General features: G+C 68.1%; 210 protein-coding genes, 3 tRNA genes and 3 pseudogenes (1 of these 216 only partly in view). 140 read left to right on the top strand and 76 right to left on the bottom strand.

Annotation, left to right across the window (positions count from 1 at the left end):
* Positions 1 to 44, top strand: the 3' portion of a protein-coding gene (locus tag ASC66_RS01065) for a hypothetical protein (RefSeq protein WP_055833515.1). Its footprint begins 265 nt before the window's first position; the window shows 44 of its 309 coding nt (coding positions 266-309); its start codon lies off the left edge, out of view; the stop codon is at positions 42 to 44.
* 44 nt (positions 45 to 88) lie between these two features.
* On the opposite strand, the gene ASC66_RS01060 is transcribed toward ASC66_RS01065, so the two are convergent.
* Both ASC66_RS01060 and ASC66_RS01055 read right to left on the bottom strand, forming a co-directional pair.
* Complete coding sequence (locus ASC66_RS01060) at positions 89 to 292, bottom strand: transcriptional regulator (protein WP_055833512.1); 204 nt, start codon at positions 290 to 292, stop codon at positions 89 to 91.
* Positions 292 to 519: a helix-turn-helix domain-containing protein gene (locus ASC66_RS01055; RefSeq protein ID WP_082491924.1), complete on the bottom strand. Its 228-nt coding sequence runs from the start codon at positions 517 to 519 to the stop codon at positions 292 to 294. The genes ASC66_RS01060 and ASC66_RS01055 overlap by 1 nt, the downstream gene beginning before the upstream one ends.
* Positions 520 to 596: 77 nt before the next feature.
* On the opposite strand from ASC66_RS01055, the gene ASC66_RS01050 reads away from it, so the two are divergent.
* Positions 597 to 896 (top strand): helix-turn-helix domain-containing protein, encoded by a 300-nt coding sequence (locus tag ASC66_RS01050; RefSeq protein ID WP_055833507.1) that lies wholly within the window; start codon positions 597 to 599, stop codon positions 894 to 896.
* A 364-nt stretch (positions 897 to 1260) separates the two neighbouring features.
* Here the strand turns inward: ASC66_RS01050 and ASC66_RS01045 are convergent, their stop codons facing one another.
* From ASC66_RS01045 to ASC66_RS17945, 4 genes are all read right to left on the bottom strand, one after another.
* On the bottom strand, positions 1261 to 2526 hold the full coding sequence (locus ASC66_RS01045; protein ID WP_055833504.1) for a site-specific integrase: 1266 nt from the start codon (positions 2524 to 2526) through the stop codon (positions 1261 to 1263).
* A gap of 475 nt (positions 2527 to 3001) precedes the next feature.
* A complete protein-coding gene (locus ASC66_RS01035; protein WP_235496621.1) occupies positions 3002 to 3745 on the bottom strand; it encodes a caspase family protein in 744 nt (247 codons plus the stop codon).
* Between the two features lie 44 nt (positions 3746 to 3789).
* Positions 3790 to 4722, bottom strand: coding sequence for a hypothetical protein (locus ASC66_RS01030; RefSeq protein WP_055833499.1), 933 nt, complete (start codon positions 4720 to 4722; stop codon positions 3790 to 3792).
* 54 nt (positions 4723 to 4776) lie between these two features.
* On the bottom strand, positions 4777 to 4935 hold the full coding sequence (locus ASC66_RS17945) for a hypothetical protein (RefSeq protein WP_157509572.1): 159 nt from the start codon (positions 4933 to 4935) through the stop codon (positions 4777 to 4779).
* Positions 4936 to 5082: 147 nt separating this feature from the next.
* Between ASC66_RS17945 and ASC66_RS01025 the strand changes: the two genes are divergently transcribed.
* The 4 genes from ASC66_RS01025 to ASC66_RS01010 all read left to right on the top strand — a co-directional run bounded on the left by ASC66_RS01025 (position 5083) and on the right by ASC66_RS01010 (position 8034).
* Complete coding sequence (locus ASC66_RS01025; protein WP_055833496.1) at positions 5083 to 6144, top strand: YihY/virulence factor BrkB family protein; 1062 nt, start codon at positions 5083 to 5085, stop codon at positions 6142 to 6144.
* Between the two features lie 152 nt (positions 6145 to 6296).
* A complete protein-coding gene (locus ASC66_RS01020) occupies positions 6297 to 6995 on the top strand; it encodes a pyridoxal-phosphate-dependent aminotransferase family protein (RefSeq protein WP_055833493.1) in 699 nt (232 codons plus the stop codon).
* Positions 6995 to 7411, top strand: coding sequence for a phage holin family protein (locus tag ASC66_RS01015; RefSeq protein ID WP_055833490.1), 417 nt, complete (start codon positions 6995 to 6997; stop codon positions 7409 to 7411). Before ASC66_RS01020 ends, ASC66_RS01015 begins: the two co-directional genes overlap by 1 nt.
* A complete protein-coding gene (locus tag ASC66_RS01010) occupies positions 7408 to 8034 on the top strand; it encodes a DUF3618 domain-containing protein (RefSeq protein WP_082491921.1) in 627 nt (208 codons plus the stop codon). The genes ASC66_RS01015 and ASC66_RS01010 overlap by 4 nt, the downstream gene beginning before the upstream one ends.
* A gap of 51 nt (positions 8035 to 8085) precedes the next feature.
* On the opposite strand, the gene ASC66_RS01005 is transcribed toward ASC66_RS01010, so the two are convergent.
* From ASC66_RS01005 to ASC66_RS00965, 9 genes are all read right to left on the bottom strand, one after another.
* The gene (locus tag ASC66_RS01005; protein ID WP_055833485.1) at positions 8086 to 8487 is read right to left on the bottom strand and encodes a VOC family protein; all 402 of its coding nucleotides are present in this window, start codon (positions 8485 to 8487) and stop codon (positions 8086 to 8088) included.
* Positions 8488 to 8570: 83 nt separating this feature from the next.
* The gene (locus ASC66_RS01000) at positions 8571 to 9164 is read right to left on the bottom strand and encodes an energy-coupling factor transporter transmembrane component T family protein (protein ID WP_055833483.1); all 594 of its coding nucleotides are present in this window, start codon (positions 9162 to 9164) and stop codon (positions 8571 to 8573) included.
* 185 nt (positions 9165 to 9349) lie between these two features.
* Complete coding sequence (locus ASC66_RS00995; protein WP_055833480.1) at positions 9350 to 11146, bottom strand: glycoside hydrolase family 15 protein; 1797 nt, start codon at positions 11144 to 11146, stop codon at positions 9350 to 9352.
* 61 nt (positions 11147 to 11207) lie between these two features.
* Positions 11208 to 11888 carry an energy-coupling factor ABC transporter ATP-binding protein gene (locus tag ASC66_RS00990; RefSeq protein WP_055833477.1) on the bottom strand — a complete coding sequence of 227 codons (681 nt, stop codon included), beginning with the start codon at positions 11886 to 11888 and terminating at the stop codon, positions 11208 to 11210.
* A complete protein-coding gene (locus ASC66_RS00985) occupies positions 11885 to 13060 on the bottom strand; it encodes a thiolase family protein (protein ID WP_235496620.1) in 1176 nt (391 codons plus the stop codon). The genes ASC66_RS00990 and ASC66_RS00985 overlap by 4 nt, the downstream gene beginning before the upstream one ends.
* Positions 13053 to 14366 (bottom strand): AMP-binding protein, encoded by a 1314-nt coding sequence (locus tag ASC66_RS00980; protein WP_157509571.1) that lies wholly within the window; start codon positions 14364 to 14366, stop codon positions 13053 to 13055. Before ASC66_RS00980 ends, ASC66_RS00985 begins: the two co-directional genes overlap by 8 nt.
* Positions 14363 to 14986 carry a biotin transporter BioY gene (locus tag ASC66_RS00975; RefSeq protein WP_055836071.1) on the bottom strand — a complete coding sequence of 208 codons (624 nt, stop codon included), beginning with the start codon at positions 14984 to 14986 and terminating at the stop codon, positions 14363 to 14365. Before ASC66_RS00975 ends, ASC66_RS00980 begins: the two co-directional genes overlap by 4 nt.
* Before the next feature lie 88 nt (positions 14987 to 15074).
* Positions 15075 to 15464, bottom strand: coding sequence for a hypothetical protein (locus ASC66_RS00970; protein WP_157509570.1), 390 nt, complete (start codon positions 15462 to 15464; stop codon positions 15075 to 15077).
* A gap of 86 nt (positions 15465 to 15550) precedes the next feature.
* Complete coding sequence (locus ASC66_RS00965; RefSeq protein WP_055833464.1) at positions 15551 to 15739, bottom strand: hypothetical protein; 189 nt, start codon at positions 15737 to 15739, stop codon at positions 15551 to 15553.
* A 99-nt stretch (positions 15740 to 15838) separates the two neighbouring features.
* Between ASC66_RS00965 and ASC66_RS00960 the strand changes: the two genes are divergently transcribed.
* The 9 genes from ASC66_RS00960 to ASC66_RS00920 all read left to right on the top strand — a co-directional run bounded on the left by ASC66_RS00960 (position 15839) and on the right by ASC66_RS00920 (position 30491).
* Positions 15839 to 16447 carry a TetR/AcrR family transcriptional regulator gene (locus ASC66_RS00960; protein ID WP_055836068.1) on the top strand — a complete coding sequence of 203 codons (609 nt, stop codon included), beginning with the start codon at positions 15839 to 15841 and terminating at the stop codon, positions 16445 to 16447.
* 24 nt (positions 16448 to 16471) lie between these two features.
* Positions 16472 to 19402, top strand: a complete 2931-nt coding sequence (locus tag ASC66_RS00955; RefSeq protein ID WP_055833461.1) for an MMPL family transporter — start codon at positions 16472 to 16474, stop codon at positions 19400 to 19402.
* Complete coding sequence (locus tag ASC66_RS00950; protein ID WP_055833457.1) at positions 19402 to 21321, top strand: YhgE/Pip family protein; 1920 nt, start codon at positions 19402 to 19404, stop codon at positions 21319 to 21321. The genes ASC66_RS00955 and ASC66_RS00950 overlap by 1 nt, the downstream gene beginning before the upstream one ends.
* A gap of 291 nt (positions 21322 to 21612) precedes the next feature.
* Positions 21613 to 23799: a bifunctional alpha,alpha-trehalose-phosphate synthase (UDP-forming)/trehalose-phosphatase gene (locus tag ASC66_RS00945; protein WP_055833455.1), complete on the top strand. Its 2187-nt coding sequence runs from the start codon at positions 21613 to 21615 to the stop codon at positions 23797 to 23799.
* A gap of 40 nt (positions 23800 to 23839) precedes the next feature.
* On the top strand, positions 23840 to 25534 hold the full coding sequence (ilvD, locus tag ASC66_RS00940; protein WP_055833452.1) for a dihydroxy-acid dehydratase: 1695 nt from the start codon (positions 23840 to 23842) through the stop codon (positions 25532 to 25534).
* 47 nt (positions 25535 to 25581) lie between these two features.
* On the top strand, positions 25582 to 27438 hold the full coding sequence (locus ASC66_RS00935; protein ID WP_082491920.1) for an acetolactate synthase large subunit: 1857 nt from the start codon (positions 25582 to 25584) through the stop codon (positions 27436 to 27438).
* A gap of 3 nt (positions 27439 to 27441) precedes the next feature.
* Positions 27442 to 27951: an acetolactate synthase small subunit gene (gene ilvN / locus ASC66_RS00930; protein WP_055833448.1), complete on the top strand. Its 510-nt coding sequence runs from the start codon at positions 27442 to 27444 to the stop codon at positions 27949 to 27951.
* Positions 27952 to 28039: 88 nt separating this feature from the next.
* Positions 28040 to 29065, top strand: coding sequence for a ketol-acid reductoisomerase (gene ilvC / locus ASC66_RS00925; protein WP_055833445.1), 1026 nt, complete (start codon positions 28040 to 28042; stop codon positions 29063 to 29065).
* Between the two features lie 163 nt (positions 29066 to 29228).
* Positions 29229 to 30491, top strand: a complete 1263-nt coding sequence (locus ASC66_RS00920) for an alpha-L-fucosidase (protein WP_055833444.1) — start codon at positions 29229 to 29231, stop codon at positions 30489 to 30491.
* A 239-nt stretch (positions 30492 to 30730) separates the two neighbouring features.
* On the opposite strand, the gene ASC66_RS00915 is transcribed toward ASC66_RS00920, so the two are convergent.
* Positions 30731 to 31900: an ROK family transcriptional regulator gene (locus ASC66_RS00915; RefSeq protein WP_055833441.1), complete on the bottom strand. Its 1170-nt coding sequence runs from the start codon at positions 31898 to 31900 to the stop codon at positions 30731 to 30733.
* A 281-nt stretch (positions 31901 to 32181) separates the two neighbouring features.
* Between ASC66_RS00915 and ASC66_RS00910 the strand changes: the two genes are divergently transcribed.
* The 10 genes from ASC66_RS00910 to serA all read left to right on the top strand — a co-directional run bounded on the left by ASC66_RS00910 (position 32182) and on the right by serA (position 42689).
* Positions 32182 to 33432, top strand: coding sequence for an ABC transporter substrate-binding protein (locus ASC66_RS00910; protein WP_055833437.1), 1251 nt, complete (start codon positions 32182 to 32184; stop codon positions 33430 to 33432).
* Positions 33433 to 33466: 34 nt separating this feature from the next.
* Positions 33467 to 34378, top strand: coding sequence for a carbohydrate ABC transporter permease (locus tag ASC66_RS00905; RefSeq protein ID WP_055833434.1), 912 nt, complete (start codon positions 33467 to 33469; stop codon positions 34376 to 34378).
* 1 nt (position 34379) lies between these two features.
* Positions 34380 to 35336, top strand: a complete 957-nt coding sequence (locus ASC66_RS00900; RefSeq protein WP_082491919.1) for a carbohydrate ABC transporter permease — start codon at positions 34380 to 34382, stop codon at positions 35334 to 35336.
* 1 nt (position 35337) lies between these two features.
* Positions 35338 to 36315 carry an ROK family protein gene (locus ASC66_RS00895; protein ID WP_157509569.1) on the top strand — a complete coding sequence of 326 codons (978 nt, stop codon included), beginning with the start codon at positions 35338 to 35340 and terminating at the stop codon, positions 36313 to 36315.
* 56 nt (positions 36316 to 36371) lie between these two features.
* Positions 36372 to 37907: a M81 family metallopeptidase gene (locus tag ASC66_RS00890; protein WP_286145579.1), complete on the top strand. Its 1536-nt coding sequence runs from the start codon at positions 36372 to 36374 to the stop codon at positions 37905 to 37907.
* 64 nt (positions 37908 to 37971) lie between these two features.
* Positions 37972 to 39339 (top strand): alpha-L-fucosidase, encoded by a 1368-nt coding sequence (locus ASC66_RS00885; RefSeq protein WP_055833426.1) that lies wholly within the window; start codon positions 37972 to 37974, stop codon positions 39337 to 39339.
* A gap of 5 nt (positions 39340 to 39344) precedes the next feature.
* Positions 39345 to 40097, top strand: a complete 753-nt coding sequence (locus ASC66_RS00880) for a copper homeostasis protein CutC (protein WP_055833423.1) — start codon at positions 39345 to 39347, stop codon at positions 40095 to 40097.
* Positions 40094 to 40603 carry a hypothetical protein gene (locus tag ASC66_RS00875; protein WP_055833420.1) on the top strand — a complete coding sequence of 170 codons (510 nt, stop codon included), beginning with the start codon at positions 40094 to 40096 and terminating at the stop codon, positions 40601 to 40603. The genes ASC66_RS00880 and ASC66_RS00875 overlap by 4 nt, the downstream gene beginning before the upstream one ends.
* Positions 40600 to 40962: a hypothetical protein gene (locus ASC66_RS00870; protein ID WP_055833417.1), complete on the top strand. Its 363-nt coding sequence runs from the start codon at positions 40600 to 40602 to the stop codon at positions 40960 to 40962. The genes ASC66_RS00875 and ASC66_RS00870 overlap by 4 nt, the downstream gene beginning before the upstream one ends.
* 134 nt (positions 40963 to 41096) lie before the next feature.
* Positions 41097 to 42689, top strand: coding sequence for a phosphoglycerate dehydrogenase (gene serA / locus ASC66_RS00865; RefSeq protein ID WP_055833414.1), 1593 nt, complete (start codon positions 41097 to 41099; stop codon positions 42687 to 42689).
* A gap of 268 nt (positions 42690 to 42957) precedes the next feature.
* Here serA and ASC66_RS00860 read toward each other — a convergent pair whose 3' ends face one another.
* On the bottom strand, positions 42958 to 44448 hold the full coding sequence (locus ASC66_RS00860; protein WP_055833411.1) for an alanine/glycine:cation symporter family protein: 1491 nt from the start codon (positions 44446 to 44448) through the stop codon (positions 42958 to 42960).
* Between the two features lie 173 nt (positions 44449 to 44621).
* Between ASC66_RS00860 and nusA the strand changes: the two genes are divergently transcribed.
* The 8 genes from nusA (at position 44622) to ASC66_RS00825 (ending at position 54568) form a co-directional block, all read left to right on the top strand.
* Complete coding sequence (gene nusA, locus ASC66_RS00855; protein WP_055833407.1) at positions 44622 to 45620, top strand: transcription termination factor NusA; 999 nt, start codon at positions 44622 to 44624, stop codon at positions 45618 to 45620.
* A gap of 191 nt (positions 45621 to 45811) precedes the next feature.
* A complete protein-coding gene (locus tag ASC66_RS17715; protein ID WP_082491918.1) occupies positions 45812 to 46069 on the top strand; it encodes a YlxR family protein in 258 nt (85 codons plus the stop codon).
* Between the two features lie 90 nt (positions 46070 to 46159).
* A complete protein-coding gene (gene infB / locus ASC66_RS00850; protein WP_055833402.1) occupies positions 46160 to 49012 on the top strand; it encodes a translation initiation factor IF-2 in 2853 nt (950 codons plus the stop codon).
* 125 nt (positions 49013 to 49137) lie between these two features.
* Positions 49138 to 49629 (top strand): 30S ribosome-binding factor RbfA, encoded by a 492-nt coding sequence (gene rbfA, locus ASC66_RS00845; protein ID WP_055833400.1) that lies wholly within the window; start codon positions 49138 to 49140, stop codon positions 49627 to 49629.
* 306 nt (positions 49630 to 49935) lie between these two features.
* A complete protein-coding gene (locus tag ASC66_RS00840) occupies positions 49936 to 50904 on the top strand; it encodes a hypothetical protein (protein WP_235496619.1) in 969 nt (322 codons plus the stop codon).
* A gap of 99 nt (positions 50905 to 51003) precedes the next feature.
* A complete protein-coding gene (locus ASC66_RS00835) occupies positions 51004 to 52572 on the top strand; it encodes an efflux RND transporter periplasmic adaptor subunit (RefSeq protein WP_235496617.1) in 1569 nt (522 codons plus the stop codon).
* Positions 52569 to 53270 (top strand): ABC transporter ATP-binding protein, encoded by a 702-nt coding sequence (locus ASC66_RS00830; RefSeq protein ID WP_055833393.1) that lies wholly within the window; start codon positions 52569 to 52571, stop codon positions 53268 to 53270. Before ASC66_RS00835 ends, ASC66_RS00830 begins: the two co-directional genes overlap by 4 nt.
* On the top strand, positions 53267 to 54568 hold the full coding sequence (locus tag ASC66_RS00825) for an ABC transporter permease (protein ID WP_082491916.1): 1302 nt from the start codon (positions 53267 to 53269) through the stop codon (positions 54566 to 54568). The genes ASC66_RS00830 and ASC66_RS00825 overlap by 4 nt, the downstream gene beginning before the upstream one ends.
* 832 nt (positions 54569 to 55400) lie before the next feature.
* On the opposite strand, the gene ASC66_RS00820 is transcribed toward ASC66_RS00825, so the two are convergent.
* Positions 55401 to 56294 (bottom strand): iron-sulfur binding domain-containing protein, encoded by an 894-nt coding sequence (locus ASC66_RS00820; RefSeq protein ID WP_055833392.1) that lies wholly within the window; start codon positions 56292 to 56294, stop codon positions 55401 to 55403.
* 79 nt (positions 56295 to 56373) lie between these two features.
* Here ASC66_RS00820 and ASC66_RS00815 point away from each other — a divergent pair, with 79 nt between their 5' ends.
* The gene (locus ASC66_RS00815; protein ID WP_055833388.1) at positions 56374 to 56988 is read left to right on the top strand and encodes a nucleoside/nucleotide kinase family protein; all 615 of its coding nucleotides are present in this window, start codon (positions 56374 to 56376) and stop codon (positions 56986 to 56988) included.
* 152 nt (positions 56989 to 57140) lie between these two features.
* Here ASC66_RS00815 and ASC66_RS00810 read toward each other — a convergent pair whose 3' ends face one another.
* On the bottom strand, positions 57141 to 58178 hold the full coding sequence (locus tag ASC66_RS00810) for a ketopantoate reductase family protein (protein ID WP_055833385.1): 1038 nt from the start codon (positions 58176 to 58178) through the stop codon (positions 57141 to 57143).
* A 62-nt stretch (positions 58179 to 58240) separates the two neighbouring features.
* Here ASC66_RS00810 and truB point away from each other — a divergent pair, with 62 nt between their 5' ends.
* From truB to ASC66_RS00790, 4 genes are read left to right on the top strand one after another with little or no spacing between them, the layout of a single operon-like run.
* Positions 58241 to 59167 (top strand): tRNA pseudouridine(55) synthase TruB, encoded by a 927-nt coding sequence (truB, locus tag ASC66_RS00805; protein WP_055833383.1) that lies wholly within the window; start codon positions 58241 to 58243, stop codon positions 59165 to 59167.
* Entirely contained in the window at positions 59164 to 59532 is a 369-nt protein-coding gene (locus ASC66_RS00800; RefSeq protein WP_055833380.1) for a hypothetical protein, read from the top strand. The genes truB and ASC66_RS00800 overlap by 4 nt, the downstream gene beginning before the upstream one ends.
* A 36-nt stretch (positions 59533 to 59568) precedes the next feature.
* The gene (locus ASC66_RS00795) at positions 59569 to 60015 is read left to right on the top strand and encodes a hypothetical protein (RefSeq protein ID WP_235496616.1); all 447 of its coding nucleotides are present in this window, start codon (positions 59569 to 59571) and stop codon (positions 60013 to 60015) included.
* The gene (locus tag ASC66_RS00790) at positions 60015 to 60950 is read left to right on the top strand and encodes a bifunctional riboflavin kinase/FAD synthetase (protein ID WP_055833374.1); all 936 of its coding nucleotides are present in this window, start codon (positions 60015 to 60017) and stop codon (positions 60948 to 60950) included. Before ASC66_RS00795 ends, ASC66_RS00790 begins: the two co-directional genes overlap by 1 nt.
* Positions 60951 to 60971: 21 nt before the next feature.
* Here ASC66_RS00790 and ASC66_RS00785 read toward each other — a convergent pair whose 3' ends face one another.
* Complete coding sequence (locus ASC66_RS00785; RefSeq protein WP_055833371.1) at positions 60972 to 61619, bottom strand: hypothetical protein; 648 nt, start codon at positions 61617 to 61619, stop codon at positions 60972 to 60974.
* Positions 61620 to 61642: 23 nt separating this feature from the next.
* Between ASC66_RS00785 and ASC66_RS00780 the strand changes: the two genes are divergently transcribed.
* Positions 61643 to 62857 carry an MFS transporter gene (locus ASC66_RS00780; protein WP_055833369.1) on the top strand — a complete coding sequence of 405 codons (1215 nt, stop codon included), beginning with the start codon at positions 61643 to 61645 and terminating at the stop codon, positions 62855 to 62857.
* Positions 62858 to 62874: 17 nt separating this feature from the next.
* Here the strand turns inward: ASC66_RS00780 and ASC66_RS00775 are convergent, their stop codons facing one another.
* On the bottom strand, positions 62875 to 63837 hold the full coding sequence (locus ASC66_RS00775; RefSeq protein WP_055833366.1) for an ROK family protein: 963 nt from the start codon (positions 63835 to 63837) through the stop codon (positions 62875 to 62877).
* Between the two features lie 140 nt (positions 63838 to 63977).
* Between ASC66_RS00775 and ASC66_RS00770 the strand changes: the two genes are divergently transcribed.
* From ASC66_RS00770 to ASC66_RS00745, 6 genes are all read left to right on the top strand, one after another.
* Positions 63978 to 64922 carry a sugar-binding transcriptional regulator gene (locus tag ASC66_RS00770; protein WP_055833363.1) on the top strand — a complete coding sequence of 315 codons (945 nt, stop codon included), beginning with the start codon at positions 63978 to 63980 and terminating at the stop codon, positions 64920 to 64922.
* 77 nt (positions 64923 to 64999) lie between these two features.
* A complete protein-coding gene (gene deoC, locus ASC66_RS00765) occupies positions 65000 to 65989 on the top strand; it encodes a deoxyribose-phosphate aldolase (RefSeq protein WP_502691570.1) in 990 nt (329 codons plus the stop codon).
* Between the two features lie 44 nt (positions 65990 to 66033).
* Positions 66034 to 67575 carry an aldehyde dehydrogenase family protein gene (locus ASC66_RS00760; protein WP_082491915.1) on the top strand — a complete coding sequence of 514 codons (1542 nt, stop codon included), beginning with the start codon at positions 66034 to 66036 and terminating at the stop codon, positions 67573 to 67575.
* A complete protein-coding gene (locus ASC66_RS00755) occupies positions 67572 to 68432 on the top strand; it encodes an aldehyde dehydrogenase family protein (protein WP_055833358.1) in 861 nt (286 codons plus the stop codon). The genes ASC66_RS00760 and ASC66_RS00755 overlap by 4 nt, the downstream gene beginning before the upstream one ends.
* A 253-nt stretch (positions 68433 to 68685) precedes the next feature.
* Entirely contained in the window at positions 68686 to 69558 is an 873-nt protein-coding gene (locus ASC66_RS00750) for a glycerophosphodiester phosphodiesterase (protein ID WP_055833356.1), read from the top strand.
* 794 nt (positions 69559 to 70352) lie between these two features.
* Positions 70353 to 70946 carry a GDSL-type esterase/lipase family protein gene (locus ASC66_RS00745; protein ID WP_055836050.1) on the top strand — a complete coding sequence of 198 codons (594 nt, stop codon included), beginning with the start codon at positions 70353 to 70355 and terminating at the stop codon, positions 70944 to 70946.
* 2 nt (positions 70947 to 70948) lie between these two features.
* Here ASC66_RS00745 and ASC66_RS00740 read toward each other — a convergent pair whose 3' ends face one another.
* Positions 70949 to 72226, bottom strand: a complete 1278-nt coding sequence (locus tag ASC66_RS00740) for a M20/M25/M40 family metallo-hydrolase (RefSeq protein WP_082492052.1) — start codon at positions 72224 to 72226, stop codon at positions 70949 to 70951.
* 76 nt (positions 72227 to 72302) lie between these two features.
* The gene (locus tag ASC66_RS00735; protein WP_055833353.1) at positions 72303 to 72581 is read right to left on the bottom strand and encodes a metal-sensitive transcriptional regulator; all 279 of its coding nucleotides are present in this window, start codon (positions 72579 to 72581) and stop codon (positions 72303 to 72305) included.
* 62 nt (positions 72582 to 72643) lie between these two features.
* Here ASC66_RS00735 and ASC66_RS00730 point away from each other — a divergent pair, with 62 nt between their 5' ends.
* The 7 genes from ASC66_RS00730 to ASC66_RS00700 all read left to right on the top strand — a co-directional run bounded on the left by ASC66_RS00730 (position 72644) and on the right by ASC66_RS00700 (position 80556).
* On the top strand, positions 72644 to 74569 hold the full coding sequence (locus ASC66_RS00730) for a DUF2207 domain-containing protein (protein WP_055833350.1): 1926 nt from the start codon (positions 72644 to 72646) through the stop codon (positions 74567 to 74569).
* A 26-nt stretch (positions 74570 to 74595) separates the two neighbouring features.
* On the top strand, positions 74596 to 74955 hold the full coding sequence (locus tag ASC66_RS00725; RefSeq protein ID WP_055833347.1) for a DUF6804 family protein: 360 nt from the start codon (positions 74596 to 74598) through the stop codon (positions 74953 to 74955).
* 163 nt (positions 74956 to 75118) lie between these two features.
* Positions 75119 to 77245, top strand: coding sequence for a DEAD/DEAH box helicase (locus tag ASC66_RS00720; RefSeq protein ID WP_055833344.1), 2127 nt, complete (start codon positions 75119 to 75121; stop codon positions 77243 to 77245).
* A 108-nt stretch (positions 77246 to 77353) separates the two neighbouring features.
* On the top strand, positions 77354 to 78385 hold the full coding sequence (locus ASC66_RS00715; RefSeq protein WP_055833343.1) for a 6-phosphofructokinase: 1032 nt from the start codon (positions 77354 to 77356) through the stop codon (positions 78383 to 78385).
* Between the two features lie 10 nt (positions 78386 to 78395).
* Positions 78396 to 78905 (top strand): 8-oxo-dGTP diphosphatase, encoded by a 510-nt coding sequence (locus tag ASC66_RS00710; protein ID WP_055833340.1) that lies wholly within the window; start codon positions 78396 to 78398, stop codon positions 78903 to 78905.
* A gap of 140 nt (positions 78906 to 79045) precedes the next feature.
* The gene (locus ASC66_RS00705) at positions 79046 to 80224 is read left to right on the top strand and encodes an inorganic phosphate transporter (RefSeq protein WP_055833337.1); all 1179 of its coding nucleotides are present in this window, start codon (positions 79046 to 79048) and stop codon (positions 80222 to 80224) included.
* Positions 80221 to 80556 carry a hypothetical protein gene (locus tag ASC66_RS00700; protein ID WP_055833334.1) on the top strand — a complete coding sequence of 112 codons (336 nt, stop codon included), beginning with the start codon at positions 80221 to 80223 and terminating at the stop codon, positions 80554 to 80556. Before ASC66_RS00705 ends, ASC66_RS00700 begins: the two co-directional genes overlap by 4 nt.
* Before the next feature lie 101 nt (positions 80557 to 80657).
* On the opposite strand, the gene ASC66_RS00695 is transcribed toward ASC66_RS00700, so the two are convergent.
* Positions 80658 to 81932 (bottom strand): uracil-xanthine permease family protein, encoded by a 1275-nt coding sequence (locus tag ASC66_RS00695; RefSeq protein WP_055836044.1) that lies wholly within the window; start codon positions 81930 to 81932, stop codon positions 80658 to 80660.
* 84 nt (positions 81933 to 82016) lie between these two features.
* Between ASC66_RS00695 and ASC66_RS00690 the strand changes: the two genes are divergently transcribed.
* On the top strand, positions 82017 to 83546 hold the full coding sequence (locus tag ASC66_RS00690; RefSeq protein ID WP_082491914.1) for an NCS2 family permease: 1530 nt from the start codon (positions 82017 to 82019) through the stop codon (positions 83544 to 83546).
* 329 nt (positions 83547 to 83875) lie between these two features.
* Here ASC66_RS00690 and ASC66_RS00685 read toward each other — a convergent pair whose 3' ends face one another.
* Genes ASC66_RS00685 through ASC66_RS00665 form a run of 5 tightly spaced genes read right to left on the bottom strand, consistent with a single transcriptional unit; the run spans position 83876 to position 89012 of the window.
* Positions 83876 to 84637, bottom strand: a complete 762-nt coding sequence (locus ASC66_RS00685) for a FadR/GntR family transcriptional regulator (protein WP_055836039.1) — start codon at positions 84635 to 84637, stop codon at positions 83876 to 83878.
* 50 nt (positions 84638 to 84687) lie between these two features.
* Positions 84688 to 85494 (bottom strand): 3-oxoacyl-ACP reductase, encoded by an 807-nt coding sequence (locus ASC66_RS00680; protein WP_200944663.1) that lies wholly within the window; start codon positions 85492 to 85494, stop codon positions 84688 to 84690.
* A 59-nt stretch (positions 85495 to 85553) separates the two neighbouring features.
* The gene (locus ASC66_RS00675) at positions 85554 to 86909 is read right to left on the bottom strand and encodes an aldehyde dehydrogenase family protein (protein WP_055833332.1); all 1356 of its coding nucleotides are present in this window, start codon (positions 86907 to 86909) and stop codon (positions 85554 to 85556) included.
* Complete coding sequence (locus ASC66_RS00670) at positions 86906 to 87664, bottom strand: gamma-glutamyl-gamma-aminobutyrate hydrolase family protein (RefSeq protein ID WP_055833328.1); 759 nt, start codon at positions 87662 to 87664, stop codon at positions 86906 to 86908. Before ASC66_RS00670 ends, ASC66_RS00675 begins: the two co-directional genes overlap by 4 nt.
* Positions 87645 to 89012, bottom strand: a complete 1368-nt coding sequence (locus ASC66_RS00665; RefSeq protein WP_055833325.1) for a glutamine synthetase family protein — start codon at positions 89010 to 89012, stop codon at positions 87645 to 87647. The genes ASC66_RS00670 and ASC66_RS00665 overlap by 20 nt, the downstream gene beginning before the upstream one ends.
* Positions 89013 to 89253: 241 nt before the next feature.
* Here ASC66_RS00665 and ASC66_RS00660 point away from each other — a divergent pair, with 241 nt between their 5' ends.
* The 3 genes from ASC66_RS00660 (at position 89254) to ASC66_RS00650 (ending at position 93120) form a co-directional block, all read left to right on the top strand.
* Complete coding sequence (locus ASC66_RS00660; RefSeq protein ID WP_055833322.1) at positions 89254 to 90837, top strand: amino acid permease; 1584 nt, start codon at positions 89254 to 89256, stop codon at positions 90835 to 90837.
* A 160-nt stretch (positions 90838 to 90997) separates the two neighbouring features.
* Positions 90998 to 91390: a DUF4190 domain-containing protein gene (locus ASC66_RS18380; RefSeq protein WP_235496615.1), complete on the top strand. Its 393-nt coding sequence runs from the start codon at positions 90998 to 91000 to the stop codon at positions 91388 to 91390.
* A gap of 278 nt (positions 91391 to 91668) precedes the next feature.
* Positions 91669 to 93120, top strand: a complete 1452-nt coding sequence (locus ASC66_RS00650; protein ID WP_055836031.1) for an aspartate ammonia-lyase — start codon at positions 91669 to 91671, stop codon at positions 93118 to 93120.
* A 280-nt stretch (positions 93121 to 93400) separates the two neighbouring features.
* Here ASC66_RS00650 and ASC66_RS00645 read toward each other — a convergent pair whose 3' ends face one another.
* From ASC66_RS00645 to ASC66_RS00635, 3 genes are all read right to left on the bottom strand, one after another.
* Positions 93401 to 94276 carry a fumarylacetoacetate hydrolase family protein gene (locus ASC66_RS00645; protein ID WP_055833318.1) on the bottom strand — a complete coding sequence of 292 codons (876 nt, stop codon included), beginning with the start codon at positions 94274 to 94276 and terminating at the stop codon, positions 93401 to 93403.
* A 225-nt stretch (positions 94277 to 94501) separates the two neighbouring features.
* Positions 94502 to 95275 carry an SDR family NAD(P)-dependent oxidoreductase gene (locus ASC66_RS00640; RefSeq protein WP_055833316.1) on the bottom strand — a complete coding sequence of 258 codons (774 nt, stop codon included), beginning with the start codon at positions 95273 to 95275 and terminating at the stop codon, positions 94502 to 94504.
* Positions 95276 to 95302: 27 nt separating this feature from the next.
* Positions 95303 to 96148, bottom strand: coding sequence for a fumarylacetoacetate hydrolase family protein (locus tag ASC66_RS00635; protein WP_055833313.1), 846 nt, complete (start codon positions 96146 to 96148; stop codon positions 95303 to 95305).
* 132 nt (positions 96149 to 96280) lie between these two features.
* Here ASC66_RS00635 and ASC66_RS00630 point away from each other — a divergent pair, with 132 nt between their 5' ends.
* Together ASC66_RS00630 and ASC66_RS00625 are read left to right on the top strand one after the other, a co-directional pair.
* Entirely contained in the window at positions 96281 to 97588 is a 1308-nt protein-coding gene (locus tag ASC66_RS00630; RefSeq protein ID WP_055833310.1) for an L-fuconate dehydratase, read from the top strand.
* On the top strand, positions 97585 to 98526 hold the full coding sequence (locus ASC66_RS00625) for an aldo/keto reductase (RefSeq protein ID WP_055833308.1): 942 nt from the start codon (positions 97585 to 97587) through the stop codon (positions 98524 to 98526). The genes ASC66_RS00630 and ASC66_RS00625 overlap by 4 nt, the downstream gene beginning before the upstream one ends.
* Positions 98527 to 98598: 72 nt before the next feature.
* On the opposite strand, the gene ASC66_RS00620 is transcribed toward ASC66_RS00625, so the two are convergent.
* From ASC66_RS00620 to ASC66_RS00600, 5 genes are all read right to left on the bottom strand, one after another.
* Positions 98599 to 99459, bottom strand: a complete 861-nt coding sequence (locus ASC66_RS00620; RefSeq protein WP_055833306.1) for an amidohydrolase family protein — start codon at positions 99457 to 99459, stop codon at positions 98599 to 98601.
* The gene (locus ASC66_RS00615; protein WP_055833302.1) at positions 99459 to 99836 is read right to left on the bottom strand and encodes an L-rhamnose mutarotase; all 378 of its coding nucleotides are present in this window, start codon (positions 99834 to 99836) and stop codon (positions 99459 to 99461) included. Before ASC66_RS00615 ends, ASC66_RS00620 begins: the two co-directional genes overlap by 1 nt.
* 99 nt (positions 99837 to 99935) lie before the next feature.
* Positions 99936 to 100607, bottom strand: coding sequence for a FadR/GntR family transcriptional regulator (locus ASC66_RS00610; RefSeq protein ID WP_055833299.1), 672 nt, complete (start codon positions 100605 to 100607; stop codon positions 99936 to 99938).
* Between the two features lie 45 nt (positions 100608 to 100652).
* Positions 100653 to 102161: a DNA-3-methyladenine glycosylase 2 family protein gene (locus ASC66_RS00605; RefSeq protein WP_055833295.1), complete on the bottom strand. Its 1509-nt coding sequence runs from the start codon at positions 102159 to 102161 to the stop codon at positions 100653 to 100655.
* Between the two features lie 49 nt (positions 102162 to 102210).
* Positions 102211 to 103674, bottom strand: coding sequence for an RNB domain-containing ribonuclease (locus tag ASC66_RS00600; protein ID WP_055833292.1), 1464 nt, complete (start codon positions 103672 to 103674; stop codon positions 102211 to 102213).
* 37 nt (positions 103675 to 103711) lie between these two features.
* Between ASC66_RS00600 and ASC66_RS00595 the strand changes: the two genes are divergently transcribed.
* Positions 103712 to 105502, top strand: coding sequence for a proline--tRNA ligase (locus ASC66_RS00595; protein ID WP_055833289.1), 1791 nt, complete (start codon positions 103712 to 103714; stop codon positions 105500 to 105502).
* Between the two features lie 15 nt (positions 105503 to 105517).
* Here ASC66_RS00595 and ASC66_RS00590 read toward each other — a convergent pair whose 3' ends face one another.
* Complete coding sequence (locus ASC66_RS00590) at positions 105518 to 107083, bottom strand: SDR family oxidoreductase (RefSeq protein WP_055833287.1); 1566 nt, start codon at positions 107081 to 107083, stop codon at positions 105518 to 105520.
* 97 nt (positions 107084 to 107180) lie between these two features.
* Between ASC66_RS00590 and ASC66_RS00585 the strand changes: the two genes are divergently transcribed.
* Positions 107181 to 108344, top strand: coding sequence for a ferrochelatase (locus tag ASC66_RS00585; protein WP_055833284.1), 1164 nt, complete (start codon positions 107181 to 107183; stop codon positions 108342 to 108344).
* 71 nt (positions 108345 to 108415) lie between these two features.
* On the opposite strand, the gene ASC66_RS00580 is transcribed toward ASC66_RS00585, so the two are convergent.
* Both ASC66_RS00580 and ASC66_RS00575 read right to left on the bottom strand, forming a co-directional pair.
* Entirely contained in the window at positions 108416 to 109195 is a 780-nt protein-coding gene (locus ASC66_RS00580; RefSeq protein ID WP_055833281.1) for a CPBP family intramembrane glutamic endopeptidase, read from the bottom strand.
* A gap of 141 nt (positions 109196 to 109336) precedes the next feature.
* Positions 109337 to 109894 (bottom strand): TetR/AcrR family transcriptional regulator, encoded by a 558-nt coding sequence (locus ASC66_RS00575; RefSeq protein ID WP_235496613.1) that lies wholly within the window; start codon positions 109892 to 109894, stop codon positions 109337 to 109339.
* Between the two features lie 122 nt (positions 109895 to 110016).
* On the opposite strand from ASC66_RS00575, the gene ASC66_RS00570 reads away from it, so the two are divergent.
* The 4 genes from ASC66_RS00570 (at position 110017) to ASC66_RS00555 (ending at position 114628) form a co-directional block, all read left to right on the top strand.
* A complete protein-coding gene (locus ASC66_RS00570; protein WP_235496611.1) occupies positions 110017 to 111549 on the top strand; it encodes an MFS transporter in 1533 nt (510 codons plus the stop codon).
* An 85-nt stretch (positions 111550 to 111634) separates the two neighbouring features.
* Positions 111635 to 112684, top strand: coding sequence for a 3-isopropylmalate dehydrogenase (locus tag ASC66_RS00565; RefSeq protein ID WP_055833268.1), 1050 nt, complete (start codon positions 111635 to 111637; stop codon positions 112682 to 112684).
* Positions 112685 to 112713: 29 nt separating this feature from the next.
* Complete coding sequence (locus ASC66_RS00560; RefSeq protein WP_055833265.1) at positions 112714 to 113814, top strand: branched-chain amino acid aminotransferase; 1101 nt, start codon at positions 112714 to 112716, stop codon at positions 113812 to 113814.
* 34 nt (positions 113815 to 113848) lie between these two features.
* Positions 113849 to 114628 carry a fumarylacetoacetate hydrolase family protein gene (locus ASC66_RS00555; RefSeq protein ID WP_055833262.1) on the top strand — a complete coding sequence of 260 codons (780 nt, stop codon included), beginning with the start codon at positions 113849 to 113851 and terminating at the stop codon, positions 114626 to 114628.
* Positions 114629 to 115015: 387 nt separating this feature from the next.
* Here the strand turns inward: ASC66_RS00555 and ASC66_RS00550 are convergent, their stop codons facing one another.
* Together ASC66_RS00550 and ASC66_RS00545 are read right to left on the bottom strand one after the other, a co-directional pair.
* Positions 115016 to 115315 (bottom strand): GIY-YIG nuclease family protein, encoded by a 300-nt coding sequence (locus ASC66_RS00550; protein WP_055833257.1) that lies wholly within the window; start codon positions 115313 to 115315, stop codon positions 115016 to 115018.
* Positions 115316 to 115515: 200 nt separating this feature from the next.
* The gene (locus ASC66_RS00545; RefSeq protein ID WP_082491911.1) at positions 115516 to 116622 is read right to left on the bottom strand and encodes an aminotransferase class V-fold PLP-dependent enzyme; all 1107 of its coding nucleotides are present in this window, start codon (positions 116620 to 116622) and stop codon (positions 115516 to 115518) included.
* 81 nt (positions 116623 to 116703) lie between these two features.
* Between ASC66_RS00545 and ASC66_RS00540 the strand changes: the two genes are divergently transcribed.
* The 9 genes from ASC66_RS00540 to ASC66_RS00500 all read left to right on the top strand — a co-directional run bounded on the left by ASC66_RS00540 (position 116704) and on the right by ASC66_RS00500 (position 128557).
* Positions 116704 to 117654, top strand: a complete 951-nt coding sequence (locus ASC66_RS00540; protein WP_055833254.1) for a LysR family transcriptional regulator — start codon at positions 116704 to 116706, stop codon at positions 117652 to 117654.
* Between the two features lie 11 nt (positions 117655 to 117665).
* Entirely contained in the window at positions 117666 to 119183 is a 1518-nt protein-coding gene (gltX, locus tag ASC66_RS00535; RefSeq protein WP_055836023.1) for a glutamate--tRNA ligase, read from the top strand.
* 16 nt (positions 119184 to 119199) lie between these two features.
* The gene (locus ASC66_RS00530; protein ID WP_055833252.1) at positions 119200 to 120126 is read left to right on the top strand and encodes an NAD(P)/FAD-dependent oxidoreductase; all 927 of its coding nucleotides are present in this window, start codon (positions 119200 to 119202) and stop codon (positions 120124 to 120126) included.
* Positions 120127 to 120257: 131 nt separating this feature from the next.
* Positions 120258 to 120329: transfer RNA gene (locus ASC66_RS00525), tRNA-Gln, on the top strand.
* A 134-nt stretch (positions 120330 to 120463) separates the two neighbouring features.
* Positions 120464 to 121747, top strand: coding sequence for an aggregation-promoting factor C-terminal-like domain-containing protein (locus tag ASC66_RS00520; protein ID WP_157509568.1), 1284 nt, complete (start codon positions 120464 to 120466; stop codon positions 121745 to 121747).
* A 150-nt stretch (positions 121748 to 121897) separates the two neighbouring features.
* Positions 121898 to 123355, top strand: a complete 1458-nt coding sequence (locus ASC66_RS00515) for an anaerobic C4-dicarboxylate transporter family protein (RefSeq protein ID WP_055833246.1) — start codon at positions 121898 to 121900, stop codon at positions 123353 to 123355.
* A 70-nt stretch (positions 123356 to 123425) separates the two neighbouring features.
* Entirely contained in the window at positions 123426 to 124781 is a 1356-nt protein-coding gene (locus ASC66_RS00510; protein WP_055833243.1) for a M20/M25/M40 family metallo-hydrolase, read from the top strand.
* A gap of 30 nt (positions 124782 to 124811) precedes the next feature.
* Entirely contained in the window at positions 124812 to 126119 is a 1308-nt protein-coding gene (locus ASC66_RS00505; protein WP_055833241.1) for an APC family permease, read from the top strand.
* Between the two features lie 116 nt (positions 126120 to 126235).
* Positions 126236 to 128557, top strand: coding sequence for a transglycosylase domain-containing protein (locus ASC66_RS00500; RefSeq protein ID WP_162243457.1), 2322 nt, complete (start codon positions 126236 to 126238; stop codon positions 128555 to 128557).
* An 8-nt stretch (positions 128558 to 128565) separates the two neighbouring features.
* On the opposite strand, the gene ASC66_RS00495 is transcribed toward ASC66_RS00500, so the two are convergent.
* Positions 128566 to 129210, bottom strand: coding sequence for an MBL fold metallo-hydrolase (locus ASC66_RS00495; protein WP_055833237.1), 645 nt, complete (start codon positions 129208 to 129210; stop codon positions 128566 to 128568).
* A gap of 86 nt (positions 129211 to 129296) precedes the next feature.
* Between ASC66_RS00495 and ASC66_RS00490 the strand changes: the two genes are divergently transcribed.
* From ASC66_RS00490 to ASC66_RS00475, 4 genes are all read left to right on the top strand, one after another.
* Complete coding sequence (locus ASC66_RS00490; protein WP_055833234.1) at positions 129297 to 130199, top strand: diacylglycerol/lipid kinase family protein; 903 nt, start codon at positions 129297 to 129299, stop codon at positions 130197 to 130199.
* An 86-nt stretch (positions 130200 to 130285) separates the two neighbouring features.
* Positions 130286 to 130361 (top strand) — tRNA-Glu (locus ASC66_RS00485).
* Between the two features lie 112 nt (positions 130362 to 130473).
* Positions 130474 to 130549, top strand: a tRNA-Glu gene (locus tag ASC66_RS00480).
* 107 nt (positions 130550 to 130656) lie between these two features.
* The gene (locus ASC66_RS00475) at positions 130657 to 132027 is read left to right on the top strand and encodes an MFS transporter (protein ID WP_055833231.1); all 1371 of its coding nucleotides are present in this window, start codon (positions 130657 to 130659) and stop codon (positions 132025 to 132027) included.
* A gap of 21 nt (positions 132028 to 132048) precedes the next feature.
* Here the strand turns inward: ASC66_RS00475 and ASC66_RS00470 are convergent, their stop codons facing one another.
* The 3 genes from ASC66_RS00470 to ASC66_RS00460 form a co-directional block, all read right to left on the bottom strand.
* A complete protein-coding gene (locus tag ASC66_RS00470) occupies positions 132049 to 133233 on the bottom strand; it encodes a glycine C-acetyltransferase (RefSeq protein WP_055833228.1) in 1185 nt (394 codons plus the stop codon).
* A gap of 1 nt (position 133234) precedes the next feature.
* Positions 133235 to 134278, bottom strand: coding sequence for an L-threonine 3-dehydrogenase (gene tdh / locus ASC66_RS00465; protein WP_055833227.1), 1044 nt, complete (start codon positions 134276 to 134278; stop codon positions 133235 to 133237).
* 91 nt (positions 134279 to 134369) lie between these two features.
* On the bottom strand, positions 134370 to 134984 hold the full coding sequence (locus ASC66_RS00460; RefSeq protein ID WP_235496609.1) for a TIGR00645 family protein: 615 nt from the start codon (positions 134982 to 134984) through the stop codon (positions 134370 to 134372).
* A gap of 322 nt (positions 134985 to 135306) precedes the next feature.
* On the opposite strand from ASC66_RS00460, the gene ASC66_RS00455 reads away from it, so the two are divergent.
* The 8 genes from ASC66_RS00455 (at position 135307) to ASC66_RS00420 (ending at position 143834) form a co-directional block, all read left to right on the top strand.
* Positions 135307 to 136329, top strand: a complete 1023-nt coding sequence (locus ASC66_RS00455) for a TerC family protein (protein WP_055836017.1) — start codon at positions 135307 to 135309, stop codon at positions 136327 to 136329.
* Between the two features lie 186 nt (positions 136330 to 136515).
* On the top strand, positions 136516 to 137322 hold the full coding sequence (locus tag ASC66_RS00450) for a PP2C family protein-serine/threonine phosphatase (RefSeq protein ID WP_082491909.1): 807 nt from the start codon (positions 136516 to 136518) through the stop codon (positions 137320 to 137322).
* Between the two features lie 115 nt (positions 137323 to 137437).
* The gene (gene leuC, locus ASC66_RS00445) at positions 137438 to 138922 is read left to right on the top strand and encodes a 3-isopropylmalate dehydratase large subunit (protein WP_055833226.1); all 1485 of its coding nucleotides are present in this window, start codon (positions 137438 to 137440) and stop codon (positions 138920 to 138922) included.
* 2 nt (positions 138923 to 138924) lie between these two features.
* Complete coding sequence (leuD, locus tag ASC66_RS00440; RefSeq protein WP_055833224.1) at positions 138925 to 139560, top strand: 3-isopropylmalate dehydratase small subunit; 636 nt, start codon at positions 138925 to 138927, stop codon at positions 139558 to 139560.
* Positions 139557 to 140927, top strand: a complete 1371-nt coding sequence (gene murA, locus ASC66_RS00435) for a UDP-N-acetylglucosamine 1-carboxyvinyltransferase (protein WP_055833221.1) — start codon at positions 139557 to 139559, stop codon at positions 140925 to 140927. The genes leuD and murA overlap by 4 nt, the downstream gene beginning before the upstream one ends.
* Positions 140928 to 140943: 16 nt before the next feature.
* Positions 140944 to 141711: a lysophospholipid acyltransferase family protein gene (locus ASC66_RS00430; protein ID WP_055833219.1), complete on the top strand. Its 768-nt coding sequence runs from the start codon at positions 140944 to 140946 to the stop codon at positions 141709 to 141711.
* Positions 141701 to 142843 carry an NAD(P)H-dependent glycerol-3-phosphate dehydrogenase gene (locus ASC66_RS00425; protein ID WP_055833215.1) on the top strand — a complete coding sequence of 381 codons (1143 nt, stop codon included), beginning with the start codon at positions 141701 to 141703 and terminating at the stop codon, positions 142841 to 142843. Before ASC66_RS00430 ends, ASC66_RS00425 begins: the two co-directional genes overlap by 11 nt.
* Complete coding sequence (locus tag ASC66_RS00420; RefSeq protein ID WP_055833212.1) at positions 142746 to 143834, top strand: D-alanine--D-alanine ligase family protein; 1089 nt, start codon at positions 142746 to 142748, stop codon at positions 143832 to 143834. The genes ASC66_RS00425 and ASC66_RS00420 overlap by 98 nt, the downstream gene beginning before the upstream one ends.
* Positions 143835 to 143952: 118 nt before the next feature.
* On the opposite strand, the gene ASC66_RS00415 is transcribed toward ASC66_RS00420, so the two are convergent.
* On the bottom strand, positions 143953 to 144450 hold the full coding sequence (locus ASC66_RS00415) for a DUF3515 family protein (RefSeq protein ID WP_055833208.1): 498 nt from the start codon (positions 144448 to 144450) through the stop codon (positions 143953 to 143955).
* A 25-nt stretch (positions 144451 to 144475) separates the two neighbouring features.
* Here ASC66_RS00415 and thiL point away from each other — a divergent pair, with 25 nt between their 5' ends.
* On the top strand, positions 144476 to 145507 hold the full coding sequence (gene thiL, locus ASC66_RS00410; protein WP_055833205.1) for a thiamine-phosphate kinase: 1032 nt from the start codon (positions 144476 to 144478) through the stop codon (positions 145505 to 145507).
* Between the two features lies 1 nt (position 145508).
* On the opposite strand, the gene ASC66_RS00405 is transcribed toward thiL, so the two are convergent.
* From ASC66_RS00405 to rsmD, 3 genes are all read right to left on the bottom strand, one after another.
* Positions 145509 to 146258, bottom strand: a complete 750-nt coding sequence (locus ASC66_RS00405) for a potassium channel family protein (RefSeq protein WP_055833203.1) — start codon at positions 146256 to 146258, stop codon at positions 145509 to 145511.
* Positions 146255 to 147610, bottom strand: a complete 1356-nt coding sequence (locus ASC66_RS00400) for an ATP-binding protein (protein WP_235496607.1) — start codon at positions 147608 to 147610, stop codon at positions 146255 to 146257. The genes ASC66_RS00405 and ASC66_RS00400 overlap by 4 nt, the downstream gene beginning before the upstream one ends.
* 135 nt (positions 147611 to 147745) lie before the next feature.
* Positions 147746 to 148330 (bottom strand): 16S rRNA (guanine(966)-N(2))-methyltransferase RsmD, encoded by a 585-nt coding sequence (gene rsmD, locus ASC66_RS00395; RefSeq protein WP_055833200.1) that lies wholly within the window; start codon positions 148328 to 148330, stop codon positions 147746 to 147748.
* Between the two features lie 52 nt (positions 148331 to 148382).
* Here rsmD and ASC66_RS00390 point away from each other — a divergent pair, with 52 nt between their 5' ends.
* The 10 genes from ASC66_RS00390 (at position 148383) to mutM (ending at position 159316) form a co-directional block, all read left to right on the top strand.
* Positions 148383 to 149174, top strand: a complete 792-nt coding sequence (locus ASC66_RS00390; RefSeq protein WP_055833197.1) for a tetratricopeptide repeat protein — start codon at positions 148383 to 148385, stop codon at positions 149172 to 149174.
* Positions 149171 to 151414, top strand: coding sequence for an ATP-dependent DNA helicase RecG (locus ASC66_RS00385; RefSeq protein WP_082491907.1), 2244 nt, complete (start codon positions 149171 to 149173; stop codon positions 151412 to 151414). Before ASC66_RS00390 ends, ASC66_RS00385 begins: the two co-directional genes overlap by 4 nt.
* 63 nt (positions 151415 to 151477) lie before the next feature.
* Complete coding sequence (gene coaD / locus ASC66_RS00380) at positions 151478 to 151966, top strand: pantetheine-phosphate adenylyltransferase (protein ID WP_055833194.1); 489 nt, start codon at positions 151478 to 151480, stop codon at positions 151964 to 151966.
* A gap of 119 nt (positions 151967 to 152085) precedes the next feature.
* Positions 152086 to 153060 (top strand): AAA family ATPase, encoded by a 975-nt coding sequence (locus ASC66_RS00375; protein WP_055836006.1) that lies wholly within the window; start codon positions 152086 to 152088, stop codon positions 153058 to 153060.
* 36 nt (positions 153061 to 153096) lie between these two features.
* Positions 153097 to 154470: a DUF58 domain-containing protein gene (locus tag ASC66_RS00370; RefSeq protein WP_055833192.1), complete on the top strand. Its 1374-nt coding sequence runs from the start codon at positions 153097 to 153099 to the stop codon at positions 154468 to 154470.
* Positions 154460 to 156847, top strand: coding sequence for a transglutaminase TgpA family protein (locus ASC66_RS00365; RefSeq protein WP_055833189.1), 2388 nt, complete (start codon positions 154460 to 154462; stop codon positions 156845 to 156847). Before ASC66_RS00370 ends, ASC66_RS00365 begins: the two co-directional genes overlap by 11 nt.
* A gap of 75 nt (positions 156848 to 156922) precedes the next feature.
* Positions 156923 to 157426 (top strand): YceD family protein, encoded by a 504-nt coding sequence (locus ASC66_RS00360; protein ID WP_055836002.1) that lies wholly within the window; start codon positions 156923 to 156925, stop codon positions 157424 to 157426.
* A 2-nt stretch (positions 157427 to 157428) separates the two neighbouring features.
* The gene (rpmF, locus tag ASC66_RS00355; protein ID WP_055833186.1) at positions 157429 to 157632 is read left to right on the top strand and encodes a 50S ribosomal protein L32; all 204 of its coding nucleotides are present in this window, start codon (positions 157429 to 157431) and stop codon (positions 157630 to 157632) included.
* Positions 157633 to 157677: 45 nt separating this feature from the next.
* A complete protein-coding gene (rnc, locus tag ASC66_RS00350; protein WP_055833185.1) occupies positions 157678 to 158382 on the top strand; it encodes a ribonuclease III in 705 nt (234 codons plus the stop codon).
* 19 nt (positions 158383 to 158401) lie between these two features.
* On the top strand, positions 158402 to 159316 hold the full coding sequence (mutM, locus tag ASC66_RS00345) for a bifunctional DNA-formamidopyrimidine glycosylase/DNA-(apurinic or apyrimidinic site) lyase (protein WP_055833181.1): 915 nt from the start codon (positions 158402 to 158404) through the stop codon (positions 159314 to 159316).
* Between the two features lie 9 nt (positions 159317 to 159325).
* Here the strand turns inward: mutM and ASC66_RS00340 are convergent, their stop codons facing one another.
* Positions 159326 to 160192: an AraC family transcriptional regulator gene (locus ASC66_RS00340; RefSeq protein WP_055833178.1), complete on the bottom strand. Its 867-nt coding sequence runs from the start codon at positions 160190 to 160192 to the stop codon at positions 159326 to 159328.
* 142 nt (positions 160193 to 160334) lie between these two features.
* Here ASC66_RS00340 and ASC66_RS00335 point away from each other — a divergent pair, with 142 nt between their 5' ends.
* Together ASC66_RS00335 and ASC66_RS00330 are read left to right on the top strand one after the other, a co-directional pair.
* Complete coding sequence (locus ASC66_RS00335; protein ID WP_055833173.1) at positions 160335 to 160895, top strand: DUF6434 domain-containing protein; 561 nt, start codon at positions 160335 to 160337, stop codon at positions 160893 to 160895.
* Positions 160896 to 160931: 36 nt separating this feature from the next.
* A complete protein-coding gene (locus tag ASC66_RS00330) occupies positions 160932 to 161381 on the top strand; it encodes a DUF3995 domain-containing protein (RefSeq protein ID WP_157509566.1) in 450 nt (149 codons plus the stop codon).
* Positions 161382 to 161426: 45 nt separating this feature from the next.
* On the opposite strand, the gene ASC66_RS00325 is transcribed toward ASC66_RS00330, so the two are convergent.
* The 6 genes from ASC66_RS00325 to ASC66_RS00300 form a co-directional block, all read right to left on the bottom strand.
* Positions 161427 to 162194: an ABC transporter ATP-binding protein gene (locus ASC66_RS00325; RefSeq protein ID WP_055833168.1), complete on the bottom strand. Its 768-nt coding sequence runs from the start codon at positions 162192 to 162194 to the stop codon at positions 161427 to 161429.
* Complete coding sequence (locus tag ASC66_RS00320) at positions 162191 to 163009, bottom strand: ATP-binding cassette domain-containing protein (RefSeq protein WP_055833165.1); 819 nt, start codon at positions 163007 to 163009, stop codon at positions 162191 to 162193. The genes ASC66_RS00325 and ASC66_RS00320 overlap by 4 nt, the downstream gene beginning before the upstream one ends.
* A complete protein-coding gene (locus tag ASC66_RS00315) occupies positions 163006 to 163875 on the bottom strand; it encodes an ABC transporter permease (RefSeq protein WP_055833162.1) in 870 nt (289 codons plus the stop codon). Before ASC66_RS00315 ends, ASC66_RS00320 begins: the two co-directional genes overlap by 4 nt.
* Positions 163872 to 164840: an ABC transporter permease gene (locus ASC66_RS00310; protein WP_055833158.1), complete on the bottom strand. Its 969-nt coding sequence runs from the start codon at positions 164838 to 164840 to the stop codon at positions 163872 to 163874. Before ASC66_RS00310 ends, ASC66_RS00315 begins: the two co-directional genes overlap by 4 nt.
* 97 nt (positions 164841 to 164937) lie before the next feature.
* On the bottom strand, positions 164938 to 166437 hold the full coding sequence (locus ASC66_RS00305; RefSeq protein WP_055833155.1) for an ABC transporter substrate-binding protein: 1500 nt from the start codon (positions 166435 to 166437) through the stop codon (positions 164938 to 164940).
* A gap of 69 nt (positions 166438 to 166506) precedes the next feature.
* Positions 166507 to 167271: a DUF1684 domain-containing protein gene (locus tag ASC66_RS00300; protein ID WP_055833152.1), complete on the bottom strand. Its 765-nt coding sequence runs from the start codon at positions 167269 to 167271 to the stop codon at positions 166507 to 166509.
* 204 nt (positions 167272 to 167475) lie between these two features.
* Between ASC66_RS00300 and ASC66_RS00295 the strand changes: the two genes are divergently transcribed.
* A complete protein-coding gene (locus tag ASC66_RS00295; RefSeq protein ID WP_055833149.1) occupies positions 167476 to 167955 on the top strand; it encodes a DUF2809 domain-containing protein in 480 nt (159 codons plus the stop codon).
* A 699-nt stretch (positions 167956 to 168654) separates the two neighbouring features.
* Here the strand turns inward: ASC66_RS00295 and ASC66_RS00290 are convergent.
* On the bottom strand, positions 168655 to 169785 hold the full coding sequence (locus ASC66_RS00290) for a GNAT family N-acetyltransferase (RefSeq protein ID WP_055833145.1): 1131 nt from the start codon (positions 169783 to 169785) through the stop codon (positions 168655 to 168657).
* 135 nt (positions 169786 to 169920) lie between these two features.
* Between ASC66_RS00290 and smc the strand changes: the two genes are divergently transcribed.
* Positions 169921 to 173490, top strand: coding sequence for a chromosome segregation protein SMC (gene smc / locus ASC66_RS00285; protein ID WP_055833142.1), 3570 nt, complete (start codon positions 169921 to 169923; stop codon positions 173488 to 173490).
* Between the two features lies 1 nt (position 173491).
* Here the strand turns inward: smc and ASC66_RS00280 are convergent, their stop codons facing one another.
* Positions 173492 to 174481, bottom strand: a complete 990-nt coding sequence (locus ASC66_RS00280; RefSeq protein WP_235496605.1) for a VOC family protein — start codon at positions 174479 to 174481, stop codon at positions 173492 to 173494.
* Positions 174482 to 174641: 160 nt separating this feature from the next.
* Here ASC66_RS00280 and ftsY point away from each other — a divergent pair, with 160 nt between their 5' ends.
* From ftsY to ASC66_RS00250, 6 genes are all read left to right on the top strand, one after another.
* Positions 174642 to 175520, top strand: a complete 879-nt coding sequence (ftsY, locus tag ASC66_RS00275) for a signal recognition particle-docking protein FtsY (RefSeq protein ID WP_055833139.1) — start codon at positions 174642 to 174644, stop codon at positions 175518 to 175520.
* Positions 175521 to 175546: 26 nt separating this feature from the next.
* Positions 175547 to 176050, top strand: a complete 504-nt coding sequence (locus tag ASC66_RS00270; RefSeq protein ID WP_055833137.1) for a DUF2004 domain-containing protein — start codon at positions 175547 to 175549, stop codon at positions 176048 to 176050.
* Positions 176051 to 176054: 4 nt separating this feature from the next.
* Positions 176055 to 176750 carry a GNAT family N-acetyltransferase gene (locus ASC66_RS00265; protein ID WP_055833132.1) on the top strand — a complete coding sequence of 232 codons (696 nt, stop codon included), beginning with the start codon at positions 176055 to 176057 and terminating at the stop codon, positions 176748 to 176750.
* Positions 176751 to 176762: 12 nt separating this feature from the next.
* On the top strand, positions 176763 to 178328 hold the full coding sequence (gene ffh, locus ASC66_RS00260) for a signal recognition particle protein (protein ID WP_055833129.1): 1566 nt from the start codon (positions 176763 to 176765) through the stop codon (positions 178326 to 178328).
* An 18-nt stretch (positions 178329 to 178346) separates the two neighbouring features.
* A complete protein-coding gene (locus tag ASC66_RS00255; protein ID WP_055833126.1) occupies positions 178347 to 179138 on the top strand; it encodes an LLM class F420-dependent oxidoreductase in 792 nt (263 codons plus the stop codon).
* A gap of 85 nt (positions 179139 to 179223) precedes the next feature.
* On the top strand, positions 179224 to 180435 hold the full coding sequence (locus tag ASC66_RS00250) for a S1C family serine protease (protein ID WP_082491905.1): 1212 nt from the start codon (positions 179224 to 179226) through the stop codon (positions 180433 to 180435).
* 17 nt (positions 180436 to 180452) lie between these two features.
* Here ASC66_RS00250 and ASC66_RS00245 read toward each other — a convergent pair whose 3' ends face one another.
* Positions 180453 to 181589 (bottom strand): glutamate--cysteine ligase, encoded by a 1137-nt coding sequence (locus ASC66_RS00245; RefSeq protein ID WP_055833123.1) that lies wholly within the window; start codon positions 181587 to 181589, stop codon positions 180453 to 180455.
* A gap of 265 nt (positions 181590 to 181854) precedes the next feature.
* Between ASC66_RS00245 and rpsP the strand changes: the two genes are divergently transcribed.
* The 3 genes from rpsP to rimM are packed head-to-tail and all read left to right on the top strand — an operon-like array spanning position 181855 to position 183135.
* Positions 181855 to 182286, top strand: coding sequence for a 30S ribosomal protein S16 (gene rpsP, locus ASC66_RS00240; RefSeq protein ID WP_055833120.1), 432 nt, complete (start codon positions 181855 to 181857; stop codon positions 182284 to 182286).
* A 2-nt stretch (positions 182287 to 182288) separates the two neighbouring features.
* A complete protein-coding gene (locus ASC66_RS00235; protein ID WP_055833116.1) occupies positions 182289 to 182525 on the top strand; it encodes an RNA-binding protein in 237 nt (78 codons plus the stop codon).
* The gene (gene rimM, locus ASC66_RS00230) at positions 182503 to 183135 is read left to right on the top strand and encodes a ribosome maturation factor RimM (RefSeq protein WP_055833113.1); all 633 of its coding nucleotides are present in this window, start codon (positions 182503 to 182505) and stop codon (positions 183133 to 183135) included. The genes ASC66_RS00235 and rimM overlap by 23 nt, the downstream gene beginning before the upstream one ends.
* A 165-nt stretch (positions 183136 to 183300) precedes the next feature.
* Here rimM and ASC66_RS00225 read toward each other — a convergent pair whose 3' ends face one another.
* The 3 genes from ASC66_RS00225 to nirB are packed head-to-tail and all read right to left on the bottom strand — an operon-like array spanning position 183301 to position 187951.
* Positions 183301 to 184458 carry a uroporphyrinogen-III synthase gene (locus tag ASC66_RS00225; protein ID WP_055835993.1) on the bottom strand — a complete coding sequence of 386 codons (1158 nt, stop codon included), beginning with the start codon at positions 184456 to 184458 and terminating at the stop codon, positions 183301 to 183303.
* 38 nt (positions 184459 to 184496) lie between these two features.
* Positions 184497 to 185324 carry a uroporphyrinogen-III C-methyltransferase gene (gene cobA, locus ASC66_RS00220; RefSeq protein WP_055833110.1) on the bottom strand — a complete coding sequence of 276 codons (828 nt, stop codon included), beginning with the start codon at positions 185322 to 185324 and terminating at the stop codon, positions 184497 to 184499.
* A gap of 2 nt (positions 185325 to 185326) precedes the next feature.
* Positions 185327 to 187951 (bottom strand): nitrite reductase large subunit NirB, encoded by a 2625-nt coding sequence (gene nirB, locus ASC66_RS00215; RefSeq protein ID WP_055833107.1) that lies wholly within the window; start codon positions 187949 to 187951, stop codon positions 185327 to 185329.
* Positions 187952 to 188185: 234 nt separating this feature from the next.
* On the opposite strand from nirB, the gene nirD reads away from it, so the two are divergent.
* The 3 genes from nirD to trmD are packed head-to-tail and all read left to right on the top strand — an operon-like array spanning position 188186 to position 190005.
* Positions 188186 to 188548 (top strand): nitrite reductase small subunit NirD, encoded by a 363-nt coding sequence (gene nirD / locus ASC66_RS00210; RefSeq protein WP_055833104.1) that lies wholly within the window; start codon positions 188186 to 188188, stop codon positions 188546 to 188548.
* The gene (locus ASC66_RS00205; protein ID WP_055833101.1) at positions 188545 to 189276 is read left to right on the top strand and encodes a sirohydrochlorin chelatase; all 732 of its coding nucleotides are present in this window, start codon (positions 188545 to 188547) and stop codon (positions 189274 to 189276) included. Before nirD ends, ASC66_RS00205 begins: the two co-directional genes overlap by 4 nt.
* A gap of 9 nt (positions 189277 to 189285) precedes the next feature.
* Positions 189286 to 190005 (top strand): tRNA (guanosine(37)-N1)-methyltransferase TrmD, encoded by a 720-nt coding sequence (gene trmD, locus ASC66_RS00200; protein WP_055833098.1) that lies wholly within the window; start codon positions 189286 to 189288, stop codon positions 190003 to 190005.
* 296 nt (positions 190006 to 190301) lie between these two features.
* Here trmD and map read toward each other — a convergent pair whose 3' ends face one another.
* On the bottom strand, positions 190302 to 191069 hold the full coding sequence (map, locus tag ASC66_RS00195; protein ID WP_055833096.1) for a type I methionyl aminopeptidase: 768 nt from the start codon (positions 191067 to 191069) through the stop codon (positions 190302 to 190304).
* Positions 191070 to 191119: 50 nt separating this feature from the next.
* Here map and ASC66_RS00190 point away from each other — a divergent pair, with 50 nt between their 5' ends.
* The 12 genes from ASC66_RS00190 (at position 191120) to ASC66_RS00135 (ending at position 199997) form a co-directional block, all read left to right on the top strand.
* The gene (locus tag ASC66_RS00190; RefSeq protein ID WP_055833093.1) at positions 191120 to 191680 is read left to right on the top strand and encodes a hypothetical protein; all 561 of its coding nucleotides are present in this window, start codon (positions 191120 to 191122) and stop codon (positions 191678 to 191680) included.
* 224 nt (positions 191681 to 191904) lie between these two features.
* Positions 191905 to 192255, top strand: a complete 351-nt coding sequence (rplS, locus tag ASC66_RS00185) for a 50S ribosomal protein L19 (RefSeq protein WP_055835991.1) — start codon at positions 191905 to 191907, stop codon at positions 192253 to 192255.
* A gap of 111 nt (positions 192256 to 192366) precedes the next feature.
* The gene (lepB, locus tag ASC66_RS00180) at positions 192367 to 193113 is read left to right on the top strand and encodes a signal peptidase I (RefSeq protein WP_055833090.1); all 747 of its coding nucleotides are present in this window, start codon (positions 192367 to 192369) and stop codon (positions 193111 to 193113) included.
* Positions 193114 to 193848 (top strand): ribonuclease HII, encoded by a 735-nt coding sequence (gene rnhB, locus ASC66_RS00175; protein ID WP_082491903.1) that lies wholly within the window; start codon positions 193114 to 193116, stop codon positions 193846 to 193848.
* 12 nt (positions 193849 to 193860) lie between these two features.
* Positions 193861 to 194184, top strand: coding sequence for a DUF2469 family protein (locus ASC66_RS00170; protein ID WP_055833087.1), 324 nt, complete (start codon positions 193861 to 193863; stop codon positions 194182 to 194184).
* A 178-nt stretch (positions 194185 to 194362) separates the two neighbouring features.
* Positions 194363 to 194749: a YraN family protein gene (locus ASC66_RS00165; RefSeq protein ID WP_055833084.1), complete on the top strand. Its 387-nt coding sequence runs from the start codon at positions 194363 to 194365 to the stop codon at positions 194747 to 194749.
* Positions 194746 to 196302, top strand: coding sequence for a YifB family Mg chelatase-like AAA ATPase (locus ASC66_RS00160; RefSeq protein ID WP_157509565.1), 1557 nt, complete (start codon positions 194746 to 194748; stop codon positions 196300 to 196302). The genes ASC66_RS00165 and ASC66_RS00160 overlap by 4 nt, the downstream gene beginning before the upstream one ends.
* 1 nt (position 196303) lies before the next feature.
* Positions 196304 to 196621 carry a hypothetical protein gene (locus ASC66_RS18375; protein ID WP_055833082.1) on the top strand — a complete coding sequence of 106 codons (318 nt, stop codon included), beginning with the start codon at positions 196304 to 196306 and terminating at the stop codon, positions 196619 to 196621.
* A 29-nt stretch (positions 196622 to 196650) separates the two neighbouring features.
* A complete protein-coding gene (dprA, locus tag ASC66_RS00150) occupies positions 196651 to 197595 on the top strand; it encodes a DNA-processing protein DprA (protein ID WP_055833081.1) in 945 nt (314 codons plus the stop codon).
* 51 nt (positions 197596 to 197646) lie between these two features.
* Positions 197647 to 198069, top strand: a complete 423-nt coding sequence (locus ASC66_RS00145; RefSeq protein WP_055833079.1) for a DUF1801 domain-containing protein — start codon at positions 197647 to 197649, stop codon at positions 198067 to 198069.
* Positions 198070 to 198144: 75 nt separating this feature from the next.
* Positions 198145 to 199068: a metallophosphoesterase gene (locus ASC66_RS00140; RefSeq protein ID WP_055833077.1), complete on the top strand. Its 924-nt coding sequence runs from the start codon at positions 198145 to 198147 to the stop codon at positions 199066 to 199068.
* On the top strand, positions 199065 to 199997 hold the full coding sequence (locus ASC66_RS00135; RefSeq protein ID WP_055833075.1) for a tyrosine recombinase XerC: 933 nt from the start codon (positions 199065 to 199067) through the stop codon (positions 199995 to 199997). Before ASC66_RS00140 ends, ASC66_RS00135 begins: the two co-directional genes overlap by 4 nt.
* 39 nt (positions 199998 to 200036) lie before the next feature.
* Here the strand turns inward: ASC66_RS00135 and ASC66_RS00130 are convergent, their stop codons facing one another.
* On the bottom strand, positions 200037 to 200597 hold the full coding sequence (locus ASC66_RS00130; RefSeq protein ID WP_235496603.1) for a M23 family metallopeptidase: 561 nt from the start codon (positions 200595 to 200597) through the stop codon (positions 200037 to 200039).
* Between the two features lie 282 nt (positions 200598 to 200879).
* On the opposite strand from ASC66_RS00130, the gene rpsB reads away from it, so the two are divergent.
* The 9 genes from rpsB (at position 200880) to ASC66_RS00085 (ending at position 207484) form a co-directional block, all read left to right on the top strand.
* On the top strand, positions 200880 to 201797 hold the full coding sequence (gene rpsB, locus ASC66_RS00125) for a 30S ribosomal protein S2 (protein WP_055833073.1): 918 nt from the start codon (positions 200880 to 200882) through the stop codon (positions 201795 to 201797).
* Between the two features lie 11 nt (positions 201798 to 201808).
* The gene (gene tsf / locus ASC66_RS00120) at positions 201809 to 202636 is read left to right on the top strand and encodes a translation elongation factor Ts (RefSeq protein WP_055833070.1); all 828 of its coding nucleotides are present in this window, start codon (positions 201809 to 201811) and stop codon (positions 202634 to 202636) included.
* Positions 202637 to 202744: 108 nt separating this feature from the next.
* Positions 202745 to 203461, top strand: coding sequence for a UMP kinase (pyrH, locus tag ASC66_RS00115; protein ID WP_055833067.1), 717 nt, complete (start codon positions 202745 to 202747; stop codon positions 203459 to 203461).
* A 41-nt stretch (positions 203462 to 203502) separates the two neighbouring features.
* Positions 203503 to 204057 carry a ribosome recycling factor gene (gene frr / locus ASC66_RS00110; protein WP_055833064.1) on the top strand — a complete coding sequence of 185 codons (555 nt, stop codon included), beginning with the start codon at positions 203503 to 203505 and terminating at the stop codon, positions 204055 to 204057.
* 9 nt (positions 204058 to 204066) lie between these two features.
* On the top strand, positions 204067 to 205086 hold the full coding sequence (locus tag ASC66_RS00105; protein ID WP_200944661.1) for a phosphatidate cytidylyltransferase: 1020 nt from the start codon (positions 204067 to 204069) through the stop codon (positions 205084 to 205086).
* A gap of 67 nt (positions 205087 to 205153) precedes the next feature.
* On the top strand, positions 205154 to 205705 hold the full coding sequence (locus ASC66_RS00100) for a DivIVA domain-containing protein (protein WP_055833061.1): 552 nt from the start codon (positions 205154 to 205156) through the stop codon (positions 205703 to 205705).
* A 57-nt stretch (positions 205706 to 205762) separates the two neighbouring features.
* Complete coding sequence (locus tag ASC66_RS00095; RefSeq protein WP_082491902.1) at positions 205763 to 206425, top strand: aggregation-promoting factor C-terminal-like domain-containing protein; 663 nt, start codon at positions 205763 to 205765, stop codon at positions 206423 to 206425.
* Positions 206426 to 206450: 25 nt separating this feature from the next.
* Complete coding sequence (locus tag ASC66_RS00090; protein WP_055833058.1) at positions 206451 to 206750, top strand: Rv1322 family protein; 300 nt, start codon at positions 206451 to 206453, stop codon at positions 206748 to 206750.
* Complete coding sequence (locus ASC66_RS00085; protein ID WP_055833056.1) at positions 206747 to 207484, top strand: alpha/beta hydrolase; 738 nt, start codon at positions 206747 to 206749, stop codon at positions 207482 to 207484. The genes ASC66_RS00090 and ASC66_RS00085 overlap by 4 nt, the downstream gene beginning before the upstream one ends.
* 936 nt (positions 207485 to 208420) lie before the next feature.
* Here ASC66_RS00085 and ASC66_RS00080 read toward each other — a convergent pair.
* Together ASC66_RS00080 and ASC66_RS00075 are read right to left on the bottom strand one after the other, a co-directional pair.
* Complete coding sequence (locus ASC66_RS00080; RefSeq protein ID WP_055835977.1) at positions 208421 to 209485, bottom strand: AI-2E family transporter; 1065 nt, start codon at positions 209483 to 209485, stop codon at positions 208421 to 208423.
* Positions 209486 to 209516: 31 nt separating this feature from the next.
* Entirely contained in the window at positions 209517 to 211130 is a 1614-nt protein-coding gene (locus tag ASC66_RS00075; RefSeq protein WP_055833053.1) for a DivIVA domain-containing protein, read from the bottom strand.
* Positions 211131 to 211390: 260 nt separating this feature from the next.
* On the opposite strand from ASC66_RS00075, the gene ASC66_RS00070 reads away from it, so the two are divergent.
* Together ASC66_RS00070 and ASC66_RS00065 are read left to right on the top strand one after the other, a co-directional pair.
* A complete protein-coding gene (locus ASC66_RS00070) occupies positions 211391 to 213226 on the top strand; it encodes a DUF8094 domain-containing protein (RefSeq protein ID WP_157509564.1) in 1836 nt (611 codons plus the stop codon).
* Positions 213223 to 214197: a tetratricopeptide repeat protein gene (locus ASC66_RS00065; RefSeq protein ID WP_055833047.1), complete on the top strand. Its 975-nt coding sequence runs from the start codon at positions 213223 to 213225 to the stop codon at positions 214195 to 214197. Before ASC66_RS00070 ends, ASC66_RS00065 begins: the two co-directional genes overlap by 4 nt.
* Before the next feature lie 4 nt (positions 214198 to 214201).
* Here ASC66_RS00065 and glgB read toward each other — a convergent pair whose 3' ends face one another.
* A complete protein-coding gene (gene glgB / locus ASC66_RS00060; RefSeq protein ID WP_055833044.1) occupies positions 214202 to 216406 on the bottom strand; it encodes a 1,4-alpha-glucan branching protein GlgB in 2205 nt (734 codons plus the stop codon).
* Between the two features lie 2 nt (positions 216407 to 216408).
* The gene (locus ASC66_RS00055) at positions 216409 to 218484 is read right to left on the bottom strand and encodes a maltotransferase domain-containing protein (protein ID WP_082492047.1); all 2076 of its coding nucleotides are present in this window, start codon (positions 218482 to 218484) and stop codon (positions 216409 to 216411) included.
* A gap of 138 nt (positions 218485 to 218622) precedes the next feature.
* Between ASC66_RS00055 and glgP the strand changes: the two genes are divergently transcribed.
* Entirely contained in the window at positions 218623 to 221181 is a 2559-nt protein-coding gene (gene glgP, locus ASC66_RS00050; protein ID WP_055835974.1) for an alpha-glucan family phosphorylase, read from the top strand.
* Between the two features lie 4 nt (positions 221182 to 221185).
* Here the strand turns inward: glgP and ASC66_RS00045 are convergent, their stop codons facing one another.
* Complete coding sequence (locus tag ASC66_RS00045) at positions 221186 to 221905, bottom strand: MBL fold metallo-hydrolase (RefSeq protein WP_055833041.1); 720 nt, start codon at positions 221903 to 221905, stop codon at positions 221186 to 221188.
* Positions 221906 to 221958: 53 nt separating this feature from the next.
* Here ASC66_RS00045 and ASC66_RS00040 point away from each other — a divergent pair, with 53 nt between their 5' ends.
* Positions 221959 to 222522 (top strand): TetR/AcrR family transcriptional regulator, encoded by a 564-nt coding sequence (locus tag ASC66_RS00040; RefSeq protein ID WP_055833038.1) that lies wholly within the window; start codon positions 221959 to 221961, stop codon positions 222520 to 222522.
* Here the strand turns inward: ASC66_RS00040 and ybaK are convergent, their stop codons facing one another.
* Together ybaK and glgX are read right to left on the bottom strand one after the other, a co-directional pair.
* Positions 222523 to 223020 carry a Cys-tRNA(Pro) deacylase gene (gene ybaK / locus ASC66_RS00035; RefSeq protein ID WP_055833035.1) on the bottom strand — a complete coding sequence of 166 codons (498 nt, stop codon included), beginning with the start codon at positions 223018 to 223020 and terminating at the stop codon, positions 222523 to 222525. It lies immediately after the preceding gene.
* A gap of 28 nt (positions 223021 to 223048) precedes the next feature.
* Complete coding sequence (gene glgX / locus ASC66_RS00030; protein ID WP_055833032.1) at positions 223049 to 225112, bottom strand: glycogen debranching protein GlgX; 2064 nt, start codon at positions 225110 to 225112, stop codon at positions 223049 to 223051.
* A gap of 19 nt (positions 225113 to 225131) precedes the next feature.
* Between glgX and ASC66_RS00025 the strand changes: the two genes are divergently transcribed.
* From ASC66_RS00025 to mnmA, 3 genes are all read left to right on the top strand, one after another.
* A complete protein-coding gene (locus ASC66_RS00025) occupies positions 225132 to 226346 on the top strand; it encodes a cysteine desulfurase family protein (protein ID WP_055833030.1) in 1215 nt (404 codons plus the stop codon).
* A gap of 104 nt (positions 226347 to 226450) precedes the next feature.
* Positions 226451 to 226648, top strand: coding sequence for a hypothetical protein (locus ASC66_RS00020; protein ID WP_157509563.1), 198 nt, complete (start codon positions 226451 to 226453; stop codon positions 226646 to 226648).
* Positions 226649 to 226701: 53 nt separating this feature from the next.
* Positions 226702 to 227808, top strand: a complete 1107-nt coding sequence (gene mnmA, locus ASC66_RS00015; RefSeq protein WP_082491901.1) for a tRNA 2-thiouridine(34) synthase MnmA — start codon at positions 226702 to 226704, stop codon at positions 227806 to 227808.
* A gap of 465 nt (positions 227809 to 228273) precedes the next feature.
* On the opposite strand, the pseudogene ASC66_RS18520 reads toward mnmA, so the two are convergent.
* The 4 genes and pseudogenes from ASC66_RS18520 to ASC66_RS18370 form a co-directional block, all read right to left on the bottom strand.
* A pseudogene (locus tag ASC66_RS18520) lies at positions 228274 to 228859 on the bottom strand (DUF222 domain-containing protein); the annotation flags it as partial.
* A 1-nt stretch (position 228860) separates the two neighbouring features.
* The coding region (locus ASC66_RS18595) for a hypothetical protein (RefSeq protein WP_353612512.1) at positions 228861 to 228909 on the bottom strand (49 nt) is incomplete at its 3' end.
* Between the two features lie 82 nt (positions 228910 to 228991).
* Positions 228992 to 229183 (bottom strand): annotated as a pseudogene (locus ASC66_RS18590) (hypothetical protein); the annotation flags it as partial.
* A gap of 81 nt (positions 229184 to 229264) precedes the next feature.
* Positions 229265 to 229924: pseudogene (locus ASC66_RS18370) on the bottom strand (hypothetical protein); the annotation flags it as partial.
* Positions 229925 to 230220 lie beyond the last annotated feature (296 nt).

Below are 230220 nucleotides of genomic sequence, written 5' to 3'. Positions count from 1 at the left end.
TGACGGTGCCGTTCGAGCGCGATAGCGGCGAAGTCCTCGACTAGGCGCTTGGCGACATAGGGGCGCGCGTCCTGCTCGGTGAGCGCGGTCATGATGCTCTCTCAATCGGGAGAGCATCGAGGTAGGCCAGAAGCTCGGAGGCTTCGATGACCCGCTTGCCGTCGATCCATTTCACGGAGATGTCACACCGCTTGATGACTTCTTCGAGCTTCGACGGCGAGATGCCAATTGCTTCGGCCGCGCCTGTTACTGAGTAGGCGAGGGGCTGTCTGAGTTGTTTTGGAGCTGCCATTACTTGATTCCTGCCTTGTCGAGCATCACGGACACAGGAACGCCAAGCGCATGGCAAAGGGCCACCAGCTCGTCCACGTAGAACGGGCGGTGGCCCTTTAGCCGCGCCCGAAGAGAGTCAGGGGAGATGCCTGCCGCTTTCGCAAGCTCTCGCTTGGAAATTCGCTGGCGGGCGATCTCTGCTGACACCTCTTCGGCGATCCGCGATCTTCTTAGCTTCGGTTCCATATGGCGAGTCTAGCGCCATATGGAACCAAATGGGCAAGTTTTTCCGGAATGGGTCCAAAATGTGCGAAAATGATGGAATGCCAGGCGCTGCCAGTAAGACACCGGGCCCCTTCGTGAAAGAGGTCGCGGCTGTTCTGCGCGAGAAAGTCGCCCGCGAGGGGCTGTCTCACCAGCAGTTGGCTGAAGTTCTGGACGTATCTCGCGGTCAGTTGTCCAAGATTCTCGCCGGCAACAAGCAGATTGAGCTTGAGCAGCTGGACGAGATTTGCTGGGCCCTGGGCCTCAGCTTCCGAGATGTGGTGGTGAACGCCGACAAGGCCACATCATTCCGGCACACCTCTGACGAATGGACCACGGAGACTGCCGTTCGACGTTAGGCACGGGGGAGCGTCTCGAGCCACGTCTGAATGTCGGTTCTGAGTAACAGCTTCTGGCCGTCGAGCACACGCACCTCGAGGCGCCCTTCTTTGATGGCGAGCCGAATTGCATGCTCGGTCAGTGATGTTGCTTCGGACGCCTTCTCGATTGTGTATGCGATCCCCATGTTGGGTGTACCCCTGTGTCTTGCGAGCACTACCGCGTGCTCCTTCTGATACAGGTTAGAGCGACCCTCCGACATGGAAGTTTCGAACGTGTGTTCGATGAAATTTGCAAAACTGCAGGGGCATGCGGAAAGGCCCCCTGAGCAGTCCTCATTAATGAGGACCAATCAGAGGGCCTTTGACCCCCGCACTGGGGGTGTTAATCAGATAACGGGTTTACCAGCGCAGACATGCTTGTGAGTGCCGCGCTGAGTTGAGCGTGATTCCCCTTCGACTTGTAGCCGCGCGTGACCGACAGAACCGACTGCCCAACGATGTCCTGGATGAGCACTTCCGGAACCCCCGCGTCGTAGAGCAGGTCTACAGCGGTGTGCCGTGCATCGTGCAGGCGAGCATCATGCAAGCCGGCCCGGTCGAGCACAGCGTGCCATGCCTTGTTGTCGCGGGAAGGGTCGAGGGGACGGCCGTCGAGATCCTTGTATCCGCCGCCAGCGATCCGGTCAGGCTCCGAAGTCCACAGTAAGCCGTGAGGGTTGGGCTCGTTGCGTGCCACCTCCACGCGGCGCTCGATGATCGTTCGCAGTGGCTCAACGAGCGGGATGATGCGCCAGCTCTTTGACGACTTCGGGCGAGACAGCCACAGCCCGCCCTCAAGGTGCCGAACTTCGTGGTCCTCAGGAATGGTGATCTTCCGCTTCGGGCATGCCGCCCCTTGCTTCTTGTCGCAGGCACCTTCGCAGCCGTGCTCCCATGTGATGCGCTGCAACTGCCACGACAGGTCGAGCGAGTCGCCTACGCGGTCGAGCTCGAGGCCGAGTAGTTCCCCCTGGCGGGCACCCGTGAGCAGCGCTGCAGCCCATCGTGAACCCAGCCGATCGCCGGCGACGGTGTAGAGGATCTTGATTGCATCATCCGCGGTGAGTAGCGCGAGCTTGGCTTTCTTGGTCCGGGGGCGCTTGACGAGATCCGCAGTATTGCGGGGCGCCTTGCCTTCCTTGCGTGCAGCCTCGAGCCCCAGTGAAAGCGTCTGGTACGCCGATGCGCTCGTGCGTGACGACAGGCCTTTGGCTTCAACGTAGGTTGCCACCTTGCGAACGTCGTCGGGCGTGAGTATCGCCAGCAGGCGCGTCCCGATCGCGGGGATGATGTACTGCGTGATGTTCGTCTTGTAGGAGGCCGCTGTTTTCGGGCGCAGCTCCTTCACTACATCGGTCTCGAACCACTTCATCATCCAAGCGGCTACGGTCAGGCGGCTCGTGTAGATGTCGCCGTCCTTCGCGACAGCGCGCTTCATTTCCTTGAGCTTGATCCGCGCGCCGTGCTCGGTCTTGGCGGTCTTCGTGGGCCGGTGGGTTGTTCCGTCCGGGCGCACCACGGTTAAGGAAGCGCACCAACGGTCGTCTGACTTCCGGTAGAACACGGAGCCTTCGCCGTTGGCGCGCTTCTTGATTGCTTCGTCTGTCATATCTCTCCCGGTATGGGGGAGCACTATTGCCCCCGAGTTCTTCTGCCGTGCGCCGTCCACGCGCCGTCACTGAGTACGCCGGTGTGCTGCGATCTTCTGTGGACAAGGCAGGTACGCTTCATCACGAGTCACTTCCTATCTGTGGTTGGTTGTGGCTGAGGGCTGCAGATCTGAACCATCTGCGGCCCTTGTTCTATTTGGAACGATGTGCGCCATTTCTGCGCACGTCAACACTCTAGGCCTATAGCAACCCTCACAGCAACCCGAATGGAACCAAATGCATGATTATGGCACCAAAAGTGGCGCTAGATCCCTGTAAATACGCGGAAACAGTGGTTCCAAATGGCACAACCCACTGACTCTTAATCAGTGGGTTCCCGGTTCAAGTCCGGGGGGGTGCACCAACAGCCCCGGTCTCGCAAGAGGCCGGGGCTTTTTGTTTGCCGCCTGCGCTCGCGGAACCCTGAGATCTGAGTCACTTCTGAGGCTGGGCTCCAAATGGTGGGGCGTCGATCATCTGAGCCTGCTCCCGTGGCCCGTAGTAGCGCATCCGGGCTTGCTGGCTGGACCGGGCTCCGACAAGCTCGGCGGTGGCGGCGAACAGGCTCCGGTAGGAATCGCGGGCACCGGGTACCAGCGTCCACGCGTCCTCAAATGCCAGAGACAGGACGCCTCGCACTTTCCCGGCCGACTTCTGCTCAGAGGCTTTCTCCCACTGCTCCGAGGCCGATATTGACAGTCGCGGAATCCCGCTATCAATCACCTCGTCGAGTGGGCGGGTGCTGAAACCCATGATGCCGAGCGAGTCGGCATTGCAGGTATCCACGATGACGACCGCGGAGACCCCGGCCAACTGCTTGGCCCACAGCGTGGCGAAGAAGTCGTCCACGACGATTCCCTGTGAGCTTGCGAACGCCTCGTCGAGGCGGTCTGTGACTTCGTCGCCGTTGGCGTCTCTCACCTGGAATCCGTGCCCGGACAGCACGACCACAATCAGATCGCCGCTTCTCGCCTCGTCGACGAGCTGCTGCAGCATCGCCTTGATGTCCTCGGCGCCGGTCTCGCGTGGCTCGTGCGGCCGAAGCAGTACGAGCAGCTGAGGCGGCTGGACAATGGATCGGAAGAACGATTCGAACCACGCGATGTCGCCATCCACGCCACGGAGGGTCTTGAAGCGGAAGCGCTTTCCGTCGTACTCGACCGCGGCCGGTCTGCTCACCCCGATCAGGGCTACAAGCAGCCGAGTCACGGGCCTTCCGGCCGTCATCGCGGCGTCGCAGAGGGTGTGGCCGGCGGCGGTGTCGTCGCTCCGACCGAGGGCGGGGGAGCGGACGGCGTCGGAGTGCTGGTGGCGGCCGGCGTCTTCGGTGTGCTGTCAGCCGCCGTGCTCGCCGCAACCCACAGCCCCGCGCCGGTGATTGCGGCGCCGACGATGACCACAACGATGGAGCCGCGGACGCGCCGTAGCTTGTCGATGACCTCGGCGACTCCCTTCAGCTGCTCCTCCGAGACTCCTCTCGTGCCGTCGTCGAGTTCGACCGGCGGGAGGATCACTCGCAGCCGGCCGCGTGTCTCGAGTGCGGCCTGCCACGCACCGAACAGCGAAAGGCAGATGCCCGCGGCCGCGGCGATGAGCGAGATCATCGCCGCGATTCGCACGGCAAAGGTGCCGTTGGCAGGATCATCGATCGAGGTCGTCGCGTCCTCGGCCGGAAGTGTGATCGTCCCGATGATCGTGGCAGTGATCCACGCGATGGCCGCTGCTGCGGCCACAACGACGACGAGCGAGAGGTAGGTGAACACCCAGTCGAACTCGCCGATGCTCGTCTCTGAAACCCCCTCGCCATCGGCGGCCTCGGTGCCTTCAGCACCCTCCGCCTCTGGCTCGGTGATCTCCACGACGTTCTCGGCGGCGGTTTCCGCGCCGCCCTCTGGCGTACCAGCGGCGCTGTATGTTCCACGAGTACTGGCGCTGATCGTCACGGTGGCCGTTGCCGTGAGCTTGTTGCTCGCTTCGACCACGAGCGGTGTGGTCGTGTCATCCGGGTGTGTGAGCTGCGCCGCCGACAGCGCGCCATCAGAGGTGAGGGTGAAGATGACATCGCCCTCGAGAACGGGTAACAACTCGATGGTCGGCACAGAGCCGCTCGCGCTTGTCGCGTCGCCATGTGTGGCGCTCAATCGCAGACTGGTCATCTCGCACTCCCTCGGGTTGGGTGCTTCGAGTCACAATGATGAGCAATGTTCGAATCACGGTGATCGTACCGGATCGGGGCGATACCGCGCCATCACATTGTGCTGTTGCTCCATGTCGTCGGTGGAGATGCCGTCGCGGGCGGCCTCGCGGAGCAGATCGCTCGGGTGAGCCGGGTAGTCGAGGGTGGAAAGAAGCGTCTTCACTTCCGTCACAGGTCGAGCGAGGAGTCGACGGTCCGGGTACCACGCGAGCCGGCGCGGGTAAAGCCCTTCGTTGTGCGCCCGCGAGGGCGCACGCTAGCTCGATCAGCACCTGCCTATCGAGCAGCACCGGCCTATTGAGCATTGCGAGGACGAATCATGGCAAGCACGCGCGTCACATCCACGACAGACGCCCCGGCTCCCGATGATGAACGCAAACCAGATTCGCCGACGAAGATGACCGGCCGGTCCTGGCGCTACGCGGCGAAGAGGACGCTGCGAGAGTTCACGGCGGACCAATGCCTCGACCTGGCCGCCGGCCTGACCTATTACGCCGTGTTGTCGCTCTTCCCGGCGTTGATGGCGATCACATCGCTGCTCGGAGTCTTCGGGCAGGGAGAGCGCACCACCTCCGCTCTTTTCGATCTCATCGAGGATGTCGCCCCCGGCGACACACTGGACATCATCCGGGAGCCACTCACTCAGTTCACGACATCGCCCGCGGTGGGTTTCGCGCTGGTCACAGGCATCGTGATCGCGATCTGGTCGGCGTCCGGTTACGTCGCCGCCTTCAGCAGAGCGATGAACCGGATCTATGAGATCGACGAGGGCCGCCCCATGTGGAAGCTCAGGGGCACGCAACTCGCCGTGACGCTGATCGCGATCGTCCTCGTGCTCGTGATCGCGGTTGCCCTTGTCGTCTCCGGCCCGATCACCGATGTCATCGGCGACATGTTGGGAGTCGGCGCGGCGGTCAAGGTGACCTGGTCGATCCTGAAATGGCCGGTCCTGGCGCTCGCGGTCATCGTCGTGATTGCTGTGCTCTATTACGCGACGCCGAACGCGAAACAGCCCAAGTTCCGCTGGATGAGCATCGGGGCCGCGGTGGCACTGATTGCGCTCCTTCTCGCCTCACTCGGATTCGGCTTCTACGTGGCAAATTTCTCGAATTACGACCGCACCTACGGGACGTTCGCCGGCGTCATCATCTTCCTGTTGTGGGTGTGGATCGGGAACCTGGCCCTGCTCTTCGGCGCCGAGTTGGACGCCGAGCTCGAACGCGCCCGCCAGCTGCAGGCGGGAATCACCGCGGAGACGACCATCCAGCTGCCGCCTCGTGACACGGTGCAGATCGACAAATCGGCGAAGAAGGAGAAGGCCGCGGAGGAGGAGGGACGCCGTATTCGGGAGGACAACACGGAAGGGCCATCGGGCGGATGACATCGCGGAGTTCGAGGCGCCGATACACCGATTGTCGCAGTTCTGCAAACCCCTTCTTCGGCTGAGCGGCGCGGCGCAGGATGCACGTGACGGGGTCGTAAGCGGCCGCCGCCTTGACACATTCATCGACACACCAGACGGAGGAGCAGACCATGACAGACGCATATCGCACGGGACCGTCACAAGTCGGGGGAACCTCGACGGGAACGGTCGACGCGGTCAACGACGAGACATCCACCCTCACCGGCGATGCAGCGGATGCCGGACGGAACGTCGTCGATACGGCGAAGGAGGAAGCGGCCGGCGTCGTCGAGGACGTGAAGTTTGAGCTCGCCGACCTCTTCGACCAGGCGAAGGACGAACTCAGAGAACAAGCGGCGACTCAGCAGAACCGCGCGGCCGAAGGATTGCACACGGTCAGCGAGGATCTGAGGGGAATGGCACAGACGTCGACGGGCGGGCTCGCAGCCGACCTGGTCGCCCAGGCCTCGAGGAGGGCGAACACGGTCGCGGCCTGGCTGGACAACCGCGATCCGGACTCTGTGGTCGAGGACGTTCGACGCTTCGCGCGCCGTCGCCCCGGCACATTCATCCTGATCGCCGCCGGAGTCGGAGTGCTCGCCGGTCGGATCACCCGCTCGGCAGCGGGCAACGCCTCCGATCGGGCGCGCACTCCCGGCGCACGGGCCGTCCGAGCTCGGGCATCCGCGGACTCCACCACGCCCGTCTACACCTCGTTGACGATGCCGAACGACGCGGCAGCGCAGGCCGAGGATGCGCAGCGCTCGCCCGGAACCTCCGACGAGTTCGGTGTCGGTGCAGCGCAACGACAGCAGATGGAGGACCGCTGATGACCGATCCACTGACCCCCTCTGAGGCGAAAGCGGCTTCGACATCGCTTGGCGATCTGTTGAGCGAGGTCACCCGCGACATCTCGACGCTGATGCGTCAAGAGGTGGAACTGGCAAAGGCGGAACTGCGGGAATCTGCGAAGCACGCCAGTCGCGGTGCGGGGATGCTCGGCGGCGCCGGCCTCTCGGGAATCTTCGCCCTGCTGTTCCTCTCCATCGCCGTGTGGTGGGGCCTGGGGTACGTGATCGGAAATGCCTGGTCTGCCCTCGTCGTCGCCGCGGTCTGGGGGATTGCCGCAGCCATTCTGTATGCCACGGGTCGTAAGGCGATCGCCGAGATTGAAGGCGTGCCTCAGACCGTGGAGACGGTAAGAGAAATTCCCGAAACGTTGAAGCGAAATGAGGAGAACCGATGACGAACAATCCTGAACAGATCCGCGCTGACCAGGCTCGCGCCGACCAAGTCCGCGCCGATCAGGCCCGCCCTGACCAGATCCGTTCGAATATCGAGGCGACCCGTCGCGAACTCGGCGACGACGTCGACGCATTGGCCGACAAGGTCGATCCGAGCAAGATTGCCCAGCGTCAGGCCGCCAAGGCCAAGGGGTCGCTGCGTGCCGTGCGCGACCATGTCATGGGGGTCGTTGACGACATCGAGGAGAACGCCGGAAACGTCGCCGATGATGTCGCGGGTGTCGCCCACGGCGCCGTCGCGAAGGCTAAGGGCAACCCCCTGGCGGTGGGGCTGATCGCGTTCGCCGCCGGGTGGCTGATCTCGTCGCTGATCCCGCCGAGCGAGAAGGAGAAAGAGCTCGCTTCATCCCTGGGTGATGCGGCACGACCGATGATCGACGAGGCCAAAGAGGTTGCCGCGACGATCGCCGACGATCTCAAGGAGCCGGTGCGGAACGCCGCAGAGTCCGTGAAGGCCTCGGCGACGGCGGCGGCTGGAACCGTCGGAGATGAAGCGCGGTCGTCGGCCGAGGGGCTCACGGGCCAAACGGCAGAGTCTCGGGAGAACATCCCAGGCACCGCATGATCCGGACGCTGTGAGGCGCCGCGGTGCGTGCACCGCGGCGCCTCTGTCCGCCTATTGCGCTGTGTTGCCCTGCGCCGTGTCGCCGTCGCGGGGCGGCAACTGTTGCAGCGCCCAGGTGTTTCCGTCGGGATCGGCGAAGAAGACGAATCGCCCCCACGGCTGCTCGTCGACCTCGCTGGCGTCGACCCCGCGGCTGCGCAGCTCGTCGCGGGCGGCGTCGGCATCCGGGACGACGATCTGCACGCCCTTCTGCGAGCCGGGTGCCATCTCGGTGATGCCGGTGCCGAGCACGATCGAGCAGGCGGAGCCCGGCGGGGTCAGCTGCACGAAGCGCAAGTTCTCGTTGACGACGTAGTCGTGGTCGTCGGTGAATCCCACCTGGTCGACGTAGAACGCCTTCGCGCGATCAACGTCACTCACGGGGATGGCTACGAGTTCAATCTTCCAGTCCATCGGGGCTCCAAGTTCTCACTGCCGTCTGCGTCCTCCTTGAGGGTATGACGGCCTCAGCGCAATCGACAAGGGGCGCGGCGGGGTCAGTCGTCGAAACCGCGGGCGATGAGCGCGTCACCGAGCGCCTCGGCGTTCTGCAGCGAGCGCACGATCACCGGTACCGCCAGAGACTGCAGCGAGCCCTGCGTTCCGCGGGCCCGCCTGGCCTCCATCACCTCACTGACGATGTCCGCGATCACCGGAATCGAGCGGATAGTGAGCGCCAACAGCAGCCCGATGCGCTCGGCATCCACCCAGCGTCGGAACGGCCGGAGCAGACTCACACAGGCATCGAGGACAGCGCTGACGGTCGTCGTCATCGTGAAGAGCGCGGCGAAGAACACCGCGATGATCAGGCGGCCGGCCATCAGTGCCGCCGTCACCCAGTCGCCGAAAATCAGCTGCAGGGGAACGGCGATCAGGAGCACCCAGAGCACAGGGGCGACCTGCCGCCAGAGCCCGACGAACGGCAGCCTGGCGGATGCCGCGAGCAGCGCTCCGAATGCCAGAACCACGCCGAGCTGCCACGGCTCACGGAGCACCACCGCCACCCCGATGACGAGCGAGAGCAACGCCAGCTTGAGCAGGGCGGGCGCCCTGTGCAGCAGGGAGTCACCCGGGTGGTAGAGACCGATCACGTCTTTCAGCGTAGGACGCGGGCGGCGGCGCCGGGCGGGCCGGCCGCACAAGAATCGGTGTCAACTCTTGGCCGGGCGCCGCCGCCGCTGCTGCCCACCGCGCTCAGGGCCCGCAATCCGTGCACGGGCCGAGTGAATATCCCGGGCCCGTGCATATTTCCCGGGCCGCGACGGATGACGTCCGCTCAGCGACCGGGGGACACCGTGCCCTGCAGCGCCTCGGCCGCCCAGATCAGCGCGAGGTGGCTGAGTGCCTGCGGGGTGTTGCCTGCCTGACGCCCGGCAGCCAGGTCGTACTGCTCCGAGAGCAGGCCGACATCGTTGCTGAGCGCGACGAGCCGCGTCATCAGCGTTTCCGCCTCCGCCTGCCTGCCGGTGCGGGCGTACTGCTCTGCGAGCCAGAAGGAGCACGCCAGGAAGTGGTTCTCGCCGCTCGGCAGGCCGTCAACCGATGGGCGCGTGCGATAGCGCAGAAGCAGACCGTCCTGGAGCAGATCATCCTCGATGGCGGCGACGGTACCCAGCATGCGCGGGTCGTCCGACGCGCAGAATCCGACCTGCGGCAGCACCAGCAGTGCCGCGTCGACGTCCTCGCTGCCGAAATACTGCGTGTAGGAGTTGCGTTCGATGCTGAAGCCGCGCTCCTCGATGTCGCTGCGCACGGTGTCGCGCAGGGTGCTCCAGCGCACGAGCGGGCCCTCCATCCCGAACTCGGTGATGGCACGCACCGCCCTGTCGAACGCCGCCCAGACCATCACTCTGGAATGCGTGAACTCCCGGGACGGCCCGCGCATCTCCCAGATGCCCTGGTCCGGCCTGCGCCAGTTCTGCTCGAGGAACTGCATGAGCGCCCGCTGCAACGGCCACGAGAACTCGGTCTCCGGCACGCCGGCCTCGCGGGCGGCGTGCATGGCCACCATCACCTCGCCGATGACATCCGATTGGAATTGCGACACCGCGGCATTCCCCACCCGCACGGGCGTTGCATCGCGGTATCCGGGCAGCGTGGTGAGCAGCCGTTCCGACAACTCGCGTTCTCCCGCGAGCCCGTACATGATCTGCACATCGCCCGGATCACCGGCTGTGGCGCGCATCAGCCAGTTGCGCCACGCCTCCGCCTCACGCACATAGCCCTGACCGAGCAGCACCTTCAGGCTCAGTGAGGCGTCGCGCAGCCAGACGTAGCGGTAGTCCCAGTTGCGCGTTCCGCCGGACTGCTCCGGCAGCGAGGTCGTAGCCGCCGCCACGATCCCGCCCGTCTCCTCGTTTGTCAGCGCACGGAGCACGAGCATCGACCGCACGACGGCATCGCGGTACGGGCCCTCGTGGCCGCAGCTGCGGGCCCAGCTTCTCCACCACTCGGCCGTGAAACGCAGGTTCTCGTCCACGTCGATGGGGTCGGGGGTCGGGCGATGCGATCGGTACCAGCTCATCTGCAGCTCTCGCGTCTCGCCGGCCTGCACGGTGAAGTCGGCGATGTGCTTGCGGCCGTCCGCGTGCATCCGCACACCGCGGATGACGCAGGCGTCAGGCCCGGCGACCGCGACGAGCGGATGCGGCTCACCCGCGGGAACCCTCGGATCCTTCAGCTGTCGCATCCACGGCACGGACGAGGCGTAGCCGAAACGAACCCGCAGGTCCATGTGCATGTCAACGCTCCCGCTGATGCCGCGCACGCGGCGCACGATGTCCGGCCCGCCGCCGTGGGGCATGAAGTCGATCACCTCGACCTGCCCGCCCGCCGTCTCCCACAGCGTCGAGAGGATGAAGGTCTCGCTCTGGTAGGAGCGCATCGAGCGCGCCGCCGGATCGGCCGGGGCGAGCAGCCAGCGGCCGTGCTCCGCATTGCCGAGCAACGCGCCGAACATCGACGGCGAGTCGAACCGTGGCAGACAGAGCCAGTCGATGCTCCCGTTTCGTCCGACGAGGGCGCCCGACTGGCAATCGCTGATGAGCGCATAGTCCTCAATGTTGAGTGCCATGACGCCATCCTGACAGTCGCCGGCCTGCCGGAGAAGACCGGGCGCCGAAGAGGGGCTGTGCTCAGGCCAGCAGAGCCCGATACCGGCTGATCGCGGCGTCCGGAACGTCATCACCGACGATGCGCCCGTCGTCGATCACGATCACGCGGTCGAAGCCGGCGAGCAGCTCGAGCTGGTGCGTGACGACGATCACCTGCTGGTCGAGGCCGGTGAGCATCTCGGTGATGAGGCGTGCGTTGCGAGCGTCGAGCAGGGTCGTCGGTTCGTCGGCCACGACGATCGCCGGCTCTGTCACCAGCACGGACGCCAGCGCGAGCAGTTGCTTCTGGCCGCCGGAGAGCCGGTGCGCGGCGTGGTCGGCATGCCCGGCCAGGCCGAACCGCTCCAGGGTCACCGCGACCCGCTCCGCGCTCTCGGCCGCGCTGAGGCCCCGCCGGCGCAGGCTGAATGCGACGTCTTCGGCCACGGTCGGCATCACGATCTGGTTGTCGGGATTCGTGAACACGAATCCGACGCGGCGGCGCACCTCGCGTCCCTTCTTGCTCACATCGAGCCCGTCGACGGTGACGCGGCCGTGATCGGGGGTGACGAGCCCATTGATCATGCGGGCGAGCGTGGACTTGCCGGAACCGTTGGCGCCGACGATGCCGACCCGGTGGTCGGTGATCGTCAGCTCGATCTCCTGCAGCACGCGGCGCTCGCCGTAACCGTGCGAGACGCCCTCGAAGACAACGGCGCTCATGCCGCCCGCTCCACGAGCATGGCGATGCCCTGGCCGCCGCCGATCGAGCAGGCGGCGAGTCCGTAGCGGGCGTCATCGCTGGCGAACATGCGCGCGGAGAGCCGCACGAGGAGTACCGCACCGGATGCGCCCCAGGGATGGCCGAGCGCGATGGCGCCGCCGTCGGCGCAGATGCGGTCCTCGGGGAGGCCGACGGCGTCGCTGACCGCGAGGAGCTGGGAGGCGAAGGCCTCGGTGATCTCGATGGCGTCGAGCTCGGATGCCGCGACGCCCGTGCGGGCGAGGAGGCGTTCGATCGACAGGGCGGCACCGATTCCGGGCAGGGCAGGGTCGGAGCCCGACGTCGCGCTGGCGACGATGCGGAGGCCGGGCAGGCCGAGTTCGGCGCGCACCGCCTCGGTGGTCACGGCCATGGCGGCTGCACCGTCCGAGATTCCGCAGGAGTTGCCGGCTGTGACCGTTCCGTCGGTGGTGAACGCCGGGCCGAAGCGGGCCAGCCGGCCCGCATCGAGCGACGCCCGTGGTCGCTCGTCGCGCGTGACCGCGCCGATCGGGACGATCTCGCTGTCGAAGCCGCCGCGGTCGCGGTGAGCGCTCGCGAGCTCGTGCGAGCGCGCCGCCCAGTCGTCCTGACGGCTGCGGGAGATGCCGAAGCGCGAGGCGACGGCATCCGCCGCTTCGCCCATCTCCGGGTCCGGCCAGCCGCTCGGGGCGAACGGGGCACGGGTGTAACGCCGGGCCTCGCTGTCGCCGTGGGGCGGCCAGAATCGCCAGGGCGCTGTGGATGCCGACTCCGCCCCGCCGGCGAGCACGAGCTCGGCGTCGCCCCCGCGCACGATCATGGCGGCCTGAGCGACGGCCTCGAGCCCTGAGCCGCACTGCCGGTCGACGGTGACGGCCGGCACACTCTGATCCAGACCGGCGCGGAGGCCGGAGAGCCTGGCGACGTTGCCACCGGGGCCCATGCAGTTGCCGAGCACGATCTCGCCGATGGGCCGGCCGGATGCCGACACCTCCTCGGCGACCGCGCGCAGAATGGGCGCGGCGAGTGCGTCGACGCTGTGATCGGCCAGGCCGCGGCCACTCGTCGTGATCGCGCTCCGCCTGGCCGCGACGATCACCGTGCCGGGCAGCGGCGAACCGCCGGGGTGCGGCATCCTGGTGTTAGGCATCGGCTGGAGCTCCAATTTCGATGAAGGGGATCGTGCCGTCCTCGAGCCCGGCCCGGAGCACTCCCTTGGCCAGTTTGCCAGACGCGGTGCGGGGGATCGTGTCGACGATCAGCCACCGGCGGGGACGCTCGATCGGGGTGAACAGGGGGCGCGCGGCCGTCAGCACCGCTGCGCGTGCCTCAGCTCCGTCGAGCTCGGCTGTGCGCTCGAGCACGGCGAGCACGCTCTCGCCGAGGATCGCGTGGGGCTCCGCCAGCACGGAGACGGTGCCAACGCCGGGGATGCCCTCGAGCGCGCGCTCGATGTCTTCGCTCAGCACGGTGCTCCCGGCGGTGGTGACCGCGGCATCCGCACGGCCCCGCACCCGCACGACGCCGTCGTCGAGGTCGATGAGGTCGCCGACGCTGGCGAAGCCGGAGTCGTCGCGGAGGAGCGCGCCGCCGTTCGTCGAGTCGACGTAGCCGAGGGCCAGGTACGGCGAACGCACCCAGGCGGAGCCCTCACTCTCTCCGCCGCGCAGCTCAATCTCGACGCCGGGGAAGGCGCGGAGCGCTCCCGCACGGTCGCTGACGGCGACGAAGGAGAGCTCTGCGGCCCCGTAATACTCGGTGACAGCGCTGCCGCGACGCTCCGCTGCCGCGCGGCCGGCCTCCGGCAGGGCGGCGCCGGCCACGATGATGCGTTCGGGGAGGCGCTCGGCCGAGAGCAGGCGGCGCAGCACGGCCGGTGTGCAGTGCACGGCGCTCGCCGTGCCGGGGTCATCGCCGAGCTCGGCGCCCAACCACAGCGTGTGCAGGGCCGCGAAGAGGTGCATCGAGACGTGCAGCGGACCGGTGAGCGCGACGGAGTCCTCGCGGCCGAGCCCGGTCGCCACGGCGAACGGCGCGAAGGAATCATGCCATGACGCCGCCGTTCTGGCGATGCCCCGTGCGCGACCCGACGAGCCGGACGTCATCACGATCAGCCCCGTGGAGTCCGGGACGCGGCCGGGCAGAGCTGCTGGGTCGTGCACATCGCTGATCATCACGGGGCGCCCGCGCTCGAGGGCAGCGAGGACGGTGACCAGCAGTTCGGTGTCGTCGGCGCTGTCTGCGCGCACGATGCCGCCCGGAGCACTGCCGCCGGGAGCGGGAGCGAGCACCTGCCGGGCGACCCGCTCGCGCAGCGCCCCGTAGCTGAGCGGGCGCCCGGCCAACCGCAGCGCGGTGTCCTCGTCGGCGCCGCCCAGCCACTGGACGGTGCTCGTCACGACGCCGCTTGCTGCCGGATCGCTCGGCACCGGATCGCTCGCCACTGGACTGGTCACCGAGGGGTGATGAGCCCGGGCCAGGCGCGGTGCACCTGCTTGGCGACGAGCACCGTCACGATGACCTTGAGGATGTCGCCGGGGAGGAAGACCAGGGCGCCGGCGAGGGCGACGGTGAAGGGAACACCCGTGCTGACGGCGACCCACGGAACGCCGATCGCGTACATCACGACGATTCCGCCGAGCGCGGTCGCACCCAGGGCGGGCAGGATCCGGTAGCGGGGGAGCAGCCGGGCGGTGAACCAGCCGATCACGAGTGCGGCGAGGAGCCAGCCGAGAAGGTAGCCACCCGTCGGGCCGAAGAACACGCCGATGCCGCCACGCCCGCCGGAGAGCAGGGGGAGACCAGCGGCGACGAGCACCTGCAGCAACAGCACGGAGAGGAATCCGTTGCGGGCGCCGAGGATGGCGCCGGCGAGCATGACGCCGAGCGTCTGGAAGGTGATCGGAACCGCGGTGCCGGCGATGTAGAGCGAGCCGGGCAGACCGAGCGCCGCGATGAGCGCGGCGAAGGTGGCGATCGACGCCAGGTCACGGGCGCCGAGGATGCGTCGCGGCGCTCGAGGGCCGGTGGCGGTGGGGGCCGGCTGCTGCGGCACGCTCTGCTGTGTGTCTGTCATGATCACAACGCTAGGAGCGGGGTCGGATGCCGCGCTCAATCTGCCGTACAAAAATCGACGGCAGATTCTGGATGACGAGTCTGGATCGTCAGGCGACGGCGCGGTGCGAGGCGGTCTCAGCCTGCGGGGTGCGCTGATCTGCGCGGTTCTGATCGGCGCGGTTCTGATCAGCCCACACGGCGACGGGGGCGGGGTTCCAGCTGAGAGCGCTCGGCTCTGTTCCCGGCTCGTTCCGCAGTGCGTCACGGCCGTCCTCGACGGTGCGCGTGAGCTCGCCGGCAATCTGGCGGCTCAGCATCGTGTGGAAGATCTCATCGGTGTCGCCATCGGCGCGGCGAACGAGCGTCCACTCCCCAGAAGCGCCGATGATGTCGGTGAGCTTGTCGTTGATGAGCTCAAACAGGGCCTCTGAGCTGAGCTCGGGTGCTGGGGCCAGAAGCACTGGCGCGGTCTGGCGGCGCCGGCGGAACATTGCCACGGTCGGTCCTCTCGCTTGCTTCGGGTAGCGAATTCAGTCTGCGCTATACTCGCCCGAATTCGCGGGGGACACGCCGAGGGACGCGGTTACTTCTTGAGCGCGCGCTCGTCGGCTTCCTCGCGGACCGTGGCAATCGCGAGGGTGAGTGAGATGCCCCAGCCGAGCCACATCAGGGCCAGTCGCCAGTCGCGTGGTCCATTGCGGGTGGCTTGGACGATGCCCCAGCCGCTCATCACCGCACCGATGACCGCACCGTTCAACAGGTATTTGCGCATTATCTGCACCTCCGCCTCTCACGTTAGCGCGACTGGGAATTCCCCCCAAGCCTGACCGATCGTGCAGTTCCTGACCGATTGGTCAAGTACGCTGCATTCATGCCCTCTGTAGACGCCGATTCGGCCAACGCCAGCACGCGCCCGAAAGCGAGCGACGAGCTGCGCGCGATCGCACTCGAGCAATTCGCATCGACGGGCTTCTCCGGAACCTCCCTGCAGCAGATCGCCGATGAGGCCGGCTACTCCAAATCGAGCGTGCTCTACCACTACGCGAACAAGGAAGCGCTGCTCGAGGCCGCGATCGGCCCGGCCATCGACCGCCTCGGATCCCTCCTCGCCCGGTTCACCGAGCGCGGGCCATCGCTGGAGGCGCGACACCTCTTCGTCGAGGATTTCATCGACTTCCTGCTCGAGCACCGCCTCGAGGTCTACACCTTCATCAATCAGGGGAGTTCGCTCCGCGGCATCCCCGTGATCGATCGCGCGAACGCATTCATCCTCGAACTGTCGAACACCGTCTGCGACGAGAACGCCAGCACCGAGGACAAGATGCGATTCGGGGTCGCGCTGGGCGGTGCCGCCTACTCGCTGGTCGCCGGCATGGCCTTCCTCGATGGCGAGCCCCTCGGGCCCGTCGATGAGGTGCGTGCCGCACTCATCAAACTCGTCGGCGAGTTGTTGGCTCCCGTCTCCCTCCCCTCCGTCTAAACCCTCACGAGCAGGACAAGCACAGTGGCAACGTTTCTCTACCGCATCGGTCATTTCGCCTATCGCCGGGCTTGGCGGGTGATCGGCGCTTGGGTGCTCGTTCTCGCGGCAATACTCGGTGGGGGCCTCGCCCTCGGCGGCCAATTCGAGGAGTCATTCTCGATTCCCGGCACGGAATCGCAGGACACGATCGACACGCTGAATGCGGTCTTCCCGCAGGCATCGGGAGCCGCCGTCGAGGCCGTCTTCGAGGTGCCCGACGGTGAGTCGGTCACGGATCCCCAGTACACGGATGCGATCGAGCAGACGATCACCGCCATCGAAGACATCGACGGCGTCGCCGCGGCCATCAGTCCCTTCTCCGAGTACGCGGCCAATGCCGTCTCCGACGACGAGGAGACCGCAATCGCGCGCGTGCAGCTCGAGGGCGCGTCGACGGACGTCACCCAGGAGACGATCGACGCGCTCACCGCCACCGGCGAGATCGGCCGCGACGCCGGCATGACCGTCGCATTCGGAGGTCAGGTCTTCCAAGACACCACGTTCGGGCTCACCATCGTCGAGGTCTTCGGCGTGCTCTTCGCCGGCGTTGTGCTCATCATCACCTTCGGTTCGCTGCTCGCCGCCGGCATGCCCCTGCTGATGGCCCTCGTCGGCGTCGGCGTGGCGATCGGCGGCATCCTCGTCGCAGCGGCATTCGGCAGCGTGTCGAGCACCGCCCCGATGCTGGCCGTCATGCTCGGCCTGGCCGTCGGCATCGACTACTCGCTGTTCATCCTCTCCAGACACCGTCAACAGCTGGCCCGCGGCGTCGACCCGGAGGAGTCGGCCGCGACCGCCGTGGCCACGGCGGGAGGCGCCGTCGTCTTCGCCGGCATCACGGTGATCATCGCCCTGCTCGGTCTGCTCATCGTCGGCATCCCCTTCCTCAGCACCATGGGTGTCGCAACCGCGTTCGCCGTGCTGATCGCCGTGCTCATCGCCATCACCCTGCTCCCGGCGGTGCTCGGCCTGATCAAGGGCCGGATGTCGCCCAAGCCCGGCAGCCGCGCGCACCGCCGCGCGCTCGCCGACGACGACGCCAAGCCGACCATGGGCCGCCGCTGGGTGAACACCGTGCTGAAGGCTCCGATCGTCGCCGTCGTGCTCGTGGTCGGTGTGCTCGGCACGCTGGCGATTCCCGCGCTGAGCCTCGACCTCAACCTGCCGACCGGCGCGGCGGAGCCGGCCGGCTCCACCCAGCGCGAGGCCTACGACATGATCGCCGACGGCTTCGGCCCCGGCTACAATGGGCCGCTCGTCGTGGTCGTCGACATCACCCAGACCACCGACATCGTCGACGATCTCGATACGATCCGCGCCGAGCTGGAACAGCTCGACGACGTCGCCTACGTCAGCCAGGGCCTGCCGAACCCGAGCGTCGACACCGCGATCATGCAGGTGATCCCCGAGAGCGCGCCGGACGACCCGGAGACCAAGACCCTAGTGCAGAACATCCGTGACCTCGCGCCGGAGATCGAGGCCGAGCTCGGCACGCCCATCAAGGTCACCGGGCAGACCGCCGTCACGATCGACATCTCGAACCGGCTGAGCGACGCGCTCGTGCCGTTCGCGCTCATCGTCGTCGGCCTCTCCATCATCCTGCTGATGATGGTGTTCCGCTCGATCTTCGTGCCGATCAAGGCCGCCATCGGCTTCCTGCTCTCGGTGTTCGCCGCGATCGGCGCGACGGTCGCCGTGTTCCAGTGGGGCTGGTTCTCCGAGCTGCTGCACATCGAACAGGCCGGTCCGATCCTGAGCTTCCTGCCGATTCTGCTGATGGCCGTATTGTTCGGCCTGGCGATGGACTACGAGGTCTTCCTCGTCTCCGGAATGCGCGAGGAGTTCGTCAAGACCGGCAACGCCCGTTCCTCCATCGTGCACGGCTTCCAGCACTCCGCCCGTGTCGTCACGGCCGCGGCGCTGATCATGTTCTTCGTCTTCTTCTCCTTCGTGCCGGAGGGTGCAGGCCCGATCAAGGGCATCGCGTTCGCGCTGGCGATCGGCGTGTTCTTCGACGCCTTCCTGGTGCGGATGACGCTGGTTCCCGCCGCCATGGCACTGGCCGGCAAGGCGGCCTGGTACCTCCCGGCGTGGTTGTCCCGGCTGCTGCCCAACGTCGATGTCGAGGGCGAGGGCCTCCGGGCGCACCTCGACGACCTGGCCTGGGCGAAGCAGCAGAAGTCCGCGCTGACGGCCGAAGACGCCTACCTCGGCATCCCGGAACAGGCGATGGGCCCGCTGAGCTTCGCCATCGACGCCGGCGCCGTTGTGACGGTGCAGGGGGATGCCGCGGCACGCCGTGTCTTCGCCGCTTCGCTCGCGGGTCGCCTCGACCCCGTCGCCGGCCGGCTCCAGCTGCTCGGCTCTCCGCTGCCGTCCGAACGCTCCCGCGCGCTCCGCCGCGTCGGCCTCATCGACGTCGGCGCCGGTCAGCGGCACGACCTCGACCGCACCGTCGGCGAGGTGCTCGCCGAACGTCTCGAGCTCTCGCAGCCCTGGTACCGCGGCCGCTTCGGCGGCGCGGAGCGGGCGTGGATCGACCGCATCAACGCCGCACTGCGGGCGACGGGAACCAGCCACCGCCCGATCGACGCCCAGACGAGCGTGTCCTCGCTCAGCGCGCTCGGTCGCGCCACTGTGCTCGCGGCAAGCGTGCTCACCGAACGGCCGGCCGTGCTCATCGTCGATCTCGGCGATGCGCTGCCCATGGACGTCCGCGGCCGCAACATCGCCCAGGTGCTGGCGACGCTCGCACCGGCAGACACCACGATCGTGTTGGCGGCCGGAGACGCCGTGAACGCGGCATCCGCGGCCCTCATCGGCTCCAGGGCGAGCACGGAAATCGCGCTGCCGCAGCCCGGCGCCGCACCGACAAGCAGTGAAGAAGTCCAGGAAGATGAGGTGGCGCGCTGATGAGTGCTCGACTCGAGAAATTGTTCCGTCGCACGCCAGCTCAGCGGCGCACCCGCATCGCCCTGATGCTTGCCGGAGTCATCGTCGTGCCGCTGGCCATCGCCGGGCTCGTCTCCGGTGCACTCGCCAGCGCCGACCAGCGCCTCGACGCGGTGCCGGCCATCGTCGTCAACAACGATGAGATGGTCACCGCGACGCTGCCCGACGGCAGCGAGCAGATGATTCTGGCTGGACGCCAACTGGTGACGGAGCTCACCGGTCCAGACATGGCCGGCTTCGAGTGGACCATCTCCAACTCGGAGCAGGCGGCAGACGCACTCGCCGCCGGCGACGCCTACGCCGTGCTGACCATCCCCAGCGACTTCTCCGCCGCCATCAACTCGCTCTCCGGCACCGAGCCGACGCAGGCCGATCTGCAGATCCGCACGGATGACGCACACGCCTACCTCGCCGGCTCCGCCGCGCAATCGGTCGGCGAGGCCATGTCCGGCGCGTTCGGGCGCGAGATCACCACCCAATACCTCACCGCGTTCTACTCGGGAATCGCCGAGATGGGCGACTCCCTCGGCACGGCCGCAGACGGGGCGGAAACCCTTGCGGGCGGCGTCGGAACGCTGGCCACCGGGCTCGACTCCCTCGCCGGCGGCGCAACGACCGCAGCCAACGGTGCAGGCGAGTACGCCAACGGGGTTGGTGAATTCGCCGGGGGAGTGACGAGCTACACCCAGGGAGTCGACGGAATCGCCGGCGGCCTCGGAACGCTCAACCAGAGCGCGGCCCAGCTCACGCAGCTGAGCGACGGCGTGAAGCAGTACACGGACGGCGTCGGAAAAGCTGCCACCGGATACGCGGCACTTTCGCCACAGCTCGTCGCGGTCCTGTCGCAGTTGCCAGGGACCGAGCCGCTTGTGGAAGCCGTACAAAAGGTCGGGGGTGGACTGGATCAGCTCGCGGGCAGCGGCGATCAGCTCGCCTCGCAGACCGCGACCGCCATCGGCGGCGTGCAGGGCGGCATCTCGCAACTGGCCGGCGGCGCGGCGCAGCTCTCGGCCGGCTCGAGCGGACTGCGCAGCGGCGCTGACGCCCTCGCCGGTGGCGCATCGGAGTTGGCAGGCGGCGTCAGCCAGCTCGCCGAGGGTGCCGGAGCGTCGGCATCCGGTGCGCACCAGCTGCAGGAGGGCGCGAGCACGTTGGCGACCGGTCTGGGCGATGGCGCAGAACAGGCCAGCGCGCTCGGCGGAACCGACCCGAAGGCAACGGCAGAGGTCATCGCGGAACCCGTCGGGGTCAGCCTCGAACGCGACAACGAGATCGCCTCGCTCGGCGAGATCATCGGCATGGTCTTCGTGCCCGTCGGTCTCTGGATCGGTGCCCTCGCGATCTTCCTCCTGATGCGACCGGTGAGCGCGATCGCGCTCGGCTCGACCGCATCGACGGGCAGAATCGTCGGCCGCGGACTGCTGCGCGGCTTCGCCATCGCCGCCGCCCAGGTGCTCGTGATCGTGGCCCTGCTGCACACGACCCTCGGAGTCTCGTGGGCGACGCTGCCGGCAACGCTGGGCTTCAGCCTGCTGATCGCCGCCGCCTTCGTGGCGGTGCACCACCTGTTGGTGACCGGGCTCGGCCGTGTCGGCATCGTGGTCTCACTGGTGCTGCTGGCCGTGCAGCTGACGAGCGCGGGCGGACTCTTCCCGGTGGAGATCGTCGCGGCCCCGTTCCAGGCGATCAGTCCGTTCCTCCCACTCACCTGGGCCGTGCAGGGCATGCAGTCGATCGTGGCCGGTGTCGGCGGCTCTGCGGTCGGAACGCCAGCCGCGGTGCTCGCGCTGTTCGCGGTGCTCTCGGCGATGGGCTCGCTCGCGGTCGTCGCCCGGCGCCGCGGTGCACGCTCTTTCGCCTTCGCACTGGCGCAGAGCTAGCCCGCCTGCCCCGCGAGTTGCACCAATCGGCCCCTTCAGTTGCCCAGAAGGGGCCGATTGCGCCAACTCGCGAGGCGAGATGGCGCGGCGGATGCCGCAGCCCCGAGCCCTCGACCTCCCGAACCGGGCGGAATGCAACGGGGCTGACGGGTGCGGGGGCTGCTGCTAGCCTCGGAGTGAGAGCAAGGTGCGAGCCCCGCTCGTGCCGGAAACGGATTCATCATCTCCGCCCCAGCAAGCCCCGCCCCCGCACACACCGTCGGCGCATACGGCGACTACGGCCTCGTCGTCGTGTCGAACCGTCTGCCCGTCGACTTCGTCGTCGATGCGGACGGCAACGAGGGATGGCGCTCGTCTCCAGGTGGCCTCGTCACGGCGCTCGAGCCCGTGATGCGCGAGGCCGACGGAGCCTGGGTCGGCTGGGCCGGGGTCGCCGGCCGCGAGTTCGAGCCGTTCGAGAACGACGGCATCTCGATCGTCCCCGTCCCGCTCAGCGACGAGGAACTCGAGCGCTACTACGAGGGTTTCTCCAACGACACGCTGTGGCCGCTCTATCACGACGTCATCGCCCCGCCGAGCTACCACCGCGAGTGGTGGGAGAGCTACGTGATCGTCAATCGGCGCTTCGCGGCTGCCGCCGCCGCCGTGGCCGCGCGCGGCGCCACGGTCTGGGTGCACGACTACCAGCTCCAACTCGTCCCCGCGATGCTGCGCGGCTTGCGTCCCGACCTCGTCATCGGCTTCTTCAACCACATCCCGTTCCCGCCATACGGCATCTACTCGCAGCTGCCGTGGCGCAAGCAGATCATCGAGGGGCTGCTCGGCGCCGATGTCATCGGCTTCCAGCGAGTGGCGGATGCCGGCAACTTCACCCGCGCGGTGCGCCGCCTCTTCGGCTACACCACCCGGCACACCGTCGTCGAGGTGCCGACGCAGAACGGCGAACTCCGCCGCGTCGTCGCCACCAACTTCCCGATCTCGATCGACGTCGCCGGCTTCGAGGAGATGGCGGAACGGCCGGAGATCCAGGCCAGAGCGCGCGAGATCAGGGCCGGGCTCGGCAACCCGGACATTGTGATGCTCGGCGTGGACAGGCTCGACTACACCAAGGGCATCGCGCACCGGCTGAAGGCATACGGCGAGCTCCTCGCGCAGGGCAGGCTCGACGTCGAGAAGACGGTCCTCGTGCAGGTCGCGAGCCCGAGCCGGGAACGCGTCGCGACCTATATGACGTTGCGTGACGAGATCGAACTGCAGGTCGGCCGGTTGAACGGCGACCACAGCACGATCAGTCACACGGCCATCGCGTATCTGCACCAGGCGTACCCGCGGGAGGAGATGGTCGCCCTCTACCTCGCGGCCGATGTGATGCTCGTCACCGCTCTCCGCGACGGCATGAACCTCGTCGCCAAGGAGTACGTCGCCTGCCGCGTGAACAACGACGGCGTACTCGTGCTGAGCGAGTTCGCCGGGGCATCCGACGAGCTCAAGCAGGCGCTGCTGATCAATCCGCACGACATCGAGGGGCTGAAGGACGCCATCGAGACCGCCGTGCGGATGCCGGCCAAGCAGCGTCGCAAGCGCATGAAGACACTGCGCAAGCGACTGCGCGAGAACAGCGTGTCCGACTGGGCGAAGGCGTTCCTCGACGACCTCACCGGTCGTGCCGCCGTCGAGCCCGGCGTGCCAGAGACGCTGGTCACCAAGCTGCGCGAGGTGGCGGCCAGCGAGCGGCTGCTCGTCGCACTCGACTTCGACGGCACGCTGGCCCCGCACGTCGACCGGCCGGAGGACGCCAGAGCGCTGGAAAGCGCCCGCACCGCCGTGATGCGGCTCGTCGCCCTGCCGGAGACCCGCGTCGCCTTCGTCTCCGGCCGTGCACTGGTGAGTCTCGAGCAGGTGGCCGAGCCGCCGGAGGCCGTTCTCCTGACCGGCTCGCACGGCATCGAGATGAAGCTCGATCAGCCGGAGATCTCGCTCAATCTGCTGAGCGAGGAGATCGCCCAGCTCGCGAGCCTGGCCGAGATCCTCGACGGCATCGCCGCCAAGGCGGAGGGCGCGTGGGTCGAGCGCAAGCCTGCCGGATTCGCGCTGCACACCCGGCTCGTACCGTCGCCGGCCGGCATGGCGCTGCAGCGCTCCGCCAGAGCCAGCGTCCACGGCATCCTGCCGAGCCTGTCGGTGCTCGAGGGCAAGAACGTGCTCGAGTTCTCGGTGCGCAGCGGCAACAAGGGCGACGCCCTGCAACAGCTCCGCGCGTACACGCAGGCCACCTCCGTGTTCTACGCCGGCGATGACGTCACCGACGAGCACGCATTCGCTGTGCAGGGCGCAGGCGATCTCTCGCTCAAGATCGGGCAGGGCTTCACCGTCGCCGGCAACCGGGTGCGCGGCCCGGAGGAGCTTGCCGAGGTGCTCGCGCTGCTCGCCGATTTCCGGGCGGCACAGGCCGGGGCATTGGACCGTGCGCGCTCCTGAGGCGGCGTAGTGCACCCCCGCGAGGTTCTAGACTCGAGCCATGCCTGAGATTGATATCAAGCCACGAAGCCGTGCAGTCACTGATGGAATTGAAGCCACGACCAGCCGCGGAATGCTCCGTGCCGTTGGAATGGGCGATGAAGACTGGGACAAGCCCCAGATCGGTATTGCGAGCTCGTGGAACGAGATCACCCCGTGCAACCTGAGCCTTGATCGGCTCGCCCAGGGAGCCAAGGAGGGCGTGCACTCCGGCGGGGGATACCCGCTGCAGTTCGGCACCATCTCCGTCTCGGACGGCATCTCGATGGGCCACGAGGGCATGCACTTCTCGCTCGTCTCCCGCGAGGTCATCGCCGACTCCGTCGAGACCGTCATGATGGCCGAGCGCCTCGACGGCTCCGTGCTGCTGGCCGGCTGCGACAAGTCGCTGCCCGGCATGCTGATGGCCGCGGCCCGGCTCGACCTGGCATCCGTCTTCCTCTACGCCGGCTCCATCGCGCCCGGCTGGGTGAAGCTCTCAGACGGCACGGAGAAGGAGGTCACCATCATCGACTCCTTCGAGGCCGTCGGTGCGTGCAAGGCCGGCACGATGAGCGAGGAAGACCTCAAGCGCATCGAATGCGCCATCGCCCCGGGCGAAGGCGCGTGTGGCGGCATGTACACCGCCAACACCATGGCGTCCGTCGCTGAGGCCCTCGGCATGAGCCTCCCCGGCTCCGCCGCCCCGCCATCGGCCGACCGCCGCCGCGACTACTTCGCGCACCGCTCCGGCGAGGCCGTCGTCAACATGCTGCGCCTCGGCATCACCGCCCGCGACATCCTCACCAAGAAGGCGTTCGAGAACGCCATCACCGTGGCCATGGCGCTCGGCGGCTCGACCAACGTCGTGCTTCACCTGCTGGCCATCGCGCACGAGGCAGAGGTCGAACTCACCCTCGACGACTTCAACCGCATCGGCGACAAGGTTCCGCACCTGGCCGACATGAAGCCGTTCGGCAAGTACGTCATGGCCGATGTCGACCGCCACGGCGGCATCCCCGTGCTCATGCGCGCCCTGCTCGAGGCCGGCCTGCTGCACGGCGACGCGCTCACCGTCACGGGCAAGACCGTTGCGGAGAACCTCGAACTGCTCAACCCCGACCCGCTCGACGGCGAGGTCATCCGCACCCTCGACAACCCGATCCACGCGACCGGTGGCATCACCGTGCTGCAGGGATCCTTCGCCCCCGAGGGCGCCGTCGTGAAGACCGCCGGCTTCGACGCCGAGGTCTTCGAGGGTCCGGCACGCGTCTTCGAGCGCGAGCGTGGGGCGATGGATGCACTCACAGAGGGCAAGATCAGCAAGGGCGACGTCGTCATCATCCGCTACGAGGGCCCCAAGGGTGGCCCAGGCATGCGCGAGATGCTCTCGATCACCGCGGCCATCAAGGGCGCGGGACTCGGAAAAGATGTACTACTCTTGACGGACGGCCGATTCTCAGGTGGCACAACCGGACTGTGCATCGGCCACATAGCACCCGAAGCAGTGGACGCAGGTCCCATTGCCTTCGTGCGCGATGGTGATCTCATACGGGTCGATATCGCGGCCCGCTCCCTTGACCTACTTGTCGACGAGACTGAGCTGGCCGCCCGCCGTGAAGGCTGGGCACCTCTTCCCCCGCGCTATACCCGTGGCGTTCTCGCGAAATACTCCAAGCTCGTGCACTCCGCCGCAGAAGGCGCAGTCACCGGCTAGTAGCCGCGATTCATTCATCCATCACGTACCCAAAGGGACTTCACCGTATGTCTACGGAATCTCAGAACGTGCCTTCGCCGGCCGCGCCCAAAACGGGAGCGGCCGCGCAGGCGACACCAGCAAGCGGCCAGAGCAAGACCGGCCCGAACAAGAACGGCCCGGAGAAGATGACGGGCTCCGGCGCGATTCTGCGCAGCCTCGAGCTCCTCGGCATCAAGGACGTCTTCGGCCTGCCAGGCGGGGCGATCATCCCGTTCTACGACGAGCTCATGTCGTCGACGGCCATCCGCCACATCCTGGTCCGCCACGAACAGGGCGCGGGCCACGCGGCTGAGGGCTACGCCTCATCGAGCAACCAGGTCGGCGTCGCGATCGCGACATCCGGCCCCGGTGCGACGAACCTCGTCACCGCCATCGCCGACGCGTACATGGACTCGGTGCCGCTGCTGGCCATCACCGGCCAGGTGTTCTCCACGCTGATGGGAACGGATGCATTCCAAGAGGCCGACATCGTGGGAATCACGATGCCGATCACCAAGCACTCCTTCCTCGTCAAGCGGGCTGAGGACATCCCGGCGACGATCGCGGCGGCGCACCTGATCGCCTCCACCGGCCGCCCCGGCCCCGTGCTCGTGGACATCACGAAGGACGCCCAGCAGGGCGAGATGACCTTCAGCTGGCCGCCGAAGATCGACCTTCCCGGCTACCGCCCCGTCACCAAGGCGCACGGCAAGCAGATCCAGGCCGCGGCCCAGATGCTGGCCGAGGCCAAGAAGCCGGTGCTGTACGTGGGCGGCGGCGTGATCCGCGCCCGCGCCTCGGCAGAGCTGAAGGTGCTCGCCGAGGCATCCGGTGCCCCCGTCGTGACCACGCTGATGGCGCGCGGCGCGTTCCCTGACTCGCACCAGCAGCACCTCGGCATGCCGGGAATGCACGGAACGGTTCCCGCGGTGCTCTCGCTGCAGGAGGCCGACCTCATCGTGTCGCTCGGCGCCCGCTTCGACGACCGCGTGACCGGCAAGGTCGGGCTGTTCGCGCCCAACGCCAAGATCGTGCACGTCGACGTCGACCCGGCCGAGATCTCCAAGATCCGCAACGCCGATGTGCCCATCGTCGGTGACGCCAAAGACGTGATCGTGGACCTGACCGCCGCCCTGGCCGAGGCGACGGGCAACAGCGCCCCTGACCTGGGCGAGTGGTGGAGCTACCTCAACGACCTGCGCGAGCGCTTCCCGCTCGGCTACAGCAAGCCGAGCGACGGCCTGCTCGCGCCGCAGTACGTGATCCAGCGCATCGGTGAGCTCACCGGCCCCGAAGGCATCTACGCGGCCGGCGTCGGCCAGCACCAGATGTGGTCGGCGCAGTTCATCAAGTACGAGCGTCCCAACGCCTGGCTCAACTCGGGTGGTGCGGGAACGATGGGTTACTCGGTTCCGGCCGCCATGGGCGCCAAGGTCGCTGAACCCGACCGCGTGGTCTGGGCGATCGATGGCGACGGATGCTTCCAGATGACCAATCAGGAACTCGCGACCTGCATGATCAACAACATCCCGATCAAGGTCGCGATCATCAACAACTCCTCGCTCGGCATGGTCCGCCAATGGCAGACGATGTTCTACGAGGGCCGTCACAGCTTCACCGACCTGAACACCGGTCACGAGACGGCGATGGTTCCGGACTTCGTCAAGCTCGCCGACGCATACGGTGCCCTCGGCATCCGCGTGCGCACGGAGGACGAGGTCGACGCCGCGATCAAGCTGGCGTTGGAGACCAATGACCGCCCGGTCGTCATCGACTTCATCGTGAGCCGCGACGCCATGGTCTGGCCGATGGTGCCGCAGGGGCTCTCGAACAGTTCCATCCAGTACGCCAAAGATCACGCACCAGCCTGGGAAGAGGAGTAAGCCATGAGCACCCACGTTCTGAGCCTGCTCGTCGAAGACAAGCCCGGCCTGCTGACCCGTGTCGCCGGGCTCTTCGCCCGCCGCGGCTTCAACATCGAAAGCCTCGCCGTCGGCCACAGTGAGATCGAGGGCCTCTCTCGCATCACCGTCGTCGTCGACGTCGACCGCCTGCCGCTCGAGCAGGTGACCAAGCAGCTGAACAAGCTCGTCAATGTGATCAAGATCGTCGAGCTCGACCCGACCCAGTCGGTGCAGCGGGAACACCTGCTCATCAAGGTCAAGGTCGACAACACGACCCGTTCACAGGTGCTCGAGGCCGTCACGCTGTTCCGTGCCCGCGTCGTCGATGTCGCCAACGATGCCCTCGTGATCGAGGTCACCGGTGACTCGGGCAAGACGAGCGCGCTGCTGCGCGTTCTCGAGCCCTACGGCATCAAGGAGATCGCACAGTCGGGACTGCTCGCCATCGGCCGCGGCTCCAAGTCGATCACCGAGCGCGTCTTCAAGAATTGACGGCGAGCCGTCAGATTGAGTAGCGCGAAGCGCGCATCGAAATCTAGTAACTTTCACACTCACCACCATCAAGTAGAGAGAAACACGCATGTCTGAGATTTTTTACGACAAAGACGCCGATCTGTCGATCATCCAGGGCAAGAAGGTCGCCATCGTCGGTTACGGCTCGCAGGGCCACGCCCACGCGCTGAACCTCCGCGACTCCGGCGTTGAGGTCGTCATCGGCCTGAAGGACGGCTCCAAGTCGGCCCCCAAGGCGCAGGACGAGGGCTTCACCGTTCTCTCCGTCGCAGACGCGGCCGAGTGGGCTGACCTCATCATGATCCTGGCTCCCGACCAGCACCAGCGTTCGATCTACAACAACGAGATCAAGGACAAGCTGACCGCAGGCAAGACCCTTGCGTTCGCTCACGGCTTCAACATCCGCTTCGGCTACATCGAGGCCCCGAAGGACGTCGACGTGATCCTCGTCGCCCCGAAGGCCCCCGGCCACACGGTTCGTCGCGAGTTCGTCGCCGGCCGCGGCATCCCGGACATCATCGCCGTCGAGAACGACGCGACCGGCCACGCCTGGGACATCGCGCTCTCGTACGCCTCCGCCATCGGTGGCGCCCGCGCCGGCGTCATCAAGACCACCTTCACTGAAGAGACCGAGACCGACCTGTTCGGTGAGCAGGCCGTTCTCTGCGGCGGCGTCTCGCAGCTCGTCCAGTACGGCTTCGAGACCCTGACCGAGGCCGGCTACCAGCCGCAGATCGCCTACTTCGAGGTTCTGCACGAGCTCAAGCTCATCGTCGACCTCATGTGGGAGGGCGGCATCGCCAAGCAGCGTTGGAGCGTCTCCGACACCGCAGAGTTCGGCGACTACGTCTCCGGCCCGCGCGTGATCGACCCCTCGGTCAAGGAGAACATGAAGGCCGTTCTCGCCGACATCCAGAGCGGTGCATTCGCCAAGCGCTTCATCGACGACCAGGATGCCGGTGCGCCCGAGTTCCTCGCGCTGCGCGCCAAGGGCGAGGCCCACCCGATCGAGGAGACCGGCCGCGAACTGCGCAGCCTCTTCGCGTGGAAGCAGCTCGACGACGACTACACCGACGGCAGCGTCGCACGCTAGTCAGCAGCTCGTAGCCAGTAGGAACTGATGTGAACGGCCCGCTTCTTCCGAGGCGGGCCGTTCTGCGTTTCGGTGCGACGTTCGAATCACTGACGTGCAGACATCCGATGTCTAGCGCTAGGCTGGTCAGACCGTTCATTCCTCGCGTCAGGAGCCCAGCGCAGTGCCCACCCCAGACTGGTTCACGACCGGCCGATTCGGCCTCTTCGTCCACTTCGGCATCTTCAGCGGCGCCGCGAGGCACGAGTGGGTGCAGACGAACGAGCGGTTGAGCGACGAGGACTACGCGCAGTACTGTGAGAACTTCGAACCCGATCTCTTCGATGCCGCCGCCATCGCGCGCACCGCGAAGAACGCCGGCATGGAGTACGTCGTGCTCACCACGAAGCACCACGACGGCTTCGCGCTCTGGAACACGGCACAGAGTGATTTCAACGCCGTCCAGGCCTGCGGGCGCGACCTCGTTGCCGAGTTCGTCGCCGCGATGCGGGCGGAGGGGCTGCGCGTCGGGCTCTATCACTCGCTGATCGACTGGCACCACCCCGACTTCACGGTCGACTGGAACCACCCGCGCCGCGACGACGCGAACGCGGCCGAGCTGAACGCCGGCAGGGACATGGCGCGTTATCGCGCCTTCCTGCACGCGCAGATGCGCGAGCTGCTCACCGACTACGGCCAGATCGATTACCTGTTCTTCGACTTCACCTACCCGGAGACGAAGCAGGGCTGGGTCGGCAAGTCGGCAGACGACTGGGATGCCGCCGGCCTGCTCGCGCTCTGCCGCGAACTCCAGCCCGGCGTCATCGTGAACGACCGGCTCGGGATCCCGGGCGACTTCGTCACCCCCGAGCAGTACCAGCCGACCGAGCCGCTCGTGCAGCACGGCGAGCCCGTGCTCTGGGAGGCGTGCCAGACGACCAACGGTTCCTGGGGCTATGACCGCGACAACGACAACCACAAGAGCGCTGATCTCCTGATCCGCATGCTCGCGGACTCCGTGTCGATGGGTGGCAACATGCTGCTCAACATCGGTCCGAACGGCAGGGGAGCGGTCGACCCGCGCGATGCAGGGCTGCTGGCCGAGATCGGCGAGTGGATGCGGCTGCACGGCCGCGCGATCACCGGGGCGGGCCATGCGCCGTTCAGCCCGCCGCGGGAGGGCGTCTACACGCTCCGCGGCGACCGGCTCTACCTGCACCTCTTCAGCTGGCCGATGGGATTCGTGCACCTGCCCGGCCTCGCCGGACGAGTGCGCTACGCCCGCTTGCTCCACGACGGCTCGTGGATCAAGATGTCTGTCTCCGACCCCGAGCAGCAGGCACTCGTCACACAGCCCGCCGGCCAGCAGGCGGGCACGCTCACGCTCGCGTTGCCGGTTCGGCGTCCGGATGTCGCGATGCCCGTCATCGAGCTGCTGCTGCACTGAGCCGATTCAGCCGGAGCGGGCTCTACTCACGCAGGTCGAGTAGGCCGCCTGCGGCCGTATCGGGACCCGGTTTCGGCGTGGAACTCGTACCAGCATCGGTGCGGTTCTTGAGGCTGCCGTGGAACGGGCTGCCGCCTTTCGCGACGCTGCGCGTCGCGCTACTCGACCAGCGTGGTTGGACGCTACTCGATCAGCGGGGGAGTGCCCACGCGACAGCGTTCGGGACCGGGCCGACGCGGCTAGCGTTCGAGCACTGAGATCTTCTCGCGCACGAGGTGCGCGGCGCCGTAGAGGCCGGCATCCGGCCCCGTGCTGGCGGACTCGATGCGGAGGTTCTGGGTGACGAGGGGGTGGCAGCCCTCGTAGACCCTGCTGCGCACCGCGGCGATGAATGGCTCGCAGGACGCCATGCCGCCGGTGAGGAAGAGAGCGTCGGGGTTGAAGAAGTTGACGACGCTGCTGAGCACCTCGCCGAGGTAGGTGCCTGCCGTACGGACCAGTGTGGTGGCCTGCGGGTTCGCGTCCCGCGCGAGCGCGACGACCTCCGCGGTCGTCGACACGTTGATGCCGCGCTCGCGCAGCTGACGCACGATTCCGGCACCGCTGGCGATCGTCTCCAGGCAGCCGATGTTCCCGCACGAGCACGGCTCCGAGGCGGCGGCGGAGATCCGCGTGTGCGTGACGTCTCCTGCGGCACCGGTCGCGCCGCGGTGCAGGGCGCCGCTCACGATGATTCCACTGCCGATTGCCGTGCCGGCCTTCACGGTGATGCTGTGCGCCTCCGGTCCGAGCTGCGCGTAGTGCTCGCCGAGGGCCATCAGATTGGCGTCGTTGTCGACGACGGCCGGCACCTCGAAGCGGCGCTCGAGCCAGTCGCGCACGGCGAAGCTCTGCCAGCCCGGCATCCGGGACGGCAGCTCGACCCCGCCGATCGTGTTGTCAACGGGGCCGGGAAGCGCCATGCCGACCCCCCGCAGGCGCCCCGGCTGTGCGTCGGAATCGCTGCCGAGTTCGCGCAGTGCCGCCGCCACCAGTTCCAGAGTTGCGTCGGGGCCGTCGTTGATGCTCACGGGGACGGTCTGGGTCTCGAGAAGCTCGCCCGCGAAAGACACCCGACCAATTCGAGCGTGGTGGCCGCCGAGATCGGCGACCAGAGCGTAGTCGTCGCCACCGCGCAGCCGAAGGATGCGGGGGCGTCTGCCTCCGCTCGACTCGCCGACTCCCTCTTCGACGAGCACTCCGCGGCGTTCGAGTTCGGCGACCCTGAGCGAGACGGTCGACGGCGCAAGCCCGAGAATCCGCGAGATTTCGCTTCTCGACGCGGCTTCGCCGTGCGCGATGAGCTCAACGATGAGTTTGGCCTGCTGCTCGGTACCTGTCGAGGCGGCGCGGTGGGTCGTCAGTGACATAGTTCTCTCGTTCTCGAAGTAAGTCGAGACTAGTGGGGCGAGTGGCGCGGTGGGGCGTTTTGGCCCGTAACTCAAACGTAACAATCAAACATCGGATGAAAGTTGACGCTCTTGGGGTCGGTCTGACAGTATCAACTTTCAGCAGTAAGTTAAGGAAGTTATTTCGAAGTTCGAATTAACTTGCAGACTCCCCCTTGCATCGAACGAGGATCGCGCTCGCTCGTGCGTAGTCACACTGAATCGGATCACGTGGTGATTCGTGCCTGAGGAGGCAATTTTCAATGAAGAAGATGTACATCGCAGCGGCCGTCGCCGCTTCGGCAGCTCTGGTCCTGTCCGGCTGCAGCACCGGTGACGCCGCTTCCGGCGGTTCCGACACGATCGTCGTTGACATGTGGGCAGGCAGCGAGGACGACACGGCTGCGCTCGAGGCGCAGGTCGCCATCGCCCAGGAGCAGAACCCCGACCTCAAGATCGAGCTGCGCACCGCACCGTGGGGTGACTTCTTCACGAAGCTGACCACGAACATGGCCTCGGGCAACATGGCCTGCGTCACCGGCATGAACAGCGGCATGCTCTCCAGCTACACCGGAGGCTTCGCCCAGCTGAGCGATGCAGACCTCAAGACCGCCGGCATCGTCGCCGACGAGTTCGCGCCCGGTGCCTTCGACATCCTGAGCAACAAGGGCGACGTCTACGGTGTTCCGTTCGACATGGCCACCATGCTCACCTACTACAACGCCGACATGTTGGCCGAGACCGGTGCACCGGTTCCCGCCGTCGGTTGGGACTTCGACGACTTCGAGGCCACAGCCAAGGCTGCAACCACACCGGAGCACGCCGGCTTCGGAATCGGCATGGGCGGCTTCCAGTGGCAGGCACTGCCGATCGCGAAGGCCGGCGTTCAGCCGGTCAAGCAGGACGGCACGCTCGACCTGACCAACCCCGCATTCGTTGACGCCGCCACCTGGTACGGCGAGCTCGTCACCGAGCAGAAGGTCGCGCTGCCGGTCGCCTCGGCATCCGACACCGGCTGGGGCGAGAACCAGTACTCCAGCGGCATGGCGGCCATGGCCGTCGACGGCACCTGGAACGCTGTCGGCTACCTCGACAACGACCCGGGCTTCGAGGCCGGCATGGCTCCGCTGCCCGCAGGCCCCGAGGGTTCGCTCGGCCTGATCCTCGGCTCCGGCTTCGGCATCGCTCAGGACTGCGACAACAAGGAGGGTGCGCTCAAGGTTCTCGGCTCGCTGCTCAGCGTCGACTCGCAGGACTACATCGCCTCCTCCGGCCGCAGCTACCCGGCCCGTCTCTCCTCGCAGCCGCTCTACTTCGAGTCGCTCGCTCCTGAGTACCGCGAGCAGGTCGAAGAGGCGTTCACCGCCGCGTTCGCGAACGTGCAGGGGCAGTACGTCAGCGACAACTGGTCGAAGGTCGACACCTTCATCCAGCCGCAGCTGGTGAGCGTCTACAACGGGCAGGAGAGCATGTCGAACGTGCTCGAGACCGCCCAGTCGCAGTTCGGCGAGTAATCAATCCATAACGAAAGCGAGGAGACCTCTCGACATGTCGATCGGTACCCGTACACCTCGTCGAGGGGCTCTTGCCAGGAGTGAATCCCGTCAGGCGCTGGGCTTTGTAAGCCCAGCCCTGGCGGGCCTCGCCCTGTTCACGATCGTCCCCGTCGTCCTCTCCATCGTGATGGGCTTCTTCAACTGGCCCACCTTCGGTGAGAAGACATTCATCGGCTTCGACAACTACATCAAGCTCTTCACCGACAGCCCCGACTTCTGGCCGGCACTGCGCAACACCTTCGTGTTCGCCATCCTGTATGTGCCCATCAGCGTCGCACTGTCGTTCCTGCTGGCACTCTCTCTGCACTCCCGCATCCGCGGTCGCGGAGCGCTCCGCGTGCTCTTCTTCATCCCGGTCGTCACGCCGATGGTGGCCAACGTCCTGGTCTGGAAGATGATGCTGCAGCCGCAAGGGCTCATCAACGGCATCTCGCAGAGCTGGTTCGGCATCCAGTTGCCCAACTTCCTCGCCGACCCGCAGTGGGCCATGATCATGGTCGTTCTGATGTCGGTCTGGGCCGGCCTCGGCTACAACATGCTGATCTTCTCCGCCGCACTCGAGCAGCTGCCGGAATCCACCGTCGAGGCCGCGCGCATCGATGGCGCACAGGGGCTGCGAATGATCCTCAGCATCACGGTTCCGTTGGTGTCGCCGTCGATCTTCTTCGCCAGCGTGATGACGATGATCACCTCGATGCAGGTATTCGCTCAGCCCCAGCTGCTCACGGGCGGCGGGCCCGGTAACTCCACCCAGCCGATCGTGCAGTTCATCTACAACCAGGGCTTCAAGTTCCAAGAGCTCGGCCTCGCCGCGGCGGCCGCCTGGATCCTCTTTGCCGTCATCATCGCGATCACCGCCGCACAGTTCAGTGTGCAGAAGAAGTGGGTGCACTATGAGCACTAGCATGACCACCCCCCTCGGCCCGGGCGCTCTCGCCGAGCTCGACACCGTCGGCACGCCGCCGGCGCCGCGCCGTCGCGTGAAGCGCGACAAGCGCGAGAAGGAGCGAGTCTCCGGCGGCGCCCCGATGACCAGGGGCGAGCGGGTGCGGCTCGTCTTCGGCCACATCTTCATCTACATCGCCGCGCTCATCTTCATCTCCCCGCTGATCTACGCGTTCTTCTCCGCGCTCAAGCCGAATCAGGAGATCTTCGCGATGCCGCCGACCCTGGTCGGCTCGGAGATCCGCTGGAGCAACTTCGCCGACGTTTTCGCCTACGGCCCATTCCTCACCTACATCGGCAACTCCTTCTTCGTCTCGATCGCCGGGACGCTCGTCGTCCTGGCCGTGTCGACGATGGCCGGCTACGCCTTCGGGCGCCTGCGTTGGAAGGGCCGGGATGCCGTCTTCGTGCTGTTCCTGGCGACGCTGATGGTGCCGGCAGAGGTGCTCGTCATCCCGATGTTCACCGTCATGCAGTGGTTCGGCTGGGTCGACACCTACCAGGCGCTCATCTTCCCGTTCGCCTTCACCGCGTTCGGAACGTTCCTGATGCGCCAGTTCTTCCGCGGCATCCCCTTCGAGTTGGAGGAGGCCGCCCGCGTCGATGGCGCCGGCCCCGTGCGCTCCTTCCTGCAGATCGTGCTGCCGCTCTCGAAGTCGGCCGTCGCGGTTCTCGCGGTGTTCACCTTCCTCTCCTTCTGGAACAGCTACCTCTGGCCGCTCATCGTGACCGTCGACTACGCGGCACACGGAACGCTGCCGATCGGTCTCGCGACGTTCTCCGGAATCACCGGAACACGATGGGACCTGCAGATGGCTGCCGCGATCATCTCGATGATCCCGACGACGATCCTCGTCATCGCCCTGCAGAAGCACCTCGTGAAGGGCATCTCGATGGCCGGTCTGGGTGGTCGCTAGCGTGGGCTCCGTCGACACACAGATCGTCGCCGGAATCGACATCGGCGGCACCAAGATCTCGGCGCTCCTCGTCGACCGTCTCGGAACGGTGCTCGCAAGCGGAACGGTGCGTGCGCCGGCCAGCGAGGGCGGCGACGCGATGAGCGCCGCCGCCGCCGGTCTGGTGCACGCACTTGAGGCGGAAACCGGAACCGTCATCGCGGCGGCCGGCGTCGGCGCCGCCGGCGTCATCGACCCGGAGACGGGCACGGTCACTGCGGCATCCGAGTCGTTCACCGACTGGGTGGGCTTCCCCCTGGCCGGAGACCTCGGCGCCAGACTCGGCGTCCGGGTCGCCGTCGACAACGACGTGAATGCCTTCCTGCACGGCGAGATGAGCTATGGCGCGGTCGCCGGAAGCAGCGACGCCATCGGCATCATGCTCGGCACCGGGGTCGGTGGCGCCATCGCCATCGGCGGCGACGTCTTCGTCGGCCCGCGCGGCGCGGCAGGCGAGATCGGTCACACCCCCGGCTACAGCGAGATCGTCTGCACCTGCGGCCAGCGCGGCCATCTCGAGACGCTGGCATCGGGCCGCTCCATCGGCGCACGGTACAGCGAGCGGAGCGGCGGCATCGTCACCGACTCCGCGCTGTTCGTGGCCGAGAAGGCCAGGGCCGGCGACCCGGCCGCGATCGCCACCTTCGACGCGGCCGGCGAGGCCATCGGCATGGCCATCGCGACGGCCGTCAACCTCCTCGATGTTCAGGATGTCGTCATCGGCGGTGGAGTGCGCGGGGCCTGGGATCTGCTCGAGCCCGCTCTGACCGCGACGCTGCTCGAGAACCAACCCGTCTCCGGCTACCCGCTCGTCGTCGTGCCGAGCGCCCTCGGCGGCCACTCGGTCGCCCTCGGAGCCGCCGCGCTGGCCTGGCGCCTGATCGATCGGAGCGGCGCCATGAACATGAACGTGAACGAGCTTGTAAGGAACGCACTGTGACCGAAGCATCCGACATCTGGACGGGGCCGCTCTCGCCCGTCGCCGAGGGTGGGCTCGTGCGCCCCCGCATCGGCATCGGCGGAATCTCGATCGAGTCGAGCACCTTCTCTCCGCACATCAGCGGCGACGAGGCGTTCACCGAGCGGCGCGGCGACGTGCTCATCGGCTACTACCCCTTCATGGCGGATGGCTCGGAACTGAGGGAGGCGGCCGAGTGGGTTCCGCTGCTGCAGGCCCGATCGCTGCCGGGCGGCGCCGTCGCCCGCGAGACGTATGAGCGGCTGAAGGCCGAGATCCTCGACGGCATCCGCGAGCACGGCCCGTTCGACGCGTTCTATTTCGACATCCACGGCGCCATGAGCGTCGTCGGCCTGGTCGACGCCGAAGGCGACCTCGGCACAGCCGTGCGCGACGCCCTCGGACCCGACGTTCTCGTCTCGACCTCGATGGACCTCCACGGCAACGTCTCGCGCACCCTGCTCGACGTCAGTGACCTGATCACCTGCTACCGCATGGCGCCGCACGAGGACCACTGGAACACCAAGCAGCGCGCCGTGCACAACCTGCTCGAACGCCTGCGTTCCGGCGTCGGCTCCGACGACGATGCCCGCCGCCCGTACAAGGCCTGGATGCCCGTTCCCGTGCTGCTGCCCGGTGAGAAGACGAGCACCCGCATCGAGCCGGCACGCACGATCTACGCCGAGGTGCCCGTCGCCGAGGCACGCGACGGCGTCATCGACTCCTCGATCTGGGTGGGATACGCCTGGGCCGATGAGGCACGCTGCCAGGCCGTCGTCGTGACCACCGGCGACGACGTCGAGGCGATCCGCGAGGAGACCGAGCGTCTCGGCCGCCTGTACTGGGATGCACGCGACGACTTCGCCTTCGTCGCCGACGCTCTGCCGTTGGCAGAGTCGATCGACGCCGCGCTGGCCGCCAACGCGGCATCCGATGCCCGCCCCTACGTGATCAGTGACTCCGGCGACAACCCGACCGCGGGCGGCGCCGGCGACGTGTCGTGGACCCTCGGCCAGTTGCTCGCACGCCCCGAATTCGCCGACGGCTCTGTCTCGGTCGTTCACGCGTCGATCTTCGACGCCGACGCGGTCGCCCAGGCGGTTGCAGCCGGCGTCGGCGCCACCGTGTCGCTCGAGGTCGGTGGCCGCGTCGACGGCGGCCCGTCCGGGCCGGTCGCGATCACGGGCGAGGTGTTCTCGATCACCGACGGTGACGCGGATGCCGGCACCCAGGTCGTCGTGAAGTCCGGGGGAGTGCACGCGATCATCACCACGCGCCGCAAGCCGTTCCACCACATCGGCGACTTCACTCAGCTCGGCATCGATCCGAACGCAATGGACATCGTGTTCGTGAAGATCGGCTACCTCGAGCCAGAGCTCTACGCACTGACGACGGGTGCGATCGAGGGGGAGCGCTGGAAGCTCGCGCTGACCCCGGGTGGCGTCGACCAGGACCTGCTCCGTCTCGGCCACTCTCACCTGGAACATGGCGTCTTCCCGTTCGATCGGAGCGGCACCCCCGCCCTCCGTGCCGTCGTCACCCGCCGCACCGCAGAAGGAATCGAGGACCTCTGATGCTCAACTTTGAAACCCGTGCCAGCGTCACGTGCCGCACCGCAGAAGGAATCGAGGACTTCTGATGCTCAACTTTGAAACCCGTGTCGGGCCGGACTTCGGCTCGGACGGACCCGTGTACCCGAGCGCAGCAGTGCCGGACTGGTACCGCGACGCCAAGCTCGGCTTCTTCGTGCACTGGGGCCTCTACTCGGTCCCGGCCTGGGGCACTCCGACGGGCACGCGCAACGTCCCGGCAGAGGATGCCTACGCCCACCACCAGTACGCGGAGTGGTACGGCAACACCGTGCGGATCGCGGGCAGCCCGACCTGGGAGCGCCACCAGGACGTCTTCGGAGCAGGCACCAGTTACGAAGACCTCGCCGATCTCTGGGACGCGCGCGCATTCGACCCGAGCGCCTTCGTCGGCTCGCTCGTCGACGCCGGCGCCCGCTACGTCATCCCGACCACCAAACACCACGAGGGCTTCTGCCTCTGGGACACGGCCACGACGCCGTTCAACGCGGCCAAGCGTGGCCCGAAGCGCGACCTGATCAGCGAGATCGCCGCGGAGACACGGGCCGCCGGAGCGCGCTTCGGCGTCTACTTCTCCGGTGCCCTGGACTGGCACGTCAGCGACTTCCCGCCGATCGAGTCCGACACCGACCTGTTCCGCTACCGCCGCAACGACGAGCGTTTCGCCCGCTACAGCGCCGCGCAGCTCGAGGAACTCATTGAACGATTCGCGCCCGACATCCTGTGGAACGACATCGACTGGCCCGACGGTGGCAAGGGACACGATCCCTACGCCGTCGCGGCCCTGCTCGAGCGCTACCTCGACAAGATCCCGCACGGCGTCGTGAACGACCGCTGGGGTGTGCCGTACCACGGCTTCATCACGCGCGAGTATCGCCACGTGGAGGACATCATCGAGCAGCCGTGGGAATCCACCCGCGGCCTCGGTTTCTCCTTCGGCTACAACCAGGCGGAGGGCCCGGAGCACACGCTCTCCGGCGACGCGCTCATCCGCCTGCTCGTGGACGTCGTGAGCAAGAACGGCAACCTGCTGATCAACGTCGGTCCCCGCGCCGACGGCTCCATCCCCGAGCTGCAGCAGCAGAGCATGGCGGCCATGGGCAGCTGGCTGCGCGGCAACGGTGAGGCGATTTACGGCACGCGTCCATGGGTGCGTGCAGGCGACGCGGCACAGGCCGTCTCCTACACGCAGAAGGACGGCACACTCTTCGTGCAGGCGAGCGAACCCGCTCAGGGAACGGCGGCGCTGCCCGCGGAGTTCCGGCCCGGCACGACCGTGCACTGGCTGGGGGCCGGCGGCTCGCAACCGGCCGAGGTCCTCCCCGAGACGCCGGGCGTTCCGGCGCGACTGGCCGTGCCGGACGCCCTCCGCGGCGAGGCCGTTGCCGTCGCCGTGCTCGCCGACCCGCTAGCGTGATGGCCATGACCTCCCGCGCGCGCTCCCTCGAAATTGCCGTCCAGGATCTCGAGGGTGTGCGCACGGCGCTGGCCGTCGGCGCCGACCGGATCGAGCTCTGCGGCGCCCTCGGCGTCGGCGGGCTGACCCCGTCCATCGGCGTCATCGAGCAGGCCGTCGAGGCCGCTCGGGATGCCGCTGCGCCCGGCTTCGTGCACGTGCTCGTTCGGCCGCGGCCCGGTGGCTTCGTGTACTCGGCCGATGAGGTCGCCACGACGGTGCGCGACATCCGGGCCGTGCGCGCCGCGGGCGGGGCCGGCGTCGTGATCGGTGCGCTGACGGCATCCGGCGAGGTCGATCGGGCCGTCACCGCGGAACTCGTCGCTGCCGCCGATGGCATGCAGCTCACCTTCCACCGGGCGATCGACGCGGTCGACTCCCCGCTGCAGACGGCCGACGCGCTGATCGAACTCGGCCTCAGCCGTGTGCTCACCTCCGGCGGTGCCGCCCGCAGCATCGACGGCATCGACACGCTTCGCGCGCTCAAGGCGCACGTCGGCGACCGGCTGCAGATCATGGCGGGTGGCGGCGTGCGCGTCGGCGATATCGGCGCACTGTTCGCCACCGGGATCGACGCTGTCCACCTCTCGGCCAAGGTCACCGTCGACGACCCGTCTCCGAGCGGTCCAGGGGGAGGCGCGCAGAACTACGACCGCACCGATGCCGGCGTTGCCGCGGACGCGGCCGCCGCCGTGCTGGCGGCTACGCTGGAGGCATGACGCGCGACCCCGACGATGACGCCCTCAGCTGGGCCGGCGATGACGACCCGACGCTGAGCGCCAGCCCCGCGGCATCCGCTCCGGGCGCTGACGCTGCAGAGTCGGCGCTGGCTCCTGGCTGGAAGGTCGTCGGCGAGCCCGGCACCGTCAGCGACGGCGAGCAGCTCGACGGCGTCGCGGTTGACGATGAGGCCCCCGGTGCGGATGCCGCGGCGGCCAGCTCCGCCGCGCTCATCGTGCTCGGCGTGCTCGGTGGCGTCTACCTGCTCTACACCGTCGGCTGGGTGATCACGGCGGGGCGCGTGCCGAACGGCTCTGCCGACATCGTCGGCGGATTCATGTTCGACCTCGGTCTCTGGCTCGCCGCGCTGGCGCCCGCCCTGTGGTTCGCGCTGTCGCTCTGGCTGACCGCGGTCGGCTCCCGCTGGCGCCTGTTCTGGCTGCTGCTCGGCGTGATCGTGCTGCTGCCCGTGCCGTTCGTCGTCGGAGTGGGGGTCGGAGCATGAACGCCGAGCTGAGCGAGCAGACCGTGACCCGCCCGCGGACCCCGTTGTGGCTGGCGGTGGTCATCGCGGTGCTGTTCGGCTTGTTCTTCGCCTATGACGTGTGGGAGGCGCTCGGCAACCTGCTCGGAATGCTGAGCTTCGCCGACAACCTCGGCGTCACCCTGACCGCGCTCGGCTGGGTGGTGCTGATCGGCGCACTGCTGCTGCCGATCCTTCTGTTCGGCCTTGCCTTCTGGCTGGGCATGAAGCGCGGCCCCGTGCAACAGATCGCGCTGTACCTGGCCGCACTCGCGGTCTCGGCGGTGCTCTACCTCGACATCTACACGGTCTTCGGGCCGGCAAGCCTTCTCGGAACGTAACGCGGTCGGCTGGCCGCCGACGCTCCACTAAAGTGGGGGAGTATCAGCGCCCCAATGGCCGTGGCGCACGACCCCTGTTTCATTCGCATTCGATTCCCCCTCGCATCCGACCCACATAAGGAAACTGATACATCGTGCCCAAGCCGATCGTGCTCATTGCCGAAGAATTGTCGCCAGCCACAGTCGATGCCCTCGGGCCCGACTTCGATGTGCGGTCCGTGGACGGAACCGACCGCCCGGCGCTGCTCGCCGCACTCAAGGATGCCAACGCCATCCTGGTCCGCTCGGCGACGCAGGTCGACGCCGAGGCCATTGCCGCCGCCCCCCAGCTGCAGGTCATCGCCCGCGCCGGAGTCGGCCTGGACAACGTCGACATCAAGTCCGCGACCACCGCCGGTGTGATGGTCGTCAACGCGCCGACATCCAACATCATCTCGGCCGCCGAGCTGACCGTCGGCCACATCCTGAGCCTCGCCCGCCACATCCCGGCCGCGCACAACGCGCTGGCCCAGGGCCAGTGGAAGCGTTCCGCCTACACCGGAACCGAGCTCTACGAGAAGACCGTCGGCATCATCGGCCTCGGCCGCATCGGCGCGCTCATCACGGCCCGCCTGCAGGCATTCGGTGTCAGCGTCATCGCCTACGACCCCTACATCACCTCCGCTCGGGCACAGCAGCTCGGCGTGACCCCGGTCTCACTCGACGAGCTCCTCGCGCAGAGCGACTTCATCTCGATCCACATGCCGCGCACGCCGGAGACGGTCGGCATGATCAGCACGGAGCAGTTCGCGAAGATGAAGAAGACGGCATACGTCGTCAACGTCGCACGCGGTGGCCTGATCGATGAGGATGCACTCTTCACCGCGCTCAGCGACGGAGAGATCGCCGGAGCCGGCCTCGACGTCTTCGTCACCGAGCCGCCCGTCGACTCCCCGCTGCTCAGCCTGCCGAACGTCATCGTCACGCCGCACCTCGGCGCGTCCACAGACGAGGCGCAGGAGAAGGCCGGTGTCTCCGTCGCGAAGTCGGTGCGTCTGGCCCTGGCCGGCGAGCTGGTTCCGGATGCCGTGAACGTCGCCGGTGGCATCATCGACCCGTACGTTCGCCCCGGCATCCCGCTCGTCGAGAAGCTCGGCCAGGTGTTCTCCGGTATCGCGCACAGCAGCCCGCTCACGAGCGTCGACGTCGAGGTCCACGGCGAGCTCGCCGCCTACGACGTCAGCGTGCTCAAGCTCGCCGCCCTCAAGGGCATCTTCACCAATGTCGTGAGCGAGACGGTGTCCTACGTCAACGCTCCGCTGCTTGCAGAGCAGCGCGGCATCACCGTGCGCCAGCTCACCGATGCCGTCTCCGACGAGTACCGCAACGTCATCACGCTGCGCGGTGCGCTGGCCGACGGCACGCAGGTCTCTGTCTCCGGAACGCTGACCGGAACGAAGCAGATCGAGAAGATCGTCGAGATCAACGGCTACGGCGTCGAGATCCCGATCGCGCAGCACCACATTGTCATGATCTACACCGACCGCCCCGGAATCGTTGCCGTCTACGGTGCAGAGTTCGGTGACGCCGGCATCAACATCGCCGGTATGCAGATCGCCCGCCACGAGGCAGGCGGGCAGGCACTCAGCGTGCTGACCGTCGACTCACCGGTGCCGGACGGGCTGCTCGCCTCCGTGCGCGACAAGATCGCCGCCGACGTGATGGTCGAGATCGACATCACCGAATAGTCGGACTCCGTCGACAACACGGTTGTGGCCCCGCACCTCACGGTTCGGGGCCACAACTGTTTCTCGGCCGGTTGCGCCAGCGTTGGAGTGTGTCAGGGCTTCGGGGGCGGCCTCGTTCCTCGGCTGACCCCTCGAGCCAACGTGCACATGAGCGCCGACTGAGGCTGCGGCGTGCGAATGCACGCTGGCTTGAGCGAGCGGCGCCGCGACGAAGGAGCAGCGACGCACGCGAAGCCCTGAGCGGATCCGCGAAAACCCGTCGCTACGCTCAGCGGCCTTCGTGCAGGTGGTCCTTGTGCACGGAGTCGCGGAGCACCGGGACCGTGCCGGTGACAGAACGCTCGTCGACCCAGCACTCGATGCCGTCGAGATCCGGCATCCGCCCCTGTGTGAAGACGGGGTCGTGCCCCGCCCGGCGCTGCGCGGTGTAGTCCTTGAGCAGGCGGAAAGCGACGCCGGAGAGCAGCAGGATCGCGATCAGGTTCACCATCGCCATCAGACCCATGATGCCGTCCGCGGTGTTCCAGACGAGGTCGGCAGAGGCCACGGAACCGAAGAGGATGACGGCGACAGCCACGAAGCGGTAACCGGTGAGCACCGAGCGCTTCGTGGTGATGAACTCGATGTTCGACTCGCCGTAGTAGTAGTTGCCGAGGATCGAGCTGAACGCGAGCAGGAAGATGATCACGCTGAGCAGCACGTTCGACCAGGACCCGAGGTTGCTGACGATGGCGTCCTGGGTGAGCCCGATTCCGCGGGTGGCGCCGGCCAGGTCGGGGGTGGAGACCAAGATGATGAACGCCGTGATCGAGCAGATCAGGAAGGTGTCGAAGTAGACGCCGAGGGTCTGCACGAGGCCCTGCTTGACCGGGTGGGTGACGGCCGCCGACGCGCCGGCGTTCGGCGCGGAACCGAGGCCGGCCTCGTTCGAGAACATGCCGCGCTTGACGCCGGTCATGATGATCGTGCCGATCGTCGCGCCGACGACCTCGTTGTAGCCGAATGCGTCGGTGAAGATCGAGGCGAAGACCTCCGGCAGCTTCTCGATGTTCATGGCGACGATCACGAGCCCGAGGAGCAGGTAGAGCAGCGCCATCAGGGGCACGACGGCCTGGGTGACGGATGCGATGCGCCGCACGCCGCCGAAGACGACGAGGCCGGTCAGGACGGCCAGAATGATGCCGATCGCCCAGCCGAGCCAGCCGGGAACGTCACCGCCGAGGCTGGAGCTGAGGGTGGCCGCAATGGTGTTGGCCTGCAACGAGCTGAACGCCAGCGGGAAGCAGAGGATCAGGATGACCGCGAACAGGACGCCCATCCAGCGCGCCTTCAAACCGTGCTGCATGTAATAGGCGGGGCCACCGCGGAAACCCGAAACGTCCTTGACCTTGTAGAGCTGGCCGAGCGTCGACTCGACGAAGCTGGACGCACCTCCGATGAAGGCCATCGTCCACATCCAGAACACGGCACCCGGGCCGCCGATCGCGATCGCGGTTCCGACGCCGGCGATGTTGCCGACTCCGACGCGCGACGCCGCCGAGATGGTGAACGCCTGGAACGCCGAGACGGACTGCGGCTTGCCGTCATCGCCCCTCGGGGTCTTGTCGGTGAGCGTGCGCAACATCTCCGGAATGAGTCGGAACTGCACGACGCCGCTGCGCACGGTGAAATAGATGCCCAGCCCGGCTACGACGGGCAGAACGATCCAGGTCCAGAAGGTATCGCCTGCGGTCGCAACGAAATCACTGATCACATCCATCTGCCCAGTATCCCCCGGAGCGCGCACGGGCACTGTTCCGACTCCGGATGCCACGCCGGGCGGCATCGGATTTGCCGTCGTGGTGTCGAACGGCGCGAGAGTCGGCTAACGTAGATCGGTACGCCACCGCACGTTTTTGCGGTGGCGCGAATGTGAATAGAGGAGGCCGGCAAATGGACATCGACCTCAGCGTCCTGCGTCAGATGGAACGCGAGAAGGAAATCCCCTTCGACGAGCTCGTGCAGATTATCGAGCAGGCGATCCTGACTGCATATCTCAAGCACGTCAACCCCGAGTCGCACGGACACGTCGAGCCTCAGGGTGTGCGCGTCGAGCTGAACCGTAAGACCGGCCACATCGCGGTCATGGTTCCGGAGCTCGACGAAGAAGGCAACATCATCGGCGAGGCCGAAGATGTGCCCAGTGACTTCGGCCGCATCGCGGCTTTCGCCGCCAAGCAGGTCATCAACCAGCGCCTGCGCGACCTGGCCGACGACGCCGTGCTCGGTGAGTTCCGCGGACGCGAGGGCGACATCATCGCCGGCGTGATCCAGCAGGGACCGAACCCGCGCATGATCCACGTCGACCTCGGTACGATCGAGGCCATCCTCCCCCCGGAGGAGCAGGTTCCCGGCGAGGAGTACAAGCACGGTTCGCGTATCCGCGTCTTCGTGACCAGCGTCGCCAAGGGTGCGAAGGGGCCGCAGATCACCGTCTCGCGCACCCACCCCTCGCTCGTGCGCAAGCTCTTCGCGCTCGAGGTTCCCGAGATCGCCAATGGCGTCGTCGAGATCGTGTCGCTCGCCCGTGAGGCCGGCCACCGCACCAAGATCGCCGTGCGCGCGACCGAGCCCGGCGTGAACGCCAAGGGCGCATGCATCGGTGAACTCGGACAGCGCGTGCGCGCCGTCACCGCCGAGCTCAACAACGAGAAGATCGACATCGTCGACTACTCGGCCGATCTGCCGACGTTCGTTGCCAGTGCACTGTCGCCCGCCAAGGTGACCAGCGCGTTCGTGATCGACGAGGCGACGAAGGCCGTTCGCGCCCTCGTTCCCGACTACCAGCTGTCGCTGGCGATCGGCAAGGAAGGCCAGAACGCCCGCCTGGCCGCAAAGCTGACAGGCGCGAAAATCGACATCCAGCCGGATTCGATTCTCGAAGACGACTGAGCAAGGATGTCGATTTTCGCGTAAGGCGGCAGCCTGCGACGCGCCAGCGTCGCTAAACCAAGGAATCCTCTGAACCGCACCGATAGGAGCCACCGGAGGATCAACTGGCGAAGCCCAGTGCCGAAGCCAGCGCTTCGGCACTGGGCCTGCCGCCTTCCGTCGGTCGGCCCGATGAGACAGTGAGTGCTAAGATGGAACCCGTTAGAACGTGCGTCGCTTGCCGTTCACGCGCTCCGAAATCCTCGCTTCTGAGGGTTGTCGCCCGGGAATCAGAACTTGTTGTCGATGACAACGCTTCTCTGCCCGGGAGGGGTGCGTGGCTGCATCCGACGATCGAGTGCTATCGCATGGCAGTGCAACGTCGTGCCTTCGGGCGGGCGCTGCGTGTCACAACGGCACTCGACACGATCACCTTAGAGAACAGGCTGAATGGCACCGTGAGCATCTAATGAGTAACAACTAATGAGCGGCTCAAAATGAGTCCCGTCCGTTACTAACGGTCTGCCCCTTTCCGGGTGCAGGCCCGGAACAGGAGAATTGTGGCTGCAAATCCACGCGTACATGAGATCGCTACCGAGCTCAATGTCGACACAAAAGCTGCCCTTGACAAGCTCAAAGAAATGGGCGAATACGTCAAGGGACCGTCTTCAAGCATCGCGCCGCCCGTCGCGCGCCGCTTGAAGGCAGCCCTCGAGGCCGCCGGCCTCGTCGGAACCGCAACGCACGCTCCGGCCAAGCCGGCCGCTGCAGCCAAGCCGGCGCCCAAGGCTCCGACCCCCGCTGCCCCGGCGGCACCGGTCGCCCCGGCGGAGCCCGAGGCGGAGAAGGCTCCGGCCGCTCCGATGCCGAGCGCCCCGCTGACCGTCGCCGAGCGTCAGGCTGCTGCCGAGAAGGCCGCAGCCGACAAGGCTGCTGCCGAGAAGGCCGCCGCTGAGAAGGCGACGAGCGAGAAGGCAGAGGCTGCTCCGGCCGCCGCTGCCGAGTCGAAGGATGCCGCAGCGGCAGCCCCGGCTCCGACCCCGGCAGAGGCCGGCTCGTCGATCCCGCGTCCCGGCGCCCCGCGTCCGGGTGCCCCGGCTCCGCGCCCGGGCAACAACCCCTTCGCTTCCAACCAGGGCATGGGACAGCGTCCCGCCAACCCGCGCCCGGGTAACAACCCGTTCGCGAGTGCACAGGGCATGGGCCAGCGCCCAGCCAGCCCGGGCAATATCCCGCGTCCGGCCGCTCCTCGTCCCGGCGCCCCGCGTCCGGGCGGACCCGGCATGGGTCAGCGCCCGGCCGGCTTCGGTCAGCGCCCCGGCTTCCAGCAGCGCCCCGGTGCTGCCGGTGGAGCACGTCCGGCCGGTGGTGGTTTCCAGCGTCCAGGCGGTGGAACCGGTGGAGCTCCCGGCGCAGGCGGCGGCTTCGCTCCTCGCCCCGGTGGTGGAGCCGGCGGCCGTGGCCGTGGACCCGGCGGTGGTACCGCTGGTGCCTTCGGTCGTGGTGGCGGCAAGAGCAAGGCTCGCAAGTCCAAGCGGACGAAGAGGGCCGAATTCGAGATGAGAGAGGCTCCGTCGCTTGGTGGCGTGAGCGTTCCTCGTGGCAATGGCAGCACGATTGTGCGCCTGCGTCGCGGCGCATCGATCTCCGACTTCGCCGACAAGATTGACGCCAACCCCGGTTCGCTCGTGACCGTGCTGTTCCACCTCGGTGAGATGGCAACGGCCACGGAGTCCCTCGACGAGGCCACCTTCCAGGTGCTCGGAGAAGAGCTCGGCTTCAAGATCCAGATCGTGTCGCCGGAAGAGGAAGACCGCGAGCTTCTCGAAGGCTTCGGCATGGACCTCGACCAGGAGCTCGAGGACGAGACGGATGAGGATCTCGAGATCCGTCCGCCCGTCGTCACCGTCATGGGTCACGTCGACCACGGTAAGACCCGACTGCTCGACGCCATCCGCAAGGCGAACGTCGTCGAGGGTGAAGCCGGTGGCATCACCCAGCACATCGGTGCCTACCAGGTGTGGACAGAGCACGAAGGCCACGAGCGCGCCATCACCTTCATTGACACCCCTGGTCACGAGGCGTTCACCGCCATGCGTGCACGTGGTGCTCAGGTGACCGACATGGCGATCCTCGTTGTCGCAGCGGATGACGGCATCATGCCGCAAACCATTGAGGCGCTCAACCACGCCCAGGCTGCCAACGTGCCGATCGTCGTCGCGGTCAACAAGGTGGACAAGCCCGACGCCAACCCGGCCAAGGTTCGTCAGCAGCTCACCGAGTTCGGCCTCGTCGCCGAAGAATACGGTGGAGACGTCATCTTCGTCGACGTGTCGGCTCGCGACGGTCTCGGCATCCAGAACCTGCTCGACGCCGTTCTGCTCACCGCAGACGCCGGCCTCGACCTGCGTGCGAACCCGAACAAGGACGCCCGCGGTGTGGCCATCGAGGCCAAGCTCGACAAGGGTCGCGGTGCAGTTGCAACCGTGCTCATCCAGTCGGGAACGCTGCGCGTCGGTGACTCCATCGTCGCCGGCACCGCCTATGGCCGCGTGCGTGCCATGGCCGATGAGGACGGCCTTGCCGTGCTCGAGGCCTTCCCGTCGCGCCCCGTTCAGGTGCAGGGTCTCTCCAGCGTTCCGCGCGCCGGTGACACCTTCATCGTGACGGATGACGACCGCATGGCCCGTCAGATCGCCGAGAAGCGTGAAGCAGCAGAGCGCAACGCTCAGCTGGCCAAGGCTCGCAAGCGCATCTCGCTCGAAGACTTCACCCGTGCACTCGAAGAGGGCAAGGTCGAGTCGCTCAACCTCATCATCAAGGGTGACGTTTCTGGTGCCGTCGAGGCCCTCGAAGAGTCGCTGCTCAAGATCGAGGTCGATGACAGCGTGCAGCTGCGCATCATCCACCGCGGTGTCGGTGCGATCACCGAGTCGGACGTCAACCTGGCGACCATTGACAACGCGATCATCGTCGGCTTCAACGTCCGCCCCGACACGAAGGCGCGCGAGCGTGCCGCTCGTGAAGGCGTCGACGTGCGCTTCTACTCGGTCATCTACAACGCGATCGATGAGATTGAGGATTCCCTCAAGGGCATGCTCAAGCCGGAGTACGAAGAGGTCCAGTCGGGCGTCGCCGAGATCCGCGAGGTGTTCCGTTCCTCCAAGTTCGGCAACATCGCCGGTGTCATCGTGCGCTCGGGAACGATCACGCGAAACGCCAAGGCGCGCGTCATCCGCGACGGCATCGTCGTTGGCGACAACCTCGCCATCGAGTCGCTGCGTCGCTTCAAGGATGACGTCACCGAGGTTCGTACGGACTTCGAGGCCGGTATCGGCCTCGGCAAGTTCAACGACATCCAGATCGGTGACGAGATCGAGACGATCGAACTCAAGGAGAAGCCCCGCGCCTAGTCCGAGGCTCGGAGCTCCGCTCTAAAACAATGGCCGAGTCAGACATTCTCTGGCTCGGCCATTGCCAGTTTTTTGCAGTGAATGCACCACTTGTTCACGCTGTTCCCACTGAGAGGAAAACCACCATGGTTGATCAGGCACGCGCCAAGAAAATGGCCGACCGTATCCAGGTGATCATCGCGAAGCGCCTCGAGCGCGGCATCCGCGACCCACGCATCGGATTCGTCACCATCACCGACGTTCAGATGACCGGCGACCTGCAGCACGCCACCGTCTACTACACCGTCTACGGCACCGATGAGGAGCGCGCGGACACCGCAGCCGCCCTCAGGGCCGCCACCGGCATGTTCCGTAGCGAGGTCGGCAAGAACCTCACCGCGCGGCTCACGCCGTCGCTCGAGTTCCTGCTCGACGGCATCCCGGAGAACGCCGCGCACATCGACGGCCTGTTGCGCGAGGCGCAGCAGCGCGACACCGAGGTGGCGGGCCTCGCCGCGCAGGCGCAGTACGCCGGCGACGAGGATCCCTACGTCAAGCCGCGCGACCTCGAGGACGACGAGGATGAGAGCGACGACACGGCTGACGTCGCGAGCGACAACGAGGCCGACGCGCGCTGAGGCGTGCGGATGCACTGATTCGCACCGCCGAGGGCGGCCACCTGCTGAACGCTGGTGGCCGCCCTCGTGTGTGCGCGACGCGAAGCGTCGCGAAAGGCGGAAGCCCCACGCCAGGTAACTTCGGGAACCGCCACCGAGGCTGGTGTAGCTTCGCTCCGCGACGCAACGGGGGTAGACAAGGTGGGCTAGGCTCGATCGCGGAGCGACCGCCTGTCCAGGGGGATTTGCAGCATCGCCGCTCCGATCACACACGAGTTTGGGGTTCCCGTGCGCGCATCAACGTCGCTGTCCTTTGTGTCTCTTGCCATGATTTCCATGCTGGCGCTGAGCGGCTGTGCCGCCGCCGGTTCCGGTGGGGGCGGTGAGCTCAGCTACGAGGACAGCCCTCTCGGCATGTACACCACCGCGCTCTACGGCGACATCGACCAGGAGAAGTTCGAGGCCCAGCAGGCCGAGGTCGAGGAGCTCGTCGCCGCCTGCATGAAGGAGGAGGGGTTCGAGTACCTCCCCAACACGCAGAACGGCGGGGGCGTTGTGATGAGCTCCGACGACATGGAAGACCGCGAGACGGAGGAATGGGTCGCCAGCAACGGCTACGGCATGATCCAGTCCGCCGAGCAGATGGCCGAGCAGCAGGCCCAGTCCGAAGAGTTCGTCGACCCGAATGCCGAGTACACGGCATCGCTCTCCGAGAGCGAGCAGGCCGCCTTCTACGAGACGCTGTACGGCCCAGGCCCCAGCGAGGAGGAGATGGAGGCGATGGAGGCCGGCGACGGCAGCTATGAGTACAACTGGGAGACCGCCGGTTGCCAGGGCGCCGCGCAGAACGAGGTGCAGGGTGGCGCTCAGGACGCGTACAACGATCCGAAGTTCGCCGGGCTGTTCGAGAAGATGAACGAGCTCTACACCAAGGCCATGGAGCAGCCCGCAGTCAAGGAACTCGATGCGAAGTGGGCCGATTGCATGGCGGATGCCGGCTACTCGGAGTTCACGAGCAAGAGCGAGGCGATGATGTCGATCTCCGATGCGCAGAACGAGTTCTACGAGAACCAGGAGTTTGACGAGACCGGCGTGCCGATCGCGCCGGACGAGGCGGCGATGGAGGAACTGCGGCAGAAGGAGATCGACGTTGCTCTCGCCGACTTCCGCTGCTCCGAGAAGCTCGACTACATGCAGAAGAGCCTCGAAGCCCAGTTCGCGCTCGAGACCCAGTTCGTCGAAGACAACAAGTCTGAGCTCGACGCGTTGCTGGCCGAGTACGCGACGGGTAAGTAAGCGATGCTGCGCGGCCGGAAGAAGAGCGCCCAGCCTGACGCCCAGCCTGACGCCCAGCCTGGTGCGGAGCAGACGGTTTCGTCGGAGGCTGCGTCCGAGGTGGACGCGATCCTGCAGGGCGATGCCGGTGCCGGTGATGACGCCGCGCCGGAGCGGGTGAAGCCGGATCCGGCCGTCGCGGGATGGCGCAGAGTGCTGCACGGGAATCGTGCGCTGTGGGTGCTCGCGGCCGTCGCGATCGTCTCGCTCGTCGCCGGTGTCGCGCTCAGCGCCGTGATCGTCTCGCCGGGGCAGGCCGCGGCCGACGCGAAACCGCCGGAGCCCGGTCTGATCACCGTGCCCGTCGAGCTGCGCACCCTCTCCAACGACGTCACGCTGCGCGGCGATGTCGTCTACGCCGATTCCGTGGACGTCACCCTGGAGGCAGGGGACCGCACCGGCCCCGCCGTCGTCACCGGTCGAGTGCCGGAGGCCGGAGCAACGTTCGGGCCGGCATCCGTCGCCCTCGAGGTTGCCGGTCGTCCGGTGATCGTGCTGCCGGGCGATCTCCCCGTCTATCGCACGCTCAGGCTCGGTCTGGCCGGTCCCGACGTCAACCAGCTCAAGGAATCGTTGCGCTCGCTCGGCATCGATCCGGGCGGCTCGGAGACCTTCGACGCGGCGACGGCGGCGGCTGTCGCCGAGCTCTACGCACGCGTCGGCTACCCGGCGCCGCAGCCGGCCGATGGCACCGACGACGCCGTGCGCGGCGCGCGTGACGGAGTCCGCTCGGCCGAAGCCGGCGTGGCCAGCGCGCAGCGGGAGCTCGCGAACGCCGGCTCCGGTCCGTCAGAGGCGGAGCGGGTCGCGCTCGACAATGACATCCGTGCAGCGGAGCGCGCACTCGTGACGGCGAAGGAAGACGCGAAGAAGCCACCTGTGGCTGGTGAACCGCAGAACCCGAACGCGGTTGCCGATGCCGAGGACGCCGTGCGCCTCGCCTATGCGAAGCGGGACGTCGCACTCGCCGCGCCGGACACGGGCTCCCAGGCATCCGCCGTCGACTTCGCCCAGCGTGCACTCGCCGATGCGCAGGAGGCGTTGGCCGCGGCGGAGGAGGGCACACTCACCTTCCTTCCCGCCAGCGAGGTGCTCTACCTCTCCGGGCTGCCCCGCCGCGTCGACGAGGTGATGGCCAAGCGTGGCACCGTCGCGCAGTCGGCCGTGATGCGGGTCTCCGGAGCCGAGCTCATCGTCGCGGCATCCGCTGCCGAGAGCGACGCGAAACTGCTGACCGTCGGCGACACGGCGACGGTCGCGGTCGGCGACGACGGCTCGCTCAGCGCGACCGTCACCGCGCTCGCGCCCCGCAAGGCCACGGGCAAGGAGGCGGGAGTTCGCTACGACGTCACGCTGGCGCTCGTGGACCCGACACCGGAGCAGGTGCAGTCGCTGCAGGGCCAGAACGTGCGGATCGCGATCCCCATCGGCGCGACCGCCGGTGAGGTCCTCGCCGTTCCCGCCGCGGCACTGACCGCAGGCGCCGGCGGAGAGTCGCGGGTCGAGGTGGTCGTGCCAGGCGAGGAGGACACCAAGCTCGTCGACGTCACCACCGGGCTTGCCGCAGAGGGGTTCGTCGAGATCAGCGGCGACATCGCCGAGGGCGAACAGGTCGTGGTCGGCCGATGACCGACACCGCCGCCAGCTCGTCCAGCGATTCCGTGGTCGAGCTGGTCGACGTGACCCGCTCATTCCCCGGCCCGCCGGAAGTTCAGGCGTTGAAGGGCGTCAATCTGGCCATCAACCGGGGCGACTACCTCTCGATCGTCGGGCCGAGCGGATCGGGGAAGTCGACGCTGCTCAACGTGCTCGGGCTGCTTGACCGACCGAGTGTCGGCGAGTTCCTGCTGGACGGCGTGCGCACCGGATCGCTGAGCGAAGACGAGCGCGCAGCCCTGCGCGGGCGCAGCATCGGCTTCGTCTTCCAGTCATTCCACCTCCTGCCGCGGCGGACGGTGCTCGACAATGTCCTCATCTCCACCCTGTACAGCGGAGTGCCCCGTGCCGAGAGGATGCCGCGCGCGCACGCCGCGCTCGAGCGCGTCGGCCTCGGCCACCGCCTCGGCTTCCTGCCGACGACGCTCTCCGGCGGTGAGCGTCAGCGCGTCGCGATCGCCCGCGCCGTCATCGCCCAGCCGCGCGTGCTGTTGGCCGATGAGCCGACGGGCAATCTCGATGCGAAGACCTCGCACGAGGTGATGGACCTGTTCGAGGAACTCAACGCCGACGGCCTGACGCTGGTCGTCATCACCCACGACAACGCCGTCGCGGAGCGCGCGCGCCGCGGCATCCGGATCGACGATGGCCGAGTGAGTGTGCTGCGATGAGCGGCTGGATCCGCGGCAGGCTGGCGTCGCTGACGCAACGGTTCCGCCGCCCGAAGGCCGCGCCGAACCCGATCAAGCGCGCTGACCGCTTCACCACCCAAGACCTCCTCGTCGAGGTGAGCCACGGCATCGGCGGGCACACGGGCCGCCTCGTGATGACGACGATGGGAACGGTGCTCGGCATCGCGTCGCTCGTCGTGACGATCGGTTTCGCTCAGACAGCGGCTGGGCAGATCTCCCGCCAGTTCGACTCGGTCTCAGCCACGCAGGTTCTGGTCACGCCGGGCAAGACCGGCTCGATGTTCGGCAACTCGAAGGCGAAGACCTCGCTGCCGTGGGACGCCCCTTTGCGCGTTGAACGCCTCGTCGGCGTTGAGCAGGCCGGCCTGGTCGGCGCCGTCGACGTCGCCGGTCAACGGATCACCTCGGTTCCGGTGAACGACCCGTCCGCCGCGCAGACGAGTGGGCCCGCCGTGCTCGCGGCAACGCCGGGGCTGCTTGACGCCGTGCGCGGCCGCATCGTCACCGGGCGGTTCTTCGACGCCGGCCACGACGAGCGCGCCGATCGCGTCGTCGTGCTCGGAGCGCGGGCCGCCGAGGAACTCGGCGTGAACCGCATCGACAGGCAACCGGCCATCTTCATCGGTGAACGCTCGTATACCGTGATCGGCATCGTCGACAAGATGGAGCGGCGCACCGACATGCTCGACGCCGTGATGGTGCCGGCAGGCACGGCCCGTGCCGACTTCGGCCTGCGTGCGGCCGAGGAGCTGCACGTGCGGATCGCGGTCGGTGCCGGTGGCGTCGTCGGCAAGCAGGCGCCGATCGCCCTTGACCCGAACACACCGGACAACTTCGAGGTCGTCGCTCCGCAGACGGGATCGGAGCTGCAGGAGAGCGTCCAGGCCGACGTCAACGTCGTGTTCCTGATCCTCGGATTGATCGCGCTCCTCGCCGGAGGTCTCGGCATCGCCAACGTCACGCTTCTCTCCGTCTCAGAACGTGTCGGCGAGATCGGCCTGCGCCGTGCCCTTGGAGCGACGCGGCGCGAGATCCGGGCACAGTTCACGGTGGAGTCCGTGGTGATCGGCCTTCTCGGCGGGCTGATCGGTGCGGCGCTCGGCGTCTTCGCGGTCGTCGGAGTCTCGCTCGTGCAGCAGTGGACACCCATCATCGACCTGCCGATGGTGCTCGGCTGTGCCGTGCTCGGCGCCGTCGTCGGCCTGGCGGCCGGCGCCTACCCAGCGGCGAAAGCCAGCAGGATCGAGCCGATCTCGGCACTGCGCCACGGCGTGTAACGCCGGACTAGTCCGACCCGATCCGGTGACACGCTCAGGGCTTCGGGGGCGGCCTCGTTCCTCGGCTGCTCCCTCAAGCCATCGTGCATGCCCATGCTGGCTCGAGCGAGCGGCGCCGCGACGAAGGAGCAGCGACGCACGCGAAGCCCTGAGCGGATCCGCCGACACCGCATCGGCGGCCTCCGCGCTGGTCGCGTAGCTCGACGCGCAGCGTCGCGAAAGGCGGCAGCCCCTCTTCGGCAACCCCGGGAACGGCCACCGATGCTGGTGCGGCTGCGGGCGCCCTGATCTGGTCAGGCGTTCAGGGCTTCGGTCGCTGGCGCTCCCTCAAGCCAGCGTGAGAATGCGCGTCGATTGAGCCTGCGGTGTGGGATGTGCGTGCACTTCGCACGCTGGCTCGAGCGAGCGGCGCCGCGACGAAGGAGCAGCGACGCACGCGAAGCCCCGAGCGGACCCGCCGGCACCGCATCCGCGACCTCCACGCTGGTCGCGTGGGCCGCCCGCGGCCGTATCGGGACCCGGGCAACCCCATCTGGTCAGGCGTTCAGGGCTTCGGTCGCTGGCGTTCCCGCAAGCCAGCGTGAGAATGCGCGTCGACTGAGCCTGCGGTGTGGGATGTGCGTCCGCTTCGCACGCTGGCTCGAGCGAGCGGCGCCGCGACGAAGGAGCAGCGACGCACGCGAAGCCCCGAGCGGATCCGCCGACACCGCATCCGCGACCTCCACGTTGGTCGAGTAGGCCGCCCGCGGCCGTATCGAGACCCGGGCAACCCCATCTGGTCAGGCGTTCAGGGCTTCGGTCGCTGGCGCTCCCGCAGTCGCCGTGGGTGCATCTACCCGTGCGGCAGCGTGTATCCACCCTCGGCGGATGCCACCGCCAGTCCGTCGGCGATCAGTCCGCGCAGTGCACGCTCGCGCTGTGCGGCATCCGGCCACACCGTGTCGATCTCGGTGGCCGTCACTGGCTTGTGTGCCGCACGCAGCTCCTTCATGATGAGCCCGCGCACCTGGCGATCGGAGCCCTCGAACTTCTTCTGCACGCTCTTGCGTGGGCCGAGGTAGGCGGGGGAGCCGGCCGCGATCCAGGCGCACTGATCGCGGATCGGGCAGTCGCCGCAGCGGGGCGTGCGCGCCACGCAGACCAGGGCGCCGAGCTCCATGATGCCGGCGTTGAAGTCGCGGGCGTCCTGGAGACTCTCAGGCAGCAGCTCCTCCATCGCCGCGAGGTCGCGGGTTCGGCTGGGCGGCGCTGGCTCGGCCTGGCCCTGCACGGCGCGGGCGATCACGCGCCGGGTGTTCGTGTCGACGACGGGATGCCGCATGCCATAGGCGAAGGCCGCAACCGCCCTGGCGGTGTAGTCGCCGACGCCGCTGAGGGCGAGAAGCTGGTCCACGTCGCTCGGCACGACGCCGCCGTGGCGCTCGGTGATCTCGACAGCCGCAGCGTGCAGCCAGAGTGCGCGGCGCGGGTAACCGAGGCTGGACCAGGCTCGCAGCGCCTCCGCCGGGGGAGCGGCGGCCAGATCCGCGGGTGTCGGCCAACGCTCCAGCCAGGCGTTCAGGTGCGGGATCACCCGGTTGACGGGCGTCTGCTGCAGCATGAACTCGCTCACCAGGGTGCCCCAGGCGCTGAAGCCGGACTCGCGCCACGGCAGAATGCGGCCGTTCTCGTGGAACCAGGCGACGATCGTCTCCGGAATGGCGGTTGCGGCGGCTGTCGTACTCATCGCTTCCAGCGTAGACGGCGCGGCATCGTCGGAGCCGGCATCGGGTTGGAGTCGGATGCGCCCGGCGTAGGCTCGAGGCATGGAACTCGTCCTCACCCCCCGCGTTCGCTTCCTCCGTGGCCTCGCCGATGAGATCATGCACAACTACGGGCACGGGCGCACGATCGTCGCGATCGACGGCGCGCTGCAGAGCGGCAAGACGGCGTTCGGTGACGATCTCGCCGCGGTGCTGGAGGAGCGCAATCACCCGGTGTTCCGGGCGAGTTTGGAGTGGTTCCACCGCTCGCGTGAGGAACAGGCGAAGTTCGGCGACGACACCGCGGAGCGCTACTACCGCTACGGCTTCGACTACTCGTTGTTGCGCCGGGTGCTCGTCGAGCCGTTCCGGCTGGGTGGCAGCACCGGATTCGTGACGAAGGCCTTCGACCCGAGACGCGGCATCCAGGTGCTGCCGAAGTGGGAGACGGGGCCCATCGACGCGACGCTGATCATCGACGGTCGCTTCATCAACCGCCCAGAGCTGCGCGGCCTCTGGAACTACAGCGTCTTCCTCGACAGCGCGCCGGTCGATGGGCCGGAGGGGGATGCCGACAGGCTCTACTTCGCCGAGGCCGCCCCGCGCACGCAGGCCACCGCGATCATCGATAACTCGACCCCGGCAACGCCCCGCCGCGTCTTCGCCGACAGCTGCTGACTGCAGGCCGTCCCGTAGCCGGTCCGCGGATGTGCGCCCTGATCGGGCGCCAAACCGTCCCGAATCGAGGCGATCCGGCTGCCGCCTCCGCGAACCGGCGACGGCTGCCGCGGTAGCGGGCCGAGGCTCGGGCCGCATGGGCAGCCGGGCGCTCAGCCGAACGCGTTGATGCGGCCGATCGCATGCGCGGGGGAGAGGAACTCGCCGCTCTGCTCGACCTCGTGCACGAGTGCCGTGATCGCGGCATTGACCGGGGTGGCGACGCCTGCGGCCAGGCCGGCACGTTCGACGGCGCCGTTCAAGTAGTCGATCTCGGTGCGCTGCCCGCGCCGGAGGCTCTGCTGCGTCGACCCGAGGTTCGGCACCTGGCCCATCCTGCGCTTCATCGACAGCGGCAGCAGCTGGCCGAGCCACGGCGGCATACGCGCGAAGAAGCGCAACCGTGCGTTGCTGAGCCGCTGCAGCGAGCCGAAGCGCACCCCGCTGGCCATGCCGACCTGCACGGCCTCGCGCATGCTGCGGGTCAGCGCCATCCTGAGCCCGCGGTGCGCGACGACCTCCTGCACGGTGAGGCCCGTGATGGCAGGCAGCCCGTTGAGCATGTTGACGATGAGCTTGGTCCACTGCGCCCCAACGAAGTTGTCCTGGGCTATGACGGGCGCGGCCTCGGCCAGCACGGCCCGCCAGCGGAGCGTCTCGGCGTCGGCAGGGCCGGTCCCGCGCCCGAGGTAACTGGGCGCAGCCGTCGTGACGCGCACCTCTCCAGGCGTCGTGTAGTTCGCCGCGATGATCACCAGCAGGCCGAAGCACTCCGAATTCGGCAGAACGCGCTGGGCGGTCTGCACTCCGTCCAGGCCGTTCTGCACGACGATCACCGGCACGCCGTCGAGCCCGTCGCCGCCGTCCAGCGCGGCAGCTCCCTCGAGCGCTGCGGCGTTCTGCAGCAGTGCGGCCTCGGCATCCTGCGCCTTCGTGCAGAGCAGCACCAGATCGGGGCGTGCGCTCAGGGTCTCGGATGCCGCAACGCGAGCGTTCGCCACGCCGAAGCCCCCGCTCAGGCGGATCCCGTGCACCCGGATCGCGCCGAGCTGCGCGCCGCGCGCGGTCACCTCGACCTCGTGGCCGGCTCTGCTGAGCAGCGCGGCAAAAGTACCGCCGAGGGCACCGGCCCCGATCACCGCAATTCTCATGGTTCGAGCGTAGAGGGTCGGCCCGGCACGGGGCCGCACGGGCGCGATGTTAGCCTTGGGTCGTGAGCAGCAGCGGCATCCTCCTTCTCGACAAGCCGCAGGGCTGGACCAGTCACGACGCCGTGGCCAGGACCAGGCGTCTCGCGGGAACCCGCAAGGTCGGCCACGCCGGCACGCTGGACCCGATGGCCACCGGCCTGCTCGTTCTCGGGGTCGAGAGCTCGACCCGCCTGCTCACCTATGTCGTCGGACTCGACAAGGAATACCTGGCGACGATCCGCCTCGGAGCCGCGAGCACCACCGATGACGCAGAGGGCGAACTGATCGGCGAGGTGCCTGCGGCCGGCGCAACCGCCATCGACCCGGCAGCGATCGCGGCGGGCATCGAAAGCCTGAGTGGCGACATCGAACAGGTGCCGAGCTCGGTCAGCGCCATCAAGGTCGACGGCAAGCGCGCGTACGCACTCGTGCGGGCCGGCGAAGAGGTGCAGCTGAAATCGCGCGCCGTCACGGTCTCCGAGTTCGAACTCCTCGGCAGCACCGCCGTCGACGGCTACCTCGACCTCGAGGTGCGCGTCGTCTGCTCCTCCGGCACCTACATCCGCGCCCTCGCCCGCGACCTCGGCGACGACCTCGGCGTCGGCGGCCACCTGACGGCCCTCCGACGCACCCGGATCGGGCCGTTCTCGGTGACGGATGCCGGCGAGCTCGACTCGGTCGACGTCGCCACCGCCCTGATCCCACCCGCCGACGCCGCGGCGCGGCTGTTCGAACGGCTCGAACTCAGCGAGCAGCAGGCCATCGACCTCGGCCACGGCAAGCGCATCGAGGTGGACGCAGCCCAGCGCGGCAGCACGCCGACGAGCGCGTTGCGCTCGGCGATCGCGCCGGACGGCCGCCTCGTCGGCCTCGTCGAACTGCGCGGAGCCGACGGTGGCGTCGGCAAGTCCGTCGTCAACTTCCCGAGCGATGCGGTGGCCGGCGCATGATCGAGTGGTTCACCTACCTGCAGATCGCCGTCGCCGTGATCGCCGGGCTGATCGCCATCGTGCGCGGCCTCGCGGGCAAAACTCCGAGCGACCTCGTGCTCGGCGCCCTCGGCGTCGTCGAGCTCCTCCTCATCGTGCAGCTGGTCATCTCGATCGTCGCCCCCCTCACCGGCAACGAGGCGTCGGGCAGCGTGCTCGAGTTCTACGTCTACCTGATCTCGGCCATGCTGCTGCCGATCGCCGCCGGATTCTGGGCGCTGATCGAGCGGAGCCGCTGGAGCACCGTCATCCTCGGCGTCGCCGCCCTCTCCGTGGCCGTGATGCTCTACCGGATGCTCCAGATCTGGACCGTCCAGGGTGTGTGACGCGGGGCGCTCCCACTCCTGCGATAATTGACGACTGTGACTGTTCAGCCCTCCTCCCGCCCCCGAGTCGGCCGCTCGAGCGGCGTCGGTCGACTTCTGATCACGGTCTACGCCATTCTGGCCCTGGGCGCGGCGGGGCGCTCGGTCGTGCAGATCATCGAACGCTTCGACACCGCGCCGTTGGCGTTCACGCTCTCGGCGATCGCGGCACTGGTCTACATCGTCGCGACAATCGCCCTGATCGCGCCCGGCCCGGTGTGGAACCGGGTGGCGTGGATCGCGATCGGCTTCGAGGCCGTCGGCGTCATCGTCGTCGGTGCGCTCAGCATCGCGATGCCAGAACTCTTCCCCGAGGCCACCGTGTGGTCGGTCTTCGGCAAGGGCTACCTCTTCATTCCGCTGGTGCTGCCCTGGCTCGGCCTGTGGTGGCTGGCCAGCGTCCGTGCGTCGGAACGCGTCGCCGCGACATCCGGGGCCGTGTGATGCGGATCTTCTCCGGTGTCGAGCAGGTGCCTGCCGACTGGGCGCGCTCGGCGGTGAGCATCGGCAAGTTCGACGGTGTGCACGCCGGGCACCGCGCGCTGATCGACGCCATGCTGCTGGCGGCGGATGCCGAGGCGCTCGCCTCGGTCGTCGTCACCTTCGACCGCAACCCGCTCGCGCTGCTCGCACCGGACGACTGCCCGACGGCGCTCGTCAGCATCAGGCAGAAGCTCGATCTGCTGGCCGGGACGGGTGTCGACGCGACCCTGCTGCTCAGCTTCGACGAGGCGCTGGCCTCGCTTCCGGCCGAGGACTTCGTGCGCCTCATCCTCGTCGACACGCTGCATGCCGCACGCGTGCTCATCGGCCATGACTTCCGTTTCGGGGCGAAGGGTGCGGGCAACGCCGCGCTGCTCTGCAGCATGGGCGCCGAGCTCGGCTTCACCGTCGACGTCATCGACGACGTGCACCCCGACGGCGACCGGCGCATCTCCTCCACCTGGATCCGCGAGCTCCTCGACAGCGGCGACGTCGCCGGGGCCTCCCGCTTGCTCGGACACGTTCCGACGGTGCGCGGCGAGGTCGTGCACGGAGCGGCACGCGGGCGCGAGCTCGGGTATCCGACCGCGAACCTCGCCGCCGAATCCGAGGGCCTCATTCCGGCCGACGGCGTGTACGCCGGGTGGCTCGTCGACGACGGTGTGCGGTTCCCCGCCGCGATCTCGGTCGGCAACAACCCGACATTCGAGGGCGTGCCGCACAAGCAGGTCGAGGCCTACGTGATCGACGAAGACCTCGACCTCTACGGGCACTGCGTCGAGGTCGAATTCGCGGAGCGCATCCGGGGCATGGTCGCGTTCACCGGCATCGAGCCGCTGATCGAGCAGATCGGCGACGACGTCGAGAAGGCGCGCGCGCTCCTCGCCGTAGCCTGAGCCGGCCGCTCTATCCAGCGCTCAGGCGCCGGGGACGCGGTGCGCGCGCCCGAACAGGAACAGCAGGATCGACTCGGCGTCCGACTCGAGCACCGGGCCGAAGCCGATGCTCCACTCCGCGTCTGCGGCTCGCAGGCGGTGGCCACGGGCCGCCGCCTTCACCGCGTAGGGCGCGCGCTGAAACTGGTAGAGCGCGACGGCGCCGGAGGCGGTCGGGCTGAGTCCAAGCGCGATGCCGTGCGGGCTCGCGATGTCGAGTGTGGCGCACACGGCTGCCGCCAGTTCGGCGACACGGGCATGGCCGGGCGCGGCGGCCAGTGCACGCAGCTCCGCGACGGTCGTCTCCGGGGAGCGCGCTGGGCTCTCCCGCACGCGGAGCTCCAGAGCCCGCGCGGCACGGATCGGCGTGCGCAGCAGCTGGCGGCGGAGTGCGGCGCGGCGGAGCGGCGCCGGGGTCTGCAGGCGCCAGAGCAGCACAGTGGTCGTCTCGGCCGCGGAGCAGCCGGGGCGGGCGCTCTGTGCGTGCCAGTCGGCGGCCGGCATCCGCTCGATGACGGCGGCCAGGCGCGTGAGCACGGCGCTCAGCTCCGCGGATCGGTCGGCGCTCAGCTGCGACTCGTCGCCGCGCTCACGCTGGCTCAGCGGAAGGTGCTTGGCGAGATCGCTCATGCCAGCAAGCCTAGACTTCATAGGTGACCGATCAAGCCGCCCGACCTCTCTGGGCGGGGCGAACTCTCGCACTGCTCGGCATCCTGCTCGTCGCCCTGAATCTGCGCACCGCCGTCGCGGCGCTCTCACCGATCGCCGCCGAGATCACGCAGGACATCCCGCTCTCGCCGATCGCCCTCGGCGTTCTCGGCATGCTGCCGCCGGTGTGCTTCGCGCTGTTCGGCATCTTCTCGCCCGTCTTCACCCGCCGCTTCGGCCTCGAGCCGGTGCTCATCGCCGCGCTCATCGCGATCGTCGTCGGCCACACGCTGCGGGGCCTCTCCGTCTCGCTGCCGATGCTGTTGCTCGGCAGCGCCATCACCTTCGCCGGTCTCGGCGTCGGCAATGTGCTGTTGCCGCCGCTGGTGAAGAAGTACTTCCCCGACCGCGTCGGCCTCATGACGACGCTCTACGCCACCGCGCTCTCGGTGGGAACCTTCATCCCGCCGCTCCTCGCCGTCCCCGTTGCGGATGCCGCCGGCTGGCAGTTCTCGCTCGGCATGTGGGCGATCTTCGGAATTCTCGCACTGCTGCCATGGGTGACGCTCATGATCGGGCACCGCACGCGCGGAGTCGAGCTGCCGGAGGAGGCACGGCCCGAACTCCTGGTGCGCGTCTGGCGGTCATCGCTCGGCTGGTCGCTCGCGGTCGTCTTCGCCACCTCATCGCTCAACGCCTACGCGATGTTCGCCTGGTTGCCCGGCCTGCTCGTCGACACCGCAGGGCAGACGCCGGCGGAGGCCGGAGCGATGCTCTCGCTCTACGCCGCGATGGGGCTGCCGGCCGCGCTGGTGATCCCGGTGCTCGCGGCGAGGCTCCGCCACATCGGGGTGCTCGTGTACATCGGCGTCGCGTTCTTCATCGTGGGCTACCTCGGACTGTTGCTCGTTCCGGCCGAACTCACCTGGTTGTGGGTGGCGCTGGCCGGCTGCGGGCCACTGATCTTCCCGCTCTCGCTGGTGCTCATCAACCTCCGCACGCGCACCCACGAGGGTTCCGTCGCGCTCAGCGGCTTCATCCAGGGCGTCGGCTACACGATCGGCGCATTCGGCCCGCTGTTGGTCGGTGTGTTCCACGAGCTGAGCTCCGGGTGGAGCCTGCCGCTGCTCTTCCTCATCGCGACGGCCGTGGTCTGCGCCTTCGCCGGCTCCGTCGTCGCGCGCCCGCACATGCTGGAAGACGGCCCGGCCCGGCACTAGCCGGCGGGACCACGGGGCTAGCCGACGAGGGCGGCGCGGTGGATCAGCGCGGCGGCACCGATCAGGGGGCCGTCGCCGGAGAGCCCAGATGGCACGATCAGCACCCGTGTGACGTAACCGAACTCGACGCGTTCGGCCACGGCGGCCCTGGCGTGCTCGAACAGCAGCGGGCTCACGTGTGAGAAGCCGCCGCCGATCGCGACCACGTCGAGGTCGACCAGGCTCGCGGCCGAGGCGATCGCGCGCCCGAGGGCGCGGCCGGCACGCTCGACGGCGCGCACGGCGATCGGGTCCCCGGCCAGCACGGCCGCTCCGAGCTCTTCGCCGGTGCTGCCGCTCCAACCCTGGGCGTTGGCCCATTCGACCGTGCGGGGGCCGGATGCCACGGCCTCCAGGCAGCCGAGACCGCCGCAGTGGCAGAGTTCGTCGTGCCCGCCGATCTCGACGTGGCCGATGTGGCCGGCGTTGCCGCTCGGCCCCGGCACCGTCTGGCCGCCGAGCACGAGACCGCCGCCGACACCGGTCGAGACGATCATGCCCATCACGTTGTCGTGGCCCTGACCGGCGCCGACCCAGTGCTCGGCGAGCGTGATGCAGAGGCCGTCCATGCGCAGGGTCACCGGGATGCCGGGCAGCACGGGGTGCACGGTGTCGACGACGAGCTGGCGCAGCGGGTAGTCCCGCCACACCGGAAGGTTCAGGGGGGACACCCGCCCGCCGCCGAGGTTGATCGGGCCGGCCGCGCCGATGCCGACGCCACGCACCTGGGCCGGGTCGAATGCGGCATCCGGCCCGCTGAGCATGCCGAGCACGCCACGGATCGCGGAGCGCACGCTCTCTGCAAGCTCCTCTGCGCTCTGCCCGCGCCCGGTGGGGAAGCGGTGCCGGCTCGAGGGAAGCACGGTGCCGTGTTCGTCAACGAGCGCGGCTTCGACCTTGGTGCCGCCGATGTCAATGGCAATGGCGAGTGATGCAGGCATGCATCGAGCATAGGGCGCGTGAGGTGGGTGGGAGGGCTGCGCGGTCGCGGCATCCGCCCTGCTCATATGAGCAGAAAGGGCTACGAGTGTTGCGATGCGCGGGGCGAGCGGCCTACTCTGGAAGAGAGGAAAGGCGAGTGATGGTCGAGAGCGACGAACTGTTGTCGATCCGTGCTGCGGAGCTCTACTACGAAGAGAACAAGACGCAGGACGAGATCGGTTCGATACTGCGTTTGACGCGCTGGAAGGTCGGGCGGCTGCTCGCCCAGGCCAAGGCCAACGGCTTCATCCGCATCGAGATCGTTCACCCCCGCGCCCGCCGGCTCCCCGTCGAACGGAAGCTCCGCGAGAAGCTCGGGCTGAAGGATGCCGTCGTCGTGTCCTCCGCCGGTGTCGCCGACGATGACGAACTGCAGTCGCGCACGGCGCAGGCCGCTGCCGACTACCTCACCTCACTGCGCCCGATCCCGCGCACCCTCGGCCTCAGCTGGGGCCGCACACTGCACGACGTGTCGATCCATCTCAAGCAGGGCTGGGCTCCCGGCGTCAACGTCGTGCAGATCAACGGCGGCGTCAGCCTGAACCGGCGCGCAGGAACGGCCGCGACGACCGCCGTCACGATCGCCAGCAAGGCCAGCGGCCAGGCGACGCTGCTGCCGAGCCCGGCCATCCTCGAGCGCATCGAGACCAAGCGGGCCATCGAGGCCGACCGATCGGTCGCCGCCGTGCTCGAGCTGGCGGGAACGGCCAACGCCTACCTGTTCAGCGCCGGAGCGGCCGACCAGAACTCCGTACACGTCGACAGCGGCTACATAACGGCGGAGAATGTCACCGAGCTCGTGCGCAAGGGGGCGGTCGGAGACGTCATCGGCCGTTACATCGACAGCAACGGCAACATCGTCGACCCAGCGCTCGATGACCGCACCGTCGGGCTCCGGCTCGATGATCTGCGCAACGCCGCGTTGACCATCGCGGTCATCTCCGGATCGGCCAAACACGCCGTCGCCGGGGCCGTCGTGAGCAGCGGGCTCTGCAAGGTCCTCGTGACAGACGAGGACACGGCGAACGCCCTCCTCGGCCAGTAGGCCACCCCGACCCACACGTTCAACACCCCAGAACACAACCGCCCAAACAGTGAGGACACCTCGTGACAGGCACCCAGATCATTCCCACCGAACGCGCGCTCGCGCTCATCGGCGGTGAACCCAGCGACGCGAATCTGCGCCGCTACCTCCACGGCATCGCCGGAGTCGACGCCGTCGGGCTCGAGCAGCGCGCTGCCGCACTCGGCACGCGCTCGATCAAGACCACGTCCAAGGCGTGGGCGCTCGACACCATCATCAAGCTCATCGACCTGACGACCCTTGAGGGCGCAGACACCCCGGGCAAGGTGCGCTCGCTCGTCGCGAAGGCGATGACACCGGATGCCGGCGACCCCTCCTGCCCGCGCGTCGCGGCCGTCTGCGTCTACGGCGACATGGTGCCGTACGCCGTCGAGGCACTCGGCGCAGCCCACGGCGACCCGGACAATGGCGGCATCAGCATCGCCGCCGTCGCAACCGCGTTCCCGAGCGGCCGGGCCTCGCGCTCGATCAAGCTCGAGGACACGGCCGACGCCGTGCGCGCCGGAGCCGACGAGATCGACATGGTCATCGACCGCGGCGCCTTCCTCTCCGGTCGCTACGGCCTCGTCTACGACGAGATCGTCGCGGTCAAGGAGGCGTGCAAGCGCCCGGACGGCAGCTACGCCCACCTCAAGGTGATCCTGGAGACCGGCGAGCTCAACACCTACGACAACGTTCGCCGCGCCTCCTGGCTGGCGATCCTCGCCGGAGCCGACTTCATCAAGACCTCGACGGGCAAGGTGGCCCCGGCCGCCACCCTCCCCGTCACCCTGCTGATGCTTGAGGTCGTGCGCGACTGGTACCGCCTCACGGGCGAGAAGGTCGGCGTCAAGCCGGCCGGCGGCATCCGCTCGTCCAAGGACGCCATCAAGTATGTGGTGACCGTGGCGGAGACCGTCGGCGAGGAGTGGCTCACCCCGCACCTGTTCCGTTTCGGAGCCTCCAGCCTGCTGAACGACGTGCTGATGCAGCGACAGAAGATGGCGAGCGGTCACTACTCCGGCGCCGACTACGTGACGATCGACTAACCCCGCTGATTGAGCTTGTCGAAATCAAGGAAGAGACACAAATAATGAGTTTTCTCGAATACGCACCTGCTCCAGAGTCGCAGGCGATCCTGCACCTGAAGAGCGACTACGGCCTGTTCATCGACGGCGAGTTCGTCGAGGGGCGCGGCACTCCCTTCCAGACCATCTCCCCGGCCACCGAGAAGCACATCGCGACCATCGCGCACGCTTCCGAGGCGGATGTCGACCTGGCCGTCGCGGCCGCCCGCCGCGCCTACGACACGACGTGGTCGCGGATGTCCGGCAGCGACAGGGGTAAGTACCTCTTCCGCATCGCCCGTCTCGTGCAGGAGCGCGCCCGTGAGCTCGCCGTCGCCGAGACCCTCGACAATGGCAAGCCGATCAAGGAGAGCCGCGACGTCGACGTTCCCCTCGTCGCCGCCTGGTTCTTCTACTACGCCGGCTGGGCCGACAAGCTCGACCACGCCGGACTCGGCGCCAACCCGGCATCCCTCGGCGTCGCCGCCCAGGTGATCCCGTGGAACTTCCCGCTGCTGATGCTCGCGTGGAAGATCGCCCCGGCGCTCGCCGCAGGCAACACCGTCGTGATCAAGCCGGCCGAGACCACCTCGCTCTCCGCGATGATCTTCGCCGAGATCCTGCAGCAGGCAGACCTCCCGCCCGGAGTGGTCAACATCATCACCGGAGCAGGCGAGACCGGCTCGGCGCTGGTGAACCACGGCGACGTCAACAAGGTCGCGTTCACCGGCTCAACCGCCGTCGGCCGCATGATCGCCCGCTCCACGGCGGGCACCGACAAGAAGCTCACGCTCGAGCTCGGCGGCAAGGCCGCGAACATCGTCTTCGACGACGCTCCGATCGACCAGGCCATCGAGGGCATCGTCAACGGCATCTTCTTCAACCAGGGGCACGTCTGCTGCGCAGGCAGCCGCCTGCTCGTGCAGGAGAACATCCACGATGAGGTCGTCGACCGGCTGAAGGCGCGACTCTCGACGCTGCGCCTCGGCGATCCGCTCGACAAGAACACCGACATCGGCGCCATCAACAGCCGCGAGCAGCTGGAGCGCATCCGCGAGCTCAGTGACATCGGTGAGGCAGAGGGCGCAGAGCGCTGGACCGCCGACTGCGCGATCCCGGAGAACGGTTTCTGGTTCGCCCCGACGATCTTCACCAACGTCGCGACGAGCAACCGCATCGCCCGCGACGAGGTGTTCGGCCCCGTGCTCTCCGTGTTGACGTTCCGCACGCCGGCCGAGGCGATCGCCAAGGCCAACAACACACCGTATGGCCTCTCCGCCGGCATCTGGACCGACAAGGGCAGCCGCATCCTGGCCGTGGCCGACAAGCTGCGCGCCGGCGTCATCTGGGCGAACACCTTCAACCGTTTCGACCCGGCCAGCCCCTTCGGCGGCTACAAGGAGTCCGGCTACGGCCGCGAGGGCGGCCGTCACGGTCTCGCCGCGTACCTGAAGCCGGCCTCCAGCACCGCTGCACCGGCCAAGGGCGTCAGAGCCGTGACCACCAGTGCAGCCTCCACCCCTGCCGTTACCCCCAAGGCCAAGACCGCAAAGAAGGCCAGCAAATGACCCGCCTCGCCGTTCCCAAGACCTACAAGCTCTACATCGGCGGCAAGTTCCCGCGCAGTGAGTCCGGCCGCACCTATGAGGTGCTCTCGGCCGGTGGCGAGTTCCTCGCCAACGCCGCACTCGCCAGCCGCAAGGATGCCCGCGACGCCGTCGTGGCAGCCCGCTCGGCCGTCGGCGGCTGGGCCGGCGCGACCGGGTACAACCGCGGACAGGTGCTCTACCGCATCGCCGAACTCCTCGAGGGTCGCCGTGCGCAGTTCGTCGCCGAGATCCGCGACGCCGAGGGCGTCACCGCGGCCGCGGCATCCGCCCAGGTCGACGAGGCGATCGACCGCTGGGTCTGGTACGCCGGCTGGGCAGACAAGTACGTGCAGGTCGCCGGCAACGCCAACGCCGTCTCCGGCCCGTACTTCAACATCTCGGTGCCGGAGCCGACCGGCGTCGTCGCGATCATCGCGCCGCAGGACAGCTCGCTGCTCGGCCTCGTCTCGGCCGTCGCGCCGGCTCTCGTAGCAGGCAACAGCGTCGTCGTCGTGGCGAGCGAGAAGCTGCCCCTGGCCGCGATCAGCCTGAGCGAGGTGCTCGCAACGAGCGATGTCCCCGGCGGCGTCGTGAACATCCTCACCGGTTCGCCCGCCGAGATCGCGCCGTGGCTCGCCAGCCACGCCGACGTCAACGCGATCGACCTGGTCGGTGGAGGGGACCTCGACTGGATCTCGCTGCAGGTCGCGGCCGCCGACACGCTGAAGCGGGTCTTCACCCCGGAGAATGGCGCGGATGCCGCAGCGCCGACGCTTGGCCGCATCACCGGTTTCACCGAGACCAAGACCGTCTGGCACACCAAGGGCCTGATCTAGCCTCCGCTCGCCGAGCTCGCCGAGCTCGCCGAGCTCGCCGAGCTCGCCGAGATCGCTGAGCTCGCCGCGCTGGTTGAGCTTGCCCCGTTGGTTGAGCTTGCCCCGTTGGTTGAGCTTGTCGAAACCCCGGCCGCCGACACCCCTTCTGGGGCGTCGGCGGCCATTCTTTTATGTAACGAAAAGGTAACGGCTGCGCTAGTGTTTCGACTATCAGACCGCGCAATGGGGCGCGGAACGGTCGAAAGGTCACCACGTGAAAGCTCGGGTAGCAGCGATCCTCGCCACCGCCACGTCGCTTGCCCTGCTCAACAGCCTGGTCCTCACGCCAGGTGCGTCGGATGTGTTCGCCTCCGACGTTTTCGGCTCGCTTCGGCTGCCGGGGGATGCGGCTTTCATCGCCGGCCACCGTGGCGACCGCTCTGTCGCTCCCGAGAACACGATCGAGGCCTTTACCGCGGCGTTCGAGAACCCGTCGATGCAATTCGTCGAGACGGATGTGCAGCTCAGCCGGGACGGCGTTCCGATGCTGTTCCATGACACGACGCTCAAGCGCGTGGCCGGCTCGCCCGAGCGCGTCGCCGATCTGAGCGTGACCGAGCTGAAGAAGCTCGACGTCGGCGCCTTCTACGGCGAGGACTTCATCGACACGCGGATGCCGAGCCTTGACGAGTTCCTGGAGCTCGCCGGCGGCTACGACAAGCGGCTGCTCATCGAGTTGAAGGCCGACTGGTCTCCGGAGGAGCTGGCGATCGTGGTGGATGCGGTCGAACGCTCCGGCGTCGGATCGCGCGTGCTGCTGCAGAGCTTCAGCATCGAGACGTTGCAGAACCTGCAGAGGGCCGCCCCCAAGCAGCCCAGGATGCTGTTGATCCGGGAGCTGCCCGCCGACCCCGTTCCCATGGCGCTGCGACTCGGAGTTCTCGCGCTCGGCACGACGGCGCAGTCGGTGACCGCGGCGCCGCAGGCGTTGCAGCGCCTGCACGAGGTCGGGATCGGTGTGGTCTGTTACACGCTCAACTCGGAGCGGAGCTGGGCAGAGGTGCAGGCGCTCGGTGTCGACGGCATCATCACAGACACCCCGAGCGACCTCGACGGCTGGCTCGCCGACAACGCCCCCGGCACCTGAGCGCCGCCCCGTCGATACTCACGCTGGCTCGAGGCACTAGGCCGCGACCGAAGCCGAGTTCCGGATGCAGGGCAAGTGTTCCGCGCATGCGCTCAGGGCTTCGCGGGCGCCTCCTCGTTCCTCGTCGACGCGCTCGCTCAAGCCATCGTGTGGAGGAGACCGTGTGGAGACCCACGCTGGCTCGAGCGAGCAGCCGAGGAACGAGGCCGCGACCGAAGCCGAGTGCCCTCGCGTGATCGTGGGGCCGCCGACGCCGCAGCGGCCGCCTTCGCATAGCCGCTCAGGGCTTCGCGGGCGCGCCTCCTCGTTCCTCGTCGACGCGCTCGCTCAAGCCAGCGTGTGGAGGACACCGTGTGGAGACCCACGCTGGCTCGAGGGAGCAGCCGAGGCACGAGGCCGCGACCGAAGCCGAGTGCCCTCGCGTGATCGTGGGGCCGCCGACGCCGCAGCGGCCGTCTTCGCATAGCCGCTCAGGGCTTCGCGGGCGCGCCTCCTCGTTCCTCGTCGACGCGCTTGCTCAAGCCAGCGTGAGGAGACCCTCGCTCAAGCCAGCGTGAGGAGACCGTCGCTCAAGCAGGCGTGTGGAGGAGACCCTCGCTCAAGCCAGCGTGAGGAGACCGTGTGGAGACTCACGCTGGCTTGAGGGAGCAGCCGAGGAACGAGGCCGCGACCGAAGCCGAGTGCACTCGCGACGGGGTGCTCGTCGCGAAAACCCTCAGCGCACCCGGCACCTGAGCGCAACCCTCTAGGTAATCTCCAGCCTTGGGGGTCATGATGGTCGAGGGAGGGCCATGATGACCGAATCACTGACGTTTGTCGGCGACAGCCTGACCGCGGGCGGACGCTGGGACGAGTGGTTCCCGGAGTTCAGCGTTCACAACCACGGAACGGGCGGAGCGACGACGGCCGATGTTCTGGCCGGCATCGACATGCTCCTCGCCGAGGAACCCGATGCCATCGTGCTGCTCATCGGGACCAACGATCTCGCGTGGCGGAAGTCCGTCGAGCACGTCGTGCGCAACATTGAAAGCATCCTGGTGACCGCACACAAGCGCCTGCCGCAGACTCGTTTGCTCGTGCAGTCCGTATTACCGCGCGAGCCCGAGTTCGCACCCGCCATCCGCGACATCAACAGGCACCTGCGCCAGTTCTCGGCCACGGTTCGCGCGCAGTACCTCGACTTGTGGCCGGTGTTCGCCGATGACCGTGGCGCGTTGAGCCCGCTTGACAGCGAGGACGGGCTGCACCTCACCGACTCCGGCTATGAGAGCTGGCTGAACGAGCTGCGTCCCGCGATCGAACGGCTCTTCGCCGTGCCGATCGTGACGACACCGATCGACACCATCGCCATCGATCCGAACAGCGCTGGCGCCACCGCCGGGCGCTGAACTCAGCGAGCCGCGATGAGGTGGCGGTAGAAGCCGATGCCGCGCACCCAGGTTGCGACGAGCATGCGTTCGTTCGCGGCGTGCAGCGTCGCGCGCTGCTCCGCCGTCATCTCGAACGGCGTGAAGCGGTAGACGGCGTCACAGATCGCGGTGAAGCGACGGCTGTCACTCGCACCGGTCTGCACATAGGGGGTGGCGAGCACCTCGGCGTCGATGGCGGCGATGGCGTCAACGATCGACTGCCATTCCGCACCGCGCATGGGCGAGACCGGTGATGGCTCGCTGGCATCCTGAACGCCGATCTGCACGAGCGGATCGTGGATGGCGCGGCGCACGTGCCGCACCATCTCCGCCACGCTCGAGCCGACGGCGACGCGCACGTTGACGATCGCGACCGCACGCTCGGCGAGGGCGTTGTGCGCCATGCTCCCGCTCAGCTGGGTGACGGCGGCCGTGGTGCGCACGAGGGCATTCGTCTCATCGCTCATGCGGCCGAGCGCGGCGAGGAGCAGCGGCCGGAAGAGCGTCGGATGCCGGAACACGACGGAGAGCGGCCCAGACGAATGCGCGCCGACCGTGCGGAGCATCTCGGCGATCGCCGGGTTGATGCCGCCGCGGAATGGCCGGGCATGCAGGCGCGTGATGGCGCGGGCGAGGCGCAGCGTCGCCGTCATCCGCGGGGGAGTCGAGGCGTGGCCGCCCTGCTGCTCGACGCTCAGCGTGAGGTGGGTGATGCCCTTTTCACTGACGCCGATCATGGCGCTCGGTCGGTTCAGGCCCGGGAGCACACCGCGCACGATGGCGCCGCCCTCGTCGAGCACGAGACCGGGGCGGATGCCGCGGGCCCGGAGCGTCTCGACCGCGGCCACGGCGCCGCTGCCGCCGGTCTCCTCATCGTGGCCGAAGCTCAGGTAGATGTCGTGCGCTGGAGTGAATCCGGCGTCGATCTGCGCCTCCACCGCCTCCATGATGGCGACGAGCGCGCCCTTGTCGTCGAGCGTCCCACGGCCCCAGATCACCCTGTCGGCACCATCGCCGACGGTGACGGCATCGAACGGCGGGTGCGTCCAGCCCTCCGCACTCGCGGCGACGACGTCGTAGTGCGCCATGAGAACGGTCGGCGAGGCATCCGATGCCCCGCGCCAGCGGAACAGCATCGAGTGCCCCGCGATCAGCTCGAGCTCGAGGGCGGCGTGGGTGAGCGGGTAGAGCTCGGCGAGCGCAGCGCGGAAGCGCTCGAACGCCGGCCAATCGGTGTCGGCGGGGTCGGAGCGCGACATCGTGGGAATGCGAATCAGCTGTTGCAGGCGCGCCACAGAGGCGGAGGCCTCGATCAACGTCAGCTCGCCCCGCGCCTCAACCACGGTTGTTGCTGAGCTCGAACACCTTCAGCAGTTCGGTCACGGCGGCGTCGCGTTCCTCGCCGCCGGCCTCGAACTGGTGCGTCACGTGGGTGCGCAGGTGGTTCTCGACGAGCAGCTTGTTCAGCGAGCCGAGCGACTTCTGGATGGCGAGCGAGAGCGTGATGATGTCAACGCAGTAGTCCTCGTTCTCGATCATTTTCTCGAGCCCGCGCATCTGTCCCTCGAGAATGCGGGTGCGGTGCAGTGCGCGCTTCTTGATGTCTTCGATCACCCTGCAAGACTACCGCCGCTTTCGATACCGGGGGCGGGTACCGGCACCGTTACTGTTGTGGCATGAAGCGACTCGTCACTCGGATCGGATCGGCGCTGAGCATGGCGGCCTTGTTGCTCGCAGTGTCCGTCGGGCCGGCGCTCATCGCTCCGCACGCCGCCACTGCCGCCGTAGTCACTGGTGCCGACGAGCCGGCAGCAACCGCTCTGGGCCCGAGACTCGGCGTTGATGACTTCCGATTCGCCTCGTTCGATGCCGACTACCTGCTCGGCCGCGACAGTGCTGGCCGCTCGACGCTCGCCGTGACGGAGACCCTGGTCGCGGTCTTCCCCGACATCGATCAGAACCGGGGCATCCGCCGCGCCCTCCCGCTGGAGTACGACGGCCACCCGACCGACCTCCAGGTGCTGGGCGTCAGCGACGAGAACGGGGTGGCGCGCGACTTCGAGCAGGAGAATGACGAGGACGACGAGTTCCTGCTGGTGACCATCGCCGCGGACGACTACGTGCACGGTGCGCAGAGCTACGTCATCCGCTACACCCAGAACAACGTCATCCTCGAGCCAGATGACAGCGATGTGCAGGAGTTCTACTGGGACGTCAACGGCACCGGCTGGGCGCAGCCGTTCGACCGGGTCAGCGCCGTCATCAGCATGGATGCCGCGCTCGGGGAGGCGTACACCGGCGATGCCGCCTGCTACCGCGGTTCGGAGGGCTCGGCGACGCCGTGTGAGGAGCTCCGGGTGGAGGAGAGCATTCCCCCGAGGATCCTCGCCAGCGCCGTCGATCTCGGTGCCTTCGAGAACCTCAGCGTTGCCGTCGCATTCGACGCGGGCACCTTCGTGCCGCGGGATTCATCGCTTTCTGCATCCACCCCCGGCCTGCTCGGACTCGGCGCCGGCATCGTGAGCGTCGCCGGGCTGCTCGCCGCGATCGTCGCCAGGCGCACCAGGTGGCGCAACGCAGCCGGTCGCGGTCTGGTCATCGCTGAGTACGAGCCGCCGCCCGGGGTGGATCCGCTGCTGGCGGCCGAGCTGCTGGGTGCGGAGACCAAGGGTGTCACGGCGACGATCCTCGATCTCGCCGTCAGCGGCGCCGTGCGCATCGTCGAAACCTCGAAGAAGCGCTTCGAGCTGGAGCTGCACGATCCGGCTCTCGCCACGGCCGAGAACACCCCCGTGCTCGCTGCGCTCTTCGGCGAGACCGCCGCACCGGGCGCGAGGCGCAAGCTCGGCTCCAGTGACAGCACGCTGGCCAGCGCGCTCCTCACCATTGGACGAGGAACGCGGGCGCGCTCGACAGCTGCCGGGTTCCGACGCCGCGTCGGGGTCGGCGGGCGCATCGCGCTCGCATCGATCGTGCTGATCGCCGCGGTGATCGGGGTGATCGGCAGCATCATCGCCCTGGACACGGACCGCGGAGGTGGCTGGCCGGTTGTCGTCATGATCGCCTCGATCGTTGCCGCCATCCTCGTGCTGATCCTGCTCATCGACGTGCGCCCGCTCACCAGACAGGGCGCGATCGCGAGAGAGCAGCTGCGCGGACTCGAACTCTTCATCCGGCTGGCGGAGGCGGACCGCCTGCGGATGCTGCAGAGCCCGAGCGGAGCCCTCCGGGATGCCGCGACCATCGGGGCGACGACAACCGGCGCAGCGGTGAATGTGGAGGCCGGCGGGACAGGCGCCGTCTCACCAGAGCAGGTACTGCGGCTGCACGAGAAGCTGTTGCCCTACTCGGTGCTGTTCGGCCTCGAGAAGGAGTGGGCGGCAGAGCTCGCCTCCCTCTACGAACGCGAGGGGAGCGATCCCGGCTGGTACAGCGGGCGCAGCGGCTTCAACGCCGCGGCGTTCTCGGCCGGCGTCGGCAGCTTCGCGACCGCCTCAAGCACCTCATGGTCCAGCTCCGGCTCGAGCTCGTCCAGCGGCGGCTCAAGCGGTGGCGGCTCGAGCGGTGGCGGTGGCGGCGGCGGTGGGGGCGGCGGTGTCTGACGCCGTCGTTGGCCTACGCTGGGGGGATGTCGAATCGCCCCGTCGCCCGCAAGGGGAACACCCCGGCCACTCCCGAGTTCACCCGGCCGGCGCTCGCCCCCGGTCTGCTCGGCGCGATCGCCCTCATGGTCGGACTGGCTCTGCTCGACGTCGACGCCTTCACGATCGTGCGCTTCGTCGTCAGCATCCTCGCCTTGATCATCTGCGTCTTCGCGGTGCAGGGCAAGGCGTGGTGGTGGCTCATCGGCCTCGCGCCGATCGCCGTGCTGTGGAACCCCATCTTCGTCATCGAACTGCACGGACAGGGCTGGGTTTCACTGCAATTCGTGGCCGCTCTCGTCTTCATCGCCAGCGGAATTTTCATCAAGGTTCCGACTAAGGCGTGAAAATGCGCGCGGCGCAGTACACTGATACCGCGTCGGCAGACCCTGTCACCGCCTCGACCGTGCACGGCACGCTGCTTGGGGATGGGTTCGGCGCGTAGTTCGCGGGCATCACCGGGCAGCGACCGGTCGAGGGCGAACGCAGGCATCCGAGAGTTGGAGAACAATGCCCGAACAGCGACGCTCACGTCAGCGCACACGCAGCCGTGACGACGAGGCGCCCATCATCCCGATCCTCGCCCGCAAGGTGCGCGAGGTCGAGGCCAAGGCGCAGGGCGGCAAGGTCGGGCCGACCAACCGCACCAAGTTCCAGGTGATCGCGCTGCTGATGCGCGAGGAGCGCGCCCGCGTGAAGGCCGACCCGGAGATCAGCGACGCCACACGGGCAGAGCTGCTCAAGCGCCTCGACGGCATCGCGCAGATCCTGGCGAAGACCGCCGCCCGCGACACCAGCCTGATCACCCTGCTCGAACCCGACGCCTCCGTCGGCGCCGTCGCGCAGCGCTTCCGTCGGGACTGGCTGATCGAGTCCGGCGCAGAGCTCACCCCGGACGAGCTCATCATCACGCGCGAACCGGAGGCTGCGCCCGTGGTCGCCGAGAACCAGGTCGTCCCGCAGTCGGTGAAGTCCCGCCAGCTCGCCAACCCGTTCCTCGCCCCCGACTTCTCCCGCGCAGCGGCCCCCGTCGTCCCGGTGCGCCGCCTCGCCAACTGGGAGCTGCTCAGCCCGCTGTTCAAGTCATTCGAGTACGGCTCCGGCGGTCAGGCCGCGACGATGGAGCTGCCAGAGGCGCCCACGATCGACCGGCTCTCGCCCAAGGGCATGGAGCTGATGAACCACCAGGCCCGCTTCGTGGAGAGCGTCCGCCAGGGGCACCGCACCTTCCTCCTGGCCGATGAGCCCGGCCTCGGCAAGACGGCGCAGAGTGTGCTCGCGGCATCCGTCGCCGACGCCTACCCGCTGCTCGCGGTCGTGCCGAACGTCGTCAAGATGAACTGGGCCCGCGAGGTTGAGCGCTGGACGCCGCACCGCCGCGCAACGGTGATCCACGGTGACGGCGACACCCTCGATGCCTTCGCCGATGTCGTCATCGTCAATTACGACGTGCTCGACCGCCACCGCAGCTGGCTCGGCACCCTCGGCTTCCGCGGCATGGTCGTCGACGAGGCGCACTTCATCAAGAACCTGCAGTCGCAGCGTTCGAAGCACGTGCTCGCCCTCTCCGAGCGGATTCGGCAGACCACGCCGGGCGGCAACCCGCTGCTGATGGCGCTGACCGGAACACCGCTCATCAACGACGTCGACGACTTCCGCGCCATCTGGCAGTACCTCGGCTGGATCAACGGCGACAAGCCGGCTCCAGCGCTGCTGGCCAAGCTCGAGGAGTCCGGTTTGACCCCGGCCGACATGGGCTTCTACGCCGAGGCGCGCGCCGCCGTCATCGACATGGGCATCGTGCGTCGCCGCAAGGTCGACGTCGCAACCGATCTGCCGGCCAAGCGCATCGCCGATCTGCCCGTCGAGCTCGACGACGACCTCGGCCGCTCCATCCGCCAGGCCGAGCGTGAGCTCGGCTACCGGCTGCGCGACCGCTTCCTGGCGCTCGTGTCCTCGCGCGGCCTCAGCCTCGGCCAGCTCGACGAAGACCAGTTCGACGGATTCGTGCGGGCCGTCGCTCACGCGGAGCTCGAGGAGTCCAAGGCGGCGAAGTCCGGCGACAACGTCTTCACGATGGTGCGCAAGATCGGTCAGGCCAAGGCGGCACTCGCCGCAGACTACGCGGCCCAGCTGGCCCGTTCCGTCGGCAAGGTCGTCTTCTTCGCCAAGCACATCGACGTCATGGATGCCGCGGAGGAGACGTTCGCCAAGCGCGAGCTGAAGAGCGTCTCGCTGCGCGGTGACCAGAGTGCCGTGGCCAGGCAGGCCGCGATCGACGCGTTCAACAACGACCCGGACGTCTCGATCGCCGTGTGCTCGCTCACGGCCGCCGGTGTCGGAGTCAACCTGCAGGCGGCATCCAACGTCGTCTTGGCCGAGCTCAGCTGGACGGCGGCCGAGCAGACCCAGGCCATCGACCGGGTGCACCGCATCGGCCAGGAAGAGCCCGTCACGGCGTGGCGCATCATCGCGGCGCACACGATCGACGCGAAGATCGCCGAGCTCATCGACAGCAAGCAGGGGCTCGCCGCGCGTGCCCTCGACGGCTCGGACGACGAGGCCGTCGCGGCCGATTCCGTGCAGCAGAATGCGCTCGCGCACCTGCTGCGGCAGGCCATCGACGGTTCGTTGTAGACTCGCGAAACCGAGCGAAACGCCCCGACGATGCGGCGATGCGGCAGAGAACTGTCGTGGAGCGCGTCGGAATCACAGCATGAGAACCACAGAGGAGTCGTAGGGCGCATGAAGATCGGTATCTTGACGAGCGGTGGCGACTGCCCCGGACTGAACGCCGTGATCCGCGGAGCCGTGCTCAAGGGAGTCATCTCGCACGACACCGAGTTCGTCGGCTTCAAGTCAGGGTGGAAGGGCGTCGTCGAGGCCGACATCATGCCCCTGCACCGCCACGACGTTCGCGGTCTCGCCAAGCAGGGTGGAACGATCCTCGGCTCCAGCCGCACGAACCCCTTCGAGGGTGAGGGCGGCGGCCCGGAGAACATCCAGCGGATGCTCGATGAGAACGGCATCGACGCCATCATCGCCATCGGCGGCGAAGGCACCCTCACCGCAGCCCGTCGCCTGCACGACGAGGGCGGCATCAACGTCGTCGGCGTCCCCAAGACGATTGACAACGACCTGACGGCCACCGACTACTCCTTCGGCTTCGACACCGCCGTGGAGATCGCAACCGAGGCGATCGACCGCCTGCGCACCACAGCCGATTCCCACGGGCGCTGCATGGTGCTCGAAGTCATGGGTCGCCACGTCGGTTGGATCGCCCTGCACTCCGGCATGGCCGGCGGCGCGCACGCCATCCTCATCCCGGAGCAGCCGCAGTCCATCGAGCAGATCTGCGAGTGGGTCGAGTCCGTGCGCGACCGCGGCCGCGCGCCGCTCGTCGTCGTTGCAGAGGGCTTCACCCTCGAGGGCATGACGGAGGCGCACTCGCACAAGGGCCTCGATGCCTTCAACCGGCCCCGCCTGGGCGGCATCGCCGACCTGCTGGCTCCGATGATCGAGGAGCGCACCGGCATCGAGTCGCGCGCGACGGTTCTCGGTCACATCCAGCGTGGTGGCGCCCCGAGCGCATACGACCGCGTGCTGGCGACGCGTCTCGGCATGGCGGCCGTCGAAGCCGTCTACGAGCGGCAGTGGGGCTCGATGGTGTCGCTGCGCGGCACCGAGATCAAGACAGTCAGCATCGCCGAGGCAACGGGCGGGCTGAACACCGTTCCCCAGGACCGCTTCGACGAGGCCCGCATCCTCTTCGGCTAGGAACACGCTCGTGTCGTCCGCTCCCGCACTGCCAGAGGTCTGCGTCGTCTACCTCCTGCGCACCGACGAGCGCGGCGTCAGGCAGGTGCTGCTCGGGCGCAAGAAGTTCGGCCTCGGGCAGGGCAACTTCGTCGGACTCGGCGGCAAACTCGAGCCTGGGGAGACGCCGACGGATGCCGCGGTGCGCGAGGTCGAGGAGGAATCCGGCGTCCTCGTGCAGCCAGCAGATCTGCAGCCACGGGGCAGGCTCAGCTACCACTTCCCGCACCGCGAATCGTGGAGCCAGGCGTCGCACGTCTTCGTCTGCGAACGGTGGGAGCGTCATCCCAGCGAATCGGATGAATTGAATCCCGAGTGGTTCGATCTGGACGCCGTTCCGTACGCGGAAATGTGGGATGACGCGCGCTTTTGGTTGCCCGCGGTACTGGCAGGCGGAGGGGTCGAACGCAGCTTCACCTTCGGTGAAGACCTCGCAAGCGTCGTGGATGCGACACTCTCCGCCACTTCGCCCGTGGACTGACCCAGACTCAGGTTGACCTGTGCCGATTCGGGTGTAAGTATCGACGTGGTGTTCCGCAGTTCTTCGATTTCGGCAAGCCATTCCTCGTGAATTTCCGGTGAACTCTCACCGACCTCCTCTTCCCCTAAAGAAAGACGCCGGTGGATATCACCCTGATCGTCGTGCTCGTCATCGCGCTTGCACTGTTTTTCGATTTCACTAACGGTTTCCACGACACCGCCAACGCGATGGCAACCCCCATCGCGACCGGTGCGATGAAGCCGAAGGTCGCGGTCACCGTCGCGGCCCTCTTGAACCTGGTCGGCGCGTTCCTCTCCACCGAGGTCGCGCAGACGATCTCTGGCGGCATCATCAAAGAGGGTGAAGACGGCGTGCTCATCACGCCGGAGCTCATCTTCGCCGGCCTCATCGGCGCGATCGTGTGGAACATGTTCACGTGGCTGCTCGGACTTCCCTCGAGCTCCAGCCACGCCCTCTTCGGCGGCCTGATCGGCGCGGCCCTCGTCGGCTTCGGCACCGGGGCCATCGACTTCGCGGTCGTCACCTCGAAGGTCATCCTGCCCGCGCTGCTCGCCCCACTGACCGCCGGCCTCATCGCCTACCTGGCGACGAAGATCGCCTACGCCGTCACCCGGCGATACGACGGAAAGCCCGATGGGCGCGACGGCTTCCGCTACGCGCAGATCTTCTCCTCCTCGCTCGTCGCGCTTGCCCACGGCACCAACGACGCCCAGAAGACGATGGGTGTCATCACGCTGACCCTCGTCGCCGCAGGCACGCAGCCGGCCGGCTCAGAGGTGCAGTGGTGGGTCATCGTGACCTGTGCCATCGCGATCGCGCTCGGCACCTACATGGGCGGATGGCGCATCATCAAGACCCTCGGAACCGGCCTGACCGAGGTCAAGCCGGCCCAGGGCTTCGCGGCAGAGACCGCAACGGCCGCCACGATCCTCGCGTCCAGCCACGTCGGCTTCGCCCTCTCGACCACGCAGGTCGCCTCCGGATCCGTGATCGGCTCCGGCCTCGGGCGCCGCGGCTCGACCGTGCGCTGGGGAACAGCCGGGCGGATCGGCGTCGGCTGGCTGCTGACCCTGCCAGCGGCGGGTGCCGTCGGCGCGATCGCCGCATTTGTCGCCCTGATCGGCCCCATCGGCATCATCATCGACACCGTTGTCGGTGTCGCTGTGATCCTGGCCATCTTCCTCCGCTCTCGCCGCGATGAGATCTCCCACCACAACGTCGTCAGCGAGGTCGCAGATTCCGGCCTCGCCGTTCAGATCAGCACCAACCCCGAGCCGAAGAAGAAGGTCAAGCCGTGATCGATTGGTCGGCGTTCGGCCTTGTCCTCGCCTCCGCCCTGGTGGGCACCTGCGTCGTCGTTGCGGCGTTCTCCCTGGGCATTCGCCTGCTGACCGTGTCTGGGCGCACGCCCATCGTCACGCCGGCCGAATTCACCGATGCCATCACCGTCATCACGCCGGCTGATCTCCGCCATGCGGAGAAGCGCGCTGCCAAGGCGGCGCGCAAGAGTCCGCTGAGCGCCGGTCAGAAGCGGGCGGCCCTGTACGGGGCATGGGTCTGCTTCGGCATCAGCGGCTTTGCCGTGCTCGTCGGCATCTACCTCATCATTGGCGACCACCTGCTGGGCTGACCCCGGTAGCGCCGCAGATACGACAGAACCGCCGTAGACGTGTCTACGGCGGTTCTGTCGTATCTGGCGCGCGTGCGCCCGGCGTGGGGTCGCCGGGGCGGCTAGTCGGTGCCGCGCAGACGCGAGACGGCGTTCATCACGTGGTAGATCACGATGGCGGCGATCGTGCCGAGCGCGATGCCGTTGAAGGTGAAGGAACCCAGGTTGATCGTGTAGTCGGCGATGCCGATGATCAGGGCGGTCGCGGCGGTGAACTGGTTGATCGGCTTGTTGAAGTCGACCTTGTTGTCGAGCCAGATCTTCACACCGATGATGCCGATCAGGCCGTAGAGCGCGGTCGTCACGCCGCCGAGCACGCCCGCCGGGATCGTGTTGATGACGGCTCCGACCTTGGGGGAGAGGCCGAGCAGGATCGCGAAGATGCCGGCCACCCAGTACGCGGCGGTGGAGTAGACACGGGTCGCCGCCATCACGCCGATGTTCTCGCCGTATGTGGTCGTGCCGGAGCCGCCGAAGCTGCCGGCGAGCATCGTCGCCAGGCCGTCGGCGAACAGCGCGCGGCCGGTGAGCTTGTTGACGCTCGGGTCGGTCAACTGGGCGACGCCGCGGATGTGGCCGACGTTCTCGGCGATCAGCACGAGCACGACCGGGATGAACGCCGGCAGGGTCGCGAGCACGGCGGAGTCGGTGAACGGGTTGCCGGGGAAGGCGAAGGTCGGCCAGCCGAGCCACGGGGCGGCGGCGACGGCGTCGAAGTTCACCTGGCCGAAGAACACGGCGGCCACATAGCCGACGACCACGCCGATGAAGATCGAGAGTCGACCGAGGATTCCGCGGAACAGTACTGCGCTGAGGATGACGGCGCTGAGCGTGATGAGCGCCGTCAGCGGGGCCTTGGCGAAGTTGGCTCCGGCGGCAGGGGCCAGGTTGAAACCGATCAGGGCCACGATGGCACCGGCGACGACGGGCGGCATCAGACCGTCGATCCAGCCGGTTCCGGTGACCTGCACGAGCAGACCGACGGCCGCGAGCATGGCTCCGACGACGACGATGCCGAACAGCGCGTTGCTGTGGTCGGTGCCGACGCTCGCCGCGGTGATCGGGGCGATGAAGGCGAACGACGAGCCGAGGTAGCTCGGCAGGCGATTGCCCGTGATGAGCAGGAACAGGATCGTTCCGATGCCGGAGAACAACAGCGTCGTGCTGGGCGGGAATCCGGTGAGGATCGGAACGAGGAACGTCGCGCCGAACATGGCTACGACGTGCTGGGTTCCCAGCCCGATCGTGCGCGGCCAGCTGAGCCGTTCCGCGGGGAGCACGACCGCGCTCGCCTCCACGTTCTTTCCATCGCCGTGAAGCGTCCAGGGCAGGTTCATGCTGCAGATTCCGATCTCTGAGGGGATGACGGCGAATGGCCTCAGACGATCGTAGGGAGTGATCGCGGCCATTTCGTACGTTTGATGGCAAACGGCTTAGAATTGGCCGGGGATTTCACACATTTTCAGCGCAAGGAGCTAGCCATTTCGCAGTCAACGGCCACTGAGACGCCAGTAACACCACCGACGGGGTTGAAGTCCCGACTCGACAGCTACTTTGAGATCACCCGGCGCGGCTCCAACTTCGCCACCGAGATGCGCGGCGGCATCGTCACCTTCGTGACCATGGCGTACATCGTCATCCTCAACCCGATCATCCTGAGCGGTCACCCCGATGTGAACGGCGACATGCTCGCGTTCCCGCAGGTCGCCGCCGTCACCGCCCTCACGGCCGGTGTCATGACGATCCTGTTCGGCGTCATCGCCCGACTGCCCTTCGGCTTCGCCGCCGGACTCGGCATCAACTCCTTCCTTGCGGTGAGCGTCGTCGGTCAGGTCACCTGGCCGGAGGCCATGGGCCTCGTCGTCGTGAACGGCCTGATCATCGTGCTGCTGGCCGCCACGGGCCTCCGCCGCCTGATCTTCGAGGCCGTCCCGATCCAGCTGAAGCTCGCCATCACCGTGGGCATCGGTCTGTTCATCGCGTTCATCGGCCTCGTCAATGCCGGCTTCGTGACCTCGACCGGTGCCGCGTCACCGCCCGTCGGCCTGGGCGTCGAGGGCTCGGTCGCCACCGTGCCGACTCTCGTCTTCATCATCACGCTGCTGATCACCGGTGTGCTCGTCGCCCGCAAGGTGAAGGGCGCGCTGCTCATCGGTCTCGTCGGCAGCACCGTCATCGCCGTGATCGTCGAAGCGATCATGAAGCTCGGCCCCTCCTTCGTCGACGGCAAGCCGAACCCCGGCGGCTGGAGCCTCTCCGTTCCTGAGCTGCCCGCACAGTGGGTCAGCCTTCCCGACCTCAGCCTCGTCGGCGACGTCAGCTTCGGCAGCTTCGAACGCATCGGCGCCCTGGCGGCCCTGATGCTGGTCTTCACCCTCGTGTTCACCAACTTCTTCGACGCGATGGGCACCATGACAGGCCTCTCCAATGAGGCCAAGTTGGCCGATGCCAACGGCGACTTCCCCCGACTGAAGAGCGCGCTCGTCGTTGAGGGCATCGGTGCGGTCGCCGGTGGCTTCAGCTCGAGCTCCTCGAACACCGTGTTCATCGAATCCGGCGCAGGCATCGGCGAGGGCGCCCGCACCGGTTTCGCCAACATCGTCACCGGTCTGCTCTTCCTGATCGCCATGTTCTTCACGCCGCTCACCTCGATCGTCCCCTCCGAGGTGGCCAGCGCCGCCCTGGTGATTGTCGGTGCCATGATGATGACCCAGATCAAGGACATCGACTTCAGCGAGTTCTCCGTGCTTTTGCCGGTGTTCCTCACGATCATCGTGATGCCGCTCACCTACTCGATCGCCAACGGAATCGGCGCGGGCTTCGTCGCCTGGGTGCTCATCCGCTCGCTTTCCGGCAAGGGCAAGGGCATCAGCCCGCTGCTCTGGATCGTCGCGGCCGGCTTCCTGCTCTACTTCGTGCGCGGCCCGATCGAGGCCATGCTCGGCGCGTAGCCGCTGAACGACGAAGGGTCGGATGCCGCTGGCATCCGACCCTTCGTCGTTTCTGCTCGCGACCGGGTCGCAGATCCCGCCGCCCCTCTCGCGCACCCGCTCAAAGCTTCGGGAGCGGTCGAGGAACCACGCAGGCGCGGCTCCTCGTAGAAACCGCACCAGCATCGCTTGCGATTCCAAAAGTTGCCTTGGTGACGGCTGCGGCCTTTCGCGACGCTGCGCGTCGCGCACGCTGACTCGAGGGAGCAGCCGAGGAACGAGGCAGCGACCGAAGCCGAGTGCGCTGGCACGATGGTGGAGCGTCGAGCACGCCGGTGGCGTCGGAACACTCAGGCGAGGAAGCCGCGCAGCAGGGCCTCGGAGCCTGCGATGTGCTCGCTCATCGCCTCGGCGGCGGCATCCGGGTTGCCGCGCAAGATGGCACGCACGATCGCCTCGTGCTGCTCGTTCGAGTGCGCGATGTTGGGGGCGAGCAGGGGGATGTCGTCGAGCAGCTCATTCACCCGCATGCGGACATCGGCCACGAGGGGAACCAGGCTGGGGGAGCCGACCAGTTCCGCGATCAGAAGGTGCAGGCGGGAGTCGTGCCTGCGGTAGTCACCCGGCGCGGCGCTCCGGCAATCTTCCAGCGCCTGCCAGAGCCGCTCCCTGTCCACGCCGCTGAGCTCACACATGGCGGCCTGTCTGGCCGCGCCGAGCTCGAGGATGCTGCGGATCACGATCGTGTCTTCGATCTCGGTAACCGGCACCTCTCGGCGCTCCCGCAACTCGCCGTTCGCGTCCACCGTCGGCGTGCCGCGCGGCACGGGGTCGACGACGAAGGTGCCGCCGTAGCGACCGCGCCGCGAGAGCACATAACCGGCCTCCGTCAGGGCGGCGATCGCCTCGCGCAAGGTGTCACGGCTCACCGAGAGCATCGCGGCGAGTTCCCGCTCGGCCGGCAGCTTCTCTCCCGGAGCGATGAGCCCGAGCCGGATCGTCTGCAGCAGCCGCTGCACCGTCTCCTCGAAGGCGTTGGCCGTCTTCCCGGGTCGCAGCAGCAGCTCGGCGCTCAGGAGGCCGTGCTGTGCTGTGTCCGGTGAATCGACCATCATTCCAGCTTAGGCTCGGTTGCCAATGGCGAGGTGCTCAGTGGTGGTGCTCAGACCGGTGTGACGTAGGCCGAGCTGATGCCGCCGTCGACGAGGAACGTCGATCCGGTGATGAAGGAGGAGTCGTCGCTGGCGAGGAACGCGACGGCCGCCGCGAGCTCCTCGGGTTCGGCGAAACGGCCGACCGGAATGTGCACGAGGCGGCGCTGAGCACGCTCCTGATCCTTGGCGAAGAGTTCCTGCAACAGCGGGGTGTTGACCGGGCCGGGGCAGAGGGCGTTGACGCGGATGCCCTGGCGGGCGAACTGCACCCCGAGCTCCCGGCTCATCGCGAGCACACCGCCCTTGGACGCGGTGTAGGAGATCTGCGACGTCGCCGAGCCCATCACGGCCACGAACGACGCCGTGTTGATGATCGAGCCCTTGCCCTGCTTCACCATGTGGCGGAGCGCTGCGCGGGAGCAGAGATAGACCGACTTGAGGTTGACGTCCTGCACCTTCTCCCACGCCGGCAGCTCCGTCGTCTCGATGGAGTCGTCATCGGGCGGCGAGATGCCGGCGTTGTTGAAGGCGATGTCGACGGAACCGTAGGTGGCCGCCGCCGTGTCGAAGAGGTTGTTGACCTGCTCCTCGTCCGTGACGTTGACCTTCACGTACAGGCCGCCGACGAGTTCGGCCGCCGCAGCGCCCGTCGTCTCGTCCATGTCGCCGATGACGACGCGCGCGCCCTCCGCGGCGAAGCGTTTCGCGGTGGCGAGGCCGATTCCGCTGGCGCCGCCGGTGATGACGGCGACCTTGCCGGCCAGGCGCTGGGTCAGGTCGATGGGGGTGATCGTGGGGGAAACTGCTGCGCTCATGGTGCTCTCTTTCATGCTCTGCTCGTTCATGCTCTGCTCTTTCAAGCTCTGTTCGTGTGTCAGTCGACGGCGAGGAAGACGTTCTTGGTTTCGGTGAATGCCAGCGGGGCGTCCGGGCCGAGTTCGCGGCCGAGCCCGGACTGCTTGAATCCGCCGAACGGGGTGCTGTACCGCACGGAGGAGTGCGAGTTGACAGACAGATTGCCCGAGTCGACGCTGCGCGCGACCCGGATGGCGCGGCCGAGGTCGCGGGTCCAGATGGAGCCAGAGAGGCCGTAGTCGCTGTCATTGGCCAGCTGGAGGGCATCGGCTTCGTCCTCGAAGGGGAGCACGGTGACGACCGGGCCGAAGATCTCCTCGCGGGCGCAGCGGTCCCCGCGCTCCGGCGTCAGCACGGTCGGCGCGAACCAATAGCCGGCGCCGCTCGGCGCGCTGCCGCGGAAGGCGATCGGTGCGTCATCCGGAACGAAGGAACTCACCGAATCGAGGTGGGCACGGGAGACGAGCGGACCCATCTCCGTGCTCTCCAGCGCTGGATCGCCGACCACGACGCCCTGCACGGCCGGCTCGAGCAGCTCCATGAACCGGTCGTAGACGCTTCGCTGCACGAGGATCCGGCTGCGGGCACAGCAATCCTGGCCGGCGTTCTCGAAGACACCGTACGGCGCCGTCGCCGCGGCCTTCTCGAGATCGGAATCGGCGAAGACGATATTGGCGCTCTTGCCGCCGAGTTCGAGAGTGACGCGCTTGACCTGATCTGCGCAGCCGGCCATGATCCGCTTGCCGACCGCGGTCGAGCCGGTGAAGACGATCTTGCGCACCGTCGGATTCGTCACGAAGCGTTCGCCGACGACGGAGCCACGGCCGGGCAGCACCTGGAACAGTCCTTCTGGCAGCCCGGATTCCAGGGCGAGTTCCGCCAGGCGGATGCTGGTGAGCGGCGTCCACTCCGCCGGCTTCAGCACGACGGCGTTGCCGGCGGCCAGCGCCGGTGCGAAACCCCACGCGGCGATTGTCATCGGAAAGTTCCACGGCGTGATCACGCCGACGACGCCCAGCGGCTCGTTGAAGGTGACGTCGAGGCCTCCGGCGACCGGAATCTGCTTGCCGAAGAGTCGCTCAGGCGATGCGGAATAGTAGTCGAGCACGTCGCGGACATGTCCGGCCTCCCAGCGCGCCTGCGCGATGGGGTGGCCGGAATTGCGCATCTCGGTCTGTGCGAGGTTCTCGATGTCGGCGTCGACGGCAGCGGCGAAGCGGCGGAGCGCACGGGCCTTGTCCGCCGGTGCGACTGGCGCCCAGGCACGCTGCGCGAGCGCCGCGCGGGCGATGGCGGCATCCGTCGCCTCGAGGTCCAGGTGCTCGACGCTCTGCACGATGCTCTCGTCGGCAGGATTGATGATCGTGTAGCTCATTGCTGCTCCTTCTGGCTCGCGTACTTCCCCGCGGCGACCACGAGGCCGGCGAAGAGTCGTCGGTCCGCCGCGTTCTCCTCCGGATGCCACTGCACGGCGACTCCGAATGGAACACTCGGCAGTTCGACCGCCTCGATCACGCCGTCGTCGGTCCGCGCGCTCACGATGAGTCCATCGGCCACCCGATCGAGCGCCTGGTGGTGGTAGACGTGCACGTCGAGCTCGTCGCCGAGGAGAGCGGAGAGGGCGGTGCCCGCCGCGACGCTCACGGATTCGCTGCCGAACTCCGCCGGTGCCGGCTGGTACTTCTCGCTGCCGACGACGTCGGGCAGGTGCTGGTGCAGGGTGCCGCCGAGTGCGACGTTGAGCATCTGGGCGCCCCGGCAGATGCCGAGGAACGGCAGCTCGGCGTCGATGGCCGCAGTCAGCAGTGCGTCCTCCCACGCGTCACGGTCGGTGCGCGGCGCTCCGGTCTTGGCGTGTGGCTGCTGACCGTAGCGGGCGGGATCCACATCGGCGCCGCCGGAGACGATGAGGCCGTCGAGCGAATCGAGCAGTCGCCGTGCCGTCGCAGGGCTCACGGGCTGCGGCGGCAGAAGCACGGCGATGCCGCCGGCATCCGTCACCGCGTCGATGTAGACCTTGGGCAGGAATGACGCCCGCACGTCCCACACGCCGGTCTGCGCCTGCTCCAGGTAGGTGGTGATGCCGATCACCGGGGCGGCGGCGAGTCTCTCAGAGTCGCTCGAAGCCACGGATGCGCTCCCAGTCGGTGACGGCCGCGTCGTAGGCGGAGAGCTCGACGGCCGCGTTGTTCAGGTAGTGATCGACCACCTCGTCGCCGAACGCCGCGCGGGCGATCGCCGACTCGGAGAACAGGGCGGCGGCCTCGCGCAGACTGCTCGGCACGCGCTCTGCGTCGCCGTCGTACGCGTTGCCGACGAAGACGTCCTCGAGCTCGAGCTCGTTCTCGATCCCGTGCAGGCCGGCGGCGATGAGGGCGGCGACGGCCAGGTACTGGTTGACGTCGCCACCGGGAACGCGGTTCTCCACGCGCATGCCGTGGCCGCGGCCGACCACACGCAGCGAGCAGGTGCGGTTGTCGAGGCCCCACGCGACGGCCGTCGGGGCGAAGCTGCCGTCAACGAAGCGCTTGTACGAGTTGATGTTCGGGGCGAAGAACAGCGTGAGTTCGCGCATGGCGGCGAGCTGGCCAGCCATGAAGTGGCGGAACATCTTCGACATGCCGTGCTCATCGCTCGCGTCGGCGAACACGGCGGAGCCGTCCTCGCCGCGCAACGAGATGTGGATGTGGCAGCTGTTGCCCTCGCGCTCGTTGAACTTCGCCATGAAGGTGAGGCTCTTGCCGTGCGCGTCCGCGATCTCCTTCGCACCGTTCTTGTAGATCGAGTGGTTGTCGCAGGTGGCCAGGGCGTGGGCGTAGCGGAAGGCGATCTCCTGCTGACCGAGATTGCACTCGCCCTTCACGCCCTCCGAGTACATGCCGGCGGCGTCCATGGAGTTGCGGATGTCGCGCAGCAGCGGCTCCATCCTGGTCGAGGCGAGCAGCGCGTAGTCGATGTTGTAATCGGATGCCGGGGTCAGTTCGCGGTAGCCCTTGGCCCAGGCCTGGCGGTAGCTGTCGTCGAAGACAATGAACTCCAGTTCCGTGCCGACGAAGGGCACGAGCCCCCGTTCGCTGAGGCGCTCGAGCTGGGCCTTGAGGATCTGGCGGGGCGATGCGACGACGGGGCTGTGGTCGAGCCACTGCAGATCGGCGGTGACCATGGCGGTCGCCGGCAGCCACGGCACCATGCGCAGGGTGTCGAAGTCGGGGATCATCGCCATGTCGCCGTAGCCGCGCTCCCAGCCGGACATGGCGTAGCCGTCGACCGTGTTCATCTCGACGTCGACCGCGAGGAGGTAGTTGCAGCACTCGACGCCGTGCTCCGCGGCATCCTCGACGAACAGCCGGGCGGAGACCCGCTTGCCGACCAGGCGCCCCTGCATATCGGTGAAGGCCACGATGACCGTGTCGATCTCGCCGACCCTGACCAGAGCGGTGAGCTCCTCGAGCGACAGGTTTCCGGAGCGGGGGGTCATACGCATCTCCTCAGTGAGCACACACAGAACCAAGAATGGTTTGCTTTGCGACCATTACATCACAGGAACGTTCAGCGCGGCAGGTCAAATTTGAGACCAGCTCGCAGAAATCGTCGAAATACTTTCTTCTAAAGGTATGTACGTCGAACCATTGCAGGCCCTATAGTCATGCCAGCAAGTCACCTGCCCAGCCGCCGGCCCCGTTTGTGCGGGGTCGCACCCAGAGCGCGAAGGAATGTGAATGTCCAAAGACACCTTGAATGTGTCGGGAGTCACCTATACGACTGCCGAAGCCGGCTACTTTGAGAAGCGCAAGCTCAGGCGCTCCGCCGGCGTCTGGGGACTCTGGGGACTCGCCGTCGCCGCCGTGATCTCCGGCGACTTCTCCGGCTGGAACTTCGGCATCGACTTCGCCGGCTTCGGCGGAATGCTCATCGCCTTCGCCGTGCTCGTGGTCATGTACTACGGCCTGATCTTCTCCATCGGGGAGATGTCCTCCGCCATGCCGCACACGGGAGGCGCATACTCCTTCTCCCGCGCGGCGATGGGGCCGTGGGGCGGTTTCGTCACCGGCCTGGCCGAGACGATCGAGTACGTCGCGACGACGGCCGTCATCGTGTACTTCTCGGCCGCGTACGCCGACAGCATCACCTCGGAGCTGCTCGGCTTCTCGATGCCGGCGTGGGTGTGGTGGATCGTTCTCTACGTCGCGTTCATCCTGCTGAACTCCGCCGGTGCTGCGATCTCCTTCCGTTTCGCGATCGTCGTCTCGATCATCTCGATCGGCATCCTGCTGGTGTTCTCGGTGATGGCGATGACCTCCGGCCTGTTCAGCTGGGACAAGCTCTTCGACATCGTCCCGGATGCCGGACAGAGCTCCTTCCTGCCGCACGGCGTGCTGCCGATCCTGTTCGCGCTGCCCTTCGCCATGTGGTTCTTCCTCGGCATCGAGGAACTGCCACTCGCCGCCGAAGAGGCGCACAACCCGGTGCGCGACATCCCGCGTGCCGGCCTCTGGGCGCGCGGAACGCTCATCGTGACCGGGCTCCTGGTGCTGTTCCTCAACACGGGAATCCTCGGCGCCGAGGCAACGGGTGTTGCTGGCGAGCCACTGCTCGACGGGTTCAGGGCCATCGTCGGTGACGGTGTCGCCGCAGTGCTCGCACTCTTCGCACTCGTCGGACTGCTGGCATCCCTGCAGGGAATCATGTTCGCCTACGGACGCAACATGTACTCGCTCTCGCGTGCCGGCTACTACCCGAAGTTCCTCTCGCTCACCGGCAAGCGCCAGACGCCATGGGTCGCGCTGCTCGCCGGCGGCATCATCGGCTTCGTCGCGCTCGTCATCGTGGACTCCGCCGGCGGATCGGCCGGCGTAGCCGGCGCGATCGTGCTGAACATCGCCGTCTGGGGTGCCGTGCTGGCGTACCTGCTGCAGATGACGGCCTTCGTGATCCTGCGCAAGAAGTTCCCGAACGCCAAGCGGCCCTACATCAGCCCGTGGGGTGTCCCAGGCGCGATCATCGCGGCCATCATCGCGGCGCTGATCTTCGTCGGCTTCCTGCTGAACCCGACCTTCGGGCCGGCGATCGTCGCGATCGTCGTCGTCTACGCCGTCATGCTGATCGGCTTCGCGGTGTGGGGGCGCAAGCGCCTCGTGCTCTCACCGGAAGAGGAGTACGCCGTCTCCGGCGGGCTGCACGGCGACCCGGAGGCCGAGGGCTACGGCGGAGCGGTTGAGGAGGAGCTGCTCGCCGGCGACGGAGTCGACGGAGCCGGTCTCGACGCAGCCGGACGTGACGAGGTCGCGGAACCTCGCCCCTAGCTGGCAGTCACGACGGATCGGTGGGGTCTTCGCTACGGCGGAGGCCCCACCGGCCATTCCGGGGGATATCCCCATAGTTCGCTGAACGGAAGCTCCGTAACGTTATTGATGTGCTCGAAACGGGCACACACACACACACCGCTTACGAAGGAGACCACTCATGTCCGCCACCATCCCCGTTGTTCCGTCGGCTCCCGCCGAGCCAGCGCCCACCGCGCCGGCAGCCGAAGGCACGAACAGCGGCCAGCCATTCGCGGCTCCCGCTCCGGCAGCCGCGCCAGCATCGGCGGCTGAGAAGCAGTGGATGAGCATCTCGAGCCTCGTGCTCGGTGTCGTCTCGATCGTCGCCGGCTGGACCTTCTTCCTGCCCGTCGCCGGCCTCGTCTTCGGCATCCTCGCGCTCAAGCGGGAACCGAGCAGCCGCACCATGGCGATCTGGGGCGTCGTGCTGAACGGCGCGCTCCTCGCGGGCTCTGTGCTCATCGGCCTGGGCGCCCTGCTCTTCGGTATCGTGATGCTTCCGTTCGCGTTCCTGCCCTTCGGCAGCTTCTGACGCCGCGGCGGCACCGCCGCCGAATATTTCGACCGCCGTGTGGCGCAACATGCACAGTGTTGCGCCATACGGCGTTTCTGCGCCGTTTTCTGCGGCCGGTGCCCGGAATCGTGCACGGCTCTCGCGATAGGCTTGAGGGGTAACTGAGAGCCGCAGGCTCGCACCACCTCGAGGCAATGGAGCCGTTCGTGTCGATTAGCACGCCCAGCAGCACGTCAACAACGTTCGCGGAGGGTGCCACTGGCATCGCTCGCGCGGCAACACAGGAAGAGCCACTCATGCAGGCAAGCCCCGGATTCCGCCTGGAGAGCGACTCGCTCGGAACCGTCGAGGTTCCCGAAGACGCGTACTGGGGTGTGCACACGAAGCGCGCACTCGACAACTTCCCCATCGCCAAGCGACCGATCTCGGTCTACCCCGACCTCGTGCGTGCGCTCGCCCAGGTCAAGCAGGCCTGCGCCCGTGCCAACGTCGAGGTCGGCGCGCTCACCGCGGAGAAGGGCCGCTGGATCGACGCGGCCTGCACGCGGATCATCCAGGGTGCCCGCCACGAGGAGTTCGTCGTCGGTGTCATTCAGGGCGGGGCCGGAACCTCGACCAACATGAACGCCAACGAGGTCATCACCAACCTCGCGCTCGAGCTCGCCGGCTACGAGAAGGGGCGCTACGACATCCTGCACCCCATCGATGACGTCAACCGCAGCCAGTCGACCAACGACACCTACCCGACCGCCATCAAGGTCGGCCTCGCCTTCTCGCTGCGCCACCTGCTGGCCGAGCTCCGCCTGCTGCAGGACTCGTTCGCGAAGAAGGGCGTCGAGTTCCACAACATCCTGAAGGTCGGCCGCACCCAGCTGCAGGATGCCGTGCCGATGACACTCGGCCAGGAGTTCCACGGCTACGCGACGACGCTGGGCGAGGACTACGACCGACTCACCGAGACGCTCTGGCTGCTGGCCGAGGTCAACCTGGGCGCGACGGCCATCGGAACCGGCATCACGGCCGACCCGGGCTACGCCGCCGCCGCCGTGCGCCACCTCAGCGAGATCACCGGGCTCAAGATCGAGAGCGCCCCCGACCTGATCGAGTCGACGAGCGACGCCGGCGCCTTCATGTCCTTCAGCGGATCGCTCAAGCGCAGCGCGATCAAACTCTCCAAGATCTGCAACGACCTGCGCCTGCTCTCCTCCGGCCCGCAGGCCGGATTCGGTGAGATCAACCTGCCGCCCATGCAGGCCGGCTCGAGCATCATGCCTGGCAAGGTCAACCCCGTCATCCCAGAGGCCGTCTCTCAGGTCGCCTACGCGATCGCCGGCAACGACGTCACGGTCACCATGGCCGCGGAGGCCGGGCAGCTGCAGCTGAACGCCTTCGAGCCTGTCATCGCGCACTCGCTGTTCCAGGGCCTGGCGTGGATGACGCAGGCATGCTGGACGCTGCGCGTGAACTGCGTCGACGGCATCACCGCCAACGAGGACCGCCTCGAGGCGATGGTCGCCTCCAGCGTCGGTGTGATCACCGCGCTCATCCCGTTCATCGGATACACCGAGGCAGCGAAGATCGCCAAGGTCGCGCTCAGCACCGGCCACCCCGTCGCCGACCTCGTCGTCGCGGCCGGCCTGATGACCCGCGATGAGGTGACGGAACAGCTGCAGCCGAGCAAGCTCTCCGGCATGGACGCCGCTGCCACCGTCGCGGTGACCGATCTGCAGGGCGAGCCCTCCGAGTAACTCAGAGCGAGAAAGGCTCGGCCCGCGGGACAACCCGCGGGCCGAGCCTTTCCGCTGTCGGCCGCCCCCGCTGAGTGATCAGTCCGCTGATTGAGTAGCGAGGAACGAGCGTGTCGAGATCTCGCGGGCAGGGGCATTCGCGGGGCCTTGGTCTCGATACGGCCGTGGACGGCCTACTCGACCAGCGGGGTTCCCGCAGCCCCGCTGATTGAGCTGCTCCCCGCTGATTGAGCTACTTCCCGCTGATTGAGCTGCTCCCCGCTGATTGAGCCTGTCGAAATCAGATGACGCGGCAGTGCGTGGTCAGGTAACCGATGCCGCCGATCGAGACGGTGACGGTTGATCCGTCGCGGAGGAAGACCGGAGGGGTACGGGAGTAGCCTGCTCCGCCCGGGCTGCCCGTCGAGATGAGTGTTCCGGCCGGGATCGTCGCCGATCGCGAGAGGTAGGCGATGATCTCGGCGACCGTGCGCACCATCTCGCCGCTCGAGGCGTCCTGCAGGACGCGGCCATCGACGTTGGTCGTCAGCCAGAGGTCCTGCGGGTCCGGCACCTCGTCGGCCGTCACGACGACGGGCCCGGTCGGGGTGAAGCCGTCAAAGGACTTGCACCGGGACCACTGCGCCTCGCTGAACTGCAGATCGCGCGCTGTGATGTCGTTGACGACGGTGTAGCCCCAGACGTAGTCGAGCGCGTCACGCACCGAGACATTGTGGGCCGGCTTGCCGATGATGACGCCGAGCTCCGCCTCGTAGTCGACCTGCTGGGTGATGTCGCCCGGCCAGGTCGTCGTGGCCTCGTGAGCGGTGAGCGAATTCGGCCACAGCGAGAAGACGGTCATGGCGCTTTCGCTGCGTAGTTTGAGCTCGCTCGCGTGTGCGGCATAGTTGGCGCCGACCGCGAGGATGTGCGGGGGACGGAGCACTGCCGATGCGTGCCGGAGCTCGTCGGTCGGCGTGAGCGAGACGCGCTGCGCGACGGCCTGGTCGACGACGGCTCGAACATGGGCCAGGCCCGGCGCTCCGCGCTCGATCAGCTCCTGCAGATCGACGGGGGCCTCGTCCATCACCTCGTCGAGGAAGAGCGCTCCGCCGCCGATGGTGACCGCGAGACGCGGGGTGGACTGGCCTTCGACTCTGAGATGCGCAAACTTCACTTCTCTACGCTATCGGCCATCGCCCAATTTATCTTGTATCTATTCACCAGCAGATCTCGGAATACATTGCCTGATACACACAGATATCCCGCGCAGGAGATGCCGAAGCGTCGGGGCCGACGCGAATGGCGGCCCCGACGCTTCGCATGACCGCACCAGCAGCGGTGACGGTTCTGCAGGCTTCCATGGAAGGCGCTGCCGCCTTTCGCGACGCTGCGCGTCGTGCTACGCGATCGGGCGGAGGCGGAGGCCCTGCATGCCGCCGTCGACGGCGATCGAGGTGCCGGTGGTCGATCCGGCGAGCGGGCTCGCGAGGTAGGCGACGGCCGCGGCGACCTCGTCGGCCGAGACGAGGCGGCCGTGCGGCTGACGCGCCTCGAGCGCTGCACGTTCCGCTGCCGGGTCGGCTGCGGTGCCGAGCAGGCGCTGCACCCAGGGGGTGTCTGCGGTGCCGGGGTTCACCGTGTTGACGCGGATGCCCTCGCGCAGGTGGTCGGCGGCCATGGCCTGGCTGAGCGAGAGCACGGCGCCCTTGGTTGCGCTGTAGAGGGCGCGCTCCGGCAGGCCGGCGGTCGCGGCGATGGAGCAGGTGTTGACGATCGCGGCAGCCGGCGACCGGCGCAGCCAGGGCAGCGCGGCCCGGGAGACACGCACGAGCCCGAGCACGTTGATGTCGTAGACGCGGTGCCACTCCTCGTCGCCGTTGGCCTCGATCGTGCCCTGCGCTCCGATGCCGGCGTTGTTGATGACGATGTCGATGCGACCGAAGCGTTCGGCAACGGCGGCGACGCCGGCGCGCACGCTGGTGTCGTCGGAGACGTCGACGGGCACGGCGAAGTGCGCCTTGTCCGCGGCATCCGGGTTGAGGTCGAAGACGGCGACCCGGGCGCCCTGGCCGGCGAGGCGTGTCGCGATGGCCGCGCCGATGCCGGAGGCTCCGCCGGTGACGATGGCGACGAGGCCGGCGAGCTCAGGCTGGGTGGTGGTCTCAGATGTCATGTCGGTGATTCCTCTCGGTGCGGGCGGTCAGGCCTGCACGAATTCCTGTCGCTGGCGGCCGAGTCCCTCGATCTCAACCTCGACGACGTCGCCGGCGCCGAGGTAGGGGAAGCGGCCGGAGAGCGCGACGCCCTCCGGGGTTCCCGTGAGCACGAGGTCGCCGGGCTCGAGGGTGAGGAACTGGCTGAGGTGCCAGACGATGTAGTCGACGTTGAAGATGAGGTCGGCGGTTGAGGAATCCTGGCGCGGCTCGCCGTTGACCCAGCTGCGCAGGCGCAGATTGGCGTAGTCGACCTCGTCGGGCGTGACGACGACGGGGCCGGTGGGGTTGAAGCCGGGGGAGCACTTGCCCTTGCTCCACTGGCCGCCGGACACCGCGAGCTGGAACTCGCGCTCTGACAGGTCGTTGGCGACGACGAAGCCGGCGATGTGCCTGATGCTGTCCTCCGGCGAGTCGAGGTAGCTCGCGCGGGCGCCGATCACGATGCCGAGCTCGACCTCCCAGTCGGTCTTGGTGCTGCCGCGGGGAATGGAGACGGTGTCGAAGGGGCCCGCGACGGTGTTCGGCGTCTTGAGGAACATGACGAGGTTCTCCGGCGGCGCCGAGCCGGACTCGGCGGCGTGCGCGGCGTAGTTCATGCCGACGCAGATGACCGCGCTGGGGCGGGCGATCGCCGCACCGACACGGATGCCGTCGGCCTCGAACACGGGAAGCTCACCGGCGGCCACGGCGGCGGCGGCGCGGGCCGGGCCGTCGGACTCAAAGAATTCGCCGTCGATATCACGCGTGATGCCGCTGAGGTCGTAGTTGACCTCGCCGTCGACAAGGACGGGCGTCTCACGACCGACGGCTCCCAGGCGGGCAAATCTCATTGAACTACTTCCAATCATCAGAACTCTTGCGCGCACTCGCGACGCTGCTGTCCCCATTGTTTCCGAAAGGCGCTCGATTGACAAGCTAAAGATCGGATGTTTATAGTCACTTGACCCCAAGGGAAGGTTTCCATGAGCATCATCACCAGTGTCGACACCAGCGACGTCCGTTTTCCGACGTCACTCCAGCTGGATGGCTCCGATGCCATGAACCCGGACCCCGACTACTCGGCGGCCTACCTCGTCATCCGCACGGATGCCGAAGACGGCCTCGAAGGGCACGGATTCGTCTTCACGATCGGCCGTGGCAACGATGTCGAGGTCGCCGCGATCGACACGCTCGCCGGGCACCTCCTCGGACGCAACGTCGAGGAGCTCCTCGGCGACATGGGTGCGACCTCTCGTCTCTTCATGCACGACTCCCAGCTGCGCTGGCTCGGCCCGGAGAAGGGCGTCATGCACATGGCCATCGGTGCCGTGATCAATGCACTCTGGGATCTCCGCGCCAAGCGCGAGGGCAAGCCGCTGTGGCAGCTCCTCGCGTCGCTCAGTCCAGAAGAGATCGTCTCGCTCGTCGACTTCCGCTACCTCAGCGACGCACTGACGCCGGAGGAGGCGCTGGAGATCCTCCGGGCGGCCGAGCCGGGCCGCGCCGAGCGCGAGGCGCGGCTGCTCGCCGAGGGCTACCCGGGCTACACGACCAGCCCCGGCTGGCTCGGCTACTCCGACGAGAAGCTCGCGCGGCTCTGCCGCGAGGCGATCGCCGACGGCTTCACCCAGATCAAACTGAAGGTCGGCGCCGACCTCGACGACGACATCCGCCGCCTGCGGATCGCCCGCGAGACCTGCGGAGAGGGCTTCCCCATCGCGATCGACGCGAACCAGCGCTGGGATGTCGCCGACGCCATCGCCTGGGTCAAGGCGCTCGAGCGCTTCGACATCACCTGGGTCGAAGAGCCCACCAGCCCCGACGACGTGCTCGGCCACGCGGCGATCGCCCGCGGCATCGCGCCGATCCCGGTCGCCACCGGAGAGCACGCCCAGAACCGCATCATCTTCAAGCAGCTGCTGCAGGCGGATGCCATCGGCTTCATGCAGATCGACGCGGCGCGCGTCGGCGGCGTGAACGAGAACATCGCGAACCTGCTGCTCGCCGCCAAGTTCGGCGTTCCCGTCTGCCCGCACGCCGGCGGCGTCGGCCTCTGCGAGGCCGTGCAGCACCTCAGCATGTTCGACTTCATCGCCGTCTCCGGCAGCAAGGACGGCCGGGTGATCGAGTTCGTCGACCACCTGCACGAGCACTTCGTGACCCCCGTCGTGATCGACAACGGCAACTACCGTGCCCCGCTGGCCCCCGGCGCCGGCGCCGAGATGCACGCGTCCTCGATCACCGAGTTCAGTTGGACCGGCTCGCACAGCGGCCGTAAGGTCAGCGCGTGAGCGAACTCGCCTTCGGCCCGCTCGGATTCGGTGCGGCCTCCATCGGCAACCTCTACCGGAGCGTGGATGACGCCACGGCGCGGGCGACGTTGGACGCGGCGTGGGATGGCGGCATCCGCTACTTCGACACCGCCCCGCACTACGGTCTCGGGCTCTCGGAGCGCCGGCTCGGCGCGTTCCTCCGCGAGAAGCCGCGCGATGAGTTCATCGTCTCGACCAAGGTGGGGCGTCTGCTCGTTCCGAACCCCGACTTCTCCGGCGGGACCGACCACGAGCACGCCTTCGCGGTGCCCAACGATCTGATGCGGGTCTACGACCCGAGCGAGGCCGGCGTGCGCCGCAGCCTTGAGGACTCCCTCGAGCGCATGGGGCTGGACCACATCGACATCCTGTACCTGCACGACCCGGACGGCTACGACCTCGAGCGGGGGCTCTCCGAGGGGCTGCCCGCGCTCGCCCACCTCCGCGAGGAGGGTCTCGTGCGCGCGATCGGCATCGGCGTGAACGATGCGGCCGTCGCCACCCGCGCCGTGCTCGAGGCAGACATCGACCTCGTCATGATCGCCGGTCGTTACACGCTGCTCGAGCAGCCCGCCGCCGAGGAACTGCTGCCCGCGTGCCTCGAGAACGGCGTCCGCGTCGTCGACGCCGCCGTGTTCAACTCTGGCCTGCTCGCCACAAACACGCCGGCAGCCGACGCCAGCTACAACTACACAGCTGTGCCCGCCGAGGTTCTCGAGCGCGCCAGGAGGCTCGCCGCCGTGTGCGCCGAGTTCGGCGTCGAGCTGCCTGCCGCCGCGCTGCAGTTCCCCGCACGGCACCCGGCCGTCGCGACGGTCGTCGTCGGCACCTCGCGTGCCGAGGCGGTTCGCGAGAACCTGCTCCGGGCGTCCGCGCCCATTCCGGAGGAGCTCTGGGCCGCCCTCGAGGCGGCCTGAGCGCGGCCTGAGTAACCTGGGCCTGAATCACCGACGCCGTAGTCGTCCGGCTCCGGCAAGCCGGGCGCCGTCTTAGCCGGCGGTGGCTGGAAGGCGGTAGAACGACTGCGCGCTCGCGCCCTCGATTGCGGCGCGCTCGGCGGCCGACGCGCCGGTGGCCTCGTGCACGCGTCTGAGCCAGGCCTCGAGCGTTCCACCCGACCCGAGCAGTGCGCTCACCGGCCAGTCGCTGCCGATCATGGCCCGGTCGGCGCCGAAGCTCTCGACGGCGTGCCGGATGAATGCGCCGGCGTTGCGGTCGAGCGCCGCGGCATCGCGCGTCTCAGCGGTGAGGCCGGAGAGCTTGACCGTGACGGAGTCCAGCGCGGCGAGATGTCCGATGGCCTCAGCCCACGCCCGGCCGGCGCCACTGTCGATGCCCTCATCGATCGGCGGCTTGCCGAGGTGGTCGAGCACGACCCTGAGCTGCGGCAGGCCGCGCAGCAGCGTGACGAGCCGGGGCAGTTGATCGTGCCGCACACAGGCGTCGAAACTCAACCCGCGTGCCGCAAGCAGGCCGAGCCCGTTCCGCAGGGCCGGGCTGTCGAAGACGGCATCCGGTTCGCCCTGCAGCAGGTGACGGATGCCGACGACGCCCGGAATCTCGACGAGCGCGTCGAGATGGCGTGGCAGGCCGGCCTCGTCGTGCAGATTCGCCGCTGCCACGATGCCCAGGAGCTCCGGCCACTCCGCGCCGCTGACCCAGCGGGCCTCATCCAGCGAACTCTCCGCAGCGCAATCGGCCTGGACGAAGACCATCCCGCTGACGCGTCCGCCCGCGCGGTCGACGTCGCCGGGCAGCATCGGTGCGTTCAGCGCGGGCAGTCCGGCCAGCCACGGGTAATCGAATCGCTGCGTGTCCCAGACATGAACGTGTGAGTCGATGACCCCCATCAGGCGCCTGATTTCTGGGCGCTGTTCTTCTGGGCACTGTTCTTCTGTGCACTGTTCTTCTGGGCGCTGAGCGCCCAGACCTGCTCGAGCGGGCTGAATCCCTCCTCGCCGTCCGCGCCGCGGAACAGCTCGACGTAACGACCGATGTCGCCTTGCCAGCGCTCATTCGCCGGGTCCGCGTCGAGGGCCGCGAGGGCGGCGTCGAAGTCGTCGCAGTCGACCAGGTGGAACAGTCGGTGGCCGGAACGCCAGATCGTCCAATCGTGGATGCCGAAGCGATCGAAGCTCGCCACGAGTTCCTCTGGAATGGTGAGGTGCGCGGCGCGGTAGCCGTCGACGGCCCCGGCCCGGATCTCAGAGTGCAGTGCGACGATCATGTGTTCTGGGCTCCATTCGTCCGATGTATTCAGACAAGGATGCCAGAAGAACCCGCAATGTGACCATCGACACCGTCAGGCATCAGATGTATCCGGGGCTCAGAGGGCCTCGCGCAGCCAGTGCTCGATCCCGCTGATGTGCACGACGGTGAGCGCGCTGGCGAGTTTGGCATCGCCCTGGGCGAGCGCCGTGACGATCGCCGCATGTTCGTGCAGGGTTCGCTCGACGGCGTTCTCCTGCGTGATGCCGCGCCAGATGCGGGCGCGCACGGTGTGGCTGGAGAGCGAATCGATCAGGCTGGAGAGGTAGCTGTTGCCTGCCGCGGCCACGATCCGCCGGTGAAACTCCAGATCGTGTTCGACGAGGCCCTCCACCGAGGTGGAGCCGTCGACGTCGGCGATGAGCGCTGTGAGCTCGGCGATCGTGTCCTCGTCGATCGAGTCCGCGGCCAGCGCGGTCGCGGCCGGCTCGAGGATCCGCCGCACGGCGAAGATCTCCAGAATGGACGTGTCGCCGTGCAGATCGACGACGAATGACATGGCCTCGAGCAGCAGAGCCGGCTCCAGGCTGGTGACGTAGGTGCCATCGCCGCGCCGCACGTCGAGCACCCGGATCACCTCGAGTGCCTTGACCGCCTCGCGCAGCGAGCTGCGGGAGAGGCCGAGCTCCTCGCTGAGTTCCTTCTCCGGCGGCAGGCGATCGCCGGGGTGGAGTGCGCCGGAGACGATCATGTCCTTGATCTTGAGAATCGCTTCGTCGGTCACAGCCATGGGGCCATACTAGCGGCGGCCCTCGGCCCGGGCGGCTCCACTCGCTCAGCCCGCGAGCGCCCTCCACAGGTGCATGCCGGCGTAGCTGCGCCACGGCGCCCACGCCGCGCCGTGAGCGGCAAGCGCCCTCGCGTCGCCCGGGAGTCCCAGCCTGCCAGCGCCCTGCCGAATCGCGAGATCGCTCGTCAGCAGCACATCGGGGCTGCCGAGCACGCGCATCGCGACGTAGCCGGCGGTCCACGGGCCGATCCCGGGCAGCGCGGTGAGTCGAGCGGTGAGCTCCTCCGTGCTCTCGCCGACGTCGAGGTGCAGTTCTCCGGATGCCAGCGCCTCCGCCACCCGCATGATCGTGTCGATGCGGGCCGCCGGGCCGCGCAGCACGGCACGCCCGCCTACCGCGATCTGCTCGGCCGTCGGGAACAGCAGCCAGCCGCCCCGCGGCTCGGGCAGCCGGTCGCCGAGGGCGGCCGCCAGGCGGCCGAGCGTCGTGCGGGCCGCGGCGACAGAGATCTGCTGCCCGATGAGTGCCCGGAACAGCGTCTCCTCCGGGCTCATGCTGCCTGGCACCCGGATTCCGGGAACGGCTGCGACGGCGGGGGCGAGCGCTGGGTCGGCGGCGAGCGCGGAGTCGATCGCATCGGCATCCGCGTCGAGGTCGAGCAGGCGGCGCACGCGCGTGACGAGCGGTGCCAGATCGCTGAGCTCGTCGAGGGTCGCGTCGCAGGCGATCACGGGGGCGGCGGCGGTGCCATCCATGCGCAGGCTGATCGTCGCGACGCCGGCCGGCAGCCGCACGGCACGGCGGTAGACGCCGTCGGTGAAGCTCTCGACCCCGGCGACGGCGCGCACGCCCAGGAAGCCGAGCACGCCAGCACCGTCGAACGGTGCGCGGGCCGGCAGCCGCAGCGAGACGGCCGTGCCCTGTTCGGCCGCGGCGAGCGGGGTGACAGCGTGCCGCGCCCGCCGTGCTGCACCGCGCTGCCGCAGCGCAGACGGCGTCTGCTGGTACACCGCCGCGACCGTCTCGTTGAACTGGCGCACGCTGCCGAATCCGGCGGCGAAGGCGATGTCGCTGATGGGCAGCTCGGTGTTCACGAGCAACTCGCGGGCCGTCTGTGCGCGTTGCGCTCTGGCGAGCGCCAGCGGGCCGGCGCCGAGTTCGGCCTGCAACACCCGGGTCAGGTGTCTGGGCGTGTAGCCGAGGCGGGCGGAGAGACCGGGAACGCCCGTGCGCTCCACCTCGCCGTCCACGATGAGTCGCATCGCCCTGGCCGCGAGGTCGTCGCGCACATTCCACTCCGGCGAGCCCGGCACGGCGTCCGGCAGGCACCGTTTGCAGGCACGCAGCCCGGCCTCGTGTGCGGCGGCGGCGGTCAGGTAGAACGAGACGTTGCCCGGCTTCGGCGTCGTGGCCGGGCAGCTCGGCCGGCAGTAGATGCCGGTCGAGTGCACGCCGGTGATGAACTGGCCGTCAAAGCGGGCATCGCGCGAGCTCATGGCGCGGTAGCGCTCCGTGAAGAGCGCGGTGGCTGCGTCGTCCGTTCGTTGCGTCATGCACCAAGACTGACATGCGCGCGCACCGCTCGGTAGCGGAAAACAGACATCAGCGTGCCGGCTGCTCAACCACCTCGAAGCGCACGCTGCCGCTGGCGATGTCGGCGGCGAGCAGCAGCACGCTCACCCGGGAACCGGGCGATGGATGCCGAGGCGCATGGCACTCCGCCGTCACCGCAGGCGAGGCGAGCTGTACCCGCGCGGATTCGCCGCGCAGCGAGAGCACAGTGGCCTCGAAGCGTCGACCGACGTCGTCGCTGAGCAGCGCGGCCTCGACACGGTTGACCGACGCGGCGTCGAGCTCGGACGCGCGTCTGGCGCTCGCCGCCATGATGGAGGGGAGTTCCGTGAGACCGTGCCTGGCCCACTCCGGAACGGCGTCGCCGGCGCAGAGTGCCGCGCAGATGACGAGGCTCCAACGGTCGACGAGCCGCCGGAGCGGTGCCGTCGTGTGCGCGTAGGGCGCCGCGATCGCCGACTGAATGGTGTCGCGCGGGGCCGGCAGTCCTGCCGCCGTGTCGAACGCCACGTAGCCCGCCCCGCGGAACAAGCTGGTGGCGGCCTGCAGCACGGCCAGAGCCGCGGGGTTCTGTCGATCGAGGGCGCGCAGGTACTCGCCATACGGTTGGGTTTCCGGCCACGGCAGGCCGAGTGCGATCGTCTGCCGACGGAAGCTCGCGAACTCGTCCTCGCTCGGCGTCGGCATCGTGCGCAGGATCCCGACGCCGCCGGCGATCATGATGCCGGCGGCCGCCATTCCGGTCATCAGCGAGAGCTGGGCGTTCCAGTCCTCGACGGGCAGCGGTTCGCGGCGCCGCAACGTGTAGCCGTCAGGGCCGAGCACGATCTCCTCGTCCGGGGAGTTGAGGCTGGCGCCGCCCCGGCGCCGCTCCAACTCGATCCGCGCCAGTCCGACGGGCTTCAGCAGGGCGAGCGGCCCGCTCGCTGTGCCGTCGTCGATCGAGCGCTGTGCTTCGGCGTAGCTCAGCCGGGCACGAGAACGGATCCGCGCTCTCTGCACGGTCGCGCTCCGCACGGCCGCGTCCGCGGCGAGCGTGAAATCCCAGACGTACGCGCTGCGCAGCGCATCCGGCAGCAGCGAGCCCGCCCCATCGCCGATGGCGGGCGGATGCAGCGGAATGCGGCCGTCTGCTGCGTAGAGCGTCTGACCGCGCACTCGCGCCTCCCGGTCGACCGCGCCGCCGGGGGAGACGAGCGCGGGAACGTCGGCGATCGCGTAGCGAACCCGGAAGCCGCCGGCCGGCCCCTGCAGCGCCTCGATGTGCATCGCCTGGTCCAGATCCGTCGCGGTCGGCGGGTCGATCGTCACGAACTCGACGTCGGTGAGGTCGTGCTGCGGAAGCTCGAGGTGCGCCGCCGCCCGGACGGCCTCTGCCACGGCATCCTCAGGGAAATCGCCGGGAAGCTCGAGCGAGATGCGCAGCTCGGCGAGCGTCGCGGCCAGCTCCGTCTGCGCCGCTGAAGCGGTGACGTGCGGGCGGCGGGTCGGCATGCGCTCAGCCTAGAGGCGCGCCGGTAAAGTAGGGAGGGTGATTACACGCCTGTCGAACTACTTCCTCCGAACGTTGCGCGAAGACCCCTCCGATGCCGAGGTCACCAGCCACCGCCTGCTCGTGCGGGCCGGCTACATTCGCCGTCAAGCCCCAGGAGTGTTCGCGTGGCTGCCGCTCGGCCTGCGCGTCAAGGAGAAGATCGAGCGCATCGTGCGCGACGAGATGCACAACGCCGGAGCGCACGAGGTGCACTTCCCCGCGCTGCTGCCGCGTGAGCCGTACGAGATCACCGGCCGCTGGGAGGAGTACGGCGACGGCCTGTTCCGCCTGAAGGACCGTAAGGGCGCCGACTACCTGCTCGCCCCCACCCATGAAGAGGTCTTCACGCTGCTCGTGAAGGATCTCTACAACTCCTACAAAGACCTGCCGCTCTCGATCTACCAGATCCAGGACAAGTACCGTGACGAGGCACGCCCCCGTGCCGGCCTGCTGCGCGGCCGCGAGTTCACCATGAAGGACGCGTACTCCTTCGACTACACGGATGCCGGCCTCGACGCCAGCTACCAGGCCCAGCGTGACGCCTACGAGCGCATCTTCACGCGCCTCGGCCTCGAGTACGTCATCGTCAAGGCGGATGCCGGGGCGATGGGTGGCTCCAAGAGCGAGGAGTTCCTGCACCCGACCCCGATCGGTGAGGACACCTTCGTGCGCTCGGCCGGCGGCTACGCGGCCAACGTCGAGGCGTTCACGACCGTGGTTCCCGAGGCGATCCCCTTCGACGGCTTCGCTCCGGCCGAGGTGCTGCCGACGCCCGACACGGCCACCATCCAGACCCTCGTCGACGCGGCCAACCTGAACCACCCGCGCCCGGACGGCCGGACGTGGACGGCCGCCGACACGCTGAAGAACGTCGTGCTGGCCCTCCGCTACCCGGACGGACGCCGCGAGCTCGTCGTCGTCGGCCTGCCGGGCAACCGCGAGGTCGATCAGAAGCGCGCGGAGGCCGCGTTCTCCCCGGCCGAGGTCGAGCCGGCCAACGAGGACGACTTCAAGGCCCACCCCGGCCTGGTCAAGGGCTACATCGGCCCGTGGTCCGCAGCCGGCCCCGTGCTCGGCGCCGCCGTTCAGGAGGGAACGGAGGAGACGCTGAGCAGCACCGGCATCCGCTACCTGCTCGACCCCCGCGTCGTCTCCGGAACCGAGTGGATCACCGGAGCGAACGAGCACGGCCACCACGTCTTCGGCCTCGTCACCGGGCGTGACTTCACGGCCGACGGCACCGTCGAGGCCGCCGAGGTTCTCGCCGGCGATCCCGCACCCGACGGCTCCGGCCCGGTGGAGCTGGCCCGTGGAATGGAGATCGGCCACGTCTTCCAGCTCGGACGCAAGTACGCCGAGGCGCTCGGCCTCAAGGTGCTCGACGAGAACGGCAAGCTCGTCACCGTGACGATGGGCTCGTACGGCATCGGCGTCACCCGCATCCTCGCGATCATCGCCGAGCTCAACAACGACGCGAACGGTCTGATCTGGCCGCCGTCCGTCGCGCCGTTCGACGTGCACGTCGTGGCGACCGGCCGCGACGCGGCCGTGTTCGAGGCGGCGGAAACCGTTGCCGCCGCTCTCGAAGCCGCGGGCAAGGACGTGCTCTTCGACGACCGCCCCAAGGTCTCGCCCGGCGTCAAGTTCGGTGACGCGGAGCTCATCGGCGTGCCGACGATCGTGATCGCCGGCCGCGGTGTCGCGGAGGGCCTCGTCGAGATATGGGACCGCCGCACGGGAGTGCGCACCCCCGTCGCCATCAGCGAGGTCGCGGAGGCACTCGCCTAGCGAGCGCGCACGGCCTCAGCCACGGGCGGCCAGGGAACTCGGTGTTCCCTGGCCGCCGTGTTCCCTGGCCGCTTTCGCGTCTGCGGTGCGAGCCTCCGCCTCCAGCACGATGCGGTTCGCCATGCCGTTGAAGATCACGCCGTGGAACGGCACGAGCACGTACCAGTAGAGCCGTCCGGCCAGCCCGTGCGGAAAGTAGATCGCGCGCTGCCGGTACACGCGATGAGTCCCGGCATCCCTGGTCTCCAATTCGAGCCACGCCCGCCCCGGCACCCGCATCTCCGCGCGCAAGCGCAGGCGTGCGCCCCGCTCGATGTCCTCCACGCGCCAGACGTCGAGGGCGTCACCCGTGTGCAGCGTGGCGGTGTGCCTGCGCCCCCGGCTGAGGCCCACACCACCGACCAGCTTGTCGAGCCAGCCGCGCACCGCCCACGCCAGCGGGAGCGAGTACCAGCCGTTCTCCCCGCCGATGCCCTCGGTCACGGCCCAGAGATCGCTGAGCTCCGCCCGAGTCGAGCGCGTCCTCTCATCGACGAAGACCGTGTGCCCGGCCCAGTCCGGATCGCTCGGGAGCGCATCGGCGGGTGCGTCTCGCAGGCTCGCGCCGTGCCAGGACGTCTCGACCGCTCCATCCTTCATCCTGGCCAGGGCGAGGCGCACCGCCGCACGGTACCCGGTCAGGCCGCCATCGGGGGGCGGGATCACCGCGTCGATGTCGTGTTCGCGCACAACGCAGTCGTACTGCAGCGACTCGATGATCGGCACGGCGAGCCTGCGGGGGATCGGCGTCACCAGGTTGACCCACTGTGAGGCGAGCCACGGTGTCAACACGGGCAGCGGTGCGATCGGCCGCTGCGGCAGCCCCGCCTCGAGCGCGTAGCCGTTCATCATCTGGCCGTAGCGCAGGATGTCGGGCCCGCCGATGTCGAAGGTCCTGTTGACGTCTCCGGCCGTGCTCACCGCGCCGAGCAGGTAGTGCAGCACGTCGCGCACCGCGATGGGCTGCACGCGATTGCGCACCCAGCGCGGGGCCGGCATGTACGGCAGGACCTCGGTGAGGTGTCTGATCATCTCGAACGATGCGGAACCCGAACCGATCACGATGCCGGCCTGCAGCGCGATCGTCGGCACCCCGGATCCGAGGAAGAGTTCACCGACCGCCGCCCGTGAGCGCAGGTGGCGGCTGAGTTCCTCCGCATCCGGATGGAGGCCACCCAGGTAGATGATGCGGCGAACACCGGAGGCGAGCGCCGCATCCGCGAGGTTTCGCGCCGTCTGCAGCTCGATCTCCTCGAAGGAGCCGCTGGCCGAGAGCGAGTGAACGAGGTAGACGACGACGTCGATGCCGTCACAGGCCGCCGCGACGGCCCCGCGATCCAGCAGATCACCCTCGACCACCTCGACACGATCGTGCCACGGCACGTCCCTCAGCTTGCTCGCCGAGCGGGCGAGCACCCGCACCCGGTGGCCGTCGTCGAGGAGTCTGGGCACCAGCCGGCCGCCGATGTACCCGGTCGCGCCCGTGACCAGCACGGTCCTGGGCTCGACGGTTCCGTTCTCGACGGTTCTGTGCTCGTTCATCGCAGCCTCCGCTCCGGGGTGTTTGAGCCCCACACAGCATGTTACGTTAATTACTAGCCAAGCTAGATAAAATTCCGCAGTGAACGATGGAGCCGCAATGCACAACACCGAAGAGACGTCACCGACCCACTACGACGCGATCCTGCTTGCGGGCTTCGGCGGGCCGGAGGGGCAGGATGACGTCATCCCGTTCCTCCGCAATGTGACGCGAGGGCGCGGCATCCCCGAGGAGCGGCTCGAGGAGGTCGCAACGCACTACCGGCACTTCGGCGGGGTCAGCCCGATCAACGATCACAACCGCCAGCTCAAGGCCGCGCTGGAGGCCGAACTCGAGCGCCGCGGCATCGATCTTCCCGTGCTCTGGGGCAACCGCAACTGGGCGCCGTACCTCGGCGAGGCGCTGGAGGAGGCTGAGAGCCGTGGCTTCCGCTCGCTCATCGCCATCGCGACCAGTGCCTACTCCTCGTACTCGAGCTGCCGGCAGTACCGTGAAGACCTCTGGGGGGCGCTGGAGTCCAGTGGAACGCACGGCACCATCACGATCGACAAGGTGCGGCAGTTCTTCGATCACCCCGGCTTCGTGACCCCGTTCATTGATGGCGTCGATGAGGCGATCACCGTTTGCGAGGCCGACTTCGGTGCGGCCGCCCTCAGTGATGACGTCGAGGTGCTGTTTGCCACGCATTCGATCCCCACCGCGGATGCCGAGCGCTCCGGCCCCAGGGACGTCGACTTCGGCCACGGTGGCGCATACGCCGCTCAACACAACGCCGTCGCCGAGGTCGTCATGCTCGCCGTCGAGCAGCGCAGGGCCGAACGTGCGAGCACGGCGGAGCCGCTCGCGCCGGTGCCGTGGCAGCTGGTGTACCAGTCCCGCTCCGGGGCGCCGAGCACACCGTGGCTGGAGCCGGACATCAACGACGCGATCGCCGAGCTGCCGGCCGCCGGCCGCCGCCGCGTCATCGTTGTGCCACTCGGCTTCGTCAGCGACCACATGGAGGTCATGTGGGATCTGGACAACGAGGCGCGTGAAACGGCCGAGCAGAGCGGTCTGAGCATGATCAGGGTTGCAACACCCGGCACCAACAGGGACTACGTCTCCGGGCTCGTCGACCTCGTGCTCGAACGCCGCGATGGCACGCCTGTCGCGGAGCGGCCGGCAATGACGGCGCTCGGCCCCTGGTTCGACGTGTGCAGGCCGGCCTGCTGCGAGAACGCGCGCCTCGGGTTCAAGCCGGCGCTCGCCGGCATCGCCCCCTGAGCGATTGTGCCGGATGTATGGGCGGTTGTGCCGGATGTGAGGCATGCAACTCGCCGCCAGCCGACTGGCCCTTAAAGGCGTGCGGGTGCTGCGGCCGTCGTTGCTCCGATCGGCATCTCATCCGTACCCTTGATCACCCAATGAACGACAGCGACGGCAAGAATGCCGATGACGGGAACCAGGATGGCCGTCCAGGCAGCGCCGAGCGGGGCAAAGCCGACCGAGAACGCGGAGATGTCCCAGATTCCGTGCAGCGCCATGGCCCAGATGAGAGAGCCCGTGACTCGCCGCACGATGTAGAAGCTCGTACCCGTCATCGCGGCGATCACCACTTGTCCGAGAGTGCCCGTGAGGGGAGCGCCGAGTGCGGCGTTGATCAAGTGCATGCCACCGAAGAGGATCGAGGTGAGCAGCCACACCCATACTTCGGGGAGGCGCGAGCGGAATGCTGTCAGCAGGAGGCCTCGTGACATCAGTTCTTCGCAGAACCCGACGGCGAGCCCGAGGGCGAGAAGGGACACGAGGAATGACGCGTCGAACTGTGACCAGTCGGTGTTGAACAGGTTCACGACGGCGAGAATGAGCATGAGCGCTGGGACGAAGATCGGCCACTTGTGGTGCGACCGCTTCCGCTCGAACAGTGCGGGCTTCCACCACCCCAGGAGCCACGTGGTGATGGCGAGCAGTACCGCGCCGACGGCGAGGTCGAGTACCGCTCCACGCCAGGTGAACTCGGCGGACGTCCCGATGTCGGTGTACGCCACCCCGCTGAGTTTTGAGAAGACGTAGATGACCAGGACGTAGCCGACGTAGATCGCCAGGCCGATCCAGAGACGAGGGGTGACGCGCATGCGCTGGTGCCTTTCAGTCGGCGGGCGTATTCGAGTTGTCACTCTGGCGGGCCGCAGCGGAGCCAGTGAAGCAAGGGCACGCTGTCGCATTGATCGACGGCGCCGCATCGCTAGGGCAGCAGTCTATTTGTCGGACAGGTCCTAGTTGAGCAGACGCCCGAGCACGGCGAGCAGCCGGTCCATCTGGGCCAGGGATGCCGGCGAGCTCGGGTCGATGCTGGTGCCGGCGACGGGGCCGGCGAGCGCGGAGTTGTAATAGAGGCCGTCGCTGACCAGGAGGATCGCCTCGGCGATGTCTGGGTCACCGACGGCCTCTTCGATGACGGCCAGCCACTGCACGCGGAGCGCCGCGAGCGCCTCGTTGGCGGCCGGGTGCTTGCCCTGCGCGAGGCAGGCCGCTGCGATGATCGCGCGGTCCAGCGGGGTGCCGGCGTTCACCGAGGTGCGGATCAGATAGTCGACGGAGCCGGCCGGTGCGGTCCTGATGTTCTCAACATCCGTTGTGCCGAGTTCCGTCATCCGGGCGAGCTGCCCCTCGACGAGCGCGTCTTTCGAGGCGAAGTGATAGAGCAGACCGCCCTTGGAGACCCCGGCGAGTGCCGCGACGGCATCCAGCGTGGCCGCTTTCTCGCCGTCGTCGATCAGCAGCGCCTCGAAGGCGTCGAGGATGCGGTCGCGGGTGGGGTGCGAAGTGCTCACACGCCCAGCGTAGCGAGGAGGCTCTGCAGGCATTTGACTACTGTACCGGCTGGACGGTAATGTTGTCGAGTCCCGTCGTACTCGGTGCGCACCAGCGCGCAGAACTGAAAGAGCTGATAGTCGTGTCAACCCCCACCGTGAACATCACCGCGCCAACTGCCGTGCAGTCGACGCGCAGCAAACGGCAATGGGTCGCGCTCGCAGTGCTCATGCTGCCCGTGTTGCTGATCTCGATCGACAACACCGTTCTGAACTTCGCCCTGCCGGCCATCTCTGAGGCGCTCCAGCCCACGGGCACCCAGCTGCTCTGGATGATCGACATCTACCCGCTCATGCTGGCCGGTCTGCTGGTGTCGATGGGCAGCCTCGGCGACCGCATCGGACGTCGCAAGCTCCTGATGATCGGTTCGGCCGGTTTCGGCATCGTCTCGGTCGCCGCCGCATTCGCCCCGAGCATCGAGTGGCTCATCGCCGCACGCGCGCTGCTCGGCTTCTTCGGCGCCATGCTGATGCCCTCGACACTCTCGCTGCTGCGCTCGGTGTTCACCGACCGCGACCAGCGCCGCCTCGCCGTTGCCATCTGGGCCAGCGGATTCGCGGCCGGAAGCGCGCTCGGCCCGATCGTCGGCGGAATGCTCCTCGAGAACTTCTCGTGGGGCTCCGTGTTCCTCCTCGCCGTGCCCCTGCTCGTGCCGCTCATGATCCTGGTTCCGATGCTCGTCCCCGAGTCGCGTGACCCGCACCCGGGCAAGATCGACGTCCCGAGCATCCTGCTCTCGCTCGTCACGATGCTGCCCATCGTCTTCGGTATCAAGCACATCGCCGAGAGCGGCTTCGATGTGCTCGGCGTCGCCGTGATCCTGTTCGGTGTCGTCGCCGGCGTGCTCTTCGTCCGCCGTCAGTACCGCCTCGAGACTCCGATGCTCGATCCGGAGTTGTTCCGTCGTGGCGCGTTCAGCGGCGCGGTGCTGATCAACCTGCTCAGCGTCGTCGCGCTGGTCGGTGGTCTGTTCTTCGTCTCGCAGCACCTCCAGCTGGTGCTCGGACTCTCGCCGATGAATGCCGGCTTCGTGCTGGTGCCCGGGCTCGTGATCATGATCATCGCCGGCCTCGCCGTCGTGCCGATCGCCAAGCGCGTGCGGCCATCGCGCCTCATTCCCGCTGCGCTGCTGATCTCGGCCGGTGGCTACGCCGCGATCGCGCTGAGCGGCGGGCAGATCTCCGCCCTCGGCATCGCGATCACCTTCAGTGCCCTCGGCCTCGGCATCGGTGCGGCCGAAACGGTCTCGAACGAGCTGATCCTCACGAACGTGCCAGCCGACAAGGCCGGTGCGGCATCCGCCGTCTCTGAGACCGCCTACGAGTTGGGCGCCGTGCTCGGAACCGCCATCCTCGGCACGATCCTCACGGCCTCCTACCGCGCGGCCGTCGAGCTGCCGCAGGGCCTGAGTGACGTGCAGCAGGCGGCAGCAGGTGAGACGCTGGGCGGCGCAGTCGCGGTGGCCGGGCAGCTGCCGGCCGACGCGGCCGCCGCACTGATCGAGTCGGCACGACTCGCGTTCGACAGCGGTGTCGGCCTCGCCGCCTGGATCGGCACCGCCATGGTGCTGGCCGCCGCGGTCATCGGCCTGACCACCCTGCGTAAAGCACGCTGACGAGCGCGAGCGGGGCGGGCCTCGGTACTACGCTGGAGACAGTCGTGCCGCAAGGCCCACCCCCTCGCAATTCTCAAGGAGTGCAATGTCCCGTGTCGTGAAACTTGCTGTCATTCCCGGCGATGGGATCGGCCCAGAGGTCATTGCCGAGGCGCTCAAGGTTCTCGATGCCGCAACGGCCGGCAGCGACGTCACCATCGACACCACCCACTTCTCCCTCGGAGCGAACCGCTTCCTGGAGACCGGGGACGTCTTGACGGATGCCGACCTCGACGCGATCAAGGGGCACGACGCCATCCTGCTCGGCGCGGTCGGCGGCGTGCCGGGCGACCCGCGCCTGGTCGGCGCCAACATCGAGCGCGGACTGCTGCTCAAGCTGCGCTTCAGCCTCGACCACTACGTCAACCTGCGCCCGACGGTGCTGTTCCCCGGTGTCGCCAGCCCGCTGGCCAAGCCCGGCGATGTCGATTTCGTCGTCGTTCGCGAAGGCACGGAGGGACCGTACGTCGGCAACGGCGGCGCGATCCGTCAGGGCACGCCGCATGAGGTCGCCAACGAGGTCTCCGTCAACACCGCGTTCGGTGTCGAGCGCCTCGTGCGGCACGCCTTCGCCGTGGCATCCGCCCGCCCGCGCAAGAAGCTCACGCTCGTGCACAAGACGAACGTGCTCGTGTTCTCCGGTGCCCTCTGGCAGCGCACCGTCACCGCGGTGGCGGCCGAGTTCCCCGACGTCACGGTCGACTACCTGCACGTCGACGCGGCCACGATCTTCTTCGTGACCGATCCTGCTAGGTTTGACGTCATCGTCACGGACAACCTCTTCGGCGACATCCTCACCGATCTGGCTGCGGCGATCAGCGGCGGCATCGGTCTCGCGGCGTCGGGCAACATCAACCCGAGCGGTCAGTTCCCCAGCATGTTCGAGCCCATCCACGGATCGGCCCCCGACATCGCGGGCAAGCAACTGGCAGACCCCACCGCGGCGATCCTCTCCGTCTCGCTGCTCCTGGCCCACCTCGGCCTCGCGACGGAATCCGACAACGTCAACACGGCAGTGATCGCCGACATGGCGGCCCGCACCGGGGAAGCCCGGTCGACCGCCACCATCGGCGACGCCATCGCCGCCCGCATCTGACCCCACCCCCCCATCGACAAGGACGAACGATGACCAGCAGCCCAGCACCCCTCGAATTCGCCGTCACCCGCAACCTGGTCGGCGCCTCGGATGCCGCCCGCGCCGAGATTCTCGCCGACCCCGGCTTCGGCAACCACTTCACCGACCACACCGTCGACATCTGCTGGTCGGTCAAGGGCGGATGGCACCGGCCGCGCGTGCAGCCGTACGCCCCGATCCCGCTGGACCCCGCAGCGGCGGTTCTGCACTACTCGCAGACGATCTTCGAGGGCATGAAGGCCTACCGGCACGAGGACGGCTCGATCTGGACCTTCCGCCCCGAGGCCAACGCGGAGCGCATGCAGCGCTCGGCCCGCCGCCTCGCCCTGCCGGAGCTGCCGACCGAGTACTTCATCGAGTCGCTCAAGCAGCTCATCGCCGTCGACGGGGCCTGGGTGCCGTCTGCGCCGGATGAGAGCCTGTACCTGCGTCCGTTCATGTTCGCCAAGGAGGCGTTCCTCGGTGTGCGCGCCGCAGAGAAGGTCGCGTACTACGTGATCGCCAGCCCGGCCGGAGCGTACTTCCCCGGCGGAGTGAAGCCGATCTCGATCTGGCTCTCCACCGACTACGCCCGTGCGGGCCGCGGCGGAACCGGCGCGGCCAAGACCGGAGGCAACTACGCCTCCAGCCTCCTGCCGCAGGCCGAGGCCTACAAGCAGGGCTGCGCCCAGGTGCTCTTCCTCGACTCGGCGGAGGGCAAGTACCTCGAGGAACTCGGCGGCATGAACGTCGTCCTCGTCTACAAGGACGGCCGCGTCGTCACGCCGGAGTCGCCCAGCATCCTCGAGGGCATCACCCTCGACTCGGTGCTGCAGCTGGCCAGGGACCGTGGCCTCACCGTCGAGCAGCGCCGCGTCACCCTCGCCGAATGGCAGGAGGGCGTGGCATCCGGTGAGATCACCGAGGTGTTCGCCTGCGGTACCGCCGCCGTCATCACGCCCATCGCCCAGCTGCGCAACAACGAGGTGAGCATCGGCGACGCCGACGCTCCGGCCGGTGAGCTCACGATGTCGCTGCGCGAGGAGCTCACCGACATCCAGTACGGCCGCCGCCCCGACCGCCACGGCTGGCTGACCCGCCTCGACGCGTAGTTGCCGCACGTTACACCGCTTCGAAAGGTTCCCCGTGAAGATCGCACGCTTCAGCCACGACGCCCGCATCGCCTATGGCATCGTCGATGACGGCGACCTCGTCGTGCTCGCCTCCGACCCCATGTTCGGTGGGCTCGACACGACGGGGGAGCGGGTGCCGCTCGCGGACGCCGTGCTGCTCGCGCCCGTGATCCCGCGCTCGAAGGTGATCGGCGTCGGCCGCGGTTATTACGCGAGCGAGACCGAGAGGGACGAGCAGGAGTCAGAGGGCGACCGCAGGCTCGAGCCGCAGTTCTTCATCAAGCCGAACACGACGGTCGTCGGCCCGGGCGACCGCGTGGTGCTGCCAGCGGCATCCGCCGAGGTCCACGGCGCGGCGGAGATCGCGATCGTGATCGGCAAGATCGCCAAGAACGTGTCGATCGAGGACGCAGAGGACCGGATCTTCGGTTACACGATCGCCAACGACCTCACGGCGGTCGATCTGATGAAGAGCGACGACCACAGCGCGCGGGCGAAGAGCTTTGACGGCTTCTGCCCGCTTGGCCCGCTGATCGAGACCGAGTTCGACCTCGAGGGCATCGACGTCAGCGGCGGTGTGAACGGCACGCTCGCGCAGAGCGGCGACACCGCGCTGTTGCGGCACTCGGCCGCCGAAACGGTGTCGTTCCTGTCCAGCTGTTTCACGCTGCTTCCTGGCGACGTCATCCTCACCGGCGCGCCGGCCGGCTCGTTCCCCGTGCAGGCCGGCGATGTCGCGAGCGTCACCGTCGAGGGCATCGGTACGCTGAGCAACCCCATCGTCCGCCTCTAGCCTCACCCTCTCCGCTGGTCGAGTAGGCCCCCCGCGGCCGTATCGACACCCGGTTACAGGCTGAAGCGAGTGTCGGCGAGGTCTCGATACGCTCGTTCCTCGCTACTCGACCGACGGAGGCTCCCGCTGGTCGAGTAGGCCGCCCGCGGCCGTATCGAGACCCGGTTTCCCGCGTGAAACCGAGACTCGTGCGGGGTCTCGATAAGCTCGTTCCTCGCTACTCGACCGGCGGAGGCTCCCGTTGGTCGAGTAGGCCGCCCGCGGCCGTATCGAGACCCAGTTTCCCGCGTGAAACCGAGACTCGTGCGGGGTCTCGATACGCTCGTTCCTCGCTACTCGACCGACGGGAGTTTTCGTTACTCGATCGGCGGAGGCTGGTTGCTCCGGCTACGCGGTCGGCGGAGTCTGGAATCTCTTCTTCGCGAGTGTGGGCAGCAGCTCTGCCCCGGTTCCGTCGATGAGTGCCTGCCGCTTGGCGCGGCCCCAGCCCTGAACCTGCTTCTCGCGCCCGTAGGCTTCGGCGATCGACTCGTATTCCTCGAAGTACACCAGCCGAACGGGCTGGCGCCGGCGCGTGTAGGCCGCGCCTCCGTCGTGGTTGTGCTGCCACACACGTTTCTCAACATCCCACGTGCTGCCCACGTAAAACGATGTGTCGGCGCACTCCACGATGTACATGTACGGCATGGCTGCAGTATTTCGGATGACGGGCCACCCCGCAGAAGTTATCCACAGCGGGTGCCGATACCGCTTCGATTTCGTTGGTCGAGTAGGCCGCCCGCGGCCGTATCGAGACCCGGTTTCGGGCCGGGGCGGGTGTCGGCGGGGTATCGATACGCTCGTGCCTCGCTACTCGACCGGCGGAAGCCGGAAGGCTGTGCCGGGGGTCAGTGGCCGAGGGCGCGGAGGGCGTCGCGCACGTCGTACTCGTCGTTCCAGAGGTGGAACGCGACGCGGGCACAGCCGGCGCGGCCCGATGCGGTGATTCCGGATGCCGTCAGCTGCGCGAGTGCGGTGCCGTCGGCATCCGGCCAGCTCACGATCGCCTGACCTTTGGGCTCGACGCCGAGGCCGTCGCAGAAGGCATCGGCGAGCCCGACGGCGTGGGAGCGCACAGCTTCGAGGTCGAGACCGCGGAACAGCTCGATCGCCGGCTCTGCTCCGACCCAGGCCTGCCAGGCCGGTGATGCGTCGAAGCGGCGCGCGCTGGCCGCGAGTTGCATGCCGGGCCCGTAGCAGGCCGCGATGGGGTCCTCGCCGGCGTACCAGCCCGTGTGCAGGGGGCGCAGCTCGTCTTGGAACGCGCTCGAGACGGTGAAGAAGGCGACGCCGCGGGGAGCGCAGAGCCACTTGTAGCTGTGGCAGATCGTGGCATCGAACGCCTCGGCATCGACGGGCATCCAGCCGGCGGCCTGGGTGGTGTCGCAGAGTGTGCGTGCGCCGTGGACGCGTGCTGCGGCGGTGATGGCTGCGGCATCCGCCACGGCGCCCGATGACGATTGCACCAGCGAGAACACGACGAGGGCGGTGTTGGCCGTGATCGCCGACGCCAGCTCGGCCAGCGGAACGTGCCGCACGCGGACGCCGCGATGCTCCTGGCCGAGGAAGGGGAAGACCATCGAGCTGAAGTCACCGTCGACGCAGAGCACCTCGCCGCCATCGGCAACGCTCGCCGCGACCATGCCGGTGAACACCGAGGCCTGGGCGCCGATCGCCACACGGTCGACTGCCGTGCCGACGAGGCCGGCGTAGCCCGCGCGCACCCGTTCGACGGTTGCACCATAATCGGCGACGCTCGCCTCGCCGCGGGACCAGCGTTCCGCGTCGCGCAGCGTTGCCGCGAGCGTCTGCGTCGTCGGCAGCCCCATCGTGCATGCACTGAGGTAGCCGCGGCCGCCGCGGAAGAGCGCAGCGGCCTCGGTCAGCGAGGTGGTGCCGAGCGTCACTGCGTGCGCCGTCGTGGCGGCGGGGCGGTGGCTCGTTGCGCTGTGCATGTGTTCAGCTTGAGCGATCCGATTTCATTCGACAAGGGGAGGGATTCAATGTGATTGATAAGCACTGGTTATGATTGCGGGATGAGCGCAGAACTCGATCTCGATTCCCACTCGTTGCGTGTGGTCGACGCCATCGCCGAGCACGGCTCGATCACGGCGGCGGCCGACGCGCTCGGCTACAGTCAGCCGGCGATCAGTCAGCACCTGAAGCGCCTCGACCAGCGCATCGGCATGCCCGTGGTCGAGCGGGTCGGCCGTGGGGTGCGCCTCACCGAGGCCGGGCTGGTGCTCGCCCGCCACGCACGCCCCGTGATCAGGGCGCTCGATGCCGCGGCAGGCGAACTGGCCGAACTCACCGGCCTGCGCTCCGGTCGGGTGCGGCTCGCCGCCTTCCCGTCCGCGTCGCCGACAATCGTTCCGCGGCTGCTCGCGGCGATGACCGCGCGCCACCCCGGCATCAACATCAGTTACATCGAGGCGGAGCCGCCGGAGGCCGTCTCCGCCGTGCGCGAGGGGAAGGCCGACCTCGCCCTCACCTTCAGTTACCCGGGAGACCGTGTCGATCCGCACACCGAGAGCGCGCACGGCCTGCGCGCGGAGGTGCTGAGCCGGGAGGAGATGATGCTCGTGCTGCCCGCTGGCCATGAGCGCGCGGCATCCGAGACCGTCGACGTGGCCACACTCGCCGGCGAGGCCTGGATCGCCGGATGCCCGCGCTGCCGCGGGCACCTGCTCGAACTCTGTGACGCCGGCGGTTTCACCCCGCGCATCGGCTACGAGACCGACAACTTTCTGGCGGTCATGAGCATGGTCGCCGCCGGCCTCGGCGTCGCGATGCTGCCGACGCTCGCGATCGAGTCGGCTGGCACGCCGGCCGGCGTCGTCGTGCGCCCGACGAGCAACCGGAATCACCGCACCATCCACGTCGTCACGACCCCGGGCGCCACGCACGTGCCCGCGATCGCGGCCACCCTGCGCGTGCTCGAAGAGCTCACCACGACGCCCACCGGGGTTGACGCTTCGACGAACTAGGATTGGTCACGATGTCTGACGCAAATCACCCCTGGTCCACCGCCACCGGCAGCGACGTACGCGTGCGCTTCTGCCCCTCGCCCACCGGAACGCCGCACGTCGGCATGGTGCGCACCGCCCTTTTCAACTGGGCATATGCGCGCCACACCGGTGGAAAGCTGATCTTCCGCATCGAAGACACGGATGCCGCCCGCGACAGCGAGGAGAGCTTCCACCAGCTCGTCGACGCGCTCAGCTGGCTCAAACTCGACTGGGACGAGGGTGTGAACGTCGGCGGCCCGCACGAGCCGTACCGGCAGTCGCAGCGCACGGACATCTACCTCGGCGTGATCGAGAAGCTCGTGGCATCCGGGCACGTCTACGAGTCGTACTCGAATGCCGAAGAGATCGACGCCCGCAACGAGGCGGCGGGCCGCCCCAAGCAGCACGGCTACGACAACTTCGACCGTGACCTCAGCGCTGAGCAGCGCGCCGCCTTCCGCGCCGAGGGCCGCGAGCCCGCCCTGCGCCTGCGCGTTCCGGACACCGACCTCTCCTTCGACGACATGGTCCGCGGCGAGATCACCTTCCCGGCGGGCTCCTTCACCGACTTCGTCGTCGTGCGCCCGAACGGCGCACCGCTGTACACGCTGGTGAACCCGGTCGATGACGCGCTCATGCAGGTCACCCACGTGCTGCGCGGCGAGGACCTGCTCTCGTCGACGCCGCGCCAGATCGCGCTGTACCACGCACTCATCGATGTCGGAGTGACGAGCTTCGTGCCGCGCTTCGGCCACCTGCCCTACGTCATGGGCGACGGCAACAAGAAGCTCTCCAAGCGCGACCCGGAGTCGAACCTGTTCCACCACCGGGACCGCGGCTTCATTCCGGAGGGTCTCGTCAACTACCTTTCGCTGCTCGGCTGGTCGCTCTCGCACGACCGCGACGTGTTCTCGATCGAGGAGCTCATCGCCGCGTTCGACGTCGAGGACGTGAACCCGAACCCGGCCCGCTTCGATCTGAAGAAGGCCGAGTCGATCAACGGCGACCACGTGCGCCTGCTCGACGTCTCTGACTTTGCCGCGCGCACCGTTCCCTACCTCGAGAAGGCCGGAATCCTCACGGCGCCGCTCAGCCCGAGCCAGGCGGCAACGCTGGCAGAGGCCGCCCCGCTCGTGCAGGAGCGCATCACGCTGCTCGGCGAGGCGCCGGGCATGCTCGGCTTCCTCTTCACGGATGCCGCCGGGCTCGAGTACGACGAGCAGGCGCTCGCATCGCTGCCGGCCAACGCCGGCGAGGTGCTTGCGGCATCCGTCGACGCGCTCGATCGCATTCCCGCGGTGGAATGGACGCACGAGCAGCTGCAGGAGGCCCTGAGTGGCGCCCTGATCGACGGTCTGGGGCTCAAGCCCCGCGTCGCATACGGCCCGCTGCGCGTCGCCGTGTCCGGTCGCAAGATCTCGCCGCCGCTGTTCGAGTCGATGCAGATCCTGGGCAAGGATGACGCATTGGCTCGCCTGAACCGACTGGCAGCTTCGCTGACCGCGTAGTTTCGAGGGGGCTGCAATGAGCGATTTCGACGTCGCCGTGATCGGGGCGGGGCCGGCCGGGCTGAGCGCGGCCCTCGGCCTCGTGCGTTCGCGCAGAACCGTTCTGCTGATCGACAGCAACCGGCCGCGGAATGCGGCCACTCTGCGCTCCCACGGCTTTCTCACGCGTGACGGCGTTCCTCCGCTCGAGCTGCGCAAGCTCGGGCGCGAGGAGTTCGAGGGCTACCCGGGCGCGAACTTCCACGCCGGTCTCGTGCAGAGCGTGCGCGCGCGCTCCGGCGGTGGCTTCGAGCTCTCCGCCCGCGGCATCCGCGGTGCGGCGAACCTCGAGGTGACGGTCGGCAACATCGTCGTCGCGACCGGCCTGGTCGAGACGATGCCATCGGTGCCGAGTCTGCGCGCCTGGTACGGAACCGATCTGCACAGCTGCGTCGAATGCGACGGCTACGAGAAGCGTGATGAGGCTTTGGCGCTCATCGGTGAATCGGCCGACCTCGCCGAACGCGCGTTGCTGATCAGCCAGTGGTCGACCGATCTGATCGTCTTCACCAACGGTGCGGATGCCGTCAGCGAGCCGGAGCAGCGAGCCCTCGAGGCCCGCGGAATCGCCGTCGAGCGACGTCCCATCACGGATGTCGTGGGGGAGCAGGGCCGGATGACGGGCGTGCTCCTCGCCGACGGGGAAACGATCCCGCGCGAGGCCGGATTCGTGCGCCCGGCCTGGACCCCGGCCATCGACTACCTCGACGGTCTGGGCATCGCGCTCGATGCCGACGGGCTCATCGCCGTCGACACCTGTGGCCGCACGAGCGTGCCCGGTGTCTACGCGGCCGGGGACTCGACGGCGCCCGGCCCGGAACAGCTCATCATCGCTGCCGGCCATGGCGCTGCGGTCGCCGCGGCCCTGAATCGCGATCTGCTCGGCCCGCTCCTGCCGGGCTGAACATGCTCGGAAGTCGGAATCCGGCGGCGGCACGCGCGGGATTCCGGCTCGGTTTTGCCCGATCTCTCGGCATGGGATAGAGTTCTTCTCGGTTCGAAGTTCGCTTCGCGGCCACCGGCCCGGTAGGGCATTGGGGTATGGTGTAATTGGCAACACGGAGGTTTCTGGTACCTTTGTTCTTGGTTCGAGTCCAGGTACCCCAGCAGTGCATTGATTCAGAACTGCAGACGAAAAGCTCCGCTTCGGCGGGGCTTTTTTGTTGCCATTCGGCGGTGATTTCGCGGCCAGCGGGCTCAGATCCCGAGCAGGCTGCACGAGACAGTTAGGCTCTCTGGCGATGACGGAACACGCAGAGAGACCGGCCATGCGGCGTGCCGTCCCGGCTGCCGCAACGCTGCTGCTCGCCCTCTCGGTGCTCGTCTCTTCGACACTCGTCGCCGCCCCAGCCACCGCTGCCGAGGAGTATCCGAGCTGGCAGGAGGTCGAGGCCGCCACCGCGTCGACCGCGGCCAGCGCTGCGGCGGCCGCGCGCATCGACACCCTCCTCACGGGATTGCAGGCCACGGCCGATGAGGCCGGTGAGCAGGCGATCGTTGCGGCGGATGCCGCCAACCGAGCCGCGTCAGAGGAGGCGGCAGCAGCGGCACGCGCCGAGACGCTCTCCACCCAGCTCGACGCCGCCGGCGAGCAGGCCCAGGAGGGCAAGGACCAGCTCGGCCGCATCGCGGCCCAGCTCTACCGTGCCGGTGCTGCCGACATGACGAGGGTGTTCCTCTCCGCCGCCCCGGCATCCAGCGCTGCGGCGAGTGACGCGAGCGACGACATGCTTCGCCAGCTGGGCACCGCGAGCCGGGTCAGCGCACTGGCCGCCTCGCTCCGGGAGAAGGCTCTCGGCGAGCAGGATCTGGTGAGCGCGCTCACGGGGGACGCCCGCCGGGCCGAACGGGAGCGTGCGGCGCTGGCGGATGCCACAGAATCCAGCCGCGTGGCAGCCGAGCGGGCCTCGGCCGAAGCCGACGCCGAGCTCGGTGCCCAACGGGAGGCGGCGGAGACGCTCTACGCCCAGCTCGCCGTGCTGCGCAGCACGACGGCCGAACTCGAACGCGGCTACCGCGACGGTGTGGCGGCGGAGGCCGCATTCGCCGAACAGCAGGCGGCCGCCGAGCGCGCGGCGGCCGAGGCGGCGGCAGGAAGCCCGGCACCGAGCCAGCCGGCACCGAGCCAGCCGGCACCGAGCCAGCCTGCACCGAGCCAGCCCGACCCGCCCTCCCCGGGCCCCGGCCCGTCAGCGCCTCCGCCGGCCGAGGTTGTGGTGGATCCGGCCGCGGCCCGCGCATACGCTGCGGGTGCCGTCGCCGCCAGAGGGTGGGGGAGCGAGCAGTTCGACTGCCTCGTCGCCCTGTGGAATCGCGAGTCCGGCTGGCGGGCGAATGCCTATAACGCCTCCAGTGGTGCATACGGCATCCCGCAGGCTTTGCCCGGCTCGAAGATGAGCGTGAGCGGCGACGATTGGCGCACAAACGCCGCGACGCAGATCGAATGGGGCCTGTCATACATCGGCGGACGCTACGGCAACCCGTGCGGGGCGTGGCAGCATTCGGAGACCGTCGGCTGGTACTGACGCCGGCGCCCCCGCCGGGCGGGAATCGCCGCTCGACTGGGCACTGTCTGACGCTGCCCTGAAACTTTTCTGGACGTGAACCCCGACCGGGGGTACTCTCTCACTCACACCGGCGGCGGCAGCCGGTGCCTTTCGAGGGTTGGGGTAGCGATGGAATATCTGCTCGTCTTCTTGCAAGGTTGTGTTGTCATCGGGGCCATCGTGCTCGGTGTCCGAACCGGGGGGCTGGGGCTGGGGCTCTGGGGGGTCGTCGGCACGGTCATCCTCGTGTTCGCCTTCCATCTCCCACCGGGTGCCATCCCCGTCGACGCCTTCTTCATCATCATCGCCGTGATCACGGCGTCGTCGGCGATGCAGGCGGCCGGGGGTATCGACTACCTGGTCGCGATCGCCTCGAAGATCATCCAGCGAAATCCCAAGCGGCTCACCTATGTCGCCCCGCTGGTCGCGTTCGTGTTCACCGTGCTCTCCGGCACCTCGAACATCTTCTTCGCGTTGATCCCCGTCATCTACGAGACCTCGTACCGCAACGGGCAGCGCCCGGAGCGGGCTCTCGCGGCATCCACGGTCACCTCCGGGCTCGGCATCACGGCCAGTCCGGTGTCCGCGGCGATGGCCGCGTACATCGTGTTGATGGACGGCACCGGATACGGTCTGCCACAGATCCTGCTCATCACGGTGCCAGCGGCCATCGTCGCCTGCATCGCGACCTCCTTCGTTCAGCAGCACCTGGGCAAGGATCTGCTCGATGACCCGGTGTTCATGAAGCGGGTCGCCGAGGGCACCGTCGAGGTTCCGGAAGCGCTCCAGGAGCGCTACGCGGCACGGGTCGGCGGCACCGCGACCCGAGCCGGCGGATCGGCTTCTGCAACCGGCGGCTCCGAGTCCGTCGGCTCCGAATCCGGCGGTCGCGCCAAGGCGGCGCCGGTGCTGATCGAGCACCCGGTCCCAGAAGGTGGAGCGACAGCCGCGTGGATTTTCGTCACCGGCACCCTGCTCATCGTGCTCCTCGGGCTCTTCCCCGGCCTGCGCCCGGCATTCCCCGACGAGGAGGGCGAGCTCGTGCCGATCGGCATGTCGACCGTCATCGAGATGGTGATGTTCACCGTGGCACTCGTGATCATCCTGGTCAGGAAGGTGAAGCCGTCGCTCGTCGTCGAGCAACCGCTGCTCAGGGCCGGGTTCGTCGCCGCCGTCGCGCTGTTCGGAATCGCCTGGATGGCCGACACCTTCATCTCGGCGAATGAGGAGACGATCATCGAGCCTCTCGGCGCGATGATCGAGGCCAACCCGCTGATGCTCGCCGTCGCATTGTTCCTCGTCTGTGGTCTCACGACGAGTCAGTCTGCGACAACGAACACATTGATCCCCATCGCGCTCGCCGCGGGACTCGCACCGGGCATCATCACCGCCATGTGGCCGTCGCTGATCGGTGTCTGGCTGTTCCCGGCCAACGGTTCGCAGATCGCGGCGGTGGAGACAGACCTCACCGGCTCGACCAAATTGACCCAGGTTCCGATCTGGCACTCCTTCACGATCCCGATGCTGGTGTCGTGGGTCGCGGTCGTCATCGCCGGCCTGTTGATCCAGCTCGTCGTTCCGGCCTGAGCCGCCACCACACCGTCCAACGCCACACCGTCCCACCACCCCGTAAGCACCATCCTGTTTGGAGGCACACATGTCCGACCCAGAACAAATCGCGCGCGGCGCGGCAGAGTTGATGCCAGAGATCATCGAGAGGCTCGAGGCCCTCGTGCGCATCCCCTCCATCGCCTTCCCGGGTTTCGATCCGGAACCCGTGCACGCGATGGGGGCAGCGGTCGTCGAACTCTTCGAGGCAGCAGGGGCAAGCGGGGTGAAGCTCCTGGATGTGCCGGGCGGATACCCGTGCGTGTACGCCGATCTCCCCGGCCCGGCCGGCTCGCCGACTGTGCTGCTGTACGCGCACTACGACGTGCAGCCCGCGCCGAAGAGCCAGGGCTGGACGAGCGAGCCGTTCGAACCGGTGACGAAGGCCGACGGCCGCATCTACGGCCGCGGTGCGGCCGATGACAAGTCTGGTCTCGTGATCCACTACGGAACGCTCGCGCTTCTCGGACCCGATCGCCCGTGCAGCGTCAAGATCCTCGTCGAGGGCGAGGAGGAGACGATCTCGCACCTCGAGGCCTTCGTCGAGGACAACCCGGAACTCTTCGCGGCGGACGCCTACGTCATCGCCGACATCGGCCCGCAGAAGGTCGGCCGCCCCGGTTTGACCACCGCGCTCCGCGGCGACGTCGCATGCACGGTCACCGTGCGCACCCTGGCGAACCCGGTGCACTCCGGCATGTTCGGCGGCGCGGCCCCCGATGCCCTGACGGCGATGATCCGGGTTCTCGATTCACTGCACGACGAGAACGGCGACACCGTGATCGCAGGGGTCGACAGCAGCAGCTGGACGGGCGCGAGCATGGAGGAATCCGTGTATCGAGAGGGGTCAGCGATCCTGCCCGGGGTTGAGTTCCTCGGAACGGGCACGCTCTCTGACCGGATCTGGGCGAAGCCATCCGTGACGGTGCTCGGCATGGACCTGCCCAACACGGCGGTGGCGTCGAATGTGCTGCTGCCGGAGGTCACGGCAAAGCTCTCGATGCGGATCGTGCCCGGATCGGATGGCGACGCGCAACTCGAGGCCCTTATGGCACATCTGCGCGCACAACGGCCGTGGAACTGCGAGGTCGAGGTGGAGAAGGTGAAGGTGGGCCACGCCTTCGCCGTCGACGAGGCGCATCCCGCCATCATCGCGGCATCTGAGGCTCTCGAGGCCGCGTACGGCGTTCCGGTCGAGTCGATCGGCAGTGGCGCCTCGATCCCGCTCGTTGCGTCGCTGCAGAAGGTGGCGCCAGAGGGCGCAATCATCCTCTGGGGAGCGGAGGACACCGCCCAGTCGCGCATCCACGCCTCCGATGAGTCCGTTGACCCCGGCGAGATCGAGCGCATGATCGCCGCTCAGACGCTGTTCATCCTCAACCTCGCAGAGGCGTCTCGCGGCTGAGCCGTGGGGCGGATCGGGGGCAGGATCGCCATGACGGCTCAGCCCGCTGTGAAGAGGATGACGGTCATCCAGGCGACATTCATCGGCGTCGGGTCGATGGTCGGTGCTGGCATCTTCGCGCTGCTGGGCGCGGCGGGTGCCGTCGCCGGATCCGCCGTGTGGGTGTCGTTTCTCGCGGCGGGTGCGATCGCCGGCTTGCAGGGATACTCCTTCGCCAAACTCGGCGCCACGTATCCCTCCGGCGGGGGGATCCTCGGATACCTCTCGCACGGTCTCGGCGAGGGGCACCTGACCGGGATCGCATCGTGGCTGTTCTTCACGGCAGGGTCCATCGTCGTGGCGATGATCGCCTCCTCCTTCGGCGCCTACGCCAGCTCGGTGGTCGCGGGAGGAGACCCATTCTGGGCGACGGTGCTCGCCCTGGTGCTGATCGTGGTGATGACCGCGCTGAACGCCGTCGGCTCCACCGCGGTGGCGCGCGTGCAGTCGGTGATCGTGATCGTTGTGTTGGCGATCCTCGTCGTCTTCGCCGCCGTGACGATCGCGAACTGGAACATCGAGCTGCTCTCGCCCGCGGGATATCCCGGCGTCAGGGAGATCATCGCGAGCATCGCGCTCACCTTCTTCGCGTTCCTCGGTTTCGGCGTGATCACCTTCACCGCCAAGGATCTCCCCAATCCCTCTCGGCAGCTTCCCAAGGCGATCTACCTCGCCCTCGCGATCGCGACGACGATCTACGTCGCTGTGTCGCTCGGGGTGTTCGGAACGCTCACGGCCGAGCAGGTCGTCGAGTACGGAACGACGGCGCTCGCCGAAGCCGCCAAACCGACTCTGGGCCAGGCCGGCTACGTGCTGATGGTGATCACGGCGCTGTTCTCGACCACGGGCGCCGTCAATGCCGGCCTGTATCCGTCGATCGGGATGTCGGCGCATCTGGCCTCCGTCGGCCAGTTCCCGCCAGTGTTCGGGCGCTCGATCGGCCGGTTCCCCGTCGGACTCCTGGTGATGGCCGCCCTGGCAAGCGTGCTGGTGGTCGGGTTCAACGTGAACAACATCGCCTCCATCGGAAGCGCGGTCGCATTGCTCGTGTTCACCGCGGTCACCGTCGCGCACTTCCGCCTGTACAAGGCCACGGGTGCCAGCATCATCGTCCTGGTCATCGCCTTCGTGGCGACCCTCGGCACCTTCATCGTGTTCTGCACGACGACCCTCGTCAACGAGCCGAGAACCGCTATCGCGCTCGTCGGGATCATCCTGCTCTCGATCGTCATCGACCTCGTGTGGAAGGCGCGCGCACGCCGAGCGGGGGCGCCGGCCCCGCCGGAAGAGGCGCTCTGACCTTGGCATCAGATCGGTACGAATCCGTGCCCAGATGGCTCTGGACTTCGCCGGAATGTTGTTGTTCCATAGATCACTGAGCAATGTTCACGAGTGTGCAGGCCGGGGGTGAACGCGTGGGTCGCAAAGATCGACAGCCTGCCTTCACCGAGACGCGCAGCGTCGGCGGAGTCTTCGGCGGGCTGCTCGGCATGGTGGCCGCTGCCGTTGCCGCAGGCGCGTTGCTGGCAGGAGCCGTCACCCCTGTTCTGGCCGTCGGCGGGCTGGCCGCGAGCCGTTCCATCGCCTATTTCGAGGGCTTCCCCGACTACCTCGCGATCACGCCGCTGTCGCAGAAGAGCAACATCTACGCCGTCCAGAACGACGGCCAGCCGCTGCTGCTCGCCTCCTTCTACGACCAGAACCGCATCGAGGTCGGCTGGGACGGTGTGAGCCAGTTCATCAAGGATGCCGCCGTCGCCGGTGAAGACCCGCGCTACTACGACCACGGCGGCATCGATGCCCAGGGCACGTTGCGCGCCGTGGCGATGACGGTGCTCGGTGACGACATCCAGGGCGGGTCATCGATCGCGCAGCAGTACGTCAAGAACGTGAATGTGCAGAAGTGCGAACGCGCGGCCAGCGAGGAGGAACGCCTGAGCTGCTACGACGAGGCGACCGAGACCTCGCCCTCGCGCAAGCTCAAGGAGATGCGGCTCGCGCTCGGCCTCGAGAAGCGGTACACCAAAGACCAGGTGCTGATGGGCTACCTCAACATCGCCGGTTTCGGCGGCACGGTCTACGGGGTCGAGGCCGCCGCCAACTACTACTTCAACACCACCGCGGCCGGGGTGACGCTCGCCCAGGCGGCCAGCCTGATGGCGATCGTGAACAACCCGGTCAAGTTCCAGCTCGACCATCCAGATGACTGGCGGAACGGCGCGGCCAATGGCTACGCGGCGAACAAGGCCCGCCGCGACTACATCCTCGGCCAGATGCTGCGCTACACGAAGATCACGCAGGCGCAACACGACGAGGCGGTGGCGAGTCCCGTCGAGCCGGTGATCACCGAGCCGAGCACCGGATGCCAGAGCGCCGGCAACGCTGCGTACTTCTGCGACTACGTCAGCACCGTGCTGCAAACCGACCCGACCTTCGGGGCCGACGCGGACACCCGAATGCTGAATTTCCGGCGCGGCGGCTACGACGTGTACACGAGCATCGACCTCGACCTGCAGGCGGCGGCCGCCGCCACGATGGCGGCGAACGTGCCGATGACCTACCCCGGCTGGGACGTCGGATCGGTCATCACCAGTGTGCAGGTCGGCACGGGGCGCGTGCTCGCGATGGTGCAGAACAAGCTCTACAGCCAGGATCCCGCCGTCACCGGCAACGATCCGAACTACACGGGCATCAACTACAGCACCGACTACGCGCACGGTGGGTCCAGCGGATTCCAGCCGGGATCGGGATACAAGGTCTTCACGCTCGCCGAATGGCTGAAGGAAGGACACTCGCTGAACGAGCGGGTCGACTCGCGCCCCAAAGCGAACTGGGGAACGTTCCGAGACAGCTGCCTCGGCCCGCAGAACTACAACAGCGAGAACTGGAGCCCGAAGAACGACGCCAACGAGTCGGGGGCGAACTACACGGCGCTGCAGTCGACGCTGCAGTCGATCAACACCGGCTACATCGGCATGGCCAAGGAACTCGACCTGTGCGGCATCCGTCAGACGGCCGAGGCCTTCGGGATGCATCGCGCAGACGGCAACCCGCTCGTGCAGAGCGCATCGGCCGTGATCGGAATCAACGAGGTCGCGCCCCTCAGCATGGCCATCGCCTTCGCCGGGATCGCCAACAACGGAGTCACCTGCAGCCCGGTCGTGATCGATCGGATCGTCAGCGCCGACGGAACGGAACTACCGGTTCCGCAGTCCACGTGCACGCAATCCGTCTCGCCGGACGTCGCCGCGGCCATGCATTTCGCCCTGCAGGGCGTCATGACGGGCGGAACCGCGACCCAGTCCTACTTCGGCGCAGAGCCGCGGGTACCGGTCATCGGCAAGACGGGAACGACCGACGGCAACAAGGACACCTGGATGAACGGGGCGAGCAGCAAGGTGGCGACCGTCACCGCCGTCGTCAGTGTCACCGGGGATGCGAATCAGCGGGCGATCGACTTCGACAGCGGACTGGCCTCGACCGCGCGGCACCGCATGTGGCCGGCCGTCATGTCGGTCGCGAACGCGAAGTACGGGGGAGACGAATTCACGACGCTGCCGCCCTCGGCGATCGTCGGAGAGCGCCCACCGTCAGTCGGCGACGACGGCGATGACGGCGATGACGGCGACGACAGCGGCGAGGGCGACGGCGAGAATGGCGGCGACGACGGCAACAACGGAAACGGAAACGGCAACGGAAACGGCAACAACGGAAACGGCAACGGAAATGGCGAGTAGCCGGCCGGTTAGAGCTCGATGGAGTCGCCCGGTGTGAGCGCCCGGAAGGTGCCGCCGCCCTGCTCGGTGCTCCACGCGATGCGGGCGTTGGAGAGTGCCTTGCCGGCGTCAGAGAGCAGCATCTCGTGCGTCGGGAAGCTCTGCGACGGCGCGACGGCCTCCACGTAGTCCATCGCCTCGGCGATCTTCATCCACGGGGCGCCGGCCGGCACCGCGAGCACCTCGACAGCGACCCCGGTCGGTGCCGCGAAGGAGTCCCCGCCGTAATAGAAGCGCTCGTTCACCAGCACGCCGACGTTGTCGATGACCGGGATCGAGCGGTGGATGACGGCATGCTCACCGCCGAAGAAGCGCAACTCGAAGCCATCGACCGAGACGGCGTCGCCCGCTTCGACCGGGGTGACATCGATGCCGTAGGCGGCAGCGGCGGCCACGACTCCGGCCGGCCCGAAGATCGGCACGCCGGTCTTGGCCGTGCGAATCCGCTCGACCTGCTCCGGGGTCCAGTGATCATCGTGCAGGTGTGTGATCACAACGGCGGACGTCGATGCGTCGGCTGCGACCGGGCGGGTGAACTTGCCTGGATCGATGAAGAGAGTCCTGCCGCCCTCTTCGATGACGACAGCGGCGTGTTCCAGCTTCGTGATTCGCATGTCTGTAGCAAACACCGTGCCGCAATCGCACGCAACACGCAGCACGCAATTGGTGCGCGGGCGCCGGGCACCGCCATAATCGGCCTATGCCGACTGCTCCGCTGCGCCTGACCGTGGCCATCAACCCGAATGCATCGTTCGGGCGTCGCCGCGACGTCGGCCCACGTGTGGCCGAGCGTCTGGTCGAGGCCGGCTACGACGTGGCGATGCTGCGTGAACCCAACCTCGAACTCCTGCGCCGCGAGGCGGAAGACGCCGTCGCCCGCGGAACCGATGCGCTCATCGTCGTCGGCGGTGACGGCATGGTCTCCCTCGGAGCCAACCTCGTCGCCGGCACATCGATCCCGCTGGGCATCGTGGCGTCCGGAACCGGCAACGACATGGCCCGTGTGCTCGGCCTGCCGCTGGATGACGCGGATGCCGCGATCGAACGACTGCTCGATGCGCTGGGACGCGAGCCGCGCGTGATCGATGCCGCCCGTGTGCGCCACGGCGCCCTCACCACGTGGTTCTGCGGCGCGCTCTCGGCCGGATTCGACGCGAGGGTGAACGAGCGGGCCAACCGCATGACGCGCCCACGCGGCCCGAGCCGGTACACGATCGCCATGCTGCGCGAGCTGCTGAGCTTCAAGCCGATCCACTACTCGCTCGTCGTCGACGGCGTCGCCCGCGAGGTCAGCGCCATGCTGATCGCGGTGTCGAACGGAGTTTCGATCGGCGGCGGCATGAAGATCACTCCCGACGCCGAACTCGACGACGGCCAACTCGACCTCTTCATTGTCAGCGCGCTGTCGAAGCCGCGGCTGCTCCGCCTCTTCCCCCGGGTGTTCTCCGGCGAGCACGTGAACGAGCCGGAGGTGGAGATCACCCGGGTCCGCAGCGTCTCCCTCCACGCCGCCGACATCGTCGCATACGCCGACGGGGAGCGGGTCGGCCCGCTCCCGGTCCAGGTCGACATCGTGCCTGGTGCGCTGCGGGTTTTGGCCTGACCGGACCCCGCCAGCACGAAACGCCCGGGCGTGCCTCGATTTGGACGCACCGATTCCCTGTGACATACTTTTCAAGTTGCAAAAACGGCCCCATCGTTTAGCGGCCTAGGACACCGCCCTCTCACGGCGGCAGCACCGGTTCAAATCCGGTTGGGGTCACCATCAGTCCGGCTCTCGCATTGCGCGGGAGCCGGACTTTTTTCGTGCCCATCCGTCACCGGAGCGTGTCATCGGCGCGGTGAAAAGTACGGCATAATTGTTACGTTGCACAAACGGCCCCATCGTTTAGCGGCCTAGGACACCGCCCTCTCACGGCGGCAGCACCGGTTCAAATCCGGTTGGGGTCACCACAGGAAAGCCTCCGGTTCGCCGGAGGCTTTCGTGCTTTCCACCTGTTTCCCGTGTCGGCGGCCGCTGGTAGTTTCGGATGCTATCGGCAGACTCGGCTGGAGGGACGATGAGCACTGAGCGGGCGGCGCGCGGACTCCCGCGGGCACTGCGTCCCTTCCGTGCGCCGCAGTATCGGATCCTCGCCACCGCACTCACGCTGTCGCTGCTCGGCTCCGGCATGTGGCTCGTCGCCATCGTCTGGCAGGTGATCGAGCTCGGAGGCGGACCGGTACAACTCTCCCTGGTCGCGACGATGAGCGGGATCGGCCTCGTCGCCGTCGTGCTGATCGGCGGAGTCGTCGCCGACCGTGTGCCGCAGAAGTGCACGCTGCTCGTCGTCGAAGCGGCGAAGATCGTCGTGATCGGGGCGGTCGCGGCCCTCGCCGTCTCCGGCGCGCTCGAGCTCTGGCACCTGGCGATCGCCGCGCTCATCATCGGCATCGGCGAGGGGTTCTTCTACCCGGCGTACAGCGCCATGCTCCCGTCGATCCTGCCCGGCGACGATCTCCTCGCGGCGAACGGCTTCGAGGGCATGCTGCGCCCCGCGGCGTTGCAGGCGGCCGGCCCTGCGCTGGCCAGCGCGGCGGTCGCCGCGGCATCCCCGGCCCTCGCCTTCGTGATAGTCGGCATTCTGCAACTCTTCGCCGTCGGCGCGCTGGTGGTTCTGCGCACCGTGCCGCTCCGCCGTGACCTCTCACACGAGACCAGACACCCGGTGCGTGCCGCCATCGGCGACCTCGCCGAGGGTTTCCGCTACATGTTCACGACACCGTGGCTGCTGGCGACGCTGCTGTTCGCTCTGGCGTTCATCCTCGTCGTCATCGGCCCCATCGATGTGCTCGCGCCGTTCGCCGTCAAGGACGCGGCAGGGGGAGGGCCGGCCGAGTACGCGGTCGTGCTCGCCGCATTCGGCGTGGGAAGTGTGCTCGGCTCGCTGCTCATCTCGTCGATGCGGATGCCGCGGCGCTACCTCACGGTGATGAACCTGGCGTGGGGCCCCGGCTGTCTGCCGCTGGTCGTGATCGGCTACACCAGCCACGTCTGGGTGATGGCCGTCGCGGTGTTCATCGTCGGCTTCTTCTTCTCACTCGGCAGCGTGATCTGGGGAACGCTGCTGCAGCGCCGCGTGCCCCCGCACATGCTCGGGCGGGTGTCGAGCCTCGACTTCTTCGTCTCGCTCGCGCTCATGCCGATGTCGATGGCGCTGGCCGGCCCGGTCGGCGAGTCGATCGGGCTCGGACCGACCTTCCTGATCGCTGGAGTGCTGCCGGCCGTGTTCGCAGCGATTGCGATCCTCTGGGCCCGGATGCCACAGGACGAGATCGCGAATCCGCTCAGCAGCGACGACAGCGACGATGACGTCGTCGCCGGGGTGCCCGATGTCGCGCCGTGGCTTCCAGGACCCCGCCTCGATGAGCGGGGCCTGGAAGACGCCTAGGGCTCTGCTTGGGAGCTCCGGCTAGGCCGGAGTCTCCGCGGCCCTGGCACTCACGAACGCCGCGACGGCCTTCTCGATGTCGTCGTGGCTGTGCGCCGCGCTCAGCTGCACCCGGATCCGCGCCGTGCCCTGCGGAACGACGGGGTAGCTGAAGGCGATCACGTACACACCGTCGCCCAGCATGTGATCCGCGATCCGCGCGGCCAACGCGGCATCGCCGAACATGACGGGAACGATCGGGTGCTCGCCCGGAATCAGATCGAAACCCTCCTCCGTCATCCGCGCGCGGAAGTGCGCGGCGTTCCGGCGGAGCCGCTCCCTGTCGTCCCCGCTGCCGGCGATGAGATCGAGCGCTGCCAAGGTGCCCGCCACGACGGCCGGTGCCACCGTGTTCGAGAACAGATACGGCCGGGCGCGCTGGCGCAGCAGGGCGACGAGCTCGGCGTGGGCCGCGACGTAGCCGCCGGATGCCCCGCCGAGGGCCTTGCCGAATGTGCCGGTGTAGATGTCGACCCGGTCGGAGACGCCGGCCAGCTCCGGTGTGCCGCGGCCATGCTCTCCGACGAAGCCGACAGCGTGCGAGTCGTCGACCATCACGAGTGCGTCGTAGCGCTCAGCGAGATCGCAGATCTCGGCCAGCGGAGCCAGCGAGCCGTCCATCGAGAACACGCCATCGGTCACGATGACGCGGGTCCTGGCATCCGCGGCGGCGATGAGCTGGGCCTCGAGCTCGGCCATGTCGCGGTTGGCATAGCGCAGCCGCCTGGCCTTGCAGAGACGGATGCCGTCGATGATCGACGCGTGGTTGAGCGCGTCGGAGATGATGGCGTCCTCCGCGCCGAAGAGTCCCTCGAAGACTCCGCCGTTCGCGTCGAAGCAGCTCGAGAACAGGATGGTGTCGTCTGTGCCGAGGAACTCGGAGACGCGCCGCTCCAGCTCGATGTGCAGATCCTGGGTGCCGCAGATGAAACGGACGCTCGCCAGACCGAAGCCCCAGTCGTCCATCGCGGCCTTCGCCGCTCCGATGATGTCTGGATGATCGGCGAGCCCCAGGTAGTTGTTGGCGCAGAAGTTGAGCACGTCGCCGCCGTTGGCCGTGATGTGCGCGGACTGCGCCGAACTGATGCGGCGTTCGTGCTTGTAGAGGCCGGCCGCGGCGATCTCGTCAAGGCTCTGCTGAGCCCGCTGTTGCATGGTTCCGTACATCTCAGACCTCACTCCAATCAAGCACGACTTTGCCGCCGTGTGCCTCCCGTGCCGCCGCGAAACCGGCCTCCCACTCCCGTGCGGGGAATCGGTCGGTGATCACCGCCGACAGGGAGTCGCGCAGTTCGCTGCTCGACTGCAGCATGGCGCTCATCGCATTCCACGACTCGTACATCTCGCGGCCGTAAATCCCCTTGATCGTGAGCATGTGCGTCACGACCTTGGCCCAGTCGACATCGATCGGGGCACTCGGCAGGCCGAGCATCGCGACCCGTCCGCCGTGGTTGAGGTTCTCGATCATCTCCGGCAGCGCGCCGGGGTGACCGCTCATCTCGAAACCGACGTCGAAGCCCTCGCGCATGCCGAGCTCGCGCTGAGCCTCGACGATCCGTCGCTCGGCGACGTTCACGGTGAGGTCGGCGCCCATCTGCCTGGCGAGTTCGAGGCGGGGCTCAGAGACGTCGGTGACGACGATGTAGCGGGCGCCGATGTGGCGCGCGACGGCAGCCGACATGAGCCCGATGGGGCCGGCGCCGGTGATGAGCACGTCTTCGCCGACGAGCGGGAAGCTGAGCGCCGTGTGCACGGCGTTGCCGAAGGGGTCGAAGATCGCGGCGACCTCGGGGGAGACGTCATCCGTGTGCACCCAGACGTTGCTCTCTGGGATCACAACGTACTCGGCGAATGCGCCGTCGCGGTTCACGCCAACGCTCACGGTGCGGATGCACATCTGCCTGCGGCCCGCACGACAGTTGCGACAGGTTCCGCACACGATGTGGCCCTCGCCGGAGACTCGCGCTCCCACGGCCACGTCGCGCACCTCGCGGCCGATTTCCACGACCTCGCCGTAGAACTCGTGACCCGGGATGATCGGCGGCTTGATGGTGCTCGCCGCCCAGGCGTCCCAACTCTCGATGTGCAGATCGGTTCCGCAGATGCCGGTTCGCAGCACGCGGATTTTTACTTCATGGTCGCCCGGTTGAGGTTCCGGCCGGTCGGCCAGTTCCAGTCCGGGAGCGCCGTGTGGCTTGAATAGTGCCAGCACTGATACGCCTCTCGCTCGTCGATGAACGCGGCGGCGGTCTGCCGCCGATGGTTGGTACAGAGGCGATGTTACCCCGGGCGACGGGGCGGGATCAGTCCGTTACGACGGCGTCGGTGAGGGTGTGCGCCTGCACAGCCTCGAGGTGCGCCTTGTGCGAGATCTTGTCGATCCATGCGAGCGCCATCGCCGAGAAAATGAAGACGCAGTGGATGATGACCTGCCAGAACACGCCGTCCCAGGTGTAGCCGCCGTCGTACTTCGGGTCGCCCATGTCGCCGACGGCGATGAAGGTCTTGAGCAGGTGGATCGAGGAGATGCCGATGATCGCCATGGCCAGCTTGACCTTGAGCACGTTGGCGTTCACGTGGCTCAGCCACTCCGGCTGGTCGGGGTGGCCGTCGAGGTTGATCTTCGAGACGAAGGTCTCGTACCCGCCGATGATGACCATGATCAGCAGGTTCGCGATCATGACGACATCGATGAGGCCGAGGACGAGCAGCATCACGCCGGTCTCGGTCAGGGTCTCGAGGTGGGTGATCAGGTGCCAGAGTTCGCGCATGAACAGCACGACGTAGACACCCTGGGCCACGATGAGCCCGAGGTAGAGGGGCGCCTGCAGCCAGCGGCTGAAGAAGATCGTGTAGCCGAGCGCTGCCGACGCTGGGCTCTTGCGGAATTGGCGGGTCGGCGGGGTGACGAGGCTCACTCGGGCTCCAGGCTCTGAAAGTGTGGGTGGGGTGAGCGCGACGCTGCGCAGAGAAATTCTAGGGGCACGGATGCCGGCGAAGCTGTGTGGGCTGCTGTCGGGGTGCCGTTGTGGCGGCGGCATCCGCTAGACTCGGCAACGCGAAGGGGAGTATCCCACCGGGCAGAAATGCCCATTTCGAGTCCGTCAATACGAGCACCGCGGTCGGTGTTCCGGGCTCGGGACGCGAGGAAACGGCCAGACCGGATCATCGTGGGGGAGAGACTTTCGAGTTTCGTGCTACCCACCGCAAGTGGCGAAGCACTTCCTCCGAAAGGTCCCCGTGCAACTCGAGCTGCCCATCGCATTCGAAATCGGATCACTCGTCGTTCTGACCCTGATCCTCGTCGCCGATCTCCTGATCGTCTTCAAGCGCCCCCACGTGCCCTCCATGAAAGAGGCATCGCTCTGGGTGGGCTTCTACGTGTTCCTGGCCCTGGTCTTCGCCGGGCTGATGCTGCTCTTCGCGGGCGGCGAGTACGCGGGCCAGTTCCTGGCCGGTTGGCTCACCGAGTACAGCCTGTCGATCGACAACCTGTTCGTCTTCGTCATCATCATGGCCCGCTTCAGCGTGCCGCGGAAGTACCAGCAAGAGGTGCTGATGGTCGGCATCATCATCGCCCTCGTGCTGCGCGGAATCTTCATTCTGCTCGGCGCCCAGCTCATCGAGAGCTTCAGCTGGGTCTTCTACATCTTCGGTGCCTTCCTGCTCTACACGGCCATCAAGCAGGCCTTCGGCAAGGAAGAAGAGGGCGACGGCGAGAACGGCCTGATCCGTTGGCTGCGCCGCCGCGTGCACATCAGCGACGACTTCGACGGCGCCAAGGTGCGCACGGTCATCGACGGTCGCAAGGTGCTGACCCCGATGATCATCGTGTTCATCGCGATCGGCACCACCGACCTGATCTTCGCGCTCGACTCCATCCCCGCGATCTTCGGCATAACGCAGAGCCCGTTCATCGTGTTCACCGCGAACGTCTTCGCCCTGATGGGTCTGCGCCAGCTCTACTTCCTGCTCGGCGGTCTACTGGAGCGTCTCGAGTACCTCAAGTACGGCATCGCGTTCATCCTGTTCTTCATCGGTGTGAAGCTCGTCTTCCACGCCATGCACACCAACGAGCTGCCGTTCATCAATGGCGGCCACGGCATCGAGTGGGCGCCGGAGATCGACACCTGGACCTCGCTCGCGGTGATCATCGCGTCGATGGCCGTCGCGACGATCGCGAGCCTGATCAAGGCGCGCGCCGACGCCAAGAAGCGCGGTCACACGCTGCTCGAAGAGGTTCCGCACTTCACCGAGGACTAATCCTCGGCGTTTCGAAAACAGGCAGTTCCGCGCGGATTCCGCCGGAACTGCCTGTTTTTGGTGTCACCCGGCCGGATTCGCCTGTTTTGCGCACAGCGAGCGGGGGAGCGGGCGGGGTGCCCCGCGCTTTGGTAGCGTGGAACGCCCCGTTCGTCGGGCAGCACCTTCGTCATACGGGAGAAGCACGTGGCAACAGACCAGCCGAGCACCATCGTGCTGCCGAGTGGCGCGCTCGCGCTCGTCGTCCAGGCACGCAGCGACGTCGGGCTCGTGCGCAAGGTGAACGAGGACTCGTTCCTCGCCGCAGCGCCCGTCTTCCTGGTCGCCGACGGAATGGGCGGGCACGCGCGGGGGGATGCGGCCAGCCAGGTGGTCACGCGCGTCTTCACCGAGCACATCGTTCCGGGCGTGCTGACCACCCCGGAGCAGGTGCTCGACGCGATCCACTCGGCCAACGACGCCGTCCGCGATCTGAGCGAGGCCGGCGATTCCGGCACGGCGGTCGCCGGAACGACCCTCACCGGTGTCGCCCTCGTCGACGGCGACGAGGAGAACGAGTACGGCTGGATGATCTTCAACGTCGGAGACTCCCGGGTGTACAGCTGGGACGGCCGCGTGCTCGACCAGCAGAGCGTCGACCACTCCGCGGTGCAGGTGATGGTGGATGCCGGCCTGATCAGCGCCGAGGATGCCGAGCAGCACCCGGAACGCAACGTGATCACCCGCGCGCTCGGCGCCGAGGACACGGTCGACGTCGATGTCTGGTTGAGCTCACCGTCCGAGCACAGCACCTTCCTGATCTGCTCCGACGGACTCACCAAGGAACTCGACCGCAGCGAGCTCACGGCGATCTTCGCCAGACGCGAGGCGCGAGGCGATTTCAGCGGCATCGCCGACGAGCTCGTCGAGGCCGCGCTCGAGGGCGGCGGGCGCGACAATGTCTCCGTTGTCGTCGTGCGGACGGACGCGTTCACACCGAGTGCTAGCCTGTAATTGTGTTGTACGGTCGACTTCTTCTGTGCCGCGACGAGTCCTAGAAACCCAGGCCTCCCTCGTCGCGGAGTTCGTCGTTGGCTGACCACCATTCATTGAGGAAGACGCTCACACAATGACCACAGAATCACGTTCTGCTTCACGCCCTCGCACCCTGGCCGAGAAAGTCTGGGATGCCCACCTCGTGAAGAAGGGTGAGGACGGCACGCCCGACCTCATCTACATCGATCTGCACCTCGTTCACGAGGTCACCAGCCCGCAGGCATTCGACGGTCTGCGCATGGCCGGCCGGCAGCTGCGCCGCCCCGATCTGACGATCGCGACGGAAGACCACAACACGCCGACGCTCGCCATCGACAAGCCCATCGCTGATCTGACGAGCCGCACCCAGATCGAGACCCTCCGCCGCAACTGCGACGAGTTCGGTGTTCGTCTGCACTCGCTCGGCGACATCGAGCAGGGCATCGTGCACGTCGTCGGCCCCCAGCTCGGGCTCACGCAGCCGGGAATCACCGTCGTCTGCGGTGACTCGCACACCTCCACCCACGGCGCGTTCGGCGCCATGGCCTTCGGTATCGGCACCAGCGAGGTCGAGCACGTGATGGCGACGCAGACGTTGCCGCTCAAGCCGTTCAAGACCATGGCGATCACCGTCGAGGGTACGCTCCGCCCCGGGGTCACCGCCAAGGACATCATCCTGGCCGTCATCGCCAAGATCGGCACAGGCGGTGGCCAAGGCTACGTGCTCGAGTACCGCGGAAGTGCCATCCGTGCGCTGTCGATGGACGGCCGCATGACGATCTGCAACATGTCGATCGAGGCGGGCGCCCGCGCAGGCATGGTCGCACCGGATGCCACCACCTACGAGTACCTCAAGGGCCGCGCCCACGCGCCGGCCGGCCAGGACTGGGACGACGCCGTGTCGTACTGGGACACCCTCGCCACCGACGACGGCGCGAGCTTCGACGCCGAGGTCATCATCGACGCGAACACCCTCGAGCCCTTCGTCACCTGGGGCACCAACCCCGGCCAGGGCGTCTCGCTGAGCGACACGGTTCCGAACCCGGCCGACTTCAGCGACGCCAATGAGCGTGCAGCCGCAGAGCGGGCGCTGGAGTACATGGATCTGACCGCCGGCACGCCGCTCAAGGACGTGTCCGTGGACGCGGTCTTCATGGGCTCGTGCACGAACAGCCGCATCGAAGACCTGCGTGCATTCGCCAGCGTCATCCAGGGCAAGAAGAAGGCCGACGGCGTGCGCGTCATGGTCGTTCCCGGATCCGCCCGCGTGCGCATCGAGGCCGAGGCCGAGGGCCTCGACAAGATCATCACCGACTTCGGTGCCGAGTGGCGTTTCGCCGGCTGTTCGATGTGCCTCGGCATGAACCCGGACCAGCTGGCCCCGGGGGAGCGCTGCGCGTCCACCTCGAACCGTAACTTCGAGGGCCGCCAGGGCAAGGGCGGTCGCACCCACCTCGTCTCCCCGCTCGTGGCCGCGGCAACCGCCATCCGCGGCACCCTGTCGAGCCCCTGGGATCTCGAACACGACACCGATTCGCTGACCACCGATTCGCTGACCACAGAGGGAGAGGCGAAGTAGCCATGGAGAAGTTCACAACCGTCACGGGCATCGCGGCTCCGCTGCGCCGCTCGAACGTCGACACCGACCAGATCATCCCCGCCGTGTTCCTCAAGCGCGTCACCAAGACCGGCTTCGAAGACGCGCTCTTCTACGGCTGGCGCCAGGACCCGGAGTTCGTGCTCAACCGGCCCGAGTTCCAGGGCGCGCGCGTGCTGGTGGCCGGCGCCGATTTCGGCACGGGATCCTCGCGTGAGCACGCCGTGTGGGCGCTGCGCGACTTCGGCTTCGACGTGGTGCTGAGCCCGCGCTTCGGCGACATCTTCCGCGGGAACTCCGGCAAGCAGGGCCTGCTCGCCGCGCAGATCAGCGAAGAGGATGTCGAGAAGATCTGGGCCGCCATCGATGCGAACCCGGGAATAGAAGCGACCGTCGATCTGGTTGAGCGAACTGTCACCGTCGGTGATCTTCAGCTTCCGTTCGAGGTTGACGATTACACTCGGTGGCGGCTGCTCGAAGGTCTTGACGACATCGGGCTCACCCTGCGCGACGAAGCGTTGATCACAGAATTCGAGGCCACCCGTGAAAGCTGGCGGCCCCGTACTCTTCCAGTTAAACAGGCCCTCCCAGTGAGGCAGAACGTGCAGGCGGAAATTTGAACAGTCTCGGCGATGATGCAAAGAACCACGGCTCGGCCGTCGGTCTCTCCGTCGACAAGATCACCATCCACGGCGGCAAGCCGCTCGTGGGACGCATTGAACTGAAGGGTGCGAAGAACCTCGTCACCAAGGCGATGGTTGCCGCGCTGCTGGGCGAGACGCCCAGCGTGCTCAAGGACGTTCCGAACATCAGCGACGTCCGCATTGTGCGCGGACTGCTCGAGGTGCACGGCGTCCACGTGAGCGAGGGCGCGGAAGAGGGCGAGCTCATCCTCGACCCGACCAACGTCGAGGTCGCCCACTTCGCGGCCATCGACGCGCACGCCGGCTCCAGCCGCATCCCGATCCTGTTCTGCGGGCCGCTGCTGCACCGTCTCGGCGAGGCGTTCATCCCCGACCTCGGCGGATGCCGCATCGGCGACCGTCCGATCGACTTCCACCTCGACGTGCTGCGCAAGTTCGGCGCCGTCGTCGAGAAGCTACCGAGCGGCATCCGGATGTCGGCCCCGAACGGGCTGCACGGAGCCAAGGTCGAGCTGCCGTACCCGAGCGTCGGCGCCACGGAGCAGGTACTGCTGACCGCGGTGCGCGCAGAGGGCATCACCGAGCTCAAGGGCGCGGCCATCGAACCCGAGATCATGGATCTCATCAACATCCTGCAGAAGATGGGCGCGACCATCTCGGTCGACACCGACCGCGTCATCCGCATCGAGGGTGTCGAGCACCTCACCGGCTACAACCACCGTTCGCTGTTCGACCGCAACGAGGCTGCCAGCTGGGCCGCGGCCGCGCTCGCGACCGAGGGCGACATCACCGTCGGCGGAGCTCGCCAGGCCGAGATGCTCACCTTCCTCAACGTGTACCGCAAGGTCGGTGGCGCCTTCGACATCCTCGAAGACGGCATCCGTTTCTACCACCCAGGCGGCGACCTGAACCCGGTGATCATCGAGACGGGTGTTCACCCCGGCTTCATGACCGACTGGCAGCAGCCGCTCGTCGTGGCGTTGACGAAGGCCAAGGGTGTCTCGATCGTTCACGAGACCGTCTACGAGCAGCGTTTCGGCTTCGTCGACGCCCTGGTCGAGATGGGCGCGACGATCCAGATCCACAAGGAGTGCCTCGGCGGGCAGGCCTGCCGCTTCGGGCAGCGCAATTTCAACCACTCCGCCGTGATCACCGGGCCCACCGTTCTGAAGGGTGCCGACATCGAGGTTCCCGATCTGCGCGGCGGCTTCAGCCACCTCGTGGCCGCGCTGAGCGCGGACGGAACGTCGACGGTCAGCAACGTCGGAATCATCGCGCGCGGTTACGAGAACTTCCTCACCAAGCTTGAGATTCTCGGTGCAGACTTCGTTCTCGAAGACTGATCGCGATAATAGGGGAATGCCCGCACCAACACAGTCCGGACGCCGCGTGCGCTCGGAGAAGAGTCACCCGTCGATCTTCTGGGTCTTCGCGCTGCTCGCCGTTCCACTGATGAACCTCGCTGCGCGCTACGAGATCCGTGACGGGCACAAGATGCCTCGGCAGGGCGCCTACGTGCTCGCACCGAATCACTACAGCGAGATCGACCCCGTCGTCGTCGGCGTCGTCGCGTGGAAGCTGGGGCGTTACCCCCGCTTCCTCGCGAAGGCCTCCGTCTTCAAGGTTCCCGTGCTCGGCTGGGCCCTGCGGGTCTCGGGCCAGATTCCCGTCGACCGCCACGGCAACAAGTCGCACTCCGCGATCCGTGCGGCAGAGGAGCTCGTCGAGAAGGGACGCATGGTCGTCGTCTACCCGGAGGGTTCGCTGACCCGCGACCCCGATCTGTGGCCGATGCGCGGCAAGACCGGCGCTGTGCGCATCGCGCTCGAACGCGGCATCCCTGTCATCCCCGTCGCACACTGGGGAACACAGCAGCTGATGGCCCGCTACTCGAAGAAGATCAGCCTCTTCCCGCGCAAGCACATCCTCGTCAAGGTCGGCGACCCCGTGAACCTTGACGCATTCAGAGACAAGCCCCTCGACACCGCAACCCTCAACCAGGCAACAGCCGTGGTGATGGATGCCATCACCGCACTGCTTGAAGAGCTGCGCGAAGAGAAGGCTCCGGCCGAGCGCTGGAACCCCAGCGCCCACGACCAGAAAGAGACGGGTCGTTTTGACTCCTAGGGCCAAGACCGCAACCATTCGACCGGGGACCCGTGTCGCCGTGCTCGGCGCGGGAAGCTGGGGAACGACCTTCGCCAAGATCCTCGCCGACGGCGGGGCAGACGTCGTGCTGTGGGCACGCCGCCCGGAGCTCGCCCGCGAGATCCAGGAGGCCAAGCGCAACAGCGACTACCTGCCGGGCATCAACCTGCCGATCTCGCTGCGCGCGACCGCGAGGCTCGACCTGGCCCTCGCCGGCGCGGAGCAGGTCTTCGTCTCGGTGCCGAGCCAGTCACTGCGTGAGAACCTGATCGCGGCGGAGCCGCACCTCGGCGCGAACGCGATCATCGTCAGCCTGATGAAGGGCGTCGAACGCTCCAGCGGGCTGCGCATGAGCGAGGTGATCGAGCAGGTGCTGCCGATCAGCCCAGACAACATCGCGGCGATCTCCGGCCCCAACCTGGCCCTCGAGATCGCCAAGCAGCAGCCGACGGCCGCCGTCGTCTCCTCGACGAGCCTCGAGACGGCCCAGGCCGTCGCGCTCCTCGCCCGCAACGACTACTTCCGCTCCTTTGTGAACACCGACGTCATCGGCACGGAGTTCGGCGGAGTGCTGAAGAACCTGATCGCCGTCGCCATCGGCATCGTCGATGGTGTCGGCTACGGCGAGAACACCAAGGCATCGATCATCACCCGCGGCCTGGTCGAGATGACCGACTTCGCCGTGGCATACGGCGCGCACCCGGAGACGCTGTCCGGCCTCGCCGGACTCGGCGACCTGATCGCCACCTGCCAGTCCCCGCTCTCGCGCAACAACACGGCAGGGCGTCTGCTCGGCCAGGGCTACAGCCAGGGCGACGTGGTCAAGCAGATGCAACAGACAACCGAGGGCCTGGCATCCGTCGGCCCCATCCTCGAACTGGCCAAGGCCAAGGGTGTCGAGATGCCGATCGTCGAGCAGGTGCGCCAGGTTCTGGCAGGCACACTGAACCCGCGCGACATCGCACCGCACCTCACAACCGATTCGGACGAGCCGCAAGGCGAAAGGACTCTCGATGACGCACAAGCTCACGGTGGCGCTGCTCTTTGGGGGTCGGTCAAGCGAGCATTCGATCAGCTGCGCAACAGCGGGCGGAGTTCTCTCGGCGATTGACCGCGAGCGTTTCACGGTCATCCCGATCGGGATGACGAGCGACGGTGCGTTCACGCTGCAGCCGGATGACGCGGCCCTCTTCGCGCTGAACCCCGCCGCCATGCCGCACGTCAGCGACAACGGCACCCGCGTGCGCTGGCCGGAGAGCACCGCCTCGCGCGAACTCAGCGTGGTCGAGGCCGACGGCACCGTGCGCTCGCTCGGCGCGGTCGACGTCGTGTTCCCGATCCTGCACGGGCCGTTCGGCGAGGACGGCACGATCCAGGGCCTGCTCGAGCTGGCCGGACTGCCCTTCGTCGGCTCCGGCGTGCTCGCCAGTGCCCTCGGCATGGACAAGCACTTCACCAAGACCGTGCTGCGCCAGGCCGGCATCGCCGTCGCCCCGTGGCAGACCGTCACCGCACGCAGCTGGGCCACCGACCCGGCCGGCGTCGAGTCTGCCGTCACGGCGCTCGGCCTGCCGGTCTTCGTCAAGCCGGCACGCGCCGGTTCGAGCGTCGGCGTCAGCAAGGTGTCCACGCTCGACCGGCTCGCGGATGCCATGGCGACCGCGCTGGCCGAAGACGACAAGGTTCTGATCGAGGCAACGCTGATCGGCCGCGAGGTCGAGATCGGGGTACTCGGCGGGCGCCCGGGGCAGGCGCCGCGGGCATCCGTCGCCGGCGAGGTGATCGTCAGCGGCCGTGACTTCTACGACTTCGACGCCAAGTACCTCGACGCACCGGGAATCGACCTGGTCTGCCCGGCGGAGCTCAGCGACGCCGAGCTCGCCGAGATGGCCGAGCTCGCCGTGCGGACCTTCGAAGCCATCGGCTGCGCGGGCCTCGCGCGCGTGGACTTCTTCCTCACCGCAGACGGCTTCGTCGTCAACGAGATCAACACGATGCCCGGATTCACGCCGATCTCGATGTTCCCCACCTGCTGGTTGAACTCCGGACTCAGCTACCCCGAGCTGATCGACGAGCTGATCGAGCTCGCGCTGGCCGAGTAGCCGGCATCCGCACATAAGGTCATAGTGCGTCTGCAAGGACTCTTCTCGCGAAGAGGTCCTTGCACACGCACTATTGCCTTATACGCGGCGGGGTGGACGGGTGTGGAGCGGGCGGCGCTCAGCCGGCGGGGAGCACGTCGCTGACGTCGATGCAGCGGTTCTCCGCCGGGATCGTGGAGAGGGCGCCGACGAGGTCGATCAGCGCGCTGGCCGATGCCTTGTCGTAGTCGACGATGACCTCGGTGGCCGGCGTGCGGCCGTAGGTCGTGAAGCGGAAGATCGGCTTGTTGCTGTCGTCGACGATCCAGTCCACGCCGCCCACCTCGACGCACTGCTGCGTCGTCGGCCCCGGCACCTCGACGCCGCAGCGCAACAGGATCGTCGCCGGGTCGCCCCATGCGCCCGTGCCCTGGGCGTTGGTCTCGCGCAGTTGCTGCTCGCCGAGGGCCTCTGGCAGACGCACGACGACCTCTGCGCAACCGGGGTTCGCGGCGTCATCGGCCGGTTCGAGCGCCACGGCGGCCGCGCATCCGGACAGCGTCGCCGTCAGCAGAGCGGCGGCGCCGACGACGCTCAGGGTGCGGGTCATGGAACGGGTCACGGTGCGGGAGATCATCGCTCTTCAGGCTACCGTGAGTTCTATGACGCACGCTGAGCACCCCTCGTTCGACACCGCCGGCCCGACCCTGGCCGAGCTCAGCGAGATCGCGGTGCTGCAGCGGATCTTCCCCCGTCTACCCGAGTCGGATGCCACCCTCGTCGGCCCCGGCGATGACGCGGCCGTCATCGCTGCGCCGGACGGCCGGTACGTCGTCACGACCGACATGATGATCCACGGCCCGGACTTCCGTCTCGCCTGGTCACGGCCCGGCGACCTCGGCTGGAAGGCGGCCGCGACGAACCTCTCCGATGTCGCCGCGATGGGCGCCCGCCCGACCGCGCTCGTCGTGGCGATCGCCGCCCCGCAGAGCCTGCCGGTCAGCGTGATCGAGGGCATCGCCGACGGCCTCCGTGAGGCCTGCGCCGCGCTCGCACCCGGCTGCGGCGTCGTCGGCGGCGATCTCTCCGCCTCGGAGACGCTGACCATCGCCGTCACCGCGTTCGGCGACCTCGGCGGCCACGCTCCCGTGCTGCGCTCCGGCGCGCGCGCAGGCGACCTCGTGACGATCGCGGAGGGTGGCAACGCGCTCGGCGAAGCCGGCCGCGGCCTGGCGCTGCTGTTCACCAGGGCAGTGGACGCGGGCGGCGCCCCGGATGCCGCCGCGGCGGCCGCTCTCCGCCTCGAACACCCGCGGCTGCTCGGCGCCCAGCTGCGCCCGTCCCCACCCATCGCCGCAGGCGCACTCGCCGCGGCATCCGGGGCCACCGCCATGCTCGACGTCTCGGACGGGCTCGCGCTCGACGCCGCACGGATCGCGGTCGCCAGCGGCGTGCGGATCGACTTCGACTCGGCGGAGCTCGGTGAGCACCCCGAGAGCGCACTCGGCGGGGGAGAGGACCACTCCCTGCTGGCCTGCTTCGCGTCAGGCAGCGCGATCCCGGCGGCGTTCCGCGTGATCGGGCGTGTGCACGCTCTGACGGGCGAGGAGACGGCGGGGATCACCGTGGACGGCGCCCCGCACGTGCTCGGCGGCTGGGACCCCTACCGCGGCTGGGACGGCCACGCCGGCTGAGTCAGGGTGCCTCGTCCGCGTCCGCGTCGGCCTCGACACCGGCCTGCGCCGACTCGACGGGGCGTGCCACGCCGGTGCGGTTGTGCGATCCGATGCGTTCGGTGAGGTACGAGACGATGAGGGCGCTCGCCGTTCCGATGATCACGACCCCGCCGGCCATCAAGATGACGGCCAGGAACCGGCCGAGAGTCGTGACCGGGGTGTAGTCGCCGTAGCCGACCGTCGCGACCGTGACGAAGGCCCACCACAGCGCTTCGCCGAAACTCAGGATTGTGGCTCCGTCCGCCCCGCGTTCAACCCGGAGCACCGTGATCGCGATGACGTAGACGAACATGCCGGCGTAGGCGGCGGCGATGGCAACCACCCGAGAGCGCAGCGCGTTGCCCCCGTTGCCGCCGAAGCCCGGCGCCGACTCGAGGTGGCGCAACAGCGAGAACGGCCGCAGAATCGGCAGAACGGCCGAGAACACCTCGATCCTGTGCGCGGCGTAGTACTGGCGCCGGTGGGAGGGCGCCGTCAGGGCGATGCGCACGATCGGGTCGATGATGAAGGCCAGCCAGGCGATCCCCATGATGACGAGAATGGTGATCTCTTCATCCCGGGGGCGATCGGACGTGATGGCCAACAGGCTGTACGCGACGAGGAAGCCGATCGACAAGGCGATGAGCGGCCACCGCGTCGCGCGCTCCCAGCGGGTGCGCACGCCCTCGCGGCGCTCGTCCCGCTCGCCCTGCTTCGTGGCGGGTCTCATCGGTGCTCGCCGTCGCGCAGCGGGACCCTGACGTCGGCGCCGCCCTCCTTGGTCAGCCGGGTGCGCATCGTCGCCAGCGTCGGCGCCGGGACGAAGCCGCCGGCGAAGAAGGCCTCACCCTGGCGGAAGCCTGTCGAGCGGGCCAGCATTGAGCTGGGCGCATATCCGAAGCGGGTGGAGAGCTCGGCGAGGTCCGCCGGCGAACTCATCCGCATCACGGCGACGTTGTCGCACTGCGAGAGGATGCCGGATGCGATCTTCGACGGACGCTGGGTCGAGAGCAGCAACCACAGGCCGTACTTGCGCCCCTCCGCCGCAATCTGGGTGAGGCGTTCGCGCACGGCGACGAACAATGGCCCCCCGTGCTCCGGGGAGCAGAGATTGTGTGCCTCGTCGATGACGATCAGGATCGGCCGCCGCGACTCACGCTTCGCCCAGAGGTCGTCGAGCACGGCGAGGGCGACGACGAGGTACTCGTCCGGGTGGGCGAAGCCGCCGAGGTCGAGCACCGTGGCATCCGGGCGCTCTTCGATGATGTCGGTCACCGCCTCGAGCTGGCCGGCCCACACCTCCCACTCGATCAGCCGGAGGTTCTCGATCCGCGCGGCCAGAGCACGGGCGGCCGGGTTCTCACTCTGCATCAGCTGCGGGATGATGAGCTCGGGCCCCTGGCTCCCGATCGTCTCCTCGAGGTGGAGCAACTCGTTGTACTCGGCCCTGTCGGCCAGGGGATCGAGGCGCAGAACGGCTGCCTTCGCCGGCATCGAAAGTTCGGTGAAACGCACGCGCAGCGAGTCGGGGGACTCGTCACCGGGGCGCAGCACGCGAAGGTCCCTGTGGCCGAGCAGGCCGGCCTCCGCCGCTGCTCCGGGGGCCAGGCCGTGCGGGCTGAGTTCGCCGAGGCGCACGAAGTCGGCGTTGGGGTCGAAGATGACCATCGGCAGGCTGGTGTTGATCAGAAGTTGTTCGATGAGCACCCCGAGCGCGTAGGTCTTGCCTGAACCGCTTTGCCCACACCAGAAGGTGTGTCGATTGAAGCGGTGCGGAATGAGGCGTGCGGGGACGGATGCCTCGCCGAGAATCGTGCCGATACTCAGCGTCGCCCCCGTTCCGTTGTAAACGAGTTCGATCGTTGCCGCGTCGGCCTCGACCATCGTCGCCGTGTCGAACGGAACGGTTCCGGTGATGTCGATCGCACCGTCACGGATCAGGCCGAGAATCGTTCCCTCGCCGCGAACGGAACCATCCTCCGCGGCCTCAAGCTGGTCGATCTGACCGAGCTGTGTTCGCTCGCCGCGCTCGGAGAGCGTCACGAAGTCCCCGTGGTCGGCCGCGCCTCCGATTGCGCCCACAAATCGAAATCGGCGCCCGTCCAGTGAGTGGGCGACCGGTGCCTGTGTGCTCTGATGCGCGGTGTCTGTGCTGATCACGCTCAGAGTCTTCCACAGCGGCTGGGGTGAGGGATAGATCCCACACGGGGCGGCGGATCAGGCGTCTGGCTGCGCCTCTGCCGCGTGCGCCCACCAGAGCGTCGTGTCGCCGTAGTCCTTGCGGCGGTCCAGCTCGAGGCCGCTCGGCCACTCCGGCTCCGGCGAACGGGAGCTGCGCTCGATCATCACGATCGCCTCCTCGTGCAGCAGCGGTGCGAGCGCGCGCAGATTCTCTGCGAGCTCCTCGGCGCTGAGCTCATAGGGGGGATCGATGAAGACCAGGTCGAAACCGGCGCTCGTGCTGTCGAGGAAGCCCTGGACGCTCTGCCCGCTCACGGTGATCTGCGGTGCGCTGGTTCGGGGCGCGGCCTTCGCGACGGCCGAGGCATTCGCCCGGCAGAGGGTGGCAGCCTGCTGGTTCTTCTCGACCAGCGTCACAACACGCGCGCCGCGGCTCGCGGCCTCCAGCCCGAGCGCTCCGGAGCCGGCGTAGAGGTCGAGCACGCGCAGTCCGGTGATGGCGTCGCGGGCGTCGAGCGCCGAGAAAATCGCCTCGCGCACACGGTCGCTGGTCGGGCGGGTACCGTTCTTGGGCACTCGCAGGGTGAGCGAGCCGGCGAATCCGGAAACTATTCGTGTCATTGTGCTTCGAGCCTACCCCGCACACGAGGGCCAACTCTGTGAAGATGGGAGTGTGTCAGATCTCAACGCGTCACCGAAGACCATTGACCAGACAGTCCTGGATCAGCTGTGGAATTTTACCGACCCGCAGCTCTCCGCCGAGCGCTTTCGACATGCGTGCGACGACAGCGAATACAGCGACGAGGCCAGGGCAGAGCTCGCAACACAGCTCGCTCGGGCGCTCGGGCTCTCCGGCCAGTACGACGACGGTGACGCCGTGCTGAACGCGATCGACAGCGACAGCCCGATCGTCGCCGCCCGCATCGCACTGGAGCGCGGCCGGCTGCGCGTGGCCGAGGGCGTTCCGGAGGAGGCGGTGCCGCTCTTCACCAAGGCCGCTCGTGACGCCGCCGCCGGTGGTGTCACCTTCCTGGTCCTGGACGCCCTGCACATGCTGGCGCTGACGGATGTCGGCCAGGAGGAGCAGTGGGCGGCAGACGGCCTCGAGCTGCTCGCCACAGCCAGCCAGGCGCGCACCCAGCGCTGGGGTGTCGCGCTGAACAACAACCTGGCCTGGTACCTGCACGACAACGGACGCGCCGAGGAGGCACTGCCCTACTTCGAGCGCGCACTCGATTTCGCGAAGGCCGTCGGAACCTCCGAGCAGCGCTTCATCGCCCGCTGGGCCATCGCCAGGTGCCTCCGCAGCCTCGGCCGCACCGACGAGGCGCTGAAGCTCCAGCGTGTGCTCGCCGTCCAGCGCCCCGATGACCCATACGTCGCGGCCGAGATCGCCGCGCTCCTCGCGACTCCGCCCGCTGCTCAGCCGAGCGTGTCGGAGACTGAGCCTACGATCGAAGAATGACCGAGCCGCTGGACCCCCTGGCACGAGAGCAGGCCGCGCTCGCCGCGCTGCCCATCGCCCCGGGGCTGGCATCACTCGACGACAAGATCGCCGGCGTGCTCGGCGGGCGCACGGCGTCCGCCCTGCAGAAGGCCTTCGGCATGGTCACCATGGCCGATCTGCTGGCGCATTACCCCAGGCGCTACACCAAACGTGGAGAGCTGACGGCGCTCAGCGACCTCCCGCTCGGCGAGAACGTCACGATCGTCGGCCAGGTCACGGAAGCCCGCGAGCGCTCGATGAAGACGCGGCGGGGCTCGATCGTCGAGATCACGATCAGCGACGGCACGGCCGTCGTCAAGCTCACCTTCTTCAACCAGAAGTGGCGGCTCGAGACGCTGCGGCCGGGCGTGCGCGGCATCTTCTCCGGCAAGATCACCGATTACAAGGGCAGCCTGCAACTCGCGCACCCGCACTTCGCCCCGTTCGAGACCGACCTCGACGACGATCCGTTCGGCATCGACAGCGATGACGAGGCCAGGCGCTGGTCGGAGACACCCATCCCGATCTACCCGGCAACCAACCAGGTGACGAGCGCGGAGATCGCCTCGATCATGCGCACCGCCCTCGACGCGATCGGCTTCATCCCCGACCCCGTTCCCGCCGAACTCCGCCGCGAGAGGTCCTTGCTCGAGCAGGCCAGGGCTTTGGAGGCGATCCACCGCCCGGAGAAGGACGGCGACTGGCTCGGCGCCAAACGCACCCTGCGCTTCACGGAGGCGTTCGTGCTGCAGGCGGCCCTGCTGCAGAAGAGGGCCCGCTCGCGCACGGAGCCGGCGACACCGCGCGTGCCGAAGCCCGGCGGCCTGCTCGAACGGTTCGACGCCGCCCTGCCGTTCCGGCTGACGGGCGACCAGAACACCGTCGGTGAGGAGATCGCGCGCGATCTGGCCGCCAGCTCCCCGATGAACCGGCTGGTGCAGGGCGAGGTCGGCTCGGGCAAGACGATCGTGGCGCTGCGGGCGATGCTCGCCGTCGCGGACTCCGGCGGGCAGTCGGCTCTGCTCGCACCGACGGAGGTGCTGGCGTCCCAGCACCTGCGCTCGATCGTCCGCGCGCTCGGCCCCGACCTGGCGGCAGAGCTCGTGCCGACGCTCCTCACCGGTCAGCAGGGCGCAGCAGAACGGCGCAAGGCGACGCTGCGTGCCGTCTCGGGTCAGGCGCGCATCGTCGTCGGCACCCATGCGCTCATCTCGGACTCCGTCGAGTTCTACGACCTCGGCCTCGTCGTCGTCGACGAGCAACACCGCTTCGGCGTCGATCAGCGCGATGCGCTGCGGCTGAAGGGCCGTCAACCGCACGTGCTCGTGCTCACGGCCACCCCGATCCCGCGCACCGTGGCGATGACGGTGTTCGGCGACCTCGACGTGAGCGTGATCGCGGAGCTGCCTGCCGGGCGACCGGGCATCGAGAGCTTCATCGTGCCGTTGGCGATCAAACCGGCCTGGGAGGGGCAGATCTGGCGGCGACTCACCGAGGAGCTGGCTCTGGGCAGGCAGGGATTCGTCGTCTGCCCGGCGATCGAACCCAAACAGATCGAAGAGGGCGAGGAGCTGGAGAGCGACGCCGACGCCGGATCCGCCGCGCCACTGGCGAGCGTTGTGCGCGTGCTGGCCGAGCTCCGCGCGCTGCCGAGCCTGCAGGGGCGGCGCATCGAACCGCTGCACGGCAGGATGAGCGGCGAGGAGAAGGAGGCGACGATGATCGCCTTCGCCGCCGGCGAGATCGACGTGCTGGTCGCGACGACGGTGATCGAGGTCGGCGTCGACGTGCCGAACGCCTCGATGATGGTCGTGCTGGATGCCGATCGCTTCGGTGTCTCACAGCTGCACCAGCTGCGCGGGCGCGTCGGGCGCGGCGGCGTTCCAGGGCTCTGCCTGCTCGTGACGCGAGCCGTTCCGGAGAGCGTCGGTCTGGCGCGCGTCGAGGCGGTCGCGGCCACCCTCGACGGTTTCGAACTCGCGCAGGTCGACCTCGAACTGCGCAGGGAGGGCAACGTGCTCGGCGGCATGCAATCCGGCGGACATTCCTCGCTGCGCCTGCTGCGGGTGGCCTACGACGGGGAACTGATCCTCGATGCGCGCGGAGCCGCAGAGCGGATCATCGAGGAGGACCCCGAGCTGCGCGAACACCAGGGGCTGGCCGACGCCGTCGCACGCCGACTCGACGAGGCCAGCCGGGAGTTCTTGAGCAAGAACTGAGTGGCTCCTCACCATTGCCCCGGCCACCTTGTGTGCCGCACTCCACGCGCTAGGGTGAGTTCTATGCGCAGGATCGCCGTCGTCCCTGGTTCCTTTGACCCCGTCACCCTCGGGCACCTCGACGTGATCGAGCGTGCTGCAGGACTGTACGACGAACTGCACGTGCTCGTCGTGCACAACCCAGACAAGTCGGCACTGCTGCCGATCGCCCAGCGCGTCTCGCTGATCGAGCAGGCCGTCGCCGAGTCGTTCACGGCCGACAACGTGGTCGTCTCCTCCTGGACGGTCGGACTCCTCGTCGACTACTGCACCGAGGTGGGTGCATCGGTGCTCGTCAAGGGGATCCGCTCCCAGATCGACGTCGCCTACGAGACGCCCATGGCCATCGTCAATCGCCACCTCGCGGGGGTGGAGACGGTGTTCCTGCTGCCCAACCCCGCCCACGGCCACGTGTCGAGCTCGCTGGTGCGCCAGGTCTCCGCCCTCGGCGGCGACGTCTCGCCGTACGTGCCCGCCGTGGTGTCCGAGTATCTGCAGAGGAGCCCGCAATGACCGGACTGCCGATCGAGATCACAACGACGGCCGAGAACACGGCTGCGCAGAGCAAGGCGACCGAGACTCCCACGGCACAGAGCAAACGCGCCGCGGCACCCGCGGATGCCGTGGCCGGAATGCCCGTGCACGAACTCGCGTCACTCGCCGCGCAGATCATGGCGAACGTGGAGTCTGTCATCGACGGCAAGCACACGGCGGTGCGCACCGCCCTCACGGTGCTGCTGGCCGAGGGCCACCTGCTGATCGAGGACGTGCCCGGTGTCGGCAAGACGATGCTGGCCAAGGCGCTCGCCGCCTCCGTCGATGCCTCCGTCAGCCGCATCCAGTTCACCCCCGATCTGCTTCCGAGCGACGTGACGGGCGTCTCGATCTTCAACCAGGCCGAGCGTCGCTTCGAATTCAAGCCGGGGGCTGTGTTCGCCAACATCGTGATCGGCGACGAGATCAACCGCGCCAGCCCGAAGACGCAGTCCGCATTGCTCGAGTGCATGGAGGAACGCCAGGTCACCGTCGACGGCACCACCTACCCGCTGGCGAGCCCGTTCACCGTCGTCGCCACGCAGAACCCGATCGAGATGGAGGGGACGTACGCCCTTCCCGAAGCGCAGCGCGACCGATTCATGGCCCGCATCTCGATGGGATACCCGGACCCGGAGAGCGAGCTGGCGATGCTCGACGCCCGCGACACCTCCAGCCCGCTCGCCCGGATCAGCGCGGTCGTGACCGAGCCACAGCTGCGCGCGATGATGCAGGCAGCCCGCGCCGTGTACGCCTCCGCCGGCGTCAAGGAATACGCCGTCAGCATCGCCAGAGCCACCCGCGACGACCGTGATCTACGGCTCGGCGCCAGCCCCAGGGCGACACTTCAGCTTGTGCGCGCCGCGAAAGCGCATGCGGCGCTTCATGGCAGGGACTTCGTGCTGCCCGACGACATCGACGAGCTCGTCGTCGCCGTCTTCGGGCACCGGCTGGTGCCGACGAGCCGCGCGCTCGGGCACCACCACCAGGAGAGCGCGCCTCTGATCGAAGAGGTCATCCGGCGCATCGTCGCGGCCACACCGGTGCCGCTCGGCTCGGCGCAACGGGCCTAGGCGCAGCGGCAAGGGCGCGAAGAGGAGGCGAACACGATGAGCGCGGCAGTCGGTTCGACAGCTCTGCGGCGCGACTGGTGGCCGCGCCTCAGCCGCCGCGGCTGGGCGCTGCTCGTCGTCGGCGTTGCGCTCGCCGGCTGCGGAATCCTGCTCAGCAGGAGGGAGTTCCTCTTCGTCGCGTTCGTGCTCATCGCCGTGCCGCTCGCAGCGCTCGGCTACGTCGCACTCCGTGGAGCCCGGGTGCACGTGACGCGCGTCTTCGCACCCGGAATCGTGCCGGCCGGCGGGGAGGCCGTCGTCTCGCTCGTGGTGCGCAACATCGGTCGCCGACCGAGTTTCGGGGCACGATGGCGTGATCAGGCGGCATCCGGGATTCTGCTTCCGCAGGGCGCGCTGCTGCCCGCACTCGGCCGACACCAACCGGGAGCCGACGGCGGCGACGACACGGCCAGGCTCGAGTACACCCTGCGCCCGCGCCGGCGCGGCGTCTACGACATCGGCCCGCTCATCCTCGGGATGGGAGACCCATTCGGGCTCGCCTACGCCGAGCGGCCGGTCGGCGAACCCCACGATCTGATCGTGACACCACGGGTGAGCGCGCTCCCGGGCAGTGGGCGGTCGCTCAGCTCCGGCACCGGCGCGCTGCACGAGCTGCTGCGCCACACGAACCCCAACTCGGACGAGCTGATTGCGCGCGAGTACCGGCCCGGCGACCCGCTGCGGCGTGTGCATTGGGCCGCGACGGCCAAGCGCGACGAGCTGATGGTGCGTCAGGAGGAGCAACGCAGCAACCCGGAAGCGCGGATCATCCTGGACACCACGCTCTCCGGCGCCTCCGCCACGGAGCGGGCTGGACTCGCCGATCGTTTCGGCCGGCTCGACAGCGCGGTCGAATCGGCGTTGGAGATTGTCGCCTCCATCGCCATCCAACTGCTGGAGAGCGGCTTCCGCCTCGACGTCATCGAGACCGGCCCGAGCCAGCTGAGTTCCGGAGGCGGCGAGAACTCCCACGGCGGGTTGCGCGGTGGCCTGCGCGGCGACGCTCCGTGTTCCTTCCGCACGCCGGGCGGCGACCGGGCGCTGCTGGAGGGGCTCGCCAATCTCCAACTGCCGTGGCCGACACCGCGTGTGGAGGCCGGAGAGGCCCCTGCCGGAAGCGCGCTGCGCACCAGCTCCCACCTGCCGGCGTTCGCCGTGCTCATCGACATCGACGAGGAGGAGACGAACGCGCTGGCGGCGCTCCGCCCCTACTGTGAGCCGGCCGTGGCGTTCGTGCTCGACACGATGCGGCGAAGCGCGATCGAGACGTTGATCGATGCCGGTTGGCACTGCGTCGAGCTGCGCTCGCCGCAACACATCCCCGATGCCTGGGCCGAGGCGGAACGGGGGCGGATCCACGATGTCGCCTGACCCTGACCCCGCAGCGCGCTTCGCCCAGCGCGGCAGGCCGTACTGGCTGCTTGGCGGCGCCGTCATGCTGCTCACGGCGACCGGCCTACTGGTGCTCGCACCCGTTCTCATCTCGTTCTCGTGGTGGTGGGCGAGCGTCGCCGCCATCATCGTGACGGGCGTCTCCAGCGCGCTGCTGCGCGGGTGGGGCGTCGCACCCCCGCTGGTGCCACCGCTCTCATTCGCCGCGCTCATCGTGTATCTGACCTTCGGTTTCGGAGGGGGAACCGGTCTGCTCCTGCTGCTGCCGACACCAGACACCATCGGCGAGTTCGGGGCGCTGCTGGCCGAGGGGCAGTCGTCGATCCAGACGCAGGCGGTGCCGGCCGAGGCGACGCCGGGGATCGTCTTCCTGCTCAGCGTCGGGGCCGGACTGCTCGTGCTCGTGGCCGACATGCTGGCCGTCTGGCTGCGGATGCCGGCGCTCGCCGGAATCCCGATCGCCATTCTCGCCATCGTGCCCACCGTCGTCCTGCGCCAGGACGAGCAGCTCTGGGCGCTTGTGCTTGTGGCATCCGCGTACCTGCTGTTATTGCGCGTCGACGTGCGCACTCGCCGCGGTGAGGAGCAGGCCGTCACAGGGGCGGCCGGCCGCGATCGGGCGCAGGGCGGCGCGCGTATCGTCGCCGCCACGAAACAGCCGGGCCTTGGACCGCTCGGCGGCGCCATCGGCGTCGGATCCGTCGCGATCGTCTCCGCGCTGGTCTTGACGGCGGCGGTTCCCGTCGTCTCCCTCGGCGCACCGCTCGGCGTCGGCCCACCATCGACGTCGCTGTTCGGAGGTGCCGTGAATCCGCTGATCGATCTGGGGCAGGACCTGCGGCGCCCCGCGCCGGCGCCGGCGCTGGCATACAGCTCAACCGGTGCGCGCGCGGTGTACCTGAAGATGCTCACCCTCGACTCCTTCTCCGGCGACAGCTGGGTGGCCGGGCACAGCGCGTTCAACGAATCCAACACGGTGGATGAGTTCGCTGACCCTCCCGGCCTGGGCGGGAACGTGGCGACCAAGGAGGTGCGCACGAGCATCCAGGTCGCGGCCGTGCGCAGCGAATGGCTGCCTGTGCCGTACCCGGCGACGAGCATCGAGGGGTTGAACGGACAGTGGTACTGGGATTCGGATGCGCTGACCGTCGCAACGACGCAGTCCACGATCGCCGGGCAGAGCTACGTCGTGAACGGCCTCGAGCTCTCGCCGACCCAACAGGACCTGGCCGCATCCGCGAAGCAGTATCCCGGCGAGATCGCGCGCTACCTCGAACTGCCTGGCGACATGCCGCCGATCATCGGCGAGACGGCGGAGGCGGTCACCGCCGCGGCCGAGACCCCGTATCTCCAGGCGGCGGCACTGCAGAAGTTCCTGCGCGGCCGCGACTTCAATTACTCGGAGGAGACGCCGGTCGACGAGGGTTTCGACGGCGGTGGCCTCCGGGCGATCGGCAGCTTCCTCGAGGTGCGGGCCGGCTACTGCATCCACTTCGCCTCCGCGATGGCCGTGATGGCGCGCACGCTGGACATCCCCTCACGGGTGTCACTCGGCTACGCACCGGGGGAGCGCACGCGGCAACGGTTGGAGGGGGCCGTGCTCTACCAGGTGCAGACCTCCGATCTGCACGCGTGGCCCGAACTCTACTTCGAGGGCGTCGGCTGGGTGCCGTTTGAGCCGACGCCCGGTCGCGGCACCGTGCCCGGCTACTCCTTGCCGTCGACCGCCGCCACGTCGCCCGTGGTGCCCGCTCCGCAGGCGAGCAACGGTGCGGTGACCGGGCCGGATGCGAGGAGCGTCGACGAGTCGAGCCGGTCGAACACGGTCGCCGATGCCGCCGAGGCGCGCGAACTGCTGACGCGGAACCTGCTGCTGGCGGCCGCCGTGCTCGTGCTGCTGGCGGTTCCGTGGCTCGCCCGGAGCCTGCTGGCGGTGTGGCGGAGGCGCAGGACGGTCGGAGGGGCGGGGATCGGGCCGCTCTGGCAGGATCTGGCCGACACGCTCACCGACTGCGGGCATCCCGTGCGCGACACCGAGACGGCGAGGGCTCGAGGCGCCACCATCCGCACGATCCTCCGCGATGCCGGCGGGGAGAGCGCTGAGGCGGATGCGGCGCTGGAGCGACTGCTCGGCGAGTTCGAGCGGGAGCGCTACGCGCGGCCGGATGCCGCGGGTGTTGCGCGCCAGGCCGATGCCCAGGGGATACTGCGCGATGCCGCAGTGCTCGACGCGGCGATCCGCGGGGCCCTGTCGCCTCACCGTCGGCTCCGTGCTCGGCTCGTTCCCACATCGCTGTTCGCACGCGTGAGTGCAGCATTCTCACCCGGGCAGGGAGTACTCAGCAATACTCGCTAGGATCTCGTGGTGAGTAATTTCAGCAAGACCCCCTATACCGTGCATGTGCGCGACCTCCTTCGTCGGGCAGGCGAAATGCGCGAGGTGACGTTGGAGATCACTCTTCCCGAGCAACTCGGAGAGGGTCTCGTCGCCGTGCGCGCGGGCGAAATCATGGACGTCGACGTGCGTCTTGAGGCCGTTCACGAGGGCGTTTTGGTCAGCGCAAACGTCGAGACAACGGCATCCGGAATCTGCGGACGCTGCCTGATTGACATCGAACTGCCAGTCGAAGTCGAGTTTCAGGAACTTTTCGCGTATTCTTCTGATGAAGCTTTTGAGTATGAGGTTCAAGATGACCACGTGGATCTTGAACCGCTGATCAGGGATGCGGTTGTGCTTGCACTTCCGTTCCAGCCGGTTTGCCGGCCGGATTGCCCAGGTCTCAATCCTGAGACCGGGGAGCGGCTTGCCGAAAAACCCGAACTCACCGTAGAAGAGCCCCGCGACTCGCGATGGGCTGCGCTTTCGGACTTGCAGGTTTCCACAGACAACGGTGATGGCCCAGAGGCCGGCATCGACACGAAGAAAGAGAGATAGTCATGGCTGTTCCCAAGCGGAAGATGTCACGCTCCAACACGCGCGCCCGCCGTTCGCAGTGGAAGGCTGAGGTTCCCAACCTCGTCAAGACCGTCGAAAACGGCAAGGTCACCTACAGCCTGCCGCACCGCGCCAAGATCGTCACCGACTCGGCCGGCACCGAACTCTTCATGGAGTACAAGGGCCGCAAGGTCGCCGACGTTTAAGTCGTCGATGCGCGTAGAAGCACGTCGCGTGAAGGGCATCTCTGCATGACTTCTCATTCTGAGCAGTCGCGGGATGCCCTTGCGGCGTCTCTCGACATTGATATTGACGATGCGTTGCTTGAGCTCGCTCTGACGCATCGTTCTTTTGCGTACGAGAACGGTGGGATCCCCACCAACGAGCGCCTGGAGTTTCTGGGCGATTCGATTCTCGGTCAGGCCGTCACGGTCATGCTCTATCGCAGCTATCCGAAGCTGGACGAGGGCAACCTCGCCAAGCGACGCGCCAGCCTCGTGAGCAGTGTTGCACTCGCAGAGGTTGCGCGATCCATCGGGCTCGGCCAGTACATCCGGCTGGGTCGCGGTGAGATCTTGACCGGTGGTCGCGACAAGGCCTCCATCCTCGCCGACACGGTCGAAGCCATCATCGGCGCCGTCTACCTCGACAAGGGTGGCGATGTCGCGACCCCATTCGTGTTGCGGCTGATCGAGCCGTTGCTCGCCGATCCCGACCGCTTCGGCGCGGCGATGGACCCCAAGACGAGCCTGCAGGAGATTGCAGCGCATCGTGGTGGCGGCATCCCCGTCTACGAGATCAGCGAGAGCGGACCGGACCACGACAAGCGTTTCGTCGCGACGGTGACCGTCAGCGACGTCACGGCCAGCGGCGAGGGCACGAGCAAGAAGCACGCCGAGATGGCTGCCGCGCTCGAGGCCTGGTCCCGGCTGACCGGTCGCACGGCCGCCTCGTAGCGGGCGATCCGATCCGCTGATGCCGGAACTGCCCGAGGTCGAGGTCGTTCGAGCCGGTCTCGCGCCGGCCGTGACCGGCGCCGTCGTGCGCGGCGTCGAGGTCTTCGACGAGCGCTCACTGAAGCGGCACAATGCGGCATCCGGCAGCTTCGAGGCTCTCCTGCTGGAACAACGGATGCTGGCTGCCGTGCGCCGCGGCAAGTTCCTCTGGCTGCCACTCAGCAGCGGCCGCGCTCTGGTGACCCATCTGGGCATGAGCGGGCAGGTGCTGTTGCGCAGCCCCGGCTTCGAGGAATCCGGGCTGCTCCGCATCCGCTTGGCCATCAAACACCCCGAGCACGGTGAGTTCTGGGTGAACTTCGTCGACCAGCGGATCTTCGGATCGATGGCGGTCGACTCGGTCGTGCCCACCGCGGACGGGCGCGCGGCCGGTTTCGCCGGTCGGGCTGCAACGGGTGAGGAACCGTGGCTGGCCGGCATCCCGAGCCAGGTGGCGCACATCGCCCGTGACCCGCTCGACCCGGCCTTCTCCGACTCGGCCTTCTTCGCCGCGCTCGCCCGCAAGAACTCCGGCATCAAGCGCGCTCTGCTCGATCAGGGACTCATCAGCGGCATCGGCAACATCTACGTCGACGAGGCGCTCTGGGCGGCGCGGGTGCACTACGAACAACCCGCCGCCTCGCTGTCCATGCAGAAGAAGCGGGTGCTGCTGGCCGAGATCCGGCGTGTGCTCGACAAGGCACTCGCAGAGGGCGGCACGAGCTTCGACGCCCAGTACGTCAACGTGAACGGGCAGTCCGGCTACTTCGCGCACCACCTGACGGCATACGGCCAGCAGGGCAAGCCGTGCCTCCGCTGCGGGACGACGATGAAGCGCGAGCAGTTCATGAACCGTGGCTCGCACCTCTGCCCGCGCTGCCAGCGCCTGCGGTGATCGAGCGAATCAGGCGCGTTCCACCGGGAGCCACAATTCGCACGTGGCTGTGCTGAAGTCATCGGCGCGGTCGAGGACTGCGACGAGTGACGGACCGGGGCGCAACCGCCACGGGTTGGATGGGAACCAGTCCGTGGCCGTGGCGGCCCATGCCTCTTGCAGGACAGCGGGATACTCGCCCGCTGTGCGGAACACCGCCCACGAGCCCGCGGGTACCTCAATCACGTCGAGATCGTCCGGCACGGGCGTTGCTTCAGTGACGGCGACACCGTGGAGGTAGGTCAGTTCGCTGCCCTCCGTGTAGTCCGGGTCGACGTCGGCACTGACCTGAAGCAGGCCCACTGGCTCGGTGTCGCTCAACCTCTTCAAACGAGTGTGCTCGGCTGACGGCAATGAAGCGATGTGTGCCTGGATGTGTGGATTGATGCCCTGATGGATGAGTGGCACGCGGGCGGCGTGTCCGACCAGCCGAAATGGCTGGCGATCTGCGATTCGGGTCTCCATGGTGTTCTTCCCTTCTACGCTCAGGCGAAACCTGAGTTGTGGTTGTGTGTGAAGGGGACCGCCGTCTCTCCGGACATCGCCGGGACTGACACCGTGCACCGAGCGGAACGCCCGACCGAACGCTTCGGCCGATCCGTAGCCGTAGAGCACCGCGATAATCAAGAGGTCACCACCCTCAAGAATGTCCGCTGCCGCAACGGTCATGCGGCGGCGGCGGATGTATTCCGAGAGCGGCATGCCCGCCAGCGACGAGAACATCCGACGCAGGTGGTACTCCGTCGTCCCGAATCTGGTGGTCAACTCAGCCACGTCGATCTCGTCGGTCAGACGATCCTCGACCAGCTCAACCAGTGTGTTCAGTTCAGCAATCACGGTTCTCCCTTCGCTATCGACTATCCCGCCTCGTCTCGAGCGGCACCCTACTATCGCGGACCGATCGCGTCGTGTCGCCCCGCCTGGTCGAGCGGGGTCGGCTGGCGGGGGCGTGTCGGCACCACCTTGCTAACGTGATGTCGTGACGCCCTCCGCATCTTCTCGACCCGAGCTTTCCGCTGACCTCACAGAGGACAAGTTCTTGCGATGGTATTGGCGGAGAGATGAGTTGGCAGGCTTCGCGCGTGGACGTGGAATCCGTGCGACGGGAAGCAAAGACCTTCTCTCGGCTCGGATCGCTGCCGCACTCGGCGGGCGCAAGTTCGAGGAGCCTGAGCCTCGACGGGAAAACGGTCGACAGCTTGCGGGTGATCTTTCCGCAACGACTGTGATTCCGGCTGGACAGCGCTCAAGTCAGGTCGTCCGCGCGTGGATGACGGAGCAGATCGGTTCCGGATTCCACTTCGATGTTGAGATGCGTGAGTTCTTTTCGCGCTCTGACGGAACGAAGACGATGCAGGATGCGGTGGACCACTGGCACGCGACTCGTGGTCTCGGCGCGCGACGCATCGACGATCAATTCGAGTACAACCGATTCACCCGTGCCTGGCATGAGGCCAACCCCAATGGATCACGGGATGCGCTGCTGACCGCATGGCGAGACTATCGAAACAGCCCCGTTGACGAGCGCGGTCGCGCCTGACCCCCACGTGCTGCCCCGCTGCTAGATTCGAAAGCTGTGAGCACAGGAATGAGGGTCGCCGCCCGTGTCGTCAGCGTCACGGGCCTCGTGGCCCTCTCGGCGTTGCACGTGGTGTGGGCGGCTGGTTCTCCGTGGCCGGCGAAGAACACGGCACGACTTGCCGAGGCTGTCGTCGGTCAGACCGTGGAGATGCCGGCCGCCGGCCCGACCGCGGTCATCGCTGTTGGAGCCGCCGGAGTCGGCTTGATGGCGTCTGGCGCGCTCGGCGATGGCCGCGTGCCCCGTCTTGCTCTGCGCGCACTCGGCACCGTCATGCTGCTGCGCGCATCGCTCGGAGGTGACGCCGCACTCGCGGCGCTGCGGCTTCCGCCCTCCGGCGAGACCTTCCGTCGTCTCGACCGTCGCTACTACCGGCCGTTTGCCGCAATCCTCGGCGTTTCGCTCTGGCTCGCCGCCGCCGATGCACGGGCTTCCACGCGACGGTGAACGGCTGGCGTCTGAGCGCCGGCCGGCCCGGTCGAGCTGGGGCGGCTAGCGGGGGAGGCGGGGCACCGCGGCGATGAGCGCGCTGGTGTACGCCTCGGCCGGGGAGTGAAGCAGTTGCCGCGTCGCGCCGGCTTCGACGACACGGCCGGAGCGCAGCACGACGGTGCGCTCACACAGCGCAGCGACGGCGCCGAGGTCGTGGGAGACCATCACCAGGGCCAGCCCGGTGCGCTCGCGCAGCTCTCGCAGCAGCTCGATCACCTGGATGCGGGTGCTCATGTCGAGGGCGCTGACGGGTTCGTCGGCGAGGAGGAGCCGTGGCTTGCAGACGATGGCGCGGGCGATGGCGATGCGCTGGCGCTGACCGCCGGAGAACTCGTGCGGGTAGCGGGCGAGCACATCGGCGTCGAGCCCGACCGATTCGAGGGCGGATGCCGCCTGCACGGCCGCGTCGCGCCCACGGGCGATCCCGAGCGAGCGCAGCGGCTCGCTGACGATCCGGTCGATGCGCTGACGCGGGTCGAGCGAGGAATACGGGTCTTGGAAGACGGTCTGCACCGAGCCGCGGAAGCGCCGGATCTGCGCGGCATCCCGCCGGTTCAGCGGCACCCCGTCGAAGAGCACTGCGCCGCTCGTCGGTGCGTCCAGGCCGAGCAGCAGCCGCAGGGCCGTCGTCTTGCCAGCGCCGGATTCGCCGACGAGGCCGACGCTCTCCCCGGCGGCGATCGCCAGCGAGACACCGTCGAGGGAGAGGCCGCCGCGGTGGTAGCGGTGGCTGGCGTCCTGCAGGGCGAGGATCGGCGTGTCGGTCACGAGAGCTCCAAGGCGTCGTCGAGGGCGCGGGCGCTGGCGACGAGCCGCGCGGTGTACTCGTGCTGCGGGGCGCTCAGCACCCTGGCGACCGGGCCACGCTCGACGGCGACGCCCGCGCTCAGCACGACGACCTCGTCGACGAGGGAGGAGACGACGGCGAGGTCGTGGCTGATGAACAGCAGCGCCATCTCGCGCTCGGTGACGAGCCGGTCGAGCAGCCGCAGCACCTCGGCCTGCACGGTGACATCGAGCGCCGTCGTGGGCTCGTCGGCGATCAGAAGCGCCGGGCGGCTGGCGAGGGCGATCGCGATGGCGACGCGCTGGCGCTGCCCGCCGGAGATCTCGTGCGGGTAGGCGCGGATGATGCGATCCAGGTCCGGCAGCGCCACCTCTGCGAGCGACGCGCGGACGGCTTCGGCCATGGCGGCTCCGCGCAGGCCCTGGTGGCGCCGGATCGGCTCGGCGAGCTGCTTGCCGATGCGCATGAGCGGGTCGAGCGCCGTGAGCGGCTCCTGGAAGACGATGGAGGCGACGGGGCCGCGGAGCGGGCGCAGGGTCTTGTCGTCTGCGCCGACCACCGACACGCCATCCAGAGTGATGCGGCCGCTCGCGGTGAGCGAGGTCGGCAGCAGGCCGGTGACAGCGAGCGATGTGAGGGACTTGCCCGATCCTGATTCACCGATGAGGCCGAGCCGTGCGCCGCGCTCGAGCGAGAAGCTCAGGGCGTCCACGAGCGGCGCGGCATCCGCATCGGCGGCGCGAGCGCGAATCGTCAGCTCGTCGATCTCCAGCAGGCTCGATGTCAGTGGGCTCATCGTGAGTGCTTTCGGGTCGGATCGGCGAGTTCACGCAGGCCGTCGGCGATGAAGTTGATGCCGACGACGAGGATCACGAGGGCGATGCCCGGGGCGAGCGCGCCGACCGGTGACGTGGTGAAGGTCGACTGCGCCTCCTGCAGCATCCGCCCCCACGAGGCGTTGGGCGGGGGAGCTCCGAGGCCGAGGTAGGAGAGGCTGGCCTCGGCGAGGACCGCCGCGCCGAACTGGAGGGCGAGGTTGACGCTGAGCGTCGGCCAGATGTTCGGCATGACGTGCTGGAGGATGATGCCCGGCCAGCGCGTGCCGGAGGTTCGCGCCGCGGTGACGTACTGGGCGCGGAGCACCTGGGTGGCGAGGATGCGGGTGAGGCGTGCGACGACGGCGGAGAGCGCGATGCCGATCGCGAGGATCGCGGTGCCGAGCGATGAGCCCTGCGCTGCGACGATGAGCATGGCCAGCAGCAGCACGGGGAAGGCGATGAGCACGTCGAGCGTCGCGGAGATCGTGTCGTCGAGCCACGGCTTGGCGAACGCGGCGATGAGGCCGATCGTGATGCCGATGACGGCCCCGACCGTGACGGCCCCGACGCCGACGGCGATGGCGATGCGCGCGCCGATCATCAACTGCGTCATGAGGTCGCGCCCGAGCTTGTCGGTTCCCAGCCAGTGCTCCCAGCTCGGTGCCTCGAGACGGCCGCCGGAGGTGTCGCTCGGTTCGTAGGGCAGCCAGACGAGCGAGAGCAGCGCGGTCGCCACGACGAGGCCGACGAAGACGATGCCGATGATGAGCGTGACTGAGCGGCGGCGCGCGCGGCGGCGAGGGGGGAGCGTTGCGACGGCGTCCGTCGTGGTGACCACGGTCATCGGATCCCGTTCCCTGAGATGCTCACGCGCAGGCGCGGGTCGATGAAGCGCTGCACGACGTCGGCGGCGAAGCCGATCAGCAGCACGAGGAGTGTGCTCACGAAGAGGATTCCCTGGATGTTCGGGTAGTCGTGTTGTTGGATCGCGGTCAGCAGCATGCTGCCAAGGCCAGGGAGGGCGAAGACGCTCTCGACGACGACGGCGCCGAGGAAGGTCGTCGCCAACTCGATGCCGAGGATGGAGATCACGGGGACGCTGCCGTTGCGCAGCCCGTGGCGGCGGAAGGCGCCGCCGAAGCTCGCCCCCTGGGCGCGGGCGGAGCGGAGGTAGTCGCTGCCGATCACGTCGAGGGTGGCCGAGCGGATGTAGCGGGTGAGCGACGCGCTCATGACGAGGCCGATCGTGATCACCGGGAGCACGAGGGAGGTCAGCGCGTCAGCTGGATTCGCCCAATCATCGCGTGGGAATCCGCCGGATGGCAGGATGCGCAGGTTCACCGCGAAGACGTTGACGAGCAGGATGCCGACCCAGAAGACGGGGACGGCGATGCCGAGCTGCGAGAAGCCGGAGAGCGCCACGCCGTACCAGCGGTCGGAGCGCACCGCCGCGACGAATCCGGCCGGGAGGGCGATCAGCAGCGCCAGAGCGAAGGAGAGCAGCGTCAACGGGATCGTGACGGCCATGCGGGCGGCGATCTCCGGGCCGACCGGCAGCGAGCTGATGAACGAGGTGCCGAGGTCGAGCGTCGCCAGGGAGCCGAACCAGTCGAAGAACTGCTCGATGAGCGGGCGGTCCGAGCCGACCTGGGCCTGGGCGGCCGCGATCTGCTCCGGGGTGGCGTTCACCGAGAGGAGGGCGTTCGCCGGGTCGCCCGGCAGCACGCGGAGCAGCAGGAACAGCACGATCATGGCGATCACGAAGGAGATCGCCAGGAAGGCGAGTCGGCGCAGGAGATAGACGGTCATGGAGATTTCAGGCTAGCGCGTGGGGCACGGGGATGACGCAGCGCTGGGCCGGGAGCGCACAATCGCGTCACCCGGCCCAGCGCTGTGGCGGTGATTCTTAGCCGCGCACGATCTTCGAAACGAAGAACTGCGAGTTGAGGCCGTTGACCCCGTAGCCCGAGATGTCGCTGTTCGCGACGACGATCTGCGGGTAGAGGTAGAGCCAGACGCTCGCGGCGTCCGCGGCGATCTGCTCGTTGACGAGCTTGAGCTTGGCGGTCTGCTCGTCGGTGCTTGCGGCCTGCTCGGCCTCGGAGACCCACTGCGTCACCTGCGGGTTGTCATAGCCCCAGTAGAAGTCGGGGTTGCCGTACCAGACCACATCGCGGTCGTTCACGTGCTCCTGCAGGGTGGCCTCGAAGTCGCGCTCCTTGAAGACCTTGGAGTACCACTCGTCGGCGCTGATCGTGTTGATGTTCACCGTGATGCCGACCTTGGCGAGCTCGCTCTGCAGGAACTCGGCAACGGCGGGGTGCGGGTCGTAGCTCGGGGTGTCGAGCGTGAACTCGAAGCCGTTGGGCAGGCCGGCCTCGGCCAGGAGCGTCTTGGACAGCTCCGGGTCGTAGGGGTTCACCTGGGTGAGGTCCTCGTACCAGGGGTCGGTCGGCGGAACCATCGAGCCGATCAGGGTGCCGTAGTCGCCCCAGATCGAGGTGAGCAGCTTCTCGGTGTCGATCGCGGAGTAGACCGCCTTGCGCACGGCGACCTGGTCGAACGGGGCGACCTTGTCGTTGAACGCCAGGAGCTCCTTGGTGGTCGAGTCGCCGTCGCTCACGACGAAGTCGGCGTTGTCGGTGAACTGGCTGAGCTGGTCGGGGCTCTGCACGCTCGTGATGATGTCGATCTGGTCGGTGACGAGCGCGTTGCTGAGCGCGGTGGCATCCGTGAAGTAGTTGAAAACGACTTCCTTGTTGGATGCCGCGTCGCCCCAGTAGTCGCTGTAGCGGTCGAGGCTGAGCGAGCTGCCGCGCTTCCAGTCGCCGAGCGTGTACGGGCCGGTGCCGTCTTCCGACGTCTTCAGGTCTTCTGCGGCGTCGTTGACGACCCAGATGTAGCTGAGGTTGTAGATGAAGGAGATCGACGGCTCGGAGAGCGTGATCGCGACGGTCTTGTCATCCGGGGTCTGGATGTCGGAGATGACCGCGAAGCTGTTCTTGCGGGCCGACTGCGAATCCTCCGCAACGACGCGCTCGATGCTCGACTTGACGTCGGCGGCGGTGAGCGGGTCGCCGGAGTGGAAGGTGACGTCATCCTGCAGCGTGAAGGTGTAGTTGAGGCCGTCCTCGCTCACGGTGTTGCTCGCAGCGAGGAGAGGCTCGACCTCGCCGTCGTCGCTCAGGCGATAGAGGCCCTCGTAGACGTTGCCGGTGAACGCCTCGGTCACGCCCTGGCCACCGCCGTCGACGTTGCTGAGGTTCTGCGGCTCGTAGAGCGAGCCGATCTCGATGACGGCGTCTGCGGAATCCGCACCGCTCTCGGTGGAGCCGCCTGCGGCGCAGCCGGACAACGCCAGGGCTGCGGCGACGGACAGGGCGATGGCGCCCGTGGATCTCTTCACGTGTTTCTCCTGTTTAGTGGTGCGGCTGGTGCTGGGGGTGCAAAGCGGTGGGTGCTCGGAGCGGAGTGCTCAGAGTGTGTAGATGTCGAAGCCGTCGCGGAACGCGGCAACGCGCTCGCCGGCGGCGACGGGCCCGGTGAAACGGTTCTGCGCGGGGGGAAGCGGGCAGTTGTACTGGGCCGAGAATCCGCACGGCGGAACGAATGCCCGGTTGAAGTCGAGGGTGACCGCGCCTGCGGCGCTGCCACGCCCGTCGAAGCGCGCGCCGTCGCTGTGCTGTACGAACAGGAAGCGGCCGGAGCCGTACGTTCCCGCGTCGCCCTCAGCGCCATTGCTGGCGTCCCCGAAGACGAGGAGCAGCGTGCCTCCGTCGTCGAACGCGCTCATCGTGTACTCGGTGCCGTCGTGCTCGAAGCGGATGTCGCCGGGCACGACCAGCGAACGAGAGCCGCCGTTGTCGCGAATGTGCTCGAACGGGATGGTGCGGTCATCGGCGACGGGGGTGAACTCGGCCTCGATGACCCAGTCGGGGTCGTAGTCGAAGGCCGGAACCGTGTCGAAGGCCAGGATGGCCGGCGAGGCTGCGTCCCAGAGGCGCACACCGTGCTCCGGCTCGCCGGTCTCGAGGTTCGTGCGCTCCAGGACGGTGGCGGTGACCGTGCCGGCCTGGCCGATGAGGGCGTCGTCTGCGTCAAGCTGCTCACCATTCGGAAGCCACCGGGTCTCGACCAAGGCGAGATTGCCCTGCGGGGCGATGAGCGCGCTGAGGCGCTGCTCGCGCCAGGCGGCGTGCTCCCGCAGGGCGGAGGTGGCGATGGTGGGCAATGCAGTCATGATCTCAATTCTTGGCACCGGGGCATGGGGCGGGTAATCGTGTTACCCACGGAGTCCAACCACGGTTCGATGCAAACCATTCCACGGCGGTGGGCGGGGCCCTCACGTGCTCGCGATGGTTGTCGACGGGTGTCCTTCTATTACACACCATTAAGTGAGCCATAACGTCACGGCATGTATTGCTGCGCCGCCTAGGCTGGGGAAATGACGCACGCCGGATCTGCCCGCACCGGCGTGTTGCCGTGGCTGGCGGCGGTCTGTGCGGTGGTGGCGATCGGCCTCATCGTGCGTTTCGCGCTCGGCGGACCACTGGGCGATGTCGTCGGCGGAATGCTCTACACCGTGCTGCTCGCCCTGCTGATCTACCCGTTGCTTGCGCTGGGCGGGGGTGGTTCTGGGCGACGGGCCCGCGTCTGGCTCGCCGCGGCACTCGGCGGGATGCTCTCCGTGGTGATCGAGCTGCTGCAGCTCACCGGCCTACCGGCCGCGCTCGCCACGGTGTTCCCGCCGGCCCGACTCGTCTTCGGTACCAGCTTCGCCGCGCTCGATCTCGTGGCGTACGCGAGCGGCGCGCTCCTCTTCGGCGCGGTCGGCACTCTGCTCGTGACTCACGCTGGTTCGTGCACAACTCACGCTGGCTCGAGGGAGCAGCCGAGGAACGAGGCCGCGACCGAAGCCGAGTGACCACCTGACCGGCTGCATGTGAGGATGCCGGGGCGGCCGTGTCTGCGGATCCGCTCGGGGCTTCGCGTGCGTCGCTGCTCCTTCGTCGCTGCGCCGCTCGCTCAAGCCAGCGTGCGGAGGGCCGATCAGCGAAAACTCACGCTGGCTCGAGGGAGCAGCCGAGGTACGAGGCCGCGACCGAAGCCGAGTGACCACCTGACAGGCTGCATCTGATGCCGGAGTGCTGGATGCGGGGGCGGCCGTGTCTGCGGGTCCGCTCAGGGCTTCGCGTGCGTCGCTGCTCCTTCGTCGCTGCGCCGCTCGCTCGAGCCGGCGTGCGGATGGGTGCCGCCAGCGTCCGCTGAAACTCACGCTGGCTCGCGGGAGCAGCCGAGGAACGAGGCCGCGACCGAAGCCGAGTGCCGTCCGTGATCGGGTTGCTTCGGGTGCCGTGGCCGCTGTTTCTGCGGAAACGCTCGGGGCTTCGCGTGCGTCGCTGCTCCTTCGTCGCTGCGCCGCTCGCTCAAGCCAGCGTGCGGATGGGTGCCGCCAGCGTCCGCTGAAACTCACGCTGGCTCGAGGGAGCAGCCGAGGAACGAGGCCGCGACCGAAGCCGAGTGACCACCTGACCGGCTGCATCTGATGCCGGAGTGCGGGATGCCGGGGCGGCCGTGTCTGCGGGGCCGCTCGGGGCGTGCGGAGGGCCGTGGCTGCTCGCTGCTAGTCGAGCGTCTTCTGCCAGGCCGCCGAGTAGCCGATGAGTTCGAAGCCGAGCTGGTGGTTGATGCGCAGCATGTGCTCGTTCTCGTCGGCGTTCCAGGTGTAGACCCGGCGCCTGGCCGGGGCGACCTCGGCCAGGCTCACCAGATTCGCCGCCTTCATGAGCATGCCGAGGCCGTGCCCCCGGTGGGCCGCGAGCACGATGGTGTCGGCCTGGTACGCGAGATTCGGGTGCTCGGCGGGCAGTTCCAGCTCCGAATAGGCCGCGATGCTGGCATCCGTGCGGTCGCGCACGGCGACGCGGAGCAGCTCCATGCCTGCCTCCTCCGCCTCGCTCTCGTGCTCACGCACACGATCGGCCGACCACGTCTCCGTGTCGATCTCGAGGTCGGCGGCCGGCGCATCGGTCGCCATGTGGCTGTTCGCCTCCGCGTACGAGTCGATGTACTCCTCCGGCGTCTCCGAGCCCCAGGTGAGCAGCTCGTAGCGGTCGCCGGCGTGCTGCACGGCCCGCGCCAACTCGCCCTGCACCGCAGGGAGTCCGTGCTCGCCGTTGGAGAGGTCGAAGACGCTCACCCGTTCGATCTGGGCCAGCGTGTAGCCGTGTCTCATCGCGAAGCGTGCGCTCGGATCGGTCTCGGGGATGACGGCGGCACCGACCGACGCGGCGAGGCGCGGGACGGTCTCGTCGACCCCGCTCAGCGAGGCGAGCGGGTGATCGCTGTAGCTGTTGAGCGAGGTGCGCCCGGCGGATACCGCGATGCGTTCCGTCTCGGCGAGCAGCCGGCTGCCGAGACCCCTGCCACGCAGGGCGGGATCGCTGGAGACGTAGACGAAGGCGGTGCGCGCCTCATCGTTCAGCTCGTAGCGCACGATCCCGCGCCCGACGACCTCGTCGCCCCGCCACGCGGCAAGGGGCATGCGCCAGGTGAACGCGCTCGGACGATACTCCGGCAGCGACGTTTCCGGGCCGAGCCAGGTGTCCCGGTGACCCCAGATGCTCTCCTCGATCATGCCGGAGAACTCCATGGCCTTCTCGAACGGGATCGCGTCCGCCGTGCCGAGGCGGCGCGGAATCGGCACGCCGCGGATCTCGATCGAGTCGAGCAGAGCCGCGCCGTCATCCGTCATCTCTCCATTACGTCATGCCGATCCCGTGAGGGCAAGCAGAGACGCCCGCAGATTTCCCGGGATTCCGGCGGAGTTCCGGTACCGTAGAGCCAATATCCGCACAGATCCGGCTGTGGCGAGAAGACGAGGCGGCGCGTGTACCTGAAGAGCCTGACCCTGAAGGGGTTCAAGTCCTTTGCACAGCCGACCACTTTCGCCTTCGAACCCGGCGTCACCTGCGTCGTGGGGCCGAACGGATCCGGCAAGTCCAACGTCGTCGACGCCCTCGCCTGGGTGATGGGGGAGCAGGGCGCGAAGACGCTCCGCGGCGGCAAGATGGAAGACGTCATCTTCGCGGGCACCTCGACGCGGGGCCCGCTGGGGCGGGCGGAGGTCACCCTCACGATCGACAACTCCGACGGCGCCCTGCCGATCGAGTACTCCGAGGTCACGATCAGCCGAACCCTGTTCCGCAACGGCGCCAGTGAGTACGCGATCAATGGCCGTGGATGCCGGCTGCTCGACGTGCAGGAGCTGCTGAGCGATTCCGGCCTCGGCCGTGAGATGCACGTCATCGTCGGCCAGGGACAGCTCGACGCCGTGCTGCGAGCGAGCCCAGAGGACCGCCGCGGCTTCATCGAGGAGGCCGCCGGCATCCTGAAGCACCGCCGCCGCAAAGAGAAGACGCTGCGCAAGCTCGACGCGATGCAGGCCAACCTGACCAGGCTCAGCGACCTCGCCGGCGAGATCCGGCGCCAGCTCAAGCCCCTCGGCAAGCAGGCCGAGATCGCCCGCGAAGCACAGTCGATCGCCGCCGTGGTGCGCGATGCACGCGCACGCCTGCTCGCCGACGAGGTCGTCGGGCTGCGACGCGCACTCGACGATTTCACACGGACGGAACACGAACGGCACAGCGAGCGCATCGTGCTGCAGGAGCAGCTCGAGCAGAAGCAGTTGCGGGTGCAGCGCCTCGAACAGGCTCAGCTCGGCGATGCCGTCGACGTTGCGCGCCGCACCAGTTTCGGCCTCGAATCGGTGCAGGAACGGCTGCGCGGACTGTTCACCCTCGCCAATCAGCGCATCGCGCTGCTCGGGCGCGAGACGGGGAGCCCGGGCGTCGGCCCCGGCGTGACCCAGTCGATGGTGACGGAGGCACAGGAGGAGGTGGAGCGGCTGCGTGAGAAGCTGGCGGCGGCCGAAGCCGCCCTCCGCTCCGCCCAGGACGCAACGGTCGCCGCGCGAACCCGGCTCGACGCCGTCGATGAGGAGATCGCGGCGCAGAGCGCCCTCGTCTCCCGCCACGATCTGGAGATCACCCAGCTCACCGGGCAGTCCGACACCGCCGCCTCGCGTCTCGCCGCAGTGCGCGGCGAGGTGCTGCGGCAACAGAACGCCTCTGAGGCCGCTGCCGAGCGCAGGGCCAGGGCCGAGCGGGACCTCGGCGAGCTCGAGGCCGCCGCCGAGCAGAGTGAGGCGGGCGAGACCGACCTCGACGAGGCGTACGAGCTCGCCCAGCGGGAGGTCACGGTCGCCGAGGGGGAGATCGAACGGCTGCGCGACGAATTGCACGTCACGGAGCGCGAACGCGACGCCCTCGCCGCCAAGGTGAGCGCGCTCTCGCGGGCCCTCGACGTCAAGGACGGCTCGGCCGAGCTGCTCGCCGCCGGGCTCGCTGGGGTGCGTGGGCTCGTCGCCGAGAGCGTGCAGGTCACGCCGGGCTTCGAGACCGCCGTCGCCGCCGCGCTCGGCACCTTGGCCGACGCCGTGCTGGTGGAGAGCCGCGACGCGGCGCACGAGGCGGTCGCACACGCCGGCGCGCACGCTCTCGGCCGGGTGGAGCTCGTCATCGCCGAACCGCACGCCGAACCGCACGCCGAACAGGGCTCGGATGCCGCGGCGACCGGGGTCCGCTGGCCAGAGCTCGACGGCATCACCAGCGCGGCGTCCGTCATCACCGCGCCTCCCGGAGTGCTCGGTGTGCTCGCCCACGTCGTGATCGCCGACGACCTGGCCGCCGCTCGCGCCGCGGCGCCGCGGCTGAACGCCGCGTCCGTCGGTGCGCCGGTGACGATCGTCACCCGCGACGGCGACGTCCTCACCGAGTACGTGCTGCGCGGCGGTTCCGGTGGCAAGCAGGGTCGCATCGAGCTGTTGGCCGAGCGGGACGCCGCCGCCGAGCGGCTGGACGAGGTGACCTCACTGATCGAGCGAGCCCGCTTCGCGCTCACCGAGCAGCGCGTCATCCACCAGAACGCGAAGACCGGGTCGCAGGCGGCGCTCGCCACCCTGCGCGAATTCGACTCCAAGCTCGCGACCCAGACCGAGAAGCTCAACCGCGCCCGTGTGCAGTTCGAGGCGTCCGTCGCGGAGTTCGACCGACTCGGCAACTCCCTCACTCTGGCCTCTGCCAGGGTCGCCGAGGCCGAGGCCGCCGCACAGAAGGCGAAATCCGAACTCGAGACGGCGCGCGCCCGGCCCCGGCCACTGCTCGACGTCACGACCCGCGACACGCTCCACGCCGAGCTCGAGCACTCCCGTGAGGCCGAGATCGAGGCGCGCCTCAGTCTCGAGACGGCGCGCGAACGTGCACGGGCGGAGGAGGCGCGCCGCGAGGCGCTGACGCTCCAGCGGGAGCAGGAGCGCGCCGCTGCGGAGGAGGCAGCCCGCAGGGCCGTCATCCGTCGCCGCCAGGTGGATGCCGCCACCGCCGTCGTCGACGCGCTGCCGGAGATCCTCGCATCCGTCGACGCCTCCGTGGCAGAAGCCCGCGTCGAGCTGACGACGGCCGAGACCAAACGGGCATCAGAGAACGAGGAACTGGCAACGCTCCGCCGCGAGGAGGCGGCGCTCCGCGAGCGGCTCGGCACCATCACGGAGAACGTGCACGGCCTCGAGCTGCAGATCTACGAGAAGAAACTCCACCTCTCCAGCCTGCTCGAGCGCGCCGGCTCGGAACTCGGACTCACCGAGGACGTGCTGATCGCCGAGTACGGCCCGGACGTCGAGATCCCTGCCGAGGTCGAGGGCGGCGAACCCGGCCGGTTCGACAAGGCGGAACAAAAGCGCAGGCTCGAGAAGGCCGAACGCACCTTCGCCCAGCTGGGACGGGTGAACCCGCTCGCCCTCGAGGAGTTCGCAGCGCTCGAGCAGCGCCACCTCTTCCTCAGCGAACAGCTCACCGACCTCACCAAGACCCGCGCCGATCTGCTCACGATCATCGAGGAGATCGACGAGAAGATGCAGACCATCTTCGCGGCCGCCTTCGAGGACACGAAGGAGGCGTTCGGGCGGGTGTTCCCGATCCTGTTCCCCGGAGGAACCGGCAGCATCACGCTCACGAATCCGGATGACATGCTCACCACCGGCATCGAGGTGTCTGTGAAGCCGGCCGGGAAGAAGATCGAGCGGCTCTCGCTGCTGTCCGGTGGTGAACGCTCGCTGGCGGCCGTCGCGCTGCTGATCGCGATCTTCAAGGCCAGGCCCAGCCCGTTCTACATCATGGACGAGGTCGAGGCTGCGCTCGATGACGCGAACCTCGGCCGCCTGCTCACGATCTTCCAGGATCTGCGCGAGACCAGCCAGCTCATCGTGATCACGCACCAGAAGCGCACCATGGAGATCGCCGACGCCCTCTACGGCGTCTCGATGCGGCAGGACGGCGTCTCCGCCGTCGTCGGGCAGCGCGTCGCTGCCGAACGCGGAGAGCGCGAGGAGCTGGCGAGCTAGCTCAGGCCGCCACGCGCAGCCGCACCACGTTGTTCCATGGGTCGAGCACGGTGATTCCGTCGTCGGTGACCGTCGCGCTCAGCCCCGCCTCGGCGATGCGGGCGGCGGCGGCATCCAGCTCGGAGCGGTCCGCCAGGATGACGGCAAACTCGCGCAGGCCGGCTGATGACCCACGCGCGCCGGCGCCGGCGCTGTTCCACGTGTTCGCGGCGAGGTGATGGTGGTAACCGCCCGCCGACATGAACAGGGCGCCGTCGGCTCGGCTCGTGACGTCGAATCCGAGGACGTCGACGTAGAAGTGTTCGGCCGACTCGAGATCACCCACGCTGAGGTGCACGTGACCCATCGTCGCGGGGGATGCGTCGCCATCGTCCAGGTGCTCCGCGATGAACGCGCTCGGATCCAACGCGGCCGAGCCCATCGTCACCTGGCCGTCGATCCACTCCCACTCCTCGCGCGGGCGGTCGACGTACAGCTCGACGCCGTTGCCCTCCGGGTCGCCGAGGTAGAACGCCTGGCTGACGGTGTGGTCGGCGCTGCCCTGGTAGCTCGAGGGGAAGCGCTCGGCGATGCTCTGCAGCGACAAGGCCAGTGCTGCGGCATCCGGGAACAGGATGGCCGAGTGGTAGAGCCCGGCGTCGCTGTCGCCCCTGGGCGCGACGGTGGCGTCAGCGACGAGACGGATGAGCTCCTCACCGCCCTGGCCGAGGGAGACCTCGCTCTCGGTCTCCGCAAGCACGTCGAGGCCGATTCCATCCGAGTAGAAGGCGCGCATCGCCGGCAATTCGCCGACGGTGAGCCGCACGGCGCCCATCCGGGTGTCGGCGTGCAGCGGCCCAGACGACACCGGACCGCTCGTGGTGTTCCGGGGTGCCGCGGCGGCCTCAGCGGTGCTGGCCGAACGCCCCGTGAGCGTGACAGCAACGATCACGCCGCCGGCGATCACGGCGGTGAGCACAACGGCGATCGCCGCGATGGCGGTGTGCGACATGCTGGGACGAGCGGAGGCGAGTGTGCGGGGCGATGCGGGCTTTCGGGGCATAGCTGCTGGCAACGAGTCGACGGCGAGGACTATTCCTGTGAAAGCGCCGGGCCGGCCTCGGCTGTCGTCGGAGTCGGGCTCGATCCGCGCGACGCCTTAAGCTGGGCACATGGCTGAACGCACCTCCTCCTGGTCTCTCTCCGGAGCGCTCCGCGGCATGTTCGCGAAGAAGACGATCGACGACGACACCTGGAACGACCTCGAGGACGCGCTCATCACGGCCGACTTCGGCCCCGATGTGACGGATGCCGTCATCAGCGAGCTGCGCGCGAACGTCGCCAAGTACCGCACGACCGACCCAGCCGATCTGCAGCGCATGCTGCGGGAGACGATCGAGGAACGCCTCGCCAGGCTCGACTCGACCCTCAAGCTCACCGAGCGCCCGGCGGTCGTGCTCGTCGTCGGCGTCAACGGCGTCGGCAAGACGACGACGATCGGCAAGTTCGCCAAGTTCCTGCGCACCTACGACCGCACCGTGCTCGTCGGCGCGGCCGACACCTTCCGCGCCGCGGCCGTCGAGCAGCTCGCCACCTGGGCCGAGCGTGCAGGCGTCGGGATCGTTCGTCCCCAGCAGCAGGGCCAAGATCCGGCAGCCGTCGCATTCCAGACCATCGAGAAGGCCAAGGCCGACGGCATCGAGATCGTCATCATCGACACCGCAGGGCGCCTGCAGACCAAGGGCGGTCTGATGGACGAACTCGGCAAGATCCGCCGCGTGATCGAGAAGCAGGCCCCGATCTCCGAGGTGCTCCTCGTGCTCGACGCCACGACCGGCCAGAACGGGCTCGCCCAGGCCGAGGCGTTCATCGAGCACGCCGGTGTGACCGGGCTCGTGCTCACCAAGCTCGACGGCTCGGCCAAGGGCGGCTTCGTGCTCGCGGTGCAGGAGAAGACCGGCATCCCGATCAAGCTCGTCGGTCAGGGCGAGGGCATCAACGACCTAACCGGTTTCACCCCCCACGTCTTCGCCCAGAAACTCGTCGGCTAGCGCCGGCTGCACAAGGAGCACACATCATGGCCATCGAACACGACTACTTCGGCTACCTCGGCAGCGAGCAGGAAGACGAGCTGTACTGGTCCGAGTCCGTCGCCGTCGGCGAGCAGGACGTCGACATCTCGCTCAGCTCGCCGGAGGAGGGCGAGGTCGCCCTCGAATCCCTCGACATCGCAGCCGGCATGATCGGCCAGCTCGAGGATCTGGACTCCGACGCGCGCGAGGCCTTCGTCGGCGAGCTCGCCACCGACACGTCCAACACCATCGCGTACTTCTACCAGAGCGTCGCCGAGCTGGGCGACGAGATCCTCGACGACGCGATGAGCCGGGAATCCGGCGACCGCCAGATCGACTTCCTGCGCTCCCTTCGCCTGCTGCGCGTCAGCTTCCTGCCGCACCACAGCGGCGACGATGAGCCGTTCGCCGTCTTCGAATACTCCATCGCGCCCGGCGAGAGCGACTCCGTGCTGATCGCCCGCTTCAACATCAACGCCGACGTCATCGGCACCGAAACGGCGATCTAGCGCCGTGGGCGAGGCGTTCCGGGCACAGCACGACCCGCGCCCGCTCGACACCGTCTGGCCGGAACTGCTGTGGCCGGTTCCGCGCGAGACCGTGTTGGTCGGGAGCCTCGTGCGCCTTGACATGGTCGATTCGGCAGAGGACGCCGCGGGACTCTTCCACGCCCTCGACGATGACGCCGTCTGGGCCCATGTGGCCGGACGGCCGCGCAGCGTCGCCGACTATCGGCAGCGGATCGCCGCGAGCGAGAACCGCAGCCGCCAGCAGTGGACCATGCGCACCCTGCGCGAGCACCGCGGGCTGCCGGCCGGCAGCGTGATCGGTTCCACCAGTTACATCGACGTGCAGCCGGGCAACGCTGCGCTCGAGATCGGCTCAACCACCTATGCCACGTCGGTGTGGGGCGGCCCGGTGAATCCTGAGACGAAGCTCCTGCTGCTCGAGTACGCCTTCGAGACGCTGAATGCCGGTCGGGTCCAGCTGAAGACCGACATCCGCAACGAGCGTTCGCAGCGGGCGATCGAACGCCTCGGAGCCCGTTTCGAGGGCGTCCTGCGCCGCCATATGCGCCGCGATGACGGCACAGTGCGCGAAACGGTGATGTTCTCGATCATCGCCGAGGAGTGGCCGGCCGTGCGCGCCGCGCTGCGGAATCGCGTCGAGGCAACACTCGCGGCTGAGCAGGGCTCCGCACTCAACTAAACTGTCAACACCATGGCTACATTTGGAACGCTCTCCGACCGGCTTGCCGAGACCTTTAAGAACCTGCGCACGAAGGGCAAGCTCTCCGCTGCCGACGTCGACGGCACCGTGCGCGAGATCCGTCGCGCCCTGCTCGACGCCGACGTCGCGCTAGACGTCGTCAAGAGCTTCACGGCGACGGTGCGCGAACGCGCCCTCGGCGACGAGGTCAACAAGGCGCTGAACCCGGCCCAGCAGGTCGTCCAGATCGTGAATGAGGAGCTCATCACGATCCTCGGCGGCCAGCAGCGCCGCCTCGAATTCTCCAAGAAGCCGCCGACGGTCATCATGCTGGCCGGTTTGCAGGGTGCCGGTAAGACCACCCTCGCCGGCAAGCTCGCCAAGTGGCTCGTCAAAGACGGCCACACCCCGATCCTCGTCGCCTCCGACCTCCAGCGCCCCAACGCCGTCACCCAGCTGCAGGTCGTCGGCGAGCAGGCCGGCGTCCCGGTCTTCGCTCCCGAGCCGGGCAACGGCGTCGGCAACCCGGTCAAGGTCGCCAAGGACGGCGTCGCCTGGGCCAGGCAGAAGCAGCACGACGTCGTCATCGTCGACACCGCCGGCCGCCTCGGCGTCGACGCCGAGATGATGAAGCAGGCCGCCGACATCCGCAAGGCGATCGATCCGGACGAGGTGCTCTTCGTCATCGACGCCATGATCGGTCAGGATGCCGTCGCAACAGCCAAGGCCTTCCAGGAGGGCGTCGACTTCACCGGTGTCGTGCTCTCCAAGCTCGACGGCGACGCCCGCGGTGGCGCGGCGCTCTCGGTGGCCTCCATCACCGGTCGCCCGATCATCTTCGCCTCGACGGGTGAGGGCCTCGACGACTTCGAGCCATTCCACCCCGACCGCATGGCGAGCCGCATCCTCGACCTCGGTGACATCCTCACGCTCATCGAGCAGGCCCAGTCGGCCTTCGACGAGGACGAGGCGCGCGCCGTCGCGGAGAAGTTCGCGACCGACAGCTTCACCCTCGACGACTTCCTCAAGCAGATGCAGCAGCTGCGCAACATGGGCTCCATCAAGAAGATGATGAGCATGTTGCCGGGCGCCGGCGCCATGAAGGCGCAGCTGGAGAACTTCGACGAGCGCGAGATCGTGCGCACCGAGGCGATCATCCAGTCGATGACCAAAGCCGAACGCGTCAATCCCAAGCTGCTCAATGGATCCAGGCGTTTGCGCATCGCACGCGGTAGCGGCATGAGTGTCACCGAGGTCAACCAGCTCGTGAACCGCTTCGAGCAGGCAGCCAAGATGATGAAGACGGTCGCCAAGGGCGGCATGCCGCAGGTTCCGGGCATGGGCCCGATCCCCGGCGGCGGCTTCGGCGGGCGCGGCAAGCCGCAGGCCAAGAAGAAGGGCTCCAAGTCCGGCAACCCGGCCAAGCGCGCTGCGGAGAACGCGGCCATCGCCAGCGGCGTGAAGGCGCCGAGCGGCGTCAGCGCCGGCGGATCCGGTTTCGGACTCGGCGGCGGTGCGGCGCCCAGCCCGAGCGACGAGGACCTCGCCAACTTCCAGAAGCTGCTCGGCAAGGGCTAGGACGTGACGCGCAGGACGATGCGCCCGGTGCGCATCGGAGTGCAGATCGCGCCGCAGCACGGCAGCTACTCACGGATCCGTGACGTCCTGAGCGAGGTCGAGGAGCTGGGCGCAGACATCGCGTTCAACTGGGATCACTTCTTCCCGCTCTCCGGCGATCGGGACGGGCTGCACTTCGAGTCGTGGACGATGCTGGCGGCGTGGGCGGAGCAGACGAGCCGGATCGAGATCGGTGCACTCGTCAACTGCAACAGCTACCGCAACGCCGATCTGCAGGCCGACATGGCACGCACGATCGACCACATCAGCGCACGTGGCGGCGACACCGGGCGCTTCATCTTCGGAACCGGCTCCGGTTGGTTCGAGCGTGACTACACGGAGTACGGCTACGAGTTCGGCACCGTCGGCAGCCGGCTCGACGCCCTGGCCGAATCCCTGCCACGCATCGAGCAGCGCTGGGCCCGGCTGAACCCGGCGCCCACCCGCGACATCCCCGTGCTGATCGGCGGGGCGGGGGAGAAGAAGACGCTGCGCCTGGTCGCCAGGCACGCCGACATCTGGCACTCCTTCAGCTCGCCGGCGACGCTCGAGCACAAGCTCGGCGTGCTTTCCGGATGGTGCGACCGCGAGCAGCGCGAGCTCTCCGACATCGAGGTCTCGGTCGAGCTGAAGAATCGCACGCTCGCGGATGCCGACGCCCTGCACGACCTCGGAGCGACGCTGTTCACGGTGGGCATCACCGGCCCACACTTCGATCTCGGCCCTGTCCGCGACTGGCTCGCCTGGCGCGACGAGCAGAACGCCGGATAGCAAGCGGATAACGCGCCGCACGGAGCGCGTCACCCCGGCCCCCTAGACTCCGATCACGGGAACGCTTCAGACGGACGGGGAAACGATGGACCAGCAGCCAGGGGACACACCACAGGATCCGTCCGCGGTGCCGGCGGCACCGCCGGCTGCGGCAGCCGCCACGCCGGGGGCAGCGACGCCGCCGGTCGCGGGGTCGAAACCCTTCTTCTCGCGCCCGGGTGTTCTGCTCGGTGGCGCGCTCATCCTCGGCCTCCTCGGTGGTTTCCTCGGTGGCTACCTCGGACAGCTGGCCGGCTCGACTGGCTCTGCTGGTGCGCCGAGCACAACGGGGCCCGTCGCCGCCTCTCCCAACGCCGGCGTCTGCGATGCCGAGACGGTGGCGAAGGCCGTGCTGCCGACGATTGTCACCATCAACGTGGTTGGTGAGGCCGGCAGCGGGGTCGGAACCGGCTCCATCATCACGGATGACGGCTACATCCTCACCAACAACCACGTCGTGGCCGCGGCGGTCAACGGCGCCACGATCGTCGTCACGTTCAGCAACGGCCAGCAGCTTCCGGCCACGCTCGTCGGGCGCTCTGCGCAGGCGGACATCGCGGTCGTGAAGGTTGATGCCGATGCGGCGCTGCCGACCGTCACCGTCGGGGACTCGGACGGCCTCGCCGTCGGCCAGCCCGTCGTCGCGCTCGGCGCCCCGCTGGGCCTCTCGAGCACCGTCACCTCCGGCATCGTGAGCGCCCTCGGTCGCGACGTGCCCGTTCCGGCCGACGACGACACGATGGCGCTCCTCGCCGGTGCCATCCAGACCGACGCCGCCATCAACCCCGGCAACTCCGGCGGGGCCCTCGTCGATTGCAGCGGCGCCCAGATCGGCGTCAACTCGGCGATCGCGACCGTTCCGAATGCGGCAGGGCAGGCCGGCGGCGGAAGCGTCGGAATCGGCTTCGCGGTTCCGGTCAACCTGGCCATGAATCTTGCCGAGCAGCTGATCGAGAACGGCGAAGTCTCCTACCCGTACCTCGGCATGCAGGTCGTCGTGATCCCGCAGGACGTCGCCGAACAGTTCAACACCGCACCGGGACTGTTCGTCGAGGGTGTCACAGCGGGTGGCCCGGCCGAGCAGGCCGGCATCGAACCCGGCGACATCATCACGGCGCTCGACGGGCAGCCGGCGACGGATGCCGCGGTGCTGACCCGGCTGAAGTTGACGAAGGAGGTCGGGGACAGCGTCGAGGTCACCTACCTGCGTGGAAGCGAGACCGGCACGGCGACCGTCACCCTCGGCGAGGCGCCGTAGCGGGGCGAGGCTGGTGGCTACGCGCCGACGCCGTCGCGGAGCTCGCGTGCGAGCGCGGCGACGACGGCCCGCAGATCGCCGTCGGACGCCTGCGCCGCCCGCAGCTGCCGCTGGTAGCTGGCTCCGTGCCGCACGATGTCGAGCACGGAGGCGAGCTCCGCGCTGCAACCCAGGTCCGCCGCGATCGGGGCGAGCTCATCGACGAGGCGGCGGAGCTCGTCCGTGACGAGAGCCTCACCGCCGTGGGCGTCGAGGATGATCTCGGCGTCCAGGCCGTAGCGGGCGGCCCGCCACTTGTTCTCGCGGGCATACCAGGGCTGCAGCCAGCCGAGCGTCTCTCCGGCGTCGAGCCGGCGTTCGAGGTGTTCGACGAGACAGTGGATCAGGGCGGCGACCGCGGCGAGTTCTGCGGCGCTGGAGACCCCGTCGCACGCCCGCATCTCGATCGTTCCCCAGTGCGGCGACGGCCGGATGTCCCAGCGCACCTCCGTGTAGTCATCGATGATGCCGGTCACCGTCATGTCGTGCACGTAGCGTTCGTACTCGCTCCAATCGGAGAGCTCGTACGGAAGGCCGGCCGTCGGCAGCTGCTGGAACATCAGCGCCCGGTTCGAGGCGTATCCGGTGTCGACGCCGGCCCAGAACGGGCTCGACGCCGAGAGCGCCAGCAGGTGCGGCAGGTAGCTGCTGAGGCCGCCGAGCAGGGGGAGCACCCGGTCGCGGGCGTCGATGCCCACGTGCACGTGCACGCCCCAGATCATCATGTTGCGCCCCCACCACTGGGTGCGCTCGATCAAGCGGTGATAGCGCGGCTTGTCGGTCACCTGCTGGTCGTACCACTGGCTGAATGGGTGCGAACCGCTGCAGATCAAGTCGACGCCGCGCGGATCGGTCACCGCGCGTACCTCGTCCATCTGTCCCTGCAGCTCGCGCACGGCGTCGCCGACGTTCTCGTGCACGGAGGAGACGAGTTCGACGGTGTTCAGCAGCAGTTCGCCTGTGATGTGCGGATGCCGCGTGCCATCGTCTGCGGCCAGCTCGTCCAGCACCTCGGCGGCCACACCGACGAGCTCACCGCTCGCGCCGTCGACGAGCGCCAACTCCCACTCGATGCCCACCGTCCCGCGGGGGGACTCGGCGAAACTGATCTGCACGGGGTCACCATTCTTCGGGGGAGCCGGGGGAGCACTGCGTTGTAATTCTGGCACGCGCCGCCGCGGCGGGCGTCGCGGCATCCGAAATCGAAATGTTTGACCGTGAATTGGGGAAGCGGGCCGTTATCTGCAAGAATGGTCTGTCGAGCACTGTTTCGTCCGACCCTCTAATCAGACATGCAGTGCCCCTTTGAGCTTTTGCCGAGTGTGCACCCCACGCTCACGGCTGTCAGTTCGCCCATTTCACAAAACACACAGGAGAATTGTGGCTGTCAAGATTCGTCTCAAGCGCATGGGTAAGATCCGCGCACCGTACTACCGCATCGTCGTTGCCGACTCGCGCACCAAGCGCGATGGTCGTGTCATCGAGGAGATCGGCAAGTACCACCCGACCGAGAACCCTTCGTTCATCGAGGTCAACTCCGAGCGTGCTCAGTACTGGCTCAGCGTCGGCGCACAGCCGACCGAGCAGGTTGCAGCAATCCTCAAGCTCACCGGCGACTGGGGTCAGTTCAAGGGTGACAAGAACGCCGTCAGCACCGTCCAGGTGAAGGAGCCCAAGGCTGCTTTCGTCGCGGACGAGAAGAAGAAGCCGGTTCTGAAGCCGAAGGCTGAGAAGCCCGCCGCCAAGGAAGAGGCTCCTGCAGCTGACGCTGAAGAGACCACCGAGGCTCCCGCAGCGGACGAGCAGGCCTAGTCTTGCTCGCTCCCGCTTTGCAGCACCTCGTCAAGGGGATCGTTGATCACCCGGACGACGTGCAGGTTGTGGCCAAGAACTCACCCCGTGGCGACGTCCTCGAGATTCGTGTGAATCCCGAGGACCTCGGCCGGGTGATCGGTCGCGCCGGACGCACCGCCAAGGCCCTGCGCACCCTCGTGGCTGCGCTGGCCGATGGCAAGCGCGTACGCGTCGATGTCGTCGACACTGACTTCTGAAGTGAGTGACGACGACGCGCGCCGCACGCAACTGCGGGTAGGGCGCCTGACCAAGGCGCACGGCCTCAAGGGTGCAATCAAGCTGGAGCTTTTCACGGACGACCCGGGGCGACGTTTCGTCCCGGGCGCCGTGTTCTCCTTGCAGGTTCCCACGGAATCCCCGTGGCACGGAAAGACCCTCGAACTCGCCGAGCTGCGCTGGTACAACAGCCACCCCGTCGGGTTCTTCGTCGGGGTCTCCGACCGCACCGCCGCCGAGGGCCTGGCCAAGGCGATCCTCTGGATCGACCAGGATGACGCAGAGTCGCCCGACGAGGAAGACGCCTGGTACGACCACCAGCTCGCCGGCCTCGCCGTCGTGCGCGACGGTGTCACCGTCGGCCAGGTCGCCCGGATCGAGCACTTCCCGGCACAGGACCTCATCATCGTCAAGACGCCGAACGGCGAGGTGATGGTGCCCTTCGTGAAGGCCATCGTCGCCTCCGTCGACATCGAAGCCGGTGTCGTCACGGTCACGCCTCCGAACGGACTGTTCGAAGAGCTGCCCGAGGAGCCGGCCGAGGTCGCCGAAGCGGATTCAGCCGCAGATGGCGATTCGACAAAGGACTAGACAACGCCATCACCGCCGCGTTCGCGCGCGGTGATCGGAACGTCACGAGAGGGTCACCGGCACGCAGCCCTGCGAGCCGGTGGCCCTCTCGCCGTATCAACCAGCCTGAATGTGAACCACGCTGCGTGCGAACCGGCGTGTGTGAGTCGGCGTGTGTGAGTCGACTCAGACGTTCAGCCGGTAGCCGCGTTTCACAACTGTCGCGATGAGTCCCGGCGTTGCCAATGACTGTCGGAGCCGGCTCAGCGCCATCTCGAGCACATGATCGTCGGCATCGCCGGGAAGCACGCGAGCAAGCTCCTCACGGGAGACGACCGCGCCCCGGGCGGCGTACAGCGCCCGGAAGATCGCCAGGGCGCTCGGCGTCAACGCCACGCGGTTCTCGCCGACCTGCACGACGGTTCCGCGCAGCAACACCGGGCCGGCGACGGTCTGGACGGCGTCGACGTTCGCGCTCTCCAGGTGTTCGCAGACGAGCCGGATCAGCGCACCCATCCGAAAGCGCTCCGGCTGGATCGGTTCCAGGCCGGCCGCCTGCAGCGGCGCAGCGGTCACCGGGCCGACGGCGGCCGTCAGCACCGTGTCGCGCATCGCCGCGAGAAGTTCGGTGCGGCGGCCGAGCTCGTCCGCCGCGCTGAGCAGGGCGTCGACGGCCGGTGCGCTGGTGAAGGTGATGCAGTCCAGTTGTGCGGCGCAGACGGCATCGATCAGGCGACGCACCCGGTGGTCCGAGTCGTCCGGAGCCACCCAGCGGTACGGCGCGACGGTCAGAACGCGCGGGTGAACGGCGCGCAGACGGTCGAGTTGCAGCTCATCCTGGTGACCGTGCACCTGCACGACGACGGTCAGCCCCGGCGGGAACTCCTCGAGCACCTTGTCGACCAGTGAAGCGCTCGTCTCCTCCGCGCTCATCCCGACGTCATCAAGACCGGCTGCACGGATGCCGCCGCGTGCCTTGGGGCCGCGCACGAGGATGCTGGTGCCGCTCAGCGCCTCGGTGAGCGCGTCACCCTGGCCGGCGGCATCCGCCACATCGAACCAGCGCCGGATTCCATACGCAGTCGTGGCGAGCAGCAGATCGGGGCGCGCCGCGATGATCGCGCGGGTGTCGGCGATGACAGGCTCGTCTTCTGCGGCATTGACGATGTGCAGCGTCGGCGCGTGCATCACAGTCGCCCCGCGTCGCTCGAAGGCGTCGATGAGGTCGCCGGAGCGGCGGTCGCTGGTCACCGCGATGCGAAAACCGTGGAGTTGATCGGGGCGGAGACCGAGAACCGGCTCCTCCTGCGCGTCACTCCGGACCCCAGGGTGACGGGTGGTCACGCGCTGTGCATCAGCCCCGAGCCCCGGGTGACGGGTGGTCACGCGTCGACCAGGCCTGCGCCGAGATCGGAATCCACGCGTGCGGCGCGCGCCATCAGCGATACGGCATCGCTGTCGCCATCGTTCGCCAGGCGAACGACCTCGCCGATCACCAGAACGGCGGGCGAGGAGACGCGGGCGGTCGACGCCTCGGCCAGGATGCTGCCGAGATCGGCGATGGTGGTGCGCTGGGTGTCGCTGAATCCGCGTTCGATGATGGCAACCGGCATGCTCGCCGGGGTGCCGTGGCGCAGCAGGCCGCTGCAGAGCGATGGCAGGGTGTTGATGCCCATGAGCACGACGATTGTGCCGCCGAGCCCGGAGAGGTGCAGCAGCTCGTCGTTGGAGAGCGGCGCGTGCCCGGAGACCACGGTGAAGAGCCTGCTCACCCCGCGGTGGGTGAGCGGGATGCCGGCGGCAGCCGGCACGGCGATGGCGCTGCTCACGCCGGGGATCACCGCGACGGGGATGCCCGCCCGGTGGCAGGCGAGCACTTCCTCGCTGCCGCGACCGAGCACGTAAGGGTCGCCGCCCTTCAGCCGCACGACGTGCGCGCCGGTGCTGGCGTGCTCGACGATGAGCGCCTCGATGCCGCTCTGGCTCACGGGGTGGTGACCCGGCTGCTTGCCGACGTCGATCAGGATGGCGTTCGGCGCCTGCTCGCGCAGTGCCGCCAGCGGAGCGAGGCGGTCATAGAGCACGACGTCCGCGCTGCTCAAAGCGTCAACACCGGCGACGGTGAGGAGACCACCGCTTCCCGGACCACCGCCGACGAGCGTCACGCGGCCGCGCGTGATCGGTGCATCCGTGATCGGTGCATTCGTCATTGTCATTGTCCTCTCACGGGAATGCTGGGGCCGCTCAGCATGACCTTGCCGTCTTCCGCTTCACCCGGGAAAGCCGGCCGCATCTGCCCCCGCTCCAGAACGCGGCCGATGCTCGGATCAGGCGTGCCCGGCGCGTTCACGAAGGAGCGGAAACGGCGAAGTCTCTCTGGGTCGGCCAGCGTAGCAGCCCACTCGTCTTCGTAGCTCCCCACATGACGTTCCATTGCCGCCTCGAGTTCTGCGGCCAGACCGAGCGAGTCATTCACCACAACGTCGTACACGTGCTCCAGCCCGCCGTCCAGCTCCTCGATCCACCTGGCCGTGCGCTGCAAGCGGTCGGCCGTGCGGATGTAGTACATCATGTAGCGGTCGATGTAGGCGATGAGCGTCTCGTCGTCCAGGTCGGATGCCAGCAGCTGGCCGTGGCTGGGCTGGAAGCCGCCGTTGCCGCCGACGAAGAGGTTCCAGCCCTTGTCGCTGGCGATCACCCCCACGTCCTTGCCCCGTGCCTCCGCGCACTCCCTGGCGCAGCCGGAGACGCCGAACTTGAACTTGTGCGGGGCGCGCAGACCGCGGTAACGCAGTTCCAAGCGGATAGCCATCGACACCGAATCCTGCACGCCGAAACGGCACCAGGTCGATCCGACGCAGCTCTTCACGTTGCGCAGCGCCTTGCCGTAGGCCTGGCCGGATTCGAAGCCGGCATCCACGAGGATCCGCCAGATGTCCGGCAACTGGTCGAGCCTGGCCCCGAACAGGTCGATGCGCTGGCCGCCGGTGATCTTCGTGTACAGCCCGAACTGCGTGGCGACGGCGGCGATGACGGCGAGCTTGGCCGGCGTGATCTCACCGCCGGGGATCCGGGGGACGACCGAGTAGCTGCCGTCCTTCTGCATGTTGGCCATGGCACGGTCATTGGTGTCCTGGAGGGCGCCGCGGCCATTGTCGAGGATGTAGTCGTTGCCCTGGCTGGCCAGGATCGAGCCGATGACCGGCTTGCAGATGTCACAGCCGCGGCCGCTGCCGAAGCGTTCGATGATTTCCTCGAACGAGCGCAGGCCGAGCACCCGCACCGACTCGAAGAGATCCTGGCGGCTCAGCGCGAAGTGCTCGCAGAGCGCCGAGGAGAGCGTCGCACCGGATTTCGCGAGTTCTCCCTGCAGCAGCTTCTTGACGAGCGGCACACAGGAGCCGCACTGCGTTCCCGCACGCGTGCAGGCTTTCAGCTCGCCCAGGTCATGGCACGGTTCGCCATCGTTCCCATTGTGGACGGCGCCGCGCACGGTGCCGACACGCACGTTGTTGCACGAGCAGACGAGCGCGTCATCGGGCAGCTCGTCTCCGGTTGGCGCCTGCGCGCCGGCCGCGGAGAGGTAGGCGGCGGGCTCCGCGCTCAACGAGCGACCGAGCAGCGGGCGCAATGCCGAGTAGGGCGCGGCGTCGCCGACGAAGACGCCGCCGAGGAGCGTGCGGGCATCGTCGGACATCACGAGCTTCTGGTAGAGCCCTCTGGCCGGATCGGCGTACACGATCTCCAGAGCGCCTTCCGTCTCGCCCATCGCATCGCCGAAGCTCGCAACGTCGACGCCGGAGAGCTTCAGCTTCGTGGCGTCATCGATCGTGTCGAATTCGGCGTGACCGCCGAGCAAGCGGTCGGCCACCGTCTCGGCCATGGCGTTGGCCGGTGCGACGAGCCCGACGCAGCGACCGTCGACGCACGCCACCTCGCCGATCGCCCAGATGTTCGGGTCGGAGCTGCGGCAGTCGGAGCCGATGACGACGCCGCCCCGGGCACCGATCGTCAGTCCGGCCGCCCGGGCGAGCTCGTCGCGCGCGGTGATGCCGATCGCGAAGATCACGATGTCGGCCTCAACGGTGCTGCCGTTGCTGAACCGGACCGCGACCACCCGGCCGTCCTCGACCACGATGTTGCGTGGCCGGGTTCCGAGGTGCAGCGTCAGGCCCTGGGCCGTGATGAGGCGGGACAGCGCCTGCCCCGCTCCCTCGTCGAGCTGGGCGGACATCAGCCAGCTGCCGCTGTGCACGACGGCGGCCTCTGCGCCGAGGGCGTGCAGACCGCCGGCGGCCTCGAGGCCGAGCAGACCGCCTCCGGCCACCAGGACCTTGGTCGGTCGGCCGAGGCGTGCGCTCAGCTCGGCGGTCTCGGCGACGAGGGCGTCGACGTCGTCGATGGTGCGGTAGACCCTGGCGTGCTCGCTTCCGGGGATCTCGGGAACGGGCGCGCTGGACCCCGTGGCGAACACGAGGTCGTCGTAGTCGTAGACGGCACCGGATGCCGCGCTCACCGTGCGTGCCAGCGGATCCACCGCGACGACCCGTGTGCCCGTGTGGATCTGCACACGCTCGCTGTCCCACGGGCTGCTCGGGGTCAGCGTCAAGTCTTCCCGTCCGTGCAGGCGCCTGCTCAGTGCAACCCTGTCGTACGGCAGGTGGTTCTCCTCGCTCAGCACCGTGAGGCGAACGAGCCCGGACTGGTCGCGGCTGCCGATCGCGTCGGCCAGCCGGTGCGCTGCCGGCCCGCCGCCGATCACGACGACTCGGCGTGGGGCGCTCTCACGGGCGGCAGTATCTCTGGCGGTGGCGATTCTGTTGTCATCGGCAGGCATCGGTGACCTCGTCTCTCTGTCGGAACAGGGCCGAGCCTATGGACACACCGTTTCTCGGCCTTTACCCCCGTGTAACGCGCGATGTCCTGCGTCCCACCCGGGGCGCCGTGCACTGTGAGGTGCCCGTCATCCGGAGGTAACACGCGCTGTCCTCGGCCGAAACATCCGCTGCGTACTGTCGAATTCGTTGCGGCGCCGATGAGCGGACGAGACCTGATGAGAGGACGAGAACTGATGAGCATGACACTGGAACAGACCGAGACTCGCAGCACTGCCGTCTGGGAGCAGGCGTGCGCGCTCGCCGACCTCGAGCCGTCCTGGGGCGAAGCGGTGCTGCTGCGGATGAAGCAGATCGCGCTCTTCAAGGTGTCGCCGAAGGAGATCTACGCGGTCTGTCACCGCGACCCGCAGACCGATGCCTATGTGATGGCGCGCGGGATCATCGGCTCGAAGGGGGAGCGGCCAACCATCGCCTCGCCCCTGCTCAAAGAGGTCTACGACCTCGGCACCGGCGAGTGCTTCAGCGATCCTGCGCTGCACCTCAAGACCTTCCGCACCCGCGTCGTCGGCGGATTCATCGAGATCGAGTTCGAATGACGTTGCTCGCCGTCTCCCACGGGACCTCGTCGCCGGAGGGTCAACGCGCGGTGGCAGCTCTGGTCGAGTCTGTCGCGAGGGCGCGCCCAGAACTCGACGTCGTCGGGGGATTCGTCGATGTGCAGCAGCCGGACGTGGCGGCGTCCTTGGCGGCACTCGACCCGCGGGGCATCGTTGTCGTCGTCCCGCTGCTGCTCTCGGCGGGATACCACGTGCACGTGGACCTGCGCGAGGATCTCGCCGCGGCCGAGGATCACACGACCGCGCTCGCCGCAGCGCTCGGCCCCGACGATCGGCTCGTCACCCTGCTGGCGCGCCGCCTGACCGAGGCCGGCCTGCGCCCGGACGACCGCGTCGTCCTCGCCGCCGCCGGGTCGAGCGACCAGCGCGCGGTGGTGGATTGCGCCGAGATGGCAGGGCGGCTGGGCCTGCTACTGCGGCGCGACGTCGGTCTCGGCTTCATCTCGGCGGCAACACCACGCCTGGCCGACGCCGTCATCGATGCGAGGGCTCAGGCGCCCGGTGCCAGAGTCGTGCTCGCCAGCTACCTCCTGGCCCCGGGATACTTCGCCGCGCTGGCGCACCAGGCGGGCGCGGATGTCGTGAGTGCGCCGCTGCTCGTCGCGAACCGTTTCCCTCCGGCGGAACTGGTCGCGCTTGTCGGCGACCGCTACGACGGCGCCGTCGCGAGCAGCCTCGCGAGCAGTTCGGCGGAGGTCCTCTCGTAAGATTGACCAATGCGCATCGACATCGTCACGATCTTTCCCGAATTCTTCGATGTGCTCGACATCTCCCTGCTCGGCAAGGCGCGAGCGAACGGCCTGATCGAACTCGGCGTGCACAACCTGCGCGACTTCACCCACGACCGCCACAACACCGTCGACGACACCCCAGCAGGCGGCGGCGCCGGCATGGTGATGAAGCCGGAGCCGTGGGGCGAGGCGCTCGACTCGATCCTGGATTCCGGAACCTCCGGTTCCGATGCCGATCCGATCATCATCTTCCCCTCGCCGGCCGGGGTGCGCTTCGACCAGAAGATGGCCCGCGAGCTCGCCGACGAGCAGCACATCGTCTTCGGCTGCGGACGCTACGAGGGCATCGACCAGCGCGTCTTCGACGAGTACGCGGAGCGGGGACGCGTGCGTCTCGTCAGCCTCGGCGACTACGTTCTGAACGGCGGCGAGGTTGCCGTCATGGCGATGATCGAAGCCGTCGGCCGGCTCATCCCCGGGGTCGTCGGCAACCCGGAGAGCCTCGTCGAGGAATCCCACGAGGACGGTCTTCTCGAATACCCGAGCTACACCAAACCGGCGGTCTGGCGCGAGCGCGAGGTGCCACCGGTGCTCCGCAGCGGAGACCACGGGGCGATCGCGCGCTGGCGCCACGAGCAGCAGGTGGAGCGCACGCGACGCGTGCGGCCGGACCTGCTTCCGCCCGAGCTGCAGCACGACGCGTAGCGTCGCGCACGTTCGCCCGACGGAATTCGCGCTGGCTCGAGGGAGCAGCCGAGGGACGAGGCCGCGACCGAAGTCCTGCCTCCCGCGGGAACGTTCCTTTTCACGCTGGCTGGAGGGAGCGCCAGCGACCGAAGCCTTGAGCATCTGGCCGGATCGGGTTGCCCCGAATATCACGGGCGGCGGTTGTCGCGGATTCGCTCGGGGCTTCGCGAGCGGGCCTCCTCCGTCGGCTCGTTCGCTCGAGCCAGCGTGCGGATTCGTGGGGAGCAGCCGAGGAGAATTTTTCGTTCTGTGTTTCAATCCCGCTTCGTGAGGATCAGCGGGCCGTCTTCGGTGATCGCGATCGTGTGTTCCATGTGAGCACCGCGCGAGCCGTCGGCGCTGCGCAGCGTCCAGCCGTCGGCGTCCGTCACGATGCGATTGGTCGTGTGCAGGAACCACGGCTCGATCGCGATGACCAGACCGGGGCGCAGGGGGAGGCCGCGGCCGGCGCGACCGTCGTTCGGGATGTGCGGGTCGCCGTGCATGGTGCGGCCGACACCGTGGCCGCCGAAATCGGTGTTGATCGTGTAGCCGTCGCCGTGGCCGACGGCGGCGATGGCGGCGGAGATATCACCGATCTTGTTGCCGGCCTGTGCGGCGGCGATGCCGGCCGCAAGGGCGCGCGTCGTGGTGTCGATGAGCTTCAGGTCCTCATCGCGCGGGGTGCCGACGACGATCGAGAGCGCGGAGTCGCTGACCCAGCCGTTGACGGATGCAGCGAAGTCCAGCGTCAGCAGATCGCCGTCGCGCAGCGCGTAGTCGTGGGGGAGACCGTGCAGGACCGCGTCGTTGACCGAGGTGCAGATGACCTTGCCGAACGGGCTCGCTCCGAAGCTCGGGTGGTAGTCGATGTAGCAGCTTTCCGCACCGGCTGCCCGGATCATGTCGTGCGCCAGCTTGTCCAGGCTGAGGAGGTTCACCCCGACCTTGGCGGCCGCCGCCGTGGCCGTGAGCACGCTCGCCACGAAGCGACCGGCCGGCTCCATCTGCTCGATCTCGGCGGGGGTGCGCAGCTCAATCATGGGCCGTCCTCTCTAAGCGGACTCCTATTCTCTCTTGTTACGCTGAGCAGGTGAAAACAGGCTTCGACGTCATCCGCAGGGCCTTCTTCTATTGGCAGTTCCTCGCGGCATTCGTGCTCCCGGCGTGGTTGTTCATCGGCTGGGGGATTTTCGGCGGCAGCGGCTGGGGTTTCGTCGGGCTGCTGGTGGCCGCGCCCATCGTCTTCATCGCGCTTCTCGTGATCGCGTTGATCGTCTACGCACGGCCGCTCGTCCGGAGCACACGCATGGTGTCGTGGAAAGACGTGCTGCTCTACCTCGTGCTGCACGGCTCGGTCATCGGGCTCGGTTTCTTCGGGCCATCGACGACGCTCTTCGTTGTGCTCGCCGTGCTGACCGGGATCATCGGATTCTGGCTGACCCTCTGGGAACTCGTCACCGACGGAGCGCGCAGCATGCGCGAGACGATGGACGCCTTCGAACAGGCGGCGCAGCCCCCAGGCCAGCGGCCCCAGGGAGTTCCGCCGCGCGCACCCGGCCAGGGATCGCCGCAGCAGCGCTCACCCCAACAGGGCTCGTCGGGGCCGGGAGACGATCCAGACGTGATCATCATCCACGAGGTGCGCGACTGAGGCGAGCGGCATCCGCTCACCCTGCGGGGCGCCTCCTGGGGGTGGAGCCGACCCTCGTTTTGCTGCGCACGGCCATGTCGTGACACAATTGACGATTGTGCTGCAACACGGCCCTGCCTCCGGGGAGCCAGCGACACACTCTCGAGTGTGAGCGAGCAGCAACACAACTTCTTACCGAAAACTATTCAGTGTTCGACCGGTGGCGGGCACAGAGAGCGAACATCATGCAGATCCTCGACGCAGTCGATGCAGCATCCCTCAAGTCGGACATCCCCGACTTCCGCGCCGGTGACACTGTCAAGGTGCACGTCAACATCATCGAAGGCACGCGCTCGCGTGTTCAGATCTTCCAGGGCGTCGTCATCGGCCGCTCCGGCGACGGTGTGCGCGAAACCTTCGCGGTTCGCAAGATCAGCTTCCAGGTCGGCGTCGAGCGTACCTTCCCGGTGCACTCCCCGGTCATCGAGCGGATCGAGGTTGTGACCCGCGGTGACGTGCGTCGCGCCAAGCTGTACTACCTCCGCGAACTCCGCGGCAAGAAGGCGAAGATCAAGGAGAAGCGCGACTTCTCCTAAGTCTCGCACCTCTCTGCTTGAGCTCCCCGCCCCTAGACTGGGGCGGGGGGCTCAAGCCCTTTAACGGGCAAGAACTCGCAATGACCACAACACATTCGACAACGGGCGGCAATGACTGACACAGACCAGGAGCTGCGCCGCGACCGCAAGCCGCGTCGAAGCGCGCGCAAGCGCGGGTTCCTCTTGTTCCTACGCGATCTGCTCATCATCTTCGTGATCGCGATCGTCGTCTCCTTCGTCGTCAAGACGTTCCTGATCCGCTCGTTCTTCATTCCGTCCGAATCGATGCGCGAGACGCTGCAGGTGCACGACCGCATCATCGTCAACCAGCTCATTCCCGAGCTCGTGCCGATCGAACGCGGCGACGTCGTCGTCTTCCGCGACCCGGGCGGATGGTTGCCGCCTGCTGTGCCGATCGAACAGAACCCGATCGTGGCCAGCGTCGACTGGCTGCTCTCGGTCGTCGGCCTGTCCGCTCCGGACAGCAACGACCACCTCATCAAGCGCGTCATCGGCCTGCCCGGCGACCACGTCGTGTGCTGCAACGCGCTCGGCCAGATGAGCGTGAACGGCGTCCCTCTCGATGAATCCCCGTATGTCACCCTGCCGGCCGGCGAGAGCACGGTGTCGCGCGACGAGTTCGATGAGACGGTTCCGGATGGTTCGCTCTGGGTGATGGGCGACAACCGCTACAACTCCAAGGATTCCCGCTACAACGGCGACACCCCCGGCCGGGGATTCGTGCCGATCGACAACGTGGTCGGCCGTGCCTTCGTCGTGAGCTGGCCGGTCGCGCACTGGGCCTGGCTCGACAACTACTCCGGCGTCTTCGCCGGCATCCCAGAGGGCGGCGAGTAGGTGGCTGTCGCCGAGCCGAGCCTGGATGTCGAGAACGCCCTCTTCGCCAGCGGCGTCCGGTACGTGATCGGCTGTGACGAGGTCGGGCGAGGCGCGATGGCCGGCCCCGTCGCCGTCGGCATGGCGATCGTCGATGCGCGGATCGGCGGCATTCCCGAGGGACTGCGCGACTCCAAGATGCTGAGCGAGAAGCGCCGTGAGGCGCTCGCTCCCCTCGCCGCGGAGTGGGTGCTGTACTCCGCGGTCGGCGAGGCCTCTGCGGCAGAGGTCGATGCGCTCGGCATCACCGCCTGCCTCGGTCTCGCAGGCAAGCGTGCCCTGCTCGCGCTGCACGCGAGCGGCGCGGACATCGCGGCCAGCACCGTGCTGCTCGATGGCTCGCAGGACTGGCTGAATCCGGCGCTGGGTTCACCGCTGCCGGTGCAGATGCGGGTGAAGGCCGATCGGGATTGCGCTTCGGTTGCCGCGGCATCCGTGATCGCCAAGGTGCACCGCGACAAGATCATGATCGATCTGCACGAGGAATACCCGCACTACGGCTGGGTGGGCAACAAGGGTTACGGCAGCCCCACGCACATGGCGGCGATCGCCGAGCACGGCGCGACGCCGGTGCACCGGGTCACGTGGATCAAGAGCGAGGCGCCCGCCCCCGTTGCGCCAGATGCCCCCGTTTCGGCAGGCACCCTCGTGGCGCCTGGTGTCTTCGATGCGCTTCGGGCCGACGGCGCGGACTAGGATTGAAACACCATGGATGAAGACGAATTCGAGGACTACGACCGCGAGGTCGAGCTGGCGCTCTACCGCGAGTACCGCGATATTGTGGCGCAGTTCCAGTACGTCGTCGAGACGGAACGACGCTTTTACCTGGCCAATGAGGTTGACCTCGTGCGCCGGGACACCGAGCACGACTTCTACTTCGAGCTGACGATGAAGGACGTCTGGGTGTGGGATGTCTACCGTTCCGACCGCTTCGTCAAGTCGGTGCGCGTGCTGACGTTCAAGGACGTCAACATCGAGGAGCTCGCCACCAAGGAGTTCGAGCTGCCCAAGGAACTCGCGCTCGACGAGTAGCACGCCGGTGCGGCCGAGTGCGGCCCACCGTCTGTTGTGCACGGATCCGTGGTGCACGGATCTGTTATGCACGCGTCTGTTGTGCACAGCCGCTCCTCCGGTAGGCACAGTCCACAGGCTTCGGCGCGCCCCGTTCGGCGCCCCGCTGTAGCGTCACAGTTGGCCGTGGAGGTGTTCCATGGCTGATCCGGGGCGGACTACGGCTGAGCGCGAGAGTCAGCGTCTGGGGCGATTCGGCGAGCAACAGGCCGTGCGCTACCTGGAGGCGCAGGGTTACCGCGTGCTCGAGCGCAATTGGCGCTGTCGGCACGGCGAGATCGACGTCGTCGCCTCCAGGGATGGCGTGCTCGTCTTCGTGGAGGTGAAGACCCGCACGAGCGCGGCGTTCGGGCATCCGTTCGAGGCCATCACCGTGGCCAAACTGCGGCGGATGCACGTGCTCGCCCGGCTCTGGTGCGAGGCCCGCCCACAGGCTCGGGGGTCAGTGCGTCTCGACGTCATCGGCATTCTGGCACCGATCGGTGAGGTTCCGCGGATCGAGCACCTCGAGGGGGTGCACGCGTGAGGATCGTCGGCCGCACGAGGGCCGTCGCGCTGCTCGGGCTGAGCGGCGCCATCGTCGAGGTCGAGGCAGACATCTCGGCGCAGCTGCCGAGGATCGTGCTCATCGGCTTGCCGGACACGGCTCTGCAGCAGGCGACGCACCGCGTGCGGGCGGCCGCGACGAACTCCGGGATCCCGCTGTCGGCGAATGCGATCACCGTGAACCTGTCGCCGGCCTCCCTGCCCAAACACGGCAGCGGCTTCGATCTCGCGATCGCTCTCGCCTGCCTGGCCGCGGCCGGCGACGTCGACGGAGCGTCCGTCGAACGCGTCGTGCACATCGGGGAGCTGGCACTCGACGGGCGATTGCGTCCGGTCGCCGGTGTGCTGCCGGCCGTCATCGCGGCCCACCGCGCGGGCGTCGGCGCCGTGATGGTGCCGAGCGCGAATGTGGCCGAGGCGGCGCTGGTTCCCGGGGTGCGGGTGATCGGCATGGCCGGCCTGCGGGATGCCGCGATCTGGCACGGCGGAAACTTCGAGGCCGTACCGATCGAGGCGATCGCCGGGCCGGCCGGCGTTCCGGAGGACGGCCAGAGGCACCACCCGGACATCGCCGATGTGGTCGGTCAGGATGCGGCGGTGTTCGCGCTGCAGGTGGCTGCGGTCGGCGGCCACCACGCCTTCCTGCTCGGCCCGCCCGGCGCGGGCAAGACGATGCTGGCCGATCGTCTGCCCGGGCTGTTGCCGGATCTCGATGACGAGGCGGCACTGGAGGTGAGCAGCATCCGTTCGCTCAGCGGGCTCACCGTCGGCGCCGCGCTCAGCAACCGACCGCCGATCGAGAGTCCGCATCACACAGCGACGGCGGCGGCGATGGTCGGCGGCGGCTCCGGCGTGATCCGCCCCGGTGCCGCGGTGCGGGCAGCCCACGGCGTCTTGTTCCTCGACGAGGCGCCGGAGTTCCAGACGGCCGTGCTCGATGCTCTGCGACAGCCGCTGGAGACCGGAGTGATCAGCATCCACCGGGCCAATGCCGTCGCACATTTTCCGGCCAGGTTCCAGCTGCTGCTGGCGGCGAATCCGTGCCCGTGCGGGCAGTTCGGCGTCGAGGGTGGCGACTGTGCCTGCCCTCCGAATACCCGCAGGCGCTATCTCGCCCGCTTGTCTGGGCCGCTGCTAGACCGGGTCGACATCCAGCTGCGCGTGCAGCGAGTCACGGCCGCCCACCTCCGAGTCGCGCAGCAGCGCGCGGGCGAAGCCGACGGCGCCTCGATCGACAGTGCACGCGCGCGCAGCGCGGTTGAGCGGGCACGAGCGAGCTCGACCGAGCGCCTCGGCGGCACGCCATGGCGCCTGAACAACGAGGTTCCGGGGGAGTGGCTGCGCGCCAGAGAACGCCGGCCATCCCTCCAGGCGATGATCGCGCTCGACCGGGCCCTGGAACGCGGCGGCGTGACGATGCGTGGCTACGACCGTGTGCTCCGTGTCGCGTGGTCGATCGCCGACATCGAGGGCGCGCTCATGCCGACAGCCGAACACATCGCGCAGGCGCTGTACCTGAGGAGGGGAATCTGAGATGCCCGAATTCGGATTGAACGCCACGGAGCTGCGCGCGTTGATCGCGCCGCTCCGATCGGCGGCCGCCGAGCCGTCCCCGTCGGCGGATGACGCGGAGCTCTTCGCCCGCGCGGCCTGGACGGGCATCGCCGAACCCGGTGATCGCGGTGCCGGCCTGCTCGTCGCCGCCCTCGGCGCGGCGACGGCCTTGAGCGCCCTCATCGAGCAGTGGCCGACGGAGCGCATTGCGGAGGCCGTCGATCCCGCGGCACGCGCCGGGCGCGACGCGCTGGCGCACGAGATAGGCTCGGCACTGGCACGCTGGCGCACGAGATAGGCTCGGCACTGGCACGCTGGCGCCCGCGTGTGAACTCCGCGGCGGCGGTGCGCGCCCTGCAGAGCGCGACACGCATCGGCTGTCGCCTCGCCGTTTCCGGCGACGCCGAGTGGCCGCTCGGCGTCGACGATCTGGGCGTGCACGCCCCGATCGCCCTGTGGTGGCGCGGCCGGGAGGAGTCGATGACCGCGATGGCTCGTTCCGTCGCCCTGGTCGGCGCGCGGGCTGCGACCGGCTACGGCGAGCACGTCGCGATGGAGGCATCGGCCGGGCTCGTCGACCGCGGCTTCGCCATCGTGTCCGGCGCGGCCTACGGGATCGACGGCATGGTGCACAGAGCCGCCATCGCCAGCAGCGGCGTGACCGTGGCGTTCCTGGCGGGTGGGCTCGACCGCTTCTACCCGAGCGGGCACGATGCGCTGCTCACGCGCATCGTCGAGACCGGTGCGGTCATCTCGGAGCTTCCGTGCGGCGCAGCGCCGACGCGCTGGCGGTTTCTGCAACGGAATCGGTTGATAGCGACGTCCAGCCAGGCCACGGTGGTGCTCGAGGCCGGGCACCGCTCCGGATCGCTGAACACGGCGGGCCACGCCGCGGCGGCCGGCCGGCCACTGGGCGCGGTGCCTGGACCGGTGACGAGCCCGGCATCCGCGGGCTGCCACCGCCTGTTGCGCGACTTCGACGCGCGCTGCGTCACGAATGCTGCGGAGATGGCTGAGCTGGTCGATGTGTACGCGGACACGGACGGCGGGCTCGACGGTGCGGGAGCGGATGGCGGCGATGCATCGAACCCGGAGCAGCTGCGCGTGCTCGATGCGCTCAGCACGCGGAGCGGGAGGGAGGTGAACGACATCGCAGTGCGCAGCGGACTCTCGCCGGTCGCGGTGATCACCGCGCTCGGTGCGCTCGAGCTGGAGGGCAGGGTCAGAAGCGGAGAGCACGGCTGGATGCGCTGCGTCGGAGCGAGGTCGTAGGGTAGTGGCGTCGACGTACGCTGGATCCCAGCATGATCGCAAGGAGATCTGATGGCAGACAAAGCCCCCGCGATGACACCGTCCGATCTGCCGGTCGAGGTCGTGCTCGACCGTGCGACGGGACCGAGGCGCGACGAGGCCGACGAGCTGCTCGCACTGCTCGGCGACGTCAGTGGCGAGGAGCCCGTCGTGTGGGCGGGCCGCATCATCGGTTTCGGCGAGTACGAGTACCGCTACGAGAGTGGGCGCGGTGGTCGTTCGCCGCTGCTCGCCTTCGCGCCCGGCCCCACGAAGCACACGATCTACCTCGCCAACGATTTCGCGGAGCGCTGGCCGGATCTCGTCGCCAGGCTCGGAAAGCATCGTGCGAGCACGGTGTGCCTCTACCTCACCCGCCTGACGGGGGTGGACCGCAGTGCGCTCCGCGAGCTGCTGGAGCTCTCCCTCGCCGAGTCGCGATCGCAGGCCGTCTGAGCGCGCCCGTGCTGCTGGTGTCGGCCGCGGCATGTCCGAGCGCCGTCGTAGTGTTGGGGCGTCGAAGGAGAATTCATGACCGGCAGTCTCGGGCAGTATCCGCCCGCTGAGTACGTGATCGCGCACCTCAGCGATACCCACTTCCTCGGAGCCGACCCGGACGGTCGTGTTCGTGCCCTGTACGGCACGGTTGACACGGATGCGACCGTTGCACGCGCGCTGCAGCGGTTGCGGGCACTCGGCGTGCGCCTGGACGCCATGGTCTTCACCGGCGACATCGCCGACCTCGCAGAGGAGGACGCGTATCGGCGTGTGCGCGGCCTCGTCGAGCCCGTGGCGGAGGAGCTCGGGGCGACGCTGGTCTGGGTGATGGGCAACCACGACGAGCGGGTTCGATTCCGGCGCGAACTGCTCGACAGCCCGCCGGACAGCGCTCCCATCGACCGCGTCGACATGGTGCGGGGCCTCCGCATCATCACCATCGACAGCACGGTCCCTGGCTATCACCACGGCGAGATCACCCGTGAGCAGCTCGACTGGCTGGCCGAGGTGCTCAGCACGCCGGCCCCGCACGGCAGCATCCTCGCGCTGCACCACCCGCCGATTCCGACACCGCTCGCGGCGATGACGATCCTCGAGCTGCAGCAACAGCAGGAGCTGGCCGCCGTCATCGAGGGCAGCGACATCCGCGCCATCCTCGGTGGCCACCTGCACTACGCAAGCACCAGCCTCTTCGCGGGCATCCCCGTCTCTGTCGCACCGGCCACGTGCTACACGATGGATGTCGCTGCACCCGACCGGAACCTCATGGGCGTCGACGGCGGCCAGTCGTTCAGCCTCGTGCACGTCTACGCCGATCGCGTCGTGCACTCTGTCGTTCCACTGGCACCCGCTCCGGTCGTCGCCCACTTCGACGCCGATTTCCTGAGCCGGATGGAGCAGCTGAGCGCCGCGGAACGGCTCGAGGTGTTCGGGCGTAAGCCGGACGGGGTGGCGTGAGCGCCGGTTTCGACGCGGCGATCGAGCGCTACGCCCTCTACCTCCGGGTCGAGCGCGGCTTCTCGCCCAACACCGAGCGGGCCTATCGGCGAGACCTTGGCGCCCTGGCCGGCTTTGCCGAGAGCCGGGGCATTTCCGAGGCGACCGCCATCGACCTGGAGCTGCTGCGGGACTGGCTGTGGGCGGGAACCGAGGCGGGGCTGGCCCGCGCCAGCATCGCCAGACATGCGGCGTCGGCCCGAGGATTCACGGCCTGGCTCGCGCGAACCGGCGAGGCCGAGCACGATCCGGGGATCCGCTTGCGGGCGCCCAAACCGGGCCGTGCCCTGCCGCGTGTCATGGCAGAGACACAGATGAGCGAGATCCTGGCCGGGCTCGCCGCACGGGCGGCGGCGGCAGACCCGGATCAGCGGCCGCTTGCGCTGCGCGATGTCGCCGTGATCGAGCTGCTCTACGCCTCGGCGCTGCGTGTCTCCGAGCTGGTCGGGCTCGACGTCGACGCGCTCGATCTGGACCGGCTCACCGTGCGTGTCGTCGGCAAGGGTGGCAAGGAACGGGTGGTGCCGTTCGGCGTGCCCGCCCTCTCTGCTCTGAGCGGCTACCTGAGCAGCGGCCGGCCGGCCCTGCTGTCCCGCGGAGCGGGCGCGTCGGCGAAGGCCTTGTTCATCGGCGCGCGGGGTGGCCGGCTCGGCACCCGGGCCGTGTACTCCCTCGTTGCGCGGCTCCTGGCCGAGATGCCGGGCGGCGGGCCGTCGGGCCCGCACGCGCTCCGCCACACCGCCGCAACCCACCTGCTCGACGGGGGAGCGGACCTGCGCGCAGTGCAGGAGCTGCTCGGGCACGCCAGCCTCGGCACGACGCAGATCTACACGCACGTCTCGACGGAACGCCTCAAGGAGAGCTACCGCACCGCACACCCCCGGGCCTGAGCGGCACTGACCGAGCGGGGCTGCCTGAGCGGGCCTGTCTCAGCCGAGCGGCAGCAGCACCGCGCGCGGGATGCCGCCGAAGAGCAGCATCGGCGAGACGTACTCGCCGTGCAGGCGCACCCCGAAGTGCATGCAGCCGCCGTCGCAGTGCCCTCCGTGCGCGACGACGCCGATGCTCTGGCCGCGCACGACCGGATCACCGGCGGCGAGGGAACTGTCGATGGGCTCATAGGAGCTCAGCAGATCGCTGTTGTGCCGAATTGAGAGAACGGAGCGGTCGACCACGCGCCCCGAGAAGTGCACGACGCCGTCGGCCGGCGCGAACAGTTCGGTACCGGCATCGGCCTCGATGTCGATGCCGCGGTGGCCGGCGCTGTACCGGGTGGCTGGTGCCTGGAAGGGCCGCAGCACGGCGCGGGGCGCGGCCAGCGGCCAGCTCCAGTCGCCGCCGGCATCCGCGGAGCTCGTGTCTGCAGTGCTGGTCTGAGCAGGGCCGCCCTTCTCCGCAGCGCTGCTCGCAGCGGTTCCGGCGAGCAGCGCCACCGCGGCGGTCGCGGCGCAGAGTGAGCCGAGCAGCGTGCGGCAGCCGATCATCGTCATGGATCCAGCGTGCCGGCCGGCGCGTGAACCGCGCTGTTCCTTCTGAGAACGGTGGAAAACCCCGTTGAGCCAGCACGATGTGCACAAGAGCCGTGCTGCAAGTGAGGGCGCGCGGAGCTGTTAGACTTTCGTGAGCAGTGCTGTGTGCGCTGACTACGCGTGCCCATCAGGCAACACTTCCCTTCGGTCCTTACTTCGTGAGAAGCGGGTCGGTCGTGTGCTGGGCACCAGGAGCGGTGATCGACCGATCATCGCTGAAACCGAGAACAAGGAGACCGCCTCATGGCCGTCGTAACTATTCGCCAGCTGCTCGACAGCGGCGTGCACTTCGGGCACCAGACCCGCCGTTGGAACCCGAAGATGAAGCGCTTCATCCTCACGGAGCGCTCGGGCAGCCACATCATCGACCTCCAGCAGTCGCTCACCTACATCGACCGCACCTATGACTACGTCAAGGAGACGGTTGCCCACGGTGGCACCATCCTCTTCGTCGGAACCAAGAAGCAGGCTCAGGGCTCCATCGCCGAGCAGGCTCAGCGCGTCGGCCAGCCCTACGTCAACCAGCGTTGGCTCGGCGGTCTGCTCACCAACTTCCAGACGGTCAGCAAGCGCCTCGCTCGTATGAAGGAGCTCGAGGAGCTCGACTTCGACGACACCACCAAGGGTTTCACCAAGAAGGAACTCCTGATCAAGAAGCGCGAGCTCGCCAAGCTGCACAAGTCGCTCGGTGGTATCCGCAACCTGACCAAGACGCCTTCGGCTCTCTGGGTTGTCGACACCAAGAAGGAGCACCTCGCCATTGACGAGGCGCGCAAGCTCGGCATCCCCGTCATCGGCATCCTTGACACCAACTGCGACCCGGACGAAGTCCAGTACCCGATCCCGGGCAACGACGACGCCATCCGCTCCGTCGGTCTGCTCACGCGCATCATCGCCGACGCAGCAGCCGAGGGCCTGATCCAGCGCCACCAGAAGCCCGAAGAGGGTGCAGAGGTTGAGCCTCTCGCCGCATGGGAAGCCGAGCTTCTCCAGGCTTCTGAGACCGCTGCAGACGAGACCACTCCTGCGCAGTCCTCCGCCGAGACCGAGAAGGTTGCCGACGTCGCACTTGCCGCCGTCGAAGCCGACTTCGTCGAGGGCGAAGTTGCCGCTGTCGTCGCCGAGGTTGCTGCGGAAGACGCAGCCGCCGAGACCAAGTAAGGGATTTCCGGATGGCTAACTTCAACATTGCCGACCTGAAGGCGCTGCGCGAGCAGCTCGGTACCGGCATGACCGACACCAAGAACGCTCTGGTTGAGGCAGACGGCGACGTCGCGAAGGCGACCGAGATCCTCCGTCTCAAGGGCGCAAAGGGCAACGCCAAGCGTGCCGACCGTTCCACCAGCGAGGGCCTCATCGCCGTCAAGGAGACGCCGGGCGCTGTCACGATGATCGAGCTCGCCTGCGAGACCGACTTCGTTGCGAAGAACGACAAGTTCATCGCGCTGTCCGAGCAGGTCCTCGAGGCTGTTGCAGCCGCGGGCGCCACGACCGTCGAAGAGGGCCTCGCGGCTCCGGTCGACGGTTCCACCGTTGCCGACCTGATCGACCAGCAGGCCGCAACGCTCGGCGAGAAGGTGGAGCTGCGCCGCGTCGCAGCCCTCACCGGCGACGCTGTTGCCGTCTACCTGCACCGCACGTCCAAGGACCTGCCGCCGCAGATCGGTGTTGTCGTCTCCTACAGCGGTGACGACGCCGAGACCGCTCGTGCGATCGCTCAGCACATCGCGATGTTCGACCCGCAGTACCTGACTCGCGACGAGGTTCCGACCGACATCGTCGAGAAGGAGCGCGAGATCGTCACCGAGATCAGCCGCAACGAGGGCAAGCCGGAAGCGGCTCTCCCGAAGATCGTTGAAGGCCGCCTCACCGCGTTCTTCAAGCAGGTCGCGCTTCTCGAGCAGGACTACGCTCGCGACAGCAAGATCCAGGTCAAGAAGGTTGTCGAGGACTCCGGTCTGAACATCACGGGCTTCGCCCGTTTCAAGGCCGGCGCCTAATACGCCATGGAGGAGTCCGGATCACATTGTGGTCCGGACTCCTTTTCTGTGCACTGGCACAGCGCAACGACTAAGTTTTAGAAAACCCCTCTGGAAGGATCCACTCGAATGACAACGACGGAAAAGAAGCGCAGGGTTCTTCTCAAGCTCTCGGGTGAGGCATTCGGCGGCGGTTCTCTGGGCGTGAACCCGGATGTCGTCAGCGGGCTCGCCCGCGAGATCGCAGAGGCCGCGAAATCCGTCGAGGTCGCCATCGTCGTCGGTGGTGGAAACTTCTTCCGCGGAGCAGAACTCTCTCAGCGCGGCATGGACCGTGGGCGCGCCGACTACATGGGCATGCTCGGAACCGTCATGAACGCCCTCGCGTTGCAGGACTTCCTGGAGCAGGCCGGCGCGGAGACCCGCGTGCAGTCCGCGATCTCGATGACCCAGGTCGCCGAGCAGTACATCCCGCGCCGCGCGGAGCGCCACCTGGAGAAGGGCCGTGTCGTCATCTTCGGTGCCGGCGCCGGTCTGCCCTACTTCTCGACCGACACCGTGGCCGCCCAGCGCGCCCTCGAGATCGACGCAGAGATCGTGCTCGTGGCCAAGAACGGCGTCGACGGCGTCTACTCCGACGACCCCCGCACGAACCCCGACGCGCACAAGATCGACCGCATCACCTACCAGGAGGCGCTGCAGAGCGGTCTCAAGGTGGTCGACTCGACGGCGTTCAGCCTGTGCATGGACAACGGAATGCCGATGCAGGTATTCGGAATGGCGCCGGAGGGCAACGTCACCGCCGCCATCCTCGGTGCCGACCTCGGCACCATCGTCAGCAACTGACAACAACTAAGCTTGAACCACCATTACCTGAAGGAGTCGCCGTGATCGCGGATGCCCTGTCCGATGCCGCCACCCGTATGAGCAAAGCTGTTGAGGTCGCCAAGGACGACTTCTCCAGCATCCGTACCGGGCGTGCCAACCCTCAGCTCTTCCAGAAGATCATGGTCGACTACTACGGAACGCCGACCCCGCTGGCACAGCTGGCCTCTCTGGCGAACCCCGAAGCCCGCACGCTTCTCGTGACCCCCTACGACAAGGGCGCGCTGCGCGACATCGAGCAGGCCCTGCGCAACGCCCCGAACCTGGGTGCGAACCCCTCCAACGATGGCAACGTCATCCGGGTGACACTTCCCGAGCTCACCGAGGAACGCCGCAAGGAGTTCGTCAAGATCGTGCGCACCAAGGCGGAAGACGCCAAGGTTGCCGTGCGCAACATCCGTCGCAAGGCCAAGGACGAGCTCGACGCGCTGAAGAGCGAGGTCGGAGACGACGAGGTCGCACGTGGCGAGAAGGAGCTCGAGGCCGTGACGAAGAGCCACGTCGACGCCATCGACGACGCTCTGAAGCGCAAGGAAGCCGAACTGCTCGAGGTCTAGGGGCTTCCCATGCAGAAAGTTCCGGATGCCGACCCGACGCCTGATGGCGAGATGCAGGGTCGAGGGGCGAAAGCCGAGTTGCGCGCGCAGATGAAGGCCACCAAGGCCGAACTGCGCGCGCAGGCGCACGCCACGAGAGCCGACATCGAGCGAGGCTTCGACGAGGCGCGGGCGCATCTGGATGCCACAAACGAGCGCATCAAGGCGCGCACCGGCCGCAACCTCGTGCTGGCGATACTCATCGGTCTCGCGCTCGGCGCGGTCACGGTGTTCAGCCTGATCGTCGTCAAAGAGATCTTCATGATCTTCGCCGCTGTGCTCGTGCTCTTCGCCAGCTACGAGTTCGCCTCCGCGCTGCGCCTTGGAGGTTTCCGCGTTCCGCGCGTTCCCACGGTCATCGCCGCCGTCGCCGTCGTTCCTGCCGCGTTCTACGGCGGAGCGGCCGGCCAGTGGGTGTCGATCATGCTCGGAACACTCTTCGTGGTGCTCTGGAGACTGGGCGAACAGGCGAACGCGCGCCTGCGCACCCCGGCGTCAGCCGTGCTGCCCGATCTGGGCGCAGCGGTTTTCGTGCAGATCTACGTCACCTTCCTGGCCAGTTTCGCCGTGGTGCTCGTCGGCCAAGACGGTGGCGAGTGGTGGACGCTCGCCTTCCTGATCGTCGTGATCGCCGCGGACACCGGTGCGTACGCCAGTGGCCTGATGTTCGGCAAGCACCCGATGGCACCCGTCATCAGCCCGAAGAAGACCTGGGAGGGTTTCGCGGGCGCCGCCGTCGCGACGATCGTCGCCGGTGTGCTGCTCGGGCTCTTCATGCTCGATCAGCCGTGGTGGTTCGGGCTCATCTTCGGTGTCGCCATCCTGCTCAGCGCCACCCTCGGCGATCTCGCCGAGTCGCTGATCAAGCGCGACATCGGCATCAAGGACATGAGCTCCTGGCTTCCGGGGCACGGCGGCTTCCTCGACCGACTGGATTCGATCCTGCCGTCGGCGGCGGTTGCCTTCGTGTTCTACCTGATTTTCGCGTGATGACCGCCCACTGCATCGCCGCACCCACAGTCGCCGAACCGGCGCACAGATTGAGGAGAAGAGATCGGTGAGTACGACCTTTCCCCGGGCACGCCGCCCGAAACTCGGCTACAAGATCGAACAGGTCGAGGAGTTTCTGCGCACAGCGCGTGCCGTCTATGACGGCACAGCCCCTGCCGGCACTGTTCTGACGGCCGACGGCATCCGTCGCACCGCATTCGGCATGCAGAAGAACGGCTACTCGACCGCACACGTCGACGCCGCGCTCGAGCGGCTCGAGGACGCCTTCGCCGCGCGTGAGCGTGACCAGGCCGCCCAGTCGATGGGTGATGCCGCCTGGTTCCAGGAGGCCCGCACCAGTGCGCAGGAGATCCTGAACCGGATCGCGCGCCCGGCCAAGCACCGCTTCCAGCGCGTCAGTTTCCTGACCACCGGCTACAGCGTCGACGATGTCGACCGCTTCACCGGTCGCCTGGCCTCGTACTTCGAGAAGGGCACGCCGATCACCGTCGACGATGTCCGCACCGTCGTGTTCCGCCCACAGCGCGGGGGATACCGCGAGGTGCAGGTCGACATCGTCCTCGACGCCGTCGTCGACGTGATGTTGGCCGTTCGCTGAGCCACACCGTGACTGCTCCCACTCCGCTCCGCGGTTCTCCGATAGCATCGAGGAATCGTGGGTAGACATTCCGGCACCATTGAGCCCGTTCGCACCGCTGTTGCGGTCGCGGTGCCGTACCGCAGACCCCGAACCCGTGGGCGTGCAGCGCTGTTCACCTTCGCCTTCACCGCGGCTGCCGCGTTCGTTCTGGTCAACATCGTCGACCCGTACTCCGGCGCCGTCGCGTCTCCGTACTTCCAGCTCGGCGACCGCTTCGGCGGTCAGCCGGCGCAGGCCGTCTCCGTCGCCGGCGACTACAAGACGACGATCGTGCACGACAGCTTCTCGGCCGAGGCTCCCGCCCCGCCGCCACCACCACCCGTCGTCGAGACGGCTTCCAGCGCGGGCTGGGCGCCTCCGGCCATTTCCCCCGACCCGGGATCCGCTCAGGCCTACGCCCAGGATGCCGTGGCCGCGCGGGGTTGGGGTTCGAGCGAGTTCGACTGCCTGGTCGCGCTGTGGAGCCGCGAATCCGGTTGGCGTGTGAACGCGTACAACGCGTCCAGCGGTGCGTACGGCATCCCGCAGTCCCTGCCCGGCTCCAAGATGAGCTCGGCAGGATCGGACTGGGAGACCAACGCCGGCACACAGATCGAGTGGGGACTCGGCTACATCGGCGGCCGCTACGGCACGCCGTGCGGTGCGTGGGCTCACTCGGAGGACGCCGGCTGGTACTAGGCGCATCGCTGCCTAGAATGGAAGAATGCCCCGCAACAATCGCCCTTCGCGCCGCGCCTCGGAGCAGCCGGACGACGATGAGAACGGACTGGGTCGGCTCCTCGCCGGCTGGAAACGCACGGAGAACAAGCGTGACGGGGAGTGGTTCGTGCAACCGGTCACCGGTTCGCAGTCCGGCAAGCGCTACATCTGCCCGGGGTGCCGCCTCGACATCGCTCCCGGCATCGCCCACGTCGTGGCATGGCGCGCTGACGCCATGATGGGCGACGAGGCAGCGCTGGCAGATCGCCGGCACTGGCACAACCACTGTTGGAGGCTCAAATGACGACGTCGGAGATCGCACCCGGCACGGCCATCCGCGGTGGCATGGAGCTGCCCGCGAAGCGCGAGAACGTCGAGCTGCACACCAGCGACGGCCTGACGCTCGTCGGTGAACTGGCCATGCCGCTCGACCGCCAGCCCGTCGCGACCCTCGTGACGCTGCACCCACTGCCGACGGCCGGTGGCTTCATGGACTCACACATCCTGCGCAAGTCCGCAGCGCGCCTGCCGGCCCTCGCCGACATCGCCGTGCTGCGCTTCAACACGCGTGGCACGAGTTCGCCGCGCGGAACCAGCGACGGATCATTCGGCGATGGCGTCGACGAGCGCGCCGATGTCGCGGCCGCGATGGCGTTCGTCGCGGAACGCGGACTCCCGCACCCGTGGCTGCTCGGCTGGTCCTTCGGCACCGAGCTCAGCATCAAATACGGTCTGGAGCACGCCATCGACGGCGCGATCCTCCTCTCGCCGCCGTTGCACCGCGCGACGGATGCCGAGCTCGCCGCGTGGGCGGATGCAACGGTCCCTCTCGTTGTGCTCGTGCCCGAGTTCGATGACTACCTGCGCCCCGTCGAGGCGAGCGAACGCTTTGCCGTCGCGCCAGAGGCCAGACTCATCGCCGTCGAAGGCGGAAAGCACCTGTGGGTGGGGGAGAAGCAGACGAGCCGCGTGCTCAACGAGATCGTCTCCGCGGTGAACCCCGCAGCCGCCCCGCTGCCCGAGGTCTGGCAGGGCTGAGCCCACACCTCCGCCACCGCCCGCGCCCGCCCGCCCGCTGGATGCTCAGGGCTTCGGGGGCGGCCTCGTTCCTCGGCTGCTCCCTCGAGCCAGCGTGAGAATGCACTGCGCTGGTTCCTCGGAGCGGCGCCGCGACGAAGGAGCAGCGACGCACGCGAAGCCGTGAGCGGATCCGCCGACGCTGCAGCTTCGACATCCCGGGCGATTCGATCCGGTGACACGCTCAGGGTTTCGGGGGCGGCCTCGTTCCTCGGCTGCTCCCTCGAGCCGGCGTGCATATGCACGATGGCTCGAGCGAGCGGCGCCGCGACGAAGGAGCAGCGACGCACGCGAAGCCCTGAGCGGATCCGCCGACGCTGCAGCTTCGACATCCNGTGATGCACGATGGCTCGAGCGAGCGGCGCCGCGACGAAGGAGCAGCGACGCACGCGAAGCCCTGAGCGGATCCGCCGACGCTGCAGCTTCGACATCCGGGGCGATTCGATCCGGTGACACGCTCAGGGCTTCGGGGGCGGCCTCGTTCCTCGGCTGCTCCCTCGAGCCAGCGTGAGAATGCCCGGCGCTCGTTCCTCGGCTGCTCCCTCGAGCCAGCGTGATGCACGATGGCTCGAGCGAGCGGCGCCGCGACGAAGGAGCAGCGACGCACGCGAAGCCCTGAGCGGATCCGCCGACGCTGCAGCTTCGACATCCCGGGCGAYTCGATCCGGTGACACGCTCAGGGCTTCGGGGGCGGCCTCGTTCCTCGGCNTGCACGATGGCTCGAGCGAGCGGCGCCGCGACGAAGGAGCAGCGACGCACGCGAAGCCCTGAGCGGATCCGCCGACGCTGCAGCTTCGACATCCCGGGCGACTCGATCCGGTGACACGCTCAGGGCTTCGGGGGCGGCCTCGTTCCTCGGCTGCTCCCTCGAGCCGGCGTGAGAATGCGCGCGTCGCGCTACAGCGCGTTCTGCCTCGGAATCACGACCTGCTTGATGATCAACAGGATGGCGGCCGCGGTGGGAATCGCGATGAGCGCGCCAAGCAGCCCGAGGAGTGAGCCACCGGCCAGGGCGGCGATGACGACGACGGACGCCGGAACGGCGACGGCCTTGTTCATGATGCGCGGGCTCAGCACGTATGCCTCGACCTGCATGTAGATCAGGTAGTAGATCGCCGCGACGAACGCCGTCAGCGGCGAGCCGAGACCCGGGATCAGGCAGATCAGCACGATCAGCACCGAGCCGGAGATCGTTCCGACCAGCGGGATCAGCGAGAACAGGAATGCGAGCAGGGCCAGAATCGCCGGGAACGGCGCGTTGATGATGCTGAGGAAGATGAAGCTCAACAGACCGTTGACGAGCGCGAGTGTCACCTGGCCAACGACGTAGCGGCCGACGGACTCGGAGATCTGTTCGCTCAGGTCCATGAAGCGATCGCGGCGCGAGGCCGGCACCAGCTGGTAGAGACCGCGTTTCATCGACGGCAGGCTGCCGGCGAAGTACAGGGTCAGGATCACGACGATCACGATGCCGAACAGCCCTGCGGAGAGCGCAACTCCGAATTGCAGCACGCCGCCGAAGAGGCCGACGAGCTGATCGGGATTGGTGACGAAGTCGTTGACCGCCTTCGTCATCGCGCCGACGATCTCCTCGACCTGCAGGTTGGGGAAGGTCTCCTGCAGCGCGATCACGAGTTCGCCGGAGAGGAAACGCCGTGAGAGTACCGGCACGAACTCGATCAGCTGATTGATCTGCTCGCTGATGATCGGGATGACGGCGAAGACGACCCCGGTCAGGGCCGCGATCACCGCACCGAGAACGGTGAGGATCGCGGCCCAGCGCGGGAACTTGTGCCGCTCGAGGAATGCGATCGCCGGATCAAGACCGAGCGAGAGGAACAGGGCTGCGCCGATGTAACTGAGGATCGTCGCCAGCGAGGCGATCGAGCCGAGGATCAGGATGCCGAGACCGACTCCGAGCGTGGCGACCAGGCCCAGCCGGAAAGCATTCTGAATCTTCACACGCACTCCCACCGTGACGGCGGAAGTGTGATCACTCCGTGTCGGAGGTCACCTGTTCTGCCTGCTTGAGAACACCGCGCAGGCTCTCGAAGTAGCCGGCGACCGCGTCGCGCTCAATCCTAATCTGGGAGAGGCGGTCCTCGGCGTCAGCCACGAGTGCGCGGGTGCGCTCCTCCGTCTCGGCCAGACGAGCGTGGGCCGTGGCCTCTGCATCGCTGATCGTGCGTGCTGCTGCGTCTTCGGCGTCATCCAGAATCGCCTTCGCCTCGCCACGGGCACCGCTGCTCAGGCGCTCGGCCTCTGCGCGGTTCTCGCTTGCGCGGCTGATGGCCTCCGCCAGCTGTGCATTGGCGTCATCCAGGAACTTCTGGGTCTGGGCGACGGCCTCCTGGTGGCGCTGCAGGTGCTCCTGCTCGGCCTCATCGCGACGCGCCTTCAGCTCGACATCGAGGTCGATCCGGGCCTGCTCGATCTCGCGGCGCATCTTCTGCACCTCGTGGCCGGTCTTCTTGCGGCTCGCGGCCAGCTGGTTGTCGAGGTCGATGCGTGCCTGCTCGCCCTCGGCGGTGAAGTCGGCGCGTGCCTGATCGTGCTCGAGCGCGAGGTCGGCGCGGGACTGCTCGATGTCGCCGTCGTGGCGTGCTCGGCTGCGCTCCAGCTCGTGGGAGAGCTTCAGACGGGCGGTCTCGATCTCGCGGGCCAGATCGGTCTTCTCCTGCTCGCGGGCGAGGGCGATCTCGGCGCGGCTCTGGTCGATCTCACGTGAGAGATCGGTGCGGGCCTGCTCGAGCTCGATGGCAAGCGCTGCGCGCGACTCTGCGATTTCTGCGGCAAGACCCTGGCGCGATTCGGCGCTCTCACGCTCGAGGTCGAGACGGGCCTGCTCGTTGTCCCTGGCCAGGTCGAGGCGTGCCTGCTCGGTCTCCTTGGCGAGATCGGCCCGTGCCTGGTCGAGTTCGAGAGCGACCTCTGAACGGGTCTGCTCCGTCTCCTGGGCGAGGCCGGCCGCAGCGCTTCGCGCCTCAGACGCCTCGCGGTTGGCGACGACGACGACCTCGGCTGCCTCGCGTTCGGCCTCTGCACGGATCGCGGCGGTCTCGCGCTTCGCCGTCGCGCGGAGCTCGGCGGCCTCGGTCGCCACGGCGCCACGGATGGCTGCAGCGTCGCGCAGCGCCTCCTGGGTGATGAGCTCCTGCTCGTCACGGACACGGGCCACGATGTCGTCGGCTTCGAGTCTGGCCGTCTCGAGAATGCGTGCGGCCTTGGCACGGGCATCGCTGACCGTGCGCTCGGCAAGCGCCGTGGCATCCGTGCGGAGCTTCTCGACCTCGCCGGAGGCGGAGCTGCGCAGCTTCTCTGCATCGATGTCGGCCTGGGCGATGAGGCGGGTCGACTGTTCCTCTGCGACGCGCAGGGTGTTCTCGAGCTTCGTGCCGAGACCGGAGAAGGTGGGGCTGCCAACCTCTTCAAGCTCGGCGTTGAGCTCGTCGATGCGCGCGCCGAGCCGCTTGATCTCCTTGGCCGCGTCGACGCCCTGGGCGTTCGACTTGATCAGGTCGCGGCGGAGGCCCTGGATGGCCTTGTCGACCTCGTCTTTGTCGTAGCCCCGGAATACCTGGGTGAACTCGGTTTCGTCGGTAGCCACGATGTCTCTCCTTAATACGGTCGCAGCAGCGCAGAGAATCGCGCTGCGAGCCACACTGATTTTAGCGGCTTTTGCTGGCACCGGATGACGCGGGCACACAGGCAGTTCCCACGCGGATTGGGGCGTCTTTCAGCTATGTCCGGTAGTGTCAAATGTCTTTGGCTGTTGCCATTTCGACCTGTTAACAACGAAACCCCCGTCGTTGCGCCCGCCGCGTGCTGGTGTCGGTCATGGCTTCAGGCAGCACAAAAGGAGAATTCGTGCGATTTGTTTTGGCGATCGTGGCATTTGTTGCCGCGGCCTGCATGATTGCGCTGGGCATCGCCCAGCGCACAGTCTTTCTCGAGCCCGCAAGCGTCTCGCTCAGCACCACCGTTGCAGGTAACGGCCCGTACACGGTGATCGACGGCGACGCGCTGACCGCTCACGAAGGCGCCCAGACCCTGACCGTCCGCGGTTCAACCGATACCTTCATGGCATACGGCCGAACCGCCGACATGGAGGCGTGGCTCGGAGACCTGAGCTACACGCGTCTGAGCTACGACGAGGACACGAAGGAGCTCAGCTCCGAGGTCGTCCGCGGTCAATCTGATTTCACGAGCGACGCGACCCTGCCGCCGGAGCAGGCGGGAGGCGCTCAGCCGACAGCGGTGAATCCCGACCCCCGTGGGTCCGACCTCTGGCTCGACGAATGGACGAGCGAGGGCTCCCTCTCCAACACGATCAACGCGCCGGAGGGCATCTCGGTGCTCCTGGCCACCGACGGCACGGCGCCGGCCCCCAAGAACGTGCGCATCTCCTGGCCGCTCGACAACTCGACCCCGTGGGCCGGCCCGCTGATCGTCGGCGGCGCGATTCTGCTGCTCATCGGCCTGGTGCTCTATCTCTGGGCGCTGATCCACATGCGCCGTTCGCGCGGTCCGCGTCGCAACGTGCCCAGGGGCCCGCGGATGCCGAAGCTGCCGAAGGCGCCCAAGCCCAAGATGATCAAGATCAACGAGATCACCGGCGGGCAGCGCAAGGCGATCAACGGTCGTTCCTCCCGCCTCGCCGTCGTGCCTGTGCTCGTCATCTCCGGCCTCGTCCTCTCCGGCTGCTCCGCGTCCTTCTGGCCCGACCTCTCTGAGACGCCAACGGCGACCGCGACACCGACCCCGGAGCTCACCGACGCCGCCGAAGGTCTGGACGAGCTGCCGCCGCCCGCCGTCACGGTTCCGCAGCTCGAACGCATCGTGCGTAAGATCGCCGTCGTCGCGAACGAGGCAGACACATCGATGAACGCCGAGCTGCTTCCCACACGCTTCACCGGGCCGGCGCTGCTGGAGCGGCAGACGAACTACCAGATCCGAGCCGGTTACCCCGAGCAGGCCGCACCGAGCCCGATTCCGGCCTCACCGATGGAAGTGATCCTGCCGCAGCAGAACGCGACCTGGCCGCGCACCGTCGTCACCGTCATCCTGAATGAGGACGAGCCGACGATCGCGCCGATGACCCTCGTGCTCAAGCAGAACAGCCCGCGGGAGAACTACCAGGTCGAGTACGCCATCACCCTGGCCGCTGACGCGACGTTCCCGGAGGTGGCACCGGCCAGCATCGGTGCACCGCCCGTCGCGCCGGACACGAAGTTCTTGACGCTGGCCCCGGATCAGCTGGCCGCGGCCTACGGCGACGTGATCCTCAAGGACACCGCGAGCGAGTATTACGACCTCTTCGACATCGCGAGCGACAGCTTCGTTCCCCAGGTCGGCGTCGCCGCAACCGAAGCGCGACGTGCCGAGCTGCCACCGACGACGAACCTCGACGTGTCGAACGCGCCGGGCCCCGGCTCGACCGTCGCCCTCGGCACGATCGACTCCGGCGCCATTGTCGCCGTGAATCTCAACCAGATGGAGAGCGCCACCCCGAACGATGGCGGTACGGTCGAGTTCAAGGCGAGCCCGTCGAAGTCACTCTCCGGCGTCGAGAAGACCGCGAAGGGCGTCACCTCGACCCGCAGCGACCAGCTCCTGTTCTACGTTCCCGCCACGGGCAGCGATGAGAAGATCCGTCTTCTCGGCTTCGCCCACAGCCTCATTGCCGCATCGGAGATCCCGTGACCAACGTTCCCCCCTCAGCAGCCAATCTCCGTGGAGCGGTTGACCTCTCCTCGCTCGTGAACCGCGCGAATGCCCCTACCGGTGCGCCGGCACAGCCCGGCGCCCCTGCCGGTGCCCCCGTGCAGGTGCCGAGTCTCGTGTTGGACGGCAGCGACGCCAACTTCGGCGAGGTGCTCGAGCTCTCGCAGCGCGTGCCCGTGCTCGTCGACCTCTACGCCGACTGGGCTGAGCAGAGCACCGCGATGAGCGCCGTGCTGCAGAGCGTCGTCGCCGGCCTCCGCGGACGCCTCGTGCTGGTGCGGGTCGCCGTCGAGTCGAACCCGCAGCTCGCCCAGGCGTTCCAGGCGCAGTCGGTTCCCACGGTCGCGGCCGTGATCGCCGGGCAGCCCGTCCCGCTCTTCGCCGGCGCCATCGCCGAGGAACAGCTGCTCGACATCCTCGAGCAGCTGTTGCAGCTGGCCGCCCAGAACGGCGTGACGGGCAGTGCCGTTGCGGCGGATGCCGAGGCCGGCGCTCCCGCAGAGGACGCGGCGGAGTCCGCTCCGGAGGAGCCGCCGCTGCCGCCGCACCACGCAGAGGCCTACGAGGCCATCGAGCGCGGCGACTACCCTGCGGCCATCGGCTTCTACAAGACCGCGATCGCCCAAGACCCGCGTGACCAGCTCGCCGTCGCCGGTCTTGCCCAGGTCAGCCTCCTGCACCGCCTCGCGGGCAAGAGCCTCGAGCAGATCCGTTCCGCGGCCGCCGCCGGGCCGCAGGATCTCGACGCCCAGCTCGATGTTGCCGACCTCGACCTCTCCGGCGGCCACGTCGCCGATGCATTCGATCGCCTGCTCACGCTGTTCCCGACGCTCGACGCCGACGGAAAGAACCGGGTGCGCGAGCGCATGCTCGAACTGTTCGAGGTCGTCGGAACGACCGACCCCGTCGTCATCGCGGCACGCCAGCGTCTGGCGATGCTGCTCTACTGAACGGCTAGCGCTCGAGCTTGAGCCAGATTCCGCCGAGCGGTGGAAGGGTGATGGTCGCGGACGCCGCGCGCCCCGCCCACGGGGTGTCCGTGGCGTCGACGCCGCCCAGGTTTCCGACCCCGGATCCGCCGTACTCGGCGGCATCCGTGTTCAGCAGCTCCCGCCAGCGACCGGGGAATGGCAGCCCGATCCGGTAGTCGTTGTGCGGTGTCCCGGCGAAGTTGACGATGCACGCCAGCACCTCGCCGTTGCCGTCGCGGCGCAGGAACGAGACGACGTTCTGCTCGGCGGCGCCGCCGTCGAGCCATTCGAATCCGGCGGAGTCGTTGTCGAGCGCCCAGAGGGCCGGGTGCTCGCGGTACACCCGGTTGAGCTGGGTGACGAGATCGAACAGCCCGCGGTGGCTGGGCTGGTCGAGCACCCACCAGTCGAGCCCGCGCTCCTCGCTCCACTCGGACGGCTGACCGAACTCCTGCCCCATGAACAGCAGCTGCTTGCCGGGGTGGGCCCACATGAAGCTGAGGTAGGCCCGCACGTTCGCGAGCTGCTGCCAGTGGTCTCCCGGCATCTTCTGCAGCAGAGAGCCCTTGCCGTGCACGACCTCGTCGTGGCTGATCGGCAGCAGGAAGTTCTCGCTGAACGCATAGAGGAACGAGAAGGTGATCTCGCCGTGGTGGTGGGAGCGGTACATCGGATCGTTCTGCATGTACTGCAGCGAATCGTGCATCCAGCCCATGTTCCACTTGAGTCCGAAGCCGAGCCCACCGGCCACGGTCGGCGCGGTCACTCCGCCCCAGCTCGTGGACTCTTCCGCGATCATCACGATGCCGGGGTTGCGCTTGTACGCGGTCGCCGTCACCTCCTGCAGGAAGGCGATCGCCTCCAGATTCTCGTTGCCGCCGTGCACATTCGGCTCCCACTCGCCGACCTCGCGTGAGTAGTCGAGGTAGAGCATCGACGCGACGGCATCCACCCGGAGCCCGTCGACATGGAACTCCTCGAGCCAGAACAGCGCGTTGGCCACGAGGAAGTTGCGCACCTGGCGCTGGCCGAAGTCGAAGACGAGTGTTCCCCAGTCCTTCTGCTCGCCGCGGCGGGGGTCTGGGTGCTCGTAGAGCGGTGCGCCGTCGAAGTTCGCCAGGGCCCACTCGTCCTTCGGGAAGTGGCCCGGAACCCAGTCCATCAGCACACCGATCCCGGCCTGGTGCAGTCGGTCGATCAGGTAGCGCAGATCGTCGGGGGAGCCGAAGCGGCTGGTCGGCGCGTAGTAGCCGGTGACCTGGTAGCCCCACGAGCCGCCGAAGGGGTGCTCGGCGAGCGGCATGAACTCCACGTGTGTGAAACCGAGTTCACCGACGTATTCGATCAGCTGATCGGCGGCATCGCGGTAGCCGAGCCCCGGCCGCCACGAGCCCAGGTGCAGCTCGTAGACGCTCATCGGGGTGTTGTGCGGGTCACGCTCAGCGCGGGCGCGCATCCAGTCCGCGTCGTTCCAGTCGTAAAAGCTCTGACTGATCACCGACCCGGTCTGCGGCGGAAGCTCGGCGGCGGCGGCCATTGGGTCGGCCCGCTGCACCCAGACTCCCGACTGCGTGAGAATCTCGTACTTGTACACGCTGCCGGGCTCGAGATCGGGCACGAAGAGCTCCCACACGCCCGTCGCACCCATGTTGCGCATCGCATGCCCGACGCCGTTCCACTGGTTGAGATCACCGATCACGCGCACCGCTTGTGCGTGCGGGGCCCACACCGCGAAGGAGGTGCCGTGCACGCTGCCGCTGACCCCTGCATGGGAGCGGTGGTGTGCGCCGAGCACCCGCCACAGCTCCTCGTGGCGGCCCTCGCCGATCAGGTGCAGGTCGAGCTCACCGATCGTCGGCGCGTAGCGGTACGGGTCGTCGCTCTTCCACTCGGCACCGCCGTCGTAGCGGGCCTCGATCTCGTAGTCGCGCAGGCCCAGCACGCTGTAGCCCTCCCAGAGCCCGTGCCCGATGTGTGCAAGCTCCACGCGGGCATCGGAACCGAACACCGCCTGCACCTCCGCGGCGAGCGGCCGGAGTGCGCGGATGACGGTGAGCGGGTCGGCGACGTCGGCGTCGACAAGATGCTGGCCGAGCACGGAATGCGGGTCGTGATAGCTTCCGGATGCCACGCGCTCCAGAATCTCGGGGGCGACCACGGGCCGGGCGAATCCGTCGATCGGGCTCATGGCTACGATCCCTTCTGCGTTTTCTGGGTCTTCTGCGGTGTGCGGCGAGCGGCCTTCTGGCGGCTCGGCACGGCGGGAGGCGCGGCCTCCGGGATGGGGCGGGCCGCCAGGATGTGGACGGGCTCCGTGAAAGCGTCGAGCCGCACGAAATTGTGCTCGCCCCAGAGCCAGACGGCTCCCGTCACGAGGTTCTCCACCTCGAAGCTCGCGCCAGCCGGCAGGCCGAACAGGGTCGGGTCCAGGTGCACGGTGGTCTCCCGCACCGAGTGCGGGTCGACGTTCGCGACGACGATGACGGCATCCGCGACCCCGTCCGTGTTGTGCTCGGCCGCCAGGTACTTGCTGTAGACCAGCACCGAATCATCGTCGCTGTGGTGGAAGCGGATGTTGCGCAGCTGACGGAGAGCCGGGTGCTCCGCGCGGATGCGGTTGAGGATGCCGAGGTAGAGCGCCAGGGAGCGGTCAGCGGCGGCCGCGCCGGCGAAGTCACGCGGCTTGAACTCGTACTTCTCGTTGTCGATCGCCTCCTCGGCGCCGGGGCGCGCAACACTCTCGAACAACTCGAATCCGGAGTAGACGCCCCACGTCGGCGCGGCGGTGGCAGCGATGGCGGCGCGGATCGTGAACGCGGCCGGGCCACCGAACTGCAGGTACTCGGTGAGGATGTCCGGGGTGTTGACGAACAGGTTCGGCCGCAGGAAGTCGGCGGTGTCCGTTGCGAGCGCGCCGAGGAATTCCTCGAGCTCCGCCTTCGTGTTGCGCCAGGTGAAGTAGGTGTAGGACTGCTGAAAACCGACCTGGGCGAGTGCGTTCAGCAGGGCGGGCCGTGTGAAGGCCTCCGCGAGGAAGACGACATCCGGGTGTTCCTCGTTCACCGTGCCGATCAGCCACTCCCAGAAGTCCAGCGGCTTGGTGTGCGGGTTGTCGACCCGGAAGATGCGCACGCCCTGCGCGATCCAGTGCCGCACGATGCGTAGCACCTCGGCGCGGATGCCGACGGGATCGTTGTCGAAGTTGATCGGATAGATGTCCTGGTACTTCTTCGGCGGGTTCTCGGCGAAGGCGATGCTGCCGTCCGGCAATGTCGTGAACCACTCCGGGTGCTCCGTCACCCAGGGGTGATCCGGCGATGCCTGCAGGGCGAGGTCGATGGCGATCTCGATGCCGAGCTCGCCGGCCCTGGCGACGAAGGCCCGGAAATCCTCCAGGGTGCCGAGTTCGGGGTGCACGGCGTCGTGGCCGCCGTCGGCCGAGCCGATAGCCCACGGCGAACCGGGGTCGTTCTGGCCCGCGTTCAGCGTGTTGTTCGGGCCCTTCCGGAAGGCGCGCCCGATCGGGTGGATGGGCGGCAGGTAGACGACGTCGAAGCCCATCGCGGCGACATCCGCCAGCCTCTCCGAAGCGGTGAGGAACGTGCCGCTCGTCCACGAGCCATCCGCGTGGCGCACGGCACCCTCCGAGCGGGGGAAGAACTCGTACCAGGAACCGACACCGGCACGGCTGCGCTCCACACGCACGGTGCGGGTCTCGGCGATCGACTCGAGGCTCGCCAGCGGCGTCGCGGCGAGCAGAGCGGCCACGACGCCGGCCGTGCCGAGCGCGAGACGCTCGGCGGCTCCGATGCTCGTGTCGGCCAGCGCGAGGGCCGCAGTGCTCAGGGTGCGCCGTTCGGATGCCGGGCGCGTCGCGTCGGCCGCGGCCCGGCCGAGCAGCTCGGACCCCGCCGCGAACATCAGCTCGACATCGACGCCGGCCCCCACCTTGACCGCGGCGTTGTGCCGCCAGGTTGCGTAGTCATCGGCGAATGCCCGCACACGGTAGTTCCACGCGCCGGGAGCATCGAGCACCAGCTCGACCTGCCAACGGTCTGTGCCAGGGGCGAGCAGACTCATCGAGTGCCGGCTCAGCGTTCCGCTCGGAGCCTGCAGCAGCAACTCGACGCCGATGCGGTCGTGCCCCTCCCGGAATGCCGTGGCTGCGAACGGCACGAGCTCGCCGACGAAGGCCTTGGCCGGCCAGAGTTCGCCCGGCTGCGCGGGTGTCGGGGAGAAGACGGGGATGCGGCCGGCGCGCGTCATCCGCTCCGCACTGCTCTGGGGCACGGTGTTCTGCTTCGGCACGCTGTTCTTGGGCACACTGCGACCGTAGCGCGAATCGCACGCGACGTGCGTGGCGCATTAACACAATCGTCACTCTGGCGTCCTAGGGTGGTGCTCGTGAAGGCGATCCGAAAGTTCACCGTTCGTGCCGTGCTCCCCGATGCGCTCTCAGCGCTGGGGGAACTCGCGGCGAATCTGCGCTGGTCCTGGCATGAGCCGACGAGGGAACTCTTCGCGCACATCTCACCCGAAATCTGGAACAGGCTCGAGCACGACCCCATCGCGCTCCTCGGCGAGGTTGCTCCTGAGCGACTCGAGGCGTTGGCGCAGGATGCCGCATACGTCGGCGCCGTCATCCAGCAGCGCGACGAGCTCAGGGCCTACCTCAGCGAGCCGCGCTGGTACCAGGGACTCGAGTGCGACAAGCCGCCGGCGATCGGCTACTTCTCACCGGAATTCGGCATCGCGGCCGCCCTGCCGCAGTACTCCGGCGGTCTCGGCATCCTGGCCGGCGACCACCTCAAGAGCGCATCGGACCTCGGCGTGCCCATCGTGGCCGTCGGCCTGTTCTACCGCTCCGGCTATTTCTCGCAGGCGATCGCCAACGACGGCTGGCAGCTGGAGAGTTACCCGGTGCTCGACCCGGACGGCCTGCCGCTCGCGGTGCTGCGCCGGCCGGACGGCTCCGCGGTGCAGATCACCCTCGCCCTCCCGGAGGGGCGCACCCTGCACGCTCGAGTGTGGCAGGCCGCCGTCGGACGCGTGCGCCTGCTGCTTCTGGACACCGACATCCCCGACAACAGCGACGAGCTGCGTCACGTCACCGACCGGCTCTACGGTGGTGCGGGGGAGCACCGCCTCCAGCAGGAGTTGCTACTCGGCATCGGCGGCGTCCGCGCCGTGAACGCCTGGTCTGAGCTCGCCGGCAAGCCGGCGCCGGAGGTCTTCCACACGAACGAGGGGCACGCGGGGTTCCTCGGCGTTGAGCGCATCGCGTCCCTCATCGGCGAGGGCCTGACCTTCGCTCAGGCGCTCGAGCTGGTGCGCGCCGGAACGGTCTTCACGACCCACACGCCCGTGCCGGCCGGCATCGACCGCTTCGAGCTCGACGTGGTCGAGCGCTACCTCGACACCGATCTGCTTCCGGGTGTCGACGCTGCCGATGTACTCGCGCTCGGCCGGGAGGATGGCCAGGGCGCGAAGTTCAACATGGCGTACATGGGGCTGCGCCTCGCACGCACGAGCAACGGCGTCTCTCGCCTGCACGGCGAGGTCAGCCGCGCGATGTTCAGCGGGCTCTGGCCCGGCTTCGACACTGAGGAGGTTCCGATCACCTCGGTCACGAACGGCGTGCACGCACCGACGTGGACGGATCCGCGTCTGCAGGGGCTGGCCTGGGAGCGGCTCGGCAGCGCGGACACGACGGCCGTGGACTGGCTTTCGCCCGCACTCAGCGACGCCGAACTCTGGCGGGTGCGTGGGGAGATGCGCGCGCAGCTCGTCGCCGATGCACGGGAGCGCACGGCATCCGCCTGGCGCGGTCAGAATCCCGGTGGCCGGGCCCCGGCGTGGATCGACGAGCTGCTCGACCCGACCGTGCTCACGATCGGCTTCGCCCGCCGCGTGCCCACCTACAAGCGTCTCACCCTGATGCTGCACGACCGGGAGCGGCTACGCTCACTGCTGTTGCACCCGGAGCGGCCCGTGCAGCTCGTCATCGCAGGCAAGTCCCACCCGGCCGATGACGAGGGCAAGCGTCTGATCCAGGAGCTCGTGCAGTTCGCGGCAGAGCCCGACGTCCGCGGGCGCATCGTGTTCCTGCCCGACTACGACATCGCCATGGCGCAGACGCTCTACCCCGGCACCGACGTCTGGCTGAACAACCCGCTGCGACCGCTCGAGGCCTGCGGGACCTCCGGCATGAAGGCCGCGCTGAACGGGGTGCTGAACCTGTCGATCCTCGACGGCTGGTGGAGCGAGTACTTTGACGGTGAGAACGGTTGGGCCATTCCCTCCGCGGACGCCGCGGCGGACGGCGCCGAGCGTGACCGGCTGGAGGCCGAGGCGCTCTACGACCTCATCGAGCACCAGGTCGCGCCGCGCTTCTACGAGCGCGATGACACCGGGGTGCCGCGGCGTTGGATGCAGTCGGTGCGGCACACCCTGGCGACGCTCTCGCCTGAGCTCAGCGCGGACCGGATGGTGCGCGAGTACGTCGAACGGCTGTACTGCCCGGCCGCGGCCGCCGAGGCCGCGCTCTCTGCCCAGCACGCCGACGCGGCGCGGGCGCTCGCCGCGTGGAAGTCGCGGGTACGGGCGGCCTGGCCGAACGTGAGCGTCGAACACGTCGAATCGGGCGGCGTCGCCGAGGTGCCGCAGGTGGGTGACGAGCTGCACCTGCGCGCGCACATCGGGCTCGGCGAGCTGAGCGCAGAGGATGTCGCCGTCGAGGTCGTCTACGGCCGCAGCACGGGCGGCGATGAGCTGAGCGACGTCGAGCGGCTGCAGTTGCAGGCGGAACCGGCCGAGCAGTCCACCGGCGACGGCGCGAGACTCTTCACGGGCACCGTCCAACTCGGCAGGGCCGGCGGTTTCGGCTACACCGTGCGGGTCGTGCCGGCCCACCCACTGCTCTCTGGCGCCGCCGAGATGGGACTGGTGGCCGTCGCAGAGTAGCCCGCTACTCTGCCGCGCGCGCCGCCTCGACGGCGACGACCGCCGCCTCGACGCCGTTGCCCCATGGGGCGCCGTGACCCGGCAGTACCCACCGCGCGCCCGTGCCGACGATGGCTCGCAGCGAGGCGATCGCCTGCTCTGGGTCGTCGGTGAACGGCGCCGGCTGGGGCCCAGTCGTGCCGGTGAGCACGTGGCGGGTCGTCAGGCCGTCGCCGACGAACACGGCGTCGGCGACGGGAACATACACCGCAATGCTGCCCGGGGAATGGCCTGGCAGCGCGATGATCTGGGGTGAGCCGGGAAGGTCGAGCGTCTCGCCGCCGTGAACCTCGACGACCTCGGTGAGCCAGCTCGTCCGCATGCCGCCCTTCCGGAGTGCGTAGCCGAAGAAGGCCAGAAGCGGGCCCGGCTTCATCGGCTGCTTCGCGTTGGCGGGCTTCGTGCCACCCCGCGCCCTCGCCGCGTCGGCCTCGTGGACGAAGACGGGAACGCCGTGCTCCCGCCGCAGCCGCTCGGCGAATCCGACGTGATCAGAATCGCCGTGCGTCAGGATCAGGCCCTTGATGTCGTCGGGAGTGAGTCCCATGGCGGTGAGTTCGGCGAGCAACTCGTGCCAATGGCCGGGGAGCCCGGCATCGATGACGGTCACGCCATCGGTGGTGACGACGAGGTAGGCGGCGACGATGTCGTTGCCGATGCGGTGGAGCGAGGCGGTGAGTTTCACGATGGCTATGCTAATTAGCCATGATGGCTAAAGTCAATAGCTATACTCGCGGTATGCCGACACCGACCAGGACCTCTCTCGATGCGATCGTCGATGCGGCGCGGGATCTGCTCGAACAGGACGGGCTCGCGGCGCTGACCATGCAGGCCGTTGCGCTGCGCGTCGGTGTGCGGGCGCCCTCCCTCTACAAGCGGGTGCAGAGCAGGGACGATCTGATCCAGCTCGTGGCGGAGGCGAGCCTGACCGAGCTCGCCGACCGTTTGAAGGACGCGTCGAAGCTGAGCGAACTCGCGAATCGCTTCCGCGCATTCGGCCATGAGCGACCAGCAGCATTCCAGCTCATCATGTCGCCAGGCGCTGGTGCGCCTGTTGCCAGGGCGGAGTTCGGTGCCGCGGCAAGCGAGGCCGTCCTTGCGCTCGCCTCCGAGCAGGCCGGGCCGGATCGTGCACTCGAGGCTGCCCGCACGGTGACCGCCTGGGCGGCCGGATTCATCAGCATGGAACTGAACGGAAGTTTCAGGCTTGGCGGCGATGTCGAGCGCGCGTGGGAGTTCGGTGTGGCCGCCATCGCTGAGGCGATCAGATCACCGCGCTCCGACTCCGTTTTTGTGGAGTGATCATGGTCGACCGATCGGGGCGAAGCTGCCGGAGGTGACGGCGGCGAGATCATCGGGACTGAGCTCGATGTCGAAGCCGCGCCGACCGCCGGAGACGAACACGGTGTCGAAGAGGATCGCGCTCTCGTCGATCACGGTTTGGTGCGCGGTCTTCTGACCGATCGGGCTGATCCCGCCGACGACGTAGCCCGTCTTCCGTTCCGCGAGCTTCGGGTCGGCCATCACCGCCTTCTTCGCACCGACCGCGGCGGCGAGCGCCTTGAGATCGAGGGTGCCCGTCACGGGAACGATGCCGACCACGAGCTGGCCGTCGGCATCCGCGAGCAGCGTCTTGAACACGCGATCGGGGTCGAGCTCGAGCTTCTCGGCGGCCTCGAGACCGAAGTTCGTCGCCCCGGCATCGTGTTGATAAAGATGCGGGATGAAATGGATGTCGGCGTTCGCCAGCGCGACGGTGGCCGGGGTGCCGGCGCCGTGCTCGGTCGTCTTCTTGGCCACCGTGATTCCTTTCGTGCTCGGGCGGATCTCAGTGCGCGCGCAGCAGACGCATCGACGTGCCGGCGATGCTCAGGAGGCTGCCGGGGCTGAGGATCTCGGGGGACGGCCCGCTCACGCCCATGCCGCCCAGACTGTCGTCGGCGGAATCCCAGAGCACCTCGTAGCCGACAACGCCCTCGTGGGCGGGCAGCGTGACCGTGGTCGGCGATTCGGTGGCGTGGACGATCAGGAGGATGCGATTGAACTCCTCACGGTCCGGTGTGCTCGCGGCAAGGTACTGCAGCGTGCGCGCCTCGGGGGAGTGCCAGTCGTCCTCGTCCATCGGGTCGCCGCCGGCGTCAAACCAGTCCATCTCCGAGGCTCCGGCTGTCGTCTCACCGAGCCTGGCGAAGTGGACGGGCCGGAGCGCCGGATTCTCGCGGCGCAGCTCGATCAGCCGGCGGGTGACGGTCCGCAGCTCGTCCTGCCACGGTTCGCGCTGCCAGCTCAGCCAGGTGAGCTCGCTGTCGTGGCAGTAGGCGTTGTTGTTGCCGCGTTGGCTGCGACCGAACTCGTCGCCGGCCGTGAGCATTGGCACGCCGGCGGAGAACAGCAGGGTGCCGAGCAGGTTGCGCATCGCCTTCCGCCTGGCGGCGATGATCGCCGGTTCGCTCGTTGGGCCCTCGACGCCATGGTTGAAGGAGTTGTTGTTGTCGGTGCCGTCGCGGTTGCTCTCGCCGTTGCCCTGATTGTGCTTGCGGTCGTACGCCGTCAGGTCGGCCAGGGTGAAACCGTCGTGGGCGGTGATGAAGTTCAGCGAGGCCAGCGGGCCGCGTTCGGCGGAGAAGGTGTTCGAGGAGCCGGCCAGGCGGGTGGCGAAACGGCCGATGCCGCTGCCCGCCGAACCGCTCGAACGTTCCCTGGCGATGTCGGTGAGCCAGAAATCGCGCATGCGGTCGCGGTAGCGGTCGTTCCACTCCGTCCACCCCGGCGCGAAGTTGCCGGTCTGCCAGCCGCCCATGCCGACATCCCACGGCTCGGCGATCATCTTGACCCCGTGGAGGCCGGGATCGTTCAGGATGCCGTCCAGCAGCGGATGCCGCGGGTCGAAGTGCACATCGGCGTCACGCCCGAGCGTCGCGGCGAGGTCGAAGCGGAAGCCGTCGATCTGCACCTCGTTGGCCCAGTACCGCAGCGAGTCGAGCACCAGCTGCACGGGGGCATCGTTGCCGAAGTTCACCGTGTTGCCGCATCCGGTGACGTCGATGTAGGCACCGTGGGCGTCCTGGCGGTAGTAGTTCGCGTTGTCGAGGCCGCGCAGGCTCACGGTCGGGCCGAACGGGCCCTCCTCGGAGGTGTGGTTGTAGACGACGTCGAGGATCACCTCGAGGCCTGCCTCGTGCAGCAGCTTCACCATCCCCTTGAACTCGCGCAGCACGGCATCCGGCCCCTCCGCCTGCGCGGCCGCCGTGGCGTATGCGGAGTGCGGAGAGAAGAAGTTGAGGGTGTTGTAGCCCCAGTAGTTGCGGAGACCCTGCTTCTTCAACCGCTGCTCGCTGACGAGGGCGTGAACCGGGAGCAGCTCGACGGCGGTCACGCCGAGGTCTTTCAACGCGGCGATCGACGCCTCGTGCGCCAGGCCGGCGTATGTTCCGCGCAGTTCGGCAGGCACGTCGGGGTTCAACTTGCTGAATCCGCGCACATGCATCTCGTAGATCACGGTCGCGTCGAGCGGGGTGTTCGGCTTGGTCGAGCCGTTCCAGTTGAAGTTGTCATCGACGATCACACTGCGCCAGCGGCTGTCGCCGACGCGCACGAGTCCGCGCGCGTAGGGGTCGATGAGCAGGCGCTCCGGGTTGAACGCGTTCTGCGGTCCGCCGGGGCCATCGGCCCGGAGCGCGTAGCGGCGCCCGGGGGAGAGGCTGCGGCTGCGGCCGTGCCACACGTCGTTGGCATCGCGCGTCATCGGGATGGTCTTGACGATCCAGTTCGGGTCGGCCTCGTCGAAGAGCACGATCTCCATGGATGTCGCGCTCGCCGAGTACACGCGCAGCTCGCCGCCACTGCTCGTGGTGCGAAGACCGAGACCGGCTGCGATTCTCGGCGGTGTCATGCGTTCTACAGTAGTGAGTATGGCTGTGTACCTGGATCACGCGGCGACGACACCGATGCTGCCGCTCGCCATTGCGGCGTACACGCAGGCGATGAGCGTCGTGGGCAACCCGGCGTCGATCCACTCCGTCGGGCAGAATGCCAAGCGGATGCTGGAGGAGGCGCGCGAGCAGGTCGCCGCGACCCTCGGCTGCGAGGCCATCGAGGTCGTCTTCACCGGCGGGGGCACCGAAGCGGTCAATCTCGGGATCAAGGGTCTCTTCTGGGCGCGCCCAGGGAAGCGCATCCTCGTCGCGGGAGGGGAGCACCACGCCACGATCGACACCGTCGAATGGCTCGCGGCCCACGAGGGCGCCGTGATCGAATGGCTGCCGTTGGACGAACTCGGCCGACTCCGGATGCCGGAGCTGGAGCGGGCGCTCGCCGAAGACCCGGCCGACATCGCGCTCGTCACGGTGCTCATGGCCAACAACGAGGTCGGAACCGTGCAGCCGATCACCAAGATCTCGGCAGCGGCCGCCCGCGCCGGCGTGCCGCTGCACGTGGACGCCATCGCCGCATACGGGCAGCTCCCGATTGATTTCGCCGCCATCCGTGCGGGCTCCGGCTCATCGGGAGGGTCCGGCCTCGTGGCGCTCAGCGTCTCTGCGCACAAGATCGGCGGCCCCGTCGGTATCGGCGCGCTCGTGCTGAGCCGCAGCGCGAAGATCGAGCCGCTGATCCACGGAGGCGGGCAACAGCGCCAGGTGCGATCCGGCACCCAGGATGTCGCGGCCGCGGTGTCCTTCGCCGCGGCGGCCGGGGCCGTGCAGGCCGCCCTGCCGGAGGAGACCGCGCGCATGGCCGTGCTCCGCGACCGCCTGATCGCCGGCACCATCGCCGCGGTGCCAGAGGCCGTGCTGAACGGCGCGGCGCCGGCTGGCGGCGAACGTCTTCCCGGCAACGCCCACTTCAGTTTCGCCGGATGCGAGGGCGACTCGTTGTTGTTCCTGCTCGACATGGCCGGCGTCGCCGTGTCGACCGGATCGGCCTGCCAGGCCGGCATCCCAGAGCCGTCGCACGTGCTGGTCGCCATGGGGCGCAGCGTCGACGAGGCGAGGGGTGCACTGCGCGTGAGCCTTGGCCACGGCTCGACGGATGCCGACGTCGACGCCTTCCTCGCTGCGCTCCCCGCCGCATACGCCCAGGCCGTGAGCGCCGGCCACGCCGACCGGGCGACGAGCTTCGACCGCTGAGCGGTCCGCACCGCCCGCACCGCCTGCCCACCGCCGATAGGGTGGTCATTCGCTTGTACGCCCGCTCGCTGACCCGAGCGCACGAAGAGTATTGAGGAATGGACATGGAGAGCATGCCCTGGTTCGCGTGGATCGCGATCGTCGGAATCCCCTGTGGAATCACCTACTCGCTCGTCGTGACGGCGATCAAGGAGAAGACGAAGCGGGCCGAGCTGGCCGTCGGCGACGCCCGCCTGACCGAGCGAGTGAACGCGCTCGAGTCGCGCCTCGCGCAGCTCGAGAGCGCTCGCACCACCCCGTAGCCGACCCGCGGCCGCCGGGGCTTCGCACAGCAACGCGCGTTTACACTGGAACCATGAAGGTTCTGGCGGCAATGAGCGGTGGCGTTGACTCGGCGGTGGCTGCGGCCCGTGCCGTCGAAGCAGGGCATGAGGTCGTCGGTGTGCACCTCGCGCTCAGTCGCATGCCGGGAACGCTGCGCACCGGCGCCCGCGGCTGCTGCACGATCGAGGACTCCATGGACGCCCAGCGTGCAGCGAACATGATCGGCATCCCGTACTACGTATGGGACTTCTCCGAGCGGTTCAAGGCCGATGTCGTCGACGACTTCGTCGCAGAGTACTCTGCGGGTCGCACCCCGAACCCGTGCATGCGCTGCAACGAGCGCATCAAGTTCGCCGCACTGCTCGAGAAGGCCATCGCCCTCGGCTTCGACGCCGTGTGCACCGGCCACTACGCCAGCATCGTTCTCGACGAGAACGGCAACAAGGAACTGCACCGGGCCAGCGCCTGGGCGAAGGACCAGTCGTACGTGTTGGGCGTGCTCACCGCCGAGCAGCTCGAACACGCCTACTTCCCGCTCGGTGACACCCCGTCCAAGGCAGAAGTGCGCGCAGAGGCCGCAGAGCGTGGCTTCAGCGTCGCCTCCAAGCCCGACAGCCACGACATCTGCTTCATCCCGGACGGCGACACCCGCGGTTGGCTCGCCGAACGCGTCGGAGCCGAGACCGGCGACATCCTCGACCGCAACGGCGACGTCGTAGGCAGCCACGAGGGTGCACACGCCTTCACCGTCGGCCAGCGCCGTGGCCTCCGCCTCGGCATGCCCGCGGATGACGGCAAGCCCCGCTTCGTGCTCGAGGTGCGCCCCAAGGACAACACCGTCGTCGTCGGCCCCAAGGAGGCTCTGGCGATCGCCGAGATCGCCGGCAGCACGTTCACCTGGGCCGGCCAGCCGCAGCGGAACCCGGAGATCCCGTTCGACGTCGAGGTGCAGATCCGTGCGCACGCCGACCCGGTTCCGGCCGTTGCCGTGCTGCGGGACGGTGAGCTCGTGATCACGCCGGAGACCCCGCTCGATGGCGTCGCCCCCGGTCAGACCGCCGTGATCTACGTCGGCACCCGCGTGCTCGGCCAGACCACGATCGACCGCACGGTCAGCGCCGTCCCCGTCAGCGCCTAGCCAGTCAGCGCCTAACAGTTTCGGCGGATCCGCTCGGGGCTTCGCGGTCGTCGCTGCTCCTTCGTCGCGGCGCCGCTCGCTCAAGCCAACGTGCGGAGTGCCGCCGCACAGACTTAGTCGACGCTCAAACGCACGCTGGCTTGAGGGAGCAGCCGAGGAACGAGGCCGCCCCCGAAGCCCTGAGCGTGTGACCGGATCGAGTCGCCCGGGTCTCGATACGGCCGCGGGCGGCCTACACGACCAACGTGGATGTCGGGGCTGCCGTGTCTGCGGATCCGCTCGGGGCTTCGCGGGCGTCGCTGCTCCTTCGTCGCGGCGCCGCTCGCTCAAGCCAACGTGCTTTTCCACGCCGCGCTCGAGTCGACGTGCACACCCACGCTGGCTTGAGGGAGCGCCAGCGACCGAAGCCCTGAGCGCCTGACCGGATCGGTCAGCTCGTCGGGTCTCGATACGGCCGCAGGCGGCCTACTGGACCAGCAGCTGACTGAGTTGCAGCAGGTCGGCTTGTTGGGTGCGGGACTTTGTGGATCGTCGCCACGGGGTGTCGGCGTCGGAGCGTCCGCCACGCAGCCAGGGCGGCGGTTTCACATGCGGGACACCGCCAATCATCATGATCTGCCACCCGCTGGTGTCGATGGTGTGGTGGTGGAACCAACACAACAGCACCCCGTTGCAGGTCTCGGTCTCGCCGCCGTCGTGGTGCCAGGCGGCGGGGATGGAGCAGCCCGGGATGATGCAGCCGCCGTCGCGGAGGCTGATCGCCCGCCGCTGGGTGGCGTTGAACAGGCGGTCGTGGGAGCCGATCGCATTGATGGTGCCATCCGGGCAGATCACCACGTGTTGTTGCCCGCCGGCGCAGATGAACTGCTCCACCGCCTGCATCGAGATCGGGGCCTCGCAGCCCTCAATGAACCCGGACCCGGTGCCATTGGCGAGGTCGGTTTGTCGGACCGAGACGAGCACGGTCGGGGCCGCCCCGCCGATCGTCGGGCTGTCCGCACTGCGGGCGGCCCCGTCGATCAGGCTGGCGAAGACGTCGTGCCGGGCCTGCNGAGACGAGCACGGTCGGGGCCGCCCCGCCGATCGTCGGGCTGTCCGCACTGCGGGCGGCCCCGTCGATCAGGCTGGCGAAGACGTCGTGCCGGGCCTGCGCGGTCGCCCGCGGGTCTTTCGTTGCCTCCGGGTCAGGGTCCGAGAAGCTGGGTTTGCTGCGCGGGTTCAGATAGGCGTTCATCAAGGTTTCGAATTTCGCGTCGATCTCCGGCAGCAACGTCATCTTGCGGTGCACGACCCCGTCCCGGGTGAACCCGGCGCTGATCCCGCGTGCTTGCATGGCGCGTTCTTCGGCCGGGACGACGCCGTCCTCGTCGAGCACGCTCTCCCAGACCCGGGCTTGCCCGCGGACCTCGTCGGCGGCGAACGGCAACGGGGACTCGACCGTCGGCCCGGTCGCCGNGACCCCGTCCCGGGTGAACCCGGCGCTGATCCCGCGTGCTTGCATGGCGCGTTCTTCGGCCGGGACGACGCCGTCCTCGTCGAGCACGCTCTCCCAGACCCGGGCTTGCCCGCGGACCTCGTCGGCGGCGAACGGCAACGGCGACTCGACGGTCGGACCGGTCGCGGCCTCGACCAGGGCGGTCTCGGCGTGTTCCACGTTGAGGTCGCCGACCCGGCCCCGGATCGGGTCCAGGGTGCCGATGATGGCGGTCGCGCTGTCGTAGCCGAGCGTGCCGGCGCTGAGGGCGTTGGCGACGTGGTCGAAGCGGGCTGGCATCGTCTCCCCGCTGAGCGCCAGGCGGGGCCGGGTGGCTTCGCCGAGACGCATCCGCWGCGTCAGGGTCCGCTCGGAGGCCAGGGTGATTCTCGCGAGGAGCTCGACGCCGTTCCGGCAGCCCTTCTTCGCCGAGAGCCGGTCGTCGCCGAGCTCGGGCCGGGAGTGGAACGCGACCTCGCCGGCCGCCCTGATGCGGAGGGCATCGGCGAGGCGGCCGACGGCTTCGGCGGAGGCGGTGAACTCCAGCAGGGCGTCGTGGTGGAGCAGGCGTTCGTCGGAATCGGTGAGGGCGGAGAGCAGCAGCTGTTGTGCTTCTGCGAGTGCCTCCGTTGGGGTTCCCATGGGATCAATYTTACCGCGGGGAGCCCTGTGCTCCTAGGGAAAATGCCTGATGTGGATAAGTTTCCGCGAATAGCAGCCTGTGGAGGAGAGGTGGTCGCGGCGGGGTCTCGATACGGCCCTGGCGGGCCTACTCGACCAACGGAATGGGGCGGGTTTCGCGGGTTTCGACTAGCTCAACCGACGGGGTTTCGACAGGCTCAACCAACGGGGTGCGACAAGTTCAACGAGTAGGGCGCGGCGGGGTTTCGACAAGCTSAACCAGCGGATACGGCCCGCAGGATGTAGAGCGCGGCACC

Origin of the sequence: Leifsonia sp. Root4, from assembly GCF_001425085.1 — a bacterium.
In the GTDB taxonomy this organism is placed as follows: domain Bacteria; phylum Actinomycetota; class Actinomycetes; order Actinomycetales; family Microbacteriaceae; genus Microterricola.
Note: the sequence above shows the minus strand (reverse complement) of the source record. Positions and strands in the feature narration are given on the sequence as shown.

Bases quoted from the DNA above. Each gene is read 5' to 3' on its own strand.
- ASC66_RS01060 (WP_055833512.1), bottom strand. From the start codon at position 292: ATGGCAGCTCCAAAACAACTCAGACAGCCCCTCGCCTACTCAGTAACA.
- ASC66_RS01055 (WP_082491924.1), bottom strand. From the start codon at position 519: ATGGAACCGAAGCTAAGAAGATCGCGGATCGCCGAAGAGGTGTCAGCA.
- ASC66_RS01050 (WP_055833507.1), top strand. From the start codon at position 597: ATGCCAGGCGCTGCCAGTAAGACACCGGGCCCCTTCGTGAAAGAGGTC.
- ASC66_RS01045 (WP_055833504.1), bottom strand. From the start codon at position 2,526: ATGACAGACGAAGCAATCAAGAAGCGCGCCAACGGCGAAGGCTCCGTG.
- ASC66_RS01030 (WP_055833499.1), bottom strand. From the start codon at position 4,722: ATGACCAGTCTGCGATTGAGCGCCACACATGGCGACGCGACAAGCGCG.
- ASC66_RS01025 (WP_055833496.1), top strand. From the start codon at position 5,083: ATGGCAAGCACGCGCGTCACATCCACGACAGACGCCCCGGCTCCCGAT.
- ASC66_RS01020 (WP_055833493.1), top strand. From the start codon at position 6,297: ATGACAGACGCATATCGCACGGGACCGTCACAAGTCGGGGGAACCTCG.
- ASC66_RS01015 (WP_055833490.1), top strand. From the start codon at position 6,995: ATGACCGATCCACTGACCCCCTCTGAGGCGAAAGCGGCTTCGACATCG.
- ASC66_RS01010 (WP_082491921.1), top strand. From the start codon at position 7,408: ATGACGAACAATCCTGAACAGATCCGCGCTGACCAGGCTCGCGCCGAC.
- ASC66_RS01005 (WP_055833485.1), bottom strand. From the start codon at position 8,487: ATGGACTGGAAGATTGAACTCGTAGCCATCCCCGTGAGTGACGTTGAT.
- ASC66_RS00995 (WP_055833480.1), bottom strand. From the start codon at position 11,146: ATGGCACTCAACATTGAGGACTATGCGCTCATCAGCGATTGCCAGTCG.
- ASC66_RS00990 (WP_055833477.1), bottom strand. From the start codon at position 11,888: ATGAGCGCCGTTGTCTTCGAGGGCGTCTCGCACGGTTACGGCGAGCGC.
- ASC66_RS00985 (WP_235496620.1), bottom strand. From the start codon at position 13,060: ATGCCTAACACCAGGATGCCGCACCCCGGCGGTTCGCCGCTGCCCGGC.
- ASC66_RS00975 (WP_055836071.1), bottom strand. From the start codon at position 14,986: ATGACAGACACACAGCAGAGCGTGCCGCAGCAGCCGGCCCCCACCGCC.
- ASC66_RS00965 (WP_055833464.1), bottom strand. From the start codon at position 15,739: ATGCGCAAATACCTGTTGAACGGTGCGGTCATCGGTGCGGTGATGAGC.
- ASC66_RS00960 (WP_055836068.1), top strand. From the start codon at position 15,839: ATGCCCTCTGTAGACGCCGATTCGGCCAACGCCAGCACGCGCCCGAAA.
- ASC66_RS00950 (WP_055833457.1), top strand. From the start codon at position 19,402: ATGAGTGCTCGACTCGAGAAATTGTTCCGTCGCACGCCAGCTCAGCGG.
- ilvD (WP_055833452.1), top strand. From the start codon at position 23,840: ATGCCTGAGATTGATATCAAGCCACGAAGCCGTGCAGTCACTGATGGA.
- ASC66_RS00935 (WP_082491920.1), top strand. From the start codon at position 25,582: ATGTCTACGGAATCTCAGAACGTGCCTTCGCCGGCCGCGCCCAAAACG.
- ilvN (WP_055833448.1), top strand. From the start codon at position 27,442: ATGAGCACCCACGTTCTGAGCCTGCTCGTCGAAGACAAGCCCGGCCTG.
- ilvC (WP_055833445.1), top strand. From the start codon at position 28,040: ATGTCTGAGATTTTTTACGACAAAGACGCCGATCTGTCGATCATCCAG.
- ASC66_RS00915 (WP_055833441.1), bottom strand. From the start codon at position 31,900: ATGTCACTGACGACCCACCGCGCCGCCTCGACAGGTACCGAGCAGCAG.
- ASC66_RS00910 (WP_055833437.1), top strand. From the start codon at position 32,182: ATGAAGAAGATGTACATCGCAGCGGCCGTCGCCGCTTCGGCAGCTCTG.
- ASC66_RS00905 (WP_055833434.1), top strand. From the start codon at position 33,467: ATGTCGATCGGTACCCGTACACCTCGTCGAGGGGCTCTTGCCAGGAGT.
- ASC66_RS00900 (WP_082491919.1), top strand. From the start codon at position 34,380: ATGACCACCCCCCTCGGCCCGGGCGCTCTCGCCGAGCTCGACACCGTC.
- ASC66_RS00885 (WP_055833426.1), top strand. From the start codon at position 37,972: ATGCTCAACTTTGAAACCCGTGTCGGGCCGGACTTCGGCTCGGACGGA.
- ASC66_RS00880 (WP_055833423.1), top strand. From the start codon at position 39,345: ATGACCTCCCGCGCGCGCTCCCTCGAAATTGCCGTCCAGGATCTCGAG.
- ASC66_RS00875 (WP_055833420.1), top strand. From the start codon at position 40,094: ATGACGCGCGACCCCGACGATGACGCCCTCAGCTGGGCCGGCGATGAC.
- ASC66_RS00870 (WP_055833417.1), top strand. From the start codon at position 40,600: ATGAACGCCGAGCTGAGCGAGCAGACCGTGACCCGCCCGCGGACCCCG.
- ASC66_RS00860 (WP_055833411.1), bottom strand. From the start codon at position 44,448: ATGGATGTGATCAGTGATTTCGTTGCGACCGCAGGCGATACCTTCTGG.
- nusA (WP_055833407.1), top strand. From the start codon at position 44,622: ATGGACATCGACCTCAGCGTCCTGCGTCAGATGGAACGCGAGAAGGAA.
- ASC66_RS17715 (WP_082491918.1), top strand. From the start codon at position 45,812: ATGGAACCCGTTAGAACGTGCGTCGCTTGCCGTTCACGCGCTCCGAAA.
- rbfA (WP_055833400.1), top strand. From the start codon at position 49,138: ATGGTTGATCAGGCACGCGCCAAGAAAATGGCCGACCGTATCCAGGTG.
- ASC66_RS00840 (WP_235496619.1), top strand. From the start codon at position 49,936: ATGATTTCCATGCTGGCGCTGAGCGGCTGTGCCGCCGCCGGTTCCGGT.
- ASC66_RS00830 (WP_055833393.1), top strand. From the start codon at position 52,569: ATGACCGACACCGCCGCCAGCTCGTCCAGCGATTCCGTGGTCGAGCTG.
- ASC66_RS00825 (WP_082491916.1), top strand. From the start codon at position 53,267: ATGAGCGGCTGGATCCGCGGCAGGCTGGCGTCGCTGACGCAACGGTTC.
- ASC66_RS00820 (WP_055833392.1), bottom strand. From the start codon at position 56,294: ATGAGTACGACAGCCGCCGCAACCGCCATTCCGGAGACGATCGTCGCC.
- ASC66_RS00815 (WP_055833388.1), top strand. From the start codon at position 56,374: ATGGAACTCGTCCTCACCCCCCGCGTTCGCTTCCTCCGTGGCCTCGCC.
- ASC66_RS00810 (WP_055833385.1), bottom strand. From the start codon at position 58,178: ATGAGAATTGCGGTGATCGGGGCCGGTGCCCTCGGCGGTACTTTTGCC.
- ASC66_RS00800 (WP_055833380.1), top strand. From the start codon at position 59,164: ATGATCGAGTGGTTCACCTACCTGCAGATCGCCGTCGCCGTGATCGCC.
- ASC66_RS00790 (WP_055833374.1), top strand. From the start codon at position 60,015: ATGCGGATCTTCTCCGGTGTCGAGCAGGTGCCTGCCGACTGGGCGCGC.
- ASC66_RS00785 (WP_055833371.1), bottom strand. From the start codon at position 61,619: ATGAGCGATCTCGCCAAGCACCTTCCGCTGAGCCAGCGTGAGCGCGGC.
- ASC66_RS00775 (WP_055833366.1), bottom strand. From the start codon at position 63,837: ATGCCTGCATCACTCGCCATTGCCATTGACATCGGCGGCACCAAGGTC.
- ASC66_RS00770 (WP_055833363.1), top strand. From the start codon at position 63,978: ATGGTCGAGAGCGACGAACTGTTGTCGATCCGTGCTGCGGAGCTCTAC.
- ASC66_RS00760 (WP_082491915.1), top strand. From the start codon at position 66,034: ATGAGTTTTCTCGAATACGCACCTGCTCCAGAGTCGCAGGCGATCCTG.
- ASC66_RS00755 (WP_055833358.1), top strand. From the start codon at position 67,572: ATGACCCGCCTCGCCGTTCCCAAGACCTACAAGCTCTACATCGGCGGC.
- ASC66_RS00745 (WP_055836050.1), top strand. From the start codon at position 70,353: ATGACCGAATCACTGACGTTTGTCGGCGACAGCCTGACCGCGGGCGGA.
- ASC66_RS00740 (WP_082492052.1), bottom strand. From the start codon at position 72,226: ATGTCGCGCTCCGACCCCGCCGACACCGATTGGCCGGCGTTCGAGCGC.
- ASC66_RS00730 (WP_055833350.1), top strand. From the start codon at position 72,644: ATGAAGCGACTCGTCACTCGGATCGGATCGGCGCTGAGCATGGCGGCC.
- ASC66_RS00725 (WP_055833347.1), top strand. From the start codon at position 74,596: ATGTCGAATCGCCCCGTCGCCCGCAAGGGGAACACCCCGGCCACTCCC.
- ASC66_RS00720 (WP_055833344.1), top strand. From the start codon at position 75,119: ATGCCCGAACAGCGACGCTCACGTCAGCGCACACGCAGCCGTGACGAC.
- ASC66_RS00715 (WP_055833343.1), top strand. From the start codon at position 77,354: ATGAAGATCGGTATCTTGACGAGCGGTGGCGACTGCCCCGGACTGAAC.
- ASC66_RS00695 (WP_055836044.1), bottom strand. From the start codon at position 81,932: ATGAACCTGCCCTGGACGCTTCACGGCGATGGAAAGAACGTGGAGGCG.
- ASC66_RS00690 (WP_082491914.1), top strand. From the start codon at position 82,017: ATGGCAAACGGCTTAGAATTGGCCGGGGATTTCACACATTTTCAGCGC.
- ASC66_RS00685 (WP_055836039.1), bottom strand. From the start codon at position 84,637: ATGGTCGATTCACCGGACACAGCACAGCACGGCCTCCTGAGCGCCGAG.
- ASC66_RS00680 (WP_200944663.1), bottom strand. From the start codon at position 85,494: ATGAGCGCAGCAGTTTCCCCCACGATCACCCCCATCGACCTGACCCAG.
- ASC66_RS00675 (WP_055833332.1), bottom strand. From the start codon at position 86,909: ATGAGCTACACGATCATCAATCCTGCCGACGAGAGCATCGTGCAGAGC.
- ASC66_RS00665 (WP_055833325.1), bottom strand. From the start codon at position 89,012: ATGACCCCCCGCTCCGGAAACCTGTCGCTCGAGGAGCTCACCGCTCTG.
- ASC66_RS00660 (WP_055833322.1), top strand. From the start codon at position 89,254: ATGTCCAAAGACACCTTGAATGTGTCGGGAGTCACCTATACGACTGCC.
- ASC66_RS18380 (WP_235496615.1), top strand. From the start codon at position 90,998: ATGTCCGCCACCATCCCCGTTGTTCCGTCGGCTCCCGCCGAGCCAGCG.
- ASC66_RS00650 (WP_055836031.1), top strand. From the start codon at position 91,669: ATGCAGGCAAGCCCCGGATTCCGCCTGGAGAGCGACTCGCTCGGAACC.
- ASC66_RS00640 (WP_055833316.1), bottom strand. From the start codon at position 95,275: ATGACATCTGAGACCACCACCCAGCCTGAGCTCGCCGGCCTCGTCGCC.
- ASC66_RS00635 (WP_055833313.1), bottom strand. From the start codon at position 96,148: ATGAGATTTGCCCGCCTGGGAGCCGTCGGTCGTGAGACGCCCGTCCTT.
- ASC66_RS00630 (WP_055833310.1), top strand. From the start codon at position 96,281: ATGAGCATCATCACCAGTGTCGACACCAGCGACGTCCGTTTTCCGACG.
- ASC66_RS00620 (WP_055833306.1), bottom strand. From the start codon at position 99,459: ATGGGGGTCATCGACTCACACGTTCATGTCTGGGACACGCAGCGATTC.
- ASC66_RS00615 (WP_055833302.1), bottom strand. From the start codon at position 99,836: ATGATCGTCGCACTGCACTCTGAGATCCGGGCCGGGGCCGTCGACGGC.
- ASC66_RS00610 (WP_055833299.1), bottom strand. From the start codon at position 100,607: ATGGCTGTGACCGACGAAGCGATTCTCAAGATCAAGGACATGATCGTC.
- ASC66_RS00605 (WP_055833295.1), bottom strand. From the start codon at position 102,161: ATGACGCAACGAACGGACGACGCAGCCACCGCGCTCTTCACGGAGCGC.
- ASC66_RS00600 (WP_055833292.1), bottom strand. From the start codon at position 103,674: ATGCCGACCCGCCGCCCGCACGTCACCGCTTCAGCGGCGCAGACGGAG.
- ASC66_RS00590 (WP_055833287.1), bottom strand. From the start codon at position 107,083: ATGAACGAGCACAGAACCGTCGAGAACGGAACCGTCGAGCCCAGGACC.
- ASC66_RS00585 (WP_055833284.1), top strand. From the start codon at position 107,181: ATGCACAACACCGAAGAGACGTCACCGACCCACTACGACGCGATCCTG.
- ASC66_RS00580 (WP_055833281.1), bottom strand. From the start codon at position 109,195: ATGCGCGTCACCCCTCGTCTCTGGATCGGCCTGGCGATCTACGTCGGC.
- ASC66_RS00565 (WP_055833268.1), top strand. From the start codon at position 111,635: ATGTCCCGTGTCGTGAAACTTGCTGTCATTCCCGGCGATGGGATCGGC.
- ASC66_RS00560 (WP_055833265.1), top strand. From the start codon at position 112,714: ATGACCAGCAGCCCAGCACCCCTCGAATTCGCCGTCACCCGCAACCTG.
- ASC66_RS00550 (WP_055833257.1), bottom strand. From the start codon at position 115,315: ATGCCGTACATGTACATCGTGGAGTGCGCCGACACATCGTTTTACGTG.
- ASC66_RS00545 (WP_082491911.1), bottom strand. From the start codon at position 116,622: ATGCACAGCGCAACGAGCCACCGCCCCGCCGCCACGACGGCGCACGCA.
- ASC66_RS00540 (WP_055833254.1), top strand. From the start codon at position 116,704: ATGAGCGCAGAACTCGATCTCGATTCCCACTCGTTGCGTGTGGTCGAC.
- gltX (WP_055836023.1), top strand. From the start codon at position 117,666: ATGTCTGACGCAAATCACCCCTGGTCCACCGCCACCGGCAGCGACGTA.
- ASC66_RS00530 (WP_055833252.1), top strand. From the start codon at position 119,200: ATGAGCGATTTCGACGTCGCCGTGATCGGGGCGGGGCCGGCCGGGCTG.
- ASC66_RS00520 (WP_157509568.1), top strand. From the start codon at position 120,464: ATGACGGAACACGCAGAGAGACCGGCCATGCGGCGTGCCGTCCCGGCT.
- ASC66_RS00515 (WP_055833246.1), top strand. From the start codon at position 121,898: ATGGAATATCTGCTCGTCTTCTTGCAAGGTTGTGTTGTCATCGGGGCC.
- ASC66_RS00510 (WP_055833243.1), top strand. From the start codon at position 123,426: ATGTCCGACCCAGAACAAATCGCGCGCGGCGCGGCAGAGTTGATGCCA.
- ASC66_RS00505 (WP_055833241.1), top strand. From the start codon at position 124,812: ATGACGGCTCAGCCCGCTGTGAAGAGGATGACGGTCATCCAGGCGACA.
- ASC66_RS00495 (WP_055833237.1), bottom strand. From the start codon at position 129,210: ATGCGAATCACGAAGCTGGAACACGCCGCTGTCGTCATCGAAGAGGGC.
- ASC66_RS00490 (WP_055833234.1), top strand. From the start codon at position 129,297: ATGCCGACTGCTCCGCTGCGCCTGACCGTGGCCATCAACCCGAATGCA.
- ASC66_RS00475 (WP_055833231.1), top strand. From the start codon at position 130,657: ATGAGCACTGAGCGGGCGGCGCGCGGACTCCCGCGGGCACTGCGTCCC.
- ASC66_RS00470 (WP_055833228.1), bottom strand. From the start codon at position 133,233: ATGTACGGAACCATGCAACAGCGGGCTCAGCAGAGCCTTGACGAGATC.
- leuC (WP_055833226.1), top strand. From the start codon at position 137,438: ATGACCACAGAATCACGTTCTGCTTCACGCCCTCGCACCCTGGCCGAG.
- leuD (WP_055833224.1), top strand. From the start codon at position 138,925: ATGGAGAAGTTCACAACCGTCACGGGCATCGCGGCTCCGCTGCGCCGC.
- ASC66_RS00430 (WP_055833219.1), top strand. From the start codon at position 140,944: ATGCCCGCACCAACACAGTCCGGACGCCGCGTGCGCTCGGAGAAGAGT.
- ASC66_RS00420 (WP_055833212.1), top strand. From the start codon at position 142,746: ATGACGCACAAGCTCACGGTGGCGCTGCTCTTTGGGGGTCGGTCAAGC.
- ASC66_RS00415 (WP_055833208.1), bottom strand. From the start codon at position 144,450: ATGATCTCCCGCACCGTGACCCGTTCCATGACCCGCACCCTGAGCGTC.
- thiL (WP_055833205.1), top strand. From the start codon at position 144,476: ATGACGCACGCTGAGCACCCCTCGTTCGACACCGCCGGCCCGACCCTG.
- ASC66_RS00405 (WP_055833203.1), bottom strand. From the start codon at position 146,258: ATGAGACCCGCCACGAAGCAGGGCGAGCGGGACGAGCGCCGCGAGGGC.
- rsmD (WP_055833200.1), bottom strand. From the start codon at position 148,330: ATGACACGAATAGTTTCCGGATTCGCCGGCTCGCTCACCCTGCGAGTG.
- ASC66_RS00385 (WP_082491907.1), top strand. From the start codon at position 149,171: ATGACCGAGCCGCTGGACCCCCTGGCACGAGAGCAGGCCGCGCTCGCC.
- coaD (WP_055833194.1), top strand. From the start codon at position 151,478: ATGCGCAGGATCGCCGTCGTCCCTGGTTCCTTTGACCCCGTCACCCTC.
- ASC66_RS00375 (WP_055836006.1), top strand. From the start codon at position 152,086: ATGCCCGTGCACGAACTCGCGTCACTCGCCGCGCAGATCATGGCGAAC.
- ASC66_RS00370 (WP_055833192.1), top strand. From the start codon at position 153,097: ATGAGCGCGGCAGTCGGTTCGACAGCTCTGCGGCGCGACTGGTGGCCG.
- ASC66_RS00365 (WP_055833189.1), top strand. From the start codon at position 154,460: ATGTCGCCTGACCCTGACCCCGCAGCGCGCTTCGCCCAGCGCGGCAGG.
- ASC66_RS00360 (WP_055836002.1), top strand. From the start codon at position 156,923: ATGCGCGAGGTGACGTTGGAGATCACTCTTCCCGAGCAACTCGGAGAG.
- rpmF (WP_055833186.1), top strand. From the start codon at position 157,429: ATGGCTGTTCCCAAGCGGAAGATGTCACGCTCCAACACGCGCGCCCGC.
- rnc (WP_055833185.1), top strand. From the start codon at position 157,678: ATGACTTCTCATTCTGAGCAGTCGCGGGATGCCCTTGCGGCGTCTCTC.
- mutM (WP_055833181.1), top strand. From the start codon at position 158,402: ATGCCGGAACTGCCCGAGGTCGAGGTCGTTCGAGCCGGTCTCGCGCCG.
- ASC66_RS00320 (WP_055833165.1), bottom strand. From the start codon at position 163,009: ATGAGCCCACTGACATCGAGCCTGCTGGAGATCGACGAGCTGACGATT.
- ASC66_RS00315 (WP_055833162.1), bottom strand. From the start codon at position 163,875: ATGACCGTGGTCACCACGACGGACGCCGTCGCAACGCTCCCCCCTCGC.
- ASC66_RS00310 (WP_055833158.1), bottom strand. From the start codon at position 164,840: ATGACCGTCTATCTCCTGCGCCGACTCGCCTTCCTGGCGATCTCCTTC.
- ASC66_RS00300 (WP_055833152.1), bottom strand. From the start codon at position 167,271: ATGACTGCATTGCCCACCATCGCCACCTCCGCCCTGCGGGAGCACGCC.
- ASC66_RS00295 (WP_055833149.1), top strand. From the start codon at position 167,476: ATGACGCACGCCGGATCTGCCCGCACCGGCGTGTTGCCGTGGCTGGCG.
- ASC66_RS00290 (WP_055833145.1), bottom strand. From the start codon at position 169,785: ATGACGGATGACGGCGCGGCTCTGCTCGACTCGATCGAGATCCGCGGC.
- ASC66_RS00280 (WP_235496605.1), bottom strand. From the start codon at position 174,481: ATGTCGCACACCGCCATCGCGGCGATCGCCGTTGTGCTCACCGCCGTG.
- ftsY (WP_055833139.1), top strand. From the start codon at position 174,642: ATGGCTGAACGCACCTCCTCCTGGTCTCTCTCCGGAGCGCTCCGCGGC.
- ASC66_RS00270 (WP_055833137.1), top strand. From the start codon at position 175,547: ATGGCCATCGAACACGACTACTTCGGCTACCTCGGCAGCGAGCAGGAA.
- ffh (WP_055833129.1), top strand. From the start codon at position 176,763: ATGGCTACATTTGGAACGCTCTCCGACCGGCTTGCCGAGACCTTTAAG.
- ASC66_RS00255 (WP_055833126.1), top strand. From the start codon at position 178,347: ATGCGCCCGGTGCGCATCGGAGTGCAGATCGCGCCGCAGCACGGCAGC.
- ASC66_RS00250 (WP_082491905.1), top strand. From the start codon at position 179,224: ATGGACCAGCAGCCAGGGGACACACCACAGGATCCGTCCGCGGTGCCG.
- rimM (WP_055833113.1), top strand. From the start codon at position 182,503: ATGTCGTCGACACTGACTTCTGAAGTGAGTGACGACGACGCGCGCCGC.
- cobA (WP_055833110.1), bottom strand. From the start codon at position 185,324: ATGACGAATGCACCGATCACGGATGCACCGATCACGCGCGGCCGCGTG.
- nirB (WP_055833107.1), bottom strand. From the start codon at position 187,951: ATGCCTGCCGATGACAACAGAATCGCCACCGCCAGAGATACTGCCGCC.
- nirD (WP_055833104.1), top strand. From the start codon at position 188,186: ATGAGCATGACACTGGAACAGACCGAGACTCGCAGCACTGCCGTCTGG.
- ASC66_RS00205 (WP_055833101.1), top strand. From the start codon at position 188,545: ATGACGTTGCTCGCCGTCTCCCACGGGACCTCGTCGCCGGAGGGTCAA.
- trmD (WP_055833098.1), top strand. From the start codon at position 189,286: ATGCGCATCGACATCGTCACGATCTTTCCCGAATTCTTCGATGTGCTC.
- map (WP_055833096.1), bottom strand. From the start codon at position 191,069: ATGATTGAGCTGCGCACCCCCGCCGAGATCGAGCAGATGGAGCCGGCC.
- rplS (WP_055835991.1), top strand. From the start codon at position 191,905: ATGCAGATCCTCGACGCAGTCGATGCAGCATCCCTCAAGTCGGACATC.
- lepB (WP_055833090.1), top strand. From the start codon at position 192,367: ATGACTGACACAGACCAGGAGCTGCGCCGCGACCGCAAGCCGCGTCGA.
- ASC66_RS00170 (WP_055833087.1), top strand. From the start codon at position 193,861: ATGGATGAAGACGAATTCGAGGACTACGACCGCGAGGTCGAGCTGGCG.
- ASC66_RS00165 (WP_055833084.1), top strand. From the start codon at position 194,363: ATGGCTGATCCGGGGCGGACTACGGCTGAGCGCGAGAGTCAGCGTCTG.
- ASC66_RS18375 (WP_055833082.1), top strand. From the start codon at position 196,304: ATGCCCGAATTCGGATTGAACGCCACGGAGCTGCGCGCGTTGATCGCG.
- ASC66_RS00145 (WP_055833079.1), top strand. From the start codon at position 197,647: ATGGCAGACAAAGCCCCCGCGATGACACCGTCCGATCTGCCGGTCGAG.
- ASC66_RS00140 (WP_055833077.1), top strand. From the start codon at position 198,145: ATGACCGGCAGTCTCGGGCAGTATCCGCCCGCTGAGTACGTGATCGCG.
- ASC66_RS00130 (WP_235496603.1), bottom strand. From the start codon at position 200,597: ATGACGATGATCGGCTGCCGCACGCTGCTCGGCTCACTCTGCGCCGCG.
- rpsB (WP_055833073.1), top strand. From the start codon at position 200,880: ATGGCCGTCGTAACTATTCGCCAGCTGCTCGACAGCGGCGTGCACTTC.
- tsf (WP_055833070.1), top strand. From the start codon at position 201,809: ATGGCTAACTTCAACATTGCCGACCTGAAGGCGCTGCGCGAGCAGCTC.
- pyrH (WP_055833067.1), top strand. From the start codon at position 202,745: ATGACAACGACGGAAAAGAAGCGCAGGGTTCTTCTCAAGCTCTCGGGT.
- ASC66_RS00105 (WP_200944661.1), top strand. From the start codon at position 204,067: ATGCAGAAAGTTCCGGATGCCGACCCGACGCCTGATGGCGAGATGCAG.
- ASC66_RS00090 (WP_055833058.1), top strand. From the start codon at position 206,451: ATGCCCCGCAACAATCGCCCTTCGCGCCGCGCCTCGGAGCAGCCGGAC.
- ASC66_RS00085 (WP_055833056.1), top strand. From the start codon at position 206,747: ATGACGACGTCGGAGATCGCACCCGGCACGGCCATCCGCGGTGGCATG.
- glgB (WP_055833044.1), bottom strand. From the start codon at position 216,406: ATGAGCCCGATCGACGGATTCGCCCGGCCCGTGGTCGCCCCCGAGATT.
- ASC66_RS00055 (WP_082492047.1), bottom strand. From the start codon at position 218,484: ATGACGCGCGCCGGCCGCATCCCCGTCTTCTCCCCGACACCCGCGCAG.
- ASC66_RS00040 (WP_055833038.1), top strand. From the start codon at position 221,959: ATGCCGACACCGACCAGGACCTCTCTCGATGCGATCGTCGATGCGGCG.
- glgX (WP_055833032.1), bottom strand. From the start codon at position 225,112: ATGACACCGCCGAGAATCGCAGCCGGTCTCGGTCTTCGCACCACGAGC.
- ASC66_RS00025 (WP_055833030.1), top strand. From the start codon at position 225,132: ATGGCTGTGTACCTGGATCACGCGGCGACGACACCGATGCTGCCGCTC.
- ASC66_RS00020 (WP_157509563.1), top strand. From the start codon at position 226,451: ATGGAGAGCATGCCCTGGTTCGCGTGGATCGCGATCGTCGGAATCCCC.
- mnmA (WP_082491901.1), top strand. From the start codon at position 226,702: ATGAAGGTTCTGGCGGCAATGAGCGGTGGCGTTGACTCGGCGGTGGCT.